We start from the raw sequence: 230686 nt of genomic DNA, 5'->3' as shown, positions 1-230686 counted from the left end.
GCCTTGAAGGTCCAGTATTTAGATATGATTTTGCAAAAAAATTACTTGATTAAGATATGAATTTTAAGAAAAAACAAAAGAAGAGGTAAAAATAATGAGCATGGATATAAATAGAAAAACTGTTACCAAAAATGCATTCAGGGTAACAAAGGATAGATCTAAAACCGCATTGCGTGTAAGAGTGCCAGGAGGAGCAATTACTGGCGAAATAATGGAAATGGTTGCAAAGATAGCTAACACTTATGGAGATGGAAATGTTCATATTACAACTCGTCAAGGTTTTGAAGTGTTGGGAATTTCTTGGAATGATATTGAGAAAGTAAATAAAATGGTGCAGCCAATCATGGAAAAACTGGAAATTAATTATAAGGATAAAGATAAAGGATATGCTGCAGCTGGTACAAGAAATATTGCCGCTTGTATTGGAAACAAAGTGTGTCCAAAAGGTGCCTATAATACGACGGAATTTGCAAAAAAAATCGAAAAAGCAATATTCCCACATGATTTTCACTTCAAAGTAGCATTAACAGGTTGTCCAAATGATTGTCAAAAAGTTAGAATGCATGATTTTGGAATAATTGGAATGGCAAAACCTGAACTTGATGAATCTAAATGTGTTTCTTGCGGAATGTGTGAAAGAAAATGTAAAAAGCTTTCAACAGGAGCAATTTCATATAAAAACTATAAACCTGTAAGAGATCACCAAAGATGCATAGGTTGTGGAGAATGTGTCCTAAACTGTCCAACAGGAGCATGGACAAGATCCCCTAAAAAGTATTATAAACTTGCAATAATGGGAAGAAGTGGAAAACAAAATCCAAGATTGGCAGAAGACTGGTTATTCTGGGCAGATGAGGAATCAATAATAAAAATAATAAAAAATACTTACGAATATGTTGATAAATATATCGACAGAAGTCTTCCAAAAGAACATATTGGTTACATTGTTGACAGAACAGGTTTTGAAGAGTTTAAAAAATGGGCATTAAAAGATGTTAATCTTCCAGAAGAAGCTGTAATTGTAAATAATGTGTACTGGAAAGGTATAAAATATCAAGGAATATTATAAATATTAAGATTAACTTTTAATAAAAATAATAAAAAATACAAGGAAGGGTGGTTTGTATGTCTTCATCTTGGATGGATAAATACAAAAAATATAAAAAAGATTTTAACAAAAAAGATTATCATGGTGAAGATCCTAGTGAAGTCAATGAATATGATGAATATGACGAATATGAAGAGCATCAGGATAAAGATAATGATGATAAAACTAAAGAATAAAATTTGTAAAATATTGTAATTTATGATATTAAAAATTAAATTTAGAAAGAGGCTATTTTGGGAAATGGAAATGAAATTCTGAAGTAGTCTTTTTATTTTAAAAATAATTTTATTTAAATATAAATTTGTAAAAATTTCAAAATACTATTGATTTTTTTTTAAAATGTAGTATAATTAAATAGATTGGGAAAAAAATAATTTGATTTAACAATTATTATAAATTTTGTTTAAAAATTAAAATATGAATATAGTGAAGGAGAGGAAATAGATGAAAGTAGTTGTAATTGGATGTACACACGCTGGTACAGCGGCAATCTTAAATTTGAGAAAGACAAATCCCGATGCGGAGATAACAGTATTTGAAAGAAATGATAATATTTCATTCTTATCTTGTGGAATTGCCTTGTATGTAGGAGGAGTTGTAAAAGATCCGCAAGGACTGTTTTACTGTTCACCTGAAAAATTAAGAGAATTAAATGTTGACACTAGAATGAGACACGAAGTAAAGAATGTTGATATTGAAGGTAAAAAAGTAAGAGTTGTGAACTTGGAAACTGGAATTGAATTTAATGAAACTTTTGACAAATTGATTATCACATCTGGTTCTTGGCCTATTATTCCACCAATTGAAGGAATTGACTTGAATAATATTTTGCTTTGTAAAAATTACAATCATTCAAATGAAATTATTGAAAGAGCAAAACATTCACAAAAAGTTGTTGTTGTTGGAGCAGGATACATCGGAGTGGAACTTGTTGAAGCATTTAGAGATAACGGAAAAGAAGTTGTGCTAGTAGATGCAGAAGAAAGAGTTTTGAGCAAATATTTTGACAAGGAATTTACAGATGTTGCCGAAGAATCGTTTAAACATAGAGGAATTGTAATTGCAACTGGAGAAAAAGTTGTTAAATTTGAAGGAAGCAATGGAAATGTAACAAAAGTAGTTACTGACAAAAATGAATATGAAGCTGATATGGTAATTATGTGTGTTGGATTCCTGCCAAGCACTTCATTGTTTAAAGGACAGCTTGAAATGCTTCCAAATGGAGCGATTAAAGTTGACGAATATATGAGAACAAGCAATAAAGACGTTATGGCTGCAGGAGACTGCTGTTCAGTATTCTATAATCCGCTACAAAGAGAAAGATATATTCCGCTTGCAACTAACGCTGTAAGAATGGGAACATTAGCAGGTATAAACTTGCTTGAAAATAAAGTTAGACATCTTGGAACACAAGGTACTTCAGGAATTAAAATTTATGAAAACAATATGGCTGCAACTGGATTAACAGAAGAAATTGCAAAAGAAGAAGGAGTAGAGGTTGAAAGTGTAATTGCAGTTGACAACTATCGTCCTGAATTTATGCCAACTTATGAAAAAGTAACATTAAAAGTAGTATTTGAAAAAAATAGCAGAAGAATTTTAGGGGCACAGTTAACTTCTAAAATTGACTTAACACAATCAATTAATACATTGTCAGTATGTATTCAAAATAAAATGACTGTAGAAGAGTTGGCATTTGTAGACTTCTTCTTCCAGCCTCATTATAACAAACCTTGGAATTTCTTGAATTTAGCAGGATTAAATGCTTTAAAATAAAATTTAAGATAATTAAAGGATAAAAATGAATAAAATGATAGTAAAATATGACAAAAATTTCAGAATGAAAATAGAAAATAACAGAAATAGCGAGATTATTTTGACAGACCGTAATGGCGAAATGCTTTCTCCGTCAGAACTTCTCGCTGCCTCTGTAGCTTCATGCGCTATGACAGTTTTATCAATAAAATTGGAATCTAGTAACCAGAATTTTCAAAATTGCTATGCAGAAGTTGCGAAAACAGTCGATTTAACAACTTTTAAAGTTACAGAAATCAATATTGCATTTCATCTGAAAAAGGAATACAGTCAGGAAGTAAGAGAAAAAGCTGAAAAATCAGTAGAAGAAATGTGTGTAGTTGGCAGAAGTTTGAGTAAAGATGTGAAACAAAACTATTCATTTATTTATGATGTTGAATAGAAAAAATAATTAATAAAAAAGGAGCAATCTCATGGATTAATGAAGAAAACTCCTTTTTTTACTATATTAACTTTTTAATTTTGAAAAAATTAAGATTTTAATTGTAATGATTTATTACATTTTGAAATCTCCAGTTTCACCATTATTAGCTTTATTGATTAAAAAGTTTGACATTTGTTTAAATTCTGATACTGCTGCAGCATCTTTTCCTGTTACGGAACTTACGTCTTGGGAATTTATAAGATTTCTTGAAATTTCAAGAGCTATATCTCTAAATGAGTTTTGATTCATTGACAATAATTCACCTTTTTGATTTTTTCTGTCGTACTGGGCACCAATTATTTTACCATCTTTAACAGTTAATTTTACGAATGAAGTCCAGTTACCATCATATTTTTTCTCAACTGAATAAATACCATTTTTCATTGCTGAAAAGCCCAAAACATTCAATAAAAACATTAATACAAACAATAATTTTTTCATACTTAAACACCACTTTCTAAAATAAAAATTTTTTCTTAAATCTCCTTAAATATATATTCGGATTACTTCAAAATATAATTATAAAAATTAATAAAATATCATGTAAAAATCAATTTCATTTTAATCTTTTTAGTTAGTTTTAAAGTTTTTCCACTATAATTATACACTATTTTATAAAAAAAATCAATCGTTTCTAATAAAACCCTTGAGTATCAGTCAAGTATCCATCTTTGTTATAAAAACTCCAGTTTCCATAGGCTTTGTAGTTTTTTAATGCACCTTGAACTTTGATTTTTCCGTTATCATAATATTGGGTAAAATTACCATTTCCATTTACAAGTTTCATTTCACGCTCTTTTGAACCATTTCTTGAATACCCAAGAATTTCAGTAATTATACCGTTTTGATAAGTTTCAATTAATTTTTTCTTACCATTTTCATAATTCCAAGTCCATTGTCCATTTCTGAAGTTACGCGAATAATTTCCATTTGAACGAACAGTACCGTTAGAATAATACGATTTTGCTTCACCGTTTAATTGTCCGTTTGCGTATGTATTTTCATTTGTTACAACACCATTAGAAAATTTTATTTCTTTTCCATTTTTAGCATTATTTACATATTCAAGCGAAGAAGTTAAACGTCCAAATTCATCAAATTCAAAACTTTTTCCATTTAACAGACCGTTTTGGTAATTTCTTAGGACTTTTGAATTTCCGTTTCCGTAAAAATCAATATCTTCACCATTTCTTACACCATTTACATAGTTTACTACTTTTTGGATGTTACCGTTTTCATAATACAAGAACATAGGCCCGTTTAATGTTCCATTTTGAAAATTTCTTACAACTTGAGCATTTCCAGACTGATTAAATTCAACATAAGTTCCAGTAAATGGTTGCCCAGTTTCTTTTACAGTCGCAAGGTTTCCAGAAACAGCAACATCGGCAACTGTGCTGTAAGGCGAACTTAATGCACGTGATGATTGTGATAGATATTCACTGCTTCTTTTGGGTGTAACACTTTGAGTTGCGGCAGATGAAATAATGCTTATAGATATACATGAAAATAAAACAATCATTGATTTTTTGAATGATTTTAACATAATAAAATTCCTCCTTTTTTAGCATTAGTTTTATTATATCAATAATTAATTATATTTTGCTTAGAGAAAAAAATTATTTAACAAAATGAAAAAATTTATTTTGGTAAAATTTATAAACTGTAAGAATAAAAAACAGCTAAAATAAAGGAAAATAATTTTTAAAAACAAATAAAGTATGTTATAATTTTAGCATTGAGAAATTTTAAACTTATTTTTGTAGAAAGAGGTAGTTTGGATGAATTTAGGGAATTTGAGAAAAAGTTTACAAGAAAAATATTTTTCCTTTTTAGAATATGTGAATAATAGTTTTGATGTGTTTAAATCCTTTGTAAAAAAGTATCCTTTAATAGTGTTTTTGCATTTTTTAGTTTCTACTATTTTAGGACTTTTCATATCATTTGTTTTATGGACACCATTAAGAAAAATGTATGAAGCAGCTTTTGAGTATAACAAAATACAAAACAAATTAACTACAGATAAATTTATTTTGGCAATGTTGACAGTTGTTATTTGTTTATTGGGCTATATTGCAATTTCTGGATTTATTGAATTCATTATTGTGATTATTAGAAAAAAAATAGGATTAGAAATAGAGGAGAAGATTGATGAATTTAAAGTGTTGGAAATTATTGTTAAATATTTAATAATGGTTTTTATAAATATATTGGTTTGGACAGTATTGCTAATTATTGCAATTATTTTTTCAATAGTTGCAAGTCCATTAGTCTTAATAGTAATGGTTTTACTGATTCTCAAAATAAATCTTTTATATTTTAAACAAGCATATTATTTAAGAGATGTAAATATAATAGAAGCATTTAAATATAATCTTCATTTGAGCAAAGGAAAAAGGTTATTAATAATAATTCCATTAGTAATAATAATTTTAATTACTCTTTTATTAAATCAATTTTTGGGATGGACTTTGGAAATAATGATTAAAAATCCACAATTATTAGTCGTAGTTATTTCAATAATTGCTGGAATAATTAAAACAATTTCTGAAATTTTTGTAGTTACACTTGAAAATGTTGTTTATTTGAATTTGGAATATATGGATTTAAAGGAATTGAAAAGTGAAATAATTTAAATTATGAACAAAAGGAGATTAGTTATGAATTTTGAAAATTTACAAAGAGAATTATTCGAAAGAAAGTTAAAAATAGTAGAATATTTTAAAAAAGTACCTGAAGTATTAAAGTATGTAATTAAAGAAAATAAATTATGGATTTTATTTTTTGTCCTAGGTTATATATGGTTAATGCTTTCAAATGTAAGGATAAGAGAAATATTTTTAAAAATGCAACGATTATCATTAGAAATAAGAAATACGGGTTCGTATGAACAAATGGAATTATTAACAGGATATTTCACCTCAATGTTATTGATTGTTTTTAGTACATTTTTAATAATTTTGTATGTAGGTTTTGTAAAAAGAATTATATATTTTAAAGTCGCCTGTAAAATTGAGGGCAACGAAGATAGTTATAGTTTAAAAAAAATCTTTGTAAAATATATAAAAATGATTGGAGTAGCTCTTTTGGCTACAATTGTATTTTTTCTTATAGCTTTATTTGTATCAATGATACAGACTTTCATTATATTAATTATGAAAGTAGATTCGGCATTAGCGGTAAAGGTTATTCAAATAATCTCTATGATAATTTTTGGAATTATTGGATTTTTTATAGCTATAAATATCCTTTATTTTGAACAAACTTATTACATTAGGGATATGACAGTAATAGATGCTTTTAGATATAACTTAAAATTGTCTAAGAAGAATAGACTAAGAATAGTGGTTCCTGTTTTTGGAATTACAGTATTAAATTTTATAATTTCTCTAGTACTTGATAAGTTATTGTTTTATATACCAGCTTATATTATACCTGTAAATATTATATACGGTGTATTTGCAAGTGTCCTAGTGCTTATTATAACAATAATGAATGTAGTAATATTTTTAAATGTAGAGTATAATTATTTAAAAAATAAAGATGAAGAAATGAGAAAAATTGAAAAAAATATTTAATTTATAGAAAGAGAGGTAAGATGAAATTATGAGTTTAGAAAATATAAGAGAAAAATTAATAGAAAAAAAATTAAGTACCTTAGAATACTTTACTCTTGCTTTTGAAGCATTTAAAAATTTTTGGAAAGAGAATACTTTAATGATGGTTTCAATATTTGCATTTATAATTGCGTCAATTATAATAAAAATTGTAAATTTAACATTGGATGAGGAATTGCTTGTTTATTTTAGGGCCAGTAAAATGATGTTATTGTGGGCTAAAATATTTAATGTTTTAGATGAAATAATTTCAATAGCTTCAATTTTTGTCACAGTCTATTTTTTTAGAAAAGTAGCATTAACAATTGAAGGAAATAAAAAAAATTTAAAATTAAAAGAATTGTTTTCAAAAGCTTCGGTATTGGCACTTATATTTTTTGTAGCAAGAATTATTATAACTAGAATGGAAAATTCAATAGTTGGAGTTATTTTTTTAATTATATTTAGTATTGTTTCCTTTTGTATTGCGATATGGGCTTTTTGGTATTTTGAGGCTTATTATATTCGTAATGTTGGACTTATGGAATCAATTGACTACAGTTTGAACTTGTCTGATGGAAATAGACTTAGAAAATTTTTACCAGGACTTATTATTGCTTTAGGAATTTTAATTTTTAACATTATGACAAACATATTTTTCAATATTTTAAATATAGAAAATTTTGTAGTAAATTTAATTATAGTATTTATTTTTGTGATGATTTTGAGTTTATTTGTAATGTATTTACAAATTTTAGATATTATAATATTTTTAAATGTGGAATATGATTACTTAGGGGGAAATTTAAACGAAGAATTAAAATTTGGAATTAAAAATAATTCAGATGAAAAGAATCAAATCTCAGATAATAACGAAAATAAAGATAATTAAAAATTGTTAATAAATCGCTGTTTTAGAGAGCAGCGATTTTTTTGATGAGAAATTTTTGATATTTTAGAATTTCATTTTTAAGAAGTTTTAGAAATTGCATTAAATTTGGTTTTATATTTTAAAACTTTTTCTTTAAAAAATCTGATAAAAATATTATATTTTTATAAAAAAACACTATTTTTTTCTTTTTTTTATGATATAATACGTCTTGTGATAAAATTTTTGAAATCTTTACAATTTGGTTATCAGTTTAGGTTTATATAAAATAATTATTTATTCAAATTTTAAAGTTAAAAACTGTTTGATTTCTAAAAGTGTTGAGTTTAAGAATATTATTAAGAAACATAAATAAAAAAAAGAATTATAAATAAAAAAGGAGAGAGAAATGACAAATAATCTTAAAACTTTACAAAAAGATTTGCGTTCATTTGCAAAGAGGCACAAAAATTTTAAATATACAGATTCAGCGTTGATTACATTTTTGATAACAGGAATGATTTTTTCTGTTAAAAATGCTTTTTCAGAAGGGAAAAATTCAAATATTGAAAAGTAGAAACAGGAAATTTCTAAGTCAATTAAGGACATACATCAAAATTTTAAAAGAGCAAAAGCTGAAAATAATAAATTGCTAAAAAATACAAATATAGAATTAATACAATTGATGGAACAAGGGGATCATGTTACAAAATCGCCATGGAGCAGCTGGCAATATGGGATAAATAATTTTTATAATGACTGGCATGGAACTTATAAAGGACGTGGTAATAAAACTGACAATATAATTTATACTAGAGATAAAAATGCTAAGATGTCTGGAGATACTCATTTTGGAGCAAAATATGGTGCAACTAATTTAGCAAGACTAGTGGAACCAATAGCATTTATACTAATAGATGCAGGAGTTGTTCCTAAAAATATAAGTAAAACAGCACTAAATATAAATTTACCAGTTATTGGAACTCCAGCGACTCCGCAATTAAATTTACGAGTATCGGATCCACTCCAAGTAACAACTATTAATCCAACATTGCCAAATATAATACCATCAACACCTTCACCAAATTTGAATCCATTTTCAGATTTTACATTTCTTAATGGGTATTGGAATAGAAGGGGAATGAGTGATAATGGCAAAACTTTTTGGGCTGGATACAATCCGTACTCAAATACTTATGTTCAAGGATTTGGAAATAATTTATTGGTTAATAATACTGCAAGTAACAGTGAAAGAACAGGAGTTTTGATATACTTGACAAATGGGGCTCCTACGTATTCTGGTGTAACTGTTCACGTTGCTGGAAATACAGGAGGAGCTGGAAAAGTAGGAACAACAACTTCTACTTCTTTAGGTGGAACAGCTCTTGATGGAAGGGTAATATCACAAAATGCTAGTAATTCTATGCATAATGGACAGATAGCGTTTCATTTGTTTGGGAAAAATACAGTCACTAATTCTACAATTAATATGTATGGGAAAGCAAATGCTTTCTCACTAGAAACATGGCAAATGCATGATTGGAGTTTTAGTGGGGTAAAAGTAAACAAAATTGATAAAGGGCTTGAAAATGAAGCTGCAAATCAAAAAGGGCTTTCTAATTAAAATATAATTTTTAATATATATCCCAGCTATTATGAAACTACAACAGGTTTTAGAGCAATCACTTTTTCTGAGCGTAACAGAGGAAAATTTAATGGAGACGTTAATGCAGATTTGACTACTCGTTATAATATAGTTTATTCTGTCGTTGGAAATGCGGGTTCATTTGGAATAGATAGCAATCATGGAATATATAACTTGGAAGGAGCTAAAAACACATTGTATTCTGGATTAGGGTATCAAGCGAATTATGGGGCATTTGCAAGTGGACTTCCTAATCCAACTACAAATGGTTCACCGCATACACTGGCAGGAATGAAGCCATATATAAATTTTGACAGTAATAAGATATCGTCTTCGGGAGATGGAAATATTGTAATGTTTTTTGCTCCAAATACACTTACAGATACAGTTCCATATTTAGGTGGAACTGATACTTTTCCTGAAACTTCACCCGAAAGAATAGCCTGGAATAAATCTGTAATAGGAATTTATCAGGGAGAAATTAAAACTGGAGCAAAAATATGGACAGAACTTAGTAAAAATGGAGGTACTACTGCTCAAACTCTTCAGGGTGATACAGGAACTAGAAGTAACAGTAATCAGTGGGTAGAAAAAAATGTAGGAATATTGGCAGCATCTGGTCAAAGAACAGGTATAAGTTCACAAAACGACTTGGGAGCTGACGCAGGTTCAAGAACTCGTTATATTCCTTTTTCTCAGGATGTTATCCATTCATTGCAAATAAATGGAGCGGATTTCAAATTTGGGAAATATTCTAAGAATGGAGTAATGGTCGCTGCTCAAAATGGGACAGAAGTTGATGTATTGATGAGCACAAATTTACAGGATGTGCAGGATAGTGGAGGTAACAAAGTTACTCAAATAACTCAGACTAAATTAACTGATTATGGAGTAAGTGGAGCAGCACCAACATCTGCTGTGGATGATACCACTAATGAAGCGGCAACAGGAACCATAATAGCATTGGCACAAGGAAAATGGAGTGATGCGGCAGGCAATGTAGCCAATATGTCTGCAAACACAGTAACAAACCTTAAAAATCTTTCAAGTACAATTAACATAGGTCAAGATGTTGAAATGTCGGCAAGATATCATAAATTTGTTTATGGAAAAGCAGACGTGGAAGAAGTTTACCCAATTGTTTATGCTGCAACTGAAGGTGGAATAGTTAATGCAGAAAAAACTACAAAGGCATTGGGATATGGTTCGATAATTGCTTACGCTAGTGGAATAAATGGAGATACGAAAGCAGGAAGTGAAGTTAATTTAAAAGGAAATGTAACGGCTCAGGATGCAAATGCTGCAAATGATGATGATACTAAAAAACTAAAATGGACTAATGTTGGCGGATATGCCAAAGATGGTGGGATTGTAAACTTTGGAACAAGTAAGAATACGATAACAACTGTTATAAATGGTTTAGGAGCTTATGCGGATGGAGAAGGCTCTACAGTCAATATGTACGGAACAAATAACACAATTAATACAGGAGCTGCGGGTGCACTGGTGGCTAAAGATAAAGGGGTAGTAAATTTTGGTGGAGGAACGATTACTCACAAAGATAATCTGACTTTGGCTACTGATGATAAGAACGATCATGATAATACGACTCCATTTTATACTACTACAAATGGACAGATTAAATTTAATGGTGCAACTACGCTTGATATGCACGATGGAATTTTGATAACAGGAACAAATACTGATTACAGTAAAACTATTGATAATAAGAGTAAATATCAGGGATTAAATAATGTAACAGTAAATATTCACGGACACAATGTTACATTAGGTTCATTTGATGGGCTAGATTTAGAATGGGATGACAAAACTGATAGTAAACAGACTTATCAGAATGGATTACCAGGAATTTCAAAATTTGCAGGTGGAAAGGTTAATTTGATATCAAATGCTACTTATAAGTCAATTCTTGTAAATGGAACATTAAAAGTGTCAGCGGCAAACGTAGATTTGAATGATTCTAGTGATTTGTATAATGGAATACAAATGGGAAATGAAATGGTAACCATTAAAAATACTGCAACTGTAACTGGAAATATAGGTTCAACAGGGTTAGTTGGAAAAGGTGAGGCTCAAGGTCTTTCTATGGGAAATATTGCAACAAGTATTCAAGTATCAGCAGGTATAACACCTTCAAATGCTACATCTGGTTTTGTTAATGAAGGTACAGTAAATGTAACTGGAGGAACTGCTGCACAGGGAATTGCTGGAATAAATGTAAGTTATGGAACAATACAAAATAAAAATTCTGTGACAATAGACAATGGAGCAGGTCTTTACGGAACAAATGGAAGCAAGCTTGTGAATGAAAAAAATGGAACGGTGACGGTTTCTACCTCTGGAGTTGGAATTGCTGGGATTGGAACAGGAGCAGCAGTCCAAACTTATGGAACAGATGATACAGGAACGGGGCCTACTGTTGAAATAGAAAATCACGGAACAATTAATGTTGCGGGAGATAAAGCAATTGCAATTTTTGCAAAAAATAATACTGGTGTTGCGAGAAATCGGGTAACAGTTGTAAATGACCATCAATTGACGGTAGGAAAAGAAGGAGTTGGAATTGCGATAGTTTTTGAGAAATCAGCAAGTGGTACTGAAAATGGCGGGATTTTAACGGCAATGGCTTCTGGAACTGGTTCAGACATTACTGCTGGAATTGAAGGAAAAGGGATATTTGTTAAAAATTCGGATGTAAACCTGACAGGTGGAGATTATGTGATTGAAACACAAGATGACGGTGTTGGAATATTTGCTTCAGGAGAGACAAATGTAACAGGGACACTTGAATATAAATATGCTGGAAATACTTCAAAAACAGGTATGGGAATAGTTTATGACCAGACAGACACAAACGGAAATCTTGTAAATATAACAAATTCTGCCAATATAAAATTAAATAATGCTTCTGGTACAGCGGGCGGAATAATTGGAATTTATACGCTTTCTACTGGAAAAGACTTGATAAATACTGGAATAATCACAGGAACATCATCTGCAAAAGAGTTTGGAATAGTGACAAATGGCGCAAATGTTGTAAATAAAGGAGCAATCACATTGTCTAATGCAACATCGCAATCTGATGCAAATGTAGGAATTTATGCAAAAGGAAGCAGTAAAATAATTAACGAAGGAATAATTACAACAGGGAAAAATGCTATTGGAATTTACGGATATGGAGTGACTAATAGCGGAACTATAAATACTGGAGATAACGGAACAGCTATTTATACAGTTGGAAACGGAACAAATCCTTTAGAAAATGTGAATTTAACTTCAGCATCAATTGTAAATGTTGGAGAAAATCAATCAGTTGGAGTATATGCCGTTGGAAAAAATCAGATTGTTACAGCAGATTCGGGAGCACAGTTTAACATAGGAAAAGATTCATTTGGCTTTGTAAATGCTGGACAAGGAAATACGATAACTTCAAATGCAAATCCAGTAACATTAAAAGGTGATGCGATTTATATTTATCAGAATGATAATACAGGAAAAGTATTCAATAATACTGCATTGGTTTCGACTGGAGATAGAAATTATGGACTTTACGGTAACGGAATTATTGAAAATACAGGAAATATTGATTTTGTGACGGGTGTCGGAAATGTAGCTGTATATTCTACTGGGGGAACTGCAACAAATCACGGATTAATTAAAGTTGGTGGGACTAACTTGCAGAATAAGGAATTTGGTGTGGGAATGGCAACAGGATATTATGATAAACACGCTGCAAATCCTTATAGTAATCAAGGAACTATTATAAATAAAGGAACTATAGAAGTAAGTCAGGCAAACTCAATGGGAATGTATGCAGTTGGGCCTAGCTCAAAAGCAGTGAACTATGGAGATATAAATCTTTCAGGCAATAATACGATTGGAATGTATCTTGACAGAGGGGCTCATGGTGAAAACTGGGGAACGATTCAAACAACAGTTTCAGGACTGAAGGAAGTAAAAGGTATTTATCTTGCAAATGGAAGCTATATTAAAAATTATGGAACAATAAATATTCAGGCATCTGATGCCAAAAGTGCTGGAATATGGACTGATAAGGAATCTTCAGAAAATGTTGAAGAGAATGCACTTAATCCATTAACAAACAGAAGAGGGACTTCAACTCCTGCGACAAAAGTAGTAACAGCTACTGATATGAAAGAAATGGGAGGGGTAACTATAAAAGTACCGCCTGCAGCAACTCCGGTAACTGTAACTGATGCTAAAGGGAATGTGCTTCCAATAGTTAATGTAGATACAAATGTATCTTCTCCCGCACCGGCAATGGTAAATGTAACTTCTCCTTCAGGAGTTACTGCACTTGATTTAAGTACACTAAAAGTTGGAAATTCTTCAATGTTGAATTATCCGTCAGTATCGCAAGCAAATACAATTGGAATGTATGTGGATACATCAGGAATAAACTACACAAATCCGATTCAAGGTATTGAAAATTTAGGAAGACTTTCGGATATTAACTTGTATTTTGGTACAGAAGTGGCAAGATACACTACTTCTAAAGTTATACAAGTTGGAGATAATATATTGACACCATACAATGATGCGTTAAGCAGAGTAGTGACAGCAGGAACAATGCTTAATGTAACTTCATCAAGTCTGACATGGATGGCTCAGCCAACAAAAGATCCGGTAACTGGACTTCTTGACAAAGTGTATTTAGTAAAAGTTCCTTATACTGCTCTAGCTCAAAAGGGAGATGAAAATACATATAATTTTTTAAATGGTTTGGAACAAAGATATGGTGCTGAGGGAATTGGGACACGTGAAAATGAAATATTCCAAAAATTAAATGATCTTGGAAAAGGTGAAGGACATATAATGGCTCAAGCCATTGATGAAATGAAAGGACATCAATATGGTAATTTACAACAAAGAATCAATGCTACTGGAAATGTTTTGGATAAAGAATTTTCATATTTGAAAAATGAGTGGAGAAACCCAAGTAAGCAAAATAATAAAATTAAATTATTTAGCTCAAGAAATGAATACAATACAGACACAGCTGGAATTGTTGATTATACAAATAATGCTTATGGTGTAGCCTATGTTCATGAAAATGAAAAAATTAAAATGGGAAATTCAAGTGGATGGTATGCTGGAGCTGTAATTAACGGATATAGATTTAAAGATTTGGGAAAATCAAAAGAAAATCAGTCAATGTTTAAAGCTGGGGTTTTCAAGACCATGTCACCTAAAAACGATCATAATGGTGCATTAAGTGGACAGTTTCGGGAGATATATTTGCAGGAATTAATAATATAAAACGTAGATATTTGGTTGTTGATGAAGTATTCGAGGCTAAATCTGACTATCATTCTTATGGAGCGGCAATTAAAAATGAGTTTAGCTATGACATTAGAATGAGTAAAAGAACACATTTACGTCCATATGGAGCGTTGAAGATGGAATACGGTAAATTCAACGATATCAAAGAGGATAGAGGGGAAATGAGACTTGAAGTAAAAGGTAATGACTATTTCTCAGTTAAACCTGAAGTTGGAATGGAATTCAGATATGTACAGCCACTTGCAGTAAGAACAAACTTAACAGTTGGAGTAACAGCTGCGTATGAAAATGAGCTAGGAAAAGTTGGAGATGTGAACAATAAGGGAAGAGTAAGATATACGACAGCAGACTGATTTGGAATCAGAGGAGAAAAAGAGGACAGACGTGGAAATGGTAAGTTTGACTTAAATATTGGAGTGGATAACACAAGATTTGGAGTTACAGTAAATGGAGGATATGACACTAAAGGAAATAACGTAAGAGCAGGAATAGGATTTAGAGCTATTTACTAGAACAAAGCCAGAAGACAGAATAAAGAAAGAGAGGGCAGCGGAACTTAGGTTTTGCTGTTCTTTTTTAGAAAATAAGTATATTTTGTTTTTATGATTTTTAGAGATTTATGAATAAATTATTGAAATGATTGATAAAATTAAAAAACGTGATATAATACAAGCAAAGAAATTTATATTTATTAAGATTGAAATTATAATATTTTTTTGAATTTTGTTGTGAGATAATACATATGTGACAAGAATATACAAAAAAAGAAAGGTTTCTGATATAATGTAAGCCAACCAAAACCACATTAAGAAGAAACCTTTCATATGAGTAGTATATCAGAAATATACCGTGTCCGTCAACGGGCAATTGAGTATGCAATAAAACATAATAATAATTCAAAGGCAGCAGTGAAGTATAAAACATCACGTCAGCAGATAAAACGTTGGAGAGACAGATACGACGGCACAGTCCAGTCTCTCCTGCCAAAAAGCAGAAGACCTAAAAGCCACCCAAACCAGCACACGCAAGAAGAAGTAGAACTGGTTATGAAAAAGTACAGGAAATTTGGCTATGAAGGGCTGGCAGAAGTTTATGTCAAAGCAAGAAAGGAAGGCTACAGCCGTACATACGATTCAATGTGCAAGATAATAAGGAAAATGAAGGGCAATGCCAAAGAAAAGCCTAAAAAGCCGCATAAAAGAAAAAAGAAGGCTGAACAGGCGAAGTACCCTGGGGAAAGAGTGCAGATAGACATAAAATATGTTACGGAAGAATGCATACAGTTTGGCACACGTGACCAGAAGTATTATCAGATAACGGCATTAGATGAATATACAAGAAAAAGAGTGTTAAGGATAGCAGATGAAAAAAGCACCTATCAGACCGCAAAGTTTCTGGAGAACTTGGAAAGGGAGCTGGGATTTGACATAAAGAAAGTTCAGACAGACAATGGGAAAGAGTTCACAAATTCTGAAAGTGATAAGAAAACGCTGTTTGAGGTGAAACTGGAGGAGAAGGGGATAGAGTACGTGACAACCCGTCCATATTCGCCATGGGAGAATGGAAAAGTGGAAAGAAGCCACAGGCTTGACAGCAAGTACTATGGGGACAAGAAATTTAAAAGCAAGGAAGAACTGTTAAGGGCAATAAGAAAATACAATACAAGATACAACAACATATCAAGAAAAGTACTGGGCTTTAAGAGTCCAAATGAAGTATTAAAAGAGTACAAGGAAAATCAGTAGGTTAAAGCTACATTAGAAAAGAAATATTTTTTTTAATATATTTTTGTAACAAATGTTTGACATCTATACAGAAATTATAATATTTTTTTGAATTTCTTATTAAAATATGCAAGAAATTATGTTATAATGTGAAAATATGGATATAAATTTGAACCTAATAAAAAAATTTATAAAAGTAGACAAATTTATAATTTTAGTAATAGACTTTGAAATTATAAGTTAAGTTTTAAAAAGGTTTAGTGTAAACTAAGAAATAAATGAAAATAATTTTTAGGAAAAGGAGAATAATAATATATGTTATTAGAATTAAGAGAACTTCAGAAGAATACAAAAGAGTATTTGGGAAAAGAAATTGAAATTAATGGATGGGTAAAAAAAATCAGAAGTCAGAAGAACTTTGGATTTATTGAATTAAATGATGGAACCTTTTTTAGAGGGATTCAAGTTGTCTTTGAAGAAGGAATGGAAAATTTTGAGGAAATTTCTAAACTTACAATTTCGAGTTCTATTAAAGTTGCAGGAATTGTAGTTGAATCATTAGGAAAGGGGCAAGATTACGAAATTAAAGCCACAAAAATTTCTGTTTATCAAAAAGCTGATTCAGATTATCCGTTGCAAAATAAAAGACACAGTTTTGAATTTTTGAGAACAATTGCACATTTACGTCCTAGAACTAATGCTTTTTTTGCAACATTCAGAGTGCGTTCAATTTTATCTTATGCAATTCATAAATTTTTTCAGGAAAAGAACTTCGTGTACGTTCAAACACCTATAATTACTGGAAGTGATGCGGAAGGCGCTGGAGAAATGTTTAGGCTTACGACACTTGATATAAACAATGTTCCGAAAACTGAAAATGGAAGTATTGACTTTAAGCAGGATTTCTTTGGAAAAGAGGCAAATCTTACAGTAAGCGGACAGCTAAATGTTGAAACATTTGCAACAGCGTTTAAAAATACATATACTTTCGGACCTACATTTAGAGCTGAGAAATCTAATACTCCAAAACACGCTGCAGAATTTTGGATGATGGAGCCTGAAATTGCATTTGCAGATTTGGATGTAAATATGGATATTATTGAGGAAATGATAAAATATATTGTAAATTATGTAAGGGAAAACGCTAAGGAAGAAATGGAATTCTTTAACCAATTTGTAGACAAGGATTTGTTTAACAGGCTTGATACTTTAGTAAACAATGAATTTGGCAGAATTACTTATACAGAAGCAATTGAAATTTTGAAAAATTCAAAACAGAAATTTGAATATGAAGTAGAGTGGGGAATTGACCTGCAAACTGAGCATGAAAGATACTTGGCAGAGAAACACTTTAAAAAACCTGTATTTGTAACTGATTATCCAAAAGATATAAAAGCATTTTATATGAAGTTAAATGAAGATGGGAAAACTGTAAGAGCAGTTGATTTACTGGCACCAGGAATTGGAGAAATTGTAGGTGGAAGCCAAAGGGAAGATGATTATGACGTTCTTTTAGGAAAAATTCATGAAATGGGATTAAAAGAGGAAGATTACTGGTGGTATTTAGACTTGAGAAAATATGGAAGTGTGCCACATTCAGGATTTGGACTTGGGTTTGACAGAATGCTTATGTACATTACTGGAATGACAAATATAAGAGATGTGATTCCATTCCCAAGAACTACTAAAAATCTTGAGTTTTAGTATTTTAGGAAATCCCGCTTGACAATATATTAAAGTTGTATTTAAAGAAAAAGTAGAATTATATTTTTTGTATAATTTATGTTAAGGTATAAAAATAATATGGGAACTATATAGTCAGGAGGAAAAATGAGCAAATTAAAACGAATATTAATGGGAATATTGTTACTTTCTTTTGCAACAATTGTAAAGGCAAATTATTATATTGTAGAAAATACAAACAATAATGATGCAACTGCGACAACTGTTGAAGAACCAATAGTGCCAGCAACAAATGAAAATGATGATAGCACACAAAAAGCACTTGAGCAAGGAAATGAAAAGACGAATCCTAAAGAAGAAAAAAAGACAGTTGACACAGGAACTATGCCAGCAACACAGACTGAAGACATATCAACTGAGGCAAAATACAATTCTTATGCAAATTACGAAAATGCCACACTTGCGAAAAAAAGCTCATCAGCCACATTCAGAATGGCACAGCTTTACTTTCGTGATGGACTTTATGAAAAGGCAGTAAATCTAGCATTAAAAGACGAAGCACCTGATATTCCTGTAATGTATGTAATTGCGATTGGTTCAAGGCTTATGGGGAATAATGAGCAGTCAATTGATTATTACACTAGAATTTTGTCACAGGATAGCAATCAGGCTGAAGCAAAACTGGGGATAGGCATAGCCTACAAATCAAAAGGGGATTTTTCAAAAGCGTTAGGATATTTACGTGAATACAATTCAAAATATTCTGACGATGAAGTAAAAAAAGAAATTGCAGTATTAAATGAAATATTAGCTGGTTCAAAATAAGAAAATAGGGGGGGGGAATTATTGTGGAATGGCTTAGATTAAAGGAATATGGGATGAAGAATGCTCATATAAAAAAACTTATGTTAATTTTTCAAGATTTTGAAGAGTTATTTTATGAAGAAAATTTTAAATTATTTAATGATGAATTAAAATATCAGCTGGAAGAAGCAATGAAAATTGATATGAAAGCAAGGCTTGATCTTTATGAGCGAAACAAAGTAAGAATAATAAGTGCAAATGATAAGGAATATCCAAAAAAACTAAAGGAAATAAAGGATTTTCCAGTCTTTTTGTATTTAAAGGGGAAAAAATTAAAAGATTACGATAAAATAAAAATGGATAAAGACAAAATTTCAGTAGATAGTAAGCGAAATATTGGTGTAGTGGGTACAAGAAGAGCTACTAAATTTGGAAAAACAGCCTGTGAAAAAATTGTAAATGAACTTGTGAACTATAATGTAACCATAATTAGTGGACTTGCTGATGGAATAGATACAATTGCATTAAAAACAGCACTGGATAAGGAAATAGAAGTTGTGTCAGTAGTTGGAACAGGGCTGGATGTAGTTTATCCATACGAAAATCGGGATTTATGGGAAAGAATAGGAGAAACTGGAACTCTTATAAGCGAATATCCGCTCGGGACACAACCCACAAGATGGACTTTTCCTAGAAGAAATCGAATTATAGCAGGAATGTCAGATGGAGTTCTGGTAGCTGAAAGTTTTAAAAAAGGTGGTGCATTAATTACAGCAGAACTGGCTTTTAGCATGAACCGTGAAGTTTTTGCTGTACCTGGATTCATAAATTATCCATCTTTTGAAGGCTGTAATGATTTAATAAAAAACAACAAAGCAAAATTAGTAACTTGCGGGAATGACATTGCTGAAGAATTTTTGTGGGATATAAAAAAAGAAAAAAGCAAATTACAAAAACTTACATCAGAAGAACAAATTGTATTCGAAACAATAATGGAAGAAGTAAGTTTTGAGCAAATTCTGCAAAGTGTAAAAGAAAAAATCGAAAAAAATAAATTGTTTTCAATAATTATGAGCCTAAAAATTAGAGGATTAATTACAGAAACAAATGGGGCGAAGTATATAAGGATAGTATAATTAAAGTAAGGAATTAGTACTATACCTTGCATCCCGCGATTGTCTAAGTATTTTTAATTTAGTAATACAATGGATATTAAAAAAATAATAAGCAAAATTTCGTTAAAAGAAAAATAGCTGTTTGAGCTTTTGGAATAGATTGTAAATTAAATAAAATTATTTAGATTGAAATAATTTATATTCAAAAGTGAGTTCTATTTTTCTTTTATAAGAAAGTTTTGCGTAGAGCGTGGGTGCAGGGAGATGGCGTTTGTTCTCCCTGCTTAAAAATTAAATATGAATAAAATAAGAAAAGTAATTATTAATCAAAATAATTTAAAAATAAACATATATAAGTAGATAAAGAAATAAGGAGAAAATAGAGTTGGCTAGAAAGTTAGTTATTGTTGAGTCACCGTCGAAGGCAAAAACTATTGAAAAAATACTTGGTAGAAATTACGAAGTTGTTGCATCTTACGGACATGTGATTGATTTACCAAAAACAAAAATTGGAATAGATGTAGAAAATAATTTTGAGCCTCAATATAAGGTTATAAAAGGGAAAGGTGAGGTTTTAAAAAAATTAAAGGAAAAAGCGAAAAGTGCAAATGCTGTTTATCTGGCATCAGATCAGGATAGGGAAGGGGAAGCGATTGCTTGGCATATTTCTAATTATATTAAGCAGCCTGACAAGGTAAAAAGGATAGAATTTAACGAGATAACAAAAACGGCTGTAAATAATGCGATTAAAAATCCAAGAGATATTAATGATAACCTTGTGAATGCGCAGCAGGCGAGAAGACTGCTGGATAGAATTGTGGGATATAAGATAAGTCCGCTTTTATGGAAAATAATTAATCGTAATGCCAGTGCTGGTCGTGTACAGTCGGTTGCATTAAAGCTGATTTGTGACCTGGAAGACGAGATAAATGCGTTTGTACCGCAAAAATATTGGGAAGTAAGCGCATTAATTGAAAAAGATATTAATCTTAATTTAGTAAAAATTGCAGATGAAAAAGTGGATAAAATCTTTGATGAAAAAATTGTAAAAAAATTGAAAAAAGATTTGAAAAATGAATCATTGACGCTTGAAAAAATAGAAGTTAAGAAAAAATCTCAAAGACCGCCACTTGTATTTAAGACAAGTACACTGCAGCAGCTTGCTTCATCCTATCTTGGCTACGGTGCAAGCAAAACAATGAGAATTGCACAGCAGCTTTATGAAGGACTTGCGATTAATGGCGAAAATAAAGGGCTAATAACGTATATGAGAACAGATTCCACAAGAATTTCTGTTGATGCCCTAAATATGGCAAAAGATTACATTACAAAAAATTATGGCGAAAAATACGTTGGAAAATATATTGTAAAAAATTCAAAATCAAATGTTCAGGATGCCCACGAAGGAATCCGTCCATCTGACATTAACTTAGTTCCAGATAATATAAAAGATTATTTGACTAATGATCAGTACAGATTGTATAAATTGATCTGGGACAGATTTCTAGTTTCACAGTTTGCAGCTATGCAGTACGAGCAGATGCAAATTAACGCTGTGAATGGGGATTACAGTTTTCGTGGGACTATTAACAAAGTAATTTTTGATGGATATTACAAGATTTTTAAAGATGAGGATGAAATTAAGACTGGTGATTTTCCAGAATTAAAGGAAGGCAATGTTCATCCAATAGACAAATTGAATGTGGAAGAAGGAATAACAAAGCCTCCAACAAGATTTTCCGAAGCGACGCTTGTAAAAAAACTGGAATCAGAGGGAATTGGACGTCCATCTACTTATGCTTCAATTGTTGAAACACTTAAATCAAGGGAATATGTTGAACTTATTGAAAAGCGTTTTTATCCAACGTATTTGGGATACGAGGTAAAGGATGAACTTGTCAAGAACTTTAAGGACATTATAAATGTGAAATTTACGGCGAATATGGAAAAGGAACTGGATAAGGTTGAAGAAGGTACAGTTGAATGGGTACAGCTTTTGAGAACTTTTTATGATTCTCTTGAAAAGGACATCGACAAGTTCGAGAAGGAAATTGATAAAATAAAGAATCGCAGAATTGTGTCGGATGTGCTGGATTCAGAGGGGAATCCAATGGTTTTAAAAACGGGGCTTTATGGAAAATATTTAATCAGCGAAACAAACGAGAAAGAAAAAATTTCGTTAAAAGGAATTGCAATATCACCAGAAGTTCTTAAAAAGGGAGAAATCTTTGTAAAAGAGGAAGTAGAGAAACTTCAAAACAATAAAAAAGGAATTTTGACCGATTATTTTGATGAAACTGGAAACAGATATGTGTTGAAAGTCGGACGATTTGGGGAATATCTTGAAAGTGAAAATTATGAAAACGATGAAAAGAGAATGTCGTTGCCAGCTGAATTGAAGCAAAAATATAAAAAAGGCGCTGTAATAGAGCTGGATGGAGTATTGCAAATAAGCGATGAAATGAAACGGCTTTATGAAATTGACAGAAAAATAATAGAAGAAGCAGGAGTCTGCGAATTTTGCGGAAAACCCTATGAAATAAAAACTGGAAGATTTGGAAAATTTTTGGCTTGTACAGGCTATCCGGAATGTAAAACTATAAAAAATATAAAAACTGGGAAAGTTACAAGAGTAACTGAAAAATCGGAAAAATCCAAAAAAACTACAAAAAAGGCAACTAAAAAAACAACAGCTAAAACAAAATCTACATCTACAAAGGCTAAAAAGACAGCAACAACTAGAAAATCTACAGCAAAAAAGTCTAAATAGCTAGAAAAATAATTAATTTATTAAAATATAAGTTTAAAATTATTTTGTTATTTATTATCGGACTAATAAATTGAATAATGTAGAGTGTTATAGATTTTAAATACGATTTTAGATAGTTTTTAAATAAAAAAGAGAATTAATCTGTATTGCTGTGAATGATTGTGTTATAATAAATGGAGAAGTTTTAATGAATAATAGTGACAAAGACGTTGAGAAAGAAAAGGCAATTGGAAATAAAGACAATATAAGAAATGAAAATCTTGTGATGTATGTTGACAAATTTTTGTATTATGAAGAGGTTATTCTTGGGAAAAGTTTTAATACGATTAGAAGTTATCGGCGGGATTTACTGCAGTTTATGGAATATCTGGATGAATATGAGGAAATTCATAATTTTGAGGAAATTGAAATGATGACATTCAGATCTTTTATTGCATATTTAAATTCTCCCAAAAGGCTGATCAAGGATGAGGATAAGGGAGAAAATTCAGAGAAAATTTCTGAAAATTTAGAAATTGCAGATACCGAAACAGAAATTAATAAAATAAAGAGTATTGAAGATATGGAAGAATTAAATACAAAAATAAGTGTCAAGCCAGTGTCTAAAAGGACTATAAATAGAAAGATTTCAGCACTTAGGACATTTTTTAAATATCTTCAGGAAATAAAAGTGATTGAAACGAATAAGGCGGCTTATATTAATGTTCCAAAATTCGAGAAAGAATTGCCAAATGTCTTGAATAGAGATGACTTGAATAGATTGAGAAACGTTATAAATACCGAAAAAATTACTGGGATTCGAGATAGATTGATTATTGAACTTCTTTATTCTAGCGGCCTTCGTTCGATGGAACTTATTAATTTGAGTGAATTTATGATTGATATTGAAGAGCGGGAAATCAGAGTTATTGGAAAAGGGGATAAGGAGCGGATAACTTTTTTTAGTGAAAATGCTAAGAAATGGCTCATAAAGTATATTGAAGAAAAGAAAAGGCAATATGAAAACTATACAAGGGAAGTGCTGATTGTAAACAGTAAAGGAAAAAAATTGACGACACGTTCGTTAAGAAGGCTTATTTCGGCACATGCACATGAGGCGGGGATACAAAAGGAAATAACACCGCATGTATTTAGGCATTCGTTTGCAACAGAACTTTTGAATAATGGAGTGGATATCCGATATTTACAGGAATTGCTTGGGCATAGCAGTATTGCTACAACGCAGGTTTATACACATGTGAGCAAGGCTTTCTTGCGGGATATTTATATGAGCACTCATCCGTTGGCTAAGGAATAATGGGTTTGACTGGATTGAATTTTAATGTAAAAGGAATGAGAAAAATAGGAGGAAATTTTGATTATAAAAAAATGTAGCGGTTGTGGAATTGAACTGCAGTTTGAAGATAAAAATAAGGAAGGGTATGTTCCAGAAGAGAAGTTTATTACGCAGGATAATTTACTTTGTCAGAGATGTTTTAAAATTAAGAATTATGGGGAAAATCTTGTAAATAATTTTAGCAGGGAAGATTATCTGAAGGAAGTAAATGAAAGTGTGAAAAAATCTGATATAATACTTCCGATTTTTGATATTATTGACTTTGAAGGCTCATTTACTGAGGAAATTTTGGATTATCTAAGAGACTACAGATCGATAATTTTAATTAACAAAATAGATTTGCTGCCTGACTTTATACATCCAACTGAAATTTCAAACTGGGTAAAGGACAGGCTTGCAGAAGAAGACATTGTACCTGATGATATTGCTTTTATCAGTGCGAAAAATAAATACGGAGTAAATGGAATAATCAGAAAAATTAAAAATATTTTTCATAATAAAAAAGTAAAGGCAACTGTGCTTGGAGTTTCAAATGTTGGGAAATCATCAGTTATAAATTTACTTCTTGGGAACAATAAAATAACAACTTCTAAATATTCTGGAACTACTTTAAAATCAATTAACAATAAAATTCCAAATAGTGAAATTACGATAATTGACACGCCTGGACTTATTCCAGATGGAAGAATTTCTGATTTGATTAGTGTAGAAAATGGATTAAAGCTGGTGCCAGCTGGAGAAATTTCACGAAAAACTTTTAAACTTGAAGAAAATCAGGTATTTATGTTTGATGTTTTCTGCAGATTTAAGATACTTGGAAATGAACTTTTAGAAAGTGGAAGCAAGCCTATTTTTTCTGCTTATGCTTCAAAAAGTGTGAAGTTCCATGTAGCTCGTGAGGAAAGAGTGGAAGCCTTGCTAAATGGAAATTACTTTGAAATTTTACAAGGAGCTGAAAAAGAAAAGTATTTTCAAAATGAATTTGTAACTCATGAAGTGGAAATTGAGGAAAATGAGGAACTGGTAATAGCAGGGCTAGGCTGGATAAATGTTAAAAGAGGTCCGCTAAAGTTACAGCTGGAAGTTCCAGAAAATGTAAAAGTGATTGTCAGGCCGTCAATTTTTAGAAATAAAAAATAAATTTAAGAAATTATTAGAAACTTGAATTTAATGAAGGTTTGATTTTTGAAAAAACAAACTGAAAAAATAGGAAAATTGAAGTAAAAAAATCTGAAGGAAGGAGGGCGTGATTTTTTACATTGTAATTATTAAATTTAAAATTTTGTAAATTTCATGCGGGAAAATGGCTTTTGATAACGATTATTATGTAAATAATAGAGCAAAAATGACTAGAAAAATTGCTCTTCGTGGAATAACTTTTCTTATAGTTGTATTTATCGCAATACTAAATGTTGTGATTTTATTGTCAAGAAAAGTAGATAAACTTATAACTGCGGATATTCAGGTAGAAACTATAAAATTACAAAATGCAGTAAAAAAATTTAATGAAAAAACAGGTTCTAATCCTAAATTGGCGGGATTAGAAAACAATCTTCATGATGTAAAGAGTTCAGATGGAGTATATAATTTTGGAACTTTTTATGGAAGTGATAAAATTTATGAAATTCCTGAAAGCATAAAGGATTTTAGGGAAAGAAGCAATAGAATTGTAACAAAAAAGGATAAAAAAGGTGGATGGGTTTATGACCAGTTAAAAGGAACGATTTCACCAAATATTTAAAATCATAAAATGGGGGAGTTGAAAAACTCAATTAGAAAGAAGATTAGTAAAAAAAATGAAATTTTCAAGTTTGGGAAGTGGAAGTAGCGGAAATTCAAGCTATATTGAGATGGGAAATAAGAAATTTCTTATAGATGCAGGATTTAGTGGTAAAAAAATTGTAGAAAAATTGAATAATATTGAAAAAAGAATTGATGATATAATGGGGATATTTGTGACACATGAGCATTCTGACCATATTCAAGGACTTGGTGTCGTTTCACGAAAATACGATATTCCAATTTATCTTCATGAAGTAACTTATAATGTAATTAAGGATAGAATTGGAAAAATTGAGAAAAAAAATTTAAATTTTATAAGAGATGAAAAAATTGTTATTGACAATTGTGTGATAAATAATTTTGAAGTAATGCACGATGCTGAAAAGTGCTTGGGATACACATTTGAATACGAAGGAAAAAAATTGTCCTATGCAAGTGATGTTGGCTGTGTAAACAATATTATTAAGGAAAATTTGAAAAATAGTGATGTAATTGTGCTGGAAAGTAACTATGACTATAATATGCTGATGACAGGCCCTTATCATTGGGAACTGAAAAAACGTGTAAAAGGAAGAAATGGACATTTGTCAAATGCAGAAGCATCAAAGCTGATTGGGCAGGTGCTTTGCGAGAAACTTAAAAAGGTTTATTTGATGCATATAAGCAAGGACAATAACACGCCAGAGCTGGCTTATAATTCGCTGTATCAAATTTTGGAGCGAGAAAATAAAAGCCATTTGGAAATTGAAATTATTAATGAAGAGGGAACAGAAATTTATAAAATATAGAATATTAGAATAAAGAATAAGGAAAAAGTTATGTGGAATGACTTAAAGCTGGAAATCGACATTTGTACTAAATGTATATTAGAAAAAACTAGAATTAATCCAATTGTTGGCGAAGGGAATAAAAAGGCAGAAATTTTATTTGTGCTGGATAGCATAAGTGAAGAAGAGGATGTAAAGCAGAAACTTTTGATTGACAGAAATGGAAAATATTTTAAAAAATTTTTGGAATATTCAAAGCTCGATTTGAAGAAATGTTATTTTACAACTCTCACAAAATGCAGTTCACATGGTAATTTAATCGAGAAAGACAGTATTACAAAGTGTAATGAGTTTCTTGTAGCGCAAATTGCCTTAATTAATCCAAAGTACATTGTAACAGTTGGAGAAAGGGCAACTAAATCACTTTTAGAAGATGTAGAAAAAGAGGATATAAAAGATTTGGTGGGTAAAGTGTTTGATTTTTATGGAGAAATTAAGATTGTGCCGATTTACGATATTTCCTATTTGTTTAAAGCAACAGATAAGGAAAAATGGAAATTAATAAAAATTTTGGAAAAATTATAAAAGAAGAAAGGAAATAAAAAAAGAATGATAGGAATAGGAATTGTAGGATTACCAAACGTGGGAAAATCAACATTATTTAACGCAATAACAAAAACACAGAATGCAGAGGCGGCAAACTATCCATTTGCAACAATTGAGCCAAATGTAGGGCTTGTAAGCGTGCCAGATCCACGTTTAAAAGATTTGGAGAAAGTAGTTAATCCAGAAAGAACGGTTGGAGCAACAGTTGAATTTGTAGATATTGCAGGACTTGTAAAAGGTGCATCAAAAGGGGAAGGACTAGGAAACCAGTTTTTATCAAACATTAGAAATACAGCTGCAATTTGTCAGGTTGTAAGATGTTTTGATGATGATAATATTATTCACGTGGAAGGAAGCGTTGATCCTATAAGAGATATTGAAACGATTAATGCAGAATTGATTTTTGCTGATTTAGACACAGTTGAAAGGGCAATTCAGAAAAATCAGAAGCTGGCTCGTGGAGGAAACGCAGAAGGAAAAGAATTAGTCGCAGTTCTCGAAAGATGTAAAGCTCATCTGGAAGAATTTAAGTTGTTAAAAACATTGGAATTTACCCAAAGAGAAGAAGAATTAATAAAAGTTTATCAATTTTTGACAATAAAGCCAATGATGTTTGCTGCAAATATTTCGGAAGAAGACTTGACGGCTGGAATTGAAAACGATTACGTAAAAAAAGTGCGTGAATTTGCAAAACAGTATGACAGTGAAGTAGTAACCTTTTCAGCAAAAGTGGAAGCAGAATTAATTGAAATAGAAGATGAAGAAGAAAGACAAATGTTCATTGATGAATTAGGAATAAAAGAACCAAGCCTAAACAGACTAATTAGAGCAGGATTCAAATTGTTAGGACTAATCACATATTTTACCGCTGGAGTAAAAGAAGTAAGGGCATGGACAATAAAACAAGGAACAAACGCTCAAAAATCTGCCAGTGAAATTCACACAGACATTGAAAAAGGATTTATCAGAGCAGAAGTAGTATCTTTCGACAAATTCATCGAACTAAATGGATGGAACGGTGCAAAAGAAAAAGGTGCAATGAGACTGGAAGGAAAAGAGTACATTGTGCAAGATGGGGATGTAATGTTCTTTAGGTTTAATGTATAAGAAAATATTTATTAATTTTAGAAGCTCTTTTTTAAGTTTGTTGCTTATTTAAAGGGCTTTTTTTAAATTGTTTGGGAGAAAAAAAACTATGAAATATAATAAAGTTATGTTAGAAGAAATAGAAAGAGATATATTGAATGCAAAGTATGAGCAAGCAGCAAAAAAATTTAAAAATATGAATAATAAAGAGATACACGATATAATTTGGTTTAATATTGCTGATAGGACAGAAAGTTTAAGTGTCTATGGTTTTACACAATATATGTTTAAAAAAACAGGTAATACACTTTGGTTAAATTTATCAGTAATTATAATGGCTTATACATTATGTTGGATGGAAGGTGCTTATGCTGTTGGAATTTTTCATGCTAGGGAATTGGTCTCACTGAAAAAAAATGTTGATAATCTGCTATTATTATTAAGTTTCTACGGACTTCCAGAACGTTTAATGAAAGAAGAGGAAGCAGAAAGTATAGCCAAAGAAATATTAAAATTAGATAAAAATAATGAAATAGCACTTAACGTGTTAAATGAAGTTTCAAAATCTAAATAGGAATACAGAGAATAGAAGATTTTAAGTAATAAATAGAAATTTGATAAGATAATTTTCAAAATAATTTTAAGTTGCGTGTTTTATAAATAATAATTATTGAAATTTAATTAAAAATGTAGTATAATAAAAATAAATTAATATTTAATTAATAAAATTGTTACAAAAATATTTTCTTAAGTATAAAAATTAATAATTATTCCTAATTTTTGCAAGGAGGTTTGTTGTTAATAAAGATTTTTTTTGATAATTTATAGATTTTTTTAACGTAATGGCATCAATCGCCATGCCCTCTTTCGCAATAACAGTTATTTTAGCATCTTTAACTAACTGCTACTTAGAGATACTGGCGAAATGTTCTACGAACTACCCCGCTTTACGCAAAATTTTTTATTATAATTGTTATAATTAAATTTAAAGTGTCGTGATTTTTTTGGAATAAAAACGACTGTTTGAGCGAAGTTTTACGTAGCGAGTTTCGTTTTTGTTTCAAAAAAATGCTTAGACGAGCGGGGATTGTAAAGGGGATGGCGATTGATCCCCTTTACGTTATAAAAAAGAAAAAATCTATAAATTATCGAAAAAATTTTTATTAACAACAATTCTCTTTTCAAAAATTAGAAATAATTGTTATTTTAGTACTTAAGGATTAAATTGTAAAATGATTGTTAAATAAAATTAATAAAAGGAAATAATTGAGGTGGTAAAAATGAGTAAAGATGTAAATGTTGAAAATATGTATGAAGGGAAAAATATTGGAATCATATTGAATAAAACAAAGTTAGAGAATTTTGTGATTCAGGAATTTGTGTTGGATGAAAATATTAATGAACATCAGAAGCTGGAAATTCAATTGGAAATGGATGATGAGCAGAGAAAAAATTTGGAAAGAATTATTGAAAAAGAAGATGTTGGGATTGAAATTGAGCTTGCTAATGCAGATAAGGATATCAAAAGAAAAGTTTTTAGCGGAATTGTTGATTATTTTGAGATTCTGGATTATGGGAGTTATGGGTGCAGAATTTTGATGAAGGCGTTTTCTAAAAGTGTGATTTTTGACAGGAAAAATGAGAAAAAGTATCGGGTTTTTCAGGATAGGAATTTAATGTTTTCAGATATAATTGATGAGATTAATAAGGATTATGCTGATAAAAAGCTGGAAATAAAGTATTCTGATATTGCGAAAAAGCAGATAGGCAGTTTGATTGTTCAGTTTGATGAAACAGACTGGGAATTTTTGGTAAGACTTGCGAGTCAATTAAAAACGGGGATGTTTGTAATAGAACAGGGAATAATATTGTTTGGAATCGTAGAAATGGGAGAAATTAAGAAGGAAAATAAATATTTTTCAGATTATTCGCTGGTAAGAGATTATAAAAATCTATATTATAAAGTGCAGTCAAATAAAGTAATAAATTTAGGAGATACTGTTTCCATTTCTGAAAATGCTGTAGAAAATGAAGGAAATGATAAAGATTCTAGTGGGAATAAAGGTAATTTTTCTGTATTAAAAACTAGGATATTTTTGAAGGATTTTATTTTAAAAAGTGAATTTTTAGCAACGGATATGAGCAGTTATCATATATTTAGGAAGTATAATGAAAAAATTAGAGGGTGCAGAATTGAAGCAAATGTTGAACGAGTATTTGAAGATGGTGGAATTGCGAAAATGGAAGTCAGATTTGCAGAAGGGATGAAAAAAATTGTTCAGGAAAGAAGCAATGAGGAAAGTAATGACAAAGCGTATGATGATTATGGGATAAAAAGATTTCCATTAAGTTATCAGACTTTTTATTCGCAGACAAATACTGGATTTTTCTGTACTCCCGAAGTAAATGATACTGTGGAAGTTTATTTTCCAAATGAAGATGAGCGATTTGCAAAAGTGTCGTGGGCAATAAACAATAAAGGAAATGGAAGATTTAGCGATTATACCAAAAGAAATTTTCAGGTTAATCAGAGTGATTTTAATTTTAACTTGAATTTGAACAGTTTTGAAGTGAAAACGGCTGAGAAATATAGCGTAGAATCACCAAATATAGTTGAAAATGCAGATAATTTTGTAAATAAGGCTAATCAAAATATGATAGTGGCTTCTAATAATTATTTGGGGATAGAGTCGATTGGGGATGCTGATTTTTATGGCTCTAAGATAAATATTATTGGGAAAGAGAAGGAAATAACGATGGAATCATTAAGTTCAGATGTGAGAATTAAAGGGAAAAAAGTTCACAGTAATTAATAGTAGTTAATAATAAAAAATACAGGAGAATAATAAGGTTAGTTAAAACTAACTGTTCTTCCTGTATTGAAAAGATTTTAGTATAATTTATTTTTTTCTTTTGTTTCTTATAAATTGTATAAAAGTTATAATTTCCTGTTTTTCTGTATCTGTATAGTTTTGGGAATTTAAAACATATTCATCTAAATCATCATCTGGAATTAAATCAGTTTGCCGATTTAAGAAATAACTTGTGATTGCTCCCGTAATCATTCCAAAAGTTCCCATTCCAATCAATATCAGAAAAATAGCAATTATTCTTCCAATAAATGTATGTGGATAGACATCTCCATAACCAACAGTAGTTGCAGTTACAAAAGCCCACCATAGGCTATTAAAATAAGAGAGTTTTTCGACATAGGAAACTATTAGGGCAGATACTATGATTCCAAGTACAGCAAATATTAACAAATAAATAAGTCCATTTGCTCTCAAGATTTTTTTTATTTTTTTGTAGAATTTTTTTACAGACAAATAAGCTTTTGTCAGCTTTAAATGCTTAAAAACTCTTGCTAAACGTCTAATCTTAAAAATTCTGAATAGCCTAAAAATAGAATAATACGGAATAATTGAGATTAAATCAGGAATATTGCTTTCAATAAAATCTAATTTATTGTCTGAATTTGTAAAACGTATAAAATAATCCACTGCAAAAATTAAATAAATTGATACATCAATAAATTCCAGGATTGGATTATTAAAAATGCTAATATCACCGTGTAAATCTAAAAGTGTAGTGACAAAGCTGTATAATGCCAAGAAAATAAAAATAACCTGATAACTTATACGGAATCTTTTGTTTTTATGTAATTTTTCAATTTTCTTTTTCATAAAAACTCCTGTTTTATTTAATAACTTTTCTATATGTTACTAATAACGGATTCCAAACACTTGCATTTGTTGGGGAATATGCAAAGTCAATTTCTATGAATTTTTCAATAGGTGTTTCAAGAGCAATAACAATGGCCATTTGATCTACAAATTGTGCTACTGCTTCTTTTCCTGCCATTGCTCCACCAAGAACAATTTTTTTATCTTTGTCGTAAATAATTTCGGCACTTGCAGGAACAGAGTCTTCAAAGCCAGAATTTTTATACATTGCTTTCATTGAAACTATATCAGCATTGTATCCTAATTGCAGGGCCTCTTTTAGGGAAAGTCCAGTTTGTGCTAGTTTTACATCATAGAATGAGGTTGCAAAAGAACGGATTAACCCTTTCCAGCTAACGTTTTTTCCAGACAGATGTTTTGCAAGGAACATTCCATGCTTGTTTGCCACATCTCCAAATGGAGCGTATAAATTTCTGTTTGTTTTGTAATATTTATTAAAAATACAATCTCCAATTGCATACACGTCTTTAATATTTGTCTCAAATTTATCATTTACAACAATTTTTCCAGAATCAGTTTTTAATTCTTTCGGTAAGAAATCAATGTTTGGAGTAATTCCGATACTAAATAATGCAATATCAAAGTCTACAGTTTCGCCATTATCCAGTTTTACTGATTTTGCTACATTATTTTCAGAAATAATTTCTGAAACGCCAGAGTTTAATTTTAATTCAACATCATTATTTTCTATTTCTTTATAAATTCTTTTTTTCAAGTTTTCAGAAACATTTGGAAAAATTTGATCAGCTTTTTCAATCAGTGTAACATTTAATCCATTTTTTCTAAATGATTCAGCCATTTCAAGCCCAATGAATCCAGCTCCTACGACAACTGCATTTTTTAATTTTGATTTATTTTCGTTAAGATAATCTTTTATTTTAAAGGCATGTTCTGCGTGAGATAGAGTAAACACATTTTCCAAATCCTTCGAGTATCCAGTAATATTTGGCACAAATGATTTTGCCCCAACAGCAATTACCAGTTTGTCGTAAAAGATAATTCCATTGATTTCATCGCCTTTTACTGTTACAGTTTTATTTTCAAAGTTAATTTCTGTAACTTCGTGATGAATTTTCACATCAATTCCACGCTTTATAAAATCTTCTGGTGTTCCGTGCAGAACATCACTTTTTTTCAATTCATCAGCAATGAAATAAGGTGTTGGACATCCAGCCCAAGCCACATAAGATGATTTTTCAAATAAAATAACCTCATCTTCAGGATTTGCTTTTTTATATTGAGTCGAAAACATCATTCCAGCTGCTCCGCCTCCGATTACAACTATTTTCATAATATTTTTTGCATGATAATTTATAAAATCATACACTCCTTTCATTTTTTGTTATTTTTGTTCTTGATTCATTTTATTAAATAGATACCTAAGTCTGCTTGCTACCATATTTATACCTACTTTGTTATCTTTCCCACGTGGAATTATAACATCTGCATATCTTTTGGAAGGTTCAACAAATTCCAAATGCATCGGTTTTACTGTATTTATGTACTGATTTTTTACACTTTCAAAACTTCTTGCCCGCTCGTTTAAATCCCGTTCAATTCTTCTTAAAAGCCTTTCATCATCATCAGTATCAACAAAAATCTTTGTATCGAAAAGATTTCTAATTTTTGCAATCGCAAGGACTAAAATTCCTTCAACAATAATTATATTTGCAGGCTCAATATGCTGAGTCTCATCAACTCTGTTATGAACCTGAAAATCATAAATAGGCTTTTCAATAGATTTTCCATCCTTCAATGCAAGTATATGCTTTTCAAGCAAGTCAAAGTCAATTGCATCTGGATGATCATAATTCAATGCAGTTCGCTCTTCATAAGTCAAATGATCATTTCTCTTGTAATATGAATCCTGTTCAAGCAAAATTGAGTAAATACCTGTTTTTTCCAAGTTTTTAATTATGGCTTGAGTAACGCTAGTCTTACCAGAACCAGTACCTCCAGCAATTCCGACAATTATAGTTTGATAGCTCATAAAAATATTTCCTCCCAAATAGATTTTAGTATTTTTTGATTTTTTTTAGAAGACTTGTATCTTGTTATAGTTTTTAAATAATTTTAGCATTTTTTTTACAGTTTTACAATAATGTAAAAGTTTAAAATTTTATATTTTTTTAAAATTAAAAATTTAATAAAAATGTTTGAAAAAAATTTAATTATATGATAAAATTAAAATATAGTTAAATATTGGAGGGGTTATGAATAGAGAGAATGAAATTTTTGAGAAGGAAATGCTTGGAAAAACTTTAAGAGAGATGTTTTTTGAGTTGAATTTGGAGATGGAGGAGAGGTTTCGAGAAATCAAAGATAAGTTTTTAGAAGCAAAAATTAATAAAATTTCCGAATATGAAGATATTTTTGTTGAAACGGTATTAGCGGAAAAAGAAGATGTATTTAAGATGGATGGAGTTTTTTTTCCTGTAGTTGATAAAATAGATATTCTTGATGAGAATTATAAGGATATTTATTTGGAAAATGTATATTTGAATTTGAGCTTGCATAAGATTGAGGAAGTTCTGGAAAGGGAATTTTTTGGGTGGATAGACATTGATGGAGATAATTATGAGATTAAGGTAAGGCTTATAAAAGATGAAAGATATTTTGATGAAATAAAGAAATTGCATAATTCTTTTGAACTCAATGGAAAAAAATGGAAAACTATTAACATGGCACATTTTATGAGGTGTTATAGGGTTAAACTAGCTGAGTACGGCTTTGACATCTCGCAGGATATTTTGGAGAAAATTCAAAATGGAGAATATGAGATTACTTATGATTTTGAAGAAATTCAGGAAAAAATTCTAAGAGGCAGGGAATTGCTTTGGAATATTGAAAAGAAGAGGATTATAAGCACTATCTTTGTACGTCCGACCAAAATTGACCTATCTTTTGAATATACAATAAATTTTGAAAATGATGAACAGATTTTGATATCAAATCATGAAAATGGAGATATTTTGTGTTGCTATTACAGCGGGAAAAACAAATTAAATATTCTTTCAAAGAAAAATACAGGCGATATTTGGTATATATTTTCAGTAAAGCCAATCGAAAAATGTAGAAAAATTCTTGAACTTTATGGAAAAAATAGCGAGAATCAAGAAGATTATTTTCATTTTACAAATTTTAGAAATAAGAGCTTTATTGATAAAATTCAAACAAAAAATAGAAATACTAGAAGCCGTGCATTTTTAGAAAAATATTTTTTGGAATATGAATTTATAAAAGATAAAATTTTGTTAAAAGATATTAATTTTAAAGAAAATATTGAAAAAAATTTAGATACTTATGACTGTAATGAAAGTTTGAAAAATGATTTTCAAAAGGGATATTCTGATAAAAAGCCAAAGATGAATTTATTTGTGGAAATAAAGGATTTTGATGATTATTCAGAAGATAAGGTAAGTTTTTTGATTTCAGAAATTCAGAATGATTATAATGAATTTGAATGCAGGGGGTATCTATATGGCTAATAAAAATAAAAAAGGATATACATATATATGGGCAGTTCCTCCAAATGTGCAATTTGAACTGGCAAATAATATTTCGGCATATATTGAGGTAAATGCAGATTTTTTGAATAATAAATTTGAAAAAAACAAGACTGTAAAAGTGAATCCTTATGTGAGATTTAATAAGATTTTTACTAGTTTTGTTAATTATTATGATAATTTTTTTGAATTTGAAAATAAACTGGAGAAAGATACTAAAATTAAAAATCTGACAATGGTGAATGTACCTAAAAAAGAATCTAAAATAAATAGTTTTAGACGTAGGAATAACATAGCTAAAGAAGAAAAGGAAAATATATCAGTTTTAAGAAATTTTAAGAAAAATATTGAAAATAATGTGATAAATTATTTGCAGGAACTTGATTTTGTTAGTGGAACAACGGTAATTGGTGTTATTTGTGAAAAAATTTCAGAAGATATAAAAAAAGGAATCCTAGGAATAAGCTTGAAAAAGTATTTTTTACTTTTGAATAGCGAAGAACAGCAATATATAGCACTTTTAATTTATAATGAAAAAATAAATAATGTAAATTGCATGAAAAATTTTAGATTGGGAATAAAATATTTTTTTATTGATTCTCTTATTTATAGACAAAAATCAGAAAAAAATAAAATAATAGTTTATATAAATAAACCCAAAAATAAGGTAAATATTGCAAAAATAAAAACTTTGGAATTACTGTTCCTGGAACTTGGAATGGAATTAAAAGTATTTTGGGAAAATCATTTTGGAGTTGTAAATGTTGATGAAACAGCAAAAATCGATGAAATAGCAGTTTTTTAGAAAAATGAAGGGGTGGAATAAATGAAATATAGATTGAAGATTACAGATGAGGAAAACAAAAAGGAAATAAATGTAAGTGAAGATGAAATTATGGAAGTGAAATATAAAATTGGACTTGCAGAAGATACAAATCTTGCAAATAGCAGAAGCACAGTAGAAATGGAAATAATTGGAAAAATCATTTCAAACTTGGAAAATACAGGAAATAATGTAGAAAATGAGAGCATAAATGATGATTTGTATGAAAAAAATAAAAAGAATATAATAGATTTAGTAGAATGGGCAGAATCCTATCTGGAAAAAAGTGATTACAGAAATTTGGAAATGTTTGTTGATTTGGGTTCAAATAAAAAAATGGATTTGAAATTTACAAATATGTTTGTGTATAATTTTTCAGAGGAAATGAGCATTGAAAAAGGGATAGGAATTTTTAAGCTGAAGTTGAGACAAAAATTTCATCAAAAAAATAAACTTGATATTGTTTAAGCAGGGGTATCATCGCCATACCCCTGCATCCTGGCTAGTCTAAGCATTTTTTGAAAATAAAATCGAAACTCGCTACGTGAAACTTCGCTCGAACAATCAATTTTATTTCCAAAAAATCACGACAGTTTTAATTGAATTACATCAAGTAAATTGATAAAAATAAACTTTATTTTGAAAAAATGATTGTTGATACTTCTTTGGTTATAATAATTGCCATAATTTTTATAAAAATATTTTGAGATGTAAGTTTTTAAAGGTATAATATATTAGAAATTTGTAATTTATATTAGCACAAAACAATTTGTCTAAAATAAAAATAAAACTAGAGGAGATGAGTTTTTATGAATAGAAATATTTTTATTACTGGAGCTACAAGTGGAATTGGGAAGGAAACAGCTTATGCCTTTGCGAAAAATGGGGATAATGTGATTTTGTGTGCTAGAAATGCGGATAAATTGAAGGAAATAAAGATTGATATTGATAGAAAATATGGAACTAACGCATATATTTTTGTATTGGATGTTACTAAATATAACGATGTTGTAAAATTTACAAAAAAAATATTGGATGATGTGAAAAAGGTGGATATTCTTGTGAATAATGCAGGACTTGCCTTGGGACTGGATAAATTTCAGGAATATGATATTGTAGATATTGAACGAATGATAGACACTAATATAAAAGGTCTGTTATATGTTACAAGACAAATTCTACCAAGCATGGTTGAAAATGATGAGGGGCATATTATAAATATTGGCTCAACTGCTGGAATTTATGCTTATGCAGGAGCTGCCGTCTATTGTGCGACTAAATCGGCTGTAAAGGTTTTGAGCGATGGAATTAGGATTGATACAATAGATAAAAATATTAAAGTAACTACTGTTCAGCCTGGAATTGTGGAAACTAATTTTAGTAATGTAAGATTTCATGGGAATACAGAGCAGGCTAAGAAGGTTTATGAAGGAATTGAGGCATTGAAGCCAGAAGATATTGCAAATACAATAGTTTATATTGCAAATCAGCCAAAACACGTACAAATTTCAGATATTACAATAATGACTACAAATCAGGCGACTGGATTTAATATTTACAGAAAAAATCAAAATAAATAATGGTCCGAGATAGTAAATACATAGTAAAGATGTATAAAATCCGCTAAACAAATTCATTGACTTTTATAAATAAGTTTAGTATAATAGTTTGTAATTATTTTTTTGAAGGGGAAGTATCGCCTAATGGTATGGCAGCAGCTTGGAAAGCTGTGGGCGGTTAAACGTCTTGTGGGTTCGAGTCCCTCTACTTCCGCCATTTATAAAAATAATTTGACAAATTAGTGAAAATATAGTAAACTAATTAAGATATACGCATAAAATTGGTGGCTAATACCAATGATAGCGATAAATTATTTGGAGGTGAACATAAATGTTTGCAGTAATTAAAACAGGTGGAAAACAGTACAAAGTAGAAGTTGGAACTGTATTAAAAGTTGAAAAATTAGCAGCTGATGTTGATTCAGACATCGAAATTAACGAAGTTCTATTAGTTGGAGAAGGAGATAACGTAACAGTTGGAACTCCAGTAGTAGAAGGAGCTAAAGTTGTAGCTACAGTTAAATCTCATGGAAAAGCTGATAAAAAAATTAACTTTAAATATAACAAAAAAACTTACTACAGAAAAAAAGGGCATAGACAATCTTTTACAGCAATTGAAATCAAATCAATCAATGCTTAATGTATTTTTTAAATGTAAATTTAGATTGTGAAAGCTGTTGTGGTTTGAATGATAAAAATAAAAATTCAAAGGCAAAAAAATAAAATAATATATTTTGAAATAAAAGGACATGCAAATTTTTCAGAATATGGAGAAGATGTAATTTGTGCAGCTGTTTCATCAGTAGGGCAAATGACAGTAAATGGACTTATTGAAACTTTAAAACTTAAGAAAAAATTGAAGTTTATTGAGGAAGATGGGTATATTTCCTGTGATTTGAAAAATTCTGGATTGACTGATGATGAACTAGAAAATGCAGATATTTTGGTTGAATCAATGTATTCGTATTTGAAAGATGTTGCAAAAAGTTATAAAAATTTTGTAAAACTTAGAGAAATAAAAAAATAGATCTAGGTTTATAAATGTAAAGATTTAAGAAAAATCCAAGAAAATAAAATATGAGAAAGAAATCGAGGAGGTTGGAAAATGTTATTAAAATTAAACTTACAGTTATTTGCCTCAAAAAAAGGGCAAGGATCAACTAGAAATGGTAGAGATTCTAACCCTAAATATTTAGGAGTAAAAAAATATGATGGAGAAGCTGTAAAAGCTGGAAACATTATTGTAAGACAAAGAGGAAGTAAATTTCACGCAGGAACTAACGCTAAATTAGGAAAAGATTACACTTTATTCGCATTAACTGATGGATATGTAAAATTTGAAAATTTTGGAAGCGGTAAAAAAAGAGTAAGCATTTACCCTGAAAAAGTAGAAGCATAATAACAGAATTGTATAATATATTTTTGAAATACTGTCTTAGAAATAGGATAGTATTTTTTATTTAAATTTTATAAAATAAATACTTATTAATAGATATTTTTCTAATGATTTATAATAAAACTTCTTTAAAAGCGAACTCAAAAGCTATAACTACTTAACTCAACCTCTTAATTTATATAATTTTTAGTATTTCAATTTTAAATGAGTTCAAGTACACATATTTTTTAGTAAAAGAAGTCATTTGAAATTTAGTTTATATCTTTTGTTGTCTATAACTTAATGAATAATACCTAAAGGACTATGCAGTATTTTTTTGAAAAAAATTAAATTAAACTTATTAAAGAAATAAAAATATATTATTTTTTTATTTAGTAGAAAGGGGAGTAAGCCTTTGCAAAAAAAGTTTATAATAAGTGTAAATCTACTGTTTTAGTAGTTAATAACAAAAAATATCTTTTTTACTGTATTTTTTAACTCGTTACAACCCTATCCTACTCTATCCATGTATTTTTCATTTATCAAATAAGCAGTAAGTATCTAAGTTTTTAGAATTTATTTCACTCCTAAAAATTGGAAAAATTAATTAAAAATCCTTGTATTCAGGAATCCATTTTGTATTTTTTATTGCTTCTTTTAAATTGTTTAAAGATTCTGTATTTAATTTTTGGTCTAGTACGCTTTGTCCGACTGCCAGTGCCACTGTTTCAGAAAATTCTGTCAGTTTTGATACTGGAGGAAGTACGGCAGCTCCAGGTTTTGTTGTGTCAATTATTCCACCTAGTGAATGTGCGGCCGCTGAGATTATTTTGTCGTTTACAATTTTTGATTTTGTTGCGATAATTCCAAGTCCTAGCCCAGGATAGATTAAAGCATTATTTGCTTGCCCAATTTCGTATGTAATTCCGTTGAGTTCTATTGAATCTGATGGGATACCTGTTGCAACAAGGGCTTTTCCATTTGTCCATTCAATAAGATCTTTTGCACTGGCTTCTGCTAGTTTTGTTGGGTTGCTAAGTGGAAAAATTATTGGTCTTGCAGTGTGTTTTGCCATTTCTTGAACTATTTCTTTTGTGAAAGTATTTGGCACTGTCGAAGTTCCAACAAGTATAGTTGGTCTCACGGATTTTACAGCGGCTTCCAAAGTAGTTAATTCATTTGCATTTGTGAATTCACTCCGTTTTCTTGCGAAAGGAATTTGTTCTGGAGTTAGTCCTTCCGTGTCTTCAAATAATAAGCCTTGTCTGTCAACTAGATAAAACCGTTTTTTTGCCTCTTCTTCAGAAAGCCCCTGTTCTACCATTTCATTGAAAATTCTTCTGGCAATTCCAGCTCCCGCAGTTCCTGCTCCAAAACACATATAAATCTGGTCAGTAAGCTTTTCACCTGAAATTTTTAATGCTCCTAAGATTCCGGCTAAAGTGATAATTCCAGTTCCTTGTATATCATCGTTAAAAGTTGCGATTTCATTTTTATATTTATTTAAAATATTTGCCGCATTTAATCTTCCAAAGTCTTCCCAGTGAAGATATAAATTTGGGAAAAGTTTTTCAGCTGTTTTTACAAATTTGTCTATAAAATTATAATATGCATCTCCTCGAACTCTCTCAAATCTATTTCCTAGATACAAGTCGTTTTCCAGCAGCTCTTTTCTATTTGTTCCAGCATCAATTACAACTGGCAGGACAGTAGCGGGATCAATTCCAGCGGCGGCAGTGTAAACCATCAGTTTTCCAACTGAAATGTCAACTCCGTTAGTTCCCCAGTCACCAATTCCAAGGATTCCTTCTGCATCAGTAACGACAATTAAACGAATTTTTCTGTTATCAGCAGCATTTTTTAAAATAGTTTCTATGTTTTCTGGTTCTTTTACTGACAAATAAGCCGCATTTTGAGGATTTACAAATAATTCACTGTAATTTTCTATGCTTTCTGCAATTACAGGATCGTAAACAATTGGCATGAATTCAACTACGTGTTTGCTAAATAAATAATAAAATAATGTTCTGTTTGTATTAAAAATTTCCATTAAGAAATGTCTTTTTTCAATTAACTTGTCTTTTTTCAGAAATTGTCCATAAGCCTGTTTTGCCTGTTCATCTATAGTTTGAATATACGGTGGTAAAAGTCCTAATAATCTATATTTTTCTCTTTCCTTTTTTGTAAAAGCTGTACCTTTGTTAAGAAATGGATTGTTTAAAATTTCATAACTTAATTTCATAAATAATCACCTCTAAATAATATTTCAAATTTATTTTCGCAATAAGCTTGATAAAATAAGTATAGCACTGAAATGTGAGAAAATCAATTTGTTTGTAGTGAATACAGTTTGATTTTTTATTGACAAATTTTGATTGATATGTTATTATTAATAATATTATAAGTAATTATAAAGAAAAAAGCCTTTTATATTTAAAATAAATTATATATAATGTATTTTATATAAAAAACATATCTAAAAAAAAGGAGATGACGAAAATTGAAAAAATATATAAAGAAAAGTATATTTATAGGAATATTTTCCATTATAGGAATTATGGGAACTGGAAGTAAACTTTATGCTGAACAAAATTTTCGACAATGGTATGCAGATGATAAGACTGAAAAAATTGAAACAGAATTAGAAGATGTTTATAATAATCCTTCTCATGCAACTGCTGTAAAGCATATGGTTTGGGTTGAAGTACCTGTATGGAATTTAAAAAATGGGAAAAAGGTTTCCAGTAAAGCAAGAATACAAGTATTGAATCTATTGGCAGATGAGGTTAAAGAAATATTCACAGAAATATATAATGGACCAGAAAAGTTCCCTATTAAATCAGTAGGAGGATATAATTGGCGTCAGAATGGAATTGAAAGTCTTCATAGTCTTGGGCGTGCAATAGATATAAATCCTGATGAAAATCCTCAATTGAGTCCCGATGGAGTAGTTTTGGTGGGGAAAAAATGGGAACCATATCAAAATCCTTATTCTATAACTCCTGAAGGTGATGTAGTAAGAGCATTTACAAGTAGAGGATGGGTTTGGGGAGCAAATTATACTAGACCTGATTATATGCATTTTGATTTCCCAACTAGAGTTGAATTTGAATTTATAAATTATTAAAAATACAATATAAAATTGAAAAAGGTCTTCTCAGAATAAGTAGAATACCTTTTTTTATTTACTTCATAAATTTGAGATTATTTTCCTTGTTTGTTATAAAATATTGTGGTATACTTATTTTTATAAAAATAGAAGTTTGAAAGAAGTTTGAATTTTGGGAAATAGAGAGAGAAAGGAAATATTATGGAAAGAAGAAAAAAAGTAGTTCTAGGAATGTCTGGCGGAGTTGATTCTTCCGTTGCGGCAATTTTGCTTAAAGAACAGGGTTACGATGTAATCGGGGTTTTTATGAAGAATTGGGAAGAGAAGGACGAAAATGGAGTCTGTATGGCAGAAGAGGATTATAAGGATGTGATTGCTGTGGCAGAGCAGTTGGATATACCTTATTATTCGGTGAATTTTGTGAAAGAGTATTGGGACAAAGTGTTTAAATATTTTCTAGATGAGTATAAAAAAGGAAGAACGCCCAATCCTGATGTGATGTGTAATAAGGAAATCAAATTCCGTGCATTTCTGGACTATGCAATGAAACTTGGGGCTGATTATGTGGCGACAGGGCATTATGCGAGAATTGTTCATGAAGAAAAAGATGGAAAAATCAAATCGACTATGTTAAGAGGAATTGATGATAACAAAGATCAGACGTATTTTCTTTGCCAGTTAAGTCAGGATCAACTGGAAAAAGTTCTGTTTCCATTGGGAGAATACACAAAGCCACAGATTCGTGAAATCGCTGAAAAATATAACTTGGCAACAGCGAAGAAAAAAGACAGTACAGGAATCTGCTTTATTGGAGAACGTGATTTTAATAAATTTTTATCCCAATACTTGCCAGCAAAGGGTGGAAATATTGTAAATACACAAGGAAAAGTGCTAGGGCATCATAATGGACTTATGTATTACACAATCGGACAAAGAAAAGGAATTGGGATTGGAAATACAAAGGAAGGAACTGGAGAGCCTTGGTTTGTTGTGGATAAGGATTTGGAAAAAAATGAACTGATAGTAACACAGGGTGATAACTCGGTACTTTATTCAAAAGGGTTAATCGCAACAGATTTTAATTTTATAAATGAAGTACAGTTTCCGTTGGAATGTACTGTAAAATTTAGATATAGACAAAAAGACACAAAAGCTGTGATTAATAAACTTAGTGAAAATGAATATGAAGTGATTTTTGATGAGCCGCAAAAGGCTGTAACGCTGGGACAGATTGTGGTTGCTTATGATGGTGAAGTTTGTCTTGGTGGAGGAATTATTGACAAAATTATAAAATGATTTAGATTTTATAAAGGTATTAAATATAATATTAGTTATATGGGAAATAAATTAAAAATTAAGATTAGATAACTATTTAAGATAACACAAAAACATTTTTTTATTTTTCTTAATTACTTGACAATTAATAGTTATGATAGTATAATGACATAAAGATTGTTCTAATAATATTAGAAAAGTTTATACCTAATCAAAATACTAACATCTCTAAAATTGTATTATACAAATTACAATTTTACAAATCTGAATAATCTTATTTTATAAATAATATTTCATTAATATGTATTAATTTTAATATTTAATAAAGGAGATGAACAAATTTGAAAAAATCAAAGTTTTTAATAGGAATATTCGCTATTTTTAGTATAGTGTCAATAGAGAATAAACTTTATGCTTATAATGAAATACAAGGTATATTTAAATCAGGCAATAGAGAAAATAAAAACACATCAGATAGTAAACAATCAAAAAGCGAAAATATTCAGATACCACCACAAGTAGAAATTGTTAATGATCCTATGTGGGAATATTATATTGAATATCATGAAAGAATTGATGCAGAATTACAAGATGTTTATGATAATCCTTCTCATGAAACTGCGATAAGACATATGGTTTGGGTTGAAGTTCCTATATGGAAATTAAAAAATGGACAAAAAGTTTCAAGTAAGGCAAAAGTACAAGTATTAAATTTATTAGCAGAAGATGTAAAAAGTATATTTACTGAAATATACAATGGGCCAGAAAAATTTCCTATTAAATCGTTAGGAGGATACAATTGGCGTCCTAATGGATTAAAAAGTCTTCATAGTACTGGCCGTGCAATAGATATAAATCCTGATGAAAATCCTCAGCTAGATGTTGAAGGAAAAGTATTGGTAGGTAAAAAATGGGAACCAGGAATAAATCCTTATTCTATTATACCGGATGGTGATGTTGTAAAAGCATTTTCTAAGAAGGGATGGACTTGGGGAGCTGCATTTTCAAGAGCTGATTATATGCATTTTGACTTTTAATCATAAAAGTTTATATATAAAGATAAAAAAGTACTAGAAAACTGTATAATAAAAATGTTAAAGGTACTTTTTTTTATTTATAAATTTATTTTCCTTGTTTGTTTACCGATATTGTGTTATACTTTTACTACAATATAGTGTTATTCAGAAATTAGACTTGACAATTATAATTATTGATTTAAAATTTTAGAATAGTTTAATTTTTATTAGTCGTGTATTTACTTTTATTTGACAATAAAATTACATAAATATAAAAATATGAGTATAAAATTGAATTTATGACCTTTTTTATATAGATGAAGGAGAAAAATGGAAGAATTAATATTTTGCTTGAATGCGACAATGCCTGTCTTTTTACTTATGATACTTGGATACATCTTTAGGAAAATAGGAATTATAGATTTAGAATTTGCAGATAAGATGAACAGATTTGTATTTTTGGTACTTTTGCCTGTACTTTTATTTAAAGAACTGTCGCTGTCTAATTTTTCGGCAATTTGGGATTTGAAATATTTACTTTTTTGTTTTTTTGCAACATTTTTTTCGATAAGCATAATGTGCATTACTTCTATTTTTTTAAAGGATAAATCAATCCGTGGAGAATTTATTCAAGCTGGATTTAGAAGCAGTGCTGCCTTACTTGCTTATGCCTTTGTGCAGAATGTATATGGAGAGGCTAAAATTGTGGCTCTTATGGTAATTGGAGCCGTTCCTTTGTACAATATTGCCTCAGTTGTGATTTTGATGCTGCTTCGTCCAAAACAAGGAAAATTGAATAGAATAATTTTGAAAAATACGTTAAAGGGAGTTATGAGGAATCCCTTGATACTTGGAATTTTGGCTGGGATGATATGGGCATTGTTAAAAATCCCTCAGCCAGTAATTATGAAAAAATCAATTTCGACATTTTCTGCAGCGGCAACTCCTCTTGGATTGCTTGCGCTTGGAGCAAGTTTTGATGTAAGGGAAGTTTTTTCAAAAATAAAGATTGTATTGGTTTCATCTTCATTCAAGCTGCTAATTCTTACAGCAATATTTCTGCCAATAGCAATAAAATTTGGATTTAAGGATGAAAAGCTGGTTGCTGTGCTTGGAATGCTGGGAAGTCCAACAACTCCAACTTCATTTACTATGGCAAGAGGAATGGGGCATAATGGGGCAGTAACCTCGGGGACTGTAATGATTACTACAATTATGAGTATATTTACACTAACAGGCTGGCTTTATATTTTGAAAATTGCAGGATTAGTATAAATTTGTTAAATAAATAAAAATTTGGTATAATAGCAGAGTATTGTGAGAATAATTAAGTTTATAAAAATAAAGTATTCTGGAGGGAAAAAATGAAATTAAAAAAATATGTTTTGATTGGGATAATGTCATTGTTAGTTATTGTTGGATGTGATAACAAGGGCAATGAAAAAAATGACAAGGATAATGTGAAAGTAACAGATGTGAAAAGGGATATTTCAACTGAGGAAATCATAAAATATAATGAATATTTGAAATTAAGTGATGTGCCAAATTCTGAAGAATGGAATGCTTTTTTTACAGAGATAAAAAAAGAAGAATTTACTGATCAAGCTGGAAATATAAAAAATATCTCAGAGCTGGCTACATTTACTGAAAATTTAGATAACTCAATTAATTTGACTGGTGAATATATAAAAGAAATTAGGGATGTAATGCAAAAAGCTCCAAAAATGGAAGCAATTGATAAAAATGCTGAAAATCTTTTAAATTCATTGATTGAAGAACAAAAAGTGCTAACGGAGATTAATGATTATTTTGAAAAAGGCGATTATAAAACTGATAAATTGTCAAAAATTGGAGAACTAAACGATAAATACAAAGTTGTGTGGCAAAATAGACAGGAAAATCATAAAATTTTTACTAATTCATTAAATGAAATTGCCCAAATAATTAATCAAAAAATAGAAAAACAATTACAATCAGATGGAAAAACAGCAAAATTAAATATTTTGAAATTTGTAAATTCAGTAGATAATTTTGGAAAAATAGCTTTTGGAAAAAATAATTTGAACTTTGATGAAAATGAAGTAAAAATGCTGGAAGAAGCAAATAAAGACGTGCAAAATACATATAAGGCAGTATTTGAAATGACACTTGAAAATGTCAAAAAAGAAAATATAAATGAGGAAGACTTCAAGAAAATAAAAGAAAGTTCAAAATTATTATCGGAAAATATGCAAAAAATGGTAGCAGGCGTCAAAAACCAAAATATTCAAGATGTGGTAATGAGTGCCAGCAGTATTTTAAGTGCAAAAACAGATTTAGAAAATGTATTTAATGTTTTAGTATTAAAAAAATAAAATTTAGAAATTGAAAGAGGTGAGTAATTATTACTCACCTTGTGTTTTTAATTTTTAATCATAAATAAAATATATTGATACATATAAAAGTTATATATTATAATTATTGACAAAGGGTTTCAAAAAATGTTATTATTATAATATGTTTAGAAATTAATTTGTAAAAGTTATTATATAAATAAAAGCAGGAGGAAATAGCTATGAAAAAAATATTGTTATTGATGATTTTAGCACTAAGTGTTTTTATGTGTAGTGTTGAAAAAGAAGAAAAAAAAGCAGGAAAAAGTACTGATGGAGTTCCTAAGAAAATTGTAATTGGATTGGATGATTCATTTGTTCCAATGGGATTCAAGGATGAAAAAGGCGAAATTGTAGGATTTGATATTGATTTGGCTAAGGCAGTTGCTCAAAAATTAGGAAGCGAGGTTGAATTTAAACCTATAAACTGGGATTCTAAAATATTGGATTTGAATGGTGGAAATATTGATTTAATTTGGAACGGACTTACTATAACGGAAGAAAGAAAAAAAGAAACTGAAATGACAAAACCGTATTTTACAAGTCACCAGCTTATAGTGGTTAAAGCAGGTTCAAGTATTAATACAAAAGCCGATTTGGCAGGAAAAAATGTTGGAAGTCAAACTGAAAGCAGTGGAGAGGAAGCTGTGAAAAAATCAGGGGATGACAAGAAATTTAAGGAATTTAAAACTTATGCTCAGTATGATCAGGCGTTTATGGATCTTGATGCAGGCAGAGCTGACGCAATTATAGCTGATGAAGTATTGGCAAAATATACTAAAAAAACAAAAGAAACTCAAGCTAAAAAAGAACTGTACCAAATTTTAAATGATAATTATGGTGAAGAGGAATACGGAATTGCAGCTAAAAAAGGGAATACAAAATTAGTTGAAGCTATAAACAAAGCTATTGAGGAATTAAAAGCAGACGGGACATATCAAAAAATTTACTCGAAATGGTTTAAAGATTAATGAATCAATCGTTACCAATATTTATAGAACTGGTAAAAACTTTACCAAATGTAGTAGTACTGTATATATTCACGGTTTTATTTTCCATCCCGTTAGGAATTTTAGGAGCATTGGCATATACAGGAAAAAATAAGATAGTAAAATTTATTATTTCAGTTTATACCTGGATTTTTCGTGGTACTCCCTTGATGTTGCAATTAATGGTTGTTTATTATGGAATACCGCTAATGAAGTTTGGAGGTTATAAAATTGTTCTTGCACCGTACATGGCAGCCACAATTACATTTATAATAAATTATGCCGCATATCTTGTGGAAATTATGAGAAGTGGAATTGAAAGCATAGACAAAGGACAACATGAAGCTGCAAAAGTACTAGGCTATAGTTATTGGCAAAAAATAATATACGTTATTTTACCGCAGGCAATAAGAAGAGTACTGCCAACATTGGGAAATGAGGCGATTACTCTTATAAAGGATACTTCCCTTGTATATGTTCTTGCTGTTACAGAAGTAATGAAACGGACAAAGGAGCTAGCAAATATTTATTATAATATTACTCCGTATATTTGTGCAATTATTATTTATCTAGTATTAAGCTTTGCTGTTGACAGGCTATTTAAGAATATTGAAAAAAGAAATAAAATCAGGATTTAAAATTTCTGATTTACGAATGGTTTTATTAAAATATAAGAAACTGGGAGATAAATCGTGGAAAGTGAAAAAATAATAGAATTGAAAAATTTAAAAAAACAGTATGGCGATAATGTAATTTTGAAAAATATTAATTTGCATGTTGATAGAGGTGAGGTTGTTTCGCTAATAGGGCCTTCTGGAAGTGGTAAGTCAACAATTTTACGGTGCATAGTTGATTTGGAAAACATAACATCAGGAGAAGTAATGATTGAAGGAAATAATTTGGCGGATAAAAATGTCGATAAAAAAATAAAAAAGGAAATGCTGCTAAAGACAGGAATGGTTTTCCAGACATTTAATTTATTTCCTCATCTATCAGTTAGAAACAATATAGTCAGAACTTTAAAACTTGTAAAGAAAAAGACGACAATAGAAGCTGAAAACATTGCCAATAAAATGCTAGACCTAGTTGGACTTTCGGATAAAATTGACAGTTTTCCGAATGAACTTTCAGGTGGGCAGAAGCAGCGTGTGGCAATAGCGAGGGCATTGGCATTACAGCCAGATATTATGCTTTTCGATGAACCAACATCAGCACTAGATCCAGAGCTGGTAAAGGAAGTGCTGGATATAATTAGAAAACTGAAAAAACAAAAAATTACCATGCTAATTGTAAGCCATGAAATGAATTTTGTACGTGAAATTTCAGACAGAATAATTGTTATGGAAAAGGGTGAGATACTGGAAACAGGAACTTCACAGCAAATATTTGAAAATCCAGCTTCTCAAAGAGTAAGGGAATTTTTGAATACAAATGATTAAAAAGTTAATTTTTATAGCTACTTGTGAATTAATTCTCAAAATTTAGCTTGAAATTAGATAATTAACAAGGATTGATTTCTATATAAAATAGGAGTTAATCCTTTTAGTCTTTTTTACTTAATTTTCATATAAAAAACTGCACCATCTATCTTACTTAGAAGATTTCTGGTACAGTTCACATGTAATATTATTTCTTAAATTAAATTATTTATTTTTTAAAATATCTCTAATTTCTGCTAATAATGTTTCTTCTTTTGTTGGAACAGCTTCGGCAACTTCTTCTGCAATTTCAACAGCAGGTTTTCTTAGTTTATTGATAAATTTTACCATTAAGAAAATAACAAATGCCATAATTAAAAAATTAACTATATTTTGAATAAATAATCCATATTTTACTGCAGCTTCTGGAGTAGTTGCAGTAGCAGGTGTAATAACAAATTTTAAGTTTGAAAAATCAATTTTTCCTAAAATAATTCCAATAACTGGCATAATTATATCATCAACCAATGAAGTAACTATTTTTCCAAAAGCAGCACCAATTATAACTCCAACTGCCAAATCCATTACATTTCCTTTTGAGATAAATTCTTTGAATTCTTTAAACATTAAAGTAATTCTCCTTTCAAAATTTTATACGGTTTATTATAATGTATTTTTTACAGAATTGCAACTTTTTTATAAATTTTTTTTGTAATTCAATTTTTTCAAGTAATAAATAATAAAATTAAACTATTTAAGTTTAGAATTTATAAACGTTTTAAATTTAATTTTAAAATATATTTTTTTGTTTTTTTGATTTATACATTTCTAATGTTTTAAAAAATACTTTGTTAAGAGAAATTAACAGTTTTTTTCTAGCTTCATTGCTGATAGTACCATTATCCGTGTAAACAAAAGTATCAGAAAGTAAACATTTGATATATTGAATTTTTTCGTATTTATTTAGTTTTCCTACTCTTTCATCATTTGAAAGATTGTATTTTTGAACTTCTTTATCTAATTTATCAATACTATATGTTTTTATTTCCTTAAAATAAGTTAATTTGTCCTTTTCAAAATTAAAATTTCCATTTTCATCAATAACTGCAGAAATAGCTTCTTTAACTAATGTCATTTTTTGTCCTCCTCTAATTTAAAATTATTTTTATTTTTACCATTGATTTTCTAGAAAAGTCCTAATTACTCGCCCTTTACAATATAATAATTCAGTGTTTAAAATAATAATATCGTCGTAATCAGGATTAAATGAATGTAATCGAATAATTCCTTGTTTATCTATTATTAATTGTTTTATATATGTTTCATCATCATATTCAAATACGCATACTTTTCCATTCAAACTTATTGGATTAGTACATAACTCAGGATCTACGATAGCAATTGAATCATCTGGGATGCTTTTATCAAAACCATTCATACTATCACCTGCGACTTTTATTGCAAAAAGTCCTTTTTTATAAATATCTTTTGGTACAGAATAGCTCCCAATTTCTTCAGAAAGATTTATATATCCTGTTCCTGCACTAGCTTTACCATACATTGGAATTTCTCTTATTTCAACAGGAATTATTTCTCCGTGAGATATAGTACTGTATTTTTCATTAGAATCAAAATTTGTTATACCAGCTAAATAATTTAAATCGACATTAAAAAATTTTGCATAGGCTGTAACAAATTTGTTGCTTGGTTCAGATAAATTGTTTTCCCAGCGTGATACCATGCTTTTAGTTATACGTAAATTATATTCTTTATTTAGTTTTTCAACTAAGGAATCCATTGATAATTTACTATTTTTTCGTAATTCTTTTAATCGTTTTCCAATATTCATAAAACAGTCCTCCAATACTTTCAAAATATATAAATTTATAGGGTTTTAAGTTAGATAATTATACTTTAAAATTTAATTTATTATATTATACTCCATTTGTTCCTAAAAAGCAACAAATTTTTTAAAATCTTTTTTAGTTGCTAAATCGGTACAAAATTTTCTTTGATTAATTTATAAAAACATAGTACAATTATATAAAATAATGATGTGTAAGAAAGGAAATATAAATATGAGAACTTTGAAGGATATAAAGGAAATGTTGGTTAAATGTGGTGCAGCAATTTGGGGAACGAAGAAGGAAGTGAAGGAGTTACCAAACATTATTAGTGATGATGAAATTATAACATATGCTACTTCAGGTGTTTATGATGGACATACTTGGTTAGTTATTTCAACGAATAAAAGAATTATTTTCTTAGATAAAGGAATGTTTTTTGGTGTAAATCAAATAGAGATACCTCTAAGTAAAGTAAATTCAATAAAATATAGAAAAAGATTTTTTCTTGGAGAAATAGAAATATGGGATGGAGCCTCTATGATTAAAGTAACGAATATACTGAAAAAAACGCTTGTTCCATTTGTAAATGCTGTAAATGATTCGATAGAAGAGTTTGAGAATTTAAAAAAAAATCAGACTTCAGTTGCTGACGAACTAATAAAATTTAAAAAATTACTAGATGAAGGAGTAATAAATCGGTTAGAATTTGACAAAAAAAAGAAAGAGTTGTTGAAATAAAAATTTTGGGTTGTTTAAATGCAAGAAAAGTAATATTTACGTGAAAATTTATTTTAAATAAAATAATAAAATAATAAAATATTGATGTATTATTTTAAAAATTATGATATAATTAGGTAAAATTGAAATTACATAATAAAATTAGTTTAATTTCAAAAATTATGACTTATTATTGTTTACTAATTTAGACTAAATTTTTATGATTCAATTTTAAAAAGTTAAGTATATATCGGAAGGATGTAGATAAAATGAAAAAATTAATATTATCACTTTTAATTTTAGTTGGAATGCAAGGATTTAGTAATAGTACATGTAACTTTGCCTCTAACCCTGATACTTTTTTAGATAGAGTTATAAAAAAAATCCAATCTGAAAAGCGAACAGATGATATTTTTTGTGATAGAGACAAAATAAAAATGGCATATTATACTATTGAAGATGAGGATTATAATGCAAATGTAGGGATTGTAATAAAAGTTAGTCCAACAACATCGAATGATGAGTTTAAAAAGGACTTTTATAAAAAATTTAATGACTATAAAAATTTCTTTACAAAAATTGATACAAAAAATTTGGGGAAAAATCCACTTCCAGATAAAGAAATAGTACGTTTCTATATTCAGTTTCCAGATGAAAAAAGTATAATAATAATAGGAAAATATGAATATGATTTAAAAACTAAGGAATATAAGCTAGTAGCCAATTCAAAGGCCAAAGAATACTTTGAAAAAATAAATTTGTTTGCTCCGTTAGCATCAACAAAAATAACTTATTCTGATGAAGGGCATATATATTAAAAATTTGATCATATTTGAGTCTATAATTATTCAGGAGGGAAATTAGATATGAGTATAAAAAAAATAAGGAAAGCTGTTATTCCAGCCGCTGGACTTGGAACGAGAGTTTTACCAGCAACAAAAGCGCAACCTAAAGAAATGCTTGTAATAGTAGACAAGCCTGCATTGCAATATCTTGTGGAAGAACTGGTTGAAGCAGGAATAGAAGAAATTTTGATTGTTACAGGAAGAAATAAGGTATCGATTGAAAATCATTTTGATTATTCTTATGAGCTGGAAAAAACTTTGGAAGAAAAAGGAAAAAAAGACTTGTTAAAAGTTGTAAATAATATTTCTAAAATGTCAAATATTTATTATGTGCGTCAAAAAAAACCATTAGGTTTAGGACATGCAATAAGCTGTGCAGAAGCGTTTGTGGGAGATGAGCCATTTGTTGTGCTTTTAGGAGACGATATTATCTATGCGGATAGAGATAAAGGACAAAGTCCTGTCACAAAGCAGCTTGTAGAAAAATATAATGAATTACAAGGCGGAACAATTTTAGGAGTACAGGAAGTTCCTCATGAAAATGTTTCAAAATACGGGATAATAAAGCCATTAAAACAAATTGACGAAAAAACAGTGGCAGTAGAAGATTTTATTGAAAAACCTTCAGTTAATGAAGCTCCGAGTAATCTTGCAGCTTTGGGACGTTATGTATTGGAGCCTGAAATTTTTTCATATTTAAAAAGGACAAAACCTGGAAAAGGTGGAGAAATTCAGTTGACAGATGCAATTTTGGCAATGAAGAACGATGGTGAAAAATTGTATGCGTATAATTTTGATGGGTTAAGATACGATACTGGAGATAAATTTGGAATGTTTGTTGCAAACGTTGAATTTGGATTAAGACATGAAGAATTAAAAGATAAAGTAAAAGATTACTTGAAAGATTTAGTGGAAAAACTATAATTTTCTATATTAAGAGCATAAGTTTAATAGCGCTATGCTCTTTTATTTTTGAATGAATGCTATTTATTTTTAAGATTTTATATGTTAAAATATACACAAATTTTAAATCGAAAATTAGGGAGATTCAATTGTATAAAATAAAGATTAATAACATGAAATTTCATTCATATATAGGTGTTTATGAAGAAGAAAAAAAAATTGGACAAAATATTGAAATTGATTTAATCATTTCACTTTCAAAGGAAACCATTAAGAATGATGATATAAATAGTACATTGAGTTATGGAGATTGTTATAGGAAAATAGAGAAAATTGTTAAAGTAAGCAGAGTAGATTTACTGGAAACATTGGCTTTGGATATTATAAAAGAAATGAAAAAATTGAATGAAAAAATTGAATATGTACAAGTAAATATACGAAAATTAGCAGTTCCAATTAATGGAATTTTCGACAGCGTTGAAATTCAGATAAAAGATTAGGCAAAGCAAGGAAAGGGATAAAATAAAAATGGTTAAAGATATAGTTTATTTAAGTTTAGGCAGTAATATTGGAAAAAGAGAAGAATATATTCAAAAAGCTATTGAAGCAATTGAAAAAACTGAAGGAATTGAGGTATTGAAAAAGTCAGGATTATATGAAACAACTCCTGTTGGATATTTAGAGCAGGATTTGTTTTTAAATGCAGTAATTAAGATTGAAACTAATTTTTCAGCAAGAGAAATCTTAAAAATCGTAAATAAAATTGAAGCTGAACTGGATAGAAAAAGGGAAATTCGATGGGGACCAAGAACGATTGACATTGATATTTTGATTTTTTCAGATAAAAAAATTAATGAACCTGATTTGATAGTTCCACATAAGGAAATGCTGAATAGATTATTTGTACTAGTTCCATTGATTGAAATTTACGATGGAGAGTATTTTGGCAAAGAAGAAATTGCAGAAAAAATAAATGAGTTAGTTAAAGCAGGAGAACAAAAAATCGAAAAAATAAAAAAAACTAATTAGTAACTTATAGTACCAAATTAGGGAATAACATAAAAAGAATTGTAATAATTCTTATATTTTTTTAAATTTTAAAAATTAAATTATCGGACGTTAATTATATTTATATTTATTGTTTTATTTACAATTATTAAATTATTACAACGACTCATTTAACAATTACTAATGTAATTGAATAAATTTAGAGATATACTATTATTGTAAAGGAATTAATTTTATTTATTAAAGACGAATAATGTTAAGTTAGTGAGTAAGTTTAAATATCATTTATTGTAAATAATAATTTACAAAGATAAGATCATGCAATAAATATGGACTAGACTTACTTTAATACTATAAATATAAGAAGAAAGTTTATCAAAAGAGAATTGAAAAATACCGAAAAAAAAGAAAGGTTAAGAAAATGAAAAAAAACAAAAGTATAGATAAAGAAACAAGATTAAAAAATATTGAAAACGCAGTGCGTGAAATTTTAATAAATATTGGAGAAGATGCCGATAGAGAAGGACTTGTTGAAACTCCTAAAAGAGTTGCAAAAATGTATGATGAGATTCTGAGTACAAAAAGTGTAGATGATTTTGAAAATTATAAATTATTTGATGTAGATCTAGGTGATTCTCAGGAAATGGTACTTGTGAAGGAAATACCTTTTTTTTCAATGTGTGAGCATCATATGCTGCCATTTTTTGGAAAAGTACATGTTGCGTATATTTCGAGGGAGAATAAAGTTATTGGGCTTAGTAAGATACCAAGACTTGTGGAATTTGTTTCACGAAAACTGAGTGTTCAGGAAGAAATTACTGTAAATGTTGCAAAAAAATTAATAGAGATACTAAATCCATTGGGAGTTGCTGTTGTGGTTGAGGCAAGGCACATGTGCATTGAAATGAGGGGAGTTAATAAAATTGGTTCTGTGACTAGGACTTCTTTTTATAGTGGCGAATTTACGGAGAATGCGGATAGGAAGAAGGAGTTTTTGGATGGGATAAAATAAAATTTAAGGATATTTTTTTAGTTTGGAGAAAAAATATGATGGAGTTAATAACTAAGGAAAAATTTTATAAATTAATGGAAGAATATTCTGAATATATTTTTTGGCGAAAATACGAGGATATATCTGAAAACTTATTACAAATATTGAAAGAAGATATTTACAAGAATGAAAATTCATACGATATACTGACGCCTTTTAAAGAAGGGGGAAAAGATTGGTTATTGAAATACGTATACAAATATCAGCCTAGAACTGGAAAAATTTTAAAGGAGAACTCTAAACTTTTTGGTGGAGTAGATTTAGATACTAAATTAGAATATACAGAAAAAGGAGAATTGGGAAATACTTTCTTAGGATTAGAATGCAATGATACGATAATTGAGATTGAAAGAGAATTTTATGGAAATAACTTATGTGATAAAGAGGAAAATAAAACTATATCTAAGGAAATAAATAGGTATCATTTTCTTCCAGAAAAAATAAGGATGGCTTATTTTTATAGGTTTAGTGGATTTGGAACTAGTGGAATCGGATCTGTATTGCCTTGTAACAGCTAGGATAGTTTTGATGGATATATGGACTCATACAAAATTCCTAAAGGGAAACAGAAGAAATGGTATAAATGGATGGAACAATTTATGCCGAAATTTGATTTGAAATCATTGGGCGCAACGTGTACGGATTTTATGAGTTTTTTGGATACAAGATATGAAGGAAATGAAAATGAAATTGAAACAACGCTATTTGTGAAAACACATTTAAAAGATGGAATTGTATATGCAATACAAAATGGTGATATAGAAAATATGAAGATACTTAGCAACCCAGCTGAAGCGATAGATAGATATTGTGAATATGTTTTGACAATGCACAAGACGGATTTTGATTTTACCCCGTATTTTGAAGCACTAGAAAAACTGGATGGAAAAGGAACAACTAGTATTTCTATGGAAGAGAAAGATTTGTATATGGTGAAAATAAGGGTGGCATATATAAAAGGTAAATATATAGGTGACAAAGAAAGGAGTTAAAATGGTATGAACAGATGAAATGGTATTTAGATTTTCATTCATTTGAAAATAATTATGTAAAATTAAGAACAGATGATGGTTGGCTAAATCAAGATAATTCATTAAAATATTTAGATATATCAACAGATAAAAGAATAAAAGAAATGATAGAAAAAAATGAAGTTGAAGAAATACAAATTTTTTCGATTTTAGATAGAGGAAAACCAACTGGTGAAAGTGATGCTGTTGTTTTTATAACATTTAATAAAAAAGAAGGATTAACTACTTTTCACGTATGGGATGATTATACCGAAGAAACGGATATGAATGAAAAAATAAATGAAATGAAATTGTTAATAGAACCAGAAATAGAAGAAATATTCGACTGGAAATGCAAAAATAAATTTCCTTATGATTATGTAAAATTTGGAAAAAAAGGATTAATCCCTAAAGCGAAAATAGATAGAATTTATAAGAAAACAACGAAGTGAGCAAAAAAATGTTTGAAGAAAATAATTATTATATAAAATTTGTAAATAACAAAAAAACAACTTTTGAAGAAGCTGAAGCTATTTTAGAATCTAAATATAAAAGTTCATTAGAAAATAAAAAACAGGCGTTAGGATTAAGATTAGATTTAGTTGAGATAGAAAAACAGATCCCGTATATATCTAAAAGTTTGAGTATATCAATGTTAGATGGGAAATTTTTACTTGAAGTTAGTGATGAAGATGATGAAGAATATGAAAATTATTTCTATATAAATCCAAATGCACCTACAGCATTGACATATTATCCAAATTATCCAGATTTAATAGAGAATGATCTGCATAAAATTCCTTTAAGTATGTTTATGGAAGATAAAGAATTTGTTCGTGAAGTTATAAAAGATTTTTTTGATAAAGGAAATACTGAAAAAATAAAGGAGAATTATATAAAAAATAAATCATTGATGGATAAGTATAGAGGATAAAATTAATAGAATAGGAGAGTAGTCATGATAAAAGGTGAAGAAATATTAAATGATTTTAAAAAAGAAAAAGATATGCCAAAAGAAGTTATAGAAAAATATAGAAATTTAGTCCCTAAAGAAATGATAGAAATATGGGAAAAGTATGGTTTAGGAAGTTTTTTGAATGGATATTTAAGAGTGATAAATCCAGATGATTACAAAGAATTGGTAGAAGAAACTTACTTTAGAGGAAATGTAGCAATACCAATATTTATAACAGCTTTTGCTGATGTAATAACTTGGGAAGAAGATGAATTCATAGGAATGATAGAGTATAAAACTTTAGATGTGAATGCTATATGGGAGGGGATGGATAACTTTTTTGAACTTTTAAGTAATAAAAGATTTTTGGAGAAAAATTTTGAGTTAGAAATGTATAACAAAGCATTAAAATTACATGGAGAAGTAGGATATGAAGACTGTTACTGTTTTGTTCCCGTAATACCAGTAGGTGGCAAGAAAATAGAAAATTTACAGAAAGGGAAAGCGTTTACACATATAGAGGTAATTGTATATTTGATGGGACGAGTGGAATAATTAAAAAATATCAAAATTAATTAAAAATAACAATTGTAAAAGTAAAGATTGTAAAAATTAATTGATAACGATATTTCTACGGCAAGAGATCAAGGTTCTTTGCATTAGGGGGAAATAGTTCTGTTATAAGAATAAAAACAAAGACAGAAGAAATACTGACAACCCCAGAACATCCATTCTATGTGAAGGGAAGGTATATATTATCAGGTTTCTTGAGTGTAGGAATGAGCCTGACGGGATTCGCGGGAGAACAAATATACCCTGACTTAATATATGATAAATAGGAGGATAACATGAAAACAAAAGAATTTATAAATTTTTTAGAAAATGAAATGAAAGTAAAGCCAAATTTATTTTTATTTAGAGACAATGAACCTAAAGCCACAATAGAAGATATAAATAATATTGAGAAAATTTTATCAGGAAAACTACCTGAGTCTTTTATTGAGTTTCAAATGAAATTCGGTGGTGGAACATTTGCATTTGCAGAAATATTCTCTGTATGTGAGAAAAGTGATTCTTATGTACTTAATTATGAAAATATTTTTGAGAAAGATTTTTTTCCAGTAAGTGATGATCAATGTGGAGGAGTTTATTGTTTTAAGAAAAATAACGGAAAATTTGAAGATAAAATTTATTATTTGGACTTATCAAATTTAGAAGTAATTGTTGAAGAAACAGAATTTAATTTTATTCAAATATTTATGAAGTTAGCATTTAATAAATAATTTTTATATGTTAGAATTGAGAAATGAAAAATGGTAAAAAATATTTAGATGAAAAGAAAATAAATCGTTAATGATGGATAAAAATAAGTAATAAAATTAATTTTTTAAAGTATTTACAGGAGAAATAATGAATAGAAGGGGTGGAAAGTAAATGGATGAGAAATTAACAAATAGAATGGAGAATTTTTTAAGAGGATAGCAGAACAAGTGAATGAAATGATACCTGTAGTATGGAATACTTTTTATTTATTTGGAGAACTGGCAGATGATTCGAGTGGGGGAGGTGTATATTTTTATTTTGATGAAGATATAAATAAAAATGAATACATATATTCTTTAGATATTCCTGAAAAATATAATATTCCAAAAGATGAATTTAGAAAAAAGTCAAGTTTACTATTTGATACAGTTTATGATTTGAAAGAAATGTTTATAGATAATGAATTTAAATTATGGCAAACAATTGTAGTAAATGTTAATGAAGATATGAAATTAACAATAATATTTGATTATACAAAATGGTTTGAGAGTTCTTATAGTAGTATAGATCAAAAAAACTATTATTGTTATAAATATTTAGGAAAAATGCCTAAAGATAAAGAGCAAGAAGAATTGTTTAAGGAAATGGAGGAATATCAAAAGAGATTCAATGAATAGTGAGGAAATAAAATGTTAAGAGATTTTAAAAAAGAAAAAGAAATACCAACAGAAATTATTGAAAAATATAAAGGGCAAGTGCCAGATGAGATTATAGAAATCTGGGAAAATTATGGATTGGGAAGTTTTTTGAATGGATATTTAAGGGTGATAAATCCAGATGATTATAAAGAATTAGTAGAAGAGACTTATTTTAGAGGAAAAGAGTCGATACCTTTATTTGTAACGGCTTTTGCAGATGTAATAACATGGCAAGAAAATAGATATATTGGAATAATTTTTTATAAGGAGGAGGACTTTGATATAATGGCTTCTGGAATGGACTTCTTTTTTTCAGATATATATACTGAAGAGAGCTTTAGAAAAGAGTTTTTTGATTTAAAACCATATGAAAAAGCTGTAAAAAGATATGGAGAATTGGAATATAATCAAAGTTTTTGTTTTGTTCCATTGTTGGGATTAGGCGGGAAGAAAAGCATTGATAATTTAGATAAAGGGGATACTTTGACACATATTTACTTGATTACGGAGCTTGTGGGGAAGGTTGGAATAGATGATTAGAATTAAAATGGAATATCAAAATAAACTTAACAAATGATAATTTTTACAAAAATAGGAGAAAAAGTGATGAAAGAATCATTATATGGGGAAAAGAAAAGAGTAAAATTGCTTGCAGAAATTTTGGACAAAATGAATAATCTAGCGAGTGATGTTCAAGTTATTCATGTTAGCGGGACGAATGGCAAAGGTTCGACTTGTTATATGATTAATAGCATTTTGTGTGAAATAGGATATAAAGTTGGATTATTTACGAGTCCTCAAATAACGACAATTTATGAATTGATTAAGGTTAATGGGATTGAAATTACTGAGCTGGAATTTGAAGAGTGTAAAAATAAGTTAAGACAGGTTTTGAATGAACTGTATTTGAATTTAGAAAATGATTTATCGTATTTTGAAATGGTGTTTTTGATTGCGATGATACATTTTAAAAATAAGGATGTGAATGTTCTAATTTTGGAATGTGGGCTTGGAGGAGAACTGGATGCAACGAATGCAGTTTCAAAAATTGATTATACTATTTTTACAAAGATTGGGATTGATCATAAAAATATTTTAGGAAATACGATTGAGGAAATTTGTCAAACAAAATCAAAAATTATAAGAAAACAGAGCAATGTTATAATTGCTCCAAATCAGAGAAATGTAGTTTATGAAATTTTGGAAAAAGAAGCAAAAAATAAAAATTGTGATATTTTTTTAGCTGAAAAAAATATAAAAATCGAAAAAGTGGAAAATATAGAAGAGAATAGGCAAAATATCTATGAAAAAGAAGATTTAAAATTTAAAAACGGTTTAGAATTTCAAAATAAAGTTAAAGTTGAAATAATTGGAAATTATGATTTTTGGAAAAATTTTAAAAATAATGAATATTTTTTTAGATTCGGACTAAAAGGCGAACAACAGTTGGAGAATTTAGCGACAGTTTTGACATGGTATTTTAAATTTTGTGATGAAAATATTCTACAAAATGCAGAAAAAATATTGGATAGAGCTTTGGGAACATTGCAAATTGCAGGACGGATGGAAAAAGTTGAGAAAATTAAAAATGTGTATTTGGATGTGGCACATAATGAGGATAGTATCGAGGCATTTGTAGATTATGTTAAAAAGAATTTTGGCAATAGAAAAAAAATTTTTGTAGTTGGGTTTTTGAAGGATAAGGAAGTGGAGAAATGTGTGAATCTTTTAAAAATAGCTGGAGATAATTTTATACTGACAGAGCCGAATAATGAAGAAAGAAAATTGGATTCAGAGATTTTGAAAAAATATTTTGAAGATAAAAAAATTGAAAATCCTAAAAATATTATAATTTCTGAAAAAAATATTGAGAAGGCTTTTTTGAAAGCGTTGGAATTAAGAGAGAATGAAGATGAGTGTATTTTTGTAGTGGGATCATTTTATTTGTTAGGAGAAGTAAAAAAAGTTATTGAAAAATATTTTTAATTTAATCAGAATAAAGATTTAAACAAAAAAAACAGATATATCATTTAAGAAGGGAAAGAAATAAAAAAATGATTAAAACTAATGAAATTAAGAATAAGGATTCAAAAAATATTGTTATTGAATTTAATGGAAATAAAGAAGAATTTTGTAAATTTAGTAATTTTTTAGAAAATAAGAATATTTTTTCATTTAATAAAAATCAAGAGATTACAGCTATTTTTAAATATTCAGAATTAAAACAATTGGTTGAGATTTTTAAAATGGAAAATAGTTTTGAATTTGAAAATGGAATTGAAAAATTGGAAGAGATTTTACAAGAAAATAGACTGATTTGGAAGGGAAATAGGTTTGAGTTTGATTTGACAACTGAATCAGTTATTTATTCGATTTTGAATATTACGCCAGATTCGTTTTATGATGGTGGGAGAAATTCGAGTATTGATAAGGTTTTAAAAAGGGTTGAGAATGATATTAGAAATGGGGCTAAAATATTTGAATTTGGGGGAAAATCATCGAAGCCTAATTTTGATGATATTTCGGCAGAAAAAGAGTGGAATCGGATTGAAAAATATATTAAGGCTGTGAAAAAGGAGTTTCCAGATATTGTGCTGGCTTTAGACAGTGATACTGAGGAAGTTATTGAAAAAGGACTGGATGCGGGTATTGATATTATTAATGATTTTAATGGATTCACTTCGGAAAAGAAATTAAAATTAGTTGAAAAATATAAACCTGCATTGGTCGTTATGAATAATGGGCGATTTGATGAAATTCCGAATTTGAAAAATTATTTGGAAAATTATTTTGATGAGCGAGTAAAAGCAATTTTAGAAACTGGAATTGAAAGAGAAAAAATTTCGATAGATCCAGGAGTTGGATATTCTTCAAATAATAGCATGAATACGCCTGAAGACATGGAAAGAATTAAGTCGGTAAAATATTTACGGGATATGAGATTGCCAATAATGATTGCTATTTCGAGAAAAAGTTTTAATGAGAAAATATTTGGACTGTCGCTGGAAGAAAGACTTATGGGAACATTGATGTTTGAGAGTCTAATGGTGCAAGATGGCGGAAGGATTTTGAGGGTTCATGATGTAAAGGAAACTAAGGATATTTTGAATATGCTGGAAGTTTATAATAAAATTTAATTAATAAAAAATTTCAAATTAAAATGTAAATGAAACATTAAAAAAATTAAGAGAAAGAGTGGGTAATTAAGATGAAGAAATCGAAATTAATGGTGTTTGTTGTATTATCTATATTTTGTTTAAATTCTTGTTTATCATCAACATATTTTATTGGTTCACTTTTGAATGAAACTGGGATTTCAAGTTCCATTCCTTCAGTTAAGTCGCCTATAGGAATAGAAACAATTTATAATAAAGATAAAGAAAAATTTAGAAATTATATAAATAACTTAAATTTAAGAGAAAATGTTCGCTTAAAATTATCAGAAAATATTTCTGTTAATGTTCCTAAAGATATAATTTTAAAAAAAGACGGTAATACTAAATATTTTTATGATAATAAAGAAAAAGTGGGATTAGGAATCTCAATATACTATGAAGAATCAAATAATTATTTGAAAGAAAATGATACAATAAAAACAGTTGGAAAAGTTGAAATAATGAAAAGTAAATTAGGAAATAATAAATCTCTATTTTATAAAATTTCAGATAATATTTATTTGAGAACATTTTTTTATGAAGATTCCTCTAATACTAAAGAATACTATGATTTTATTATTAATTTCATAAACAACCTTGAAAAAGTAAAATAATAATTAAGTATATCAAAAATAATAATTGATAAAAAATTAAATTAAAAAAGAAAGAAATAAAAGAAATGAAATTAAATTTGGATTTTTTGAAAAAACATTTACAAAATTTAGCAGAATATGAGCCTGAATTGAAAATAAAAATAGAAAAAATTTCAGAAATATTATCACAAATGAAAATAAAGGATTTGACAAACAGAAAATCAAAAGTTCATTTATCAGCAAGTGCAGTTGTTTTTAATAAAAATAAATGCTATTTTATAAAACATCCGTATTTAAAAACTATTTTACTGCCAGCAGGACACGTAGAAAATGGTGAAATGCCTATAGATACTGCTATCCGTGAATTTGTAGAAGAAACTGGTTTTTTTGTAAAAATTGATGAAAATATGCAAAATTTGGGACTGATTGATGTGAATGTGATTGAGATTCCTGAGAATCCTGTGAAAAGTGAAGGGGAGCATATTCATATTGATTTTCGGTATAAACTTATTTTGGATGAAGAAAAAAATAGTGAAAAGGCTGAATTAGAGTGGTTTTTGCTAGGAGAAAATGAGGCTGATGAGGAATTTAAGGGGTATTATAAGTATTTTAATATAACGAAAAAATGATAAACTAAAATCTATTTAAAGAATAACGGGCTAAGTTTATCTTAAAAAAATAGCCCATAAAAGATAATAATTAAATATGTTATGTTCTTTTTCAGCTTTATTCATATGTTTTAACTATATTGATAAAATTTTTCTCTCTTGAAGTTAGTGGTACTTCATTTTCATTGTATATAGATTCATGATACCAAGATTTGCTTTTAAAATAATTTCCTAAATTTTTATCTTTAAAAATATATCCTTTTCTAGCGTAAATAGTATTTCTTATTATTCTTAATTCAGATGGCGAATAATTATATAATATTGATTCATTGTCATTTAAAACTTGATCCATTATTTCATATATATTATCTACATCAATTTTAGAATTTTCTTTTTCCTGTTGCTGTGTTTCTGCATTATTAGTTGTATTTGAGTTATTTTTATAATTAGAGCTTGCAAGAGATGTGTCTGAAGCATTTATTTCTTGATTTATACTCTTAATCAAATGGTTCTTCGCCACCTGAAGAGCGATTACTATTACTATCATTATTGAAATTATGATAAACGCTTGTTTGTTATTTTGAATTAAATTATTATTGTAATTATTTGAATACATATTTTTATTCATCAAAATGCTCTCCTTTTTTGTTTTGTTGAAAAATTCTTTTATTTAATTAACTTTAGTTCTAAATTTTGAGAAATTGAGAATAATAAATTTAATTTTTTTAATAATGTGTTAAAGTTATTGTTACTTTATAGCAAAGTAGTATATATTAATTTTCCTTTTGTGCTTTTATCTAATATATATATTTCATTTGTAGACATTCTTGATATTTCTTCTGGTTTAAGAATAAATTCTCTATTAAAAGACGTAGTAAATGAATCTTGTAGACCAAAATATTGATTTCCACCAATAGTTTGTGATATTTTTTCAGCATCATAGTAACCAAATATTTCTGACCATTTATTACATGCAATACTATCCATATGTGAGAATACTATACATTTAGATGCATTTCCAACAAATGTATGAAATAACTTATCATTAGCACCTAATGTTGAATAAATATTTTCAGAAAGAAATGTAGTAAGACATTTTGATGAAAGTGATTTTATAACTTTAGAGAGTAAATCATTGGAATTAATATTTATTCCATCTAAAATCAACATAATTTTCTTTCCAGATGTTAAGACTTCTTTAATTTCATTTACAATAAGATTTAATAGTATTTCATTTGTACTCGTTCCTATATCTATCATTATTAAGCCATCATGTGAAACTGCAGTTCGTATATTAACTGCAGAATTTTTATCTCCACGATTAGATAGAATCCCTGCTCCCTGAGAAGATGATAATTGTGAAAAAAAAGCTTGTACATTTGCTCGTTCATTTTGACCTTGTATAAGTTGACTTTTTATTATCATAGCTCTTTGATTACTTAAATATCCTTTTTTTTCAGCATCATCAATCTTGTCAATTAATTGATTATGAGGACAACTAACGAGCATTTCATAATATGGAGAAATATTTTTACTTCTAATAAAATCTATAATTCCTAGTATATATTGTTGTCCAGTTGCATTAATTAACGCATTACTGCTAGACGAGTTAACAATTAAATTACATATTTCTTTGTCTGATCTGTTATAAAATGGATCATAAATAGGTGTTGATCCTGTTATAATAACTTTATCTCTAAAAGAATTAGTAGCATTCTCAACACAATTTTGCAAGGTTAAGTTTCCTTCATGAAGGATTATTGTTGGTATTCCTTGGGAAAGTGAGCATGCAGTAATCGAAGCTCCTAACTTAGATCTATTGTCTGATGTTCCGCCAGAAATAATATGAGAATCGATAGGATTACTTTTTTCTATTAAATCTTCAATTTTAATTGGGTTATATCTAATAATATTTTTTTGAAGCTCATTATTTCTTTCAATATTTTTTATAATTTTCTTTTTTTTAAAATGAATAAATAATATATTAAAAAGCCATCTATAAAATAAAAACATTAATTCAAAAAATTTGAAAATAAATTTCAATATAATTCACCCCCTAAATAAATCAAACTTGAACTTAAATGGTTTTTCATAGGCAAACCCAATAATTGCTTCACCAACTTTTAAATTATTTAAATCCCAATCTTCCACTGTTTTTCCTTCTCTTTTTTCTTCAGTTAAATTACTATTTAATGTTTTATATTGTTCTAAGACAATATTTTTCCCATACAAATTAGAAACAAATTCACGGGTTACAGTGTCGTTTGATTTAAATGCTATCATAGTAGAAAAACCTGATGCTATATTTCTTCCTCTGCTTTCACCATAAACTTCATATAATTGTTCAATACTTTGTAAGCCAGCTAATATTTTTACTCCTAATCCTCTACCAAAATTAACTCCATTTTCAATATGTTTAAGATTAGGTAGAAGTTTAAATTCATCACAAATTAAATAAACGTTACCGCTTGATTTATTTCGCCCCATGGTTTCTTTTAAACTCAAATCAAATAATAAACGATATATTGGTTCTAATGTATCTCCAATTGATAGGTCGTATTCTAAGAAAAGGGTTTTTCCGCCTTTATTTCTAACAAATTCTCGACTTGAGAAACGTCCATCTTCAGCGAATGCTCCTATAAAAATTTGGCGAGAAATATTTTGCAGTTCAGCAAGTACTCCTAAAGCTTGATCATTCATTCCATCACCTAAGTATATTAGTACAGATGATAAATCTGAAAAAGTACTTAGAAACTCCTTAATCTTTTTTACTGATATTGAATCTAAAAAATATCGTAATGCTTTGTTATTTAAAAATTTTTTTCTAAAATCTATAGAATCTTTTCCCAGTCTTATATGTGCAATCAATATTGCAGTTAAAATATCTCTTGCAGCATTAGGAAAAAATTGCTGTGATGTTCTTTCAATAGCTTCTTTAAAAAGAGAATATGTTATTTCATAGGCATTATTACAGATATCGTTGTCATCCCATCCATCTATAAGTATTTCCTTATATATATTCCATTTCGACGTAATTGATGAATATATTTTTGAATTACCGATCACAATATCACCTTGTTTATAAAATTGTGAATAAAAATCTCCTTTGGTGTCAAATACAAACATAATATCGTCTGGACTCATTGTTTGTTTCAATTGTTTAATAAAATAATTAAAAACATTTGTTTTTCCACAACCTGTTCCTCCGATAAGAAGCAGATGCTTACTCATTATGTCATTATTTACAATTAACTTTGTTGGAATTGTTTTGTGAATTCCTGGTAGTACAACTCCTCCTTTTTTTATACTATCATTTTGTGGAGGGGAAGTATTTAAAACACTGTCTCCTTGTATGGTAACTAAATTGACTGACATTATTTTCTCCTTTTACCTAGAATATCCATTTTTGTATTTATTTTCATTATTTTGAGAATGAGAGGATTCCTCAGAAGCCTGCTTTATTTTAGAATTAGAATTTGCATACTGTTTTTCATAATTTTTTCTTACGGCATCTAAGTCAATATTATTTGACTTAAATGATTGTGATACCACATTTTCGTAGTTCATTCTTGCATTTTCCATAATTCTATTTTCAGATTGCACAAGTTCATGTTTTGGTAACTTTTCTATTTTATTCCCAAATTTTTTCATTGTTCTAGTTTCAGGATCATAATAGCCATCTGTTAAATTATGATAACTTCCTCCATGTGCACCATATAAATGTTCCTTTTGGTTTAAGAATTGTATATTTTCTGAATTACCTGCATGTTCAGGATATAAACTTACAGATTTCATGTGATGTCCTTGATATCCACTAACTGCCCCTCTTTGTAAAATTTCTTTTTGTTCATCTATAGTCCATTTTCTAGTTCCATATCCCTTAGAAACTCTTTCTTTTTCTTGTTTCCATGCTTTTCTAACTGCATTTTGTCTTTCGTATGCTAGTTTTTTTTTCTCTTCATTACTTAATTTTTTTTTCATAATCAAACACTACTTTCATATTTGAGATACTCATCTATTGTTTCAGTAAGCCAGTCTTCCAAATTTTCCCAGCTGCAAAATTCTTCATCCTGTTCGTGATCCCATTGTATGATTTCATTTTTAGGGTTTAAATTTATACATATCCAATCACCATCATTTGTTTTTCCTATTATTAGTAGTGTGATAGGAATGTTAAAATTTCCCCTAACACTTTTTCCATTAATTTTTTTCAGGTTATAGTTATCTACATCGGTATTGATACCATAGATAATTGTTCCTGGAATAAATATTTCACCGCCATCAAATTTTTTTAATAATTCGATATAAGAATTTGGAAGTTCTATACCATTAGTATTTTGAAAACGTTTTATTTCTACATCAGTTATAGGATGATTTAATTCCATAATATCTGGAAATTTTTTTAATTTTTTTACAATATCATCAATATTCATAATTATTTTCTCCTTTCTTAGCTAGTAATATTTTCGTATCTTTCTAATAGACACATAAAATAAATATATTAAGAACAATTTTCTTATTTAGTAAATAATAAATAACCAATATTTAATCCGATAATTGATGTAAGAACAGAAAGGAAATAATGATACCACTTATATCCATATATCTTTCCCTTGTTACTCAGCAAAGTGTTATAAAGAACAGTTCCTATTAATCCACAAATAATAGTTCCCAAACGAATTATTTGTACAATCAAATTAATTATTGATGAATTGATATAACCGTCACCATTGATTGGAACAGTTATATTATAATAATATCTAATATACACTCCAAGTGATATTATAACAGTTAAAAACCAGAACATCATTTTAGAAGCAAATAGATTTGGTTGTGGCTTTGTATTGGTTGTGGTATTGGTTGTGGTATTGGTTGTGGTATTGGTTGTGGTATTGGTTGTGGGTTGTGGTATTACTGGTACGAATAGTTTGTTTGTTTTAATTGAATCTTTATACCATTCCAAAGCATTGTACCATTCTACAGCATCTGGTCTTATTTGCGGATTTTTATGTCCATCAACAAAAGCTCTAATGAATAATTTTCTTATTTTTTCAGGTAATTGGTCAAATTTTGGAGCATATTTTGGTATAGTCAAACCGCTTTTGTTCATATAAAAAGGAAAAAATCCATTGCGGATATTCTCTATAGGCTGTGGTGCGGCAACGGATGCATGATTTTGGGAAAGATCAACTGCATTTGCAAAAGGATGACATCCATTCATCAGTAAAGCAAAAATATGTACTGCTAGAGCAAACAGATCTGTTTGTCTTGTAAATGTTGGTAAAGGTGCTGTATCTAATCTCTTATATTTTTTCATTTTTTCATGAATTTCAGGTGCTAAACAGTCTGGCATTCCTACTTCACATCGATATACACGGTTTCTATTTTTTTCAGTGATATGATAAGAATCTGTATCAACTAATGTAACTCTTCCTTTATTAGGATTTACAGTTATATTGTTAGGATTGAGATCTCCACATACCTGTCCTGCACTATGTACAGAATTTATTGCTACACAAAAATTCTGGGCTATCAGAATTTTTTTAAGAAATTCATCTTTTTCATTTTTTTTGAGTGGTTTGTACATTACGTTTAAACTTTTATTATTATTAATTTTTGGCATAACATAGCCAGCAAATCGTCCATTTTTATATACAACATCTTTCGGCCATGTAACATGTTCCATGATTTTATTAGAAACAGGACTTGCAATCATAGTCAGCAATTTTCTTTCTCTTCCTTCTGTTCGCTTTGAATCAATAAATTCCTTTAATACAAAATTTGGCATTCCATCTATTTTGTAAACAGAACCTTCCCCACCGTTTCCAATCGCGGGCTCAATAATTTTATAAGAAATCCCACTTTTTCCTTTAAAAATCATATTTAATAACCTCTCTGTCTTTGTATACTTGATAATTTGTATAAATTTATTTTAAAAATTTTTTCTACTTCATATTAATATTTCACATTAATTACATATATTTTAGAGTATCAGATTAATCAAAAAAACTCATGAATTTTTTTAATTTTTTTTTAATAACATTTGTTTTAGTCTCTTCTTCTTTATGGTTATCATTTTTTTTTGTAATTTCGGAATTTTTAGTTTTTGAATTTGTTTTTAAGTTAGATTTGTTAGTTTCTTCTAATGGAAATTTATAAGATTTTGTAGTTTCAGGTTTAAGGTTTTCCATTTCTTGTTCTGATTTACTATTTATATCATCTTCAGAAGTTTTAGATTTAGAGTTTTCTCCATCTTGATCAGACTTATTATTGGGAACTTTTTCAACTTTAATGGATTTAGATTCAAGATTTTCTACTTTTTGATTTAATTTATCTTCATTATTTGTATTATTTGGAATAAAAGAAATTTCATTAGATTCGGATTTTTTGGATTCTTGATTATACAAATGTGGATATGCCTTTCTATTCCATTCTTCCTGTAATTTTTTCCAGTCTGGCTCTTCATAAAAAATGACTTCTTTATTATCAACTTCTATTTCTGTATTTATCAGTCCAACTAATGTTTTATCATCTTCTACATTTTTTATTAATTTAATAGGAAAATTATTTTTTCTTAATTTTTTAATGATATTATCTTTATTTTCAGGAACACGCTTCTCATATATTTTTTCAATATGGGAATAAAACATAGAATCATCAAATTTCTCGTCATCAGACAAGAAGTATTTAATATGTTGGATTATTTCCTCATTATCTTTTTCTTTTTCAAATCCAGCCGGATCAGCAAAAAAACTTACAAGAGGGATGTATACTCTATTTGTATTATTTTCAATACCCTTAAGTAAATATGGCAAAAAAGCATCTGCTATTCCATCTGTCATAAGAAGAACTGCAGCTAGTTCTTCTTCATAGTTATCAATTTCCCATTGTGTATATCCAGCTCTTAACGGTAAAACCGAAACATTATCCGTACCCTTTTGTGGTTTAGTAATTGGGATATAACTTCCAAAAGAATTCAATCCAATTATAGCTCCATCTCCAGAATGACCGTATACAATACGATGCCCATCATAGATAACCATAGTTAAAGTAGTATCATAGCTCTCAATAGGTTCTCCTGTTTTTTGGGATTCTCTAAGTATTTGTTTAAATGCATAATTATATGCAGTGCGTAGCATTGATTTAATACTAATTATATTGTAATCCCAAGGCATATATTCTTCACAGAAAGACACAACGGTATCTACTGCAATTTTTGAACCAATTTGTGAATTTTTTGCTGATCCCACACCATCTGCAATAGCTGCAATATACCAACCATTTTCCATTTTTTTTATTTTATGACTATCTTGACAAGGAATTTTTTTAGTGACATGTGATTTTCCTGTCAAACTAAATCCATAATTAACTATCATATAAAACCTCCTTTTATTTTCAACATAATTTACTATATTTTAATATTTTATCACCAATCTGAAGGTATTGACTTTTCAGGTTTATACAAATAAAGGTCAAATTCATCAAAATTAGGAGCAAGATCATCTTCTAAACAAATCCATTCAAGTGTTTTTGATACAAGTTCCACAAGTTTTGAAACTTTTATTGCCCAAAATTTAAGTCTTTTCTTATTTTCTTCTTCAATAATTCTTTGTCTTGCAGATAAACCATCAGTAGTTGCTCTATCTGAAATCATAAAAATCCATGATGTAAAACAAGGTGTTCCCATGTCACTATACAACATATTTCTTTCTTTTACCTTGTCTATAGCAAAATTTATTCCTGCATTTATAGCAATATCACTGCTAACACCACTAACTGTTAACATTATTTCTGTTCTCTGAAAGTCAGAAAGTGAAATAAAATCTTGAACTACCTGTACACAACTATTATTAAACACAATAATTGCAATATCAATTTGAGCTGATTCAATCCCAAATACATCTTTCCGCTGTATTTCTTGTATCTGATATTTAAAATCATTAACTACTTTAAGTGGATTTTTATCCATTGCACCTGAAATATCTAAAAGCAGAACACATGCCAAATGTGGTTTATATGGGGCAATTAGATCAGCAGTATCATCAAAGCTCTCATCAAATGTTTTTTGTTTTAAATCTGTCATTTTTATTATACTCCTTTTTTATTTAGATAGTATATATTTGTATGTCTGAAAACTTTTAATTTTTTAAAAATTCTTAGTTTTCAGACACTAAACTAATTATAAAGACTAAAAGTTTTTATTTAAAACTTTTTCATACAATTTGTGATAAACAAAGATTTATTTATATACAATACATTTTAATCTTACAGTTAGTATTACCAATTTGAAGGTATTGTATGTGCGTCATTAGGAAGATCAGGTAGCTGTGGATTTTCATCAACTCTACTAACAGAAATTGTTACCATACTTTTACTTAACCAATTAAAGATTGTGTCAAATTCTGCTTTATTCAGTGCAATACAACGTTTTGTTAATGATGTAAGTTGTGTTGGATTAAATCCTGGAACTCCTAGTGCCCAAAATTTAAGTTTGTTTTTATTTACATCTTCATTAATAATTCTTTGTCTTGCAGTAGATAAATCATCAGTAGCTGCTCCATCTGTAATCATAAAAATCCATGGCTTAAAACAAGGTGTTCCCATGTCATTATACAACCTATTTCTTTCTTTTACCTTGTCTATAGCAAGATTTATTCCTTCACCCATAGCAGTAAGTCCGCCAGCTGTTAAATTTATTGGCTGAAATTGAGGAAGCGGAGTAAAGTCCTGCACTAGCCTTGCGGTATCATTAAACTCAATAACTGCAATATCAACTCTTTTTTGAGCAAATTCATCCATAGCTGTTTTCTTTTTGAAATCATTAATTGCTTTGTTCAAACTGTCAATTGAATCTCCAGCCATTGAACCCGAAGTATCTAAAAGTAGTACGCAAGCCAAATGTGGTTCATTCGGAGAAGCCACATTCATATCCTCGCCATATATTTCTTCTTCGTCATATCCTTTTTGTCTTAAGTCTTCCATTGTTATATCCTCCTTAATTTTAATTACAATCAAAAGTTATGAAAGTGTTTTATTACTTTTTTTAAATATATTTTATCTATGATTTATCTTTGTTTTTTAGAATATCAAATATAATTTTCAGTATAAATAAAGATACTAATTAATAAAAACTTAGAAAAAGACTTTAAAATTTTTGTGAAGGCAAATTTTTATTAATTTTTTTCATAAATATAAATATAATTATAATGAAATATTTCATATTACAGTTGTACCATATGATATTAACTTTATCAATAATAAGACTTTCCTTTTTTTGCAATTATTTTGATTATATGATAAGATAAAAGCAAAACAGGTGTGGAAAGTGAAGTAAATTATGAAAAATTATATAAAAAATATGAGTAAAAAAGATTTAGTGTTACTAAATATACGGAAAATGTATGATTCTTATGGATATAAAAAGATTTCTCTTCCGAGTTTCGAGGAATATGATTTGTATAATGAAAATAAGGATTTTATTGATAGAAATGTATTGACTGTTATGAGTCCGAATGGAAAATTGTTAGCGTTAAGACCTGATATTACGTTGTCGGTTGCTAAAAAGGTGTCTAAAGATCAGTCTTTGAAATACAGTAAAATTTATTATCAGGAAAATACCTACAATCTGACAAAATATGTTGGTTACGAAGAGGATGAACAGCTGGGGATTGAATTAATTGGGAAAGAATCGACGTTTTTGGATTTTGAGATTATTAATCTTGCAGTAAAAAGTCTGGATATTATAAATAAAAAAAGTATGATTGTTTTGTCGCATGCGGGATTTATTTCTTCGGTTTTTGAAAATTCTGATTTGGACTACGAAATAAAAGAGCAAATATTTGATTGCATCAATAGGAAAAATAGCCACGATATACAAAAAATATTAAAAAACAACGAACATATTTCAGAAAATGTGAAAAAATTAATTTATAAAATTCCTGAATTGTCAGGCAATTTGGAAAATATTGAAAAGGAACTTTTAAAATATGAAATAAATGGCAATACGAAAAAAATATTATCTGAACTTAAACAGCTAAACAGTTTATTGATGAAATTTTACAAGAAATCAAAAATTATATTTGACTTTTCTGTTGTAAAAAATTTGAATTATTACAATGGAATTATTTTACAAGGGTATATTGAAGGCTTTCCAAACGTAATTTTAACTGGTGGCAGATACGACAAATTGTTTGAAAAATTTGGGGTTGATACTGGAGCGGTTGGATTTGCGATTTTGACTGATGGATTGAAGGGGTATTATAAGGATACGGATAAAAAGGATTTTGAGATTTTGATTGCGTATGATAACAGTGATTTTGAAAAATTGGTAGAAATTGTGAATGATTTTCAGAAAAAGGGGCTTAGAGTAAGGACGGAAAATATTGAGAATTTAGGTGAAAGTGATTTTGAAATTTTTAATTTTGATGAGAAATATGTTTTTCAAAACGGGGAATTGAAAAAGGAGGAATAGGATGATAAATATAGCTCTTCCTAAAGGGAGATTAGGAAATAAAGTGTATAACTTATTTGAGAAAATAGGTTATGAAAGTTTGGAAATGAAGGAAGATAATAGGAAATTGATTTTTGAGAATGAGGAAAAAAATATTAGATTTCTTTTGGTGAAGCCGTCGGATGTAGGGGTTTATGTCGAAAAGGGAAGTGCGGATATTGGAGTTGTAGGAAGGGATATACTGCTTGAAGAAAATCCTGATGTGTACGAACTAATGGACTTGGGATTTGGGAAATGCAGGTTTTCGATTGCAGGACCGATGGATTTTAAGGAAAATTTTGACAGGCCCCTTGTGGTTGCAACAAAGTATCTTAATGTGGCGAAAAAATATTTTGACTCAATTAATAGGGATGTAGAGCTTATAAAATTAAATGGTTCTATTGAAATAGCACCGATTTTGGGGCTTTCGGATGTAATAATGGATATAGTTGAAACTGGGACAACTTTGAAGGAAAATAATTTGAAGATTCTTACAAACATCGAAGATATAAGTGCCAGATTTGTTGCCAATAAGTCAAGTTACAGATTTAAGAATAAAAAAATCGAGGAAATTGTTAATAAGATAAAAGAAATTTTGTAAAATAAAAAAATTGATAAAAATATTTTAAATATAATAAAAAAGTGAAATGGAGTGATGCGTTATGATTAAGACGATAAAGTATTCAAAAGATGTTGATTTGGAAAAGGAGCTTGCTAGAAGCCAGTTTTCGTACGATGATGTAAATGAAACTGTGGAAAGCATTTTGAAAGATGTTAAAGCTAGAGGAGATAAGGCTTTGATAGAATATACTGAAAAATTTGATGGTGTAAAACTGGAAAATCTGGAAGTTACACAGGAGGAAATTCAAAAGGCCTTTGACACAATTGACAAGGAATTAGTGGAAGTTATTCAGTATTCGCACGACAACATCAAGAAATTTCACGAAAAGCAAGTTAGGAATGATTTTTTAATAAGACAGGAAAATGGCGTAATTTTAGGACAAGTAGTTAATCCGATTGAAAAAGTTGGACTTTATGTACCTGGCGGAACAGCGGCTTACCCTTCGACTGTGCTTATGAATGCAGTTCCAGCTAAAATTGCTGGATGTGATGAAATTATAATGGTAACACCTCCAACTGCAGATGGAACAATTTTATCCTCTATTCTTGTTGCGGCAAAAATTTCTGGAGTTGACAGAATCTTTAAAGTGGGTGGAGCTCAGTCAATAGCTGCCCTTAGTTATGGTACGGAAACTATTCCAAAAGTATATAAAATTGGCGGGCCAGGAAATATTTATGTTGCAATGGCTAAAAAAATGGTTTATGGGGAAGTTTCGATTGACATGATAGCAGGACCGAGTGAAGTGCTTATAATTGCTGATGAAAGTGCAGACCCAGTTCATACAGCGGCAGATTTATTATCACAGGCGGAACACGACAAACTGGCAGCCTGCATATTAGTTACGACTTCTGAAAAGTTGGCAAATGAAGTTACTAAGGAATTGGAAAAGCAGTTAAAGGAATTGCCAAGAGAGGAAATTGCAAGGGCATCGATTGAAACTCAAGGAAGAATAGTTATTGTAGACAATATAGATGATGCTGTCTTTGTAAGCAATTATGTTGCGCCGGAACATTTGGAACTGGCAGTAGACAATCCATTTGAATTATTGCCAAGAATAAAAAACGCAGGATCAATATTTATGGGACACAACACGCCTGAACCAATTGGAGATTATCTGGCAGGCCCAAATCACACATTGCCGACAAGCGGTACTGCCAAATTCTCTTCTCCACTCTCAGTAGACGATTTCGTTAAAAAATCTTCGTTTATTTACTATTCAAAACAAGGACTTGAAGAAGTTAAGGATAAAGTAATTAAGTTTGCTGAAAATGAAGGGCTTACAGCACATGCTCGTTCAGTTTCAAAAAGATTTGATAAATAAAAAATAGAATTTGTCTGAAAACAGATTTTTAATAATTTTTTGAAAAGTTTGAAAATTATAAAATTTGAGTTTTCAGGCTTTTTCTATAATATTAAAATTTTTCACTTTTAAAATAAAAAGCATTTAATTTTGAGAAGTTTTTATTTTATAAAAGAAAAAGTTTATGAAATTGGAAAGTTTTTTGGTTTGAGAATAAAAAAATTGATTATTGTTCTTTTTTTTGATATACTTTGTATGAGGTGATTTTATGGTTAAAAGAACTGAATACTTGGAAAAATTGAAAAAAGTAAAAGATATGCAGATAATAAAGGTTATCACAGGCGTTAGGCGGTGCGGAAAATCTACATTGCTGTCTCAATTTAGAAATTTTTTAATAGAATCTGGTGTCTTAGAAGAACAGATAATTTCTATAAACTTTGAGGATTTGAAGTTTGAAGATTTAAAAAATTATAGAGCATTGTATCAATATATAGAAGAAAGGCTTGTGCCTAATAAAAAAAATTATATATTTATTGATGAAATTCAGGAAGTTGAGAATTTTCAAAGGGCAGTAGATTCTTTATTTATAAAAGATAATACGGATATTTATATAACAGGCTCCAATGCGATGATGTTATCTGGCGAGCTGGCAACATTGCTTTCAGGCAGATATATTGAAATATCTATATTGCCCTTATCTTTTTCTGAATATCTTAAATTCAATGAAACACAGGATGTGAGACAGGCTTGGAATAAATATTTTGAAAATGGCGGATTTCCTTATGCGACACAAATAAATGATGATGATATAAGAAAAGACTATTTAATGGGAATATACAACACAGTTTTGCTAAAAGATATAGTTGCAAGAAATAAAGTACAGGACATTACTTTACTTGAATCTGTAGTAAAATTTCTATTTGAAAACATTGGAAATATTGTTTCACCCAAAAAAATAGCAGATATACTTGTTTCTTATGGCAGAAAAACTACATCGTCTACTGTTGAAAATTATATAGAAGCCTTGAAATCGTCGTTTATATTGTACAAAGCTGGACGTTATGATATAAAAGGAAAGCAACATTTAAAGTCGCTGGAGAAATATTACATAGTTGACATAGGACTAAGAAAATTGCTTATAAATAAAAAACATAGCGATATTGGGCATATTTTGGAAAATATAGTTTATTTGGAATTGATTAGGCGTGGATATACTGTGTATATTGGTAAAATTGGAGATCTGGAAATAGATTTTATAGCAGAACGAAATAACGAAAGAGAATACTATCAAGTGTCAGCAACGATACTTGATGAAAATACATTCAAGAGAGAGATAACGCCATTAAAGAAAGTTAAGGATAATTTTCAGAAGTTTATAATTTCGATGGATGAAATAAATTTAAGCGAAGATGGAATAAAGCATTTAAATATTTTAGATTTTTTACAAAATAGAGATAATTAGAACAAAAAATTAATAACAGAATAATTGGAGGAATTAATGAAAAAAATACTACTAGGATTGTTTATTTTGGGAACATTGGGAATGGCACAAAGTAATTATGAGGTTTATGTAAAAAGTGGGGTTAAAATTTCACAAAGTGAAGTTGATAGGGATAGTAAAGAAATTGAAAATATTGTTAATAAAATGATTAATGATTATGAAACACGAGATAAAAAAATTATGTTAGAAAAATTTAGAGCTATAACTTTAAGGGAAACGAAAAATGATGATGATTATAAAAACTTTAATGCTAAAGATAAAGAGTTTTATGATAAAATGAATGAAATTATGGTAAATGAAATGATGATTAGTTTAGCTAAAACTGCAAAATATGTTCCAAAATCTATTTTGTTTACAAGTAAAAATATAGCTAAAGTGGAAATAACAGAAATAGTACCTAATTTTGATAATATTTCTAATACTGATTTTGACAGAGCAATTAAAAAAGCAGGAGTGACAGATGAAGAAATGAATAATTTGGAGCATATTAGTGATTTAAGTAATCAGAAAAAAGAAAGATTTTTTAAATATCTTAGTGAAGAAATAAAAAAAGAATTGAGTGAAACTACTGAAGAAAACCGTTCTCTTGAATTTAAAAAAGTAAGCGGAAAGTGGCAAACAAAAGATAAATTATATGATTTACCAGAGTCTGATTAAAAATTATACTAAAAGATTTATTTATAAGGAGGAAGTTATAAAATGGGGAAATTTTGGAATGATAAAATAAAGGAAATAGAGCCTTATACGCCGGGAGAACAGCCGAAAGATAAAAAATATATTAAACTTAATACAAATGAAAATCCTTATCCGCCATCAGCGAAAGTTATAGAAAAGATAAAATCTATGAATTTGGAAGATTTGAAATTGTATCCAGATCCAGATGTAATGGAGCTTGGAAAAGTTATTGCTGAATATTTTTCTAATAAAATGAATGATAAAATTACACGTAAGCAAGTGTTTATTGGAAATGGATCGGATGAAGTTCTGGCATTTATTTTTATGACATTTTTTAATGCGGGAGATAAAGTGTATTATCCAGATATTACATACAGTTTTTATCCAGTTTATGCCGATTTATTTAATGTGAAGGAAGTCAAAATTCCGTTAAATAACAGTTTTGAAATTGAAATTCAAAAATATTTTGGCTTGGATGGGCATATAGTTATCGCAAATCCGAATGCACCGACTTCGATTGCTTTAAAATCGGATGAAATTGAAGAAATAGTAAAAAATAATACAAATCAGCTAGTTATCGTTGACGAGGCGTATGTTGACTTTGGGGCAGAAAGTGCTGTAAAATTAATAAATAAATACGATAACGTTCTTGTAGTTCAAACATTTTCAAAATCACGTTCTATGGCGGGAATACGGCTTGGATATGCACTTGGCTCTGAAAATATAATTGAAGGTTTGAATAGACTAAAATTTTCATTTAACTCATACACAATCGACAGAATTTCAATTGAAGCTGGAATTGAGTCGTTTAAGGATGATGAATATTTTGAAAAAACTAATGCTAAAATTATTCAGACTAGAGAAAAAACGGTTGAAAAATTGAAAAAATTAGGATTTAAAGTATTAAATTCAAGTGCTAATTTTATTTTTATTTCTCATAACAAAGTTTTCGCAGGCGATTTGTATAAACAGCTAAAAGAAAATGGAGTTTTAGTAAGATATTTTGCAAAAGATAGAATTGATAATTATTTGAGGGTTACGATTGGGACGGATGAGGAAATGCAGATTTTTATTGAGAAATTGGAAGAAATTATTTTTTAAAAGGAAAAAGTTTTGATTTGAAGATTTATATCAATGACTTATTAGTGGTTTTTATTTCGACAAGGGGAGATTCAATGCCCCTTGCTAAGTTTTAATAAATAAATCTTCTTTGCTAAAATCTGTAATTTTAATACTTTATAAATTATAAAAGAACTTGTAATAATCTACAAAACCTTCTATAATTTCTTGTTTTGATTGAATATCGTACTCTTCCATTTCTATACCATTATTTTTTAAACTAATAATCCATTCGCCATCAATCATAGTTCCAACATCCATATCAATACCATATTTTACTTTTTCTAGTAACGGAACATCAGAAACATCCCCTAGACAATACAAATATCCACACAATACACGTAGACATTCGGAACTATCATAAAATTTACTTTCTCTTTCTGTAATTGCTCTTTCAAATTCTTTATTTAGAAGAAAAATTATTTCATTTTTATCAATTTTATCAAAATCAAAACCTAATTTCCTTATAAAAAATTCAGCTCTTTCTTCAGCATAGAGTACATTTTTAGCTTCCTCGTAAAGCATATTTTCACCTCCTATCTTTTGTTAAATTACCCACTAAATTATAACACGATTTTTAATATTTTAAAATAAATTTCTTGTTTTTTGGTTAATCTTGAAAAAGAGAAAAAAATAGATTATACTATTTATAATTAAAGGTATAATGAAAGGATGAAGTTATGAGAAAATCTAAAATTGAAAGAAATACATTTGAAACAAAAATAAAAGTTGAATTAAATATTGATGGAACTGGGAAATATGAAAATAATACAGGGGTTGGATTTTTGGATCATATGCTTGATTTGTTTGCAAAGCATGGGAGATTTGATTTGAAGGTTTATTGTGATGGGGATACGCAGGTGGATGATCATCATAGTACGGAAGATATTGGAATTGCATTGGGGAAATGTTTTTATGAGGCGTTAGGGGACTTGAAGGGTGTGAGAAGGTATGGGAACTTTCTTTTGCCGATGGATGAGGCTCTGACGTTAGTTGCTGTTGATTTAAGTGGAAGATATTTTTTGAATTTTGATGTAAATATTCCGACTGAAAAAGTTGGGACTTTTGATGCAGAATTGGTGGAAGAGTTTTTCATTGGCTTTACACGGCATTTGAATGCGACGTTGCATATAAAGAATATGGCTGGGACAAATTCGCATCATATAATTGAGTCGATTTTTAAGGGAGTTGCTAGAGCTTTGGCAGAGGCTGTGAGCATTGATGAGAAATATAGGGATGAGATTCCTTCGACTAAGGGGGTTTTGGTTTAGTGAGAGTTAAGAAGATACTGTTTATAAGTATGTTTTCTTTGATGTATTCAGTAAATTCGTTTACTAAACCATTATATAATGAAAATGTAGCAAAAGAAATAAAAAAAACCACAATAAATTTATTTATTGAAACTTCTTTTGAAAAAAATATCAAAAAAAAATTAGAAGATATAGAAAAAAAATATCTGGAAAGTTATTATAATCATGAAAAAAAGAAATTAATACATGATAAGCAAAGGATAGTCGATGATGAAAAAAATATATTTTATCGTTACAATGAAGGAATATATAAACTATTTAATGAAAGTACTAAAAATTGGTACACCTTTGTAAGTGAAGAAGCCCACTTTGCATTATATTTAAGTGAAAAATATGAAATTGGTTTACATTCTGATATAACTATGGTAGATGGGCATTTTGTTGAATCTGCTTTTTTTAGAAAAGAGGATTATAAAAGAATTTTAGAGATAGCAAAAATAATTGACGAATTAAATTCTGATAATAAAAAAACTTTAAATCTAAATGTAATTAGAAGAGCAAAAGAAGAGTATGTAAAAGAAAATAATAGGATGAATAAAAAATACGACGAATTATATTATCTCGTTAAAGATGATATTTTTACTGATGACTCATCGTATGGATTTGACTCTCCTCTCGGATGTGAACTTCCAGCATTATCAGAACAATCAAATGGATTGTTGAGTTCACAAAGGGAGTGGCTAGAATTTAGAGAAAATGAGGCACAAATGTATTTTATTCTAGCAAACAAAGATGAAGGTGTGTATTATGGAAAACTTTTTGAAATAACGAAACGGAGAACGGATTATTTAGAAAATGTTATTGAGAATATAAAGAAAAGTGAAAAATATAAGGAAGAACAGAAAAATTAGAAAATTAGAAATAAAAATTTAAGGGGCTGTCCCATAAGGTAAATAAAATTACCAAATCATAAATTTTATATATTTTACTATATTGATAAAATCAATAAAAATAATATCTGTTGATTTTTAAAAATATATAATATTTATGTTAGTAAAGTTATTTTTGACCTATGAGACACCCCCAAACAAATTATTTAGTTTTTTAAAATTATTGTTTCAATAGAAAGTCTATAATTTTTTTTCTCTCAATTCCATTTATGTTGAATTTAGTTAAATTATCCATAGAAAGAACATATTTGGGATAATTATCTTTAATGTCTTTTAATGGTGCAAATTCTCTTTCAATAGTGTCGTCAGAAGCCAGAAGATAAGTAACTTGAATGTATAATTTTTCATTTTCTTTTTGTCCTATAAAATCAATTTCTTTTGTCTTTAGCTTTCCGATATTTACATTGTACTTTCTTCTTAATAATTCTAAATAAATAATGTTTTCAAGATGTCCAGCAATATCATTTGCTCTATATCCTAATTGAGAATGTTTTAATCCTAAATCAAGAAGATAAAATTTTTCTTGCGTTTCTAAAATGGATTTTCCTTTTATGTCGTATCTTTGAACTTTTGAAATAATATAGGCATTTTCAAGTGCTTTTAGATAATTGTAGACGGTTTCAGTGCTTAACTTTCTGCCTTGATTTTTTAAAAAATCTGAAATTTTTTTTGCAGAAAAAGTATTTCCGATATTATCAAAAATAAATAAAATAACTCTTTCCAGTAATTCAATATCTCTTATATTATTTCTTGAAATAACATCTTTTAATAAAACAGAATTATAAATATCAGTCAAATATTGATAAATCGAAGTTTTATCTTGACTAAAATTATGAATGGCAGGAAGTCCTCCAAACTTCAGATATTGTTCAAAATATTCCTCTGTAGTGTAAATTTTCTGCGGATTTTGAATTTTAGAAAATTTTATAAATTCTTTAAAGGATAAAGGAAAAACTTTTATTTCAACATATCTTCCCGCGATATAAGTGGCAAGTTCAGAAGATAATAAATTAGCATTAGAGCCTGTAATATAAATATCACAGTTCAAGTCTACCAATAATGAATTTATTGCTTTTTCCCAAGAATCAACTTCCTGAATTTCGTCAAGCAATATATAGATTTTTCCAGTTATATTTTGGGATTTCTCAATAATATAACTGTATAAATTTTTAAAATTTGTTAATTCGGCAAACATTAAAGACTCAAAATTAATAAAAATAATATTTTCCTTGTTTATCCCATTTTCTTCAAGTTCTTTAGATATTAATTTTAATATCATAGATTTACCACTTCTACGCATACCAGTAATAACTTTTATTACAGGTTTATCCATAAATTTTCTGATTTCTTTTAAATATTGTTCTCTTTTTATCATTTTATCACCGCCTATATAAGAAAATTATATCATTTATTACAAAGTTTTACAACTTATAAGAGAAAAAATCTAAAATTTTTTAACTTATTTCTATTATATAAGAAAAAATTATCAAAAGTATTTCCCTATCTTTTTTTGAAATTATATGATAAGATAAAATAAAACAATATTATAAGAGGAAAAGTATAAATATGGAAGAAAAAGAAATGAAAAATGTTAATAAAAATAGTAAATAAAAGTAGAGTGTAAAAATAATGAAAAATAGATAATTTTATGAAATAGAAAAAGAAGTGGTTATATTTTGCTTCTTTTTTGAATATATATATAAAATAAATTTGAAAGTTGGAGAAAGGAAAGTATGGATGAGAAATTAATTAATCTTCAAATAGGAGCTTTGCTACATGATGTTGGAAAAATAGTACGAAGGGCTGGTGTGAGCAGTAAGAAACATTCTATTGCAGGAGCTAATTATTTGGAGAAAGAAGAATTACTAGATGTAGAAAAATATAAAGAAATTTACGATATGATAAAGTATCATCATAATGAAGAAATAAATGAAGAAATGGAAGAAAATAATAAATTAGATGATAATTCTTTAGCATATATTATTTATGAAGCTGATAATATAGCATCAGGGGTAGAAAGAATAAAATATGATGAAGAAGGGGAGAAGATAGAAGTTGCAGGAATAGAAGCAATGCCCTTAAATTCAATATTCAATAGACTTAATGTAAAAAAAAATAAAATAGAAAAAAAATTCAAATCTTTAACGCATGATAGATATAATTTTAATATGCCAAAAGAAAAAATAGATAACGATAAGATAGAAAATATTGAATATTTGAAGGTATTAGAGGGATTAAGAGATGATTTGGCAGAAATGAAAGAAAAAGATATTCTAACACCAGAAAAGCTAAATTCAGTATTGGAAGAAAGTTGTGTATATTTTCCCTCAAGTTCATATGCAGATTATCCAGATGTTTCTTACTATGATCATGTAAAATTGACAGCAGCAGTTGCTTCATGCATGTATATTTATGATGCTGAAAAAGAAAATAATGAAATAAATTATAAAGATAAATATTTTAAAAAAGATGAAAGAGAAAAACTAAAATTTTTATTTGTATCAGCTGAATTTACAGGGATACAAAATTTTATTTATACAATAACATCTAAAATAGCTATGAAATCATTGAGAGGGCGTTCATTTTATCTGGAACTTTTCATTGAGCATATAATAGATGAGATTTTGGAAGCATTGAATTTATCAAGAGTAAACTTGGTTTATTCTGCAGGAAGCCAGTTTTATATGTTGTTGCCAAATATTCCTAAAACTGTGAGGGTTTTAGAAGAATATAAAAATATAATAAATGATTTTCTTCTAAAAGAACTTGGAACATCAGTTTATTATGAAATATCGTATACTGGGACATCAATAGAAGAATTAGGAAATGGCTTAAGTCAAGATATAAAAAAAGAAAACAAACTTAAAGAAATTTTAAAAAGAAATTTTAATGAAACTTCTCGAAAAAAACTTAACAGATACTCTCAAGAACAATTAGAAGGAATATTTGATGAAAATAATGCATTAAATGAAATTCATAGTGATACAAAAGAATGCGAGATTTGTAAAAAAACTGAAAAAGAAGATATTTTGATAAAAAATTCTCAAAAAGAGAGCAATGGAAATCTTGAAATATGTAATTCTTGCAAAAATTATATTAAATTGGGAAAAGATATTTCAAAATCATTTCATTTGCGAGATAAAAGAGCATTTTTTGTGGAGGAAAATTGTAGTGAAAATAATGATAAATTAAAATTTCCAAAATATCCGAAAGGGTTTGTAGAAATAAATTTTAAAAGTTTTCAGACAGTTGAGGAAGTGGAAAAAGAAAGTGACAAATTTTATAGATTTTATTCGATAAATACTAATTATTTGGGAAAAGGAAATTCTAGAAATATTAAAGTTGGAAACTATAATGTAAAATCAAAGAATAAAGAAAATAGTCTTGTCGAATTTGAAGAATTAGTAAAAAAAGCCAAAGGAATTGAAAGACTTGCTGTATTAAGAGCGGACATTGATAATTTGGGAACTTTATTTCGGACAGGTTTTGAAGACAAAGAGTATATCAACACAAGTGGAGAAAAGGAACCGTATAAATTTGTAAGATTTTCAAAAACAGTCGTTTTGTCAAGATATTTATCTGATTTTTTTAAAAGAGTGATAAATTTAATACTGGAAAGAAAAAGTTTAATTGTTGAAAAAAATGAATTATTTAAAGAGTACTGTAATTTAATAACAGAAAGAATAGAAGAAAAAGAAGAAGAAAGAAATATTGTACTTGTGTATTCTGGCGGAGATGATGTATTTGCAATAGGAACTTGGAATGATATTATTGAATTTTCAGTGGATTTAAGGATAGCTTTTAAAGAGTTTTCAAGTGATAGAGTTACATTATCGGCAGGAATAGGATTCTTTGATGAAAATTACCCAATATTTCAAATGGCACAAAAAACAGGAAAATTGGAAAAACTGGCAAAATCATATAATGAAAATAAGTCTGGAAAATCTACTAAAGATGCCGTTACACTATTTGGAATGAACAAACACAGTAAAATCAATCATATTTATAAGTGGGCGGATTTTATAGAGAAAGTTTTAAATGAAAAATATAGATATTTGAAATCTGTAATTAGTTTGAAAGAGGATAAAGAAACAGATAAAGTCTTTGTAGGAAAAACAAAATGGTTTGGTCTTATGAAGCTTATAAGAAGTCAATTTGAAAAAAACGATGATGGGAAAATTGATATTGCTAGATTTGCTTATTCACTTGCGAGAATAACATATGATAAAAAAAATAAGAAACAGGAAAAAAATTATTTAGATTTAAAAAAACAATTGTTTGAATGGATAAAAAAAGAAGAAGATGCAAAGCAATTATTTACAGCAATAAATATATTGATTTATGAATATAGAGAAAATAAATAATTTTAAAATAAAAAAAGTTATTGAACAGGTTTATTATAGAATAAAAATTTATTACAAATTTAGAAAGGAGTTTGTTATGGAAAATAAAACAGTGGAAGAATTAGTAAAAGAAAATAAAAATAATATGGTTACAACAACACAGCTAAGACAACTTTTGTCAAATTCAGTAATAGTAAAAAATAAAATATCTTCAAAGGTACTAAAGAAAGAAGACAAATTATCAGATAAATTATTAAACGATGTAAAATATCTTTTAATAAAACACACATATCAATGTGGTAGAGAATTTAAAGTAAAGGAATTTGATAAAAAATTTAAAATTTCGGAAAAATTGAAAAAAATAAAAACTAAAGAAGATTTCGATATATTTTATCGTTATTTAGAAGAAATAATAGCATATGTGAAATATTATATTGGATAATAGAATTAAAAATAAAAAATAGGAGTTAAAATAGTTATGAATACATTAAAAGGAAAATTTATTATAACAGGAAAAATAAAAGTTTTAACAGGGCTTCATATAGGGACATCTGGAGATTTTTCTGCAATAGGGGCAGTAGATAATATTGTAATTAGAGATATAGTTACAAATAAACCAATAATACCAGGCTCTTCACTAAAGGGGAAAATGAGATATTTGCTTTCAAGATCTAAATATAATAATAATTCTACATTAACAATGTCCGATATAAAAAAAGAGAATTATGAAATAAAAAGATTATTTGGAGCTTCTGAACCGATAGTTTTGTCAAGATTACAGTTTTGTGACATGTTACTTAGTGAAAAAAAATTTGAAAGAGATTTTGAATTTGATTTACCGTATACGGAAATAAAATTTGAAAACACGATAAACAGAATAACTGGAAAAACTATGCCAAGACAGCAAGAAAGAGTTCCAGCAGGTTCAGAATTTGATTTTAAATTAATTTATAATGTTGAAAATAAAGAAAATATGGAAGAGGAAGTAAAAACAGATTTTGAAAATATAGTTTCAATGTTTGAATTATTGGAAGATGATTATTTGGGAGGACATGGAACAAGAGGATACGGGCGTGTTAAATTTGAAAATTTAGGATTGGCGGAAAAAGTATACATTGATGAAAATAAAGATGAAATAGAATATTTGAAACTAGAAATTGAAAACATTAAAAATTATAGCGAAAGATTCGGGAAGTAGGAGAAAATAATGGTTTATTTACTGTATAAATTAAAATTTCCAAGCGGAATCCATATTGGTACAAATGCTTCTTTAGAAGCGACGAACGTAACTGTAAATTCTGATATATTTTATTCTGCTTTTTATTCTGAATATGTAAAAATATTTGGAGATAGCGATAAGGAATTGCTGGAGCTAACGGAAAAAGATGAATTTAAAGTATCAGATTTATTGCCATTTAAAGAAATGGAAACAGAAACTGCCTTTTATCTTCCAAAGCCTGTTGTAAATGATATAGAAAGAAAACAAAATGATGATGAAAGTGAGCAAGTTGCAGATAGAAAAAAGATAAAAGAATTAAATTATATACGTGCAAGCAGATTAAAAGAATATTTTGATTTTTTAGAAACGTGGGGAAATTTTTCTGAAGATAATGATTTTGGTGAAAAGGAACTGCATATTAAAAATAATATTTCGAGAATCGGAGAAGATCCGGAACTTTATAATATTGAAGTCTTTAAATTTAATAAAGCTTCAGGGCTTTATGTTATTGTACGATTACCAGAAAAATGGAAGAAAAAATTTGAAAATGTATTGGAAAGTTTGTCATTAACAGGAATAGGGGGCAAAAAGAGTGCGGGATATGGTCAGTTTAATGTTGCAGGTGATGTTATGACATTTGATGGGAAATATTTTGATATAATTAATTCTAAGGATGATAAATTTATAAATGAATCTTTGTATAAAGAAAGTGAGAAATATTTACTTTTATCATCATATTTGCCACAAAAATATGAAATTGAAAAAATTAAAAATAAAGCAAATGGCTATCAATTAATAAAAAGAAGTGGGTTTGTAAATAGCCCGAAGTATAGTGAAAATCCGCAAAAGAGAAAGCAAGTTTATATGATTTCTTCAGGAGCAGTATTAAATTTTAAACCAGCAGGAAAATTTACAGATTTAAAATTACATGGGAATCACAGTATATATAAAATGGGAAAACCAATAGTTATAGGAGTGGCTTATGGGAAAGATAGTTAAATATAAAATAGAACTTGAAGTTTTGACGCCTGTGCATATTGCGGGAGCTGATTATAAGTCGAGATTGAATAAGACAGAATATTTGTTTAACCCGATGACAAATGAGTTGAAAATAATAGATAATAATAAATTTATTGATTTTTTAATAGAGAAAAAAATTGTAAACAAGTATACGGACGATATTAAAAAGTTGAGTTTGTCTAATTTTTTAAGAGAGCATAAGCTTTATAAAGATTTAAATAAATTTACTAAAAAAATTTACAAAAATTTAGATATAGAATTTAAAGATGAAGAAAAAAAACGATTAAATATTATAAAGTTATTAACTAAAAATGCAGAAGGTAAAGTATATATCCCAGGAAGTTCGATAAAAGGGGCTTTAGTGAATTTTTTACTAGTTGATTATATTGTCAAAAATAGAAATGAATTTGTTAATGAAATAAATCAGATAAAAAAAGAACTTGAAGATTTTGTTAAAAAAAAATTTGATTCTTTCAAAGAAAAAATGAAAAAGCTGGAAAACGCAGAAAAACTAATAAATGAGATACAAAAAAAAATATTATATGAAAAATTATATGACGAGAATTCAGACAAGAATATCAAAAAATTTGGGATGTCAGTATCTGATAGTTTCAAAAACAAAAAAGATGTAAAAATTAATTTTTATCAAGATATAGATGAAAAAATAGATGATACTGATGATAATGGCGAAACTTATTTGTCAGAAATCAAAGAATATATAGAACCTAAAAACATATTTGAATTTGATATTACTTTAGATTTTGAAATGCTTTCAAAAACTAGGCTGAAAATAAATGATTTTGATGATTTGATAAATTCTCTGGAAAAAGCCACGAATTATTTAATAGAAAATACTTTAGAACTGCCAAATGAACTGTGCGGTCAAAATTTAATATTAGGTGCAAATACAGGATTTCATCAAAAAACAATTGTTCACGCATTATTTGATGATAAAAATGAAAGAACTCAAGTTTTGAAAAAATTGCTCGAAGGCAGAAAAAATAAAATGCTACACTTAAATGACAAAAATTTTCCAAGAACAATTAACAGGATTAGAAAAAATGGAGAATTAAAATTAGCAGGATTAGTTAAAATCAGGAAAATATCTGAAAAGGAAGTAGGGAAATAAGAAATGCTTGGAAAAATAGAAATGGAAATTGAAGGAAATGGATTAGATGTGAATATGAGTTCGCTTTTTCATGGATATTTGATGAACAGTATCGATTCTAATTATGTTGATTATTTACATTATAATGAAACACATCCTTATACTTCGTGTATTTATAAAGATATGGAAAGTGGAAAAATATTTTGGAAAATAACGACTTTTAATAAGAATGCCTATGAGATGTTAATAAAATATTTTTTGGAAAACGATATAAAAAATATTTATCTGAAGAAAAAAGGAATCGAAGTATTTGTAAAATCGGTTTCTATGACAAAAACATCTTTTGAGGAACTGTTTTTAAATTCTGAGAAAAAAAATAAAATACATTTTTTGACACCGACAACTCATAAATTAAATGGCGAATTGCAAATATTTCCTAATATTTCAACATTACTTCTGGGAGTAATAAATAAAGTAAATCAGCATTCAGATACAATTAAATTGGAAGATGAAGATGTGATAATTGATTTTTTGGAAAAAGTATACATTGATGAATATTATTTACGAACAAAATATTTCTTTTTGGAAAAAATTAGAATTAAAGGTTTTATTGGAAATGTAAAAATAAAAAGTAAAGACGAGGTGTTTTGCCAGCTTTTGAATTTTTTGCTGCAAGTGTCTGAATATACAGGACTTGGAGTAAAAACGGCATTAGGAATGGGCGGAATAAAACTTGAATATTGATATTGAAGAAAAAAATAAAAAAGGGAAAAAGACATCTTTACAATTGTCGTAATTTATGATATTATAGATAACAAGAGAAGAGCTTTTTTAAAAAAACTTCTAAATTCTTTTGGGAATAGAATTCAAAGATCAGCTTTTGAATGTTTACTGACTAGAGAAAAATATGAAATTCTTTTAAAAAAAGTAGAAAAGTTTGCAGAAGAAGATGATTTGATAAGAATATACATACTTAATCAAAATGCAAAAAAAGTAGTCTACGGCGAATTAACAGAAATTGAAAACGAAGATTATTATTTCATATAAACATATAAAATTGCCACGATACTTTAAAAATGGGACTTAGAACATATTTTTTACTTTTTTGGAAAAGAAAACTGAAAATTTAAGCAAGTCTCACGGAAATAGTCAAATAACATACCATAAAATAAGGGGTTAATTGCAGGTAGGTTTATATACTCCGAGAGGAGACGGAAACTTATATTTCCTATTTAGTTCTTTAAGTATTATCATAAGCTCACTTGAGTTTATATACTCCGAGAGGAGACGGAAACTTTAGCTGTATTTAATTTGTAAAAGGATAGAACTCCGAAAGGAGACGGAAACTAATATTTTAAAATTAAAATGTCTATAATAAGGCATTTTTTTTGTTTTATAAATTGCAATATGTTCATAAGATGAAAATTTATTGTTTTTTCTGAAATAACATTGTATAATGTATTTAAATAAATTATTAAAAATAACAAATGAACAAACAATAAAATAGAAAGGACTTTTTTTATTTATGATTGCAGTGATTGATTATGGAGTGGGCAATCTTTTTTCCTTGCTATCTTCGTTGAAGTATGTCGGACTGGATACAAAGCTGACTAATAATATTGAAGAGATAAAAAATGCTAAGGGGATAATATTGCCAGGAGTCGGGGCTTTTAGAGATGCTATTGGGAATTTGGAAAAATATGGGCTAAAAGAGACTTTGATAAATGAAGCGAAGAACGGAAAGCCGTTTTTGGGGATTTGTCTTGGTATGCAGATGCTTTTTGAAAAAAGTTATGAATATGGTGAATATGAAGGGCTTGGGCTTATAAATGGAACAGTTGAGGAAATAAAAAAATATATTTCAAAAAATTCTGATTTGAAAATACCTCATATGGGCTGGAATAGTTTGATTATAAATGATAGTTTTAAGGATGATAAAATTTTAAAAGATGTAAACGATAATGAATATGTTTATTATGTTCATTCGTATTTTGCAAAAACAGATATGAAAAATATTGTCGCATATTCAGAGTATGGGACAAAAATACCTGGAATTGTAAAAAATGAAAATGTCTATGGAATGCAGTTTCATCCTGAAAAAAGTGGAGATACTGGATTGAAGTTATTAAAAAACTGGGGAGAATTAATAAAATAAAATTAACATTATGATTATTTTGTTTAATTTATTGATTTTCTAGCTTTGATAACTTATTTTTTTAATTGAGAAAGAGGTATTTATGAAAAAAATGATATTATTGATAAGCCTTCTTGTTGTAGTGAATATGAATGCTAAAAGCCGAAGTGAAATGATAAGGCAGGATTTGTCAAAATTAGGAGTTTCTCAGGAAATAATAGTAAAAACAATAGAACTGGATAAAAAAATACCTAATGTAGTGAGTGAACCTGATAGGGAAAAAGTAAAAAAACTAGCATTAGAAATTGAAGAATTGCTGAAAAAGAATGAGAAGAATTTTGTATTGTCAGAAAATTTGATAAATATTTATAATGCACTTGGAAGAAGTGATGCTGAAAAATTAAATAATTTTAAGAGGTATGAAAAATATAATCCTTATGAAGTGTCAAAATTATTTTTTTCAAATATGTATTATTCTAACAAAGGAGATACAGTAGCGTTTGATAAAAATTATGAAAAACTTAAAAGGGAATATCCTGATTATTTAATTACTAGAATTGCTGTAACATATACGATAGGAAGAGATGCAATCTGGAATGTTATGAAAAACGATGAAAAAGCGGCACTTGCAAGTTTAAATTCCATTATGAAGATGTGCGATGATAAAACAAAAACAGAGGAATCACATATTTCTGACGAGCAGGCCTGGGCGTACAAATTAACGATGGGATGGTTTGCGATAAGTTTTTATTTAAATGAGGATCGTACGCAGGATGCAATTGATTTTTATTATGAAAATTTTGAAGGAAAAAATAAGCCAAGTAAAGAAATATTGTATTACAACAGGTATCAAAACTGGTATATAAAATCAGAGCTGGCAAAGGCGAATAAAACTGATTTTTACAATAATAAGAAAATATTTCAAAAAAATTTGGATAAAATAAGAATGCTTGATTAACATTTTGAGAATTTTTATCAAAGTTAGAATTTGAGTATGGTTGTTGGAGCAGATATTCCAAATATGAGGATTTTTCCTTTGTGTTTTGGAATAAACTAACTTCCTTTGAGAAATTTTGCAGTACATTAAAGAATAGAATTATAAGATAAAAACATATAATATTTGAAGGAGATTAAATTATGATAGAGATTTTTCCAGCAATAGATTTACATAATGGACAGGCAGTAAGATTGAAACAGGGAGATTATAATCAAGTGGAAGTGTTTTTTAAAAATCCTGTTGAAGTTTTGAATTTTTTTAATAAAAATAATTCAAAAAATCTTCATATTGTAGATTTGGACGGAGCAAAAGACGGAAATACTAAAAATTATGAAGTTATAAAGGAACTGGTTGAAAAAAGTGATTTTTTTGTTCAAGTTGGCGGTGGAATCCGTGATGAAGAAAGAATAAAAGAATATATTGAACTTGGTGTAAATAGAGTTATTTTGGGAACAATTGCTGTTGAAAATGAAGAGTTTTTAAGAGAAATGGTAAAAAAATATGGAGATAAAATTGCAGTTTCTGTGGATGCGAAAGATGAAAAAGTTGCTGTAAAGGGATGGACAGAAACCATTGAATTAAATTCAGTTGAGTTTTGCAAAAAGTTATCGGACATTGGAGTAAAAACAATAATTTATACTGATATTTCAAAAGATGGAATGTTAAATGGTACAAATCTTGAAATTTATAAAAAATTGTCCAAAATAGTAAAATCAGATATTATAGCTTCTGGTGGAATTACATTTTTAGATGAAATAAAGGAACTTAATAAAAACGGGGTTTATGGAGCTATTGTTGGAAAGGCGATTTATTCTGGAAATCTTGACTTAAAAGAAGTATTGGAAGTTAGCAAATAATATTTTAAAAATTGTTTAAATGAAATTGAAAATGTAAATATTGCATATTAAAAGAAAGTGGGTGTAAAAATGCTTGCAAAGAGAATTGTTCCCTGTTTGGACGTAAGAAATGGGAAAGTAGTAAAAGGCGTTAATTTTACTGGGATAAAAGAAGTTGATAATCCCGTTGAGTTAGCAAAGTTTTATAATAAATCTGGTGCAGATGAACTTGTTTTTTATGATATTACGGCAACTGTTGAGGAAAGAGGGCTTTTTACTGATATTTTAAAGGAAGTGGCAAGTCAGATATTTATTCCGCTTACTGTTGGCGGCGGGATAAACGCACTAGATGATTTTGACAGAGTGCTAAAAGCGGGGGCAGATAAAGTGAGTATTAATTCAGGTGCGATAAAAAATCCAAAATTAATTGAAGAAGCTGCAAAAAAATATGGAGACCAGTGTGTAGTCTTATCTGTTGATGTGAAAAGAGTAGACGGCAAATTTAAAGTTTTTGCAAAAGGCGGAAGAGAAAATACTGGAATTGATGCAATTGAATGGTTTGTGCAGGGGCAGGAAAATGGAGCTGGAGAAGTTGTTGTGAACAGTATCGATACGGATGGCGTTAAAACTGGCTTTGATTTGGAATTATTATCAATTTTAGCTGAAAAATTGTCAATTCCAATAATTGCGTCAGGTGGAGCTGGAAATATGGAACATTTTAAGGAATTATTTAAAATACCAGGAATTGATGCAGGGCTGGCGGCTTCGATTTTTCATTTTAAAGAAGTGGAAATTATGGAGCTGAAAAGGTATCTGAGGGATAATGGAGTGGAAATGAGGATTTGACGTAATTGATATTTAATTTTAAAATAAAAAAGAGAGATAAGATAATCTTTTAATCTCTCATTAGTTTTCATTTTTTAAAATAGAATCTATATCTCTATGGCTAAAAACAATACGCAAAATAATTATACTTTTTAAATTATCATTTACAGAATAATATAAAACGTAGTTGCTAATCAATTTTTTTCTAATAATAATAGATTCAGATAAAAATTTATTTATAACTTTTGGACAACTGTTTGGAAATAATTGAATATTACTAACAGTTTCTTGAAATTTATTAATAAAAAAAATGTAGTCGTTGGATTGCCTAAATCTATTTTGATGTAATGAAGAATTTGTTCTAAATCATTTTTAGCACTTTTGGTAAATTGATAAGAATATTTAGATTCCATATTTACCTCTTAATTCATTAATAGTATTTTTGCCGTCTAAAATATTGTTATTTTGAACATCTTTTATTCCATCAAGCAGAAGTTTTACTTCTTCAATTTCACGCATAGTTCGTTCATAATATTCAATATCCATTACTACTAGGCGTTCATAACCATTTTTAGTTATAAATACAGGTCCTTGTTCTTCGGAACAGTATTTTTCAATTTCAACAGTATTTTTTAAATCACGAATAGGGATAATTTTCATAGTAATACACTCCTTTACATATTATTTATATCTATGTTATACCATAAATTATGTCACAATAAAACTAAATTTTGAATTTTTAGAAAGGACAAAAAGATGAATATAAGAAAAGAAGAGATTTTAAAAAAACTAAAAGAGATTAATAAAGAGAAATATTCGGTTTTAAAATTAGGTCTTTTTGGAAGTTTTTCAAAAAATATTAATACAAATGATAGTGATATTGATATTCTTGTAAAAATGGAATTTAAGAAGGAGATGTATCAGAATTTTTGTAGTTTACATAAAAAACTGGAAGAAATTTTTCAAAAAAAAGTGGATTTAGTTGATGAAAGTATGTTTGAATATAAATTTAAAAATCCGAAAGTTCAGAAATACAAAGATGAGATAAAGGAAGAAATTTTGCGGAGTGTAATTTATGTGTAAAAAAGGAAGAAACTTCAGTGGAGAAAAAGTTTAGAAATGCTTTATGAAGTTTCTGTTTTTGAAATGGAAGATTTGTTAAAGTATATTTATATATTAAGAAAAAAATTAGAAAAGAGGTAAAAAATGAATATAGAACAAATAAAATTTGACGAAAAAGGGCTTGTCCCCGCAATAATACAAGATTATTATACAAAAGAAGTATTGACACTTGCATATATGAATAAGGAAAGTCTAAAAATAACTTTGAGAGATAAGAAAACTTGTTTTTATAGCAGAAGCAGACAGGAACTTTGGCTAAAAGGAGAAACTTCAGGAAATTACCAGAATGTCGTTTCGGTAAAATATGATTGCGATGCCGATGCTTTGCTTGTCGAAGTAAAAAAGGAAGGCCCTGCTTGCCATACTGGCTCTGAAAGCTGTTTTTTCAATTCCTTATTTGAAGCAGAAAATTACAGTAATTTTAGTCCTGAGAAACTTTATAATTTAATAAAAGATAGAAAGGTCAATCCTGAAGAAAAATCATATACAAGTTATCTTTTTGAAAAAGGGCTTGACAAAATCCTGAAAAAAGTTGGCGAGGAATGTACAGAAGTTATTATTGGTGCTAAAAATAATGATAATGATGAACTGAAATATGAAATTGCAGATTTGTATTATCACACTTTGGTTTTAATGATTGAACAAGGGCTTACTATTCAAGACGTGAAAAATGAACTTGCTAAAAGACATGTTGTTGATCATAAAGTTAAACAGGAAAAAATGGGTGGAGAAAAGTAAAAAAATATTTGTTTAAAAAGGATATTTAATATGGAAAATAAAAATCATTTAAAAAAAATCATAGATTTTGACAAAAGTGTAAAAAAAACTGAAAAAAGCTCAATTTTTAATGATGAATTTTTTAAAGAGTGTGAAATAGTGAAGTATCGTTTTCTTTTTGAAGAATATGATATTTTGTATTTTAAAACTGGAACATGTTGTAAAAATTGGAGAGGTGATATTTTCTTTATTGAAAAATTAAATTTTTCCGATAAATATCAGCATCAGTGGAATTCAGCTTTCAAATTTGTATTAAATGATATTGATGGATATGAAAATATGCTAACACTTTCAAAATACGACAAAAAAATTCGTTTAGTATTTGATACTCATACAAGAGCAGAGTTTCAAGATATTACAATTGCGTATAGTTTTGATGAATTAATAGATGGACTTTATTTAAGTGTTAATTAAGTCACTTAATACAGGATATCATAATATAAGGAGCTGATAAAAATGCAAACTAAAAAAACAATTTTCCCATCAAATCTTCATGCTCACACGTTCTACTGCGACGGTAAAAACAATGCTGAAGATTATATTTTAACTGCAATAGAGAAAGGATTTACAAGTGCTGGGCTTTCAGGACATTCTTTTACAGCATTTGATACAGAACCGTGCATGACCGAACAAGGAACGCAGGAATATTTGAAGGAATTAAAAGAACTAAAAGAAAAATACAAAAATAAAATGCAGGTTTATATTGGAATCGAAGCTGATTTTTATACTGGGTATAACAAGGAAACTGATAAGGAAATGGGACTTGATTTTAGGATTGGATCTGTTCATTATGTGAAAGATAGAGAAAAAGAAGAGTATTACTGTGTTGATAACACGCCTGAAATTTTGAAATATGGGATAAAAAATTATGCGGATGGAGATGAAAGAGCGTTTATTGAAGCATATTTTGATAATATTGTGGAAATGGTGCATACTCAAAAACCTGATATTATTGGGCATTTGGATTTAGTTAGAAAATTTAACAAAGATTTGAAATATTTTGATGAAAATGCTGACTGGTATAAAAAGAAAGTAGAATACGTACTGGATGAAATAGCAAAAACTGATGCGATTATTGAAATTAATACTGGTGGAATGTCAAGAGGATGGACACAAACTCCTTATCCGAGTGTTCCAATACTGGAAAGAATATTAGCCAAAAATATTCCAATTACAATTTCTTCTGATGCACATGAAACTAAAAATATTGATTTTTATTTTGAAGAAAGTCTGGAAATTGCTAGAAAAGTTGGATTTAAGAGTGTGAAGATTTTGGATGGTGGAGAGTTTAAGGATTTTGAGATTTAAAAAAGGAAAATAATAAAATGAAAAAAAAATATTAATACTCTTTGTAATATGTTGTATGTTTATTTTTATAATTATTTCTGTAAAAATTGTTTCTGACAACAGAAAAGAAAATAAGATAAAATTTGAGTATTCTCCAAATGAGCTGGAAAATACTTATTCACGATTTGAGATAGATTTAAAAAAGGAACTGAAAAATGGAAATCTTAAATTAAAAAATGGAACTTATTTTATAAAACTTGATAAAAATATAGATTTTAAAGCAAAAAGCGATTTTAAAGATTTCGTATTGCTTGAAAAAGTTATGAATGAAAAAATTGTTTCTTCAAAAGATTTTAATAAAAGTACTGGTAGACAAATAAAGTTCTTTATTGGTGCAAAAAGTTTTTATAATGTCAATTTTGAGGATTTTAAAAATTTATCTTTAAAATCGCAGGAAAAGGTTTATTACATCTCTGTGGATGGCAAAAATGATGAGGAAGCAGATATTTCTAAAATCTCGAATTTTAAAAATATTATTAAACTTACTTTAAACAATGTAAATATTAAAAATTTTCATAAAGTTAATGAAATTGAGAATCTTTTGGAACTAAACTTAAATGAAAGCACGATTTTAGAAAAAGAAAATAATAATAAAATTGTTTTAAAGCATTTCATAACTTCTGAAAATGATTTAGGTATACAGGGAGTAAATATGATTAAAAGAAGTATTTTCCCTGAAAAAAGTGAAATTCAAAAAAAGTATGAAATTGATAAAAATGTTAAAGATATTTTGGTGGATAGGAAAGGCTTTGCAATAAAATTGCTGGAAGAAAGATATAGAATGTATGGAATAAATTTAGAAGAAGAAATAAAAAAGGATAGCAATATTGTGAAAGTTAATAATGAATATTATCTGAATATGAAATCTGAAATATTTTCAAACTGTTCTGGAGAATATGATGAGGGAAAAGATATTGTAAAAAATTTTAAAAAGTTTAATAAATCTATGGGAAATCAAAATTCGGATTTTGAATCTTATGATTTAGAAGCAAAACAAAGTGAAATATTTGAAAATGTCAATAGAATTATGGGATTAGTCAAGCTGGATGAAATTTCAAAAAGAACGTGCATTAGAAGACAGGGTAACAGCAACAGTTTTATGTACGGATATTTAAAATGGTTCATTTCGTTAAATAAAATCGAAAATATTCATACAGATTATATTGAAGAAATAAATCCGATAACTAGAAATCAAATCAAGGATTTTTCCTATGATGACGAAAACTATGACATTATTGACATTAAAGAACTCAATAAATTAAAAAATTTGGAAGATATTTATATTTATAGAAAAAATCGGATTAAAAATATTGAATATGTTCAGTATCTTAAAAATTTAAAAATGCTGTATATTCCTAAAAATATCGTTATAGAAAGTAAAATTTCTGAAATAGATTTGAAAAAAATATTGGATAAAATTAAATATATTGTTATTTATGAAACCTTTGATAAAAAATAACATAGACAATAGGTTTTATGTTTTTATAAATAATAAAAAAAGAAGAGATAAGGAGAGGTTTATGTACACTTTTGATATTATAGCAAAAAATTATAAAGCCTCATTTGGTGAATATAAAGAAGATATTAAATTAGCTAAATTTCTATTTAAAGAAACAGATGCTAATTGGCTTTCTGAAGGGAATAATGAATTTTTAAATGGATGTACCATTCGACTTTCATATGCGTTCAATTTGTCAGGTTTAAGAATCCCTAAAGGTATTCGTACAGTATCAGGAAGATTAAAAGAAAAAGAAATTTTAAAATTAGAGTACTATTATTATTACAGAGCAAGAGATTTAAAAAATTTCTTATTAAAAAAATTTAGAAATCCATTTATTAATGCTAATAATATAACAAATCATTTTGAACAAGAAAAATATATTTCAAGAATAAAAGGGAAAAGTGGAATTATAGCATTAATTTTTAGAAATGGGGTTTCAGGGCATGTAGATGTAGTGGAAAACGGTAATTTAATAGGAAATAATACAGTGTTTCATAATGATATAAAAGAATTTTATTTTTGGGAATACTTTAAAATTATGGGAGCATAATTGAATTAAAAATAAAGGAATGGTAATTATAATGAATAAAATAAATTTTAAAAAAAGAATAAAACAGTTTACATTACTAACTGTATTAATACTTTCAGCAGCAACTTTAAGTACAGCAAATAACATTTATGAAAATCTATATTCTTTTAGATCTAAGCGAAAGGTTGAGAATCCTGATCCAGATTCTGAATTGAAGCAAAAGGTTAAGGATAGAATAAGAGATGTTTCCACAAGAGCAGAAGCTGAATCAAGACTGGTTTGGGTGGAACTGCCTGTTTGGCGGTTAAAGGACGGGAAAAAGGTTTCTGACACAGAGAAAATTCAAGTTTTGGATGTTTTGGCAGATGAGGTAAAGGAGATTTTTCATGAGATACATAAAGGCAAGGAAAAATTTCCGATAAAAAGGTTAATAGGATATTCGTGGCGTGGAAGTTTTAAAAGCCTTCACAGTACAGGGCGGGCAATAGACTTGAATCCCGAAGAAAATCCACAGGTAAACAGTAATGGAAAAGCTATTGTCGGAAAAAGCTGGGAACCAAACAGCAATCCATATTCTATAAAACCTGACGGAGATGTAGTGAGAGCCTTTACAAAAAGAGGATGGGTCTGGGGAGCAAACTTTAGAACACGAGATTATATGCACTTCGGCTTTGATGAAATGTAAAAAGTTTAAATAAAAAAAGAGGCGATGAAAATGTTGTTAGGCGGAAATGAAACTACGAAAAAAATTGACAGTTTTGCGATAAATGAATTAAAAATACCGAGCATTGTGCTTATGGAAAATGCCGCGATTTCGTTTGTGAAACATATTGATGAAAATGAGGATAATTTTCTTATTATTTGTGGTAAGGGAAATAATGGTGGAGATGGTTATGCGATTGCACGCCAGTTATTTTCAAAGGGGAAAAATATCAAAATTTTTTGTATTAGTAATGAAAATATGAGTAATGATTGCATGATAAATTATAAAATTTGCAAGAATATGGGAATTAAAATATTTTATGAAATAGAAGAATTGGATAAGTTGCTTTTGGACTGTAATGTTGTTATTGAAGGGATTTTTGGAACAGGGTTAAATTCTGAAATAAAAGGAATCTATCGGGAAATTATCGAAAAAATCAATACAGCAAGTAACAATAAGACTATTTATTCAATTGATATTCCCTCTGGGATTAATGGCGATACTGGTGAAATTATGGGAATTTCAGTCAAAACTGATATTACAATTTCATTTGTTACTTACAAAAAAGGATTTTTAAATTTAAAAATAAAAGATTACTTAGGAAAAGTTATTATTGAAAATATTGGATTGAATGAAACTAATATCAATCATTTGGTCAAAGAATATTATTTAACACCTGACATGGTAAAAAGTTTTCATATAAAAAGAGATAAGGATTCCCATAAGGGCGATTTTGGAAAAGTATTGATTTTTGCTGGAAGCATTGGACTTTATGGTGCAGGAAATATAGTTGCAAAATCATGTGTGAGAACTGGAGCAGGACTTACTACTGTAATTACTGATAAAAATAACTTTTCATTAAATGTATTTGTGCCAGAAGCTATGAGTTTCCCAATTAATTTTGACAATATAAATGAAAATCTCGAAAAATTAGAAAATGAAATTTCAAACTGCGATGTAATTGCAATTGGGCCAGGAATTGGAAAAAGTCAACAAGCATTCTCAATTTTTGAAAAATTAATCAACATTGAGAAAAACAATAAAGGAAATGCAATAAAACTGGTATTAGACGCAGATGCCTTAAATTTGCTGGCAGAAAACAGGGAACTTTTTGAAAAAATAAGAAATAGAAGCGTTCTGACACCACATTTAGTTGAATTTTCACGACTGACAGGATTTTCGCCAGAAGTAATTAATAAAAATAAATTTGAAATAGCAAAAGAGTTTTCAAAAAAATATGGCATAATTTTACTATTAAAAGGTAAAAATACTATTATTACAAATGGAGAAGAAATTTTTGCAAACAGTACAGGAAATTCACACATGGCAAACGGTGGAATGGGAGATTGCCTAACAGGAATAATATGTTCACTTATAGGACAAAAATATGATTTGATGCAGTCTGCGGGCATTGGAGCGTATTTGCATGGGAAAATTGCGGATGAATTGGTGAAAAGGCAGTATATTGTGAATGCAACAGATGTGATTGATAATATTTCTAAGTATATGAATGAAATTTTTTTATTTAGATAATTAAATTTTAGAATTTTTTTAATTAACAACAAAATATTAAAAAAATATTTGAAAAAACAAAGAAAATGTAGTACAATATTATTATGATAATTTATTTATAATTTTACAATAAAAAAAATAATAAAATAAAAAAGGAAGAAAGGAATAAAAATGGCAATATTTTCTAGTAATAAATCAAGAGATAAAAGAGAAGGTATGGATCTTAGCAGTCAATTTTCTGCAAACAACGAAGAAAACGTGCATGGAGTAAGTACAATTTCAATGGAAACAACAATAACAGGAACTATTGAATCAAACTCTCTATTTAAGATGGATGGTGTCTTAAACGGAGATATTAAAGGGAACAAACTTGTTCATATTGGAAAAACAGGAATAGTAAAAGGAAATGTTACAGCTGAAAATGTAATTGTAGACGGAGAAGTCTCAGGAGAAATTGCAGCTACTAAAGTTGAAATAGGAAGTACTGGAAAGGCTTATGCTACAATAACTTCAGCTTTATTTGTAATTCAAGAAGGCGGAGTATTTGAAGGAAGAAAGAAAATGAAAGTCGCTCTTATAAAGGAAGAATCTAAGAATACACCTACATCAAACTCTCCAGCTTCAATAGAAAAAAAAGAAGAAAAATCAGAAGAAAAGAAAGAAAAATAGAAAAATAGAAAAATAGAAAAATTAATAAACGAACAAAGTTATAGCCATTAGCTCAAAATTGATATATGAGTTTTTGGCTTTTTTAATTTTTACTTATATAATAAATAAATTTAAAAATTATAGGTTGAGTATAAAATGAAATTGTGATAAAATCTAGTAAGTAAGTTGATAAAATAAAAAAGGAACGAGATTTAATAATGAAATTTATTACAGAAAATTTATCCGAAATAAAGGATATTGTAGAATATAATGATGATTTGGAATCTGTTGATTATGATAAAAATCTTAAAGAAATAAAACAAAATAAAAATATTGTGATTTTAGGGAATTTCGATGGTGTTCACATCGGACATCAGATAATTTTACAAAAAGCTGTGAAGCAAGCTAAAGAAAAAAATTTAAATACAATAGTTTACACTTTTCGTGAATATCCCAAAAATCAGCAGACTAAAATAACGACTTGCTCGGAAAAGGCGTATTTGTTAAATGAAAATGGAATTGATTATCTCTATTTGGAGCAGTTTGAAAAAGTTAGGAATTATACACCTAAAGAGTTTGTAGAAAAAGTCCTTGTGGATATTTTAAATGCGACTGAAGTTTACTGTGGTTTTAATTTTACTTTTGGAAAAGAAAAAGCTGGTAATATTGATACACTTGAAAAACTTTTAACAAAAAAAAATATAAAATTGAATGTACAAGAACCAGTTTTGGATGAAAATGGAGAAATTATAAGCAGTACAAGAGTTAGAAATTATATTAAAGAAGGAAATTTTGAGAAAGTTAGAAAACTTCTTGGGCATAATTTTATCATTCTTGGAGAAGTGATTTATGGGAAACAGCTTGGTCGAACGATTGGTTTTCCTACGGCAAATTTACGATTTGAAAATAAAATTTATCCTGAATTTGGAGTTTATGGTGTAAAAATATGCATCCAAGATGATGAAAAAGTTTATAATGGAGTTATGAATATTGGTAGGAATCCTACGGTTGATGTGGGTGTACTAAGTGTTGAAACTAATATTTTTGATTTTAATGAAGATATTTATGGGAAAGTTATTTTGATTGAAATTTTGGAAAATATCCGACACGAAAGAAAATTTGAATCAATAGATGAGCTGAAAGAGCAGATAGGCAAAGATGTAAGTTACTGGAAAAATAAAATTTCATACTGGCGTAAGAAATATCAAAAAGAAAAATAGGTAAAATATGGAAAATACAATACAAGTAAAAATTGAAAATTTTGAAGGACCTCTTGATTTACTTATTCATTTAATCGAAAAAAAGAAAATGGATGTAAACGCAATAAATATTTCACAAATAATAGATGATTATTTGAGTTACATTCACGCACAAAAAGAGCTAAACTTAAAAATAAAAATCGAATTTTTAGTAATGGCAACAGATCTCATCGAAATTAAAGCCTATTCAGTGTTAAATAGAGGTAAAAAACTTGAAAAAATTGAAAATTTGGAGAAAAAAATAATAGAATACCAACTATTTAAGGAAATTTCAGAATTATTTTCAAAACACGAAAATGAATATAATATTCCATATACAAGAACAGGGACGGAAAGTATGGGATCAGAAATAATAGAATACGATATTTCCAGTCTGAGTTTGGATAATCTATTTAAAAGTCTAAAAAATTTAATTACTTCTAAATTAAATGATAGAAATAAATTTGAAGAAAAAATGATTGTAAATTTGGAGGAAGATGATTATTCAGCTGAAGATGCTTATACTGAAGTTTCTCAGATTATCCAAATTAATAATCAGATAGAATTTAATCATCTGCTAAAAAATAAATTTTCTAAATCTAGAATAGTAACTTTATTTCTCTGTATTTTAGATATGTTTAAAAATGGAGAAATTGATATAATTGTTGAAGATAACAATTTTTTTATTAAATCTATGAAAAATTAAGAAAGGAAATTAATTAAATTAATGTTTAAATCTAGTTTTATAGTAATGATTATAAATATGTTAAGCCGTATTTTAGGACTTGTTCGTGAAATGATTATTGGAAGTGTATTTGGCGCAACAGGAATGACAGACGCATATTTTAGTGCCACAAAAATCCCAAACTTCTTTACAACATTATTTGGAGAAGGTTCTCTTGGTACGGTTTTCATTCCAATTTATAATCGTGGAATTGAAGAACAGGGAAAAGAGAGGACAGATGAATTTGTCTTTTCAGTATTAAATTTAATAGTTGCATTTACATCAACAATGTCAATATTAATGATTTTGTTTTCAAGACAAATTTTAAAAATAACAACAAAGTTTACAGATTCAGAAAGGTTTGAAACAGCCAACATTCTTCTAAAAATAGTTGCTTTTTATTTTTTGTTTATTGCACTTTCTGGAGTAGTATCGTCATTATTGAATAATTATAAAAAGTTTGCAGTTGCAGCTTCAATGGGAATTGTGTTTAATTTGACAATTATAATTGGAACACTTTTTTTGAAAAATAAAATGGGTATTTACGGCTTAGGAGTTGCATATTTACTATCTGGTGTTTTCCAACTGACTATGATGTTACCACAATTTTTTCAGATAGTAAGAACATACAAATTTACTTTTAATTTAAAAGATGAGTATGTAGTAGAAATGTTCAAATTAATGATTCCAACACTAATTGGCATTTTTGGCTATCAAATAAACGAAATTATAGACAACCGTTATGCAACAATGTTACCAAAAGGAACTGTTAGTGCTTTAAATTATGCCAGCCGTCTATACTTGTTACCAATTGGAGTTTTTGCCATTTCATTATCAGTAGTAATATTTCCTACATTGTCAAAAGCTGTGATAAAAAACAATATGAAAACAGTACGAAGAGTAGTTCATCAAGGTTTATACATGTTAGCATTTTTAATAGTTCCATCTTCAGTTATATTATTCGGTTATGCACAAGAAATTGTAGCATTGATTTACAAAAGAGGACATTTTACAACAAGAAGTGTGGTTATAACATCCGAAACATTACAATTTTACGCAATTGGGCTATTATTTTTCTCAACAATACATCTTTTAACAAGAAGCCATTATGTATTTAAAGATAGAACTTTGCCTGTAATTTCTTCATTTACAGCAATTGGTATCAATATTATTTTAGATGAGTTATTATATAGACAGTACCTGCACGTTGGACTGACATTCGCAACATCATTTGCCGCAATGGTAAATTTCGTTATACTATACACATCATTAGCAAGACGATACGTGAAGTTACGAACATTTAAATATTTTATAATACTTGTAATTACATTTGCTACATCAGGGGTTTCATTTTATGTTTCTAAAATGATAAGACTAAACATAATAGGAAGATTTAGTATTGTAATTAATTTAACAGCATTCGCTGTAATTTATCTTCTAATATGGTTTATCTTGATTTCAATTTTTAGAAAAGATCTAATTGAGAAAATACTAAAAAGAGTTTTAAATAGAGGATAAGTATGATACAGGAAAAAATTAGATATACAAAGACAGGCAAACGAATAGAAGTTTATGAATTTAAAGCTAAACTGCATCAAAAAGTAGTAATGAGTAAAAATCAGTTTGAAGAACATATTTTTCCAAAACATCCTGAAATCTCGCTGGAAATAATAAAAGGAGTACTTGAAAATCCAGATTTTGTAACCAAACAGTCAAAATCCCGAAAAGAGCATTTTTATCAAAAAAAAATTGGAAAATTGAATTATTTTGTAGTAATTTCCCAACATAAAAATGTAAAAAATTTAAGATTTGTATTAACGGCCTTCATGGCAAAAGATACAAACTTTTTGAAAGAAAAAAATATACATTACAGATATAAGAAATAAAAATATCAATTTATAGAAAAATTATTAAACTAATCCTTTTTTAAAATAGGCATAAAGTTTTGTAATGGGATTGTTCAATAACTAATTCATAATTATTCAACTTTTTCCCTTTTTTATTTTTCGTAGGATTACTCATTGCCGCAAATCCTACAACCTATGGCTAGTCTACGACATTTTTCTGCACTGACAAAAAACTCGCTATATGCTCAAACAGTTTTGCCAGCACAGAAAAATGCTCCGACGGATTATTTTATACTAGGCTCTGTTTAAAAAATGAAAACTATCTTAGAATTACTTGAAAATACTGGGTTTATATTCTTTACTAGAAAAGTTTGTAATAAATTCGTTATTTAAACAGAGTTAGTATAATCAGAAAATTGAATATAATGTAAGAAAAAAATCATCGCAATAGAAAGCGTATAAGATCCTAAAATTAAGTTAGCCATACTTTTTATTGTTGATGATTTTTTATTGTTTAAAATCGTCTATTTTGATTTTTCATATTTTCTATTTATGTAGAACATAAATCAAATTTTTGTAATTATATATTATAAAATAATTATTATACATGATTTTGAAATTTTAAAAAGTTCTATAAAAGTTCTATTTTATTATTAATTTTTTAAAATATTTTTACTATAAAATACTATATTTTATTTTATATTTATAGTATAGCACCTAAATTTTAATAATTCAACTATTAATTAAAATTTAAAAATTTTTATAAAAATGAAATACAAATATATTATTATATCTAATTTTCATTTATTCTATTCTTTTTTCAAAATATAAATGTTATAATTATATTAGATAAAAAGCACTACTGGAAGCATAAAAAATAATAAATTATATAGAAAGGAGAAATTTAAAATGAAGAGGACATTATTTCTATTATTAATTGTATTTTGTTCATTTAATATAGTAGGAACAGAACGAGTTATATCAGGATATTGTGAAGGAAGAGGAAAAATTTTGAAAAAAGACTATGATTCTGACTCTTTAACAATTTTAGCGACATATAAATCATGCCGTATTAATAGCACGAAATACAATAATATCAAAGTTCACAGAACTTATTACAAATATAATAAAAATACTAAAATTCCTACAAAAGAAGTTTTTTCACGTAAAAATAATTACTGTGCAGATGTAGATCATAATACAGGCAATTTATTAATTTATAATACTAATGTTGAAGGCGAATGTGAAATGCTACATTAAATTAGCTATTAGCTGAGCAGACAGGATAGGAGGAATTTTAGAAAAGTCTTTTTTATCATAGTGATGCTCTGAACGTGAATAAAATAAAAAAATCTTTATGTAAAAATAGGAGTTATATTAAATATTTTTTAGATAACTAATTTTTCAAAATAGATTATAATAAATATAACTCCTAATTTTTATTATTTATAATTTGAAAAAATTATTTATTTAATTTTTCCATTAATTGAGTATTTGCATCCTTATATAAATGAGAATATGTATTTATCGTAGTTTGCAAATTATCGTGTCCCAGCCGTTTGCTGATAGCAGTGATGTCGGCTTGAATAAATAATAAATATGAAGCGTGAGAATGCCTAAAGTCGTGAAGGCGTATTTTTGGTAAATTTGCTTGCAAACTGTATTTCTCTAGAATGTATCTAAGTTGTGAACTTTTTAAATTAAAAATTCTAGCGCTATTTATATTTTTTTTATTTTGATTAATTTTTGAAGTTTCAAAAAAATATAATTGTAAATCCGAAATAAGATTTTCTGGCAATAAAACTCTTCTTATCGACCCCAAAGTTTTCGGAGTAGTGATATAATCCTTTTTATTTATATGCGAAAGGGTTTTATTTATGTCAATAAATTTTTTTTCCAAATTAATATCATTTTCAGAAAGAGCCAAAAGTTCACCAATTCTAAGTCCAGTCCAAAACAAAATCTTAAACACAATAATAGAATCAGAATATTTCCCGTTTTTCTCTTTATTTTTCAGTTCTAAAACTTCAATAAACTTTTCAAAATCGTTCACCGACCAAATTTTCATTTCCGAACGATTTTTCTTACTTCCAAAAGTCCCCATATTTTTGCAAGGATTTTCATTTAGGCTTTGATATTTCGTAGCCCAGTTAAACATACTCTTTAATGCCGCATAAATATTAGATTTAGAATTTTCACTAAACAGTTGCCCATTTCCGTGTTCCTTTTCCAGCATTTCATTTTGCCATTCCCAAATCATAAGAGAAGTAATCTTATTCACTTCAATTTCACCAAAAAACGGTAAAATATGCAAACGAAAAAACGTTTCTACAGTATTAACCGCAGTAGGTTTATGTCTTTTTCTATAATCTTCAAAATAAAGTTCATATAATGATTGAAAGGACATATTCATAGATTTGGCAATTTTTTTCTTAAATTCGTATTCGTATTCCTGAGCCTCTTTTTTCTTCTTAAACCCAGTCTTTTTATACTTTTTATTCATACCTTTATAGTCTTTAGCATAAAACATCGCATACCAAGTCTTTTTATCCGCATTGTAATAAACCGGCACTTCAAAGTTCTCCTTACCTCTTTTTAACATAATTATACCATATTTTTAAAATAAAAACAGTAAGTTTCATCTGTTTATCGTTAAAATAATCAGTTATATTTTGATTTTTTTATTTATTATGGTATAATTAATTAAAAGCTAACGCTAAAAAGAAAGCGAGTGTAACAATGAAATTACTAAAAATATTTAAGGATTCTAAAAAAACAGAAAACATCTCAAAATGTAATTGATGCTGATTTTATGATAAATTAAGGATGGAGCGAAAGAAAAAGTTTTTGTAAGAATATTGAAAATTTTTTCAAAAATCCTAATTTCTACAACAGGAAGTGTTATTGGTAATCAGCTAACATAATCAAAGTAATATGAAATATAAATGAGAAGAGCAGAAGTGTTTCGTATAAGCTTACAAATGAAAGAAACGACAACACCCAACAACACATAGCATTATACTATAATAGTAGATTAATTTTAAAATATACATAACATATATTATCGGACTAAGTTTATATTTTATTATAATTTTTTATGATAAGTAAATTAACACGTCCGATAAAATACTTTATATTAATTATTGTGTTAATATAATATTATTATATTTCCAACCATTATCATTCCATTATCATTTTCGTTTAATACCATCATAATACACATCTTCTTTTTAACTTAAATTATACAATTCATATATCAATTCTTGTGGTATTTTCTCATCTAACTTCCATAAAATCCTCATTGGTTTATCTCCATAGCTTTTATAATAATTGGCTTTTCCTAGATAAATAAATGGATTTGTTTTATTATTATTCATGAATGCATATTTCCTTATAAATATGTGGACATTATACCCTAATTCATTATGATTAGTAAACATTTTCCCAACACTTGAGTTATGGGCAGTTTTAGGCTGGCTTATCCACTGAATTATATCATCTGCAAAAAGAGAATTATCATATTTTAAATTTTCCTGCAAAATATGAGTCTTATCAATCGTTGCAAAAAGGCAAATATCCTTATCTGTATTAGCATAACCTGCTCTCCAGCTGCCTTTTGGCACTTTGGAATCCAGCAAAATTTGAAGTTCTACTCTTTTATATTTTTTGTATGGAATTAAAATATTTTCATTAAATATTTTTAAATTATTGTTTTTCTTAAATTCTGATAATCCTAAATATATTAAATCTTTTAGTCGATTTTTGAAATTATAATTTAAGTTTAAGTCTTGAGAATTATCTAAATGTAAAAGTTTTTGATTTATTTCTTTATTATTATTAATTTCAACTCTATTTTCAAATATTTTTTTATATTTTTCAGAAATTATAAATGAATTTTCTTCTAAAATTTCATCTTCTAGTAATTCTTTAAAAATACGATTTATTACGTATTCTTTTTGAAAATTTTCTTTAATATTGAAATAATTTTTATATTCATTAATAATGATTTCTGAAGTTATAAAATCATTGTTTATCAAATAATTTATAATTAAATATGTAAATGGCTCTACAAGTGTCAATTTTTTTTCTAAATATGCCAAAAATTCAATTTCTTCTGAATTTAAAGATGTTTTATTCATTTTTAGAATTTCAGGATTTTCAAATTGCAACTGTGCATTATAAAATGAACCTAATTTTAAGGATAATTCTTGAAATAATTCGATATTTGTATCAAAATCATTTATTTTTAAAATTTCATTTTCAGATTTGCCAATTTCTTCTTTATAATCCAAATACAATTCTTTTAAAATATTTTTAGAACTAAAGTTAATTTTTTCAATTTTTTCAATGATTCGGTTTTGACACACTCTATCCAGTTCTATATAGCAGGATTTTGGGATATTTGAAAATTGATTTTTTATTTCGTTTATTATTTTTTCTTTTTTAGTAAATAAGGTATCCTTATTATCAACTTCATTTGAAAAATAATTTATTAACAAGTAGTCTTTATTATGATTTCCGATAAAATCAATAATTGTAACAAAATCTTTATTTTCAGCCTTTCTCAGACCTCTCCCAATTTGCTGTATAAAAATTGTTGAGGACATTGTGGGACGCAAAAATAGCAGTAAATTAATTGTTGGAATGTCAATTCCTTCATTTAAAATATCTACTACACATAAAATTTCAATTTTTTTGTTTTTGAACTTTTCTAAAATTTCTGATCTTTCGTTTGAACTTGTATTTGCTGTAATCACAGCGGATTTATAGCCTTTATTTGTAAATTCTTCTTTCATGAAAAAAGCATGTTCTATATTTTGGCAAAATGCAACAGCACTCAATTTATCGCCATCAAAACTAAACTTATTGATTTTTTCAACAATATAATCGGTACGTGTGTTCAACAATAAATTTTCTAATAACATTTTTTCATTATATTTTCCATTTTTGTAAGGAATATTATTATAATTAACCATGTAATCATTTACACCAAAATAATGAAAAGGCACAATCAAATCCTCTTCCAAAGCCTCTTTTATTCCAATTTCATCAACAACATTATAGTCACAAAGTGAAAGAATATCCTTGCCATCCATACGTTTCGGAGTTGCTGTCAAACCTAGCAAAAATTTACTCTGAAAATACGACAGTGTCTTTAAATAACTGTCTGACATTGAATGATGAAATTCGTCAACTATGATATAATCAAAGAAATTATGTTTAAATTCATTGTAACAATTTCTTAATGATTGAATAGAAGCAAAAATCATGCTTTTATTAGTTTCTTTTAAGCCACCGTAAATTCTTCCAAATTCATTTTTATCAATTTTAAGAATTTTTGAAAAGACATTTATTGCATTTTCTAGCAATTCTTCACGATGAGCAATAAATAAAAACTTTATATTTGAAATTTTAGGCTTGCCACCATTTATTTCAAATAATTCATTTTCAGTATTAGAATTCATTTCAAAAAACTGTTTTATATCCATTGCGGCAAGGTAAGTTTTTCCTGTACCAGTTGCAGAGATTACAAGGCCCTTTTTATTTCCGTTTTCTCTTGTTTCCTTCAACTTTTCCAAAACTCTTTTTTGCATGCTGTTTGGAATAAATTCATTTTTTTGTTTTATTTTTGTTTTTCTATAATCAAATGTATTTTGTGTGCTTATAGAGTTTTTATATTTTTCATATTCATCAATAAAATCTTCTGTCAATTCTATTGCTTCATTACTGTGCCACAATTTCTCAAATTGATTTAATGATTTTTCATAAATATTAAAAAAACAGCTGTCTGTCAGTTTCACATTCCATTCTTCTGCCGAATACAAGGCACTTTGGCTAATATTAGACGATCCGATTATAACACTATGATATTTTTCTTTTTCAAACAAATATGCTTTTGTGTGAAAACTCTCGCTTGAATTATTGTAAATCTTTACTTTTATATTTTTATACGACAAAAGTTTTCGCAACGCCTTTGAGTCTGTGATATTTAGATAGACAGATGTTATAATTTCCCCTTGAATCCCTTGTTTTTCTAATTCATCCAAAGTGCTTATTAATAGCTGTACACCTGAGTACTTTATAAAACTTACTATAAAATAGAATTTTTTACAGTTTAATAATTCCTGTTTTAAATAAATAAAAAAATTACGAAACTTTACTTTTTCGTTTATAATTAATTCATTTATATTTCCGATTATATCGCTATTTTTTCGTTTTAGCGGTAACTCAAAATGAAAATCAGTATTTTGAATTTTTATTTTTTCTGATTCATCTGTAAATGCCTGATTTAATAAATACAACTGTTTTTCGGTAAATTCAATAACTTTTTGATAATCATTTTTTCCAATAAAATCAGAAATTTTTTCTGAAAAAGTTTCCAAAACTTCAAATTCTAAATTTTCCTTGTATTCAGTTATTTCTAAAAAATTACTATTTTTTTCTTCTGTATTTATTAAATTATTTGGCTCAGATTTTTTTGCTAAAATACTCATTTTCACTTCATTTATTTTACTTTAATTATATTTTTTGACTTTATATAAATATTTTTTCAGAAATTATTCTTTTTCTAAAAATTCTAAAATCCGCTTATTTCCAGTCTTATGCTTCATCATCTTGAAAAAAATTCTAAACATTATAAGAACATCGTAATAACTGCCGTGCAACTGGCTTTCTTCAAATGGGATATTATAATAATTGGCACATTCCATAAGTTTTGGCCATTTGTAATTTCCGTAGGAAGAACCGTTTACTTTGACGATGTCTATATTTGTTAGCATTGTATCAAATTGATTTTGCAGAGGAAAATCTACGAAACTTCTGTCAAATTTTATGTTATGGGCGACAAAATGGCTTGTGTCCTGACAGAATAAAAAGAAATTATCCATATCTTCCTTAAAAGTCAAAGGATATTCAATTCCTGTATTTTGAATGATGCTCTTTCTTTCGCTTAAAATTACATCGTCTGTCAAGCCATTTACACTAACTGCCCCTTCATTTAACTCTTCGCCTTCATTTCTGAAATAAAACCTGTTAAATTCCGACACTTTTTTCCATTTATTTCTTTCTTCTCCAGCATTTTCAGAATTATAATTCACTTTTATTGCAGACATTGACAAAACTGAACTTCCCTGAAATCCATTTGTTTCAACATCAAAAAATATTATATTCTTATTTAGTTTTTTTTCTTTGTTCACTTTTTTCTCTTTTCCTTATATTTTTACACAAGATATAAAAAATTAATCATTTAGTTTTAATACTGATAAAAACGCTTCTTGCGGTATTTCTACATTTCCGATTGCCTTCATACGTTTTTTACCTTCTTTTTGTTTTTCTAATAATTTTTTCTTACGTGTAATATCTCCACCATAACATTTTGCGAGTACGTTCTTTCTAAGTGCCTTAATTGTTTCCCTTGCAATTATTTTTGTACCTAATGCAGCCTGCAATGGTATTTCAAACTGCTGTCTTGGAATTACATCTTTTAATTTTTCAACGATTGCACGCCCTCTGTAATAGGCATTATCTTTATGAGCAATGAATGAAAAGGCATCTACTGGATTTCCGCTTACCAAAATATCTACTTTTACCAAGTCTGATTCCTTGTATCCAATCATTTCATATTCAAATGAAGCATACCCTTTTGTACGTGATTTCAATTTATCATAAAAATCAATTACTATTTCTGCAAGTGGCAAATCATAACTTATCATTGTACGAGTTTCATCAAGGTAATTCATGTTAAGGAAAGTTCCTCTTTTTTCCTGACAAAGCTCCATTACGTTTCCAACATAATCCTTTGGAACAATAATTGTACCTTTTACATAAGGCTCTTCGATATACTTTTTCCCTTCTGGAAATTCTGCAGGGTTGTCAATTACAATCATTTCCCCTTGTTCAGGTGTTACGTTATATTTAACTGATGGTGCTGTTGAAATCAAGTCAATATTAAATTCACGACGCAATCTTTCTACAACTATTTCCATGTGCAAAAGTCCTAAAAATCCACATCTGAATCCAAATCCCAATGCAAGTGAAGTCTCTGGAGCATAAGATAATGAAGCATCATTCAACTGTAATTTTTCCAATGCTTCCCTTAAATCTTCATAATCATCTGTTGAAACTGGATAAATTCCCGCAAAAACCATGCTTAATGCAGGACGATACCCTTCAAGAGCTGTATCTGTCGGATTTTTTACATGCGTAATTGTATCCCCAACTTGTGTATCCTTGATGGATTTAATTCCCGTAATAATATATCCAACTGAGCCAACTGTCAATTCATCAACTTCCTTCATTTTAGGCGAGAAAATCCCAACTTCCAATACATCAAATTCCTTTTCAGTAGACATAATCTTAATTCTGTCTCCTTTTGCAATTTTCCCTTCAATTATTCTAATGTACGTTATAACTCCTCTAAAATCATCATAATGCGAGTCAAAAATTAACGCCTTCAACGGACTGTCAATTTCTCCTTTAGGTGCGGGAATATGCTCAATAATTGATTCCAGCAAATCTTCAATTCCGAATCCAGTTTTTCCAGAAACAAGAACAGCATCGTCTGCTGGAAGCCCAATAACTTCCTCTATTTCCAGCTTAACCTTATCAGGATCCGCTGAAGGCAAGTCAATTTTGTTTATTACAGGCAATATTTCCAAATCATTTTCCAAAGCCAAATACACATTTGCCAATGTCTGTGCTTCAATTCCCTGTGCGGCGTCAACTACAAGCAAGGCCCCGTCACAAGCTGCAAGCGATCTTGATACTTCGTAAATAAAGTCAACGTGCCCCGGTGTATCAATTAAATTTAATTCATAAGTTTCCCCATTTCGAGCCTTATATTTCAACGTAACTGCCTGTGCCTTAATCGTTATCCCTTTTTCCCTTTCTAAATCCATGCTATCTAACAGCTGATCTACCATTTCCCTTTGCGTTACAGTCCCTGTCTGCTCCAAAAGTCTGTCCGCAATAGTGGATTTTCCATGATCAATATGTGCTATTATCGAAAAATTTCTTTTATTTTTTTGATCCAACATTTATATTGTTTCCTCCGTTTACTCGTTTATTATCTTCTTTGTTATATTTTTAAAATGAGTAACTATTCTATCCGAACCTAGTTACTCAGCAATATGTATATTATATAATAATTTTGCATTTTTTCATAGTCTTTGTGAAAAATATTTTATCAAAATTCAGTTATTTTTTATATTATATTCCAATTTATAGTTAAAATCATCTTAAAATCAGAAATAAAAATTATATTTGCATCTCTTAAATTATACTTATTTCTTAACAAGGGGGCTTGACCCCTTGCATATAAAAGTTATAACGAAGCTATTATTTTAATGGAGAATAGTACTATTTAACTTTTAACTGATTTCCAGATTGAAAAATAAAATAATTTACATTCGATAAGAATTCCCTGAAATATGATTTTGGTATGGAAATAAGCGGTGTTTTCGCTGGAAGTCCGTAAATTTCATAATTTTCATTGTCAAATCCAACTTTTCTAGCAATATTTTTAGAACGGAAAATATGATAATCATTCGTTACAATCAATACTTTAATTTTTCGATTTTTTTCATTATTGTTTAAAACATTTTTACCATTTTCAATATTTTTTATATTCTCAAGACTAAACCTAAAATTTTCAACAGTATTCTTAGATTTATCCTCCAAAACAATTCTATCCTCACTAATTCCATTTTTCAAAAGTTCCCTTTTTATTGCCAATCCTTCAGCAATACCTTCATTTTTACCTTGTCCACCAGTTGCAATAACCTTAACTTCTGGATTTTTCTTTAAATACTCCGCTGCAGTCTTTATTCTTTCCATAAGCGATTTAGTCGGATTTTCTCCTTTTACTCTTGCTCCCAGTATTATTACATAATCTACTTTTTTATTTTCATTTACGGCTTTTCTATCAGTTGTATATTCTTTTATTATAAAATATTGCACAAAGCAAAATAAAAAAACAAATATGATGATAGAAATTTTTATTAATGTTATAATTGTATTCTTCATAAATTTTCGATTTTAAAAGTATCCTTTCTTAAAATAAAAGCTGTTCCATTTCTGAAACAACCGCTATAAAATAATTATTCTTTCACGATAGCTGTAAAATCACTCCAGTCCTCAACTTTAAAAGCTCTTTTAAATATTTTACAACAATATTTTATTATATTTTACCATAATTGTCAATTTTTTGTTTTTATTTTTTTATTGATGTTTTATATAAAAAATACTATAATAAATTATATAAAAACTATTGAAATATTTAAAAAAGGGAAAAAGATGAAAATGAGAATCAAAAAAATAAAAGATAATTTTTATGAAGAGTTAGGAATGAATAAGTATGATTTTTTTAATAATTTAGTAAATGAAATAGGAAATTTTCCATATGTAGTTTCAAATATATACGAAGATAATTCAACAAAAACTACAATAGTTGAAGATCAGGGTATGTATATTAATAATGGCTGGAATGAAACCGATGAAACAGCATTATATATTTCTGAGTGTAATTCTGATAGTGAAATTAGAGTTTATTATGGTTATGAAGAACTTTTTTCTTATTTTTTAATTTACTATTTTGAAAATATCGTTGATTATGCTAACTTAATAACTTTTGTTGAACAAGAATTGCATAATTATATAAAATATATGGAAAAATTTAAAAATTTTAGAATAAATGTTGATTTAGAGAATTTATTTAAAAGAGATAAATTAAGAAATTTCTTGTTAAAATATAACGAGAAAGCAAATAAATATAATTTGGAGTTTATTAATTATTATACAAAATATATAAATTATTGGGATATTAATATAAAAAAGAAATTTTTTTCTTGTCTTCTTGGAAAAGATAGATTAAAAGAATTTATGCTTAACAAAAAGAGAGTTTTTAGAATAAATGGAGTTGATTATTTTCAAATTGAAGAAAAAGAAAAATATTCTGAAATATATAGAATAGAAATAGAAAATGATATTAAAATAGAATATTATTCAAAAGATTTAGAATATGAAAGTTTTGGAAATGTTGGCTTTTTATACAAAGAGAAAAATTTTGATATTGAAAATAAAAGTTTAAAAGGTAAGGAATTAAATTTTGAACGATATAGAGATAATAGGGATGAAATGAATGTAGAAAGAATTTCAAAAGAAGATTTTTTAAAAGAACTTGAAATTATTGTTAATGCTTGTGAAGATATTTATAATGATAATGAAGTTCAAAAAATGTTTGAAAACTTTAAAGAAAATTTTTAGATAAAATACATTATCCTACAAAAAAGGATAGATGATATTCTCAGATGAAAAATGTAGATTTTATTATTATTGTCAATTTCTTATTTTATTTTTTAATTGACATTTTGTACAAAAAGAACTACAATAAATTGTACAAAAACTATAAAGGAGCGATAAATATGTTAGCTGTAAGTTTTTCAACATTGAGAAATAATTTAAAAAGTTATTGTGATAAAGCAGTGAAAGAAAATGAAGATGTAATTGTAACAAGAAAAAATGAAGAAAATGTAGTTTTAATAAATCTTGAAAAATATAATCAATTTTTGAAAGCAGTCCAAAATGCTGAATATCTTGCAAAAATAGATAGAGGATTTTCTCAGATGAAAAGTGGAAAAGGGCAAGTTCATGATTTAATAGAGGTTGATGATGAATAAATTATGGACTGATGATGGCTGGGCAGATTATTTATATTGGCAATCTCAAGATAAAAAAACTTTAAAAAGGATTAATGAACTCATAAAAAATATTGAAAGAAATGGAGTATTGAATGGAATAGGCAAACCTGAAGTTTTGAAATATAGAAAAGGATTTAGCCGAAGAATTGACGAAACTAACAGGCTTGTCTATGCCATTGATGAAAATGGAGTTTTATGGATAATTTCTTGCAGAGGACATTATTAAAATTGTTTTTTGTTGATTAAAAAGAGTGGATAATACCACTCTTTTATTTTAAGTATTTTAATAAATACTTTAGTTTCATGAATATTGCTTTATTAACACTAACACAATTAAAATTAAATCATTTAATTTACTGATTTTCAAATCCACCTGTATAAAGCTGATAATAAGTTCCTTTTTGTGCAATCAGTTCATCGTGATTTCCTCGTTCGATAATTTTTCCTTGATCAAGTACCATTATCACATCGGAATTTTTGATAGTTGAAAGCCTGTGGGCAATTACAAATACTGTTCTTCCCACCATTAACTTATCCATTCCTTCCTGCACGATTTTTTCTGTTCTTGTATCAATGCTTGAAGTTGCTTCATCCAGAATTAAGACTGGCGGATTGGCGATTGCCGCTCTTGCTATTGATAATAATTGCCGCTGTCCTTGTGAAAGGCTGGAACCGTCACCGCTTAAGTAAGTGTCGTAGCCTTGTGGCAAGTGTTTTATAAAATGATCGGCATTGGCAAGTTTGGCGGCTGCATACACTTCTTCATCTGTTGCATCAAGTTTTCCATATCTGATGTTGTCAGCAACTGTTCCAGAAAATAAGTGTGTGTCCTGTAATACAATTCCAAGCGATTCTCTTAAATCTTGTTTTTTTATTTTTTCAATGTTAATGCCATCATATCGAATTTTTCCAGAGTTAATATCGTAAAATCTGTTAATTAAGTTTGTAATCGTAGTTTTTCCAGCTCCTGTTGCACCAACGAAGGCAATTTTTTCTCCTGGCTTTGCATAAAGATTAATATTATGAAGTATTGTCTTTTCATCATTGTATCCAAATGTTACATCTTCAAAAACAACATCTCCCATCAGTCTTTCATAAGAAATCGTTCCGTCAGAATGCGGATATTTCCAAGCCCATGCACCTGTGTGCTTTTCGGTTTCTGTAATATTTCCATTTTCATCAATATTTGCGTTTACAAGAGTTATATAGCCGTTATCTTGTTCAGGTGTCTGATCTAGCAGGTTAAATACCCTTTGAGCTCCAGCCGATGCCAATATTACTGATGTTAATTGCTGTGCAATTTGTGAAACAGGCTGATTTATTACTTTTATAAACTGCAAAAACGATACAAGTCCACCGATTGTAAAACCTGCAATATTATTAAACACAATTATTGATCCAAGAACTGCTGTAAGTACAAAGTTTATATTTCCAAGATTCCCTACAGCAGGACCTAGAATATTTGCAAATTTCATAGCATTGTTCGCTCTGTTAAATAATGCCGTATTCAGCTTATTAAAACGTTCATCAGCTTTTTTCTCGTACGAAAATACTTTTACAACTTTCAATCCTTCTATCATTTCTTCCACATATCCATTAACAATCCCGATATTTCTTTGTTGAGCAGTATAGTTTTTTGAACTTTTTGAAGAAATAGTTTTTGTTGTGATAATCATAATTGTAATCATTACTACTACAAAAATTGTTAGCGGAATATTTAATATAAACATTGAAATAAGGACACTTACAATTGTTATAATTGAAGATATTACTTGAGATAAACTTTCTACTAACATATTTCTTAAAGCGTCAATATCACTTGAATAGACACTCGTTATATCTCCATGTGCATTTGTATCAAAATATTTTATAGGAAGCGATTCCATATGTATAAATACATCATCTCTTAATCTTTTCAATGTTCCCTGTGCAACGTAAATCATAAATATTTCATAAATATATGTACAAATTACAGCTCCGCCATATATGACTGCCATTTTTAAAATTAGGCTCACAAGCTCTTTGATAAAGTTAGGATTATTTTTACCAATGTTAGGAATAATGATTCCATCAATCAATTCTTTTGAATACATTGTCCCAATAACCATTCCAAATGAACTCAAACAAATAAATACAATAACAAATAGCGTCTGTATTTTATAATGCTTAAACATATATCCAAGTAATCGAATTAATCCTTTTAGCTGATTTCGTGATTGCGAATTTTCAGTTTTTTTATTTTTACTCATTACTTATCACTCCCTTCTGTCTGGGATTCATAAACTTCACGATATACCTTGCTTGTTTTTAGCAATTCATCGTGTGTCCCTGCTGCTGTTATAATTCCATCTTCCAGGACTAATATTTTATCAGAATCTTTTATTGATGATACTCTTTGTCCGATAATAATTTTTGTAATGTGCGGTAATTCATTTTTGAAGGCTTCTCTTATTAGTTTGTCTGTCTTTGTGTCAACTGCACTTGTAGAATCATCTAAAATTAATATTTTGGGAGATTTTAGCAAGGCTCTAGCTATACAAAGCCTTTGTCTTTGACCTCCAGATACGTTTGCTCCTCCACGTTCAATACGAGTATCATATTTTTTAGGAAATTTCTGAATAAACTCATCAGCTTGTGCCAATTTGCAGGCATGTTCCATTTCTTCATCAGTTGCATTTTCATTTCCCCAACGTAAATTATCCTTTATAGTTCCTGAAAACAGCACATTTTTTTGAAGAACCATCGCTACATTGTCCCTAAGCGTTTTTATATCATAATTCTTTACATTCACTCCGCCAACTAGAAGTTCCCCATCCAGAACATCATACAATCTTGGAATCAACTGAACAAGAGCCGATTTCGCACTTCCAGTTCCCCCAATAATTCCAATAGTTTCTCCAGACTTTATTTCCAGATTGATTTTTGTCAAATTCAGCACATCAGGATTGTTACTGTAACTGAAATTCACGTTTTTAAACACTATTGAACCATCTTTTACCTCTGTTATCCCATTTTCAGGATTTTTAATGCTTGGCTCTTCATCTAGAACCATCACAATCCTATCTCCAGATGCTCTTGAAAATACAATATTTACAAGCATCATCGCAAGCATAAGAAGGCTCATAAGAATATTAGTTGTATAGGCAAAAAGACTTGTAAGCTGCCCAGTTGTGAGCTCATTTACAACAATCATCTTTGCCCCGAACCATGAAAGCAGTAAAATACAACCAAATACTGTTATCTGCATTACAGGAGACACAAATATTATAATCTTTTCTCCTTTTAAAATCATATTTTTCAAACTTTCACTAGCCTTCTTAAATTTATTAGTTTCATATTTTTCACGAATATACGCTTTTACAACTCGAATACCGTTTATATTTTCCTGAAGGCTGGAATTTATATCATCATATTTTCTAATTGCAGCTGTAAAAATTGGATGCACCTTAAAAATAATAAAGGCCAAAAAACTTCCTAAAAATAAAACTGCAACAATAAATATCATTGACAATTTTGGACTTATCATAAATGACATAAATATTGCAACGCACATCATAAGTGGAGCCCTTACAAATCCTCTGATTAACAACTGAAATGAATTCTGAATGTTATTAACATCTGTCGTAAATCTTGTAATCAGTCCAGCTGTAGAAAATTTATCAATATTAGTGAATGAAAAGGACTGTATTTTAGAAAATAAATCCTTTCTCAAGTTTTTAGCAAATCCAGCCGAAGCATAAGAAGCGTATTTACTGGCCTGTATACCACATAACAACGACAACATAGCCACTCCAAATGTTGCAAGTCCCATTATAACAATGAACTTCATATCTCCTTTACCGTCATTTCCATTCAGTCCGCTGTCAATAATTACAGCCATAAGCGTTGGAATAAGCATTTCAAAAATAACTTCTATTCCAATAAATATTGGCGAAATTAATGCACTTTTTTTATACTCCCCAAGACGGGAAAATAATTTTTTTAACATATAAATAAACACCTCTCTTTTCTTATTATTTTATTAACTATAAAAAATTTAAAAGCACGAAACTTATTTAAGAAATAAAAACTCATTTTCATTAATAAATTTCAGTGCTTTTTATTTGTTAGTATAATTAAATAAATTACCTAGATATCCAAATGTTCCATAAAATATCTTATTTGCAATCTCCACCAGTCCCAGTCATGAGCTACATCATAACCCCAGAAATCATTCCATGCTGGAACTTCTTTTTCATAAAGAATATCTGCAAGTTCTCTGTTACTCGGAAGAAGTTCTCCTTCCCAAGCTCCTTGTCCAATGCACACTATGATGTTTTTCTGTCTGTAAATATCCAGATAAGGATGATCCCATGGCATATTTCTTAAAAAATCAACAACAGAATTGTTATAAACAAGATCATCTTTGTAATCTCCAAAAAACATTGCCGCATCAAACATTCCACTTAAGGAAATCAATGTGTCAAATAAGTCGGGCCTTCTAAAAAATGCTATTCCCGCATGAGCTCCTCCCATGCTGCATCCTGTAACAATAATATCATTTCTCCAAGAAATATCCCATATTCTTGGAACAAATTCATTTGTAATATAATTAAAATATTTCTCCTGCATTTCTATTCTATGTCTTGGGTCTCCGTAAATGTCTGACCAGCTCTCAGCGTCAACACTTCCGACGCAGAATAACTGCAGTCTTCCTTGCTCGATGTAATCTGACAGCACATTTACCATTCCAAATTCTTCATACTGGTTGCAAGTCCCATCTTGTGAAGGAAAAACTAAAACAGGCTTTCCTGAATGTCCGTATCTTATGAATTCCATTTCTCTTCCTAAATTATGGCTGTACTCTTTTTTGTATTCTATTTGCATTCTTTCTCCTTGTAATTTTATTTATTTTTATTCTTCAACTTTCTGATGTACAAAGCTTATAAATTCTTCCATTTCTTCTTTTGTAGCAAATTTTGCAGTGTACATATAATTTCCCATAGCTCCTGCAAAAATATCTGGCATTCTTTCATCCATTACAATTGCATTTCCATATTTCTGTTTAACTTCATCATGAGAATGTACATAATTTTTGTTATCACGACGGCTTGCATAAACACAGTAGTTTTTTTCTATATCTTCATTTAATTGAGCCTTTTCAATTTTATCAAAAGCAATCATATCCGCCCAGATTTGATAAACATCAGTATTATTGGCGTAATTATACATATCAGGAGTATATCCGCCTGCAGGACGCATATTTGATTCCAATCCTACATAATCCCCTTTTTTACCCAAACCTTTTTTATTTTTATTTAGTCTAAAAAATTCAAGATGTATAAATCTGCTTTTTACTCCAAAGCCCTTTACAGCACGTCTCCCTGCATCCAATAATTTTTCAGGCATTTCTTTTTCTAAATAATAAAATACATCCAGCCCTTTATTTACAATATCCATAACAGCAGGCTCAACTATCCCTGTTTCAAAAACAGGATTCCCATTGGAATCAATAATCGCATCGTAAGAAACTAAATCTCCATCAACATATTCTTCCATAATATATTTTACATTTTGATTACAAGTTTCAAAAAAATTCTTCAATTCTTTTTCATTTTTAATTTTATGAGTATCGCTTGCTCCAACCCCGTTATCAGGTTTAGCAACTACTGGATATCCAACTTTATCAATAAATTTTTTCGCTTTTGCAAGTGTTGTTACTAATGAAAAATCAGCAAACGGTATTTCAGCTTTTTTATATGCTTTTTTCATTTTTGATTTTTCTTTTATATTTGCTATTTTATCAGCTTTTATACCAGTTGTTATATTAAAATCTGAACGAAGTTTGGCATCTTGCACAAGCCAATGTTCATTATTTGACTCAAGCCAGTCAATTTTTCCGTATTTATGTGTAAAAAAAGCTACTGCCTTCAAAACTTCATCATAATTTTCAAGATTAGAAACTTTATAATATTCTGTCAAGCTATCCTTCAATTTTTGATTCAATTGATCATATTCCATATCTGCAATTCCTAATACATTTACTCCATTTTGCTTTAATCTATCACAAAATTCACAGTTAGTTTTTGGAAATTGTGGTGAAATGTAAATAAAATTCATAATATCTCATCTCCTTCTACGGTTTAAAGTGGTTTATTATCACTATTTCTGTAATTCATTTTTTTAGTAATTATATATCATTATAGCATAATTTTTTGAAAAATGTAAATACCATTATTTCATACTGTCTTATCATTTTTACTTTTTTATTAAAAACTAATGCTGTTTTTTTTTATTTTGGATTTTGAAAAATAACAAATTTATGTTATAATAATTTAAATAAAATTAAGATATGAAAATGGAGGTCATTATGGATTTTGACAACAATAAAGATGAAAACGAGTTTTTTAAAGAAGATAAGCAAAAAGAAAATTTGCAAAATGAGCATCATTTTAATAATTTAGAAAAACTTAGTGAAATTAGAAATGAAGTAACAAATAATTTTAATGAAAAGAAAGATAATCTTAATAATTTTCAAAATTATACTAACAATGTAACAGAGTCTATCACTTTAACACTGGACCCTTTAACAATAAAAAATATGAAATTTATTGCAACAGTATTGAAAATTTTTTCAATTTTGGGAATGATTTTTGGTGTACTTCAATTACTTATGTTCTTTGTTATAATTCCACTTGTTACTGGTGTTTTTACTATTCTAATCTCATTAAAAATTTCTAAATCAGCTAGTTTTTTGGAAGAAGCTGTCCTTGTCAATGATGAAAATAAATTAAAGTTATATTTTAATGAGCAATCCAAAGCTTTAAAATTATACATTATTTTCATAATTGTCAGCATTGTTCTTTCTGTTGTAATTTGTATTTTTATGTTTTCACTTGCTTTAACAGGTATTTTGAATCATTCTAACTATTATTATAATTCATATTAAATCTAAAATTTCATATAACCAAAAAATCCCTAAAAAATGAAAATAGGGATTTTTATTATTTAATAATTTATCTTAAAATTTAATGTAAAAACATTACTTAAACACTAGAAATTACTACTGTTTTTATTTTTCTAATTACCTCATAGCTCTCATTAATCATAACTCCCCATATAAGATTAACATGCTTATCCTTTATAGTATTTGAAATTTTTTCTGTTATCTGTCCAATATCAGCAAGTGAAACATTTTTCCCAGTGGTAAAATTTATCAAAACTTTTTTAGCATTTTCCAATTTTCCCTCAAACAGATTATTTTCCATCAATTGTTCCATTATCTTATCAACTGCATTATCTCCCTTGCCTTCTCCAACCCTAATAATCGTATCCTTTGAATTCTGCAGAACAGCCTTTATATCTAATAAATCGATATTCATAAACCCAACTTCTGTAAGAATATTTGCAATACTTTCAATACCTTCCTTTATAATTTCGTTGACTTTAGCATAAGCTTCTTCAAGCGGTTTTTTTCTATCTATGTGATTGTATAATTTTTCATTAGGAATTATAATCAAGCTATCTGTAATTTGCTCAATTTTCTTCATTCCCGCATTTGCAATTTTTAAAGTTTCAAATCCTTCCAGATAAAATGGGCGAGCAACAATACTAATAGTAAAAATACCCAATTTTTTTGCAACTTCAAGAATAATAGGCATTATTCCACTTCCAGTAGCTCCACCAACTCCCGCAACTAAAAATAAAATATCAGTCCCCTTTAATAGTTCCCGAAATTGATTTTCACACTGGAATGCCACTCTTTCAGCCTGTTCCCTAGTACATTCCTTAACTCCAGTATCCAAAAAGATCTTTTTCTCCGCTCTACTAAAATTAGAATTCCTGCTATCCGTATCTATCGTTATATACTCAATTTTCCGCACATTTGAAGCTATCATAAAATTAACAAAATTTATCCCCATCCCGCCAATTCCAATAACTTTTATACTCATTTTATCCTTCATATCAATCCCACTCTTGCAAATACAAATTATTGCAAATCTCCCTTCTATTGAAAATATTTAATTTTGAAATTAACTTTTTGTTTATAGGTATATTTTATCAGATTAAAAGGGTATTTGTCCATTTATTTTTTAAGAAAACATTTGAATTTTTTCTCAACTTTCTAAGTATAATTTAATTCTAAAAATTTATACTACGTTTTTGGTTATTTCATTTAAAATTTCATTATTAATTATAGGCAATTGTTTTACAATATCATTTAATAAGATTATAAATTTTAATGCCCTACGATAATTACCAAGTTGAAAAGACTGGTTAATTACTGATTGCAAATATGGTAATATTATTACTTTTTCCTCTAATTTTTTATTACTTAAAATTTTGGTAAACAATAAATTTTTTTCATATTTTTTTATCTCTTTGAGTAGATCGTTATAAAATTTAATTAATTCATCAATTGTTTTTTCCATCATTATTCAAAAAACCTTTCAAAAATTCATAGTCTTTATTCGTCATCATGGTCATTTGCTCTATAATATTTTTTGTAAATTGTTCAAAATTATTATAACTTTCAGCTAGTTGTTTAGTATGTTCAGATACGTTATCCTGTGAATCAGAAATTTCATCTATTAAATCTCTTAAACTATTCATTAATTTTTTTATTTGAACTTCAATTTTTTCAGTTAAATCTTCAATTATTTCCCTTTCATTTTTCATTTTACTTTCCAATTTGTCCGTTAAATTGTTAATCAACAATGTTAATTGTTCGGGCATTTCCCCAATTTTAATGATATTTTCCTGTATATTTTTCTGAGATTGAGAATTTTTAGAAAAATAATCATTTAATAACTGTATAAATTCTTTTTTTGACGTTTTCTGCGCTTCAAAATTTGTTTTTAAAATTTCTAATGTTTCTTTTTCAATTTCTTTATTAGTTTCTTCGTACTGTCTGACTTGTTCATAATTTTTTAAAATATTTCTTTGTAGTGCAAAAATTTTATTATTTATATCCAAAATCTTATTTTCAAGGCATTTTAAAATTTCAATTTCTTTATTTTGATTATTTAGAATATCTATATTATCTTCTTTTTTATAGAGTTTATTCAAACAATCTAAAAATTCATTAATTTCTGATTTTTTTTCATCATTTTGTATAACAATGACTAAATAAATTCCAAAAATTCCTAGTATAAGTATTCCTAACAATATATTTAATGGTAATCTATTTTGAAATCCTAATCCAAAAATTATTCCTGAAATTCCTACTAATAAACTAATATATTTAATATATTTTTTCATTTAACAAATTCTCCATTCTTTCGATCTTGTTTTCTATATAACTTTTTATCAACTTACATAATTCTTTTCTAAAAAAATTTTTAATTTTATTTTTAAATTCTATCATTTCTTTTTTATGATTATTATAAAAATATATGTAATCTTCTTCTGTTGTTCCTGAAAATCCTATTATAATTGGTACTTCAATAAAATATTCTATTCTATTTTCAAATTCTGATTTTAACTTTTTTAAATCTTTTTCTTTGTTCCAAATGCAAATATTATCAATGTATTTCAAATATAATTCTTCAGAAAATCGGAAAAATTGTTTGTAATTATAATCACTTTTAAAAAAATAATCTGATACATTCTTTTTTAATGAATACATTATATCATTTTTATTAACGAATGATTCTTTATATTTGACAAAACTATTCAACAATTGCTCAGATAATCTCTCATCAATTTGGATACATTCCATTTCATATTCTATGTCAAAAAAGATTTCTATATTATTCTTTAGTTCTTTTAAATTATTTATAAAAATATTTGAATTTTTAATAAATCCTTGAAAATTCCAAAATAAAAAATCATAATTATCTTCAAAATTTACAACTTTAACTCTAAATTTTTCTAAATAGTATTTTTTAACTGCTATTTCTATTGCTTCTTCTTCATTACTTAAATCACTTTGTAAACTTTTACGATTATTTTTTATTAAAAAAATTTCAAAATCTATTTCAGGATTTTTTTCTAAAATATTTTTAATATTTTCCATACCAATTGCTGTTCTATAGGGAAATTCATCAAAAAATAGTATTTTATCATTCGCTTCATATTTACTGCTCATATTAATTTCACTTGGAAAAAAGAGTGTTGTATATAAAGGTAATTTTTTTGACAAATAAATGACTTTTTCATTTAATTTATCGATATTGTTAACTTTTTCTGATACTATCTCTAAATCTTTTTCAGAAAGAACTTCTGTTTGCAAATTCATATTTTCATCATCAATTATTTTTCTTAAAAATTGATAACGAGATTTATCCCCTAATACTATCAATCTCATTTGCTTACCTCTATTTGATTCAATAAATTATTACATTCTTCCAATCGTTGTTTTAAAGGCCCATCACCTGTTTCTTTTAAATTTTTTAGATTTTCTAATTGTTCTTTTTTATTTTCTATTAATTTTGATACTTCTTTATTTTGAATTTCTACATACATTATAATATTTTGATTAGCTGTACTAAAATAACTTTTTTGTATCATACTAGAAAGCTTATCAATATTTATTTTGTAGAAATTTACAAACTCTTCCTTATATTTTGTCAATGCTATTATTTTAGAATTTTGTTTAATTCTGTTTTCTTCTTTTTCCATTTCTATTTCTATTCTTTTCAGTGTTTCAATTTTTTCTTTTTTCTTAAATTCTAACTCTGCCGCCTTATTTTTTAATAAACCTAATTCTTTTTGTTTTTTCAATTTTTCCCTGTTAATTTCTTGTTGTTTAGCTGTTATTTCTTCTCTTCTTATTCTTTTTTGTTCCTCTACTTCTCGATCTATTTCCATCTTAGGAGGACTGTCAAAATTTTCTCCCAGTTTTTCAGTCCAATAAGCAACAGATAACATATCCAGTAAATTTCCTTCTCTTTTAGATTCTCTAAACTTATTATATCCAGCTCCTGCAATATTTGCCACATTGTCAACTAATTGAGCTGCCTGAGCTTTATGAACTTTATTTGCATATCCTCTCTTTTTAAAAATTTGATTTGCAGCATAACCAAAATCTCTTACTTTATCTAGCATAGGAGCTGCTTTTGCTAAACCACCAAAAGCCTTTGCAAATTGCCCTGACTTATTAATCAATTGTCCAACTTTTGTTACATTAGCCATCCCTTTAATTCCAGCAGCTATTGCATCTCCAGGTAGAAACAATAATCCTAAATCAATTATATTTCCGATATTTTTAAATATTTGTGACGGCTGTACATCCTGTTCCTCGCTCTCTTTCATTGCAACAGCCATTGGAATTTTTAACAACTCATCATTTAACTCTTTTAAACAATTTTGGTAATATTCTTCATTATACTCATTGTTTTTATTTAATAAATCTGAAGCATTTAATGAATTTTCGGATATTATTTTTTCTATTTCTTCTTTTTGAGCTACTTTTTGTGCAATGTACATCTTTAATACTTGTGAATTTTCACTTTGTATTTCTGAATACTCTGGAGTTACAATTTTTAAATTATCATCTTGAATTGATGTATTAAGACTTTCTATCTCATTATTTATTATTTTTTCAAAATAATAAGATAATACATCTTTTATCTTTTCTATTGTATTTTCTATTTCATTATGATATGTTATTTCTACTAATTCTTGATTATCTATTTTTTCTAAATTTTTTTCAAATTTTACTTTTCTTTTATCCAACAAATCTTCTATTTCATTTTTTGAATTAATTTTAGCTTTACTCAATTCTTCTTTTATTTTTTCTTCATTATTATCAGAAATTTCTTTTAATCTTTCCAATTCTTTATTGTATTTTTCAAGCTCAAGTTCAAGTTTTTTAGTATTTCCATCTATTAGATTTTCTAAATTTATTTTTTCATCTAAAAGTTCCTTTTTATAAGTTTCTAAATATAAATTCAATCTTGAAACTACTGTTTTTTTCATTTCTTCTTCCAAATGTTTAGCTAGTTCACTTAAAGTTTCTTCAACAATTGATATATTTTCAAACCAATGATTATTTTCTTCATTGGAAACAGCAATAAATTCTACTTCTTGTTTAACTATTTCTCTTATAGAATTTTCTTCTTTTTCAATAGCCTCAAATGGATTTTCTTCACTTTCATTTATTTTGTCACATTTTGTTCTTATAAATATTAATTCAATACCACATTCGGCTATTTGATTAATAAATTTTTTATCAACGTTGGATGGTGAACCACCCATTATATAAACTATTTTCCCAGATTGCTCAATAGCACTTACTGCTAAATCCTGATGTTTTTGAATTATAGTATTTACTCCTGGAGTATCAACTAATACTAATCCTGATTTTAAAAGTTCATTTTTTATTCTAACTTCAATATGATCAATTAAATTAATATTTTTAATTTCATCTGTATTTTGAAATATGTTTTTTACATAATTTAAATCAAAATTTTCTTTAGCACCGTTTTCAAAATAAACTGTACAACCTTCATCTTCTCCATACATAACATATGTCAATGTAGCCGTTGTTTCTCTACTTTGAACGGGTAATATTTCTCTTTTTAAGATATTATTTATTAATTTTGATTTTCCAGCAGAATAATGTCCCCAAAATGTAATATAATACATTCCGTTATCTACAATTTCTTCCATTTTATTTATTTTTATAAGATCTTCTGTTTTTCCTAGCCACTCAGCTATCTGACTTACTTTTTTAAAATGTTCTCCCATTTTCATTCTCCTATTGTTAATTATATTATTTCAATTCTTCCTGTCTAATTATATCTATTTCAATATTTTCAATTTCAGACTGAAGATTTATAGCCTCTATCATTATTTCATTTAAATCTTCAATTTTCTGTCTCAATGCTTCAATTTTCATATTTTTATTTTCTTCTGAATCATTCATATCCTTAATTAAATTTTCCAGATATCTTTCTTTAGATTTCACATCTTCACTAATATTTGCTTCAACAATTTCAATAATTATATTTGTGTATATTTCTTTTAAATTTCTAAGTTCTTTTTTCAATTTTCTTTCTAATTCTACAGAAATATCATCACAATAATCTCTTAATTTTCTTTTATGTTTTTTTATTTCTTTAGCATATTTTTTGTCTATTTCTTTTGTATTTTCTATTTCTATTTCATTTATTTTATTTATTATTTCTGAAATTTCTACACTTTTTCTAGTTTGTTTAAGTTGAATATAGCTAGGATCTTCATAATTAATATTATTCATTTCTTCTTCTTTTTGTATAATTTTAGAATTTAAATCTCTTAATTTATCATCTCTATTTTTTTTAGCCTCTTCACGTTCTTCTTCTCCAAAAATAACTTTTTCAGAATCCATAACTTTTTGTTTTCCTGCAAAAAAATCAATTATTCCCCCAAATAAACCTCCTCGTTCTTCTTCTTTTCTTACTTGTTGATATTCTTCTCGAATAGATGGCAAAATTCTATTTTCGACAAGTTCTACATTTTCTCGTAAACTAAATAATTCTCTTTCGATTTTTTCTTTTTTTAATTTATTTTTTTGAGAAATTATACTTTTTTCTTCCATTTCTTCTTCTTCTTTTTTTAGTTTCTGTAATTGTTGTTCTAGCTCATTCTTTTTAGCAATCATTCCTTCTAATCCAACTTCAAAAATTCCTATGTCAGTATTTAAATGATTTTCTAAATTAATATTTATTGTATTATCAAGATTATTCAACTTTTCCGCAATACTATTTAAATTTGTAATGTATTCATTTTGTACCAATGTTATTATACTGTCTTTCAAATTTTCTTCCACATTAAAAAAATTATCTCTAGCTTTTCTCATAAATTCTTTTTCAAAATTTTCAAAATAATACTTCATTTCATCTAAATCATCTATTTCATCTATCTCTCTTAATTTTTTATTAGAGAATTTAGAAAATTCTGCTGAAAATTCATTTCTTACTTCTTCTATTGATTTGTTCAAATCATTTGTAATTCTTCCTTTTTTATCTAAATTTTCTTTTCTTTTTTCTTCAATACTGTCTTTTAAATTTTCAATTTTTTCTTGCAAATCTTTTTTATCTATTTTTGATTCAAGCAACTCTATTTCTTTCTCAAACTTTTCTCTTATCTCTTTATTTACAGCAATAACTCTTTCAACAGGAGCCAATAATTGTTGCTGTATTTTCTCCCCATGAACTAGAAAATTCATTAATCTATCTTCAAAATCTACAAGTCTCGATTCTTTTTCAAGTTCTTTCTTTTCATGCTCGCTTCTCTCTTTTTTTCCAGCATAATCTAAAGTTTCTTTATTTCTAGCAACTAATGCAGGATATGCTGCTACTGGCCATATTTCTGGTACAGTTGTCGCTTCAGGAAATTGTTTTCTATAATTAGCTTTCAATGTTTGTATTATTCCCTCTACTGTTTCACCTTCATGCACTTTTATTGAATCTATTTTATTTAATACAAATATTATTGTCTTAACCTTTTTTTGTAATTCATTTAAAAATTCAAAATCAGTTTTACTTCCAGGATGATCACAACTAAACAAAAATATACTAGCATGTGATTTTAAAATTTGCTGTTCTGTAATTTCACGATGTCCTTCTGCAATTCCATTTAATCCTGGACTATCCACTAAAGTTACTCCATCTTTTAAAAATTCAGAATCCAGATACAAATCTAAATGTTCTACTGTAGATACAACTTCTTTTCCCTTTGTCGTTACATATTTTTGGATTGTTTCTAAGTTATCATTATCCAGATTTTTTGTAGTTCCATCTTTATAATAAACTGTTCCAGCCTCTCCTGCTCTTGATTTTTCTTTATGTCGCAAAAAATTTACTGTTGCCGTAGTTTCATTAGTAAACGATGGCAATATACGTTTTTTCATCAAAGCATTTAATAATGTTGATTTTCCTGCACTAAATTCTCCAACAACAACGATACTAAATTCTCCATTTTCCAAATCTTGTTTTAATTTTTCAAAAACATCTTTATTCTTTTCCATTTCTTCTTCTTTTTCATAAAATTCTATAGTTTTATCTAATAATGATAATATTTCTCCTTTTCTTTCATTATGCTCTTTTCTGCTCTCTTCAGCATTTAAATTTGACATACTATTTCCTCCAATTCATTAATTGTTTGATTTATTTCAAAAATTATCTCGTCTGTTTTTAAAGTTTTATTATTTTCACTTGAATCATTCAATAAATTTTTCAAAAACCTAATTCTTTGATCAAATGAAATATCATATAATTTTGTTACAGTTCTTGTTACTTCAGTTTTATTTTGATTATTTAATTGTTCAAAATTATCAATAAAAATATCTTTTATATTATTATCCTGATTAAATAAATAATTATTCAATTGTAATTTAACATCTTTAATAACTTTTCCAATATATTCTAATGTAGCTTTTTCTTTTGCTTCTTGTAAAAATATTTTTTTACTGTTCAGTAATTTTTCCATTTCTTGAATTTCTTTTTGCTTTCTTGCCTCTAAATTTTCGATATTTTGAATGCTACTTCTAAACTCATCACATTTAGATTTTAAATAATTAATTTGAGATCTCAATTTAGAATCTTTTTCAGCAAATTCATTTTCAATTTCACTTCTTTTTCTTTCCCATTCTTGTTGTTTAGAATAATCTTTATACGGAACTTCTGATGTTACTATTTCATCTCCCAAAAATTTATTTCCCAAAAATCCAAAAAATCCAAAAAAGCCACTATCGTCAAATCGTTTCTTCCTATAAGTTTCTTTACGATATTTAGTTTCAGCATTTGGTTTGTTTCCTAAATTAATAATTTTATTATTTTTATTTTGTATATTTTGTTTTTTTGTTTGTTCAGCATAGTTTAATTGCGAAACAAATTCAGTAGTATTGTTTTTTGCAATAAATTTTTCTCTTGTTTTTTGTTCTAATCTTGCTTTTTCTAGCAAAATATCTTTTTTATATTTTTCTATATTATCTTCATCCTTTTGAAAGTTTCTCATTTCTACTTTTATTTTAGTATTGAAAGAAGATATATTTTGCGAATTTTGACTAGTTATTCCAATGTAGTCTTGTACTACTAATAGTGCATCAGAAAGTAAATTATCAAAATTTACATTTAAAAAATTATTATTACTTATTTTAATATCCTCTACTTTACGATGAATATCAGATTTTAAGAACTCATTTATATATTTTTCCATATTCTTAACATTATTTGCTTTGTTTCTTAAAATTTCAACTATTTCTTCTTCAACTTTTCCCAAATCCTCTTCTATCTTCCTGTTAATTTTTCTTCTAATATCATTTGCATTTGCTTCTATAAAATTTTTTACATTTTCCAAATTCTTTTCTTTATTTTGTTGTAATGTTTCAATTATTTTCTCATATCCTTTAGTTTTTCGTGCTTCAGGTGTTAATTCCCACTCTTTTTTTTCAAATTCATTTCTTACTGCATATATATCATTTAATCGTTTTAGATGATAAATCGCCACATTTAGAGCATCCTTTTGCTGAATTTTTTCTCTTTCATTTTTTTTCATTAATTCCAAAATTTTATTTAAAACTGTGTCAAAATTTGATCTCTTATACAATTCTTCTTGTTTACTTTGACTTAAATTTTTTCCTTCTGACATCTCAACATCCCTTGAAATTAAAGCTTGGTATGCAGAAATGCCAATTATTTCATAATTCACATCTGAATTTTCATCAAATAATCTTTTTGAAATTATTTTTTTTTGTTCTTCTATTTTCCCTTCAGGTGTTTCACCTTCAAGTTCTTTTAATTCATCTATAAAATTTTGTATGAAGATAATATTTTTTTGATATTCACTGATATATTTTAAAAATCTTATATCACTTTCTCCTAATCCTCTAACAGACATTAAATAAATACAGGCATGTGAATTTTTTATCTGTTCTTCTGTCTTTTCCCTATGTTTATCAGCAATTCCATTCAAACCAGGAGTATCAATTAAACTTAATTCTCCTTCATAGTCTAAAAAATGATTTTTTATTGTAACTTTAGAAATATTTTCAGCAACTGAATGAACTGTGCTTGAAGTAGTTGTATAATCTTTAAGTTTTTCTATATCAATATTTTCCTCCACAGCTCCGTTGGAATATAAAACATCAAAAATTATTTTATCATCTTTAAGTTTTTCATTTTTTATTTCTGTTATTGTAGCCGTTGTTTCCTGAGCTCCATGTTTAAGAATATCCTTTCCAATCAAAGCATTTAAAAATGTTGATTTTCCTGAACTAAACTCTCCAACAACTGCTAATTTAAAAGTTTTATCCTCTAAACGTTCAATTATTTTTTTAAAAACATCATGATATAAATTATTCTCTACTATATATTTATTTCCTATAATTTTTTGTATAAGTTTTATTGCATTATTAATATTTTGATTTGATTTTATCACATCTATTTCCTTTCGCTATTTCAAGTTTCAAATTCTTTTCTAAAATATTTTTTCAATTATATAACATTTTTACAGATTTTTCAAATTATTTATTAAGATTTTGTATATTTCTTTAAATTATTTCTAATATTTTCATTTTTTCATATAAAACAGAAGGTATAAAAGTTATTTATTCATCCCTTTCAATTCCTCTTTTTTTCTATCCCTAAACATCTCCTCAATCTCAATTTTATTCACAAATCCTTCTTTTTTTAAGAGTAATTTTTCATATTCAGATAGCAATTTTTGTCTTTCTGACTCTTTTTCCGCTAATTCTGCTAATGTATCTATCAGTTTTTTACTTAAATTTACTCTTTCCGAATTGATAACAAGATCTAATTTTAGTTGTTTTTCACTAAGTATTGAGTTGTAAAGTTTTTGAGACTGTTTTATTGTATTTCTTAAGATTTCCTTTTTTCTGTTAGTTTCAGTCCATACATTTGTAAATTTATTTTCTTTATTTATTTCCTGTGATAATTCTTTTTTATAATGGTTAATTTTGCATATTTCATTATAAAGTTTTGAATTATATTTATTTTTTATTTCTCTTATAAATTTCTTTAACTCAAATGTGTAAGGATAAACTTCATTTGTATCATTTATTATAAGCTCTTCTTTTTGTAAATCATAGTCAATAAAAACTTCCTTTAATGCCTTTATTTTTTTGTGAAAAAAAGCAATCTTATTTTCTATTCCTTTGATTTCCCATTCTTTCGTAATTATTTCCCAGTTGCTTTTTATCAATATTGACTGATTCTGATCAATTATACTGTCTATTTCTTCAAGTTCTGAAATAAATCTTTGAGCAACATCAGAATATTTATTAAAATTCAAATTTCCCATTTCTAATCCTCCAATATTTTTACTTTTTTCCCTTGGCTTCTAAGCCACATTTTAATTCCTTCTTCTCCATAAATTTCAGCCCAAATCGTATATTTTTTCATATTATTTTCCAAATTTTCCTCTTTCTTTATTTCTGCCGTTGGCAACCTATCCAGAACTACTTCTTTCAGCCCTGTATATTCAAATTTTACTTTATGCAATTTTCCTGAATACATAAATTGTATTCTTTTTCTAAATTCCCCATCTTCAAATCTTGAACTATACGGAATATCAAATTTTTTATTTGTATTTCTAACTTCCGTTATTCTGTCAATTCTAAAGACAATTGGTATCTCATCATCTTTATTTACCATAAATACAATTAGATAAAAGTAAAATTCTGAAAACATTATTGAAAGTGGCTTTACTGCATGAAATTTCTTTTTTCCAATGTTAGATGTATATTCAATTTCTATAATTTTTCTGTCGGTAATGTATTTGGATAAATTCCAAATCGATTTAAGGAGAGGCTTCCCGTGTTGTAATTGAACATAGTTAAATCTTTCATTTTTTATAATTTTTTCAATTCTCTTATAGCTGTCACTACTGGCTGCCTGATTTGCTATTTTCCTTAAAAGAATCTCTAATTCTTCCTTGCAAAATGCTCTACTTTCCAACAATATTTTACTAATTGCCAATATTTCCTCATTAGTAAATACATTTATATTTACATCTTTTTGCAGCTCATAGCCCTCTTTTTGCCAATTATATACAACCTTGCTTTGATTTTTTTCAGCATAATAACTGTTTAATGTATCAAAATCACGCTGAATACTCTTTTCACTAACTCCATATTTCTCAGACAATTTTTTCTTTTTTAAAATTTCCCCTTTTTCCAATTTTTCCTTAATTTCTATAAACCTAAACAATTTCTCTGTTTTTACTGACTTTTCCATCTTTGTCCTTTCCATAAAATTTAGTGAATCAATATTTTCATTTTATTTATAATTTGTATATCCTTAGAATTATACCTCAAAAAAAAGGCTTTTCCAATTTTATAATGAATTATATCATAATAAGTTGGACACTTTTTGTCCATATCTACAAAAAATTATAAAATTATTAACTTTAGTAAAGTTATTTTAAATAAATCAACAAAAAAATCACAGCTAACTGAATAACTGTGATTCTTATTCTTAAAATACTTTCACTATTCTAATAGTCCTTCCATAATTTCATTGTGAAATTGCTCCACTTTTTCGACTATTTCTAAAAATAGCTCCTCGTAATCTAATTTCAAATCTCCTATTATAACACTTGTATCTATTTGTTGTCTTGGTATTGAAACTATTCTGTGTGTTCTAACATACGATATAATCGAATTTCTCTGTAATCTCACATCATAATATTGGGTTAAACATTTGACTATTTTACCTATCATTAAACCATCACTTCATAATCTTCAAATTCATCATAATACATATCCCACATATAATCATAAGGTCTTACTTTTTTTGCATCTTCTCTTATATCTTCCATTTTAATTTCCACATTTCCATTTTCTTCTTTTTTAAGTCCTTTTCGTGAGTTAAGCCACGAAGTTTCTTTATGTGTCAATGCACTTAATTTCCACGAAGCTAATGCCTCGTATTCTTGAATTATGTTATTTATTATGTATTTACTTTCGCTTTTTATATCTTCTGTTTGTGCATTTATACCATCTTCAGTAAAAACTGTTCTAACCTCCCTAGAAACAGGTCCATACTTCCATCCCTCAAATACTTCGTTAAAAAGAGGCTGATTTAAAATAGCAAATGTTTCTCTCTGTGAAAAATATAATAATTTTTGCAATTTCATTTCATCAATAATTTCTTCTGTTACTCTTTTATATTCATTGAAAATATACTGAGCAACATTTATTATTTTTTCCATATTACCATCTCCTTAACTACTATTTAATAATTAAATTATATCCTTTTTACTACAAAAGTGCAACCAAAATTTTTAATATTGTATTTTATTTTAATTCTTTCTAGCCCCACCAATCTTCTCAAAAACAATCGACTTTGTCACTACATAAAGCAAAATCGCTATTAATAACGGCAATACAATTGATGTCAATAAAATTATTCCAATAATAACTGGCGTATTTTCAACCAAGTCTTTTGAGATAACATTTATTTCTTTTGAGAAATTATCAATTTTGACTTTTGCACTGTCAATTTGCCCTGGAATGTTAAAAATACTTTTAGACTGATCTAATGAAAGCATCTCATCCTTCACTTTATTTAGTCTTCCCAAATCCTGATTTAGTTCAACAATTGCAGGCTCTTTATATTCTTTTTCAAAATAGCTTGATATTGTCGAATTTACAAATATTGCACTTGGTAAAACTATGTAAATATAAAGCAATATGAAAAATGAATATTTAGAAATTTTTCTTAAAATTTTTGTAACTTTGTTTTTATAAATAGTATATGGAAAAATTGTAATTAATGAAATAAATGTCAATATTGTAGCCAATTTTACCTTAAAAATTTCATAATAAATTGTTTCCAGCTTCAGTATAACAACACTCGCAAGCGACACTTTCCATAAAATATTTATCATATCGTAAATAGGCTGAATAATATCTCCAATCTCAATTTCCATTCCGACAATCATACTGACATTAACCGTACTTCCTTCAATAATATCCGTAGTTCCTTTCAAAAGCGACAATGTTAAAAACATCTTTTTAGACTCTTCATAAGTTTTTTCCAAATACGGCATTGTCAAATTTTTAAAAAAATTAAAAATCGTATGTTCAAAGATTTTATCCATTATTCCAAAAATACATAAAATCAGTCCAATTACAATTAATATTTTAACCAAAAGATTTCTTTTGTCTAAATCCCACTTTGGAGAATTATTTTTATGGTTTTTCTCCAAATTTTTGCCTTCGTCTACTGTCAAAACAGCGTCATTTTTTTCTGCCAATTAATCTCACTCCTTTTTCCTTTTTTATTTCAATTGTTTTCAAACATTTATTAGTAAGTAAATAAATGTGCTTGATAATTTATTTTAAAATTAATTTTCTACTATTTTCCATTTGAATAACAGATTAATCATGAATTTTTTTGCAAGGGGGCAAAACTCCTTATTAACAAATAGTATAAAATATAATTTATATTTTAGCTATAAGTACAGGATTTACAATAATAAGCAATTCTGTAAATTAACGATACTTAATCCCACTCCAATAACTTTCTTACTACATAGGAAGCTAGTACAAGCCCAGCCGTTCCTGGTACAAATGAATTGCTTCCAGGCGTAGTCTTTCTCGGAATTTTATTATTTTCCCTAAATTCAGTTGGCAATTCTTCCTTAAATAATTCTGATTTATTTGGCTGTACAGGTATTTCTTTTGAAAATGCAACTGGAACATTTGTAATCCCCTTCTTTTTTAAAATACTTCTAATAGTTCTTGCCATCGGACAAACATAAGTATTTTTTATTTTCGCAATTTCTACCATTTCAGGGTGCATCTTGTTCCCAAATCCCATTGAAGAAATGATATTTATGTTATTTTTCACACAATACTCAATCAAATTAATTTTACTTCCAATAACATCAATCGCATCCACAACAAAATCATATTTATTATTTCCCAAAACTTCATCTATATCATCATAAACTAATCTTTTTACAAGTTCAATCTTACAATCTGGATTAATGTCCAAAATTCTGTCTTTCATAACATCAATCTTAGACTTCCCAATCGTACTTCTAAGCGAATGCAGCTGTCTATTAATATTTGACTCTGAAATCTCATCAAAATCAACCATAGTAATTTGCCCAACTCCAGACCTTGCCAAAGCCTCCACGGTGTAAGATCCAACGCCACCAACTCCAAACACAATAACACGAGAATTCCTTAATTTTTCAATTCCATCTTCTCCAACCATCATAGAAAATCTGGCAAAGGTCTGATTCTTATCGTTCATTTTTTTTCATCTCCCCTTTCAATATAGAGTTTTCTATTCTCTATCTAAAATTTCGCTCATATTATATCATAAATATTTAAAATGTAAATAGCGAGAGTATAAATTTTTATTATAAAGTTTTATTTGGCACTTTTAATTTATTTAATACTAAATTCTATTAGAAAACAGTATTGAATAAAAAGTTATAAAATAAATATAGTTATTGAAAAAAACATCAATTTATAATATAATACCTTTAACACAAATCAAAAGAAAGGAAAAAAGATACCTATGTTTATAAATACTATGAAAACAGGTTTTTTAATGTTTGGATTAGTTTTTCTCTTTGTAGCAATTGGTGGTGCATTAGGAAGTCAAAAAGGTGCAGTAATTGGACTTTTAATTGCTGGGGGAATGAGTTTTTATAGCTACTGGTTCAGTGATAAAATGGTTATAAAAGCGTATAATGGACAAGAAGTTACTTCCCGAACTAATCCAAGATTATATCAGTTAATACAAAGGCTGGCAAATAACGCAAATCTTCCAATGCCAAAAATTTACATAATTCCAGAACGTCAGCCAAACGCATTTGCAACTGGGAGAAATCCTCAAAATGCTGCTGTGGCATGTACTGCGGGATTGCTTGAACTGATGGATGATAATGAGTTAGCTGGAGTTATGGCTCATGAATTGGGACATATAAAACATCGTGATATTCTAGTAAGTACAGTTGCAGCCACTTTCGCTGGAGCGATTGCCAATATTGCACGATTTTTACCTTATGTATCAAGCGGAGATAATCGAAATGGAGAACGACGAAGAAACAACGTTGGAACTGCAATGCTGCTTTCATTTTTAGCTCCAATAGCAGCTTCAATAATTCAAATGTCTATCTCACGAAAAAGAGAATATATGGCAGACAGGGCCGGAGCAGAATATTCAGGAAATCCTTTATATTTACGTAACGCATTACAAAAATTAGAAAGTTACAGCCATAATATCGCAATGAACAGACAAGATCCCACAACAGCACATATGTTTATTATAAATCCATTTTCAGGATTGGGAAATTTTAATTTAAAAAGCCTATTTAGTACACATCCGTCTACTGATGATAGAATTAGAGAACTAGAAAAAATGGCAAGAGAGCAACATTTGTTGTAATTTTAAATTTTAATTTTATTAAAATATTTCTTTTTTGTTTTTGTTGAGAATTTATTTTAAATATGATAAAATGTATAAAATCTATGAAATATGGAGAATTGATATGATTAACACATTTGCATTTTTAACACTGTTATTACTTTTTGTAAGAATTTATTCATTTGTGTCACTTTTATTTTTAAGTGGTAAACAAGTACAATTTGCAGAAAGAATAACTGTACTGATACTATTATTTGAAGTTCTGATTATATTTTTATATACTTTTTTTGCTTCATTTAGATATTTATTGCCGCCAGTTTTAATGCTGTTAAAAACTCCAAAATTTTTAATTTTTAATAACTTTTCGGTGGTGTTTTTATGTTATTCACTTTTAAATCTGGTATTAAGTTTTACATTTGGAAGCCAAAGTATCTTTAAATTTATAAATAGGTTTTTTGTTGGAATAATTTTATTAACAAATATTATTTATGGATTTTTATTAATAGTTTAAATTTTAAGTAACTAAAAAGTGTACTAAATAGAAATTATCTAAACAGTACACTTTTTTCTTTTTTAAAATTTTTATTTCCATAAATATTATACAATTCATTAAAAACTAAACTAATAAAAATTAATTAAATTTGAATAATAAATGTAATTTACGTAACTATCCTTCTTGTTTTTCAAGAATCATATTTACTTCCTCAAGAATCATGTCTGGATTTAATCCGTGAACAGCAATTCCTTCTCCCAATGTTTCAGCACTTGAAATAATACATCCAACACATCCAAGTCCGTATCTCATAAGCACTTGTGCTATAATTGGGTATTTTTCAACTGCTTCCATAATATTCATATCTTTTGTTACTTTTTCTGCCATAATTTTCCTCCATTAATTATAATTTTATAATGTAAGTATATCAAATTAAATTATACTAGTCAACTTTAAATACCAAATATTTTTCAATTCAAAATTATATAACTTTATGTAAAATGACTGATTTTCATAATTTTAAATAAAAGAGATTGAATCAAAATAAATTTAATGATTATTCAATAAATAATAATTAATTTTATCCAATTCAATCTAAATCTATAAATCTATTTTAATTTACTTCCTATTATTTTGCAGCTTCATATTTTTTAGATACTTCATCCCAGTTTATAACATTGAAAAATGCTGAAATATAATCTGGTCGTCTATTTTGATAATTTAGATAATATGCATGTTCCCATACATCTATTCCTAAAATTGGAGTTCCTTGTGAACATCCGCAAGGTGTTACTCCTGGCATTAATGGATTATCTTGGTTTGCAGTTGAAGTAACTTTTAATTTCCCATCTTTATTTACAACAAGCCAAGCCCATCCTGAACCAAATCTAGTTGCTGCAGCTTTTGCAAATTCTTCTTTAAATGCATCAAAACTTCCGAATGTTTCGTTTATTTTTTCAGCTAATTCTCCTGTAGGCTCTCCACCAGCGTTGGGACCCATTATTTCAAAATATAAGTTATGGTTGTAAAAACCTCCACCATTGTTTCTAACAGCTCCACGAATTTGTTCTGGTAATACTTCTAAATTTGCCAAAATTTCTTCTATTGGTTTTTCTAAAAATTGTGGTGCATTGTTTTTTAATACATCATTCAAGTTGTTCGTATAAGCTGCGTGGTGTTTTCCATAATGGATTTCCATAGTTTTTGCATCAATATTTGGTTCTAATGCATCAAAATTATAAGATAATTCTATCTGTTTAAACATTTTTTATCACTCCTAAATCATATTGTATTATGATTATATTTTATCATATTATTTTTATAAAATCAATAAAAATTTATATTTTTTGTGAATTTGTTCTTATTACAATTATGAATTGATTAATTAAATTATTCACTATTGCTTGTAAAAAATTATATTATTCTTTTATAATATATCCGACACTTCTTACAGTTTTTATTATTTTTTGATCAAATCCTTTATCTATTTTAGATCTCAAAAAATTAACATACACATCTACAATATTACTTTCTGAAACAAAATCTATATCCCAGATTTTTTCAGAAATCATAGTTCTTGTAAGTACTCTGTTTTTATTTCTTAAAAAATATTCAAGCAATAAGAATTCTTTATTTGTCAATTCTATTTCTTTTCCATCACGTTTAACTTCTCTATTTGCAGGATTTAATGTCAAATCATAAGCTGTCAAAATTCCCATTTCATCTTCAGTTAAACGCTTGTTTAAGATTCTTACTATTGCTCTGAATTTAGCAGAAAGTTCTTCCAGTCTAAAGTCATTATATATGTAGTCATCGATTCCTTTTAATAATGCCTCTGTCTTAGCATATCTATCGTCTTGTTCAATTGCCATTAAGATATAGCTTTGTCTTTTATATCTTATTATTCTTTCTATTGCTAGTGGAAAATCTTCGATTGAGCTGATGTCTAAAAAAGAAATGTCAAGAGATTCTGTTTTTAATGCGTCTAGCATTTGTTCTTCGTTTTCTGCCAGTATTACATTAAAACTTAATTCTTTTAATAACTGACCTACTACCATTCTAGTTTTTTCATTTTTATTAAATACTAATACTTTCATTTTTTTGTTGTATAATAAATATATTAATATCTACAATATATTTAAAATACTTCTCCTTTCACATTTATTTACTTTCGCTTTTGTTTTCTAAATTTTCAATTACTTTAGTAATTATGTCATTCATCCGTCTTGATGCTACAGAATCATTTGAAATAAATGGTAACCCGTTATCACTAGATTCTACAATATTTTCATCTAATGGTATTGAGCCTAGAAAGTCAGTTTTTTTCTCTTGGGCCATATTTTTGGCACCGTCTTTTTTAAAAATATTCACTTCCTTTTGACAGTCAGGGCAAATAAAACCACTCATATTTTCGATTATACCAAGCAGATTTAGATTTATCAGTTTAGCAAAATTTATTGCTCTTGTAGAATCCAGTATAGAAACCTTCTGTGGTGTTGTAACAATGATCGCTTTTGAATCTGTTCCTATATTTTGTGCAATACCTAACGTTTCATCACCTGTTCCTGGCGGTAAATCAACTATTAAAAAGTCAATTTCTCCCCAGCGAATTCCTTCCAGCATTTCCATTATTGCTGTAATTTTTTGCGGACCTTTCCAGACGACTGGTGAATTATCTGGAACAAAAAAACTTAATGATGATATATGTAAATTTTTTGTTATTTCCAATGGTTCAGAAATCTTTGAAAGTTTCACACCTTCTTTTCCAAACATAATCGGAACATTAGGACCGTGCAAATCAGCATCAAGAATACCAACCCTATATCCTCGCAATGATAATCCGTAAGCTAAATTAACAGATGTAGTTGTTTTCCCAACTCCACCTTTTCCACTCATCACTACAATTTTATGCTTAATTTTGGACATATTGGAATCTATTCTTTGTTTTCGTTCAGCTAAAGCTGGATTAGTCTGCATTCATTCCTCCTTACTCTAAAAATATTTTAATTTTATTTAACTTCCCTACTTTAATTAAAACATAAACTTAGAAAAATTACAAGCTATTTTTTACATTTTTTTGAAAAAAACTTAATTTATTTGTTAATATAAATAAATTATAAATAAAAATTTTTTTTATTAAAAAATAAACTGGACTAATTGCTATCTTTTTTATATAATATATTTAAACTGCTTTTAAAATATAAAGATTTTCAACTATACTTTTTTAACTATATAAGTTTTTAAATTCTATTTTCAAGTAGTTTTATCATAAGTTTAATTAAGAAAGGAAATTTTATATGAATATTTATTTAAAATCAAATCTGAAAAGATTATTATTATTTTTAATATTAACTTTTGCCCTCATATGTAAAACAAAACCAGAAGAGAAATATCTTTGGTATTCACCAAGAGAAGTTATTTCAAATGCAGATAAATTAGAGCCAGGGGATATTCTTATTTTATCCAAAAGACCGACTTTACGTTCAATGTGGGGACACGCTGCAGTTCTTAACGAAAACAAAAAAATAGTAGAATTTCCATCCTATTCTGCTGGTTATAGCGAAAGCCCATTATATGCCTGGCAAAACATTAATAGAAAAGTGGCTATTTTTAGATTAAAAGGAATTGATAAAAAATTTAAAACAGCTCTATTTAAAGAAATCGATGATACAATAACAAAGCCTTATGGATTAACGTTTCACAAAAATTTTGACAAAAGATTATATTGTTCACAATTTGTTTATCTTGTATTTAAAAAGGCTGGTGAAAAAGTTGGACGTGAAATAAATCTTGATTCCAATGGTGGCGGATGGGTTATGCCCTTTGATATAATGGATTCTCCCTTGTTAGAAAATATTTCTCTTTATTAATAATTTTTATTTTAAAAAGCTCCCATTCGAGAGCTTTTTCTCTTTATTTTATATATATAAAACTGCCTTAAAACTGAACCCAAAATCTATGTCTATTTACTCACACCCTAAATTTCTATGATTTTTAATAGTTCTATTTAAAAATAGCATCGAATATATTTTAATAAATCTAGATTTAAAAATTAGAAATTTCTTCTAACTTTGTCAAATCATACGGCGTACCTTGATAAACATGATGGTTTACCCAGTTGGAAAACAATAAATTTGCATGAGCCCGCCACACAAAAAGTGGCTCTTTATTTACATCATCGTTCGGATAATAGTTAAATGGTACTTTTATATTTTTCCCCAATTTCACATCCCGCTCATATTCCTTAGCAAGTGTCATTCTATCGTATTCCAAATGTCCCATAATAAAAATATTTCTCTTATCCTGAGTACGAACTATACTAACCCCTGCTTCTTTAGAATTTGCAATAATTTCAAGATCCGATATTTTCTCTATATCTTCTGCAAGTACTTCTGTATGTCTTGACTGTGGCATATTAAACACTTCATCAAACCCACGTAACAACATTGTATGGCAAATATCAATTTTTAATGGGTAGATTCCAAAAAGCTTTTCTTTTAATGGATATTTTTTTATTCCATAATGATAATAAAGAGCTGCCTGTGCTCCCCAGCAGATACACATCGTTGAGTAAACGTGAGTCTTGCTCCATTCCATTACTTCCGCTAATTCTTTCCAGTATATAACCTCTTCAAAAGGTAGGTTTTCCACTGGTGCCCCTGTTATAATCAAACCATCAAAATAATCATTCTTTATATCATTAAAAGTCTTATAAAAATTAGACATATGTTCTTCCGAAACATTTTTTGACATATATGAAGTCATTTTTAAGAAAGTAATTTCCATTTGAAGCGGAGTATTACTAAGTAATCTTAGTAATTGAGTTTCTGTTTCAATTTTTGTAGGCATTAAATTTATTATTATAAATTTTAAAGGACGAATATCTTGCGACAATGCCCTATTTTCATCCATTACAAAGATGTTCTCCTTTGCTAAAATATCTACAGCCGGTAAGTTATTTGGTATTTTTATAGGCATTGCATATTCTCCTTTCTGTTATTTTATCTAAAAATTGAGTTATAAAATGCTTATTAATACATAGAAATATGCATAGGAATTATAATCAGAAGTAATAATACTAAATTCATCATTACCATTACTAATGTAAAGATATTTCTCTTAGATTGTCTTTTATTATCATCTGTTTCATTATTATTTATTTTAACTAATATGAAATATGAACAAACCATCAATCCTGCTTTTAAATAAGTGTATATTACTATCAAAACCGAAAAAAATAATGCAGTAATAATAAAATGATCCAAAAAATAAGAATCAACTATACTTCTAATAATAACATATAATAAAGTTATAAATTCTGGTAACCATGAAAATATTAACCATCTAATTGTTTCCGATTGATTTAAGCTTTTTTTCTTCATTAATTAAAGTCTCCTTTCACAAAATTAATTAACTTTCCCTAAGTGCCAATGGCATTGTGAAGTATAGGGATTTATCATTATCCTCATCTCTTACAATTACTGAACTCTTGTTATTTAGCAATTCCAGCACAGTTACTTTTCCTTCAATTGTAGAAATATAGTCAAGTAAAAACCTTACATTCAATGAAATTTTCAAATCTGCACCTTCTTGAATTGTAACAATTTCTTCTTTTATCTGTGCATTTTCACTAGTCCCAGTAAGCAGCAGCTTATTGTTTGCAAAATTAAATATACCACCATTTTTAGCTTCTTTGTTATCTCTGACAAATATAGCTGTTCTCCTTAGTACAGATAAAAAATCTTTTGTATTTAACAATATTTTTTTGTTATGCTGTGAATTATTTAAAATTGACTTGTAATCTGGAAATTGCAAATCAATTGTACGAGTCAAAATTTCTACATTCGAAAATTGAAAGAATACTTTTGAGCCGTCTGATTTTACAGTAATATTTTCTTCATCAATAAGTTTCATAATTTTTATTAATCCGTCAATTGTTTTTAATGGGATACTTAGACTAAGATTTTCTTTTCCTTGTTGAGTTTCATCCAAATCCTCTTCAATATATGTCAATCTGTATGTATCAGATGAAACAAGTTTTAATTTATCTTCTTCGATTTCCAGTCTGATACAGTTCACAGCTAGATTTTCTGGATTTGGGGAAGCTGATATTTTTACATTTTCAATATTATTTAATAATTTTTCCTTTTCAAAAACATATTCGACTCCATTTTCCAATTTTGACTGAACTGGAAAATTACTAGCATCATATAATGAAAACTCTGTATTTGTTGAACTTGCCTGAATTACTAATTTTCCATTTTCCTCAATCAATGTAACTTTTTCATCAGAAATTTGTTTTAAAAATTCTTCAATTAATTTGTGTTTTATAACGATTTTTCCTTCATCTTCAACTTGTGCCTCTATTTCTGTATTTATAGACAGCTCCAAGTCTGTTCCTCGTAAAATTGCCTTTCCTTCGTTTGTTTCAATATAAATTCCAGAAAGGACTTCTCTTATTTTGTTTTCAGTTACTGCATTTTCCACTATAGTTATAGCTTTTAATAACGACTTTCTATCTACAATTATATGTAACATATATTCACCTCTCCTTTACAGTATATCTTTATATTCTTCCAAATGTTCTTTTAATTTTGTTATTGCCTTTTTTTCTATCTGTCTGACTCTTTCACGAGTAATTCCCATCTGCTCGCCGATTTCCTTTAATGTATGGATTTTATTGTCATACAGTCCGTAACGATATTCAAGAATCGCTCTTTCACGTTCATTCAGAACTCTTTCAAGCAAGTCTTTCATTTCAATTAGCTGATCTTCTTTTATTATTTTATCTTCTACATCATCATTTTTTCCAATGATGTCTTCCAAATAAATATTATCTCCAATTGTTTCATTCAAAGACATTATATCCTGAAATTCCCCTAAAAGTAAAATAACTTTACTTTCTTTCAGATCAACTTCCTTTGCAATATACTCTGTTGATGGAGCTTCTCCATGAATGGCAGTATAATCTTTTATAACTTTATTCACTTTTGACAATTGCTCGTATTTATAAGAAGGTATTCTTATATCACGTCCTATATTAATGATGGCTTTTTTTATTGACTGCTTTATCCACCATACTGCATACGTACTAAACCTATGTCCTTTTTCATAATCAAATTTATTTATAGCTTTTATTAATCCAATATTACCCTCACTGATCAAATCAATCAAAGGAAGCCCGTTTCCAAGAGACTTTTTAGCTGTACTTATTACCAATCTTAAATTTGATAAAATCAATAATTGCCTTGCCTGCTCATCATCATCTTCCCTAATCCGTTTTAACAGTTCATATTCTTCCTCCTTTGAGAGTAGATCAAATTTTTGAATATCACTTAAATATAACGACATCAAGTTTAAGTTGTTATCTTCCATTACCTCACTCCAATTTTATTTTTTATATAATTTCTTAACTTATTTTTAACTTAAAAATTCTGACTTTAAATCTCTGCTCATAAATGTAGATTCCAGTTCTGAAACTGGTTTTCCATTGTAAATCACTTCATAAAGTGCTGTAAAAATAGGTGCTTTCAGATTATTTTCCTTTATAATTTTATAAAGGGCCTTTATTGTTTCTGCACCTTCTGACACCATATTCATATGTGAAACTATATCTTCAATTTTTCCACCTTGTCCCAGTTTTTCTCCTACAAATCTATTTCTGCTGTGTTTACTCGTACAAGTTACAATAATGTCTCCAAGCCCTGATAATCCCATAAATGTTTTAGGATTGGCATTGTAATATTTTGCAATTTCAAACATTTCGTTAATTCCTCGAGTTATAAGAGCAGCCTTTGTATTATCTCCATAACCCATTCCATCGGCAATTCCCGCCGCAATTGCAAGACAGTTCTTTAATGCTCCCGCAAGCTCAGCTCCCATCAGGTCTGTTCCCGTATAAACTCTGAAATAAAGATTACTAAATGTAGTTTGCACTGTTCTGGCAGCTTCTTCATTTTCAGATACGGAAAGTATGGCAGATGGTAATTTTTGAGCAACTTCTTCAGCGTGTGTAGGTCCTGCCAGCAGAACATAATTATATGACTTGTTTCCAAGCTCTTCAGCCACTATTTCAGAAATTCTCTTTTTAGTAGCAATTTCTAGCCCTTTTGCAACATTTACCAATATTATATTATAATTTAAAAAATTTTTCAATCTTTTTAAAATTGCTCTTAAAAATTGTGTAGGAGTCGCTAATAAAAGAATATCAATTTTACCATATTTTTCAGAATTTTCAAGCACTTCCCCATAATCATCCACAACATTAAGACTGTCAGGCAGCTTTATGTTTGGTAAAAACTGTGGATTTTCCTTTGTTTCACGAATAACTTTTCTAACTTCTTCGTTATGCTCCCATAAATAGACTTTATGTCCATTTTCTACTAATAATTTTGAAAGACAAGTGCCCCAGCTTCCGCCACCAATAACCAATATATTTTTCATCATCATCCCTTCCTTTCCTATTCTTTATTCTTTAAACTGAATTTAGATTCTGTTCCATTTTTTAATCTTTCAATATTGCTTCTATGTTTTACTGCAATCAAGATTGCTATTAAAATTCCTAAAATAACATATATCGTTTGCTGATACAAAAAATATATAAAAATTGGAAGTGATATAGCCGCCAAAACCGAAGATAACGAAACATATCTTGAAACGGCAAAAACTACAAAAAATACAATTGCCGCAAACAATATAGCTTTTGGAACTAAAATTAAAAATACTCCAAGTGTCGTCGCAACAGCCTTTCCACCTTTAAAATTCATAAAAATAGAAAATACATGCCCTAAAATTGCACAGATTCCAACTAATACATAATCCAAATTTGAAATTTTTGTCAAATTCTCAAAAAAATCAGCTTTTAGCAAAATTGCCATTAATGCCGGAACTAATCCTTTAGAAACATCTAAAATTAATGTCAAAATACCTAATTTTGCACCTAAAACCCGAGCCGCATTTGTAGAGCCAGTATTTCTGCTTCCATGCTCACGAATATCTATCCCTTTAAAAACTTTTCCTATCCAAAGTGCATTTGGCACACTTCCCAAAACATAGGAAATAACCATTAATAAAATTGTAATCATTTTTATTCCTCTTTTATTTAATAAATTTATCTTTTTTGATTTTTTGGTTCATCTATCTCTTCATTATACTCCAACAAGTTATTTTCACTTTCAATCATTTTATCAAAAAACCTTTTTTCCTTATACAAAAATCCTAAAAGTATTATGAAAAAAAGTAAATCAGTAAACGGTTGTGCAAGCCATACTCCATCCAGTTTCCAAATATTTGAAAAAGTTATCATAACTATTAGAAATATAACAACTTGCCGTAATAGATTTAATATAACCGAATATTTTGAACGTCCCGTTGCTTGAAAATAATTTGGCACAGTTATTCCAAAAGATGAAATTATTACAAGCGAAAAATATACTCTAATTGCTTTTACACCTTCTCTTAGAGCTTCAGGCGTACTTTTTTCGTTAAAAAATAAAATCAGTTCTTTTGGTAAAAGCATTACAATTATCCAAAATGTAAAAGATAAAGCAACTCCAGCATTTATAGCAGTCATCAAAGATTTTTTAACTCTCCTAAAATTTCTCGCACCATAATTAAATCCAATTATAGGCTGAACAGCCTGAGAAACAGCATAAACACTCATTGTCATAATTGGCAAATATGAATTTATAATTGTCATAACTGCCACACCATAAGTTCCACCATAAGTATCTACAATTTTATTTGTTACAAGTCCTACTCCTGAACTTGCAGCTTGTAATAAAAACGGCGACATTCCTATTGAAAAAATATCTTTTACTATTTTTGAATCCAATTTCATTTTTGAAAATCTTATTGTAATAACGCTTTCTTCTTCCAGCTTAAAGCCAAACATATCTATTCTAAACGGCAATTTTCCTGCAGTTAAAAACCATAACACAAATATTGCAGAGAGAACATTTCCAATTAATGTTGCATAAGCAGTCCCCTCAATTCCAGTATGCATAATCATTACAGCCACGTAATCCAAAGCAATATTTACAACTGCACCAATCAACATTGAAAACATCGCAACTCTCGGTGCTCCAGCCGCATTTAACACATTTGTCAATCCAAATGAGTAAAATAAAGGCAGGATTGCCAGTAATATTATTTCCAGATAAGCCTTTGCATACGGCAGTGTCTCATTATTAGCGCCTGAATACCGTAAAACTGTATTAATATTCAATATTAAAAGCACATACAGCGAAAGTCCTAAAATAGTAAATAAGGTTACTGCATTTCCCAATATTTTCTTAGCTTCTCCCTTTTTCCCCTGTCCAAGCCGAATTGAAATAATAGTTCCAGCTCCAACTCCAATAAACATTGAAAAGGCGATAATCAGCATAACAATATAAAAAGCAATTCCCGCACCAGCAAGTGCCTTTTCACTAATTTTTCCAACAAAGAACCTGTCAACAATATTGTATAAAACAACTGCCGCAGATCCAATAAGCGTTGGCATGAAATATTTTACAAATAATTTCAAAATAGAACCTTTTAACAGCTCTTCTCGTTTTTTTTCCATATTTTTTCCTTTTTTTAAAGTTAATCTTTATTTTCTAACAAATAATCAGCAATTTTTTCCAAAACTCCAAAATTACCTAGTTTTTCTCTTTCTTTTTTTAATTCCAAAACAACATTTTCTTTATTTTTTTCCATAATTTCCATTTCTTCAAGCAGCTTTTCCACTGAAAAATCTTCCTGTAGCAGTTCTTTAAAAATCTCTTTATTTGCATTTAGATTAGTAAGCGTTATATATTTTATTTTGACTATCTTTCTTGCAATAAAAGCATTGATTTTAGATGTTTTGTAGACTACTATCACAGGCAGTCCCATAAGCGATATTTCAAAAGTTACTGTTCCCGAAGTTGCTATTGCATATTTGCAATCTTTCCGAATGTTTTTTATTTCATCAAAAGTTATTTCCAAATTTGTAAATTTTCCAACATCAATTTTGTGTTTTTCCTCAAAATCACGTATATATTTTATATGATCCCTACTTGCCAGCTTCATTAAAAATTTCTCATTTTTAACTTTTTCATTTCTAACCAGTTCCATAACTACTGGCAAGAATTTTTCAATTTCCTGCCGTCTGCTTCCTGGAAGAAGCAATATTTTTTCTCCCAGCTTGTCAGAAAATTCATATTTATCAACAAACGGATTTCCAAAATATTCCACTTTCAGCCCTTTTGATTTATCTTTTTTCAAAGTATCATCGTAATATGCCTTTTCAAATGGAAAAATTACAATAATATCGTCAAATTTCTTTAATTTCTCAATCCGTTTTTTTCCCCAAGCCCATACTTTAGGCGGAATATAATAAACCATTCTCAGATTTTGCAGTTCTTTTTCCAAAATTTTCTTTTTCAACAACTCAAAAAATTTCAGGTTAAATCCTCCAAAATCAACAAAAATAACAGTTTCTATTCCATTTTTTTTGATAAATTCTAAATATTCATGGGCTTTTTCGTTAAAATAGCCGTACTTTTTCAAAGCCTCTACAAATCCCATAACATCATTATTCTTAATATGGTTTACTGTCTTAACTCCAGCCTCTATCGATTTATCCCCAACCACACCAAAAAATTCAACATTTTCATCTTTTTTTCTCATTTCCTCCACAATGTACGAAGCGTGTAAATCTCCAGACATTTCACCGCAGGAAATGAAGATTTTTTTCTTTTTTTTAGATTTTGTTAGTGATAAATCATTATTTTTTTCTTTTATTATATAATTTTCATTATTATTTTTCATTTTTTAGCCTTTTTTATATTCTTTAATTTACTTACTTAAAACTGCTTTATAAATTATTCAAATATCTATCTTAATATATTTTGTAGATAAAAATAGAGATATTTGAGTATATTTTAATAATAAAAACTAAACAAAATATCATTTTTATAACAATTTTTGAGTTTAATTTTAAAAAATAGTTTTACTAAAAAACTTTTAAATCTTAATTCCTTTTATAAAAATTTTATTTTTGTTTGCAAATTTTATAACTTCCTCTTTATCAATAAACAGCATTTTATCAGCTTCGATTATAATTCCACGTCCATTAATTTCCACAACTTTTTTTATTGTTTCCAGACCAATCGTTGGAATGTCTATCCGATAATCCTGATTATGCCTTGCCATTTTTACTACAATGCAGTTTTTCCCAGCCAGTTCTCCACCACGCAAAATTGCCTTATCTGTACCTTCCACACCTTCCAATGCGATAACAGATTCATCTTTTACAACAACAGTCTGCCCTGCATCAATGTCGGTAAGCATTCGTGCCGCCTCAATTCCAATTTCTATTGTTTTTTCCTCATTTTTACTTGGTAAAACTTTTGTATATGTTTCATTTCCTGCAATATACTCGTCCATTAAATAATTTTGAGGCAAAACTTCAATATTTTCTGATTCAATGTAATCAATTATTGCCTTTAAAATATTTTTATCTTTTTTATTTTTTGTAGATAATAATATCTTAGTTGCTGTCAAATCAAACTTTAAATTTGAAAATATCAAATTTTTTTCAACTTTTCCAAGCATTATTAAATGCTTTATGCCGTTTTTCTTAAAATATGAAATTATTTTCCCAACTTGAGCAACGCTGTATTTCACAGAATTTTTGTGCTCTTTTACACTTTCTTCCACACTTTCAAATAGATAAACTGAAAATGGTTCAATCCCTTTCAAAATACATTGATTCAAAAATAATTCAGGCAATTTCCCATTTCCAGCAATCAAACCTACTTTTTCCATTATCTCTTTTTCCTCTTAAAAATATCTATATTAAAAAATTAACTCAAAATAAAATATAGATTATTTTGAGAAATTTTACATTTTAAGTTTTGATTTTTATCTTGTTATACCTCTTTTACTTTTTCGTATAAAATTAACAAGATTTTGTGCTTCTTCATACTGTCCATAATCACGTTCAACAATTTGAAGCGCTTCTTCCAGTTTCAGTTTTTTCTTAAATATGATTTTATACAATTCTCTTAGCCTTTTTATCTGCTCTTCTGAAAAACCTCTACGTTGAAGCCCTACAATGTTAATATAAACAGCTCTCGCTTTATTTCCTTCAGACAGCATATAAGGAACAACATCTTGATTTACAGCCGAACATCCACCTATCATAGCGTGCCGTCCAACTCTTGTAAACTGATGCACAGCAGTAAGTCCACCTACCACCGCATAATCTTCCACTTCCACATGTCCAGCAAAAGTAGCAGCATTTGCTAGAACACAGTTATCTCCAATTATACAGTCATGAGCGATATGAACATAAGCCATTACAAGTGTATTATTTCCAATTCTTGTTTCATATTTATCAGTAGTTCCACGGTGAATTGTGACAAATTCACGAATTTTATTGTTATTTCCAATAACAACTCTAGTTTTTTCTCCACCAAACTTCAAATCTTGTGGATCTTTACCTATCGAAGCAAAAGAAAAAATATAATTATTCTCACCAATAATCGTTTCTCCTTCGATTACAACATGTGATTCTACAACAGTTCCATTTCCAATTATTATTTCTGGTCCTATAATCGAGTAAGGACCTATCTTTACATTTTCTCCAAGTTTAGCATTTGGATCAACAATCGCCGTTGGATGTATATTTAAACTCATAATTATCATACCTCATTCTTTTATTTTGAATTACTTAAAATTTGAATTTTAAAGTTAAATAGAACTACTAAAAAATCGAACTTATAAACTTTTATACTACTCAAACAGCAGGTTTATTTCATTTTAAAAAGTCCAATTTTAAAGTAGTTTGAGTATTATCTAATTATAAATCCTGTACTGAAAATTTCAAGTCAGCTTCACTTACAACTGTACCGTCAACAACACATCTTCCACGTGCGACTATTACATTACTTTTAACTTTTATTTTTTCTACTTCCAATCTTAACTGATCTCCTGGAACAACACCTCTTCTAAATTTACATTTGTCAATTGACATAAATAAAGGTATTTTACCTGGTTCCAACATTAGCAGTCCTACAGCTTGTGCCAACGCTTCTATTTGTAAAACTCCTGGCATTACTGGTTTTCCAGGAAAATGCCCTTGGAAAAATTCTTCGTTCATTGTGACATTTTTTATTGCTACCAAAGAGTCGGTACCATTTTTTTCGATAACTTTATCTACTAGCAAAAACGGATATCTATGTGGCAATATTTTCATAATATCCTCTACACTCATAATTGTTTCATTTGTTGCCATATTTTTTATTCCTCCTGAATTTGTATTTTTATTTATTTCAACTATTCTAAAAATTTTATACCTACATTATATTTGATTTTTATCCAAATTACAAGCAATTTTTATATTTTTTATAAATATTTTTTCGCAATCATCTCAGTTAATCTTGAATTTACATAGTGTCCAGCCTTTATTGCGATAATGTGAGCCTTTATAGGCATTCCCAAAACATATAAATCTCCAATTATATCAAGAATTTTATGTCTTACAAATTCATCAGGATATCTCAACCCTTCTGGATTTAATGGACCATCTGATCCCACTACCACAGCATTTTCCAAACTTCCTCCCAACGCTAAATTATTTTTTTTAAGAAAGTCTATTTCATAATCAAATGCAAAAGTTCTACATTTTGCAATATTTTCCATATAATTTTCTAAATTTACTTCGAGCTCATAATACTGTGATTTCAAAAAGCTATGGTTAAAATCAATCGTATAAGATATTTTAAACCCATCATAAGGTAACGCCATCACATATTTCCCAGCCTTTTCATCTGAAAATATAACAGGCTCCGTAATTATAACAGGTTCTATTTCCTCATTTAACTCTACAATTCCAGCCTCTAGCAATTTTTCAACAAATCCAGCCGAACTTCCATCCAAAATAGGTAATTCATTCCCTGAAATTTCAACTAAAATATCAGTCACTCCTGTAATTGAAAGTGATGATAAAAAATGCTCAATTGTATGAACTTTCACATCATCTTCATTCCTAATGTTTGTTCCTCTCTCCAAATCAAATAAATTTCTATAATCAACCTTTATAACATTATTTTTCCCGCTCACATCTATTCTTTTAAAAATAATTCCTCTTTCATCATTATTTTCGCTAGGTTTCAAAGTTAATTTTATCTCTTCTCCTTTATGAAGCCCAATTCCCGATATTTCAACTGTGTTTTTAATAGTTTTTCTTTTCACGTCCTAATTCCCTCCATTTTCTAAAATTTTAGTCTCAATTCTGTTTTTATTTATAAAATTTTTTTCTTTTTCTATAAATATTATATCATAAATTTAAATATTTTTCCTTTTATTATTTTGTGAATTAGTTAATAATTTATTGCCTAGTATTAATTTCAATAACTAATTAACTAGCTATATGATGTCTTAATTTTATAGAATTATAATAATTATAAAACTTAATACGTCCGATAATATTTTAAAGTAAAACTATTATTTTGACTTTTAATTAATATTAAAAATAAAAAACTTGACATTTTATAAAAATAGTGTATAATTGTATTAGATAAATAGATTTTCTTCTTTGGAAGAATTAAGCTACCATCTTTGTTTTGGTAGCTTTTTTATATAATAAAAAATCAAAATAAAAAACCATCTCAATATTAATTAAGATAGTTTTTGTTTTATTATTTAATTATTTTACCAGATTTTTATTCTATCTTCTGGGGCTTTGTACATTTTATCTCCTGGTTTTGTTTCAAATACTTTATGGAAAGCATCGACATTTATTAAAGTTCCATTTACCCTAAATATATTTGGTGAATGTGAATCAGTTTTTGCCAAGTTTTTTAAATATTCTGGGGTAGATTTTTGTCGCCACATTCTTGCAAAACTTAAGAAGAATAATTTGTTTGTTGTATCAGCATAGGCTTTTGTAGAATTTGGATGATCTTTTAAATATAACTGTAATGCATCATAAGCAATATTTAGACCACCTAAATCAGCAATATTTTCTGTTAATGTAAATTTCCCATTAACATTTACTCCATCGCCAACTGAATAAGTTGAAAACTGTCTTTCTAATTTTTTAGTTGCTGCATCAAATTTTAACTTATCTTCTTCTGTCCACCAGTTTTTTACATTTCCATCTCCATCATATTCAGCTCCTGATACATCGAATGCATGTGTAAGCTCGTGTCCGATTATAGTTCCTATTGCTCCAAAGTTACTTGCCATTTCTGATTTGCTATAATCATAAAATGGAAATTGTAAAATTCCAGCTGGAAAGACTATTTCATTTCCTGTTGGAGAATAATATGCATTTATTGTATGTGGATCCATATGCCATTCTTTCTTGTCTACTGGTTTTCCAACCTTTTTCAATTCTTCTCCATATTCCCATTCACTTATTTTTTTCAATTGTTCATAAAGTGTATCATTACTTGAAATTGTCATTTTGCTGTAATCTTTCCATTTGTCAGGATATCCGATTTTCACATTAACTTTTGCCAATTTTTCAAGTGCTTTTTTCTTAGTTGCTGCACTCATCCAATCCAGTTTTTCAATTCTATTTTTCATTGCTTTTTTAATATAATCAACCATTTGTTGTGTATTTTTTTTAGCTTCTGGCGAGAAGTTTCTTTGAACATAAATTTTTCCTATTATTTCACCTAAACTTCCATTTGTAAAGTTTAATGCTCTTTTTTCAAGCGTTTCTCTTTCTTTTTGTCCATTTAAATATTTTCCAAAAAACTCAAAACTTCTTTTCCCCATGTCATCTGTTAAGATACCCGCAGCAGAGCTTATTAAATTATATTTCATATAATCTTTAATTATGTCAATATTAGCATCATTTACAAAGTTATCCAAATTTTTATAATAATTCAATTCACTTATGATAACTTTATCAGTTTTCACATTTAATTCTTTCAAGTATTGTGCTAAATCTACATTTTTAGATAATGTACCTAAGTCACTAACTTTTATTGGATTATTATATTTTTTTACATCGTGACGTTCTTCATTTGTCAATAATGTATTCGCAATCTGTTTTTCAAAAGCAACTATCTTTTTGGCTTTTTCAAGAGCATCTTTTTCATCAGCATATTTTAATATATCGCTTACATATTTTGTATATTCTTCCAATATTGCTCTATTTTCCTTTGTATCTTTTTGAAAATAATCTCTTGATAGTCCAATTCCAGCACTTCCTAAATAAATTGCATTATTTTTAGAATCATTTAAATCAGTTCCTACACCCCATCCATAAAATTCAGAACCACCAGTTTTTGTAACTTCAATATTGTATTTCTTCAAATCTTCAATATTCTGTATAGCATCTATTCTATCCAAATCTTTTTTTATCGGATTTAATCCATCTTCATTTCTTTTTTTCATATCAGAATAGCTGTCATAAAGGGTTATAACCTTCTTTTCATCTGCACTCAATGATGATTTATTTTTTAATTCATTTATTAGGTTACGTAAAAAATCTTGATTTTTCTCATTTAATTCATAAAAGGAACCCCATGCTGGCTTCGTACTAGGAATCTGTGTTTTTTTTGTCCATTCCTCATTCACATAGTCATAAAAATCGTCTTTTGCTTTAATTGTTGGACTGAGTTCATCAAATAACTTTTTATCGTTATCCTTTAACAATTTTGCCTGCTGCTTTTCATAAAAATCCCAGAATCCCATTTGTTTAGGGGCAGGCTGTACTGGTTTTGCTTCTTTTTGTGATGTTCTTTTTACTGAAAGCTCCTCATATCCATAATTTTCATTTTCTGCATAAATTAAATTAATACTAGCTAAAAATAACGAAACTGTAAGTAATTTTTTCATTTTTCTTCATCTCTTTAAATATTTTGAAAATTAAATAAACATTGAAACTAATTTTCAAATTACAATATTTAAAAATGTTTTCTCCTCTCTTTTTTATAAAATATCTAAATCTTTATAAACTCAAAATTTTGAGTTAAATAAAAATAACTTTTTAAATTAGGCAAAATTTATAAAAATTTTTCTCTTTTCAATTGCCTTTCTAAAAAGCATTACATCTATTATACATTTTTTTTAAATTAATTTCAAGAAGTTTACAAAAAAATAGCTCTAAAAGTTAATTTAAAGCTATTTTTCCACATAATTGTTTTTACAAATTTAGAACGCAGGAATTACTCTACCTTCATATTTTTCTTCAATATGTTTTTTAATTTTTTCACTTTGTAATGCTTTTACCAATTTTTTAACTCTTTCATCATTTTCATTTCCTTTTAGAACTGTAACAATGTTTACATAAGGCGAATCTTTACCCTCTATCAGGATAATTTCATTTTTTGTAACTCCAGCATCAATTGCAAAGTTTGAATTTATGATTGCTCCTGCAACTTCGCTTAATCTTGGTGCAATTTGCTCATTTGATAATGTTTCAATTTTAATATTTTTTGGATTTTCAGCAATGTCTGCTGGTGTAGAATCTAATTTTGTGTTGTCTTTTAATTTTATGATACCAGCTTTATCAAGTAAAATCAATGCACGACCTCCATTTGTCGGATCGTTAGGAATTATCAAAGTGTCCCCATTTTTTAACTCATTAGGATTTTTTATTTTTTTAGAATATAAAGCCATTGGTTCCAAATGAATATTTCCAACTGCCGATAATTCAATATTATTTTTCTTACCGAAATCTTCCATGTATGGAACGTGTTGGAAAAAGTTTGCATCTATACTTTTGTCTGCAAGTGCTTTATTTGGTTGAACATAATCATTAAATTCAACTACTTCTAAATCAATTCCTTCCTTTTTCAAGTCTTCTTTTACCAAATTTAATAATTCAGCATGCGGAATAGGTGTTGCTCCCACGATTAATTTTTCAGTTTTCGCAGCTCCACCTTGACTGTCAGCTGCTCCTTTAGTTTCATTTTTGTTTCCACAAGCTACTAAAAATAATGCTGTTGCTAATAACAATGATAATATTTTTTTCATAAATACCTCCAAAAATTTTTTATTTATAATTTATTTTACAACCTTTTTATTAAACTCTTTTTCTCTTGTTCATCAACATTTTTACAATGCTGTTTCCAATAAACTGTATAATTTGTACAAGCACAATTATAACAATAGTTGCCTGCCACATCACTTCGGGCTTAGATCTTTGGTAACCGTCAATTACAGCGGCATTTCCAAGTCCACCACCACCGATTGTTCCAGCCATTGCAGAATATCCAATTAAACTGATCAACGTCAATGTCATTCCATGAACAAGTGCAGGTAAGGCTTCTGGAATCATTACTTTAAAAATAATTTCAGATGCAGTCGCTCCCATTGATTTTGAAGCTTCAATAAGCCCATCATTTACTTCCTTTAAGGCCCCTTCAATAATTCTTGCCACAAATGGTGCAGAACCTAGTGAAAGTGGAACAATGAAAGCAACACTTCCGTAAGATTTGTGAACAAGCATCCGTGAAAGCGGTATTAATAAAACCATTAAAATTATAAATGGAATTGATCTTGTAATGTTTACAATAATCATATCTAGTATCTTATGAATAGTTTTATTTGGTTTAACGCCCTTTTCATCAGATGTAACAAGTAAAATTCCAATTGGAAGTCCGATAATTAATGATATAACTGTCGAAATAAATACCATGTATATTGTTTCCCAAAGAGGTATAGCCATATTTTGAAATTGTAAAAACTTGATCCAGTCAAATCTCATTATACCACCTCCGAATCTATTTTATTTTCTTTCAGCCATTCAATAATGTCTTTGGATTTTTCTTCATTTGCCGAAATTTCTACCAGTAAATTTCCTACAATAATATCGCTCACTTTGTCAATAAACCCACCTAAAATATTAACTTCAACGTCATATTTACGAATTATCTGGGTGATATATGATTCGTTTACCTGCTTTTCATTATACTTCAGTCTTAATCGTAATTTTCCTGTATTTTCTTCACGATTTTTTATTTCTTCCTCTGTCCTGAATTCTTCGTGTGAAATATTTTGTACAAATTCTTTTGCTAATTCTGTCTTAGGATTTAAGAAAATTTCCCTTGTTTCCCCTTTTTCAATAATTTCTCCATCCGACATTATTGCCGCCTTATTACAAATTTTCTTTATAACTTCCATCTGGTGCGTTATTAAAATTATTGTTATTCCAAACTTCTGATTTATATCTTTCAAAAGTTCTAAAATAGAATTAGTTGTTCTAGGATCAAGTGCCGATGTTGCCTCATCTGACAGAAGTAATTGCGGATTGTTCGCCAATGCTCTTGCTATTGCTACACGCTGTTTCTGTCCTCCTGAAAGCTGTTCAGGATAATTCAGCTTTTTATCAGAAAGCCCTACAATTTCCAGCAATTCGTCCACCCTTTTATTAATGTCCCGTTTTTTCCATCTTGCAATCTCTAACGGAAAAGCTACATTTCCAGCAACATTTCGTGAATTTAGCAAATTAAAATGTTGAAAAATCATCCCTGTCTTTTTTCTATATTCCCGTAGCATTCTCACATTAAAATTCAAAATATTTTTATCTTCATATCCAAGACTTTTCTTTCCTTTTTTATCAATAACTTCATGTTTTACAAAAATTTCTCCTGAAGTAGGCTCTTCCAGTCTATTAAGAAGACGTATAAGCGTAGACTTCCCAGCTCCACTAAGACCCATAATTCCGTAAATATCCCCCTGTTCAATATCAAGATTCACATTATTTACAGCCAGCAGTTCCTGTCCATTATTAAGCTTATACTTTTTTACCAAGTTTCTTATCTTAATTAAACTATCCATATTTCACCTCTTTTTCATTAATTTTGCTTTATCTTTAAATTTGTGGTCAGAAAGATTATATTATTTCTTACTTTAAAAGTCAACTATTTTTAAAATACTTTTTCATATTATATCATTTTTGTGTTGTATATACAAGTTTTATTTCTCTACAAAAAATTTTTTTAAATATACTAAGCATTATAAAACTATACAATACCAAAATTTAGATGCAAATTTAAATTTATAATTTTTACAATATTTTATACTAAAACTTGTTTAAAAAACAAAAACTGTATTCAAATTATTTTAGAATATTAGGCTTTAATCATTTACTAAAAAACTTTTTAGTAAATTTATTTTTAGAATAAAAAAATAGTAGAAAACTAGAATTTAAGTAAAATATTCGCAATTTTTGTGTTTCATATGAGCACTATATTTTTATTTTATAAAAAAGCCGAATAGAAATTCGGCTGATTTTTTTGTATAATATATTTATGATAAACATTACACAAAATAAACTGAAATATATTTTCAGTAACAACAATATTTTACTAGATTCCTTAAAATTTTGCAAGAAAAATAATATTGACGGCAGTCACCTTGAATATATTAAACTTTCCATTGATAAATTTCTTGCCTGCAGGGATATTTCAAAAGGTTTTGTCAAGTTCAAATGTCCTCACTGCCCTGTTACACACCTGTTCCCTGTTACCTGCAAGTCTAAGCTCTGTCCTTCTTGTGGTTACAAGTATTCCAGGACATGGACTGAAAATATTCAGAAACATATTCTCAATATTGAGCACCGCCATGTCCTTTTTACTGTCCCTCAAGAATGCAGAAAGTTCTTCTTTTACGACAGATCCCTTCTGTCAAAACTTTCTGCCGCTGTTAACCAGGTATTCAAGTTCATCTTTCACAATATCAGCAGGAAAAGAAAAAGAAAAAACAAAATTTCTGGACATTCCAGATATTACTTTACTGATTCCGATATTGTACATTACGGCCTCATTTCTGTCATTCATACTTTTGGCAGGGACCTGAAATGGAACCCTCATGTTCATGCCATTGTTTCATTAGGAGGTTTCAATAAAAATCTTGAGTTCAGGAAAATGAGATACTTCAACGTTGACACTATTGCCGGGCAATGGAAGTACCACGTCCTTAAAATTATTGAAAACGGCAGCTATCCCAACAGGAGGATTGAGAAAGCCGCTAAAAATACTGCCGCGAAGCTTTACAAGGAAAATAAAAGATTTTTCTTTAACGTTGGCAATGGTGACATTAACAGCACAAAAGGTATTATCAAATATCTTGGACGATACCTTGCACGTGCTCCCATTGCTGAATACAAGATTACTGACATTACTGACAAGGAGGTTGCTTTCTTTTGCTAATGATAAAAAGAAAACTTGCATTACTATGCCTTCTGAGAGATTTGTTTCCCATATTTTAATTCATCTGCCTCCTAAAAACTTTAAGATGGTAAACCGCTACGGATTTTATTCAAGGCATATTTCTGGCAGGCTTAAAGAGGCAATTGATGCTTTCAGGAAAAACATTGCCGTGTCAAGATATTCATTTTATCAAAGACAGATGTACAAGATTTTCGGGATGAATCCTTTTTACTGTCCAGTATGCAAGGTTAAAATGATTGTATGGGAATTTTATCATTACAGATATCCGCCCCTCAAAAAATACTATTAATATTTTATTAATCCAACCAGGTTGGATATTTTGTCGTAGACATTTGTATATTTGTTTGACAAAAGAAGAGGAAAAGAGGCTAATGCCTCTTTTAAGATTATCTGTATGTTAGAATAAAAAGTGGAGAAATTAAAGAGAGTAAATTTTAATAAAAAATGATATAATAAAAAACTATTAGGAGGATCAATGAAAAATCAAAATTTACTCAGGAATTTAAGGAAGATACTGTAAAATATTATCATTCATCAGGAAAATCAGTTAGAGAAGTTGCTGACGAGATGGGAATTGGGAAATCAACATTAGATGCCTGGATATCAAGGGCAAAGAAAAATCACGACAAGATAGAAATACGTGGGGCAGGAAACTATGCTTCAGATAAAGACAAGGAAATCGCAAAACTGAAAAAAGAACTGAAAGATACGCAGGATGAATTAGAAATATTAAAAAAAGCAATGGGCATACTGAGCAATTAATGAAACGGAAAATTTATGAATCAGTTGAAAGCTATGAGAAGGAACGCAAAGTTTCTGTTAACAGTGTGCTCCCAAAATTAGGTGTTTCTTCATTGGGATATTATTCATGGAAAAATTGGGAAAATCGAGGCAGGATATAAAGAGAGAAATAAAAAATATATATGAAAGGTCAAAAAAAGTTTACGAGCTCCCAAGATAATGAAAGAGCTAGAAAAAATTCGAGGAAAAGTGAGCCAGAAGACGGTAAGCAAATATATGAATTTGAAAAAAAATACTCTGCTTAACTTATCCTTTTTCTTGACATAAGACCAATACAAGGTACAACAACATATCAAGAAAAGTATTAGGCTTTAGGAGTCCAAATGAAGTATTAAGAGAGTACAATAAAAATCAGTAGATAAAAGCTACATTAAGAAAGAAACATTTTTTTTAATATGTTTTTGAAACAAATGTTTAACATTTATACACTTCTATATTTGACAAAAAACGGGATAACTCAATTATATACTATAGAATCTCTTATACCACTCAGCGAACTGTCTTAAACCAGTTCTAAGACTTGTACTTGGTTTGAAGCCAAAGTCACGCTCAAAAGCAGAAATATCAGCGTAAGTGATAGCTACATCACCAGGTTGCATGGCAACCAATTCTTTATGATTTTCAAAGTCGTAGTCTGCAGGTAGCACCTTAGCACGAATAAGTTCTTGTTGTAAGATATCAACAAAACTCAAAAGGCTTTCTGGATTATTATTGCCAATATTATAAACAGCGTAGGGGGGCATAGAAAAGCCATTTTCGTCTTTTTTTTTCTCTGGAGCACCTTGCATAACACGTATTATACTTTCTACAATATCGTCCACATAGGTGAAGTCACGTTTACAATTGCCGTAATTAAAAAGCTGAATTGTTTCTCCTTTCAGTAGTTTGTTAGTAAAATTGAAGTATGCCATATCAGGTCTTCCAGCAGGACCATAAACTGTAAAGAAACGTAATCCAGTTGCAGGAATATTATACAGCTTGCAGTAAGCGTGAGCCATCAACTCATTTGATTTTTTTGTAGCAGCATACAGAGAAACAGGATTATCCGATTTGTCTTCTGTACTATAAGGAATTTTCTTGTTAGATCCATACACAGAAGAGGATGAAGCATAAACTAGATGTTGAACTCCAACTGCACTGTTGTCATAGCTGTGACGACAAGCTTCAAGAATATTATAGAATCCAATCAAATTAGAATAGACATAAGCATCTGGATTGGTGATAGAGTAACGAACACCAGCCTGGGCACCTAGATGTACTACAATGGCAGGCTTGTGCGTTTCAAATATACTGTCAACTATCGCCTTGTCGGCAAGATCACCTTTGTAAAAATTGTATTTACAGTCGGGATGCTCCATAACATACTTGTCAATTTTGGATAGACGCCATTCCTTAATTCTTACGTCGTAATAATCATTCATGTTATCCAGACCTACAATATTGATCGGTGCCTGTGCTCTTAACAATGAAAGAATTAAGTTATTACCAATGAAACCTGCAGAACCAGTAACAAGAATTGTTTTATTTTTCAAATCTATTTTTTGCAATTTAAAATTCCTCCTTATGTATTTATTATATCTCGGATCTAAATTTCTCAGAAACATCATCAAAATAGGAATCATAGTGATTTGCAATGATTATCTGGGAAACATCTTTAAATTCTTTCAAGTCATAAATCAGTCGACTACTGTAGAAAGTAGAACTAATCAAGGAAAGTTGTTAGTAGTTGCTTGGTATATTTTGGTAAGCAATAATCACCTTAGCTGAAGAAAGATTCTTGTAGTGTGTGCTAATATGAGAATTTAAACAAATATCATTTATGGTTTCTTGAGTTTTTAGCAACATAGATATCCAATTCATTGAAACAAGAAACATGAATGTTCTCCTTGATAATATCTTACTGAAGGAGAGTAGCAAAAGTATGAGCAGCTTCTTCTATCTTTTATCACATGATATTGAGACAGTACGAGAAAGTTGTAAAACTTATCATACAAAGCGTTTGATTCACGTAGGAATTCAGGGACTAAACATAATATTTTGTACTACTTAGCACGAACATGCTCAGTGCACCCAACGAGCACAGTGGATTGTACATTTAGATTAGTATTTAAAACTATCTCGATAACAGTTTCAATCGTTAAACAGTCAAAAAAATTATTGCGATTATTATAGTCCGTTGAAACAACAATGACAATGTAATCTGCATCTTTGTAAGTAGTTTCTCCATCAAGCGTCGCGGTCAAATCCAATTTTTTCGGAAAGGTACATTTTCATATAAACATCTCGTATAGGCGTTAACCTGTTTAGAAATGGTATCTATGGTGGTAAAATGATTTTTGTACTAGAAGGATAGCAATGAAAAGCCCAACATAGACTATGCCAACTACAGCAATATTATAAACTCTATCTACAAAGGAGTCTTCGATGTGGTTTTCTCTAGTAGCATAGTTTCGGTTTCAATTAAGTCAGCTAACCCAAAACCTAACACAGCACCGAAAGATTCCAGCTAATCAAGAATTGGTGTATATTCACTATTCTCAATATGGGAAATCATTAAACGATTCATTCTAATGACTGTGGCAAGTTGTGTTTGAATTAAATTTTTCTCTTTGCGTTTCGTAACTAAGTATTCTTCTTCATTTGAATTACCTCTTGTTTTTTCTGATACTCCCATCGCTAAAGTGTTGAGGTACTCATGTCCTTATATAAATTAAGATGTGTCTAAAAACTTTCAAAATAAGTAATTTTTAACACATTTTTACAAAATCAAAAATAATAAATACTAATTTTATCGTGATTTTTATAATTTATAAAATAAAAAAACACTAAAAATAACATAGATTTTGAATTTTTAGACATAGCCTAATTAATTTCCACACGATTTTCCTATCAAATCTTCCAACAAACAAATTAAGATAGTTTTAGACTCGTGTTTCAACCTTATTTTTCTATTTTTTCAATTTTTTTACTTTCTATCGTGCAACATAAAAATTTTTCATACATATTTTATTAATTCACTTTTCTATTAGCACAAACTCACCTGGTTGGAACTTCTTATATTCTATCCCAAAAAACTCACATAAAATACGCAGACACCCTTGATGGGTAACTATTATCGTCGCGAATACATCAGTTAAAACAGTTCGCTTTATACCTTGATAAACACGAGTAGAAAAATCTTCATCTATTTCAATACCTGAAAGTGTATTACGCAATGAACTAAGTTCCATACCATATTGTTGTAATACTTCTATTTTTGTCATTCCTATCAAGGGACCCCAGTCCCTTTCAGAGAATTCTGGAACGAGAATGGTATCAGAACAATTCTCTTTCTCTTGAAAGTATTTTATTGTTTCCAAACAGCGCTTTAATGGTGATGTATATATTTTAAACTTTTCGGTATCCAAAATTTCCATTACTTCATCTGGGATAATTAGCTTTCCATTTGGTAAAATGTCACAATCCGTTTGTCCACAAATTCGGTGTTCACGAGAGTATATTGTATCTAAATGTCTTAAAAGAATGATTTTCATTGTCTTATCATTTCTTTAAAAAAACGATTTTCAGGCTCTGGATGTAGTGTATGAATCATTAGTTCAGCAAGTTCTATTGGCAGATAATCAGCTTTAACAGCTTTATGGATTTCATTTTTTGCTATCTCGTATTCTTTTGCATATTTCTTTTTTGCTACCGAAAGTATCTTTTCCTTGTTGGTGTACGGTCTATAATTGAATACAGTTTCATACATTAAAACACCGAAAGCAAAATAGTCTACTTTTTTAGAGCATCTATTTTTGTCTTCTGTTAGTTGTTCAAGTGGCCAGTGCAGAAACTGTCCACTTCCAAAACGATTCCATATTTTTAATTTTCGTCTGGAAATCATATTATCTTCTCTACGGCAACTTCCTAAATCAATCAGAAAAAGTTTGTCTTTCCCAGGTGAAAGAATAATATTTTTTGCTTTTAAATCACGAATCACATAAGGTTGTTCTTTATTCTCATGGATTGTATTAAATGCTTTAGTAACCATTTCCCATTCCAAATAAGCTAGTTTAATTCGTTCTTCTGGAATTGCATCTCTGATCTCTTTATCTAATAAACTACCATCTAAATATTCTCTGACAAAGTATGTTCCATCATCGGAATAACACAACAAACGAGGGACATAATCAGCACCATGTCTGGTAAGAGCTTCATTAATTAATGCTTCTTTTAAAATTGCATGTTTCGCCTCCATCAAACCCGAAGTCTTAAAATGTGGTAATTTAGCACAAATTTTATAATAATAAAGAGGACATTCCAAATAAACTATTATTCCTTGCCCACCCCAATTTTTCAGTTCAACTGCAGTAAAGCTTGTTTCTAATTTTTGTTCAATATTTTTTAATATAGATTGTACATTTTCACTTTGAAACTCCTGATAAGCGGCTTCATCAGATAAACGCATACCAAATCCCTCCCTCCTAGCTCATAAGAGCTTATAAATATTTAACCAATTCTTTAGCTGATTTTCCACACTGTACAGTCGTGTAATTTCATCTCTATCAATAGCTTTTTTTTTATCTACCATAGCTAAAGTAACTTTTGCTAACTCTTCTGGATTGTTTGGTTCAATAAGTGCTGTGCCGCTTACATCATATAATAAATCGCTAATATGACCGCTATTTGAAGCAATACAGATCCTCTGAAGTGCCAGTGCATAAATTAATACTTGTGGAATACCCTCAGCATTACCATCGCTGGCTTTCCTTGCTGGATGCCAAAAAAAACTATTATTTGCAACTAGATCGAGGACTTTTTCAAGGGGTAGTTCTCCATGCCATCGAATTCTATCTTGTAATCCATGAACTGTTGCAATATGATACAACAATTCTTTCTGTTCGCCATCTCCAATAATATCAAGTGTAAATTCAGGATCTATTAAAGCAAGTGCTTGAATGGCTATATCTATGCCCTTTTTTTCAATAAACCTACCTACAACGGAAATTCTTTTATTGTCTTCCTTGCAAGGTTTTGGTAGTATAGAAAGATCTATTGCTGGCGGTGCGATGAGAACTTTTTCCTCGGGGCAACCGAGAGAAATCAGTGTTTTTTTGTCCGATTTACATACAACTGTTGTATAAAAAGAATGTTTTACACAACAACGAATTTTATCTTTCATTTCAGGAAGAAATATTTTGTGATTCGTATCATATCCACCATGAAAAGAAAGAACAAAAGGAACATTAAACATATATGCTGCCAGACACATAGCTAATGAAGAATTGCCATCATAAATGGCATGAAACAATCCATATTTTTGCCAAAAACTATCCCAAAGAGGTAAGTTTTTCACCTCTATACAATATGCCTGATTTAAAATAGAGGAAAACCTATTATCCATGAATCGCTTTGCAACGAATGAATACTGTACACCTTGATTCTGCATTGTTTGCACAAAACTAGCCAGAGCATAATGGTTATTCTCAAAAGTGTTATGTAAGTAAAATAAACAGTCTATTTTCATTTTTTACCCCATTCCAAATACTCTGCTCTTGTAAGCTCATAGTGCAGAACATCTTGAGGAGTGCCTTCAAATTCTTGTTGTATCTTTTGTGGAATGCCACCTGATAATTGTATACACAATGCATTTGAATGTATATTATTTTCTAACACATTACAAAAAAGTAATTCTGCATCAGTATGCTTGAATAGGTAATCAATAGAAAGTCCGCACACCATTTGCATAACTTTATGTAATCGTTTTGGATTTACACCTGCACGGATTAATTCTTTTATAGCAGGAAAATAGAGCGCTAATCTGCCAACTTCTATTTCATTATTTTGTTTAACAAAACCGATTGTACCGATAAAACAATCCAATGGTCTATAAATAATCTCCAACAAGATGTTATTAGAGTTTTCAGTATGTAGTCGAATCCATTTTTCTGATTCTGAATCCGAAACTACCTTTCCAAAGAAGCTCGCTTGATTTATACGACGAGCCTTTACACATTTTGAGATATTTTCCTCCCGAATATTCTTTATCAAAATATAATCATTGCCATACTTAATCATTATTCATTCATCCTTTATTGTTATATTCCAATCATGCTACCTTAAATCGAAAATCTTTTCGCATTTTTAACATAACTTCGTTCAAGATTCTCATAGATTTCGCTAATTTTTTTGCATAAGTCTGAAATTTCCTTAAGATTTTCCCTAGCGTCTCTAAGTTGCCGCTCTAATTCCTTAGAATTCAAAAAGCTATGGATATCAAATTCTTCTTTTTTTACTTTATTATCGTATTTTTTCTTGAAAGATTCATATAATTTTATATAACTTTGAAGTTTAACCAAGAGTTCTGAGAATTTATCTTCAAGAATCTCAATATTTTTTCGTGTTTCCGAATTTTGACATATAAATTTCGAACCACATAAAGATATGTTTCCTTTGAACATTTTCCACTGCTGTATTAATTGCAAGTAATCGACATCAATTTCTAAATGTTTTTTTTAATTTCCATTGTATCTTTTTCATCAATCGTATTCCGTATATATTTTTTTATTTTCCCACTTTTCTTGTCTATTCTATCCGCAGTCTTTTTCAAAAGAAAAATGAACCCTATAGTTTTATCAAGTTGGTATCTGAAATACTGTCCTCTAGCAACTTTGTATGCAAACCATCCACCAATACCAGCACCAATTGCGGTAGTAAATATCGGATAAATAAGATTATTTAATAATTCTCGATCCATTTTTAATTTCCTTTCTTATCGTATATTTAGATTTAAACAGCGGCATGTCGTAGATATCTATTTATTAGGGTTACTACTAAAGTCTTTTGGAAAAACCTTTTTGAATAGCGAAAATTGTAATTGCATTGCTGATTACTTCAACCTGTTCTTCAGTCATTTCTACAAAGCAGGGCAAACTTATAATCTCTTTTTCATATTGTAAGCTAAAGGGACAAGATATACGCTTTTCGAACAATGGGTGTTCTGAAAGGTTTGGATAATGATGGCTTGTAGCGATACCACGCTGGGCCAAAAAATTACGGAAGTCATCCACATATTGTTCTTCCAAACGGACAACAAACATCAGACAAGAATCATCATCATCCCTAGTAAAGGGATAAAATTCTTGATAATTTGATAATACAGTGAGGTATTTTTCAAAAATTATTTTACGTTTACTACGATTACTATCCAAGAGCCTCAAAAGCTTCAGTGTTAAGCTTGCAATTATATCATTTTGCAAAAATTTCAATCCATGCTGTGACCCAAACAAATAGTTGTAATGTTTTAAAGAGGATGTTCTCTGTACAGTATTCTCTGCTAACCCAACATTTGCAAACTCTCTTGCCATGCTTTCAAACTTTGGATCCTTTCCCCAAAGGAGTCCTCCTTCTCCTGATGGCAGCTCTTTCATAACATTAAAAGAAAAGCAACAAAAATCACCAAGATGAGATTCATCATTAAGAGCTACTCTATGGGCACAATCTTCCACCAAATAAATACCATGTTCATCGCAAAGTTGGCGAAGTTCATCTAGATGCACTCTTTGCCCATATAAATGAACGGCAACAATTGCTCTTGTGTTAGATGTAATGGCAGCTTTAACGCTGTCAATTGAAAGTAATCCTTGTTTATCTACATCTGCACAAACAACAGTATAACCAGCATTGCGAAATGCCATGCCGGTACTCACAAAAGTTATTGCTGGAATAATTACTTCATCTGTATTGCTCTCTTTCATACATCGTGCCGTCAAATATAACGAAGATGTACAACTCGTAACCGCTAAAGACCATCCTCCAAATCGCTGAGTAAATACATCTTCCAGTTCCTGAGCTTTTTTCCCATATCCAAGCCATCCAGAATCCATCGCATCCATAGAAAAATCACGGATTTCAATAGGTAAATATGGTTTATAAAGTGGTATATTCATCTTTTTCCTCCAAAATTTTTGTAAATAACTTAATGTATTTTTCAGCTTCACGCTCTGGCTTAAAATCGTTACGTATATGCTCACGAGAGCGTTCACCATACTTCCTTATCAGTGATTTATCATTGTATAATTCTTCAAAAGCCTCGGCTAACCCTTCAACATCTCCTGGTTCAACAACTAATCCATGAACTTTATCGTCAACTACATCCCTCAAGACCGTTGTTGTAATAGGGCATAAACCAATTGACATTCCTTCAAGTAGACCGTTAGCCATTCCGTCATCAAGGCTAGGAATGCAAATAACATCTGCAACAGAGGCATTTGAGAGAACCAAATCACGAGGGATCTGCCCAGTATAGCGAACGATATTTTGTTCAACAAGATGATTCCAGATATGACCAACAGCTAATTTTTCTGCACCGCTAATAGCAGGACCAACGACCAAGAGACGGACATGAATATTAGAGGCATTAACTTCATTCAATGCTTTTAACAAAATGGCAACACCTTTTTTCTCACGCAAACTGCCAATAAAAGTTAGAATTAAGTCATTCTCATCCCAATCCCAGTCTTTGATCATACTTTTATCACACAATTCTACTGTATCAAGGTTATTGCAATCAAATCCATTCGAAATTGTAATTATCTTTTTACGAATTTCCTTAAAAGCAATGCCCGTTCTATACCGTAAATGTTCATTTACGGCAACTATAGCATCTGCTTCATTAACTACCCATTTAATTACTGCAAATCGAGATACATGAAAAATATTTCTACCAATATCATTTCCTCTTACACCTGCAACACAGGGTAAATCAAGTTCATTAGCCAACATTTGAGCTATCCAACCACTATTAAGCAGATAAAAAGAAAGAAGAATATCTACATTTTCTTTTTTCAACAAAGCTAACATTTGGTAATATGCCCTTCTACGTAGCACAGCTTGATACTTTTCGCTAAGTTCGTTAGGCAAATCCTTAAGAGTTTTATTTTTTAGAAAAAAAGGACCTACACGATAGATATGTACTCCATCATCATATTCTTCATACCAAAAATCATCCTCAAAAACAGGTTTCAAATGGTCAAATGTTAAAACAACAACCTCATGCCCCGCTTTTACCAATTCTTTCGATACTCGCCTCACTGATGTTGCAACACCACCAGACATAGGAGGATACGCTTCTGCAATAAATCCAATTTTCATTTCTAAATCCTTTCTTCTATTTTTTTAACTACAATACCATAGCCTGTGGTGTAACCTACTTCTTTCATCGGATCAACACTCTCAAGCACCAACCATAACATACGCAGAATCACACAAACAAGATATACTATCACTAAAAATGGGTTGTATTTGTTTCTTCTTCGAAAACATTTCAAAAATCGCTTATTCATATTCAATTTTGTCGCCCAATATCCCCCTTGTTCTTCCAATTCTAAAATCTTAAAACCAAACTTATTCAAGTGTCGCTCCCAAAAACATTCAGTATATCGACCATAATCATAAGGAACAGAATGAATATGCATAGAAAATGGGACACAAATATAAACTTTTCCATTTGGTTTTAGAACACGATGAATCTCCTTGAGTACATCATCAACACCATCAACATGTTCCAACATTTCCGAGCAGATAATTATGTCAGCATATTCATTATCAAATGGCATATTACGAGCATCACATAAATAGTCTGGTTCTACCGATGGATTTAGATTGACACAAATAGGGTTCTCTATGTATTTTGATAATTGAAATTCTCCCTTTTTCCTTTTATTCTTACCACCAACATCTATGCAGATATAATCTTTTTTCCATTTCCTAGCGTGCTTAAAATAAAAAGAGTCCACTGCAGTTCTTCGATAAGATATATGAATACTGAAAATTAGTCGAAACCTTTGTAATATAACATTTAACACTATCTTAGATACCTCCGATTTCTAGTGGACTACTCCTGCTTTTAGAAGCAAGAGTTTCCTAGAAAGTATTTGCACATGATTAGTCAAACTCTCTGAGCAGTCCCTGTACTGTTTTTCTTCTTTTTAATATTTCAACATTGCTTTTCCAACTTCCTTTAATATGATACACTATAATCCTTGTCACTTTTGACTCTGCAGCACTCACATTCACACTTTGCTATATGATAATTTCAAATTTTCTTTAATATTTCCATATTTACTACAAGTTTTTGATGACAGAAACCACTTATCTATCTTTAAAAATTGCTCACTAAAAATACCAGCTTACATTCAAGCATTATCAAGAACATTCTTTATTTGTCTCCAACACTCCTTCCAAAATTTAATGCTTGGCTCATTTTCTTCATAATTCAAGTTTTTAACAATTACGGCATTATATTTTTCAGCTAATTTTTTTCAATAATTTGTACAAAAAGTTTTTCTGACAATTTTTAATGTATTCATGCAATTTTGAAATTGTACTTTTTAACCTAATACTTTATTTTGAGAAAATTTAATCTTTCTTCTTGACAATGATTTCTGTAATTTTTTCAATTTCTTTTCTAACATTCTGACCTATTTTCAATAATCAGGTCTTTGGTTTTTAAAAGTGACAAGTAGTTTAGATATTAAAAAATCAAGCCCAACTACATTATTTTTACTCGGTACTTTTTTTATTTCCTTTTCAATTTCGGCAAAACTAAGTATTTATTTTCTTCAACTCTTATCGAATTGTTCACATAATTTGTTGTGTAACTTTTTACTTCTTTCTTTTCAGATTTGTATTTTGAAAATTTTTCCATTTTTCAAAAAAATTTTCAAACGATCACTTAATATTCAATTGATCATTCGCAAGTGCGAAGTTGTCAATTTTTTAAGATTGGCAAGTATAACTATTTTATTTTCCCCAATTTATTCATAAATTTTATTAGGGTGTGTCTGAAAGTTCTGAATCAGTGATATTTTTAATGATTACTTAAACTCAATTTATTAAGATTATTATACAATCCATATAAATAAAATTGACAACTTATAATAACGTGTCGCTATTCTGGGGAACCGTTTAAGCTTGTTGAAAAAGTATTCTACAAAATGTCTTTTCTTGTAGACATAGTAATCACATTCCCATTTGTCTTTTGTATTGGATTTCGGATGTTCGTGTATTTACCTCCCTATCTTCTATGGGTTTTCGTATTTCCTGTATTCTGTATACCTTGTCTGCAATTATACTATATACCTTTATTTTAAGTAAGACAATATTTCAATAGCTTTGTGCTATTGTGAGTCTGCCTTGCAGTTAGCTTGATATATATCAAGTTTCCTAGTTCATCTACAATTGCATTTTTTGGTTGTTCTTTCGCCTGAACTCATACTAATGTACTGATTTACTTCTAAATTTTTTGCCCTTTTTTCATCCTGCACTACTCTGATGAGCCCTAACTGTTATTGAGTCTATACTAAGGTTCTCGCAGTCAACATCTTTTTTCAAATGTTAAAATATCTTGTGAAAAATTCCTTCATCACGCCATTTACAAAAACGTGAATACATAGTTTTCCATGAACCAAGACGTTTGGGAAGATATCTCCAAGACACACTACTGAAGGCAATCCACAATACAGTATTAAACATCAAACGTGAATCTTTGCCTGGACATCCTTTTTTAGCTTTGGAAAATATATGTTTTGTTTTATTACAATATTATTTGACACTTCATATCTTCTTTGCATGGCAAGTCCTCCTATGCCTTTTCTTTTATTGTAACAGACATGGCAACAATGTTTCAACTAATTATGAGTATTTTATTTGATAATCATTAAAAATATCACTGATTTTATATAATTTGTATTATTTGTAAAATCAGAAAACATTAAAAATATCATAGATTTTGAGTTTTCATACACAGTCTAAGTAATTTTACCATATAATTTTGTTTTTTTATTTTTTATAAAAAACTAATTGATTTTCTACTTTAATAAATTATTTTTAGTGATTCTCTAAACAAGTTCTTTTAGATACAAATAAAATTCTTTAAGAAACCTTTTTATTTCATTATTTGAAAATAATACTACTATTATTTTCAAACAAATCTAATAAGTTATCTCCCACACCTTGATTCAAATTTCAGATTCAACTTACTACACAATTTTAGGTGTTCACTATCACATCAACTCACCACTTTTCTCTAAACCATGTTTTTTCTCCCATTGCATTTATAGTCATGATAACCAATACAGTATCAATCAATACTCTTAATCTTAGGACGCAGAATAATCATCGCTCTCCAATCTTTGGAGAGATCAATGCTAACAACACACATTTCAATCTCTCTAGTTTAATAAAACTATTGTGACAACTTTATGTTCTCTATTCAATCTCCCAGTGATTTTACATCGGTGTAGTAAATTCATTATTAAATTCGTCATTTTGGCAAGAATAAGTCTATCATAGCCAAAAGGAGTATTCCTATCAATACAAATAAAGTTATTAAGGTAAATTTATTGAATTTATAAGAAAAATCATATCTCGTAATATAAAGAATTGTATTGGGGTCTGACTTGAGCGTTGTGATACATAATTCATCACCAATTTGTAGCCCTCCGTATTCAGATGAGTACAGAATAGTTGTCTCAATTATACGCCCCTCTGATATGAAAATAATCTTTAATTTATAGTTATATTCTCTCCAAAGTCGCCTATGATACCGCTTTTCTTTATAAGTGGGCAACAAATTAAACCAATCATCCCAATGATCCCAATCATCCCAATTCTTCTCTTCTTCATAATACCGAGAAGTACAACTAATAATATTGGTAATTTTCGCATGTAATACTTGTTTATTCGAACCCCACATAACAAATCTGTCTCCTTCAAATTTATCTACATTATTATATCGTTCTACTACTGAAGAAACTGTATATATCTGTTCAATTGGATATTATTAATATATCATTTTTTTTTAAATTGTCAATTCTTTACAAAACAATTAGGACAACTCATACAAAAACAAAAGAGCATAAAACTATTAAACTTATGCTCTTAATCTAAAAAATTATAGTAATATTCCATTGTTTCCAGTCTTCCTCTTTGCTTTTCTGTTTTCCTACCGTACATTCCTTCTTCTTTTAATTTTGTTCTGAATCCCTTGTCAGCAAAGTAATCTTCTATATCTTCTTTTAAAGTTTTCTGATTCTTTTTTACCTGAAGAAAAAATATCTCTTCTTCTTTCTTATCTTTTTTATGATTTCTTTCTGAGTTCTTATCGCGTCTATTGTAATTATATATTCCTTTACTGAGATTTTATCAAGTAGCCTTAGCATTGCTTCTATATCGTTCCCTTTTCCTTCGTAAATAACAAATCCCATCTTTTTTGGAATACGCAGATACTATATCTAATGAGCTATTATTTTTATTCTTCCTTCCATTTAAAAATTTCCCATCAATATTCGATATTTTTCTTATTTTTTTATCTTCTCTAGACATTTTTAGCTACATCCATTTTCTCAAAAGAACTTCTGTCACTTCAAGCTCTATTGTAGCCATAACTCTTTGAATCGTATCATGCGAAGATATTCCGTTGGTACTTTCAGGCATCTTTTTAATATCTTGAAATACATCTTTCCAAATTCTTCAATCTCTACCCAGTATTCAATATTTGCAAGCATAGCAAAAAGAGTAATTACAACAATATCATTCAATTTATATTTTATTTTTAAAATTTGTTGCTTATCCTCTATTTTAGTAATATATATTAACAATTTCTTTAGATTTTGGTTATCTTCTGACATTTTTACCAACTTCTTTCCTAAGATATATCAATAATATTATACCTCTTTTTTAGATTTTTTTCATGTGTTTGTCGTGAAAAAATTTCAAATAATCGCATATAGCTATTGTATATTTTGCCCTTGACAATCTACTAAAAACTTGATACAGTCTATAAAGAAACAAATTTTAAAAGGAGTTATAAATTAATGAATTTAGAAAACATCGAAAACGATTTCGATAATGAAAATACAATAAATAATGAAACAAATACTGACAACATTGCTTCTACTTCTCTCGGAAGTGCAGTTTGTGAAACAATTTTACCGTCTGTTCCGCTTCAGCCGCTGGAAACTATTGAAAAAAGCATTCAGAAGAAATACCGTTCAGCACTTTGGACGCCTTTTGTCAGAGCTTTAAAAGAATTTGAAATGGTAAAAGATGGTGACAGGATTGCAGTTGCTATTTCTGGAGGTAAAGACAGCCTTTTGCTTTCAAAACTGTTTCAGGAGCTGAAAAGAGCCAGCAGAACTAATTTTGAGTTAGTGTTTATCTCGATGAATCCTGGATTTAATCCTGCCAACCTGAATAATTTGAAAAAAAATCTAGAACATCTGAATATTCCGTGTGAGATTTATAATGATAATATTTTTGAAATTGCAGAAAAGATTGCAAAAGACTATCCTTGCTATATGTGTGCTAAAATGCGTCGTGGAAGCCTTTACACAAAAGCAACTTCGCTTGAGTGCAACAAACTAGCACTTGGACATCATTTTGACGATGTTATCGAAACCACTCTAATGAGCATGTTTTATATGGGAAAATTTGAAACAATGCTACCAAAACTAAAGTCCGATAATTTTGAGATAGAATTAATTCGTCCATTATTTTATGTAGAAGAAAAAGCTATCATAAAATGGGTACGAAATAACGGAATCCTTCCGATGAACTGTGGCTGTACTGTAGCTGCCGAAAAGACTTCCAGCAAACGCCGTGAAACAAAAGACTTAATTGCACAGCTTGTAAAAAATAATCCTGATATAAAAAAACGTATAGTTCAATCAACACAAAATGTAAATTTGGAAAAAATATTAGGCTGGAAAGACTCTGACGGAAAATATTCATACTTAGACAAGTTTTAAAAGAAAGGATAAAAATATGAACAAAAATGAAAAAGAGATGAAAAGCTGGGAATACATTATTCAAACAAAAAAAGAACATATCGACTTTATCAATAAAATCATAGAAGCATACGATGGATTAGGAAACGTAAGAACTCTTGACAATCAGAATGGTTTAATAAAAATTCTTACAAATTCTTATCTTTTAGATGATATGGATAACGCAATCGAAACATTAAAGCAAAAAAATATAGAAATAGAAATTCTAGAAAAAAGAGAATGGCTTGGAGTGTTATAATTCCAAGCCTTTTCATTTACAAATTATCGTGAATTTACTTACTAATATTCTGCTCTTGTTTTAAACTAAAATTTTATAAAATCATAAATTGCAATATTAATTTATTTTTCCAAAATCCCAATAAAATCAATAAATTCCTGAACAGAAAACTCTTCAGTCCGTGCAAGCCTTGTCTTTCCAACTTTCTCCAGTGCTGCTCCAACTACATCCTTTGAAAATCCTAATTTTGTTAAATTGTTAGCTATACTCTTTCGCTTATTGGAAAAGGCTTCTTTTAAATATTTAAAATATTTTTCTTCTGAAATCTGGCTTTCGTATCTTTTATCTTTCAAAATTTTTATTCCTAAGAATGCTGAATCAACTTTTGGAACAGGATCAAATTTTTCCTTCGGCACAGTAAACAGATATTCTGCTTCAGCGTAAAATTGAACTGCGTGCGTAAGCAGACTCATATTTTTGCTATGAGGCTGGGAGGCAATTCGCTCTGCCACTTCCTTTTGCACCATCAAATAAATTTCATCAATATTCTCACGGTATTCCAAAAGTTTGTTAATAATCGGCGAAGTTATATAATACGGAATATTTGCCACAACTTTAACATTTTTCTTATCTTCAAAAAATTTTTCCAAATCTGCTTCCATAAAATCCTGATGAATCAACTTAAAATTTTGATTGTTTTCAAATTTTTTAGCCAAAAACGGTATTAAGTCATCATCTATCTCAAAAGCAGTCAAAAATTTAGAATTTTCAATTAGCTTTTCTGTCAAAAATCCCAACCCTGGTCCTATTTCCAAAACTTCTGTTTCCTTATCTATATTTGCTATGTCTAAAATTTCATCTGATAAATTACTGTCATTCAAAAAATTCTGTCCATATTTTTTTTTAGCCTTATGATTTTCATTTTCAAAATATTTATTTTTATTTTGATATTTTTCTTTATTTCTTTTCAATCTTTCTCCTTATTTAATGTATCCTAGAACTATTATAAATTATTCAAAAACCGATGGTTCAGCTATTCCTACATACTCAAGGTTTCTGTAAATTTCATTAAAATCAAGTCCGTATCCCACAACAAATTCATTTGGAATTTCAAAACCTATATACTGCACGTCAATTTCAACTTCTCTTCTTTCAGGTTTATCCAGCAATGTACACAATGATACTTTCTTAGGATTTCTGCTTCCTAAAAGTTGTAATATTTTTTTCAGCGTAAATCCTGAATCAATAATATCTTCTACAACTAACACATTTTTCCCGCTAATTGTACTTCTTAAATCTTTCAGAATCTTAACTTCTCTAGAAGTCTGCGTTCCTTCTCCATAGCTAGAAGCCTCAATAAAGTCGATTTCAAGTGGTAATCTTATTTCTCTGATCAAATCAGCCATAAATACGATGGATCCTCTTAAAAGCCCAACAACTATAAGCGGTTCATTTTCGTCTTTAAAATCTTCTGTAATTTGTTCTCCTAATTCTTTTAATCTTTTCTGAATTTCTTCTTTAGTGATCAGTTGCTCTTTTATTCCAAATTCAACATCTTTTGTCATAATCTTCCTCCATTATTAATTTCTTTTCCAAAATACTTGTTAAAAAAATACACAAACACTAAACAGCTTCTCTTAAACTTTATTTTACCTCGATTTTCAATAATTTCAAACATAATTTAAATTTATTTAAATTCCTTCTCAAGAATTAAAAATATATATTTCCCAAAAAATTCAAAATTCTTTTAAAAATATTTAATTTATAGTATTGACTTTTTTAACTTTCATGTTATAATAGTAATGTCAAAAGAGAGTTAATTAATAATTAACAATCATTTGGCTATATAGGGAAATTTGTTTTTTTGAATAAAAGACCATTTTATGAGATAGCCCAAAAAAACATTATTTATTTAATTTCCCTATATAAAAAGGGCTATCTCATAATCCAAACTTTATTTTTTTACAAGGTTTACAAGTATAGCCTTTCTAATCAAATCTAATTTATTTAGATTTTTTTTATTACAATTTTTTAATATCTATTTTATTATAAGTTAAAAAAATTAATACTCAAATAGTTTATTTTAAATTAAAAAATTACCATTTGAGTATTGATTTGTTATTTATTTCTATTTAACTTTTTCTACTAATTTTGCAAATTCAGCAGGATTATTTAATGCTAAGTCTGCTAAAACTTTTCTATCAAGTTCAATTCCAGCTTTTTTAAGTCCGTTCATTAATCTTGAGTAAGAAATTCCATTTAATCTTGCAGCAGCGTTAATTCTGATAATCCATAATTCACGCATTTTTCTTTTTTTCAATTTTCTATGTTCAGTTGCGTAAGCCATAGCTTTTTTAACTGCTTCATTAGCCTTTTTATAATTTGTTTTTATGGCTCCTCTATAACCTTTTGCTTCTTTTAAAACTTTTTTATGTCTTTTTCTTCTAACTATTCCTGTTTTTACTCTTGGCATCTTCTTTCCTCCTTGATATTTTAGCCGTTTTTTGTTCTTTGTATTTAATATTCAGAACTAACTTTTGTCAATTTTTAATTTTGGTTTTTTATAAAAAGCGGTTAATTCTTATTCTAAACTGCTTTTTTTTAACTTCACTTTTAAATAAAAGCAATAAATTTGTTAAATTGCTTTTTTAAAAATAATTTTAAAGTAATTACTTAAACTATCTTCCTTCTTGTCCAGCCAATGCTTTTTTGATTTTTCTTTCAGCACCTTTTGGAGCGATTGCGTCTTGTCCTAGACGTTTTTTTCTTTTATGAGTCTTTTTAGTCAAGATATGGCTTTTTCCTGAGTGTCTTATAGAAATTTTCCCACTTCCTGTAACTTTAACTCTTTTTTTTGTTCCTTTATGTGTTTTCATTTTTGGCATTTTCTTTCCTCCTAAATCACTTTTCACTTTTTTAAATTTTGCCTTTATTTTTTAGGCGATAATAAAATAAATTTTTGAACCTGTTCTTTTCCATATTTTTTTTCAACTGTCGCAGTTTCTTCAAAATGGCTTGCAAACTCGTCTAATACTTTAATAGCAGATTCTGCATGTAATCTTTCTCTACCTGTAAGTCTTAGGCTGACTTTTACCTTATGCTCTTTGGCTATAAATTTTTCAATTTGAGAAATTTTTGTTTCTTTATCATGCTCGTCAATATGAGGCTTAATTCTAATCTCTTTAATAACGACATTTTTTTGTTTTTTCTTATTTTCCTTGTCTTTCTTCGTTTTCTCATACTTGAATTTTCCATAGTCCATAATTTTGCATACAGGCGGTGTTGCATTTGGTGAAATTTCAACTAAGTCCAATTCTTTTTCTGCCGCAAGTGCCAATGCATCTCCAGCTGACATTACTCCAAACTGTTCTCCATCATCACCAACAACTCTAATTTCTCTTGCCCTAATTCGCTCATTCATTCTTGGCTCATCAGATCGGTTATTTCCTCTTATAAAAAACACCTCCTAGTTTTTTTACAATAAAAAAACAAGATATAAGAAACCTTGTTCAATAGTTATCATATAAATAAATTCTATAACAAAATCAGTATAACAAAAATACTTATTTTATTATAAAATATCAAATAACTAATACCCAACTCATCTTGAAAATAGAACAAAACATTCTATTTTATTTGGAAAATCAATCCAAAATCTAAATATATTTGATGGAAAGGTGAGAAACAATGTTTCTACTTCTAATTTAATTACTAAAATAGTTTATCATATTTAATTTTATTTTGCAAGGAAATTTTGAATTTTTTTTGACTTCTTGTCCTTGACATTTTAGGAAATTATGATATAATTAATTTAACAAGATAACTTGTGAAGGATTAGTGCTGGGTTCCTGGATAGGAGTAGGATTAAAATCTTAGAATTCCTTTGCCCCTGAGGTTATCTTATTTTTTTATTTCAATTCCTTTTTTCAAATTTTCATAAATACTTTTTGGATCTTTTTTTATTTCATTTATTATAAATTCTGCTGCATTTATAGAATAAGTATATTGACAACTCTCTCCTATAATATGTTTGAAAGAAAATTTTTCATTATTCTTCATATCATAAAATTGGATAAACAAATTTAATGTGTTCGTAGTAAAACTTTTTTTAATTTCTCCATTACTTAAAGAATACTCAAACAATATATTTCTTTTTTCTAGTTCCTCTTTTATATATTTAGTTAATTTTCCATGCGAAAATATATGTGTATTGTTAGGATTTCTTATTTCACGAATAATTGTTCCTTTAGAGTTTGAATTTCTATCCACAGATATTTTGAAATCAGCATTTTTAGGATTTTTTGTGATGTAAAGATGATGATTTATGGTAAAAGCAAAATTATTATTATTCTGCTTTTCTAAAACTTGAATATTATTGTTATTAAAAATCAATTTTTCTGCTAATTCAGGGGGATATTTTGCTAATAGTTCAGTTTCATCAAAATCACTAAAAACTGTTCTCAATGTTAAAAAATCTTGAGCTATTTGATTTGTAATATCAATGTTATGAAATTCTAATAATTTATCACAATAGTTTTTTACACATGCTTGAAATAATGGTGCATAAATTTTTTCATAATCTTCTGTAATAAAATGTGTACTTGTATTTCGTAGTTCATTTATTGTTTCTAAATTAATTCTTAAAGGATTTTTGTTATTTGTGAAAATTAATTCAATAGCTCGTGTTAAACTAATTGTTCTATTAGGCTGATTAGAAAAATATATAGATTTTCCTTCTTTTAATAATTTTGCTTTCAACATTAATTCCCAAGCATTACAAATAAAAAAACTAAATCCTTCTACTCTATATTTTATCGTAGGTTTATTGTAAATTTCTAATCCCATTATAAATGCCTCTGTTGATTTTTCAATCAGTTTATTTATAAAATTAATAGTTTTTTTCTCCATTTACTATCCTTTCTATATTATTTTTATCAAATTTTAACATAATTATACTATATAATTTTTTATTTTTCAAAAAATTTTTAGATTTAGTCTATAGAAAAAAGCCCTCCAAACAGAGAGCCTTTATATTAATTTAAATTATAATTTCAGCCTATATCGACTTCTATTTAAGAAATCATTGATATAGTACGATCCACAATATTATTTATAACATTTTTGTTACTTTTTGTCAACTACATTTTTTAACTTTTTTTAATAAATCCCAAAACCTCCTCAATCCCCCCACTTCCTTTATTTTCTTTCTCTTCCAACCAAAAGTCCCCTATTTCAAAACCTAAAAAAATGAAAAATCATAAAAACTAAATTGTTCTAACAATACGAAAGCTGGTACGATAGAACCAAACCCATTCTCCATCCCTCCATACTCTTTCAGAAATAAATTCATCTCTACCACAATTAAATATATTACAATTCTTTGTATCACTACGAAAAGACCCTCCTTTTAATCTATGGTTTGATACACTTTCCTCATACCTGTATGGTGTTTTTTCAGGTATATATCCATCACTAGATATATCATAACACCACTCCCAAATATTTCCACTACAATCGCAAATCCCTAATTGATTTGGTTTCTTTGTTCCTACATCATGAGTACGATTTTCTGAATTACCATTATTCCAAGAAACTTCATCTATATTATTACTGCCTGAATACTCATAATTAAATGTCCCATCTTGTATTGCAATTTCTCCACCTCTTGCAAACCATTCCCATTCAACTTCTGTTGGCAATCTAAATCCTTCAGTTTTTCTAAAATCTGCTACATTTGGGTATTCTATTTTGCCATTTGATTGATGTATTCTTAATATACCTTCTTCTTTTCGGCTCAAGTCATAAACTGGTTTTAATCCATGTTTCTCACTCAATTTATTACAAAATTCCAAAGCATCCCACCAAGATACATTTTCAACTGGACGTCTTCCACCTTTAAATTCTGATGGATTATTCTCCATTACTTCCATCCACATATCTTGTGTTGTCTGATATTTACAAACTTCTAAATTGCAAACTTCTCTTTCTTCATTAAAGAATGATGGTGTGTATTTTCCTCCATTTACTATAACCATATCTTTGAATGTTGGTCTTCCAGCTATTCTTTTACCATTTTTTATTTTTTGAGATGCTGATTTTATTTTGAATTTTTTATAACTTTTTTTCAAAATATCTATTTTATCTGATAAAATATTCGATAAAGAATCTATACTTTTAGTTGCTTCTAATAAATTATTTGTTGTGATTTTCTTATCTTCTTCATTTTCAGTTTCTAGTATAAATTTATTTTCAACTGCGTTTTTAACGATTTCTTCTATGTCTGCACCGCAATAGCCTTCTGTTTCTTCTGCCAGTTCCTTTAAATTTATTTCATCTGACATTTTTCCTCTTTTTTCAAGGTGAATTTCAAATATTCTTTCCCTTTCCTCCTCATTTGGGAAGTCTATGAAAAATACTTCATCAAATCGCCCTTTTCTTAGAAATTCTGGCGGAAAGGCTGTTATATCGTTAGCTGTTGCTACTACGAATACTGTGTTTTCCTTTTCCTGTAACCAAGTCAAAAATTGTCCAAATAGACGTTTTGTTATGTCGCTTGCTCCACCGTTTTGATCTATTCCTGCAAATGCTTTTTCTATTTCATCTATCCATAAAATGCACGGACTTATTGATTCAGCTGTTTTTAGTGCCACTCTCATATTGTGTTCTGATTCTCCAACATATTTTCCCAAAAGTCTTCCTATATCCAGCCTTAATAATGGAACATTAAACAATCTTGCACTTGCTTTTGCCGCCAAACTTTTCCCACAGCCTGGCATTCCTACAAGCAGTACTCCTTTTGGCGTATCCACTCCAAATTTCTTGGCTTCATCCAGTCTTCTAAATACTTGTGCCTTAGAACTTAACCATTCTTTTAGCCCTTCAAGCCCACCAATTTCTTCGATTTTTTCCTTAAAATCAATGATTTCCAAAATTGAAGATTTTTTAATTATTTGCCCTTTTTCACGAATGATTATTTGATTAGCACCTTTTGAAATAGCTCCATAATTTTCTTCTAATATCATATTTAAAATATGATCCAAATCTAACTTGGTTAAACCTTTTAAAGAAATTGACAAATCGCCCAAATCATCCCAATAAATTCGAGCATTATTTTTTTGAGCAAAATCTTGAATATATTGATTAATTGTTGTTTCATCCATAGTTTCAATATCAATTATACTTGTAAATTTTTCTAATCCTTTTGGTACATTTACATCTTCATCAACAATTATTATATTAAAATTATAATTTATATCATTATACATTTTTTCAGCTATTTTTTTAATAAAAGCAATATTTCGTGCCTCTTTCATTTCTTCTTCCGTATTTTTTATCAATAAAAATACATTTGTTTTAAAACCAACCGAAAAAAGAATATTTAAAAAACTGTACAAATCCACAATTTCATCACTTTTAACCTTCGTTTCAAAATTCACAGCTCCAAAGGCCCTATATTCAAAAATCGCCTTATTTTTATATTCTTTAGTCGCTTCTGTTACAATTGTGTCAACTTCCTTGTAATCTCCACTGTGTACCCAAATTATAGGTCTTCTTGCCCTTAAATACTTTGATAAATTTGTTTCCATTTTTCCTCCTGATTTTTTATTTATTTCAATTTTTTTATAAATATGCTCTAACTCATCTAAAATTAAATTAATCTAACACTACAGGGTTTGATTAAAATTTTTTAACTTCAATTTTAAAATGATACTATTATTTTTACCAACCAAACAGCCCTCCAATAAAACTTCCTACCGCTCCAGCTGCTGAACTTATGGCACTTCCTACTGCTTTTACACCTGAAAATACTGCTGACCCAACTGCTTTCACTCCTTCCCATGCTCCTTTTGCAACGCTTTTTACTGCCTCTGTCCCTTTTTTTACTATTTCAGTTGATCCATCAATTACAGGTTTTGCAATAGTTCCCAATCCTTTGGCTATCGCTCCGCCAACTTTACTTCCCACTACTCCACATACTGCTCCTGCTGCAAGTGCCACTACTCCACCAACAACTGCTCCAGCAGCTCCCAATGCTCCCAGTCCAATTGCTCCAGCTACTGCCATTCCACCTATAAAACCAGCATTTGAAGCAACTATTGCTCCGTAAGCAGAACCTACTGATGTTCCTACCCTTTTTGTAGCTTCTCCTAGACTTATTTCACCTGAACCTAATTTAAACGCCGTTCCTATAATATCCATTGAAGAAGCCGCAACTGCTCCAACAATATTATTATTTGCTAAAACTCCTGTAAGAACTTTTGGTACAATATTTTTTTCAACTGCAACTCTTATTCCACCTGCAACTGCTGTTGAAAGTCCCATTGAAGTACCAGTCTTCACTCCAGCCTCAATTACTTCAGCAACTTCCACTTCTTCACCAGAAACAATTTTTGTTCCAACATCCAAAGCCATTCCAATACCAATTCCTATAGTTCCATTAATCACAGCCTGTTTTCCTAGTTGTTTGCTTATTGCAAGAGCATCTACATCTTTTTCAAAACTGAATTTCACTGCTTCTTTGTCGCCAGACTGGTATTTTTCCTGAATATTTTTTATTTCTTCTTTGCTTATATTTTTACTTTCCACTTCTCCAAATTTCAGCTTATCTACTGAATTTGGGATATCTCCAGTCTGATCTGACGGAACTAATTTTGACTGAAATTTATATTTGTAGCCTTGCTGTCTATCATAAAATGATTTTGCAGTTTCATTGGCATTTTTATAGGATTTTGCCTGATATTTTCTTACAATCTTGCCAGAATCTTCTATTGTCATGTCAATCGAATTTTTTCCATAAGTTTCGCCTATTTCTGGCTTTAGTGCCTTTGCATAGTAATTTTTTTCTTTAACTGCCGCATCTATATTAAACGTTCCAGTGTGATGTTCCTCAAATATAAATCCATCTAAATTAGGATTTTGGCTTATTTCTCCGGTTTTAGTTATAAGTGCTGACAAAATTTCCTCATTTGACTTGCCTATAGTTGTATTTATATTGTCAACATAAACATTTGCTTTAGCTGCACTCAATGTGTTTGCCACTACTTGTGAATCATTTATTGCAGCCGCTTCATATATCATAGCCTCATTGTAATTTGCTAAAATTTCACTACTTTCCTTCATACTCCTAATAATTTGCTGTCTATCCACAACTTCCGCATTTATTACATCTTCCGAAATTTTATCCAGTATCACATCTCCCACATAATCACTGCTGCTTATCCCAACTTTCTGATATTTTTCGACTTCCTTTTTCTTGTCAAAATAAATTTCAACTCCTGCCATAAGTTCATCAGCCATTTTTTCTATTTCCTCTGGCTTCTTTGCCACTAGTTCATTTTGCAATTCAGAAATTAGCCAACTTCTTAAATCCTTTTTATTTTCACTTTTTTCATTTTGAGCATAACTTTTTAGAAATTTTTTGATAATTTCCTCCGTTTTTCTTCTTCTGCTCCCTCTTAATCTAAACATTTTCTTCCTCCTTATTTTCATATATTTCTATTGTCCTTTTAAGTTCATTTTTTAATTTTTCCTGTAATTCAATTGGTTCCAAGATTTTTACATTTGAAAAAAATTGTGCAAAATATACCAATGCAAGTTTGTTATCACATTCAAAGGTATAAATTCCATCCTTCTTATTTAAAAGTCTAGGTCTGTTTGTCAAAACTTTTTCATATAACTCCACTCCTTTTTCTGTAAATTCAACTTTAACTGTGTTCTTATACGATAGAAACGGATCAAAATTTTTATACACATCATCAATATATTTTTTATCTTTTATTTCAATATTTTCATTTGTAAACCATACTTCTTCTATTTCTGAAATTCTGTAATTTCTATAGTCATTATTTTTTTCACAGTAACAAAACAAATAAGATCTGTTTTCATCATCCGCCACTTTTACAAAATACGGATTTACTAGCCTTATATATTTGTGATATTTTATTTTTATCTTTCTCTTACCCTGCATTCCTTCCTTAATTTTCCTAAAAATCTTTTCAAATAATATTTCTTCACGTCTATATCGTAAATTATTAATATACGTAAAAATTATATTTCTCCAATATTCAGCCTCAGTTTCAGCTCCATTTCTAACAAAAGTATCCATAAAAATTTCATCATTATTTTTATTCAAGTTAAATTGCAACACTTCTCCCGAAAAATTTCCCAATTCCACTTTATTCAAATTTTTGTCCATATAATATTTAAAAATTATGTTCCCTATCCTTCCCACAGGCATTCTAAAATACTCCGAATCACTTTTTATAATTTCATTCATAAAATCCGAAATTGTAACTCTAACCTTCTTCATAGCCAATCTCCTAAAATAACAATATTTTTTAACTTCTAAATCTAATTTTAAGTTATTTCTTTTAAATTTAATTCTAAACTATCTTTTCTAAACAAATTATATCTAATCTCAAATATAAATTCAAGGAAATATTTGTTTTTAATTTTTGTTCCCCTAAAAAATAGAAAACGCTGAAAATATCAAAAAAAATCAATTAATTTTAATTATTTCTGTTCCCCAAAATAGAATTCACTTTTTTTCCAAACAATATTCTCTTATTTTAAAAAATATGATATAATTTTGAAGTTATTACATTTTAAAATTAAATACAAAAATAATTGGAGGTGAGATGGTAGAACTTAGAGATATTGAAAAAAATTATACTAATTTTGATTTGAAAATAAATTTGAAGATTAACAAAGGGGAAATCTTTGGATTAATTGGGCAGTCAGGAAGTGGAAAATCAACGATTTTGAGGATTGTTCAAGGGCTTTTGAAGGCTGATAAAGGAGAAGTTAATATTACAAAGAATGCTGAAATTGCTTATATTTTTCAGGAATTTAATCTTTTGTATAACAAAAATGTCTTTGATAATGTTGCTCTTCCGTTAATTTTAAAGAAAAAGTTTTCAGCTGAAAAAGTTGAAGAAGTTTTAAAATTTGTGGGGCTGTCTGATAAGAAAAAATCGTTTATTGCTTCCCTTAGTGGCGGTGAAAAGCAGAGAGTGGCGATTGCTCGTGCATTAGTGATAAATCCGCAATTACTGCTTTGCGATGAAGTTACAGCGTCTTTGGATAAATCTGTAAAAGATGAAATACTTGACTTATTTGAGGAAATAAATAAAAAATATGGAACAACCATTTTAGTTGTTACTCACGAACTGGAAGTTGTAAAAAGGCTATGCAACAGAGTTGCAATTATTGAAAAAGGTAAAATTACAGATATTTTCAATGTTAATCAGAGAGATTATGAAAAATCAAACAAAAGTTATGCCGATTATGTGAGGGAGGTTCTGAAATGATAGATACTGAGTTATTAATTGCAATAAAGGACACTTTTATAATGGTTCTTATTCCTACGGTATGTGCAGTATTTTTGGGAATTCCTTTAGGATCCGTTGTATTTTTGACTGATAAAGGCGGCATTAAGGAAAATAAGTTTATAAATATTACATGCAACATTTATATAAATGTAGTTAGAAGCTTCCCATTTTTAATATTTGTAGTTATATTAATACCTCTTACACGATTAATTTTTGGCACTGCTTTTGGATTATTTCCTGCAAGTTTTCCAATTTGCTTTGTAGCTGTGGCACTGTATGCGAGATTTACAGAACAGTCCTTTTATGATGTGAATAGCGGAATAATTGATGCGGCTTTGTCAATGAAGGCAAGTGTATTTCAGATTGTGTGGCATTTTTTGCTTGTTGAAGCGAGAAGCAGCCTTGTGCTTGGTTTAACTTCAGCAATTATCAGCTTTATCTCATACTCTACTGTAATGGGAGTTGTTGGTGGAGGCGGAATTGGCGACTATGCAATGCGATATGGATACAACGAATACAACTATGCCCTTGTATATAGGGTTGTGACAATAATGATAGTCATTGTATTTTCAATACAAATTATTGGAAACAGAATATCAAAAAATTTAGATAAGAAAAGGAGAATTTACTAATGTCAAAAAAATTATTAATTTCATTAGCTGTAATATGTGTGCTAGTTTTAGCATTTGTTGGAATAAATTTAAAAAAGGATAATATCATCAGAATTGCTGCGGCTGGATATCCGATGGATGAAATTGTGAAAATAGCGGCTGAAGACTTAAAAAAGGAAGGTTATGATGTAAAAATTACTGTATTAACAGATTATGTTACTGCAAATGTTGGACTAAATGCCAAAGACTTTGATGCAAACTTTCATCAGCATGAACCATTTATGCAAGTTTTTAATAAGAAAAATAACGGAAAACTTGTAAAAGTTAAAGGAATTTATGATGTTTATGTAGGTTTTTATTCAAAAAAATACAAAAATAAGGTAGAAATTCCAAATGGAGCAAAAGTTGCTATTCCAAATGATGTGACAAATCAGGATAGAGCTTTGAGAATACTTGCAAATGAAGGTTTAATTGAGTTGAAACCAAAAGATGGACTTTATAATTTGAACGATGTTATTAACACGAAGAAAAATTTCAAATTTATGGCAGTTCCTATTCCATCACTAGTGCAAGCATACCAAGAAGCTGACTTGGCATTTAACTGGCCTTCACACATGATAAAAATTGGAGTTCATGTAAAAGATGCCTTATTTATTGAAAAAAATACAAATGGTAAATACGCTGTAAGCCTTGTGGCAAGAGAAGATAACAAAAATAGTAAAAAAATACAAGATTTGACAAAAGCTATGACTTCTGAAAAAGTTAAGAAGTTCATTGAAGAAAAATATGCTGGGCAAGGATTCCCTGTATTTTAAAAAATAAAAATATTTTATAGTCATTTCAAATTGACATTCTTCTCGAAACTTAAAATTTATTAAGTTTTTATGACTTTAAATTTACAAATTTTTGAATAAAGATTGCTCTACTAAGGGCAACTTTTTTTATGAAAAAAGTTTTAAAATTAATCATAATGAGGTATAATATAAAACAAACACATTCTTTAGTAAAGGAAAACAAATTTATGAAATATATTTATAATATTGATAAATTAAAAAATCATAATGAAAATACAGTATTTGAGGAAAAAATAGGTAAAAAGGCTCAAAATTTACTTGAACTTGCTGCCAATGGATTTAATGTCCCGCATTTTTCAGTCATTACTAACAGATATTTTAAGGAAATTATACTAAAAGAAATTGAAAAACATAACCAAGAAGCAGGAAATAATGATGAAATTAAGGATTGGGATGCTGTATTTAGCGGAAATACCGAAAGAAAAATTGAAAATATAATTAGAATTATAAAAAATCATAAAATTAGGGGAGAATTTGAAAAAGAAATTGAAAATGTACTAAATGAAGAAAGTTACTATGCTGTGAGATCTTCGTCAATAGAAGAAGACAGCAGCAATTTTTCATTTGCAGGTCAGTTTGAAACATATCTATATATAAAAAAAGAAAATATAATGGAAAAAGTGAAGGAAGTATGGATTTCTTCCTTTTCCTCTCATGTTATGAAATATAGAAAAGAAGGAAAAATAAACAATGAAATAAATGTTCCGGCAGTAATAATTCAGGAAATGGTAAATTCTGAAAAGGCCGGAGTCGGATTCAGCGTAAATCCCGTAAATGGAAATTATGATGAAATAGTAATTTCAGGAACTTATGGGCTGGGAACAAGTATAGTTGATGGAGATGAAAATGGAGATCTGTTTATATATAATAAAAAAACGAAGGAAATTAAAAAGGAAATAAGAACAAAAAAAATAAGACAGGTCTTAGATTTTGAAAACAAGAAAATAAAGACAGAAGAAATAAATATTGAAGACGAAGTATTAAATGACGGTGAAATATGTGAACTGGGTGAAAATATTATAAATATTGAAAAATATTATGGAAAGCCTCAGGATATGGAATGGGCATTTGAAAAGGGAAAACTTTATATATTGCAGTCAAGACCTGTAACTACATTAAAAAAATCAAATGAAAAAACAGCAAATACAATAATATGGGACAACAGTAATATTGTAGAAAGCTATCCTGAAATTACGCTTCCGCTTACCTTCAGCTTTATAAGAAAAGCCTATTCTGATGTATATAAAAGATTTTCAGAAATTACGGGAGTGCCTCCGAAGGTTGTTGAAAGCTACCAGGTTGTATATGATAACATGCTTGGACTGTTGAAGGGAAGAGTTTATTATAATCTGATAAACTGGTATAAACTTCTTATGCTGTTTCCTAATTCACGTAATAATAGCAAATTTATGGAGCAGATGATGGGAGTGAAAAAGGAACTGTCTGAAGAAGATATAAAGGAAAATCTTCTGGAAGCGGAAGAAAAAATGTCTTCGTGGGAAAAATTCATAAACAGGATTGAAAAGCTGAAAGCAGGAGGAACATTATTTTTAAATATGTTTCTGATTGAGAACAAGGCTAAAAAGTTTTATAAGCTCATAGATGAAAACCTAAATGACAAAAATAGCAGGCTAGAAGAAAAAAGTGTAAAGGAGTTAAAAAAATATTACAAGTTTCTTGAAAATAAATTTTTAAAAAACTGGGAAATACCTATTATAAATGATTTTCTTGTAATGGTATGGTTTGGTCTTTCAAAAAAAGTAGCCGAAAAATATATAAAGGAAAATTTTGAGGAAGTACATAATATTCTTATTGCTCAGGAAGGAAATGACATGATAAGTGTCGAGCCTTCAAAATATATTATGAAAATGAGCAGTATAATAAAAAAGGATAAGAATTTACAGAATGAAATAAAAGGGATAACTGCAGAAGCTGCAACAGATATTAATATTGAAAATTTAACTAGGAATAAAGAATTTAATTCATTAATGGAAGAATATATGCAAAAATTTGGAGACAGGACGGTACATGAGCTGAAGCTTGAAGCATTGACATTGAGGGAAGATCCATTATTTCTAATCAGGATGATATATTCGATTTCAATGACAAAGGAATCGGCGGAACATAGTAAAAGGAACATTTCAGAGGAACAGAACAAAATATATGAAAATCTTAAAATCAGTCCATTGAAAAAGTTTATACTGAAAAAAACTGTATCCTATGCAAAAAAATTTATTCGATTAAGGGAAAATCTGCGATATGAAAGAACGAAGGTTTTCGGCATGGTCAGAAAAATTATGAAAAAAATGGGAGTCTATCTAAAGGAAGAAAATATAATAGTTCATGAAAGGGATGTATTTTATCTGACAATTGACGAAATTTTTGGGCTGATAGACGGGGCATTAATTGATACAGACTTAAAAAAGCTGATAGACTTAAGAAAAGAAAAGTATAAGGAATATGAAGAAGGAGCTGTCCTTCCTGACAGATTTTTAACGAGAGGATTTTTAGGGGAAAACTTCCATTATGAAGATTTGACAGGAAATGAACAGGGAGATAAAAATATTCTTAAGGGAACAGGATGCAGCAAGGGAGTAGTTAAAGGAAAAGTAAAAATTGTACTAAATCCTATGAATACTGAAGTTGAAGACGGAGATATTGTTGTTACAAAATCTACGGATCCAAGCTGGGTTATGGTTTTTCCTTTATTAAAGGGGCTTATAGTGGAAAAGGGAAGTCTTTTATCACATAGTGCAATTATTTCACGTGAAATGAATATACCTGCTATAGTTGGAGTGCAGGGAGCAACAACAGCCTTAAAAACAGGAGATTTTGTCCAGTTTGACGGAAGTACGGGAATAATAAAAAAATTGGATGAAATATAAAATCAGAAAAAACAGATTAAAAATTTTATACAGATAAATTTGGAGGAAGTATAGGTGAAAAGCGAAGTAAAAGAAAACAGGGTTGATTTTTCTTTGATAAGGTATTCCCAATGCTGGGAGGATACAGAGGTTTTACTTGAAAGTCTTAATATACAGGAAAATGATATATGTTTTGGGATACTGTCTGCGGGAGATAATGTGTTTTCCATGCTTGCAGAAAATCCAAAGAAAGTGGTGGCACTTGATATAAGTTTTCCTCAGATAGCACTTGCAAAGCTGAAAAAGGAAGTTTTTAATAGCCTGTCCTATGAAGAAATGCTTGAGTTTATGGGAGTAATGAAATCTGATAAAAGAGTTGAAATATATGATAGAATAAGAGAAAATCTTGATAAAGAAGTGAAGGAATACTGGGACTTTAACAGGGAAGCAATTGAAAATGGAATAATCCATACAGGAAAATTTGAAAAGTTTTTTAAGATTTTCAGGGAAAAAATACTTCCTTTTGTGCATAGTAAAAAACGAGTGGAAAAACTTCTTGAAGATAAACCAGAGCAGGAAAGAGTGGACTATTATGATAAATACTGGAATAATTTCAGATGGAAACTGATGTTTAAGCTGTTCTTTTCAAAATACATAGTTGGAAAACTGGGAAGAGATAAGGAATTTTTTAGATATGCAGAAAAAAATATTTCTGAGGAAATGAAGGAAAGAAGCAGATATGCCCTCTGTGAGCTGAATCCATATGAAAATCCTTATATTAACTATATTCTGACAGGAAATTACCGTAAGGATTGTCTTCCTTATTTTCTTAGAAAAGAAAATTTTGATAAAATCAGAAGAAATCTTCATAAGGTAGAAATTTTACAGAGTTCAGTCGAAGAATATCTGGATCAGATTGATTTTAAAATAAATAAATTTAATTTAAGTGACATATTTGAGTATATGTCAGCTGAAAATTACAGTAAATTAATGGGAAAAATTTACGACAATGCTGAAGACAATGCCTTACTGGCATATTGGAACCTAATAGTTGAAAGAAATTCAGAAAAACTTGGTTATAAAGAAACAGATTCCGAAATAATGGTTACTGGAAAAGAAAAAAATGTAAATGGAAAAAAATATGAAAGGATGAAGGAGCTGGATAGGAAGCTTCATGAAAAGGATATGACATTTTTCTATACGGATTTTGTAGTGGAAAAGGTGATAAAAAATGGAAATAGTTAAAATGATATTTGTTCTGGCGGCTTTTATACTCTTTTTCCTTCTGCTTAACAAGCTTGAAAAAAGTGAAAAACTTAATTCGGAATTTATAAGGAAGATTCTGCATATAGGCTCAGGAATTGGTGGGCTGACACTTCCTTTTATCTTTGAAAGAAAAAGTTCGGTTGTAATACTTGGGATAGTATTTCTTATACTACTTGTTTCTATACGAATTGTAAAAAATAAAGTGACAGGATTTAAAAAAGTACTGGAAACAAAAAACAGGAAGACTTTAGGGGATATATACTTTATTATGAGTATTTTGGGATTATGGCTTGTTTCAAGTGATAATAAGGTAATGTACGCCCTTCCGCTTATAATTCTTATGCTTTCTGATGCCTTTGCGGCTCTTATAGGGGAATTTTACAGCAAGTATAAATTTAATACGGGATTTGGAACAAAGTCGATAGAAGGCTCGGTAACATTCTTTCTGACAACATATTTCATATGTATAAACTTCTTTCTGTTTTTCAGTGATATCGGAAGTATAAACATCGTACTTGTTTCCCTTCTGCTGAGTATCCTTACAATGATTCTTGAAGTCATTTCATGGAATGGTCTTGATAATCTTTTTGTACCATTTTTTGTGTATATGTTTTTAAGGCTGAACCTTTATCTTACAGAAAAGGAGCTTATGTATAAATTTTGGGTGATAGTGATACTTCTTATAATTATAATATTGAATAGAAAAAAGACTACGCTTACAAGGGTTGCACAAACTGCAAGTTTATTTTTTCTTTACATCGTAATGATAATTGGAGGAATAAAATGGCTTATTCCGCCACTAATAATGTACCTTGGCTATTATCATTTCACGCCCAAGGTAAGAGGGCAAGTAAAAGATTCTCTCAAGGGCCTTCTGACAATAGCATTTTCAACAGCAATCTGGCTTGCTATGAGCATCATACTTGATAAAAATAAAATGTATCTTATTTATATATTTACTTTTTCGCTGCATTTTGGAATTATAAATTTAATAAGAGATAACGCTGGAAATGTAAAACGGGAAACATTTAGGATGAATTTTCTGATGGGAAGTATTGGAAAAGCACTAATTTTCTTTATAATAAATTATTTTGCCTTGTCAAGAATTTGGGATTTTAAAATGCTAATTGGAATAGTAGTTTTTATATTTGTCGGAATATTTATTTACGAAACAAGTATGAAGATTTTTTATATTATTGAAAAGGAAAAGGAGCTTAGCGGAGAAACAAAAGTATTTATAGCTTCTGGAACAGTTTTTATCTGTTCTATACTGCTATTAGGAATTGGAATGCTATAAAATTGTCAAAAGGAGAAAATTTGCAAATGAAAATCAAGCGATACATAATAACAGAAAATAACCAAATAAATAAAAACTATCTAGAAAAATATATTACGGAAAATAACATTTCACAAAATGAAATTCCAAAAATACAAATAGAACGTCCATCTGAAATTATTGTTTTTTATAATGAACACGAAAAAGCTGGAAGTCTTAATTTATGGCACAATCGCCCTAATTACAATGGAAAGACAACATCGTATATTGGCAATGTAAATATTTTGGAAAAATATCGGAAAAATGAAACAGAAATATTTAATGAAATCTTTGAAAATCTGAAAAATGATGACATAGAAACAATAATAGGCCCTTTAAATGGAACTACTTGGAATACATATCGTTATGTTACTGACAAAGGACATCGTTCGCCATTTCTTATGGAACCTTGGAATGAAGACTACTATGTAAAACTCTTTGAAAAACTTGGCTTTAAGCCTCTTGCCTATTATATTTCAACAGTAATGGAAAATATGAATCCTGTTCAAAGGGGGCATTTATCTAAAAAAATTGAAAAGTTGAAAAAATTTGGCTACTATAAGGATATAACAGTAAAATCTGCAGAAAATGAAGATTTAATCACTGTGCTGAATAAAATTTACGACTTGACGATTGAGGCATTTAAAAATAATTTTCTTTATTCTGAATTGGATAGAGAAATATTTTTGAAAATGTATATGAGCTATGAAGATAAAATTGTAAAAAAGTTTTTTAAAATGCTTTATTTAAAAGACGAATTAATTGGCTACGTATTTGGAATACCTGATTATGCCGAACTTCAATACAAAGAAAAAGTAGAAACTATGATTCTTAAAACGATTGCAATTTCTCCCAAATATAATGGAAAAGGGATGGGATATATTCTGATAGATGAACTTGTAAAGGAAGCGGAACATTCAGGCTATAAAAATGTGATTTATGCCTTGATGCACGAAAAAAATATATCAAAAAATATCGGCTCACTTTTAGGAGATGAGTTAAGAAGATATGCCCTGTTTATAAAGGAACTTTAAATAAAAGGCGGTGTAGAATGACAATAATTGACAAAATTAAAGATTTGAGAAAACAATATCCAGACAATACAGCATTATTTGATTTAAAGACAGGAAATAAGATTACTTTTACTCAAATTGATACAAAATCAGATGAAATTTGCAGTTATTTGATACAAAAAGGATTTCAAAAAGGAAATAAAATCGTTGTTTTTGTCCCCATTGGCATAGAATTTTATCTTATTCTAACTGCAATATTTAAAATGGGACTGCAAGCTGTGTTTATTGATCCGTATGCTGGTATTGAGCATATAAATAAATGCTGTGAAATGATTTCTCCTGATGGAATAATTGGAAGCGGAAAGACACTTTTAAAGGGATTCTTTTTAAAGGGAATCAAAAAAATTGGCAAAAAAATTAATTATATTAAAATAATGGAACATTCTGAAAAACTTTCGATATATGAAAAAAATAAAAATCAGAAAAAAATTCAAAACGAAAAAATTAACGGAAATACACCTGCTCTTATCAGTTTTACAAGCGGGAGTACAGGCTTTCCAAAAATTATTATGAGAACGCATGAATTTTTACTTGGACAGCACAATGTACTTGAAAAAAATCTAAAATTTGAAAAAGAAACAGCTGTTTATTCTTCATTCCCGATATTTCTTCTTTCACATATGGCAACAGGAACAACTACCTTTATTCCTGACTTGAACTGGCGAAAACCTGTCGAGTCAGATTTTGGGAACATTATTAAGCAAATAACAGAAAATAATATACAAAACATCATCTTGCCTCCTGCAATATTTGAAAACATCGTAAAATTTTGCAAAGAAAAAAAAATAATGCTTGAAAATGTTCAAAAAGTATATACTGGTGGAGCACCTGTCTTTTACAGCCTTATGAAAAAGATTAAAGAAGTTTTTACAAATGCTAAAATTATAGCCTTGTATGGAGCGTCAGAGGCTGAACCCATATCAGTATTAAATTTTGAAGACATAACAGAAGAAGATATTGAAAATATGAAAAATGGCGATGGGCTTCTCGCTGGAAAAATTGTTAATGAAATAGAACTTAAAATAGAAGAATTAGAAAAAACGCCTGAAAAAAATAAAATTTCAGAAATCAAGGGCGAAATACTTGTAAGGGGTGAAAACGTAGTTGATGGTTACTTAAATATTGAAAAAAATTCTGATGAAAACTGGCACAGAACAGGAGATATGGGATATATTAACAAAAAAGGTCAACTTATACTACTTGGAAGAGTTAAAGGGCGAATACAGATTGAAGAAAACATTTATTATCCTTTTACTGTAGAAACTGCCTTTTCATTTTGCAAAAACGTGAAAAAATCAGTTCTTACTTTCAAAAATAATAAACTGTATCTAATTGTTGAAAGAAACCCTGAATATAAAGGAAATTTATCTGAGGATAGTGAAATTAAAAAACTAAAAGAAAAATTTGGAATATTTAAAATAATTGAAACTGAAATTCCTATGGACAAAAGACATAACAGCAAGACAGACTATAAAAAACTTGAAGAGATAGTTGAAAAACTTTAAAAATTTAAATTCAGAAAGGAAATTTTATGAAAACAGAAGCAAAAGAATTAATTCAAGAAGGATTAAAATTATTTTCATCATACAATAGAGATACTTTAAAAATGTTTTATCGTTCAGCAAAAGAAAACGAAGCGGATTTATCACATCTGGATAAGAAATATCAAACTTATACACGTGCTAAGGCAAAAGGAATGTTTCTTGACCTTGCATTAGGATTTCTTGATGCTTTCGCAAGTGCAGGAAGTCCTGTAATGGTAATAGATAACACAAAATCTGAACGATATAATGAAAAAAAATTAATATTAAGATACAAAATTAAAGATTTTCTTGAAGAAACAAATGTAGATGATAATACTGGATATTTACTTTCAATGGTTGACTTTTATTGCCAGTAAAATAAATATTGTAAGAGGAGAAAATAAAAATGAACGAAAGTAATATAAATTCAAAAAAATCAATAATCCAATATATAAAAAACTTCAAAATATACTTAAATGAACGATTCCCATTAGGAAAAAACTCTTTTTTCGTATTGATTTTTACTTTGTCAGGATATATCTATACAAGTTTATTATATAATTCAAAAATTATAACGCCAATTTTGTCAAAAGAAGTCAATAGAGTGTCACTGCTCTGGGATAAAGAAATTTATAAAGTACCAATGATTTGGTATAAACTACTTCCTTTATTTATCATAATATTCATGTTTTTCTTTCAGCTGAGAATTACAGATGAATTTAAGGATTATGAAGAAGATTTAAAATACCGGGCTTACAGACCTGTTCAAAGAGGAATAATTTCCTTAAAAGCATTGGGAAAAATTGGAATTGCAACTATTATAATACAAATAATTCTTGCACATGTTATAAATCCTAAACTAATTTATTTCATGTTATTGGTGTGGATTTATATGTTTTTAATGACAAAGGAATTCTTTATAAAGAACTGGCTAACAGAAAGAATTTTAATCTATGCCCTTTCCCATGTTGTAATAATGATATTTATTACCCTTGTTATTGTAAAAGGAACAGGATATATTTTGGAGTCTCATTTTTTAGAAACTTTGTATTTATCACTAGAAAAATACGAAAAAAATATTTTTATAGGACTAATTCCTCTTTTCGCATTAAATTATTTAAACGGAATCGTATTGGAAATTGGAAGAAAAACAAGAAGAACTGATGAAGAAGAGTATGGAGTGCAAACATATAGCAAACTTTGGGGAAGAAAAAAGGCTGTGGTTGTTTTAAGCCTACTTTTTGTTATTGAATATTTTTTTGTTATTCTCGGACTTACTCATACTTATGAAAAATATTTTTTCTTTGGTGGATTAACATTGCTTGTAATATTGATAGTTTCGATATATTTTATGATAAAATTTTTGAAAAAGGATATGTCAGGAAAGATTGTAGAAACTGTGTCGGGACTTTGGATTATTTTTTCAAGTATGTGCATGGGGCTTCTTCCTCATTTTTTCTTTAGTTTGATAAAATAATTCAAACACCAAAAATATTTTTATCAAAATAAAAAATTTCTGTTTAATTTATAAAAACTAAGTAATATAAAGAGGAGTAAAAATATTATGAAAATCAGCAGATTATTTGAAATTGTTTATTTATTACTTGAAAAAAAGACTATTACTGCAAAAGAACTTGCCGAACATTTTGAAGTATCAGTCAGAACAATCTATAGAGATATTGACACTCTCTCTTCTGCTGGTATTCCAGTCTATTTTCAAAGGGGAAAATCTGGCGGAATAAAGCTGATGGATAACTACATCATAAATAAATCGCTATTTTCACAAGACGAGCAAAATGAAATACTTTATGCACTTCAAAGCTTAAATGCCACTAATTATCCTAACAACAATAAAACTCTTTCAAAATTAAGCACTATTTTTAACAAAAAGTCAGACAACTGGATAAAAATAGACTTTTCAAGATATAATTGTGATGATGGTGCTTTATTTGAAAAAATTAAAGAGGCAATATTAACTAAACAAACCGTAAAATTTAACTATTTTAACACAAAAGGCGAACATTATGAAAGAACAGCAGACCCTTTAAATTTATGGTTTAAAGAAAAAGCATGGTACTTATTTGCCTATTGCCACAAAAAAAATGATATTCGTCAATTTAAAATAACAAGAATCAAAAATCTAACCTTAACAAACAAATATTTTGAAAAAACAATAAAAGACTTTGAAATAAATAACAAAAAAAGTACGGTAGAAAATGTAAAAATCATAGTCGAAATAGATAAATCACAAGCATACCGTGTCTATGATGAATTTTCTGAAGAGAGTATAAACAAAATGGAAAATGGCGATTTTGAAATTATAATGGAATATCCTGAAAATGAATGGATTTACGGCTATCTTCTATCTTTTGGAGAACATTTGAAGGTAAGGAAGCCAGAGAGAATAAAGAAAATTTTGTTTAAAAAAATTGCAAAAATGAAGGAAAATTATAAATAGGAAAATATTTTTCAAAGTTTTTTTCAAGAATAAAATGTTATAATTTTCTAAAATATTAAAAACGAGAGGAAGTGTTGCAAATGAAAAAATTTTTAATAGTAACATTTTTATTTTTTAGCATCTTTGGATTTTCTAATGCTAAAAATAATACTTCAAATGATGAAAAACAAGCCGTAATTAACAGCTTTTATGATTTTATGAAATTTCACACAAATCCTGAAAATGTCAAGAAAAATGTTTTTACAAACTCTGTGGAAGGTACAAATGAAATTTTGGGAAAAAATGTAAGCAATCAACGTAAAAAAAATTTAGAAGATATTGCGGCAAGTCAGACAAATAAATCATTAAAAAATTCTGCAGATTACTTAATAATCGCAAACTCAAAAATTTCATACAAAGTATTGAATGCCGAAATTAAAAATGGTACAGCTGTCCTAACTGTGCATATCAAAGGTCCTAATTTTACAGCTCATGCCTCTGAATTAGAAAATTACATAAAAAAAATTAGCAACGAAGAAAAGAAAAAAATTTCAAAAATGAACAATAAACAGTACCAAAGCTTTCTGCTAGAAAAAAGTTCTGAATTTTATTTGCAATTAGTTAAAAGAAATGATTTACAATATATGGAAAACGATATTAAAGTATATGTAAAAAAATACCCTAATACATGGGGCGTAATTCAAGATTACACCATAAATAATGCCATTTACAAATATCTTGGTTTTGGTTACGGTCCAGAATTGATGAGATAAATTATAAAAATTAATAAATATGACAATATTTTATTGTCATATTTTTTATTTTCAAAATTTTATTTTTTAATATGACATACTCTTGTCATATTATGATTGCTATAATTGATTTAATAAAAATTGATAAAAAAGGTGGTATAATTATGAAATATGAAATAGTAGAAATTAAAGAAAAAACTCTTGTTGGATTAAAGGCTAGAATAAAGGAAGAGAAAACAGCACATGATACAATCTGGAATTTATGGAAAGATTTATATTCTGAAAAAGGTGTGAAAAATGTAAAAGATAGAAAAAATGGTAATCTTATGGGAGTTTATTATAACTACAATAACGAAAATGGATTTTCATATGACTGTCTTGCAGGCTGTGAAGTAAAAAATAAAATTGATGAAATTCCTGAAAAGATGATAAAAATACAAATTCCTGAAGGAAAATATGCAAAATTTGTGATTTTTGGTGATCCTGTAAAAGCTGTTGGAGAATTTTGGTATAAATTTTGGGAAAAATTTGGGAAAGAAAAATCTGATATAAGAAATTATACCTATGATTTTGAAGAATATATAGCAGGTAATGATTATGAAAATACAGAAATTCACATTTATATCAGCATAAAATAATAACTAGGAGATGATAATTATGGCATTTGATTTTAAAAAGGAATTTAAAAAATTTTATCGACCGTCAGAAAAACCTGAAATTATAGAAATTCCTAAAATGAATTTTATAGCAGTACGGGGAAAAGGAAATCCCAATGAGAAAGAAGGGGAATATCAAAAAGCTGTTGAAATGTTATACGGAGTTGCCTATACCCTTAAAATGAGTTACAGGACACAATATAAAATTGAAGGATTTTTTGAATATGTTGTCCCTCCGTTGGAAGGACTTTGGTGGCAGGAAAATGTAAAGCATGAAAATTATATGTTAAACAAGGAATTATTTAACTGGATTTCTTTAATTAGAGTGCCTGATTTTATTAAAAAGGAAGATGTAAAATGGGCTATAAAGTGTGCAACTGAGAAAAAGAAAAAGGATTTTTCAAAAGTTGAATTTTTCAGCTATAACGAAGGACTTTGTGTACAATGTATGCATACAGGAAGCTACAATGATGAACCTGAAACTATCCAAAGAATGAATGAATTTGCACAAAATAATGGATATAATATAGAATTAACAGAAAAAAGATATCATCATGAAATTTATTTGAGCGATCCAAGAAAGGCAGATGTGAATAAGATGAAGACAGTGATAAGACAGCCTGTTAAAGAATAGGAAGAAAATTATGCAAGGATATTCAAGTAAAAAAGAATTGATAGATGAAATAAATAAAAGAGCTGTATTATTTATTAATGAATTTTCAGAAATTACTGATGAAAATAAAGATACTTTTGTAGATGAAGTTGACAAAAGTCCTGTTCAAATGATTACTTACCAGCTGGGATGGATGAATTTAATACTTTTATGGGAAGAAAAAAATAAAAATCATGAAACAGTTATTACTCCTTCAAAAAATTACAAAAAATTAAACTATTAAAAACAAAATAATTTTATTTGGTTTTAAAATAGAAAATTGATTGCAACTAAGAAAGGACAAAATGATAATGAAAAATATAGTTTTTTTAATTTTAGATGAATTTGCAGACTGGGAAACTGCATTTCTAGCTTCGGCATTAAATGAAGAAAATATAACTCAAAATTATTCAGTCAGTTATGCTTCAACTGATAAGGATATTAAAATATCAATGGGTAATTTAAAAATGCTGCCTGACATGACATTAGAAGAAATCACAGAAGACAATACTGACGGATTGATTTTAATTGGAGGAAAAACTTGGAGAAATCAGAGCTTTGAAACAAACTACACAATCATTGAACTTGTTAAAAAATTTAAGAATAATCCAAATAAAGTTGTTGGGGCAATTTGTGATGCTGCTTATTTCCTTGCAACTAATACACTCCTTAATGACTGCAAACATACTGTAAACAATCTTGCTGAAATAAAAGATAATGAAAATTATACAAATTCTGAAAATTTTGTGAAAACAGAATCAGTAATTGATGGAAAGATGGTAACTGCAAGAGGCGACAGTCCTCTTCATTTTGCCAAAAATGTTATGAAAGCGTTAGGCGATATTCCTGAAAAAAATATAAATTTCTTTTTTGATATGTATACAATTGGATTTGAAAAGGCTTTTGAAAAATATTCTAATGAATAAAAAGTTAAAGGGAGTGACTTATTCACTCCCTATTTTTGAATTATTTTCCCAATTCTTGTTTTAATCCTTCAACTTTATCCAGCTTTTCCCAAGGTAAATCAATATCAGTTCTTCCAATATGTCCAAATGCCGCTAAATCTTGATATCTAAATGATGGTTTTCTCAAGTTTAATGATTTTTGAATTCCATTTGGTGTTAAGTCAAATAATTTTGCAACAGCCTCTTCAATTCTTGTTTCTTCAACTGTTCCAGTTCCAAATGTTTCTACACGAATTGACACAGGTTCAACAACACCTATCGCATAAGATAACTGAACTTCACATTTTGTAGCAAAACCTGCCGCAACAATATTTTTGGCAATCCATCTTGCTGCATAAGCTGCCGATCTGTCAACTTTCGATGGATCTTTTCCAGAAAAGGCTCCTCCACCATGTCTAAAGTATCCACCATAAGTATCAATTATAATTTTTCTTCCAGTAAGTCCAGAATCTCCGTGAGGCCCTCCTATTACAAATCTTCCAGTTGGATTAATATGAAATTTTCTCACATTTTCAATATTCAAGTTATATTTTTCCAACACAGGTTTTATCACAAGCTCTTTCAAATCCTTTTCAATTTGTTCATTTGTAACATCTTCGTTATGCTGTACAGAAAGTACAACTGTGTCAACATTCAATAAGTTGCCATTTTCATCATACGCCAATGTAACTTGAGATTTTGCATCCGGTCTTGCCCAGGCTAGTGTTCCATTTCTTGTGATTTCAGTTAATTTTTGTATAATACCACGTGATAGCACAAGTGCCAAAGGCATTAATTCTTCAGTTTCATTAACTGCTCCTCCAAACATAATCCCCTGATCTCCAGCTCCACCTGTATCTACTCCCATCGAAATGTCAGGCGACTGAGAATGAATAGTATTTAACACACCGCAGTCAGAATCAAATCCCATTCCTGGACGGTATCCAATTTCATAAATCTTGTCTCTAACAATCTTCTGGACATCCACATAAGTATTTGTTGTAATTTCTCCTCCTACAACTACAAGACCAGTAGTTGCAAAAGTTTCACACGCTACTCTTGAACTTTCATCATCCGCAAGACAAGCATCTAATATTGAATCTGAAATTTGATCACAGATTTTATCTGGATGTCCTGGTGATACAAATTCCGATGTAAAATAAATTTTTTTTGCCATTTTCTTTCCTCCTAATTTTTATTTCTCCAAACATAACTTAACCTACAATAACTAATTTTAAAACTTATAATTTCAAATTTTAATGCATAAAATATTTTTGACTTTAAAAAAAAAACTCTTCCTAGAAAGGAAGAGAAAAAAATCTTATCTTCGCATTCATATGCCGGACTTAGCACCTTGTATTTACAGGTTGCTGGATACTCAAATGGGCCGTTCCCTAGTATCTCTCTTGATAAGTTTATTAAATTGTATTATAACTTTAAGTTTGATTTTCAGATAACTTTATTGTAAAACAAGTATACACTATTTTTTTACAAATGTCAATATTTAAAAATTTTTATTTTCTATATTTTTATTTATTGTATTCCGCTGCTTTTTTCTTCATAATTTCATCAATATTTACATCTGAAGATTTTTCATCAGATTTTGCCGTTTGTGCAGGTTGTTGCTGTTTAGTTGTACTTGGTTTTTCAGCTTTAATTTCAACTTTTGAAGCTTCCTCTGCTTTACTTTTACTTTTTACGTCATTAAGAGTGCTTTCTGTCAAGCTTTGAGACGAGTTCCCGTTTCCTAGGAATGTTTTTGGCTGTTTATCATTTTTCTTTTCTTCAACTACTCCGCCCTTTTCGATTCTTTCAATAGTAGCCGCAGCATTTTTATCTCCATTTTTAGCAGCTATTTTATACCATTTCAAAGCTTCTGTCATATTATTTTGTTGATGATACGACATTGCAATTGGCATAGCAAGCCCTTTATTTCCAGCATTATATGCTTTTAAAAGGTATGGACGTGATTCAGTTTGTTTTCCACCATCATACAAAATTGCTCCAATTTCATAATTAGCTTCCTTTACACCACGATTTGCAGCCTTTTGGAACCATTTTACTGCTTCTGAATCATTTTTAAGTTCTTTATTTAAAAGTGCTACACGTATATCTGCCTCTTTTATTCCTGCATTATACGCTTTTTCAAACTCTGCCTTTGCCTCTTTATATCTTTTTGCTTTTATTAAGTCAACACCTCTATTATATGCTTCTGCACCAGGACGCATTTTTATTTGACGCATTTGATGTCCGCCAGCATTTGTTCTAGACCCTTTAGGAAGTCTCGCAATTAATTTGTTTGCTTCAGCAGTATTTCCTTCTTCTTTATAAAGGACAGCTAAATTATAAATTGCTTCAGGATAGTTTTTGTCTACACCATATTGTAAAATTTGTTTCACTTTATCCATATCTTTTAAATTGTAATAAAGTTGTGCAAGTGACATAATTGATTCTTTATCACCATTTTGAGCTTTTGTCAATGCTTCTGAAACTTTTACTGGATCAATTTGATTGTCGATTAAATGTTGCTGCTCCTCAGGAGTTAAGTTTTTTATGTCAGGATTTCCTTGTGCTTGTCCTCCAAGGTTAAATATATCAGTATTGATATCCTTGTTTTGTTGCTGTTGTTGTGTCTGCTGATTATCTTTCTTCTTATCCTTTTTCTTTTTAAAGCAAGAAACCGACATCATCCCAATAGCTAAAATTACCATTGCCAACATTATTTTTCTTTTCATTTACTGCTCATTCCTCTCTTTCAAATTCTTTTTATTTTATAATTTTTTAATTAAAATTTTTTGACCAATTTTTATGTCTAAAACGATCCTAATTGTGTCGCATCCAATATCTTATACATAAAATCTGTGCTCGCCTTAGTAGTTGGCTCATCATCAAAGTTTATAGTAAATAAGCCATCCTTATTTTCCCATAATCTATCAAAATATGTATAAATATCCTTTGTTAACTTGGAATTTTTATTTGTCAAAATTCTGAAATTAGCATCCATTATGTAACCACGTATATTTTTTTTGATTAAATTAGCCGAACCTGTGTGTATTATAACATTGCCATCTGTTTTTTTGATTAGTGTTATCTTTGTGTGATATTGCTCATTATTTGTAAAATACCATTTCACTTCTATTTTATTTTTAGTTTTTTTCTTCAATTTCTTAGAAACAGGTTTGTTAGGCAGCCCGTTCGTACTCATTCCAAAAGCATCTCTGCTTCTGTCAAAAATAATCCGAACTTTCACACCACGATTTGCAGCTTTTATCAATCTATCGACAACACCTTTATCAGCTAGAAAATACATACCCATAAGTATTTCATCCCCAGCTCTCGCACTGTCGATATCCTTATCCAGATGCTCACCAATTTTTGCCTCTGTCACAAACTGCAGCTGATATTTATTATTTTCATCATCAAATCTGGTAATTGTATCTCCATTTTTCTGATTTTCATTTTCAGAATTTTGGTTTTTTTCAGGAAGTTCTCCAGTTTGTGCAAATCTTCTCGTTTCCTCTTCCACAAATTCTTTCTTCTTATTCTCAATTTCTTTAACTTGCTTTTCAATTTCACTTTCAGAAAAATTATTTGTCTCACTTGTCTGATTTTCCGTTAAATTTCCAATTTGCCTGTTATTTATTTTATTTTCCTGTTTCTCAGTTACATCAATCTTCCCATCTGAAAATTCAGCCACAAGCTGTAATCCGTGCAGAACATCCTTAGTAATTTCTCCATTAGCTGATATTGCCACATTTTCATGAAAATAACTCGGATCGTGAATGTTAGCACTTGAAACTACAACATTTTCCTCATTTAAAAATATTTTTCTGTGATCCGCCTTTACATTCAATGCTCTCAATAAATTTCTCAAAGTCAATTTAGGCCACATAGACCCGTAAAAGTTCCCAATCCATCCTTTCCCCTGTGGATTTCCGTGAGGCTCTATCAAAGTTCTCCAAATTGGCGAATACCAGGGAAACGTATCCTTGAGCTTAAAAATATCCACCATTATAACATCAATCCCAGCATTTTTCATATCCGTAATAAATGGATGCTCAAAAGCCCCATACAAATTATTATTCTCATCTGAAAGCACATATACCTTCAAATCAGGATTTTCCATCTTCTTTTTAATAAGCCTTCTCGTATATTCCTTAGCAAACTCTGGAAAATGCTCCTTATCCTTATTATAAATATCATTAAACAAAAACATCTCTACAATCAGATAATCCTTTGCTTCATCCACAATCTTGTAAGTCGCCTCCCAAATCTGCCTGTCATACCGAATATTTCCATCCTTATCCAGATAAGTCAAATCATAATGAAACTCAACATTATCACTATCCCGCAACGGACCTTTATAATTTACTCCAAGCGGAGGAGTTTTTATTGTGGAACATGAAATTGTAAAGGCTGTTAAAATACCAATTAATAAATACTTTTTTCTCCTTGAACTCATTTTTTTTAGAAATCTTTATAACTTTTGAAAAGATTTCACTCTCCTTTCTTTTTGCAATGATTTGTCAAATATAATATTCTATATATCCTTCTTTCTCATTTTCTAGTTCTTTTACACATTCAGAAATTTCTTTAGAAGTTATTAAGCAAAATAGTAAAATACTAAATAAAATTATGTAAATTACATCTATTTTTGTCCAAATTGATGAATTCATTTCTCCAATGCTTTTTGTTGTTACTATTTTCCAAATATTTGGTATTGTTAATCCAAACATAGATAAAGTTAAAAATTTATCATATTTATTTCTATCTAAAAGAATAGACGTATTTTTTATTTTATTTATAATTTCTTTATTATAATATTCTGAACTTTTTTTACCATATAATTTTAGCCAGAAATATAATACACTAAATAAAAACAGAGCTAAATTTAATACATTGATATCAAAATTATCTTCTTCTATTCCTATTTTTTTAGCTTCATTTAAATAATTCCATCCTAAATTATTATCTAAAAATATATAATTTTTAATATTATTTCCTATTACTACTATTTTACCTTCTATACTTATTTTATGATTTATTTCCTCTCCATTACTATCTAAGATTCTTGAATTTTCATTATTTATAAATAAAATTTCTCCTTGTTTTACTTCTTCCTCAAATGATATTTTTAAAGGATTAATAATAGTTTTTTGATTAAATAAAAATGAACGCATTTTCTTCAAAAGAATATCTTTCATATGTTCAAGAACAGCTTTACTTAATATATCTTCTGAAATGATTTTTTTTACAATTAAAGATACATTATTTTCTTTATTAATTAATGTTTTTTTTATTTTATAGTTATTAAATAAAGTATCTTTTTTAATGTATAATTTTTTGTCAGTTCTCTCAATAAAAAAATTATGATAACTATTTTTAAAAAATACTTTTATGCTTCCCTTTTCTAATTCTTTTATATTCCCTTTCGTTATTCTAATTGCTGTTACATCTTCTTGAGAATAAAGATTAAGAACCCCTACTATTAACGCTAAACATACAATCCATAATACACCAAATATAATAAGTTTTTTGTTACTAAAATCATCTTGTGTTATTAGGTATAACAAATTTTTTAAAAAGCATAAAATAAAAAACATAAGCAAAAATTGTGTGAAAATCACGGGTAAAACAAGATCAAATTTTTTAAACCAAATAAATATTTTTATGCTGGATAAAAGCAATAGAATTAAAAATAATGTATCCATTTTTTTGTTTTTTCTTCTTTCTGTTCTGTTTTTTTTGTGATTCCAATAAATATATTCCCATAAATAAAAATTTTTTCTATATTGACAAAATAAAAATATTACACATATCATTCCTAATCCATAGATAATCCAAACCAAATTTCTCCTCCATTTTCTCTATAAAATTTATAATCTATCATATCTTCTATCTAACCATCTTGAATCTCTTCTTATAAAACTCTATCCCAAGCAAACCAATCCACTCCATATACCAAAATTTATAAATTTCTGAAAATATTCCACACTTTCTGTATTTTCAATTTTTAATCCATTAACTAATTTCTGTTTTCATCTTTTTTTATTCTCTATATTAATCATCCTTTTTTATTTTTACCCAAATTTCTAACTAACTAGGTTATTTATCCACTTCTTGCTCTTTAATCTCCATACACACGGAAATATTTTTATAACTTCATCACTGCACGAAAGTAAATACACAATTACAACTGGAAATCCTAAATGTAATCCAGAAAAATATGTTATTGGAATAGCAACAAACCAAAGTGGAATTAAGTCCACAAACATTGTCCAGAGCGTATCCCCTCCCGAACGTAAAATTCCAACTAACAGCTGTAAACTTATTGCTTTTACAAAAATTACAAATACTTCCGCCTTCACAACTTCCCTTGCTAACGGATAACTTTTTTCGTTTACATGCTGTAGGATAAATGGACTGAAAATGAAAACAATTACTCCTATAATAATTCCTGAAATAACAGCCACCTTTAATAAAATTATCGAATAGTCGTAAGCATTTTCTTCTCTTCCAGCACCAATCTCGTTACCAATTATAGCCGAAGTTGCACTCGAAAGTCCAAATAACAATGTCAATACAAGACTGCTAATTGATTTTACAACCTGAACTGCAGCCGCAAAATTTGTTCCCATTCTTCCAAAAATCATTACATACATACTTGCACCAAGTACCCACAATATTTCATGAATAAAAACAGGAAGCGATATTTTCATAACTTTTACAAAAAATTCCATCGACAAATCAAATAATTCATTTATTTTCCCTGCAATTGGCAATTTTAACTTGTAAATCACATAAATTATATAAAAAGTGCTTATAATTCTCGCAATAACTGTTGCAACCGCGGCACCACGTACTCCCATCGCAGGAAATCCAAAATGTCCAAAAATTAACATATAGTTTATGGCTACATTTATCAAAAGCCCTATTACACTTGAGTAAAATGAATATTTGGTTTTCCCTATTGCACGAAGCTGCATATTAAAGGCAAAACCAACTCCCACAAGTGGATAAGTCCACGCTACTATACGTAAATATGAAGCCCCTATTTCTATAACTTTTTTATCATTTGTGAATACTGAAATTACAAGTTTTGGGGTAAACAGTCCTGCGAAAAGAAATAGCAACGAAAATAAAAATCCCACTATTATCGTTATCCCAAGACATTTCTTCAGATTTTTGTAATCCTTGTTCCCAAAATACTGAGCCGCCAAAATTCCACCACCACTATTCATCCCAAAAAGTGAAGTCATAAAAATCATAAACATCTGATTTGCAAACCCCAATCCTGCAACAGCAACTGTCCCCAGCCCCAGCGCCACAATCTCTTTACCCACCATAAACATATCAACAAAGTTCATAAGTGCATAAATCATATTTTCAATTGCTACAGGCAACCCAATATTAAGCACTTTTTTATAAACAAACTTTTTATTCAATACTTTTTCTTTCATTTATTTCCTTTCTTTTTCATTGATATTTTTTTAGATTTTCTCAACAGTTTCAGTTTACTTAATAATATTTTTTCCTTAACAAAATAAATTTTTAACTTTAATAAATCTATTTAATCTAAATCCTCCAATGTTGAATATTCTGAGAATATCAACAAATGATCTGACACATATTTTTTTATTATAGCATAATTATTATTTTTTATAAAGTTATAAACTCCAAAATTTCCAGTAAATTCTTTTGTTTTTTCAAAATTTATGAAAAAATTGTCATAAGAACTTACAAGTTTACTATCTGAAAGTGTAGTCAAGTTTTCTTCAGGATTTAAAATATACCTGACGTTATATTTATCAGTCATATTTTTAAAAGCCATATTGTCAGCAGGCGTATTAAAATCCCCAGCGATAATTATATCATCCTCATCTGTCAATTTAGAAAAATATTCATAAACATTGACATAATTTGCCGCCTCAAGCAGTCTCTGCTTTTCCTTATCACCAAAAACCGAATGTGCAATGATATATACAAAATCAAAGTTTCCAGCCTTAAAATAAGCACCATACGGCTCTCTCATAAACTCATTCTCATCCTTTTCCTTATAAAATCCAAGCCCTCTTGCCTCAGAAAATTTGCTCTTCCTATAAATAAATGCAAAATATTCCCGATAATTCTCACTTCCTACAGAATTTTCCGAAATAATATAATCCCATTTCTCTTTAGTCAATTTTTCCAAGTATGCTTGCGTTTTTTTAACTCCCTTCTCATTCATAACTTCTTCCAGACCGATTAAATCAAACTTTGCCAAAATCTGTGCAAATGTCCGATAATCTTTTTGTTTCTCTCCAAGCCGTAATGCATTAAACGATGCTACCAAAATCGTATTTTCATCCTTATTTATATCAATTTCCTGATTTATCTGCCCCTTTTTAAAACAAGAAAATATTCCAAAAATTAAAAATACAAAAATTACCCCTTTTACTGTTCTATTTTTCATCTCAATCAACCCCTTGATCTTTTAATTTTCTATTTTAAATTCAATATTATTCATAACACACCATTTTGGTATTTCCTCCAAAATTTCCAAAAATTTCTTCTGCTCACTCTTAATCAATTCATAATCTACCATTTTTGTAAAAGTTATACCAAAATTACAGCATATCTCCTCTCTTTTCTTAGATATTCTAAACTCCAAATTATATTTGCTCGCTTTATCCACTGCCATACTTATAATTTCCTCAACTTTTATTCTGTTAATGTAATCTCCAGTATCTATAACTATTTTATCCTGATAAAAAGTTATGCTGTAAATCAATGCTTCCAACTTTTTTCTCAAATTATTTTTTTTAATAAGAAATTTTACAATTATTATAAAAAGAATTATTACTACCATAACTAGATTTAAAAATTTTATATATGCAAGAATTCCCAATGTTAAAACATAATAAAATACTTCTGTAAACGATAGGTTTAAAAAATTTACAAATCCAGAATTCTTTTTAAAATCGTCTAAAAGTTCAGCTTTTCTAATTTTAAAAACTTTTTTCTCATAATTTGATAAAAATTTTTCTCGTGCCTCATTGTCTTCTATCTGCTCATCGTATTTCTCTTGAAGCTTTTCTCTACTTATTTTTCTTGAATCATAATTCCAAATCCACTCATTTATCAATTCATCTTTCATATGAAACTTCTGTTCATCTAAAATCAGCCTTTTTGTTTTCAAACTTTCGATATAATCTGCCAGCTTTTTGAACTCATAATTATCTAGTTCACTTACATCTATTTCTTTTCCATCTAAAAATTTCAATTTTTTATATTTTATTAACTCTTTATACTTATTTTTATCTCTAATTTTGTAATTTGGTTCTGGTGTGATAATTTCCAAAAAAAGACTAAGTCCTTCTTTGTTTACATACTCTGTTTCAATAACTCTTTTATGAAATTTTTCAACATAAATAGCTTCTTTCAAATCATCATCTTCAAAATAATAAATTATTTCATTTTTTATTACAATTTTCTTTTCAAAAAATGACTTTTCATAAATTTCTGTATTCATTTTGTCTATCTTTCACAATCTAAAATTTAAATTCCAAAACAATACTCTCACTAAGTATTTCCCTCAATTTTTCCTTGTTCTCAAAACTCAACCAATCCGTACTTTCCTGTAAAACCATTCGCCTTCCAAAATATTTTACTTTTTTAAAAGCTCTTAAAACTTCAACTATAACAGTTCTTCTAGGATGCCTTCCTGCAAATCTTTCATATGAAACTTCCTCCAAAACGACTTCCTTTTCCATAAAGTTCAAATTAGCTTTCCTTATCCCAAATTCATAAAATTTTATATTTTTATCCTCAACAACTATTTTTATCATAGAGTAATAAGAAATGTATAGAACTAAATAACTAAATATAAAAATAATTATTTGAATTCTATTAACAAATACGCTATAATTAAATATAGCTGCTAACATAAAGATATTACTTTCTATTATTTGAGCCTTTCTCTTTAGAACTTCAAAAAGCAATATAAATATTGCACTTAAAATTGGAAAAATAATAATTTTTAAATGAATCGAACTTTCATTTACTGGGAAATTTTGAATATTTGGAACAAGTATCCATAGACATAAAATCACTATGAATATAAATACTTTTATCAATTTTCTTTTCAAAATTTCAAAATCCGTCTTAAATACAATTTTCTCCATTCACATTTTTCCTTTCTAAACATTTCAATATCCGTTTACTTTTATTTTTAACTCTCTGAGATAATTCCTATATTTTTGACTATCTTCTCAACATCTTCGCTGCAATCTCCACCATCCTAATTGCCAGCTCATGATTTTCCCCAAACAAATTATAAGCTCCGTCTTCGCTCAAAACTCCACATTTCAAGTCTTGTGGCAAAACACCGTTATTAAAATCTTCTACATCTAAAAACCAGTTTTCACTGCTGTAATATTCATCCAGCTTTTTATAATCTGACAAATTTTCTTCCAGCTTATCCAACACTATATTCAATTCCCTAAAAATATCTGCTGATTTATCCATGATTTTTTCCATTTGCTCAACTCTTTTTATTATATCATTTTTCATTAAATTTACCTCTTTTCTTATTTTTTAATTTATATTTAATTTTTTCTTGTTTTTTCAAAAAAAGCTACCGGTTTGCGATAGCTGTATTTTTATTATTATATTCCTAATTTTGAATTTTTATTAATTTGCTCTTTCGATGTATTCACCAGTTCTTGTGTCAATTTTGATTTTATCTCCAATTGCTACAAACAAAGGTACTTGTAAAGTGTAACCTGTTGATACTGTGGCAGGTTTTGTTGCACGTCCAATTGTATCTCCTTTTAGTCCTGGCTCTGTATAAGTTACTTCTCTAACTACAGTATTTGGTAATTCTACACCAACTGGAGTTCCTTCATACATTAATACTTGTATAATCATTTCTTCTTCCAAGAAGTTTACTGCATCTCCCAAATCCTCAGTTGACAAAGTAATTTGTTCAAAAGTTTCTTGATCCATAAAGTTATATTCCCCATCAATTTCATATAAAAATTGCATTTGATTTCTGTCAAGAATGATGTCATCCATAAGTTCTGTTGCCAAAACTGTAATTTCCTGAATTTTTCCAGAAATTAATTCTTTTGTTTTAAATTTTACTTCTGCTGCTCTTTGTCTTTTTCCTGATGTTGACTGATGTCTTTCAGCTTTTAATATTAAATATGGGATGTTGTCCTTTCTATATGTACTTCCTTGTCTTAATTCTGCTGCTGGTTTCATTAATTTTTTCCTCCTAAATTTTTACTTTATTTATAATTTATTTTTTAACCTATTATTTTTCATAACTATAATAGAACAATCATAGCTTTAAATTCTACATCTAATATTTTATCAAATAAGTTGCAGTTACTACTACTCTTAACTTTTTATAAATTTGATTAGCCTCATTTTCATTGATTCTTCTTACATCTTCTGTATCTTCAAGCATTTCAAACTGTCCTTGACTAATATTTTTTAGCCCACCAATTTCATTGTTATTTACTTTTAACATTTCAATTGCTCTTATTTCAGCATTTCTTGAAGCATCGACAACTAAATCCTTTTTGTATCTTTCAATATTTGTTATAAAATATTCAGGCATATTTATTTCTATATTGTCACTTTGAAGTTTAAGTTCTGATAATTTTTCATAAAACTCTTCTGCCTTATCAATATTTTTTGTAACAATTGAAATTGTTTCAATCCCATCATAACTGGAAATTTTAACAGCTGGTAACGTTACTGTAGAATTTGAAGATGATTGCTTTGTATTTAATGCATTTTCCAGATAATTGGGCTGAATACGCAAATTTCCTATACTATATTCATTTATGTCAATTTTAAGGCTTTTTATTAAATCAGTTACTAACTTTTCCCTGTCTGATATTTGTTTTTTCAATTCATCCAAATTATCAGACTTTTGAGTAATAACGATGTTTATAAGTGCCTTATCTGCTTTTATTCTACGTTCAGCGACTCCCTTTACCGTAATTCTGTTTTCATCCTTATTCGCTTTATTCATAGCATTTGAAATTAATGCCGAAGATATTATTAATCCAAAGGATAATATTATAGGGATTATTATAAATTGTATCTTTTTCAATTTTTACTCCTTTACTGAACTTTACACCTGTTATAGTATTTAAGTATCTAAAATTATGATTTATTTACATAAAAGTTCTATCAAATTATAGATTATTTTAATAAAAAAGTCAATTGCTATGCAAAATTTTTTTAACTTTTATTTCTTGATTTCAAAAAAATAAACAAGGGTAATAATATACTACCCCTGTACCAATATTAATTGCTTTGTTTATACATTAACCAACCGTTAAAGTATAAAAAGGCACTGTCTCTTCCACTTATTCTACTAATCTGACCATTTTCCAGATACCATTTATTTCTATTCATTACTGCATCGTAATTTTTTTCTTCTGCTAAGCTAACTGTGATTGTTACAGGTCCTGTATGTTTTACAGAGCCTCCACTGTTAATTACACAATTCTCAAAGGCAATATCAGCCATATATCCATGCTCAGCAAATGAATCGTCAACTGTATCAGTACCAAATGCAGATTCAGCAGGATTTGGATTTATACAATAACTACCTTTTTTTACTGTAACTGAATTTTGTACAATTAATTTTCCGTCTGATTTTTGGACTTCCCCATCATCTGTTTTTGGCTCAACTTTTGGTAATTCCGTAGTCTGTTCTTGAGTCGTTGGATTGTTTTGAGGTTCTGTTACAGCTGTTATATTTTCTTTCTTTGATACTGTTGCCATTTCTTTTTTTAAACTCTCTCTTTTTTTCTTATTTTGACTTCTCAAGTAAAAGATTCCAGATCCAACAATAACTATTGCTACTGCAACTAATGCTGCTAGAATTGTAGTCATTTTATTTGAAATATATTTTTCTTCAACTACTTCTTCTTCCTGATGCTCTTCTTCTATCTGTTTAGGTTCCGTTTCTTGTTTTTCAGCTGCTCCGCCTAATCCACCAAATACAGTTTTTTCAAGTTCTTCTTTCTGCTTTTTTAAATCTATGATTTCCTTTTGGCGTTTTAATTCCTCTATTTCTCTTTCCAGCTGCTCCTTCATGTTTTCACCAAATTGGTTATCATCCATAATATCCTCCTAAAAATTAACAATACTAGTCAACGGTAAAATTTATACTGTTATAGTTATTTTTTACATATCCAAATTAAATGTCATAAGTTTATTAAACTTAGAATCCATTTTATCAGGAGCTGTCCATTCACCATTTATTTTTGTATATGGCACGTCAAAGGTTTCTTCCATATATTTTAAATTAGGATCTTTCACTTTTTGATCAATTAATTCCTTCATCCATTCAAAAATTTTATGATTCATCTCCTCTTCTGTTACGGATTTTCCTTTCATTTGTTGTGCTTCTTTTTCTGCTTTTTGATTAAGAAGTGTTCGTATTTCTGACAAATCAGGAGATTTTAGCGTTACATTTAAAATAACTTTATCCCCATTTTCTGTTACATTATTTATCGTATAAGTTATTTTTTTATATGCTTCACTAAATGCATTTGTTGCTTCAAGAGCATCTTTATCCGTAATTTGGGAAGCATATTCTCCTCTCTGAAAAATTCCAATAGCTTCCTTAAAAATAGCTTCAGCTGCTTCTTTTCCACCCATTTGATCTGTTTGTACTTTTGGAGTTGTCACACTTGCCATAGTTTGACCTTGAAATACGCTAGCTACTGAGTTACTCTTAAAACTTGATTTTTTCTTTTTATTATTTGAATTTAAGAAAAAAATTCCAGTTCCTGCGGCAATAGTAACTAATGAAATTGCAGCAAATAAAATTATAATTTTCTTTTTATTTGAAAAAAAGTTTGTTCCTTCATATGAACTATATTCATTTTGCTTATCTTTTTGAACTTTTTTATCGGTATTTTCATTCTTTTCTGCAGTCTTACTTCCTCCTACGCTATCCAACATTGTCTTTTGAAGTTCTTCTTTTTGTCTTTGCAGCTCCCTAATTTCTTTTTGACGTTTTAATTCCTGAATTTCTCTTTCCAATTCTTCTTTTGATTCTTCATTAAATTTATTATTGTCCATAATATACTCCTCCTAAAAAATTATATCTATCTTTTACAGTAAATATTATACCACAAAAAATTAAAAAATCAAGTATTTTTTACAGAATTTTTTTTACTGTTATTTTATAGTATATTTTTAGTTGTAAAAGTATGAACTATTTTTTACATTTGATAATTAAATGACATTACTTTATTAAACTGTGGATTATTGTTTTCTAACTCCCAATTACCATCTTGTTTTACATACACCATATCAAATGTTTCTTCTAGATATTTTAAGTTAGGATCATTTAACTTTTCATTTATTGCTTCTCTTAAAAATTGTTTACTTTTTTCTTCTACTTCAGCATCTGATTTTCCAGCCAGTTGTTCTGCGACTTTTATTATTTTATCTTTAAATATTTTTCCTGCTTCTGACAGATCAGGATATTTCATAGTAATATTTACAAGAACCTTATCTTTGCTTTCTTCTGTTGTTTTGTTAATTTTATAAGTTATTTTTTTATATGCACCACCAAATATTTCTAGTGCTTCAATTGATTCCTTATCATAATTTAATTTAGAAAAGTCTCCTTTTTGAAGTGCTTGCATTGAGTCTTTCACATCATTTTCAGCGGCTTTTTTTCCATTTTGACAACCCACTACTGTCAACATCAAAACTAGTCCTATAACAATTGATACTATTTTTTTCATATCCATTCCTTCTTTCTTTTTTTTGTTTTTTATTTTCCCCATTTTTCAGGATTTTTACTCCATTCCAAAGCGATTTTTGCCTCATCCTGTGTCAAATAATCACTTTGAGCTAGTAATTTTATTAAAACATCAAAATTTGAAAGTGAACTGAATTTACAACTATATTTTGCATAATTTTCCTTTGCACTGTCGAATCCATAAGAAAAAATTGATTTTACTTCCAGTTCCTTCACTTCTTCTTTTTGAAGTACATCAACTGCAATAAGGCTACTTTTTCCTGTTGTGATCAAATCTTCAATTACAACGACTTTTTTCCCTTTGACTTCTGCACCTTCAATCTGTTTTCCAGCACCGTGATCTTTTGGTTTGTTTCTAACATACGCAAGCGGTTTTTTCATTCTGTCAGCAATAAATCCAGCCCAAGGTATTCCAGCAGTTGCAACTCCCACAATCACATCCACATTTTTGTCAATTCTTTCAACAAACGCTTCTACAATCGTATCTCTCTCGTCTGAAAATCCTAATACATAACGGTTATCGCAATAAATCGGACTTTTTATTCCAGACGCAAACGTAAAAGGCTCTCCCACATTGATTTTTACTGCTTTTACATCAAACAATGCCTTTGCCACTTTTTCTTCCAGTGTTAAATTAGCCATATTCCTATTTCCTTTCAAATTTTGATTTTCGTTTTATTTCTACACTATTTAACAATTATCATTATAACGGTAAATTATTTACTTTGAAAAATCAATTTCTTTTCCTTTATGAATATCATTAATTTTTCCATTTTTATAAACAATCTCACCATTTACAATTGTCAATGTATTTTTCCCTTTCAATTTCCAATTTTCATAAGGAGTCCATCCACATTTTGACTCAATTGTATCACCTACAACAACAATCCATTCTTTTTGGGTATCAACAACAATTATATCAGCAAAAAAATCTTCCTCTAATTTTCCTCTTTTTTCAATTTTCATTATTTTTGCAGGATTTTCGCACATTAATTTCTGAATCATTTCAAGCGATATTCTTCCTTCATTAAAAGCGTTAATCATAAGTGCAAGCGAAGTTTCCACTCCTGGCATTCCAAATGTAATTTTTTCCAGCTTTTCGCTTATCAAATGTGGAGCATGATCTGTTCCAATTGTGTCAATTTCTCCACGATTTATTGCTTCCCACAAAAATTCATTGTCAGATTTTTCCCTTAGTTCAGGTTTCATTCTCAAAAGCATTTTATTTCGTTCTGTACTTTCACGAATTTCAGTATTTAAAAATAAATGATGGGGAGTAACTTCAGCATAAATTGGATGTTCTTTTGTATTCAATTCATTATTTTTTTTGGCGTTTATAACTTTTTTCAATTCATTCTCTGATGGGATATGACAAACATAAAGCCCTTTTCCACAATTTTTATTTAATTCTATTGCCTTGTCAATCATTTCATTCTCAGCATGAACTAGCACCAACTTCGAATTTTTAAATACTTTTTTCAATATTTCATCATCTTCAATAAGCATTTCCCCAGTTGTTACATTCATAAAAATTTTTACTGTATTTGCTTCACCACTACTTAGAACTTTTTTTATTTCTTCAACATTATCATTTTTGCTTCCACCAAAATGAAATCCAAAATTCACAATTGACTTTTCTCTAGCCAACTTTTTCTTTTCCAGTAAATTTTCCAATGTTGTAGTAGTAGGAATCGTATTTGGCATATCGTAAAAAGTCGTAATCCCAGCTTTGGCACACGCACGTGAACCTGTTGTAAAATCCTCTTTGTACGTAATTCCTGGCTCTCTCATATGTGTATGCACATCAATAACTCCTGGCATTACTAATTTTCCTTCAATATCAATAATTTTTGTATTTTCATTATTTTCAAATCGGCTTTCATCAATATTTTCAGAAATTTTTTGAATAATTTCGCCATTTATCAAAATTTCAATTTTTTTTCCAAAAACATCTATTCCATTTTTTAAAATAGTAATTTTATTTTTTGCCATTTTTACTCCCAAATTCATCAATTAATTTATTTTTTATCTACCTTCCAAACTTTTTAACAATCTTTCCATTTTCAAAATTTGTAAATCCAGTTTTTCATCTAATGACATATTTTTTTCTTTATTTTTTTTAGCTTTTGCTTCTAATCTTTTTTCTTGTGCTGGTGTAAGTTTTTTAGCCTTTGGTGCCTCTTTTTGAATTGGTGCTACTGCTGTCTGAGCTTCTTCTTCATTTTTTGCTGTTTGATCTGATTCTGTTTCCTCAGATTCTGTCTGGTTTTGTTTCATTTCTACCTTTGGAGCTTCTTCAGCTTTTGTGTCTACGTTTTCACTATACCCCAGTTGATATGCTCCTAAAATTCCCAATACTAATAGTAATACTTTTTTTTTCATAACTTTCTCCTTTATTTTTATAAATTTAATACTCCTTATTTTAATACAGCTTTCTTTGAATTTCATTAATTCTGTTACAGATTTTATATTTTTTTATTATTTTTATTTTTTATCTAAAAAGATTTAAGCTTTATAGTGCTTCTGAAATTTCTTCCAAAACTAATTTTGCACTTTCCAGAGGGTTTTCAGCCTTAGTTATTGGACGCCCAACTACAAGAAAATCCACTCCCTGTTTTATCGCCTCTGCCGGTGTCATAATCCGTGTCTGATCATCGTTACTTTTTCCATCAGCATTTAGTGTAAATTTAGGACGTACACCCGGACAGACTGTCATAAAATCCTTCCCCAGTTTCTCCTTCACATCTTTTGCCTCCTGTGGCGAACATACGATTCCGTGCATTCCGCTATTTCTAGCAATTGTGGCAAGATTTAGTACAATTTCCTCCAATTTCAGCTCACTTTTAAACATTTCAAAAATGTCATTTTCTCCCAAGTTTGTCAAAATTGTTACTCCAATCAGAAGACTTTCTGATTTACTTTCTTTTACCAATTCAGCAACTTCCTTCATAGTTTTGCTTCCATTTGAACAATGAATATTAAACATAAATACATTTTTTTTAATAGCATTTGCACAAGCCATTTTCACAGTATTTGTAATATCATGAAACTTCAAGTCCAAAAAAACTTTCTTGCCTTTTTCATGCAAGTAATCAACTAATTTCCCATCTGTATTAAGATAGCTTTCCAGCCCGACTTTGTACATCGAGATATTGTCTCCCAGCTCTTCAACCAGATTTTTTGCAGATTCCATGTTATCATAATCCAATGCAACAAATATTCTTTCTTTTGCTCTCTCATCAATTATTGCCATTATCTAATCCTCTTTTCTTTTAACTTCTTTTATTTCAATCATTCCCATAAAAATTAGACTTAAGATTTCTAAAACAAATATTGGAATTGCAATAAAAACTGCCGTTTGTTTCAGATTCACCATTAATCCTGCTGTCAAAACCTGCAAGATAAATATAACTCCCCAAGCTTTAAAGTTAAGTGTTATTTTATAGTGTTGGTTATCTGACTCTACATTTATAACTTTTTTAGGCGTTTTCATTAAAAAATTATTGTATATTTGTAGCGTTTGTTCTCCATAATCTACATCAATCTCTGTTTTTCCATTAGATTTTATTTCTACAATTTTTTCATCATTTATTTTTAATTTAAAACTATCTCCTCCACCATTAGAAGATATTTTTGATTCTATAATTATTTTAGGCATTGATCTTTCCTTTCTTTCGATGAACTATTCTTAACTTATTGTATCTGTATTTCATCTTCTAAAATTACTTTTTCACAATAAAAACATTTATATTTCGATTTTTCTTCCAAATTATTTTCATCTAATTTTTCAGAATTTTCTTTTATACGAATAAATTTTGTTTCAATATTTTCATGATTCGAAATACATTTTGGATTATCACATTTCATAAGTCCGATAACTTTATCCAATTTTTCTAATTTTGACTTTTCTACAACTTCATAATTATCAATTATGTTTATTGTAACATTTGGAGCTAGCAACGAAATATTGTTTAATTCCTTTTCTTCTAATATTTTTTCCTCAATCTTTATAATCCCTTTTCTACCAAGTGAACTGCTTGGCATATTTGTTGCGACTGTGATTCTTTCACTATATTCCTTTAATTTTAAAATTTCCACAATTGCAAAAACTTTTTCTGACGGGATGTGATCTATTACAATTCCATGTTTTATTGCCCGTATCAGCAATTCTCTTCCTTCAGACATAATCCTTTCCTTTCTTAAATATAAATTTTCTATTTCAAAATAATAAATTTACAGAAAAAACTCCTTGTCTTTTTTTAAAACAGCCATCATCATTGCCTGTCTCACAGGAATCCCATTTTTAGCCTGTTTAAAGTATAAAGCATATTTTGTGTTGTCTAAATTTGTATCAATTTCGTCTACTCTTGGCAAAGGATGCAAAATTATCATATCATCTTTACATTTTCCTTCGATATTTTCACGGTTTATAACATAAATACCCCTTACTTTCTCATAATCTTCAATATCTGGAAATCTTTCCTTCTGAATCCGAGTCATGTAAAAAACGTCAATTTTATCAAGACAATCCCTGAAATCCTCTAAAATTTCATATTTTATCCCATTTTTTTTCAGATCTTCCAATAAATAATCTGGCATTTGCAAAATTTGTGGTGCTACAAAATAAATTACCGGTTTAAAATGCGTAAGCGCCTTTACCAACGAATGAACTGTCCTTCCATACTTCAAATCCCCAACAAATGCAATTTGTAAATTTTCAAGTGTCCCTTTTTCCTCCAGAATTGTGTACAGATCGAGTAAAGTTTGGCTAGGGTGCTGATTAGAGCCATCTCCTGCATTAATTATAGGTTTTCGTGATGTTTCTGAGGCAAGCCGAGCTGCTCCGTCAAACGGGTGTCTTACAACTATTACATCTGAATACGCTTCCACCATTTTTATTGTATCTCTAAAGGATTCCCCTTTTTTTACAGACGACTGCTCCACAGGCGGTAATGATAAAACATTTGCGCCAAGCCTCATTGCAGCAGATTCAAACGACATTTTAGTACGTGTACTTGGCTCAAAAAACAAAGTAGAAATTATTTTCCCACGCAAAAACTTAAATTTTTCCTCTTCCGAACAGTCTTCAATCTTCCTTGCCAGCTCTAAAATATCAAGAATTTCCTTTTTCCCCATATCATTCATAGAAATAATATTTTCCACCACTATCTCTCCCTTGAATTTCAATATTTATAGTCAATCCACCTAAAAATAAGATTAAAAATATATAACCAATGGATTTCTCATTTCAAACTAGAATTACTATATTTTCTTTAAATTTATGATAACAAATTTTAATGCCATTTGCAAACTTTTCTTTGAATAATAATTTTTTTATATGCTTGAATAAAATTAAATAATCATAACTACTATATTTAATACTAAGCCCCATTTTGAAAATAGGAATAAATTTTTATAATAGAGTTGTTTGATAATTAATTCATAATCATTCAACTAAATTATTTTTTATTATTTTTTGGACATTTTATTAATAAATATTTTTTCATATTACTATTTTTTTCTTTTTTATTTTCGTAGGATTGCTCATTGTCGCAAATCCTTATCTTGCAGTAAAGGTTTATCCTGATAATCAAAATATTTGGCAAGATTGCTACGCAATAACCTATGGCTAGTCTACGACATTTTTCTGCACTGACAAAAAACTCACTATGCTCAGACAGTTTTGCCAGCACAGAAAAATGCTCCGACGGATTAATTTATACTAGAATCTGTTTAAAAAGTGAAAATTATGTTTTAACCATTTGAAAATATTAAGTTTATATCCTTTATTTAGAAAAATTTGTAATAAATTCGTTATTTAAATGAGGTTTGGTATAACTTTAAAAACTTTGGTACAAATAAAAATAGAGGGAAAAATTAAAACTCCCTCTTTTCTATAAAAAAACTATTTCAAATCCTTACTTCCCTCTTCCAGAATTTTTATCTGGCAAAGTATTTCCTCATCCTTGACAGTTTTTTCTTTCCTATTTTTTATTGCCTCATACAAATCATCATAAACTCTGCCATAATCACCTTTTTCCGAAATAACTTTTTCCTCATGGTAATTTCCGTTATTATCATAATAAATTAACGTCCCATAATGTTTTGGCAAATCTATTCCAAAATCTGCATTATCTGGCATATAAAATAACTTCAGATGTTCTTCTTGTCTATCCTCTGTTTCTTTTATAAAGCACCCTTTAGTTCCGTATACAATAAACGAAGCTCTAGGTTTTACCCTAAAATAGCTTCCTTTTACGCTGATTTTTAAACTTTTCCCATTTTCTCTATCATAAAATAAATCTATATCATAATAGTCATTCATCCGATTTGCTCCAAGAAGCTGTCTTACATCATAATGAACTTTATCAGGATTCCCATATCGTGAAATTATCTGATCCAAGACATGCGTCCCATGCCCATATAAAAATGTATTTGCCTGTTTTCCATCATATTCCTTCACATTTTCAGGCACTTCTGCCCTGTAATAATCATAGTTAGACTCAATTTCCAAAATCTCTCCTAATTTCCCGCTTTCAATAACTTTCATTGTGGTCAAGAAATCGCTGTCGAATCTTCTATTGTGATAAGGCTGCACAATTAGACCTTTTTCCTTAGCTAACCTAAATAACTCCTGCGCTTCTTCCAATGTTTCAACAAAAGGCTTTTCCACAAGGCAGTTTTTACCGTGTTCCAGCACCTCTTTGGCGTATTTATAATGTAAATCTGATCTTAGGCAGATAACAACCAGATCAATTTCAGGATCGTTATACAGTTCTTCAATTTTATCAGTATAATTAATACCGTCTATTCTCTTCCAAGTTCTATTTTCCAAATTATTTGTAACAATAGTCTTCACTTTTATTTTATCTTTTCTTTGCAGTAAAAATGGCAGATGGTATCTGTTTGCACTTTTGCCATTTCCAATAATTCCTATTTTCATCATAATAATTATCCTTTTTACAATTCCTTTCCATTGCTTTCAATTACTTTCTTATACCAGTAAAATGAGTCTTTTTTACTTCTTTCCAGCGTTCCGCTCCCGTCATTATTTTTATCCACATAAATAAATCCGTATCGCTTTTTCATTTCTCCAGTTGAGAATGAAACCAAGTCAATACATCCCCAAGGAGTATAACCTAAAAGTTCCACACCATTAATTTCAATCGCTTTCCGCATTTCTTCAATGTGCCTTCTTAAATAATCAATTCTATAATCATCATGAACTTCGCCTTTTTCATCCTTCACATCAATTGCTCCAAAGCCATTTTCTACAATAAATAAAGGTTTGTTGTATCTTTCGTACATTACGTTAAGAGCGTATCGAAGTCCAACAGGATCAATTGGCCAGCCCCAGTCAGATTCTTTTATGTATGGGTTTTTAACACTTCCGACTAATTTGTCCCCACTTTCCACATCTGATTTATCTGCCTTGTCAACTGACGACATATAATAGCTAAATCCAATATAATCAACAGTTCCTTCCTTCAAGTCAATCAGATCCTGCGGCTCAATATGTATGTTAAATCCTTTTCTTTCCCACATTTTCTTAGTGTAGGCAGGATACTCCCCTCTTACGTGAACATCAAGAAAGTGCCATCTCTTATGCATTTCTTCTACAGATTTCATCATATCGTCAGGATTGCATGAATATGGATAAATGGGCACAAACGCAACCATACATCCAATTTCAAAATCAGGATTTATTTTTTTACCAGCTCTGACGGCTCTTGCACTTGCCACAAATTCATTATGAACAACTTGATACATTGTTTCCTCACGGTTTTCGCCATCTTTGTAAGCAACTCCAGAACAAGTGAATGCAAATATATCAACATCAAGATTTGAAGCCTGATTATTGATTTCATTAAATGTCATCCAGTATTTTACTTTATTTTTATATCTTTCAAAAACGGTAATTGCAAACTTTTCAAAAAAATCAATTACTTTTCTGCTTCTAAATCCGCCATAATTTTTTACAAGATTATACGGAATCTCAAAGTGCGACAATGTAATTACAGGCTCAATTCCATATTTTAATAATTCGTCAAACAAATCATCATAAAATTGCAGTCCTGCCTCATTTGGCTGTTCGTCATCTCCATTAGGAAAAATTCTGCTCCATCCGATAGAAGTTCTAAAACATTTAAATCCCATTTCCGCAAACAATGCCACATCTTCCTTATATCTATGATAAAAGTCTATTGCTTCATGATTTGGATAATTTTTTCCTTCTATTATTCCATCAGTAATTTCTCTGGGAACTCCATGTGCTCCAGCAGTCATTACATCGGCTGTGCTTGGTCCTTTTCCATCTTCATTCCAGCCACCTTCAAGCTGATGAGCGGCAACCGCTCCTCCCCACAGAAATCCTTCTGGAAATCCTTTATTTATCATTTTCATCCTCCTAAATTTTATTTGTAAGACAGCATTTTGTAAAAATTTATCAAATTTCATTAGTACATCATTTTTCAATTTTTACTTCCTTATTATTGATTATTGCCTTCTAATTAATACTTTCCCATTTAAAAAAGTTATATTTAATTATTTTGGAATATTGGTTTTTATCCCTTGTAAAAAAAGTCTTTAATAACTTTGTTATTCAACGAGCTTTAATCTAAATCCCTTTATTATGAATACAGGACACTCACACATAAAATAATATTTTTATACGTAATTGCCCTGTTAATATATTTCAAAATTCAATCCAAAACTATTTTTGTTCTAATCTCTTGTACACTTCGATAAATTCCTTTGCCAGCTCCTTAAACAAAATTGCTGTCATCAAGTGATCCTGTGAATGTACCATAATTAATCCAACATCAAGTTTTTCTCCTCCAGCTTCCCTTACAATCAAATCTGTCTGTAATTCATGTGCCTTCAGCATTTGCTCAGTAGACTGCTTCATAAATTCTTCCGCTTCATCAAACTTCCCTGCCTTCGCCGCATTCATAGCCTGATAAGCCAGACTTTTAGTTTCTCCTGCGTGTCCAATCAATGTCATCGCAATCATTTCAATATCCAATACTTCTTCAGCCATGGTAATTCCTCCTAAATGATTATTTTTTTTATCAAATTTTATATTAAAATTTCTTCTTAATTTTGTTATAACACACGTTTTCCTGTATGTCAATTTTTCATATTTTTAATTCATTTTTCGTCTATTTTTATTAATTTTATTATTAATTAAAGCATAAATCCGATATTCTATGAAAATAAACGATTTACAATTATACATTTTTTCGTGTATAATATATATTGAAAATTTTAAAAAAATATAAATTTATAATAAAATATTTCACAAAATCTTTATTAAAGGAGAAAAATCACATTATGGATATTTATGCACCAATTAACAAACATTTTTTAGAAAATAAAAAAATAAAAATTTCATTTTCAAAAGTATTGAATAAAAAAGAAAAATATTTTTTAAAGTTTCTTTTTATGGAATATAAGTTGCTGGAAAAATTTGAGAAAGCGACT

232 protein-coding genes, 1 tRNA gene, 1 pseudogene and 1 riboswitch (2 of these 235 cut by a window edge) are annotated in these 230686 nt (G+C 28.7%); of the genes and pseudogenes, 122 read left to right on the top strand and 112 right to left on the bottom strand.

All coding sequences use genetic code 11. From position 1 onward, the window contains the following. The 5 genes from asrB to ACZ5B9_RS07585 form a co-directional block, all read left to right on the top strand. Window positions 1-53, top strand: the final stretch of a protein-coding gene (gene asrB, locus ACZ5B9_RS07605) for an anaerobic sulfite reductase subunit AsrB (RefSeq protein ID WP_464422057.1). It extends 826 nt beyond the left edge of the window; 53 of the gene's 879 nt are visible here — the last part of the coding sequence; the start codon falls outside the window, past its left edge; its stop codon occupies window positions 51-53. Window positions 54-94: 41 nt separating this feature from the next. Next, the gene (gene asrC, locus ACZ5B9_RS07600; protein WP_464422056.1) at window positions 95-1069 is read left to right on the top strand and encodes a sulfite reductase subunit C; all 975 of its coding nucleotides are present in this window, start codon (window positions 95-97) and stop codon (window positions 1067-1069) included. A 56-nt stretch (window positions 1070-1125) separates the two neighbouring features. Continuing rightward, window positions 1126-1284 carry a hypothetical protein gene (locus ACZ5B9_RS07595; protein ID WP_464422055.1) on the top strand — a complete coding sequence of 53 codons (159 nt, stop codon included), beginning with the start codon at window positions 1126-1128 and terminating at the stop codon, window positions 1282-1284. Between the two features lie 268 nt (window positions 1285-1552). Next, entirely contained in the window at window positions 1553-2884 is a 1332-nt protein-coding gene (locus ACZ5B9_RS07590; protein ID WP_464422054.1) for an FAD-dependent oxidoreductase, read from the top strand. Window positions 2885-2909: 25 nt separating this feature from the next. Beyond that, window positions 2910-3305, top strand: coding sequence for an OsmC family protein (locus ACZ5B9_RS07585; protein ID WP_464422053.1), 396 nt, complete (start codon window positions 2910-2912; stop codon window positions 3303-3305). 114 nt (window positions 3306-3419) lie between these two features. Here ACZ5B9_RS07585 and ACZ5B9_RS07580 read toward each other — a convergent pair whose 3' ends face one another. Both ACZ5B9_RS07580 and ACZ5B9_RS07575 read right to left on the bottom strand, forming a co-directional pair. Next, window positions 3420-3788 (bottom strand): pheromone cAD1 o protein, encoded by a 369-nt coding sequence (locus ACZ5B9_RS07580; RefSeq protein ID WP_464422052.1) that lies wholly within the window; start codon window positions 3786-3788, stop codon window positions 3420-3422. A 193-nt stretch (window positions 3789-3981) separates the two neighbouring features. Then, window positions 3982-4893, bottom strand: coding sequence for a toxin-antitoxin system YwqK family antitoxin (locus ACZ5B9_RS07575; RefSeq protein ID WP_464422051.1), 912 nt, complete (start codon window positions 4891-4893; stop codon window positions 3982-3984). Window positions 4894-5128: 235 nt separating this feature from the next. On the opposite strand from ACZ5B9_RS07575, the gene ACZ5B9_RS07570 reads away from it, so the two are divergent. From ACZ5B9_RS07570 to ACZ5B9_RS07475, 20 genes are all read left to right on the top strand, one after another. After that, a complete protein-coding gene (locus ACZ5B9_RS07570; protein WP_464422050.1) occupies window positions 5129-5983 on the top strand; it encodes a hypothetical protein in 855 nt (284 codons plus the stop codon). Between the two features lie 24 nt (window positions 5984-6007). Next, complete coding sequence (locus ACZ5B9_RS07565; RefSeq protein ID WP_464422049.1) at window positions 6008-6925, top strand: hypothetical protein; 918 nt, start codon at window positions 6008-6010, stop codon at window positions 6923-6925. A gap of 28 nt (window positions 6926-6953) precedes the next feature. Next, on the top strand, window positions 6954-7835 hold the full coding sequence (locus ACZ5B9_RS07560; RefSeq protein ID WP_464422048.1) for a hypothetical protein: 882 nt from the start codon (window positions 6954-6956) through the stop codon (window positions 7833-7835). Window positions 7836-8220: 385 nt separating this feature from the next. After that, on the top strand, window positions 8221-8388 hold the full coding sequence (locus tag ACZ5B9_RS07555; RefSeq protein WP_464422046.1) for a hypothetical protein: 168 nt from the start codon (window positions 8221-8223) through the stop codon (window positions 8386-8388). Between the two features lie 9 nt (window positions 8389-8397). After that, window positions 8398-9435 carry an autotransporter-associated N-terminal domain-containing protein gene (locus ACZ5B9_RS07550; protein ID WP_464423937.1) on the top strand — a complete coding sequence of 346 codons (1038 nt, stop codon included), beginning with the start codon at window positions 8398-8400 and terminating at the stop codon, window positions 9433-9435. A gap of 111 nt (window positions 9436-9546) precedes the next feature. Continuing rightward, on the top strand, window positions 9547-14757 hold the full coding sequence (locus tag ACZ5B9_RS07545) for a beta strand repeat-containing protein (RefSeq protein ID WP_464422044.1): 5211 nt from the start codon (window positions 9547-9549) through the stop codon (window positions 14755-14757). A gap of 11 nt (window positions 14758-14768) precedes the next feature. Then, on the top strand, window positions 14769-15134 hold the full coding sequence (locus tag ACZ5B9_RS07540) for an autotransporter outer membrane beta-barrel domain-containing protein (RefSeq protein ID WP_464422042.1): 366 nt from the start codon (window positions 14769-14771) through the stop codon (window positions 15132-15134). Between the two features lie 471 nt (window positions 15135-15605). Continuing rightward, window positions 15606-16526, top strand: a complete 921-nt coding sequence (locus ACZ5B9_RS07535; protein ID WP_464422040.1) for a DDE-type integrase/transposase/recombinase — start codon at window positions 15606-15608, stop codon at window positions 16524-16526. 294 nt (window positions 16527-16820) lie between these two features. Then, window positions 16821-18209 carry an asparagine--tRNA ligase gene (asnS, locus tag ACZ5B9_RS07530; protein ID WP_464422039.1) on the top strand — a complete coding sequence of 463 codons (1389 nt, stop codon included), beginning with the start codon at window positions 16821-16823 and terminating at the stop codon, window positions 18207-18209. A 126-nt stretch (window positions 18210-18335) separates the two neighbouring features. Further along, entirely contained in the window at window positions 18336-19013 is a 678-nt protein-coding gene (locus ACZ5B9_RS07525; protein ID WP_464422038.1) for a tetratricopeptide repeat protein, read from the top strand. Window positions 19014-19036: 23 nt separating this feature from the next. Next, a complete protein-coding gene (dprA, locus tag ACZ5B9_RS07520) occupies window positions 19037-20128 on the top strand; it encodes a DNA-processing protein DprA (protein ID WP_464422037.1) in 1092 nt (363 codons plus the stop codon). 364 nt (window positions 20129-20492) lie between these two features. Then, a complete protein-coding gene (gene topA / locus ACZ5B9_RS07515; RefSeq protein WP_464422036.1) occupies window positions 20493-22877 on the top strand; it encodes a type I DNA topoisomerase in 2385 nt (794 codons plus the stop codon). A 187-nt stretch (window positions 22878-23064) separates the two neighbouring features. After that, the gene (locus tag ACZ5B9_RS07510; protein WP_464422035.1) at window positions 23065-24174 is read left to right on the top strand and encodes a tyrosine-type recombinase/integrase; all 1110 of its coding nucleotides are present in this window, start codon (window positions 23065-23067) and stop codon (window positions 24172-24174) included. A gap of 57 nt (window positions 24175-24231) precedes the next feature. After that, window positions 24232-25353, top strand: coding sequence for a ribosome biogenesis GTPase YqeH (yqeH, locus tag ACZ5B9_RS07505; RefSeq protein WP_464422034.1), 1122 nt, complete (start codon window positions 24232-24234; stop codon window positions 25351-25353). Window positions 25354-25516: 163 nt separating this feature from the next. After that, window positions 25517-25954 (top strand): competence protein ComE, encoded by a 438-nt coding sequence (locus tag ACZ5B9_RS07500; RefSeq protein ID WP_314292362.1) that lies wholly within the window; start codon window positions 25517-25519, stop codon window positions 25952-25954. Between the two features lie 55 nt (window positions 25955-26009). Next, window positions 26010-26783 (top strand): MBL fold metallo-hydrolase, encoded by a 774-nt coding sequence (locus ACZ5B9_RS07495; RefSeq protein ID WP_464422033.1) that lies wholly within the window; start codon window positions 26010-26012, stop codon window positions 26781-26783. A 30-nt stretch (window positions 26784-26813) separates the two neighbouring features. After that, complete coding sequence (locus ACZ5B9_RS07490) at window positions 26814-27347, top strand: uracil-DNA glycosylase (RefSeq protein ID WP_464422032.1); 534 nt, start codon at window positions 26814-26816, stop codon at window positions 27345-27347. A 24-nt stretch (window positions 27348-27371) separates the two neighbouring features. Next, entirely contained in the window at window positions 27372-28475 is a 1104-nt protein-coding gene (gene ychF, locus ACZ5B9_RS07485; protein WP_464422031.1) for a redox-regulated ATPase YchF, read from the top strand. An 88-nt stretch (window positions 28476-28563) separates the two neighbouring features. After that, window positions 28564-29028 (top strand): hypothetical protein, encoded by a 465-nt coding sequence (locus ACZ5B9_RS07480; RefSeq protein WP_464422030.1) that lies wholly within the window; start codon window positions 28564-28566, stop codon window positions 29026-29028. 706 nt (window positions 29029-29734) lie between these two features. Beyond that, a complete protein-coding gene (locus ACZ5B9_RS07475) occupies window positions 29735-31267 on the top strand; it encodes a contractile injection system protein, VgrG/Pvc8 family (protein ID WP_464422029.1) in 1533 nt (510 codons plus the stop codon). An 87-nt stretch (window positions 31268-31354) separates the two neighbouring features. Here the strand turns inward: ACZ5B9_RS07475 and ACZ5B9_RS07470 are convergent, their stop codons facing one another. The 3 genes from ACZ5B9_RS07470 to udk are packed head-to-tail and all read right to left on the bottom strand — an operon-like array spanning window position 31355 to window position 34187. After that, a complete protein-coding gene (locus ACZ5B9_RS07470) occupies window positions 31355-32137 on the bottom strand; it encodes a potassium channel family protein (RefSeq protein WP_314115419.1) in 783 nt (260 codons plus the stop codon). Window positions 32138-32150: 13 nt separating this feature from the next. After that, a complete protein-coding gene (locus ACZ5B9_RS07465) occupies window positions 32151-33488 on the bottom strand; it encodes an FAD-dependent oxidoreductase (RefSeq protein WP_464423935.1) in 1338 nt (445 codons plus the stop codon). Window positions 33489-33539: 51 nt separating this feature from the next. Next, window positions 33540-34187 (bottom strand): uridine kinase, encoded by a 648-nt coding sequence (gene udk, locus ACZ5B9_RS07460; protein WP_464422028.1) that lies wholly within the window; start codon window positions 34185-34187, stop codon window positions 33540-33542. Window positions 34188-34410: 223 nt separating this feature from the next. On the opposite strand from udk, the gene ACZ5B9_RS07455 reads away from it, so the two are divergent. The 8 genes from ACZ5B9_RS07455 (at window position 34411) to rpmA (ending at window position 39484) form a co-directional block, all read left to right on the top strand. Continuing rightward, window positions 34411-35685, top strand: a complete 1275-nt coding sequence (locus ACZ5B9_RS07455; RefSeq protein ID WP_464422027.1) for a hypothetical protein — start codon at window positions 34411-34413, stop codon at window positions 35683-35685. Further along, a complete protein-coding gene (locus ACZ5B9_RS07450) occupies window positions 35678-36508 on the top strand; it encodes a hypothetical protein (protein ID WP_464422026.1) in 831 nt (276 codons plus the stop codon). The genes ACZ5B9_RS07455 and ACZ5B9_RS07450 overlap by 8 nt, the downstream gene beginning before the upstream one ends. 21 nt (window positions 36509-36529) lie before the next feature. Beyond that, on the top strand, window positions 36530-36994 hold the full coding sequence (locus tag ACZ5B9_RS07445; protein ID WP_464422025.1) for a hypothetical protein: 465 nt from the start codon (window positions 36530-36532) through the stop codon (window positions 36992-36994). Window positions 36995-37335: 341 nt separating this feature from the next. Continuing rightward, complete coding sequence (locus tag ACZ5B9_RS07440; RefSeq protein ID WP_464422024.1) at window positions 37336-38106, top strand: SDR family NAD(P)-dependent oxidoreductase; 771 nt, start codon at window positions 37336-37338, stop codon at window positions 38104-38106. A gap of 109 nt (window positions 38107-38215) precedes the next feature. Further along, a tRNA-Ser gene (locus ACZ5B9_RS07435) sits at window positions 38216-38302 on the top strand. Between the two features lie 114 nt (window positions 38303-38416). After that, window positions 38417-38725, top strand: a complete 309-nt coding sequence (gene rplU, locus ACZ5B9_RS07430) for a 50S ribosomal protein L21 (RefSeq protein ID WP_021769501.1) — start codon at window positions 38417-38419, stop codon at window positions 38723-38725. Window positions 38726-38773: 48 nt separating this feature from the next. Further along, complete coding sequence (locus ACZ5B9_RS07425; RefSeq protein WP_464422023.1) at window positions 38774-39112, top strand: ribosomal-processing cysteine protease Prp; 339 nt, start codon at window positions 38774-38776, stop codon at window positions 39110-39112. A gap of 78 nt (window positions 39113-39190) precedes the next feature. After that, a complete protein-coding gene (gene rpmA / locus ACZ5B9_RS07420; protein WP_464422022.1) occupies window positions 39191-39484 on the top strand; it encodes a 50S ribosomal protein L27 in 294 nt (97 codons plus the stop codon). 583 nt (window positions 39485-40067) lie between these two features. Here the strand turns inward: rpmA and ACZ5B9_RS07415 are convergent. Further along, window positions 40068-41702 carry a malolactic enzyme gene (locus tag ACZ5B9_RS07415; RefSeq protein WP_464422021.1) on the bottom strand — a complete coding sequence of 545 codons (1635 nt, stop codon included), beginning with the start codon at window positions 41700-41702 and terminating at the stop codon, window positions 40068-40070. A 258-nt stretch (window positions 41703-41960) separates the two neighbouring features. On the opposite strand from ACZ5B9_RS07415, the gene ACZ5B9_RS07410 reads away from it, so the two are divergent. The 8 genes from ACZ5B9_RS07410 to ACZ5B9_RS07375 all read left to right on the top strand — a co-directional run bounded on the left by ACZ5B9_RS07410 (window position 41961) and on the right by ACZ5B9_RS07375 (window position 49660). After that, a complete protein-coding gene (locus ACZ5B9_RS07410) occupies window positions 41961-42587 on the top strand; it encodes a M15 family metallopeptidase (protein WP_464422020.1) in 627 nt (208 codons plus the stop codon). A 183-nt stretch (window positions 42588-42770) separates the two neighbouring features. Next, entirely contained in the window at window positions 42771-43865 is a 1095-nt protein-coding gene (gene mnmA, locus ACZ5B9_RS07405) for a tRNA 2-thiouridine(34) synthase MnmA (RefSeq protein WP_464422019.1), read from the top strand. A gap of 320 nt (window positions 43866-44185) precedes the next feature. Next, window positions 44186-44881, top strand: coding sequence for a M15 family metallopeptidase (locus ACZ5B9_RS07400; protein ID WP_464422018.1), 696 nt, complete (start codon window positions 44186-44188; stop codon window positions 44879-44881). 309 nt (window positions 44882-45190) lie between these two features. Beyond that, window positions 45191-46135, top strand: a complete 945-nt coding sequence (locus ACZ5B9_RS07395) for an AEC family transporter (protein ID WP_464422017.1) — start codon at window positions 45191-45193, stop codon at window positions 46133-46135. A gap of 89 nt (window positions 46136-46224) precedes the next feature. After that, window positions 46225-47214 carry a YiiG family protein gene (locus ACZ5B9_RS07390; RefSeq protein ID WP_464422016.1) on the top strand — a complete coding sequence of 330 codons (990 nt, stop codon included), beginning with the start codon at window positions 46225-46227 and terminating at the stop codon, window positions 47212-47214. 200 nt (window positions 47215-47414) lie between these two features. After that, a complete protein-coding gene (locus tag ACZ5B9_RS07385) occupies window positions 47415-48203 on the top strand; it encodes an amino acid ABC transporter substrate-binding protein (protein WP_464422015.1) in 789 nt (262 codons plus the stop codon). Then, window positions 48203-48859 (top strand): amino acid ABC transporter permease, encoded by a 657-nt coding sequence (locus tag ACZ5B9_RS07380; RefSeq protein ID WP_021769799.1) that lies wholly within the window; start codon window positions 48203-48205, stop codon window positions 48857-48859. The genes ACZ5B9_RS07385 and ACZ5B9_RS07380 overlap by 1 nt, the downstream gene beginning before the upstream one ends. Window positions 48860-48928: 69 nt before the next feature. Then, window positions 48929-49660, top strand: a complete 732-nt coding sequence (locus tag ACZ5B9_RS07375; protein WP_464423933.1) for an amino acid ABC transporter ATP-binding protein — start codon at window positions 48929-48931, stop codon at window positions 49658-49660. 204 nt (window positions 49661-49864) lie between these two features. Here ACZ5B9_RS07375 and mscL read toward each other — a convergent pair whose 3' ends face one another. The 3 genes from mscL to ACZ5B9_RS07360 form a co-directional block, all read right to left on the bottom strand. Further along, complete coding sequence (mscL, locus tag ACZ5B9_RS07370) at window positions 49865-50266, bottom strand: large-conductance mechanosensitive channel protein MscL (protein ID WP_464422014.1); 402 nt, start codon at window positions 50264-50266, stop codon at window positions 49865-49867. Between the two features lie 163 nt (window positions 50267-50429). Next, window positions 50430-50774 (bottom strand): hypothetical protein, encoded by a 345-nt coding sequence (locus ACZ5B9_RS07365; RefSeq protein ID WP_464422013.1) that lies wholly within the window; start codon window positions 50772-50774, stop codon window positions 50430-50432. 36 nt (window positions 50775-50810) lie between these two features. Then, window positions 50811-51488 (bottom strand): XRE family transcriptional regulator, encoded by a 678-nt coding sequence (locus ACZ5B9_RS07360; RefSeq protein ID WP_464422011.1) that lies wholly within the window; start codon window positions 51486-51488, stop codon window positions 50811-50813. 229 nt (window positions 51489-51717) lie between these two features. On the opposite strand from ACZ5B9_RS07360, the gene ACZ5B9_RS07355 reads away from it, so the two are divergent. From ACZ5B9_RS07355 to ACZ5B9_RS07270, 18 genes are all read left to right on the top strand, one after another. After that, window positions 51718-52224: a PH domain-containing protein gene (locus tag ACZ5B9_RS07355; RefSeq protein WP_464422009.1), complete on the top strand. Its 507-nt coding sequence runs from the start codon at window positions 51718-51720 to the stop codon at window positions 52222-52224. A 248-nt stretch (window positions 52225-52472) separates the two neighbouring features. Continuing rightward, the gene (locus ACZ5B9_RS07350; RefSeq protein ID WP_464422007.1) at window positions 52473-53021 is read left to right on the top strand and encodes a hypothetical protein; all 549 of its coding nucleotides are present in this window, start codon (window positions 52473-52475) and stop codon (window positions 53019-53021) included. 48 nt (window positions 53022-53069) lie between these two features. Continuing rightward, the gene (gene galU / locus ACZ5B9_RS07345) at window positions 53070-53972 is read left to right on the top strand and encodes a UTP--glucose-1-phosphate uridylyltransferase GalU (protein WP_464422006.1); all 903 of its coding nucleotides are present in this window, start codon (window positions 53070-53072) and stop codon (window positions 53970-53972) included. A gap of 128 nt (window positions 53973-54100) precedes the next feature. After that, window positions 54101-54451 carry a dihydroneopterin aldolase gene (gene folB / locus ACZ5B9_RS07340; protein ID WP_464422004.1) on the top strand — a complete coding sequence of 117 codons (351 nt, stop codon included), beginning with the start codon at window positions 54101-54103 and terminating at the stop codon, window positions 54449-54451. 28 nt (window positions 54452-54479) lie between these two features. Further along, a complete protein-coding gene (folK, locus tag ACZ5B9_RS07335; protein ID WP_464422002.1) occupies window positions 54480-54980 on the top strand; it encodes a 2-amino-4-hydroxy-6-hydroxymethyldihydropteridine diphosphokinase in 501 nt (166 codons plus the stop codon). A gap of 400 nt (window positions 54981-55380) precedes the next feature. Continuing rightward, window positions 55381-55971: a GTP cyclohydrolase I FolE gene (gene folE, locus ACZ5B9_RS07330; protein ID WP_464422000.1), complete on the top strand. Its 591-nt coding sequence runs from the start codon at window positions 55381-55383 to the stop codon at window positions 55969-55971. Window positions 55972-56006: 35 nt separating this feature from the next. Then, window positions 56007-56528: a hypothetical protein gene (locus tag ACZ5B9_RS07325; protein ID WP_464421998.1), complete on the top strand. Its 522-nt coding sequence runs from the start codon at window positions 56007-56009 to the stop codon at window positions 56526-56528. 18 nt (window positions 56529-56546) lie between these two features. Next, on the top strand, window positions 56547-57002 hold the full coding sequence (locus ACZ5B9_RS07320) for a hypothetical protein (RefSeq protein ID WP_464421996.1): 456 nt from the start codon (window positions 56547-56549) through the stop codon (window positions 57000-57002). A gap of 14 nt (window positions 57003-57016) precedes the next feature. Further along, window positions 57017-57472 (top strand): hypothetical protein, encoded by a 456-nt coding sequence (locus ACZ5B9_RS07315; protein ID WP_464421993.1) that lies wholly within the window; start codon window positions 57017-57019, stop codon window positions 57470-57472. Next, window positions 57469-57954, top strand: a complete 486-nt coding sequence (locus tag ACZ5B9_RS07310) for a hypothetical protein (RefSeq protein WP_464421989.1) — start codon at window positions 57469-57471, stop codon at window positions 57952-57954. Before ACZ5B9_RS07315 ends, ACZ5B9_RS07310 begins: the two co-directional genes overlap by 4 nt. Window positions 57955-57978: 24 nt before the next feature. Then, a complete protein-coding gene (locus ACZ5B9_RS07305; protein WP_464421986.1) occupies window positions 57979-58530 on the top strand; it encodes a GAD-like domain-containing protein in 552 nt (183 codons plus the stop codon). A 293-nt stretch (window positions 58531-58823) separates the two neighbouring features. Then, the gene (locus ACZ5B9_RS07300; RefSeq protein WP_304176848.1) at window positions 58824-59258 is read left to right on the top strand and encodes an SMI1/KNR4 family protein; all 435 of its coding nucleotides are present in this window, start codon (window positions 58824-58826) and stop codon (window positions 59256-59258) included. A 216-nt stretch (window positions 59259-59474) separates the two neighbouring features. Continuing rightward, complete coding sequence (locus ACZ5B9_RS07295) at window positions 59475-59915, top strand: immunity protein YezG family protein (protein WP_464423931.1); 441 nt, start codon at window positions 59475-59477, stop codon at window positions 59913-59915. 12 nt (window positions 59916-59927) lie between these two features. Then, window positions 59928-60476, top strand: a complete 549-nt coding sequence (locus ACZ5B9_RS07290; protein WP_464421983.1) for a T6SS immunity protein Tdi1 domain-containing protein — start codon at window positions 59928-59930, stop codon at window positions 60474-60476. A 66-nt stretch (window positions 60477-60542) separates the two neighbouring features. Then, a complete protein-coding gene (locus ACZ5B9_RS07285) occupies window positions 60543-61922 on the top strand; it encodes a bifunctional folylpolyglutamate synthase/dihydrofolate synthase (RefSeq protein ID WP_464421980.1) in 1380 nt (459 codons plus the stop codon). A 68-nt stretch (window positions 61923-61990) separates the two neighbouring features. Then, window positions 61991-63073 carry a dihydropteroate synthase gene (folP, locus tag ACZ5B9_RS07280; RefSeq protein ID WP_464421977.1) on the top strand — a complete coding sequence of 361 codons (1083 nt, stop codon included), beginning with the start codon at window positions 61991-61993 and terminating at the stop codon, window positions 63071-63073. 71 nt (window positions 63074-63144) lie between these two features. Beyond that, complete coding sequence (locus ACZ5B9_RS07275; protein ID WP_464421975.1) at window positions 63145-63705, top strand: hypothetical protein; 561 nt, start codon at window positions 63145-63147, stop codon at window positions 63703-63705. 65 nt (window positions 63706-63770) lie between these two features. Then, complete coding sequence (locus ACZ5B9_RS07270) at window positions 63771-64313, top strand: NUDIX domain-containing protein (protein WP_464421972.1); 543 nt, start codon at window positions 63771-63773, stop codon at window positions 64311-64313. Between the two features lie 97 nt (window positions 64314-64410). Here ACZ5B9_RS07270 and ACZ5B9_RS07265 read toward each other — a convergent pair whose 3' ends face one another. The 9 genes from ACZ5B9_RS07265 to ACZ5B9_RS07225 form a co-directional block, all read right to left on the bottom strand. Next, window positions 64411-64920, bottom strand: a complete 510-nt coding sequence (locus tag ACZ5B9_RS07265; RefSeq protein WP_464421970.1) for a YARHG domain-containing protein — start codon at window positions 64918-64920, stop codon at window positions 64411-64413. Window positions 64921-65045: 125 nt separating this feature from the next. Beyond that, window positions 65046-66335, bottom strand: coding sequence for a hypothetical protein (locus ACZ5B9_RS07260; RefSeq protein ID WP_464421967.1), 1290 nt, complete (start codon window positions 66333-66335; stop codon window positions 65046-65048). Window positions 66336-66341: 6 nt separating this feature from the next. After that, a complete protein-coding gene (locus tag ACZ5B9_RS07255; RefSeq protein ID WP_464421964.1) occupies window positions 66342-67667 on the bottom strand; it encodes a type IV secretory system conjugative DNA transfer family protein in 1326 nt (441 codons plus the stop codon). Window positions 67668-67679: 12 nt separating this feature from the next. Continuing rightward, complete coding sequence (locus ACZ5B9_RS07250; RefSeq protein ID WP_464421962.1) at window positions 67680-68273, bottom strand: hypothetical protein; 594 nt, start codon at window positions 68271-68273, stop codon at window positions 67680-67682. A gap of 2 nt (window positions 68274-68275) precedes the next feature. Then, entirely contained in the window at window positions 68276-68725 is a 450-nt protein-coding gene (locus ACZ5B9_RS07245) for an SMI1/KNR4 family protein (protein ID WP_464421960.1), read from the bottom strand. Window positions 68726-68808: 83 nt separating this feature from the next. Continuing rightward, complete coding sequence (locus ACZ5B9_RS07240; protein ID WP_464421957.1) at window positions 68809-70173, bottom strand: protein kinase domain-containing protein; 1365 nt, start codon at window positions 70171-70173, stop codon at window positions 68809-68811. Between the two features lie 115 nt (window positions 70174-70288). Beyond that, entirely contained in the window at window positions 70289-71668 is a 1380-nt protein-coding gene (locus ACZ5B9_RS07235) for a PP2C family serine/threonine-protein phosphatase (RefSeq protein ID WP_464421954.1), read from the bottom strand. 50 nt (window positions 71669-71718) lie between these two features. Next, a complete protein-coding gene (locus tag ACZ5B9_RS07230) occupies window positions 71719-72375 on the bottom strand; it encodes a vWA domain-containing protein (protein WP_464421951.1) in 657 nt (218 codons plus the stop codon). 194 nt (window positions 72376-72569) lie between these two features. Beyond that, window positions 72570-73274 (bottom strand): vWA domain-containing protein, encoded by a 705-nt coding sequence (locus ACZ5B9_RS07225; protein WP_464421948.1) that lies wholly within the window; start codon window positions 73272-73274, stop codon window positions 72570-72572. A gap of 355 nt (window positions 73275-73629) precedes the next feature. Here ACZ5B9_RS07225 and ACZ5B9_RS07220 point away from each other — a divergent pair, with 355 nt between their 5' ends. The 6 genes from ACZ5B9_RS07220 (at window position 73630) to hisC (ending at window position 79980) form a co-directional block, all read left to right on the top strand. Continuing rightward, window positions 73630-74763 (top strand): ATP phosphoribosyltransferase regulatory subunit, encoded by a 1134-nt coding sequence (locus tag ACZ5B9_RS07220; RefSeq protein ID WP_464421945.1) that lies wholly within the window; start codon window positions 73630-73632, stop codon window positions 74761-74763. Between the two features lies 1 nt (window position 74764). After that, window positions 74765-75382 (top strand): ATP phosphoribosyltransferase, encoded by a 618-nt coding sequence (gene hisG / locus ACZ5B9_RS07215; RefSeq protein ID WP_464421942.1) that lies wholly within the window; start codon window positions 74765-74767, stop codon window positions 75380-75382. Window positions 75383-75443: 61 nt separating this feature from the next. Continuing rightward, a complete protein-coding gene (gene hisD / locus ACZ5B9_RS07210; RefSeq protein ID WP_464421940.1) occupies window positions 75444-76724 on the top strand; it encodes a histidinol dehydrogenase in 1281 nt (426 codons plus the stop codon). A gap of 247 nt (window positions 76725-76971) precedes the next feature. After that, entirely contained in the window at window positions 76972-78165 is a 1194-nt protein-coding gene (locus ACZ5B9_RS07205; protein ID WP_464421937.1) for an ATP-binding protein, read from the top strand. 36 nt (window positions 78166-78201) lie between these two features. After that, window positions 78202-78861 carry a hypothetical protein gene (locus tag ACZ5B9_RS07200; RefSeq protein ID WP_464421934.1) on the top strand — a complete coding sequence of 220 codons (660 nt, stop codon included), beginning with the start codon at window positions 78202-78204 and terminating at the stop codon, window positions 78859-78861. 42 nt (window positions 78862-78903) lie between these two features. Beyond that, window positions 78904-79980 (top strand): histidinol-phosphate transaminase, encoded by a 1077-nt coding sequence (hisC, locus tag ACZ5B9_RS07195; protein ID WP_464421932.1) that lies wholly within the window; start codon window positions 78904-78906, stop codon window positions 79978-79980. A 135-nt stretch (window positions 79981-80115) separates the two neighbouring features. Here the strand turns inward: hisC and ACZ5B9_RS07190 are convergent, their stop codons facing one another. Next, on the bottom strand, window positions 80116-80523 hold the full coding sequence (locus ACZ5B9_RS07190; protein ID WP_464421929.1) for a hypothetical protein: 408 nt from the start codon (window positions 80521-80523) through the stop codon (window positions 80116-80118). Between the two features lie 155 nt (window positions 80524-80678). Here ACZ5B9_RS07190 and hisB point away from each other — a divergent pair, with 155 nt between their 5' ends. After that, a complete protein-coding gene (hisB, locus tag ACZ5B9_RS07185; RefSeq protein WP_464421926.1) occupies window positions 80679-81269 on the top strand; it encodes an imidazoleglycerol-phosphate dehydratase HisB in 591 nt (196 codons plus the stop codon). Continuing rightward, the gene (locus ACZ5B9_RS07180) at window positions 81269-82159 is read left to right on the top strand and encodes a lysozyme inhibitor LprI family protein (RefSeq protein WP_464421923.1); all 891 of its coding nucleotides are present in this window, start codon (window positions 81269-81271) and stop codon (window positions 82157-82159) included. Before hisB ends, ACZ5B9_RS07180 begins: the two co-directional genes overlap by 1 nt. Before the next feature lie 199 nt (window positions 82160-82358). Here the strand turns inward: ACZ5B9_RS07180 and ACZ5B9_RS07175 are convergent, their stop codons facing one another. Then, window positions 82359-83573, bottom strand: coding sequence for an ATP-binding protein (locus ACZ5B9_RS07175; protein WP_464421920.1), 1215 nt, complete (start codon window positions 83571-83573; stop codon window positions 82359-82361). A 358-nt stretch (window positions 83574-83931) separates the two neighbouring features. On the opposite strand from ACZ5B9_RS07175, the gene cas10 reads away from it, so the two are divergent. The 11 genes from cas10 to hisF all read left to right on the top strand — a co-directional run bounded on the left by cas10 (window position 83932) and on the right by hisF (window position 94701). Continuing rightward, a complete protein-coding gene (gene cas10, locus ACZ5B9_RS07170; RefSeq protein ID WP_464421917.1) occupies window positions 83932-86562 on the top strand; it encodes a type III-A CRISPR-associated protein Cas10/Csm1 in 2631 nt (876 codons plus the stop codon). A 76-nt stretch (window positions 86563-86638) separates the two neighbouring features. Further along, complete coding sequence (csm2, locus tag ACZ5B9_RS07165; protein ID WP_455041602.1) at window positions 86639-86983, top strand: type III-A CRISPR-associated protein Csm2; 345 nt, start codon at window positions 86639-86641, stop codon at window positions 86981-86983. Between the two features lie 36 nt (window positions 86984-87019). Then, window positions 87020-87739 carry a type III-A CRISPR-associated RAMP protein Csm3 gene (gene csm3, locus ACZ5B9_RS07160; RefSeq protein ID WP_464421914.1) on the top strand — a complete coding sequence of 240 codons (720 nt, stop codon included), beginning with the start codon at window positions 87020-87022 and terminating at the stop codon, window positions 87737-87739. A gap of 9 nt (window positions 87740-87748) precedes the next feature. After that, complete coding sequence (gene csm4, locus ACZ5B9_RS07155) at window positions 87749-88759, top strand: type III-A CRISPR-associated RAMP protein Csm4 (RefSeq protein WP_464421911.1); 1011 nt, start codon at window positions 87749-87751, stop codon at window positions 88757-88759. After that, window positions 88743-89909: a type III-A CRISPR-associated RAMP protein Csm5 gene (gene csm5, locus ACZ5B9_RS07150; protein ID WP_464421908.1), complete on the top strand. Its 1167-nt coding sequence runs from the start codon at window positions 88743-88745 to the stop codon at window positions 89907-89909. Before csm4 ends, csm5 begins: the two co-directional genes overlap by 17 nt. 3 nt (window positions 89910-89912) lie before the next feature. Then, window positions 89913-90632: a CRISPR system precrRNA processing endoribonuclease RAMP protein Cas6 gene (gene cas6, locus ACZ5B9_RS07145; RefSeq protein ID WP_464421905.1), complete on the top strand. Its 720-nt coding sequence runs from the start codon at window positions 89913-89915 to the stop codon at window positions 90630-90632. Window positions 90633-90665: 33 nt separating this feature from the next. Further along, complete coding sequence (cas2, locus tag ACZ5B9_RS07140; RefSeq protein ID WP_464423929.1) at window positions 90666-90935, top strand: CRISPR-associated endonuclease Cas2; 270 nt, start codon at window positions 90666-90668, stop codon at window positions 90933-90935. A 478-nt stretch (window positions 90936-91413) separates the two neighbouring features. Beyond that, entirely contained in the window at window positions 91414-92043 is a 630-nt protein-coding gene (gene hisH / locus ACZ5B9_RS07135; protein ID WP_464421902.1) for an imidazole glycerol phosphate synthase subunit HisH, read from the top strand. 82 nt (window positions 92044-92125) lie between these two features. Next, window positions 92126-92980 (top strand): hypothetical protein, encoded by an 855-nt coding sequence (locus tag ACZ5B9_RS07130; protein WP_464421900.1) that lies wholly within the window; start codon window positions 92126-92128, stop codon window positions 92978-92980. Window positions 92981-93159: 179 nt separating this feature from the next. Continuing rightward, window positions 93160-93876, top strand: a complete 717-nt coding sequence (hisA, locus tag ACZ5B9_RS07125) for a 1-(5-phosphoribosyl)-5-[(5-phosphoribosylamino)methylideneamino]imidazole-4-carboxamide isomerase (RefSeq protein WP_464421897.1) — start codon at window positions 93160-93162, stop codon at window positions 93874-93876. A 69-nt stretch (window positions 93877-93945) separates the two neighbouring features. Continuing rightward, window positions 93946-94701: an imidazole glycerol phosphate synthase subunit HisF gene (gene hisF / locus ACZ5B9_RS07120; protein WP_464421894.1), complete on the top strand. Its 756-nt coding sequence runs from the start codon at window positions 93946-93948 to the stop codon at window positions 94699-94701. Between the two features lie 381 nt (window positions 94702-95082). On the opposite strand, the gene ACZ5B9_RS07115 is transcribed toward hisF, so the two are convergent. Continuing rightward, window positions 95083-95340: a type II toxin-antitoxin system Phd/YefM family antitoxin gene (locus ACZ5B9_RS07115; protein WP_464421892.1), complete on the bottom strand. Its 258-nt coding sequence runs from the start codon at window positions 95338-95340 to the stop codon at window positions 95083-95085. A gap of 96 nt (window positions 95341-95436) precedes the next feature. On the opposite strand from ACZ5B9_RS07115, the gene ACZ5B9_RS07110 reads away from it, so the two are divergent. The 14 genes from ACZ5B9_RS07110 (at window position 95437) to ACZ5B9_RS07045 (ending at window position 107888) form a co-directional block, all read left to right on the top strand. Continuing rightward, window positions 95437-95763 (top strand): nucleotidyltransferase family protein, encoded by a 327-nt coding sequence (locus ACZ5B9_RS07110; protein WP_464421889.1) that lies wholly within the window; start codon window positions 95437-95439, stop codon window positions 95761-95763. 123 nt (window positions 95764-95886) lie between these two features. Continuing rightward, window positions 95887-96540 carry a bifunctional phosphoribosyl-AMP cyclohydrolase/phosphoribosyl-ATP diphosphatase HisIE gene (gene hisIE / locus ACZ5B9_RS07105; RefSeq protein ID WP_464421886.1) on the top strand — a complete coding sequence of 218 codons (654 nt, stop codon included), beginning with the start codon at window positions 95887-95889 and terminating at the stop codon, window positions 96538-96540. A 30-nt stretch (window positions 96541-96570) separates the two neighbouring features. Further along, window positions 96571-96993 carry a hypothetical protein gene (locus ACZ5B9_RS07100; protein WP_464421883.1) on the top strand — a complete coding sequence of 141 codons (423 nt, stop codon included), beginning with the start codon at window positions 96571-96573 and terminating at the stop codon, window positions 96991-96993. Between the two features lie 42 nt (window positions 96994-97035). Next, window positions 97036-97887 carry a histidinol-phosphatase HisJ gene (hisJ, locus tag ACZ5B9_RS07095; RefSeq protein ID WP_464421880.1) on the top strand — a complete coding sequence of 284 codons (852 nt, stop codon included), beginning with the start codon at window positions 97036-97038 and terminating at the stop codon, window positions 97885-97887. Window positions 97888-97942: 55 nt separating this feature from the next. After that, window positions 97943-99385 (top strand): hypothetical protein, encoded by a 1443-nt coding sequence (locus ACZ5B9_RS07090; RefSeq protein WP_464421878.1) that lies wholly within the window; start codon window positions 97943-97945, stop codon window positions 99383-99385. Window positions 99386-99446: 61 nt separating this feature from the next. Beyond that, complete coding sequence (locus tag ACZ5B9_RS07085; protein WP_464421875.1) at window positions 99447-99977, top strand: T6SS effector amidase Tae4 family protein; 531 nt, start codon at window positions 99447-99449, stop codon at window positions 99975-99977. A 31-nt stretch (window positions 99978-100008) separates the two neighbouring features. Beyond that, window positions 100009-100641, top strand: a complete 633-nt coding sequence (locus tag ACZ5B9_RS07080; RefSeq protein ID WP_455036769.1) for a M15 family metallopeptidase — start codon at window positions 100009-100011, stop codon at window positions 100639-100641. A 30-nt stretch (window positions 100642-100671) separates the two neighbouring features. After that, on the top strand, window positions 100672-102192 hold the full coding sequence (locus tag ACZ5B9_RS07075; RefSeq protein WP_464421872.1) for an NAD(P)H-hydrate dehydratase: 1521 nt from the start codon (window positions 100672-100674) through the stop codon (window positions 102190-102192). Between the two features lie 150 nt (window positions 102193-102342). Then, the gene (locus tag ACZ5B9_RS07070) at window positions 102343-102840 is read left to right on the top strand and encodes a bactofilin family protein (RefSeq protein ID WP_464421869.1); all 498 of its coding nucleotides are present in this window, start codon (window positions 102343-102345) and stop codon (window positions 102838-102840) included. 197 nt (window positions 102841-103037) lie between these two features. Next, window positions 103038-104039 (top strand): bifunctional riboflavin kinase/FAD synthetase, encoded by a 1002-nt coding sequence (locus tag ACZ5B9_RS07065; protein ID WP_464421866.1) that lies wholly within the window; start codon window positions 103038-103040, stop codon window positions 104037-104039. A 7-nt stretch (window positions 104040-104046) separates the two neighbouring features. After that, window positions 104047-104763, top strand: a complete 717-nt coding sequence (locus ACZ5B9_RS07060) for a segregation and condensation protein A (RefSeq protein WP_464421863.1) — start codon at window positions 104047-104049, stop codon at window positions 104761-104763. Window positions 104764-104784: 21 nt separating this feature from the next. Beyond that, on the top strand, window positions 104785-106299 hold the full coding sequence (murJ, locus tag ACZ5B9_RS07055) for a murein biosynthesis integral membrane protein MurJ (RefSeq protein WP_464421861.1): 1515 nt from the start codon (window positions 104785-104787) through the stop codon (window positions 106297-106299). A gap of 2 nt (window positions 106300-106301) precedes the next feature. Then, window positions 106302-106667, top strand: coding sequence for a PBECR3 domain-containing polyvalent protein (locus ACZ5B9_RS07050; protein WP_464421858.1), 366 nt, complete (start codon window positions 106302-106304; stop codon window positions 106665-106667). An 870-nt stretch (window positions 106668-107537) separates the two neighbouring features. After that, window positions 107538-107888, top strand: coding sequence for a hypothetical protein (locus ACZ5B9_RS07045; protein ID WP_464421855.1), 351 nt, complete (start codon window positions 107538-107540; stop codon window positions 107886-107888). A gap of 202 nt (window positions 107889-108090) precedes the next feature. Here the strand turns inward: ACZ5B9_RS07045 and ACZ5B9_RS07040 are convergent, their stop codons facing one another. The 5 genes from ACZ5B9_RS07040 to ACZ5B9_RS07020 form a co-directional block, all read right to left on the bottom strand. Continuing rightward, entirely contained in the window at window positions 108091-109230 is a 1140-nt protein-coding gene (locus ACZ5B9_RS07040) for a tyrosine-type recombinase/integrase (protein ID WP_464421852.1), read from the bottom strand. 628 nt (window positions 109231-109858) lie between these two features. Further along, window positions 109859-113122: a DUF3427 domain-containing protein gene (locus tag ACZ5B9_RS07035; protein WP_464421849.1), complete on the bottom strand. Its 3264-nt coding sequence runs from the start codon at window positions 113120-113122 to the stop codon at window positions 109859-109861. Window positions 113123-113185: 63 nt separating this feature from the next. Continuing rightward, entirely contained in the window at window positions 113186-113824 is a 639-nt protein-coding gene (locus tag ACZ5B9_RS07030) for a 3'-5' exonuclease (protein WP_464421846.1), read from the bottom strand. A 42-nt stretch (window positions 113825-113866) separates the two neighbouring features. Then, window positions 113867-115663, bottom strand: a complete 1797-nt coding sequence (gene lepA, locus ACZ5B9_RS07025) for a translation elongation factor 4 (protein WP_464421843.1) — start codon at window positions 115661-115663, stop codon at window positions 113867-113869. 322 nt (window positions 115664-115985) lie between these two features. After that, window positions 115986-116651, bottom strand: coding sequence for a YdcF family protein (locus ACZ5B9_RS07020; protein WP_464421840.1), 666 nt, complete (start codon window positions 116649-116651; stop codon window positions 115986-115988). 276 nt (window positions 116652-116927) lie between these two features. Here ACZ5B9_RS07020 and ACZ5B9_RS07015 point away from each other — a divergent pair, with 276 nt between their 5' ends. The 3 genes from ACZ5B9_RS07015 to ACZ5B9_RS07005 all read left to right on the top strand — a co-directional run bounded on the left by ACZ5B9_RS07015 (window position 116928) and on the right by ACZ5B9_RS07005 (window position 118550). Next, window positions 116928-117890, top strand: coding sequence for a hypothetical protein (locus ACZ5B9_RS07015; RefSeq protein WP_464421837.1), 963 nt, complete (start codon window positions 116928-116930; stop codon window positions 117888-117890). A gap of 158 nt (window positions 117891-118048) precedes the next feature. Beyond that, the gene (locus ACZ5B9_RS07010) at window positions 118049-118303 is read left to right on the top strand and encodes a type II toxin-antitoxin system Phd/YefM family antitoxin (protein ID WP_146964291.1); all 255 of its coding nucleotides are present in this window, start codon (window positions 118049-118051) and stop codon (window positions 118301-118303) included. Beyond that, window positions 118296-118550, top strand: coding sequence for a Txe/YoeB family addiction module toxin (locus ACZ5B9_RS07005; RefSeq protein ID WP_464421833.1), 255 nt, complete (start codon window positions 118296-118298; stop codon window positions 118548-118550). The genes ACZ5B9_RS07010 and ACZ5B9_RS07005 overlap by 8 nt, the downstream gene beginning before the upstream one ends. 127 nt (window positions 118551-118677) lie before the next feature. On the opposite strand, the gene ACZ5B9_RS07000 is transcribed toward ACZ5B9_RS07005, so the two are convergent. The 4 genes from ACZ5B9_RS07000 to ACZ5B9_RS06985 all read right to left on the bottom strand — a co-directional run bounded on the left by ACZ5B9_RS07000 (window position 118678) and on the right by ACZ5B9_RS06985 (window position 124423). Further along, complete coding sequence (locus tag ACZ5B9_RS07000; RefSeq protein WP_464421830.1) at window positions 118678-120573, bottom strand: ABC transporter ATP-binding protein; 1896 nt, start codon at window positions 120571-120573, stop codon at window positions 118678-118680. Beyond that, entirely contained in the window at window positions 120573-122312 is a 1740-nt protein-coding gene (locus tag ACZ5B9_RS06995; protein ID WP_464421827.1) for an ABC transporter ATP-binding protein, read from the bottom strand. Before ACZ5B9_RS06995 ends, ACZ5B9_RS07000 begins: the two co-directional genes overlap by 1 nt. A 140-nt stretch (window positions 122313-122452) precedes the next feature. Continuing rightward, window positions 122453-123190 (bottom strand): esterase family protein, encoded by a 738-nt coding sequence (locus tag ACZ5B9_RS06990; RefSeq protein WP_464421824.1) that lies wholly within the window; start codon window positions 123188-123190, stop codon window positions 122453-122455. A gap of 27 nt (window positions 123191-123217) precedes the next feature. Beyond that, the gene (locus ACZ5B9_RS06985; RefSeq protein ID WP_464421822.1) at window positions 123218-124423 is read right to left on the bottom strand and encodes an ATP-grasp domain-containing protein; all 1206 of its coding nucleotides are present in this window, start codon (window positions 124421-124423) and stop codon (window positions 123218-123220) included. Between the two features lie 250 nt (window positions 124424-124673). On the opposite strand from ACZ5B9_RS06985, the gene ACZ5B9_RS06980 reads away from it, so the two are divergent. Next, complete coding sequence (locus ACZ5B9_RS06980) at window positions 124674-125252, top strand: DUF5362 domain-containing protein (protein ID WP_464421819.1); 579 nt, start codon at window positions 124674-124676, stop codon at window positions 125250-125252. A 97-nt stretch (window positions 125253-125349) separates the two neighbouring features. Here ACZ5B9_RS06980 and ACZ5B9_RS06975 read toward each other — a convergent pair whose 3' ends face one another. From ACZ5B9_RS06975 to ACZ5B9_RS06915, 13 genes are all read right to left on the bottom strand, one after another. Beyond that, complete coding sequence (locus tag ACZ5B9_RS06975; RefSeq protein WP_464421816.1) at window positions 125350-126255, bottom strand: cell division protein FtsZ; 906 nt, start codon at window positions 126253-126255, stop codon at window positions 125350-125352. Window positions 126256-126453: 198 nt separating this feature from the next. After that, window positions 126454-126738: a hypothetical protein gene (locus ACZ5B9_RS06970; protein WP_464421813.1), complete on the bottom strand. Its 285-nt coding sequence runs from the start codon at window positions 126736-126738 to the stop codon at window positions 126454-126456. Then, window positions 126719-127564, bottom strand: coding sequence for a hypothetical protein (locus tag ACZ5B9_RS06965; RefSeq protein ID WP_464421811.1), 846 nt, complete (start codon window positions 127562-127564; stop codon window positions 126719-126721). Before ACZ5B9_RS06965 ends, ACZ5B9_RS06970 begins: the two co-directional genes overlap by 20 nt. Then, window positions 127548-128612, bottom strand: coding sequence for a hypothetical protein (locus ACZ5B9_RS06960; RefSeq protein ID WP_464421808.1), 1065 nt, complete (start codon window positions 128610-128612; stop codon window positions 127548-127550). The genes ACZ5B9_RS06965 and ACZ5B9_RS06960 overlap by 17 nt, the downstream gene beginning before the upstream one ends. Next, window positions 128609-130996, bottom strand: coding sequence for a dynamin family protein (locus tag ACZ5B9_RS06955; RefSeq protein ID WP_464421805.1), 2388 nt, complete (start codon window positions 130994-130996; stop codon window positions 128609-128611). Before ACZ5B9_RS06955 ends, ACZ5B9_RS06960 begins: the two co-directional genes overlap by 4 nt. Before the next feature lie 25 nt (window positions 130997-131021). Continuing rightward, complete coding sequence (locus ACZ5B9_RS06950) at window positions 131022-133367, bottom strand: dynamin family protein (RefSeq protein WP_464421801.1); 2346 nt, start codon at window positions 133365-133367, stop codon at window positions 131022-131024. Continuing rightward, window positions 133355-135670 carry a dynamin family protein gene (locus tag ACZ5B9_RS06945; protein ID WP_464421798.1) on the bottom strand — a complete coding sequence of 772 codons (2316 nt, stop codon included), beginning with the start codon at window positions 135668-135670 and terminating at the stop codon, window positions 133355-133357. Before ACZ5B9_RS06945 ends, ACZ5B9_RS06950 begins: the two co-directional genes overlap by 13 nt. 165 nt (window positions 135671-135835) lie before the next feature. Next, the gene (locus tag ACZ5B9_RS06940) at window positions 135836-136552 is read right to left on the bottom strand and encodes a hypothetical protein (RefSeq protein ID WP_464421796.1); all 717 of its coding nucleotides are present in this window, start codon (window positions 136550-136552) and stop codon (window positions 135836-135838) included. A 2-nt stretch (window positions 136553-136554) separates the two neighbouring features. Then, window positions 136555-137487 (bottom strand): helix-turn-helix transcriptional regulator, encoded by a 933-nt coding sequence (locus ACZ5B9_RS06935; protein WP_464421793.1) that lies wholly within the window; start codon window positions 137485-137487, stop codon window positions 136555-136557. 254 nt (window positions 137488-137741) lie between these two features. Further along, window positions 137742-137972, bottom strand: a complete 231-nt coding sequence (locus ACZ5B9_RS06930) for a hypothetical protein (RefSeq protein ID WP_464421790.1) — start codon at window positions 137970-137972, stop codon at window positions 137742-137744. After that, window positions 137972-138463, bottom strand: a complete 492-nt coding sequence (locus tag ACZ5B9_RS06925; RefSeq protein WP_464421787.1) for a Panacea domain-containing protein — start codon at window positions 138461-138463, stop codon at window positions 137972-137974. Before ACZ5B9_RS06925 ends, ACZ5B9_RS06930 begins: the two co-directional genes overlap by 1 nt. 90 nt (window positions 138464-138553) lie before the next feature. Continuing rightward, the gene (locus ACZ5B9_RS06920; protein ID WP_464421784.1) at window positions 138554-139510 is read right to left on the bottom strand and encodes a hypothetical protein; all 957 of its coding nucleotides are present in this window, start codon (window positions 139508-139510) and stop codon (window positions 138554-138556) included. 248 nt (window positions 139511-139758) lie between these two features. Beyond that, on the bottom strand, window positions 139759-140517 hold the full coding sequence (locus ACZ5B9_RS06915; protein WP_464421782.1) for a tRNA threonylcarbamoyladenosine dehydratase: 759 nt from the start codon (window positions 140515-140517) through the stop codon (window positions 139759-139761). A 270-nt stretch (window positions 140518-140787) separates the two neighbouring features. On the opposite strand from ACZ5B9_RS06915, the gene htpX reads away from it, so the two are divergent. After that, a complete protein-coding gene (gene htpX, locus ACZ5B9_RS06910; protein WP_464421779.1) occupies window positions 140788-141660 on the top strand; it encodes a zinc metalloprotease HtpX in 873 nt (290 codons plus the stop codon). A gap of 103 nt (window positions 141661-141763) precedes the next feature. Next, complete coding sequence (locus ACZ5B9_RS06905; protein WP_036071267.1) at window positions 141764-142150, top strand: hypothetical protein; 387 nt, start codon at window positions 141764-141766, stop codon at window positions 142148-142150. Window positions 142151-142306: 156 nt separating this feature from the next. On the opposite strand, the gene ACZ5B9_RS06900 is transcribed toward ACZ5B9_RS06905, so the two are convergent. From ACZ5B9_RS06900 to ACZ5B9_RS06885, 4 genes are all read right to left on the bottom strand, one after another. After that, window positions 142307-142519, bottom strand: coding sequence for a DUF1858 domain-containing protein (locus tag ACZ5B9_RS06900; RefSeq protein WP_006804197.1), 213 nt, complete (start codon window positions 142517-142519; stop codon window positions 142307-142309). Window positions 142520-142760: 241 nt separating this feature from the next. After that, a complete protein-coding gene (locus ACZ5B9_RS06895; protein WP_464421775.1) occupies window positions 142761-143396 on the bottom strand; it encodes a superoxide dismutase in 636 nt (211 codons plus the stop codon). Window positions 143397-143550: 154 nt separating this feature from the next. Beyond that, on the bottom strand, window positions 143551-144228 hold the full coding sequence (locus ACZ5B9_RS06890) for a response regulator transcription factor (RefSeq protein ID WP_021769808.1): 678 nt from the start codon (window positions 144226-144228) through the stop codon (window positions 143551-143553). A gap of 64 nt (window positions 144229-144292) precedes the next feature. After that, window positions 144293-145108, bottom strand: coding sequence for an Mrp/NBP35 family ATP-binding protein (locus ACZ5B9_RS06885; protein WP_464421772.1), 816 nt, complete (start codon window positions 145106-145108; stop codon window positions 144293-144295). A gap of 320 nt (window positions 145109-145428) precedes the next feature. Between ACZ5B9_RS06885 and ACZ5B9_RS06880 the strand changes: the two genes are divergently transcribed. Continuing rightward, window positions 145429-146001 (top strand): YiiX/YebB-like N1pC/P60 family cysteine hydrolase, encoded by a 573-nt coding sequence (locus ACZ5B9_RS06880; RefSeq protein ID WP_455036335.1) that lies wholly within the window; start codon window positions 145429-145431, stop codon window positions 145999-146001. Between the two features lie 175 nt (window positions 146002-146176). Here ACZ5B9_RS06880 and metA read toward each other — a convergent pair whose 3' ends face one another. The 16 genes from metA to ACZ5B9_RS06800 form a co-directional block, all read right to left on the bottom strand. After that, window positions 146177-147109 carry a homoserine O-acetyltransferase MetA gene (gene metA / locus ACZ5B9_RS06875; RefSeq protein ID WP_464421769.1) on the bottom strand — a complete coding sequence of 311 codons (933 nt, stop codon included), beginning with the start codon at window positions 147107-147109 and terminating at the stop codon, window positions 146177-146179. A gap of 53 nt (window positions 147110-147162) precedes the next feature. Beyond that, complete coding sequence (locus ACZ5B9_RS06870) at window positions 147163-147513, bottom strand: hypothetical protein (RefSeq protein ID WP_021768552.1); 351 nt, start codon at window positions 147511-147513, stop codon at window positions 147163-147165. A 28-nt stretch (window positions 147514-147541) separates the two neighbouring features. After that, window positions 147542-148669: a DNA polymerase III subunit beta gene (gene dnaN, locus ACZ5B9_RS06865; protein ID WP_464421766.1), complete on the bottom strand. Its 1128-nt coding sequence runs from the start codon at window positions 148667-148669 to the stop codon at window positions 147542-147544. Window positions 148670-148684: 15 nt separating this feature from the next. After that, on the bottom strand, window positions 148685-149506 hold the full coding sequence (locus ACZ5B9_RS06860) for a sigma-70 family RNA polymerase sigma factor (RefSeq protein WP_006804206.1): 822 nt from the start codon (window positions 149504-149506) through the stop codon (window positions 148685-148687). Window positions 149507-149551: 45 nt separating this feature from the next. Further along, window positions 149552-150574, bottom strand: a complete 1023-nt coding sequence (locus ACZ5B9_RS06855; protein ID WP_464421764.1) for an NAD(P)H-dependent glycerol-3-phosphate dehydrogenase — start codon at window positions 150572-150574, stop codon at window positions 149552-149554. A 17-nt stretch (window positions 150575-150591) separates the two neighbouring features. Beyond that, a complete protein-coding gene (gene plsY / locus ACZ5B9_RS06850; protein ID WP_464421762.1) occupies window positions 150592-151215 on the bottom strand; it encodes a glycerol-3-phosphate 1-O-acyltransferase PlsY in 624 nt (207 codons plus the stop codon). 26 nt (window positions 151216-151241) lie between these two features. Further along, window positions 151242-152696, bottom strand: coding sequence for an MATE family efflux transporter (locus ACZ5B9_RS06845; RefSeq protein WP_464421760.1), 1455 nt, complete (start codon window positions 152694-152696; stop codon window positions 151242-151244). Window positions 152697-152716: 20 nt separating this feature from the next. Beyond that, window positions 152717-153925 carry a lipid-A-disaccharide synthase gene (locus tag ACZ5B9_RS06840; protein WP_464421758.1) on the bottom strand — a complete coding sequence of 403 codons (1209 nt, stop codon included), beginning with the start codon at window positions 153923-153925 and terminating at the stop codon, window positions 152717-152719. Between the two features lie 195 nt (window positions 153926-154120). Beyond that, window positions 154121-154924 carry an LpxI family protein gene (locus tag ACZ5B9_RS06835; RefSeq protein WP_464421756.1) on the bottom strand — a complete coding sequence of 268 codons (804 nt, stop codon included), beginning with the start codon at window positions 154922-154924 and terminating at the stop codon, window positions 154121-154123. A 96-nt stretch (window positions 154925-155020) separates the two neighbouring features. Beyond that, entirely contained in the window at window positions 155021-155797 is a 777-nt protein-coding gene (lpxA, locus tag ACZ5B9_RS06830) for an acyl-ACP--UDP-N-acetylglucosamine O-acyltransferase (RefSeq protein WP_464421754.1), read from the bottom strand. Window positions 155798-155960: 163 nt separating this feature from the next. Then, a complete protein-coding gene (gene fabZ, locus ACZ5B9_RS06825; protein ID WP_464421752.1) occupies window positions 155961-156395 on the bottom strand; it encodes a 3-hydroxyacyl-ACP dehydratase FabZ in 435 nt (144 codons plus the stop codon). Window positions 156396-156505: 110 nt separating this feature from the next. Then, on the bottom strand, window positions 156506-157354 hold the full coding sequence (gene lpxC / locus ACZ5B9_RS06820; RefSeq protein ID WP_464421750.1) for a UDP-3-O-acyl-N-acetylglucosamine deacetylase: 849 nt from the start codon (window positions 157352-157354) through the stop codon (window positions 156506-156508). A gap of 459 nt (window positions 157355-157813) precedes the next feature. Next, window positions 157814-159955 carry a M13 family metallopeptidase gene (locus tag ACZ5B9_RS06815; protein WP_464421748.1) on the bottom strand — a complete coding sequence of 714 codons (2142 nt, stop codon included), beginning with the start codon at window positions 159953-159955 and terminating at the stop codon, window positions 157814-157816. A 315-nt stretch (window positions 159956-160270) separates the two neighbouring features. After that, the gene (locus ACZ5B9_RS06810) at window positions 160271-161095 is read right to left on the bottom strand and encodes a MetQ/NlpA family ABC transporter substrate-binding protein (RefSeq protein ID WP_464421746.1); all 825 of its coding nucleotides are present in this window, start codon (window positions 161093-161095) and stop codon (window positions 160271-160273) included. A 49-nt stretch (window positions 161096-161144) separates the two neighbouring features. Beyond that, window positions 161145-161828, bottom strand: coding sequence for a methionine ABC transporter permease (locus ACZ5B9_RS06805; RefSeq protein WP_464421744.1), 684 nt, complete (start codon window positions 161826-161828; stop codon window positions 161145-161147). Beyond that, window positions 161828-162901 carry a methionine ABC transporter ATP-binding protein gene (locus tag ACZ5B9_RS06800; protein WP_464421742.1) on the bottom strand — a complete coding sequence of 358 codons (1074 nt, stop codon included), beginning with the start codon at window positions 162899-162901 and terminating at the stop codon, window positions 161828-161830. The genes ACZ5B9_RS06805 and ACZ5B9_RS06800 overlap by 1 nt, the downstream gene beginning before the upstream one ends. Before the next feature lie 473 nt (window positions 162902-163374). Between ACZ5B9_RS06800 and ACZ5B9_RS06795 the strand changes: the two genes are divergently transcribed. From ACZ5B9_RS06795 to ACZ5B9_RS06785, 3 genes are all read left to right on the top strand, one after another. Next, window positions 163375-164274 carry a transposase gene (locus ACZ5B9_RS06795; protein ID WP_464421740.1) on the top strand — a complete coding sequence of 300 codons (900 nt, stop codon included), beginning with the start codon at window positions 163375-163377 and terminating at the stop codon, window positions 164272-164274. After that, a complete protein-coding gene (locus tag ACZ5B9_RS06790; protein WP_464421738.1) occupies window positions 164258-164584 on the top strand; it encodes a transposase in 327 nt (108 codons plus the stop codon). The genes ACZ5B9_RS06795 and ACZ5B9_RS06790 overlap by 17 nt, the downstream gene beginning before the upstream one ends. 173 nt (window positions 164585-164757) lie before the next feature. Then, entirely contained in the window at window positions 164758-165057 is a 300-nt protein-coding gene (locus ACZ5B9_RS06785; RefSeq protein ID WP_464423927.1) for a transposase, read from the top strand. Window positions 165058-165557: 500 nt separating this feature from the next. Here the strand turns inward: ACZ5B9_RS06785 and ACZ5B9_RS06780 are convergent, their stop codons facing one another. The 11 genes from ACZ5B9_RS06780 to ACZ5B9_RS06730 form a co-directional block, all read right to left on the bottom strand. Next, entirely contained in the window at window positions 165558-166643 is a 1086-nt protein-coding gene (locus ACZ5B9_RS06780; RefSeq protein WP_464421736.1) for an NAD-dependent epimerase/dehydratase family protein, read from the bottom strand. A gap of 1467 nt (window positions 166644-168110) precedes the next feature. Beyond that, window positions 168111-168629: a histidine phosphatase family protein gene (locus ACZ5B9_RS06775; RefSeq protein ID WP_464421734.1), complete on the bottom strand. Its 519-nt coding sequence runs from the start codon at window positions 168627-168629 to the stop codon at window positions 168111-168113. Then, window positions 168626-169543 carry a protein kinase domain-containing protein gene (locus tag ACZ5B9_RS06770; protein WP_464421732.1) on the bottom strand — a complete coding sequence of 306 codons (918 nt, stop codon included), beginning with the start codon at window positions 169541-169543 and terminating at the stop codon, window positions 168626-168628. Before ACZ5B9_RS06770 ends, ACZ5B9_RS06775 begins: the two co-directional genes overlap by 4 nt. A 21-nt stretch (window positions 169544-169564) precedes the next feature. After that, complete coding sequence (locus ACZ5B9_RS06765; RefSeq protein WP_464421730.1) at window positions 169565-170602, bottom strand: glycosyltransferase family 4 protein; 1038 nt, start codon at window positions 170600-170602, stop codon at window positions 169565-169567. Then, window positions 170599-171153 (bottom strand): hypothetical protein, encoded by a 555-nt coding sequence (locus tag ACZ5B9_RS06760; RefSeq protein WP_464421728.1) that lies wholly within the window; start codon window positions 171151-171153, stop codon window positions 170599-170601. Before ACZ5B9_RS06760 ends, ACZ5B9_RS06765 begins: the two co-directional genes overlap by 4 nt. 41 nt (window positions 171154-171194) lie before the next feature. Then, a complete protein-coding gene (locus tag ACZ5B9_RS06755; RefSeq protein ID WP_464421726.1) occupies window positions 171195-171536 on the bottom strand; it encodes a hypothetical protein in 342 nt (113 codons plus the stop codon). A 41-nt stretch (window positions 171537-171577) separates the two neighbouring features. Further along, window positions 171578-171832 (bottom strand): hypothetical protein, encoded by a 255-nt coding sequence (locus ACZ5B9_RS06750; protein ID WP_464421724.1) that lies wholly within the window; start codon window positions 171830-171832, stop codon window positions 171578-171580. Window positions 171833-171908: 76 nt separating this feature from the next. Beyond that, window positions 171909-173024 (bottom strand): DegT/DnrJ/EryC1/StrS family aminotransferase, encoded by a 1116-nt coding sequence (locus ACZ5B9_RS06745; RefSeq protein ID WP_464421722.1) that lies wholly within the window; start codon window positions 173022-173024, stop codon window positions 171909-171911. Continuing rightward, entirely contained in the window at window positions 173005-174228 is a 1224-nt protein-coding gene (locus ACZ5B9_RS06740) for a glycosyltransferase family 4 protein (protein WP_464421720.1), read from the bottom strand. The genes ACZ5B9_RS06745 and ACZ5B9_RS06740 overlap by 20 nt, the downstream gene beginning before the upstream one ends. Before the next feature lie 2 nt (window positions 174229-174230). Next, window positions 174231-174941, bottom strand: coding sequence for a methyltransferase domain-containing protein (locus tag ACZ5B9_RS06735; RefSeq protein WP_464421718.1), 711 nt, complete (start codon window positions 174939-174941; stop codon window positions 174231-174233). A gap of 713 nt (window positions 174942-175654) precedes the next feature. Further along, on the bottom strand, window positions 175655-175783 hold the full coding sequence (locus ACZ5B9_RS06730) for a hypothetical protein (protein ID WP_464421716.1): 129 nt from the start codon (window positions 175781-175783) through the stop codon (window positions 175655-175657). A 52-nt stretch (window positions 175784-175835) separates the two neighbouring features. Here ACZ5B9_RS06730 and ACZ5B9_RS06725 point away from each other — a divergent pair, with 52 nt between their 5' ends. After that, window positions 175836-175940, top strand: coding sequence for a hypothetical protein (locus ACZ5B9_RS06725; protein ID WP_464421714.1), 105 nt, complete (start codon window positions 175836-175838; stop codon window positions 175938-175940). A 532-nt stretch (window positions 175941-176472) separates the two neighbouring features. Here the strand turns inward: ACZ5B9_RS06725 and ACZ5B9_RS06720 are convergent. The 4 genes and pseudogenes from ACZ5B9_RS06720 to ACZ5B9_RS06705 all read right to left on the bottom strand — a co-directional run. Further along, window positions 176473-176610: a transposase gene (locus ACZ5B9_RS06720; protein WP_464421712.1), complete on the bottom strand. Its 138-nt coding sequence runs from the start codon at window positions 176608-176610 to the stop codon at window positions 176473-176475. A 790-nt stretch (window positions 176611-177400) separates the two neighbouring features. Next, window positions 177401-177832, bottom strand: a complete 432-nt coding sequence (locus ACZ5B9_RS06715) for a hypothetical protein (protein WP_464421710.1) — start codon at window positions 177830-177832, stop codon at window positions 177401-177403. A 449-nt stretch (window positions 177833-178281) separates the two neighbouring features. After that, the gene (locus ACZ5B9_RS06710) at window positions 178282-178461 is read right to left on the bottom strand and encodes a hypothetical protein (RefSeq protein WP_464421708.1); all 180 of its coding nucleotides are present in this window, start codon (window positions 178459-178461) and stop codon (window positions 178282-178284) included. Between the two features lie 155 nt (window positions 178462-178616). Further along, window positions 178617-178766, bottom strand: a pseudogene (locus ACZ5B9_RS06705) (hypothetical protein); the annotation flags it as partial. A gap of 186 nt (window positions 178767-178952) precedes the next feature. Between ACZ5B9_RS06705 and ACZ5B9_RS06700 the strand changes: the two are divergent. Both ACZ5B9_RS06700 and ACZ5B9_RS06695 read left to right on the top strand, forming a co-directional pair. After that, a complete protein-coding gene (locus ACZ5B9_RS06700) occupies window positions 178953-179885 on the top strand; it encodes a tRNA 2-thiocytidine biosynthesis TtcA family protein (RefSeq protein WP_205407998.1) in 933 nt (310 codons plus the stop codon). Between the two features lie 16 nt (window positions 179886-179901). Beyond that, complete coding sequence (locus tag ACZ5B9_RS06695) at window positions 179902-180162, top strand: DUF4911 domain-containing protein (protein ID WP_026746375.1); 261 nt, start codon at window positions 179902-179904, stop codon at window positions 180160-180162. Between the two features lie 101 nt (window positions 180163-180263). Here ACZ5B9_RS06695 and rsmA read toward each other — a convergent pair whose 3' ends face one another. From rsmA to ACZ5B9_RS06650, 9 genes are all read right to left on the bottom strand, one after another. Beyond that, a complete protein-coding gene (gene rsmA / locus ACZ5B9_RS06690) occupies window positions 180264-181112 on the bottom strand; it encodes a 16S rRNA (adenine(1518)-N(6)/adenine(1519)-N(6))-dimethyltransferase RsmA (RefSeq protein WP_315289316.1) in 849 nt (282 codons plus the stop codon). Window positions 181113-181151: 39 nt separating this feature from the next. Then, window positions 181152-181706 carry a hypoxanthine phosphoribosyltransferase gene (gene hpt, locus ACZ5B9_RS06685; protein WP_071124900.1) on the bottom strand — a complete coding sequence of 185 codons (555 nt, stop codon included), beginning with the start codon at window positions 181704-181706 and terminating at the stop codon, window positions 181152-181154. A 563-nt stretch (window positions 181707-182269) separates the two neighbouring features. Then, entirely contained in the window at window positions 182270-182614 is a 345-nt protein-coding gene (gene rplT / locus ACZ5B9_RS06680) for a 50S ribosomal protein L20 (RefSeq protein WP_015769536.1), read from the bottom strand. Between the two features lie 205 nt (window positions 182615-182819). Further along, a complete protein-coding gene (rpmI, locus tag ACZ5B9_RS06675) occupies window positions 182820-183026 on the bottom strand; it encodes a 50S ribosomal protein L35 (protein ID WP_026746377.1) in 207 nt (68 codons plus the stop codon). 44 nt (window positions 183027-183070) lie between these two features. After that, on the bottom strand, window positions 183071-183562 hold the full coding sequence (infC, locus tag ACZ5B9_RS06670; protein ID WP_464423925.1) for a translation initiation factor IF-3: 492 nt from the start codon (window positions 183560-183562) through the stop codon (window positions 183071-183073). A 479-nt stretch (window positions 183563-184041) separates the two neighbouring features. Continuing rightward, window positions 184042-185049: a DUF3644 domain-containing protein gene (locus ACZ5B9_RS06665; RefSeq protein ID WP_060918670.1), complete on the bottom strand. Its 1008-nt coding sequence runs from the start codon at window positions 185047-185049 to the stop codon at window positions 184042-184044. A gap of 356 nt (window positions 185050-185405) precedes the next feature. Continuing rightward, window positions 185406-187727 carry an SUMF1/EgtB/PvdO family nonheme iron enzyme gene (locus ACZ5B9_RS06660; RefSeq protein ID WP_464421703.1) on the bottom strand — a complete coding sequence of 774 codons (2322 nt, stop codon included), beginning with the start codon at window positions 187725-187727 and terminating at the stop codon, window positions 185406-185408. Window positions 187728-187860: 133 nt separating this feature from the next. After that, complete coding sequence (locus ACZ5B9_RS06655) at window positions 187861-189609, bottom strand: hypothetical protein (RefSeq protein WP_464421701.1); 1749 nt, start codon at window positions 189607-189609, stop codon at window positions 187861-187863. Next, window positions 189602-190450, bottom strand: a complete 849-nt coding sequence (locus ACZ5B9_RS06650) for a WYL domain-containing protein (protein ID WP_464421699.1) — start codon at window positions 190448-190450, stop codon at window positions 189602-189604. Before ACZ5B9_RS06650 ends, ACZ5B9_RS06655 begins: the two co-directional genes overlap by 8 nt. 328 nt (window positions 190451-190778) lie before the next feature. Between ACZ5B9_RS06650 and ACZ5B9_RS06645 the strand changes: the two genes are divergently transcribed. The 16 genes from ACZ5B9_RS06645 (at window position 190779) to ACZ5B9_RS06570 (ending at window position 206400) form a co-directional block, all read left to right on the top strand. Beyond that, on the top strand, window positions 190779-191450 hold the full coding sequence (locus tag ACZ5B9_RS06645) for an ATP-binding cassette domain-containing protein (RefSeq protein WP_464421697.1): 672 nt from the start codon (window positions 190779-190781) through the stop codon (window positions 191448-191450). Then, window positions 191447-192103, top strand: coding sequence for a methionine ABC transporter permease (locus ACZ5B9_RS06640; protein WP_464421695.1), 657 nt, complete (start codon window positions 191447-191449; stop codon window positions 192101-192103). The genes ACZ5B9_RS06645 and ACZ5B9_RS06640 overlap by 4 nt, the downstream gene beginning before the upstream one ends. Beyond that, window positions 192103-192897 carry a MetQ/NlpA family ABC transporter substrate-binding protein gene (locus ACZ5B9_RS06635; RefSeq protein ID WP_464421693.1) on the top strand — a complete coding sequence of 265 codons (795 nt, stop codon included), beginning with the start codon at window positions 192103-192105 and terminating at the stop codon, window positions 192895-192897. The genes ACZ5B9_RS06640 and ACZ5B9_RS06635 overlap by 1 nt, the downstream gene beginning before the upstream one ends. A 206-nt stretch (window positions 192898-193103) precedes the next feature. Then, the gene (locus ACZ5B9_RS06630; protein WP_464421691.1) at window positions 193104-195821 is read left to right on the top strand and encodes a PEP/pyruvate-binding domain-containing protein; all 2718 of its coding nucleotides are present in this window, start codon (window positions 193104-193106) and stop codon (window positions 195819-195821) included. A 54-nt stretch (window positions 195822-195875) separates the two neighbouring features. Continuing rightward, window positions 195876-197045, top strand: a complete 1170-nt coding sequence (locus tag ACZ5B9_RS06625) for a BtaA family protein (RefSeq protein WP_464421689.1) — start codon at window positions 195876-195878, stop codon at window positions 197043-197045. Further along, on the top strand, window positions 197032-198363 hold the full coding sequence (locus ACZ5B9_RS06620; protein WP_464421687.1) for a phosphatidate cytidylyltransferase: 1332 nt from the start codon (window positions 197032-197034) through the stop codon (window positions 198361-198363). The genes ACZ5B9_RS06625 and ACZ5B9_RS06620 overlap by 14 nt, the downstream gene beginning before the upstream one ends. Window positions 198364-198389: 26 nt before the next feature. Next, window positions 198390-199415: a GNAT family N-acetyltransferase gene (locus ACZ5B9_RS06615; protein WP_464421685.1), complete on the top strand. Its 1026-nt coding sequence runs from the start codon at window positions 198390-198392 to the stop codon at window positions 199413-199415. A gap of 17 nt (window positions 199416-199432) precedes the next feature. Further along, the gene (locus tag ACZ5B9_RS06610; protein ID WP_464421683.1) at window positions 199433-200959 is read left to right on the top strand and encodes an AMP-binding protein; all 1527 of its coding nucleotides are present in this window, start codon (window positions 199433-199435) and stop codon (window positions 200957-200959) included. A gap of 26 nt (window positions 200960-200985) precedes the next feature. Beyond that, a complete protein-coding gene (locus ACZ5B9_RS06605; protein WP_464421681.1) occupies window positions 200986-201354 on the top strand; it encodes a hypothetical protein in 369 nt (122 codons plus the stop codon). Window positions 201355-201383: 29 nt separating this feature from the next. Then, window positions 201384-202454 (top strand): UbiA family prenyltransferase, encoded by a 1071-nt coding sequence (locus tag ACZ5B9_RS06600; RefSeq protein ID WP_464421679.1) that lies wholly within the window; start codon window positions 201384-201386, stop codon window positions 202452-202454. 87 nt (window positions 202455-202541) lie between these two features. Beyond that, entirely contained in the window at window positions 202542-203435 is an 894-nt protein-coding gene (locus ACZ5B9_RS06595) for a helix-turn-helix transcriptional regulator (RefSeq protein ID WP_464421677.1), read from the top strand. 80 nt (window positions 203436-203515) lie between these two features. Continuing rightward, window positions 203516-204187 carry a hypothetical protein gene (locus tag ACZ5B9_RS06590; protein ID WP_464421675.1) on the top strand — a complete coding sequence of 224 codons (672 nt, stop codon included), beginning with the start codon at window positions 203516-203518 and terminating at the stop codon, window positions 204185-204187. A 143-nt stretch (window positions 204188-204330) separates the two neighbouring features. Then, window positions 204331-204804 (top strand): GyrI-like domain-containing protein, encoded by a 474-nt coding sequence (locus ACZ5B9_RS06585; protein WP_464421673.1) that lies wholly within the window; start codon window positions 204331-204333, stop codon window positions 204802-204804. Window positions 204805-204823: 19 nt separating this feature from the next. After that, window positions 204824-205456 carry a GyrI-like domain-containing protein gene (locus ACZ5B9_RS06580; protein ID WP_464421671.1) on the top strand — a complete coding sequence of 211 codons (633 nt, stop codon included), beginning with the start codon at window positions 204824-204826 and terminating at the stop codon, window positions 205454-205456. A 10-nt stretch (window positions 205457-205466) separates the two neighbouring features. Then, a complete protein-coding gene (locus ACZ5B9_RS06575) occupies window positions 205467-205718 on the top strand; it encodes a ClbS/DfsB family four-helix bundle protein (protein ID WP_464421669.1) in 252 nt (83 codons plus the stop codon). A 67-nt stretch (window positions 205719-205785) separates the two neighbouring features. Then, window positions 205786-206400, top strand: coding sequence for a DJ-1/PfpI family protein (locus ACZ5B9_RS06570; protein ID WP_464421667.1), 615 nt, complete (start codon window positions 205786-205788; stop codon window positions 206398-206400). Between the two features lie 40 nt (window positions 206401-206440). Here the strand turns inward: ACZ5B9_RS06570 and metK are convergent, their stop codons facing one another. From metK to ACZ5B9_RS06445, 25 genes are all read right to left on the bottom strand, one after another. Beyond that, the gene (gene metK / locus ACZ5B9_RS06565) at window positions 206441-207595 is read right to left on the bottom strand and encodes a methionine adenosyltransferase (RefSeq protein WP_464421665.1); all 1155 of its coding nucleotides are present in this window, start codon (window positions 207593-207595) and stop codon (window positions 206441-206443) included. Window positions 207596-207736: 141 nt separating this feature from the next. After that, a riboswitch (SAM riboswitch) is annotated at window positions 207737-207834 on the bottom strand. Window positions 207835-207947: 113 nt separating this feature from the next. After that, window positions 207948-209153 (bottom strand): tetratricopeptide repeat protein, encoded by a 1206-nt coding sequence (locus ACZ5B9_RS06560; RefSeq protein ID WP_464421663.1) that lies wholly within the window; start codon window positions 209151-209153, stop codon window positions 207948-207950. A 77-nt stretch (window positions 209154-209230) separates the two neighbouring features. Further along, window positions 209231-210880, bottom strand: a complete 1650-nt coding sequence (locus tag ACZ5B9_RS06555; protein WP_464421661.1) for a phospholipase D family protein — start codon at window positions 210878-210880, stop codon at window positions 209231-209233. 64 nt (window positions 210881-210944) lie between these two features. Then, window positions 210945-212129 (bottom strand): hypothetical protein, encoded by a 1185-nt coding sequence (locus ACZ5B9_RS06550; protein ID WP_464421659.1) that lies wholly within the window; start codon window positions 212127-212129, stop codon window positions 210945-210947. A 381-nt stretch (window positions 212130-212510) separates the two neighbouring features. Continuing rightward, the gene (locus ACZ5B9_RS06545; protein ID WP_464421657.1) at window positions 212511-213878 is read right to left on the bottom strand and encodes an MATE family efflux transporter; all 1368 of its coding nucleotides are present in this window, start codon (window positions 213876-213878) and stop codon (window positions 212511-212513) included. A 110-nt stretch (window positions 213879-213988) separates the two neighbouring features. Next, on the bottom strand, window positions 213989-214870 hold the full coding sequence (locus ACZ5B9_RS06540; protein ID WP_464421655.1) for an endonuclease/exonuclease/phosphatase family protein: 882 nt from the start codon (window positions 214868-214870) through the stop codon (window positions 213989-213991). A gap of 21 nt (window positions 214871-214891) precedes the next feature. Then, window positions 214892-215929, bottom strand: coding sequence for a hypothetical protein (locus ACZ5B9_RS06535; protein WP_464421653.1), 1038 nt, complete (start codon window positions 215927-215929; stop codon window positions 214892-214894). 19 nt (window positions 215930-215948) lie between these two features. Then, entirely contained in the window at window positions 215949-216581 is a 633-nt protein-coding gene (locus ACZ5B9_RS06530; protein ID WP_464421651.1) for a hypothetical protein, read from the bottom strand. A 79-nt stretch (window positions 216582-216660) separates the two neighbouring features. After that, window positions 216661-216969: a DUF4298 domain-containing protein gene (locus tag ACZ5B9_RS06525; protein WP_464421649.1), complete on the bottom strand. Its 309-nt coding sequence runs from the start codon at window positions 216967-216969 to the stop codon at window positions 216661-216663. Between the two features lie 120 nt (window positions 216970-217089). Beyond that, window positions 217090-217662, bottom strand: a complete 573-nt coding sequence (efp, locus tag ACZ5B9_RS06520) for an elongation factor P (RefSeq protein ID WP_021769660.1) — start codon at window positions 217660-217662, stop codon at window positions 217090-217092. Window positions 217663-217762: 100 nt separating this feature from the next. Further along, on the bottom strand, window positions 217763-218524 hold the full coding sequence (locus ACZ5B9_RS06515; protein WP_464421647.1) for an SIMPL domain-containing protein: 762 nt from the start codon (window positions 218522-218524) through the stop codon (window positions 217763-217765). Between the two features lie 197 nt (window positions 218525-218721). Beyond that, window positions 218722-219546, bottom strand: coding sequence for a hypothetical protein (locus ACZ5B9_RS06510; protein ID WP_464421645.1), 825 nt, complete (start codon window positions 219544-219546; stop codon window positions 218722-218724). 63 nt (window positions 219547-219609) lie between these two features. Then, entirely contained in the window at window positions 219610-220512 is a 903-nt protein-coding gene (locus ACZ5B9_RS06505) for a hypothetical protein (RefSeq protein ID WP_464421643.1), read from the bottom strand. A gap of 143 nt (window positions 220513-220655) precedes the next feature. Then, window positions 220656-221186: a hypothetical protein gene (locus ACZ5B9_RS06500; protein WP_036071344.1), complete on the bottom strand. Its 531-nt coding sequence runs from the start codon at window positions 221184-221186 to the stop codon at window positions 220656-220658. 29 nt (window positions 221187-221215) lie between these two features. Continuing rightward, window positions 221216-221845 carry an orotate phosphoribosyltransferase gene (gene pyrE, locus ACZ5B9_RS06495; RefSeq protein WP_464421641.1) on the bottom strand — a complete coding sequence of 210 codons (630 nt, stop codon included), beginning with the start codon at window positions 221843-221845 and terminating at the stop codon, window positions 221216-221218. Window positions 221846-221923: 78 nt separating this feature from the next. Further along, complete coding sequence (locus ACZ5B9_RS06490) at window positions 221924-223195, bottom strand: dihydroorotase (RefSeq protein ID WP_464421639.1); 1272 nt, start codon at window positions 223193-223195, stop codon at window positions 221924-221926. A 33-nt stretch (window positions 223196-223228) separates the two neighbouring features. Further along, on the bottom strand, window positions 223229-223585 hold the full coding sequence (locus ACZ5B9_RS06485; protein WP_464421637.1) for a hypothetical protein: 357 nt from the start codon (window positions 223583-223585) through the stop codon (window positions 223229-223231). 130 nt (window positions 223586-223715) lie between these two features. Next, complete coding sequence (pyrF, locus tag ACZ5B9_RS06480; protein ID WP_464421635.1) at window positions 223716-224456, bottom strand: orotidine-5'-phosphate decarboxylase; 741 nt, start codon at window positions 224454-224456, stop codon at window positions 223716-223718. 3 nt (window positions 224457-224459) lie between these two features. Continuing rightward, on the bottom strand, window positions 224460-224861 hold the full coding sequence (locus tag ACZ5B9_RS06475; protein ID WP_464421633.1) for a hypothetical protein: 402 nt from the start codon (window positions 224859-224861) through the stop codon (window positions 224460-224462). Between the two features lie 35 nt (window positions 224862-224896). Further along, a complete protein-coding gene (pyrI, locus tag ACZ5B9_RS06470; RefSeq protein WP_026746108.1) occupies window positions 224897-225388 on the bottom strand; it encodes an aspartate carbamoyltransferase regulatory subunit in 492 nt (163 codons plus the stop codon). A 48-nt stretch (window positions 225389-225436) separates the two neighbouring features. Beyond that, on the bottom strand, window positions 225437-226366 hold the full coding sequence (pyrB, locus tag ACZ5B9_RS06465; RefSeq protein WP_464421630.1) for an aspartate carbamoyltransferase: 930 nt from the start codon (window positions 226364-226366) through the stop codon (window positions 225437-225439). 296 nt (window positions 226367-226662) lie between these two features. Then, a complete protein-coding gene (locus ACZ5B9_RS06460) occupies window positions 226663-226896 on the bottom strand; it encodes a hypothetical protein (RefSeq protein ID WP_464421628.1) in 234 nt (77 codons plus the stop codon). Window positions 226897-227108: 212 nt separating this feature from the next. Then, window positions 227109-228149 (bottom strand): Gfo/Idh/MocA family oxidoreductase, encoded by a 1041-nt coding sequence (locus ACZ5B9_RS06455; RefSeq protein WP_464421626.1) that lies wholly within the window; start codon window positions 228147-228149, stop codon window positions 227109-227111. A gap of 14 nt (window positions 228150-228163) precedes the next feature. Next, entirely contained in the window at window positions 228164-229600 is a 1437-nt protein-coding gene (locus ACZ5B9_RS06450; protein ID WP_464421624.1) for a 6-phospho-beta-glucosidase, read from the bottom strand. 316 nt (window positions 229601-229916) lie between these two features. Next, window positions 229917-230243 (bottom strand): PTS lactose/cellobiose transporter subunit IIA, encoded by a 327-nt coding sequence (locus ACZ5B9_RS06445; protein ID WP_071124866.1) that lies wholly within the window; start codon window positions 230241-230243, stop codon window positions 229917-229919. 293 nt (window positions 230244-230536) lie between these two features. Here ACZ5B9_RS06445 and ACZ5B9_RS06440 point away from each other — a divergent pair, with 293 nt between their 5' ends. After that, window positions 230537-230686: the 5' end (the start) of a replication initiation protein gene (locus ACZ5B9_RS06440; protein WP_464423895.1), read on the top strand. 1050 nt of this gene lie beyond the right edge of the window; only the first 150 of its 1200 coding nucleotides appear in the window; its start codon is at window positions 230537-230539; the stop codon falls past the right edge of the window.

This window comes from Leptotrichia sp. SK-5, assembly GCF_055387215.1.
The sequence above is the reverse complement of the archived record's forward strand: the minus strand, read 5'-3'. Positions and strand labels throughout refer to the sequence as shown.

Excerpts from the sequence above, each read along its gene's own strand:
- ACZ5B9_RS06635 (WP_464421693.1), top strand. The coding sequence starts at position 192,103 with ATGTCAAAAAAATTATTAATTTCATTAGCTGTAATATGTGTGCTAGTT.
- ACZ5B9_RS06795 (WP_464421740.1), top strand. The coding sequence starts at position 163,375 with ATGATAAACATTACACAAAATAAACTGAAATATATTTTCAGTAACAAC.
- ACZ5B9_RS07235 (WP_464421954.1), bottom strand. The coding sequence starts at position 71,668 with ATGATAGTTAATTATGGATTTAGTTTGACAGGAAAATCACATGTCACT.
- rpmA (WP_464422022.1), top strand. The coding sequence starts at position 39,191 with ATGTTATTAAAATTAAACTTACAGTTATTTGCCTCAAAAAAAGGGCAA.
- ACZ5B9_RS06740 (WP_464421720.1), bottom strand. The coding sequence starts at position 174,228 with ATGAAAATTGGATTTATTGCAGAAGCGTATCCTCCTATGTCTGGTGGT.
- ACZ5B9_RS07525 (WP_464422038.1), top strand. The coding sequence starts at position 18,336 with ATGAGCAAATTAAAACGAATATTAATGGGAATATTGTTACTTTCTTTT.
- rplU (WP_021769501.1), top strand. The coding sequence starts at position 38,417 with ATGTTTGCAGTAATTAAAACAGGTGGAAAACAGTACAAAGTAGAAGTT.
- ACZ5B9_RS07275 (WP_464421975.1), top strand. The coding sequence starts at position 63,145 with ATGAAGAAATCGAAATTAATGGTGTTTGTTGTATTATCTATATTTTGT.
- ACZ5B9_RS06605 (WP_464421681.1), top strand. The coding sequence starts at position 200,986 with ATGAAAACAGAAGCAAAAGAATTAATTCAAGAAGGATTAAAATTATTT.
- ACZ5B9_RS07500 (WP_314292362.1), top strand. The coding sequence starts at position 25,517 with ATGGCTTTTGATAACGATTATTATGTAAATAATAGAGCAAAAATGACT.
- lepA (WP_464421843.1), bottom strand. The coding sequence starts at position 115,663 with ATGTTGGATCAAAAAAATAAAAGAAATTTTTCGATAATAGCACATATT.
- ACZ5B9_RS07295 (WP_464423931.1), top strand. The coding sequence starts at position 59,475 with ATGATACCTGTAGTATGGAATACTTTTTATTTATTTGGAGAACTGGCA.
- ACZ5B9_RS06905 (WP_036071267.1), top strand. The coding sequence starts at position 141,764 with ATGATTAACACATTTGCATTTTTAACACTGTTATTACTTTTTGTAAGA.
- ACZ5B9_RS06965 (WP_464421811.1), bottom strand. The coding sequence starts at position 127,564 with ATGAAAAAATATATTAAATATATTAGTTTATTAGTAGGAATTTCAGGA.
- ACZ5B9_RS06540 (WP_464421655.1), bottom strand. The coding sequence starts at position 214,870 with ATGAAAAATAGAACAGTAAAAGGGGTAATTTTTGTATTTTTAATTTTT.
- murJ (WP_464421861.1), top strand. The coding sequence starts at position 104,785 with ATGTTTAAATCTAGTTTTATAGTAATGATTATAAATATGTTAAGCCGT.
- ACZ5B9_RS06595 (WP_464421677.1), top strand. The coding sequence starts at position 202,542 with ATGAAAATCAGCAGATTATTTGAAATTGTTTATTTATTACTTGAAAAA.
- ACZ5B9_RS07535 (WP_464422040.1), top strand. The coding sequence starts at position 15,606 with ATGAGTAGTATATCAGAAATATACCGTGTCCGTCAACGGGCAATTGAG.
- ACZ5B9_RS06870 (WP_021768552.1), bottom strand. The coding sequence starts at position 147,513 with ATGAAGAAAAAAAGCTTAAATCAATCGGAAACAATTAGATGGTTAATA.
- ACZ5B9_RS06755 (WP_464421726.1), bottom strand. The coding sequence starts at position 171,536 with ATGTTCAAAGGAAACATATCTTTATGTGGTTCGAAATTTATATGTCAA.
- hisC (WP_464421932.1), top strand. The coding sequence starts at position 78,904 with ATGGGGAAATTTTGGAATGATAAAATAAAGGAAATAGAGCCTTATACG.
- ACZ5B9_RS06490 (WP_464421639.1), bottom strand. The coding sequence starts at position 223,195 with ATGGCAAAAAATAAAATTACTATTTTAAAAAATGGAATAGATGTTTTT.
- ACZ5B9_RS06860 (WP_006804206.1), bottom strand. The coding sequence starts at position 149,506 with ATGGAAGATAACAACTTAAACTTGATGTCGTTATATTTAAGTGATATT.
- ACZ5B9_RS06950 (WP_464421801.1), bottom strand. The coding sequence starts at position 133,367 with ATGTCAAATTTAAATGCTGAAGAGAGCAGAAAAGAGCATAATGAAAGA.
- ACZ5B9_RS06650 (WP_464421699.1), bottom strand. The coding sequence starts at position 190,450 with ATGAAGAAGGTTAGAGTTACAATTTCGGATTTTATGAATGAAATTATA.
- ACZ5B9_RS06995 (WP_464421827.1), bottom strand. The coding sequence starts at position 122,312 with ATGTTAAAAAAATTATTTTCCCGTCTTGGGGAGTATAAAAAAAGTGCA.
- hisH (WP_464421902.1), top strand. The coding sequence starts at position 91,414 with ATGATTGCAGTGATTGATTATGGAGTGGGCAATCTTTTTTCCTTGCTA.
- ACZ5B9_RS07085 (WP_464421875.1), top strand. The coding sequence starts at position 99,447 with ATGTACACTTTTGATATTATAGCAAAAAATTATAAAGCCTCATTTGGT.
- ACZ5B9_RS07075 (WP_464421872.1), top strand. The coding sequence starts at position 100,672 with ATGTTGTTAGGCGGAAATGAAACTACGAAAAAAATTGACAGTTTTGCG.
- ACZ5B9_RS07415 (WP_464422021.1), bottom strand. The coding sequence starts at position 41,702 with ATGAAATTAAGTTATGAAATTTTAAACAATCCATTTCTTAACAAAGGT.
- ACZ5B9_RS06915 (WP_464421782.1), bottom strand. The coding sequence starts at position 140,517 with ATGAACGATAAGAATCAGACCTTTGCCAGATTTTCTATGATGGTTGGA.
- ACZ5B9_RS07015 (WP_464421837.1), top strand. The coding sequence starts at position 116,928 with ATGAGAATCAAAAAAATAAAAGATAATTTTTATGAAGAGTTAGGAATG.
- hisA (WP_464421897.1), top strand. The coding sequence starts at position 93,160 with ATGATAGAGATTTTTCCAGCAATAGATTTACATAATGGACAGGCAGTA.
- ACZ5B9_RS06765 (WP_464421730.1), bottom strand. The coding sequence starts at position 170,602 with ATGAAAATAGACTGTTTATTTTACTTACATAACACTTTTGAGAATAAC.
- ACZ5B9_RS07100 (WP_464421883.1), top strand. The coding sequence starts at position 96,571 with ATGGAAAATAAAAATCATTTAAAAAAAATCATAGATTTTGACAAAAGT.
- cas10 (WP_464421917.1), top strand. The coding sequence starts at position 83,932 with ATGGATGAGAAATTAATTAATCTTCAAATAGGAGCTTTGCTACATGAT.
- ACZ5B9_RS06580 (WP_464421671.1), top strand. The coding sequence starts at position 204,824 with ATGGCATTTGATTTTAAAAAGGAATTTAAAAAATTTTATCGACCGTCA.
- ACZ5B9_RS06655 (WP_464421701.1), bottom strand. The coding sequence starts at position 189,609 with ATGTTTAGATTAAGAGGGAGCAGAAGAAGAAAAACGGAGGAAATTATC.
- ACZ5B9_RS06835 (WP_464421756.1), bottom strand. The coding sequence starts at position 154,924 with ATGGAAAAAGTAGGTTTGATTGCTGGAAATGGGAAATTGCCTGAATTA.
- ACZ5B9_RS07475 (WP_464422029.1), top strand. The coding sequence starts at position 29,735 with ATGAGTAAAGATGTAAATGTTGAAAATATGTATGAAGGGAAAAATATT.
- csm4 (WP_464421911.1), top strand. The coding sequence starts at position 87,749 with ATGGTTTATTTACTGTATAAATTAAAATTTCCAAGCGGAATCCATATT.
- pyrI (WP_026746108.1), bottom strand. The coding sequence starts at position 225,388 with ATGTCTGAAGGAAGAGAATTGCTGATACGGGCAATAAAACATGGAATT.
- efp (WP_021769660.1), bottom strand. The coding sequence starts at position 217,662 with ATGAAACCAGCAGCAGAATTAAGACAAGGAAGTACATATAGAAAGGAC.
- plsY (WP_464421762.1), bottom strand. The coding sequence starts at position 151,215 with ATGATTACAATTTTATTAATGGTTATTTCCTATGTTTTGGGAAGTGTG.
- ACZ5B9_RS06930 (WP_464421790.1), bottom strand. The coding sequence starts at position 137,972 with ATGATAGGTAAAATAGTCAAATGTTTAACCCAATATTATGATGTGAGA.
- metK (WP_464421665.1), bottom strand. The coding sequence starts at position 207,595 with ATGGCAAAAAAAATTTATTTTACATCGGAATTTGTATCACCAGGACAT.
- ACZ5B9_RS07490 (WP_464422032.1), top strand. The coding sequence starts at position 26,814 with ATGTGGAATGACTTAAAGCTGGAAATCGACATTTGTACTAAATGTATA.
- ACZ5B9_RS07020 (WP_464421840.1), bottom strand. The coding sequence starts at position 116,651 with ATGAAGAATACAATTATAACATTAATAAAAATTTCTATCATCATATTT.
- ACZ5B9_RS07565 (WP_464422049.1), top strand. The coding sequence starts at position 6,008 with ATGAATTTTGAAAATTTACAAAGAGAATTATTCGAAAGAAAGTTAAAA.
- ACZ5B9_RS07390 (WP_464422016.1), top strand. The coding sequence starts at position 46,225 with ATGAAATTAAAAAAATATGTTTTGATTGGGATAATGTCATTGTTAGTT.
- mnmA (WP_464422019.1), top strand. The coding sequence starts at position 42,771 with ATGGAAAGAAGAAAAAAAGTAGTTCTAGGAATGTCTGGCGGAGTTGAT.
- ychF (WP_464422031.1), top strand. The coding sequence starts at position 27,372 with ATGATAGGAATAGGAATTGTAGGATTACCAAACGTGGGAAAATCAACA.
- ACZ5B9_RS06455 (WP_464421626.1), bottom strand. The coding sequence starts at position 228,149 with ATGATGAAAATAGGAATTATTGGAAATGGCAAAAGTGCAAACAGATAC.
- ACZ5B9_RS06745 (WP_464421722.1), bottom strand. The coding sequence starts at position 173,024 with ATGAATATACCACTTTATAAACCATATTTACCTATTGAAATCCGTGAT.
- ACZ5B9_RS07225 (WP_464421948.1), bottom strand. The coding sequence starts at position 73,274 with ATGGAAGACTTAAGACAAAAAGGATATGACGAAGAAGAAATATATGGC.
- ACZ5B9_RS06985 (WP_464421822.1), bottom strand. The coding sequence starts at position 124,423 with ATGAATTTTATTTACATTTCACCACAATTTCCAAAAACTAACTGTGAA.
- ACZ5B9_RS06620 (WP_464421687.1), top strand. The coding sequence starts at position 197,032 with ATGGAAATAGTTAAAATGATATTTGTTCTGGCGGCTTTTATACTCTTT.
- folE (WP_464422000.1), top strand. The coding sequence starts at position 55,381 with ATGAAAAAAAACAAAAGTATAGATAAAGAAACAAGATTAAAAAATATT.
- ACZ5B9_RS06505 (WP_464421643.1), bottom strand. The coding sequence starts at position 220,512 with ATGGACAATAATAAATTTAATGAAGAATCAAAAGAAGAATTGGAAAGA.
- ACZ5B9_RS06695 (WP_026746375.1), top strand. The coding sequence starts at position 179,902 with ATGAACAAAAATGAAAAAGAGATGAAAAGCTGGGAATACATTATTCAA.
- asrC (WP_464422056.1), top strand. The coding sequence starts at position 95 with ATGAGCATGGATATAAATAGAAAAACTGTTACCAAAAATGCATTCAGG.
- ACZ5B9_RS06885 (WP_464421772.1), bottom strand. The coding sequence starts at position 145,108 with ATGCAGACTAATCCAGCTTTAGCTGAACGAAAACAAAGAATAGATTCC.
- ACZ5B9_RS06560 (WP_464421663.1), bottom strand. The coding sequence starts at position 209,153 with ATGAAAAGAAAAATAATGTTGGCAATGGTAATTTTAGCTATTGGGATG.
- metA (WP_464421769.1), bottom strand. The coding sequence starts at position 147,109 with ATGCCTATAAAAATACCAAATAACTTACCGGCTGTAGATATTTTAGCA.
- ACZ5B9_RS06890 (WP_021769808.1), bottom strand. The coding sequence starts at position 144,228 with ATGAAAGTATTAGTATTTAATAAAAATGAAAAAACTAGAATGGTAGTA.
- ACZ5B9_RS06710 (WP_464421708.1), bottom strand. The coding sequence starts at position 178,461 with ATGTCTAGAGAAGATAAAAAAATAAGAAAAATATCGAATATTGATGGG.
- udk (WP_464422028.1), bottom strand. The coding sequence starts at position 34,187 with ATGAGCTATCAAACTATAATTGTCGGAATTGCTGGAGGTACTGGTTCT.
- ACZ5B9_RS06660 (WP_464421703.1), bottom strand. The coding sequence starts at position 187,727 with ATGGAAACAAATTTATCAAAGTATTTAAGGGCAAGAAGACCTATAATT.
- ACZ5B9_RS07590 (WP_464422054.1), top strand. The coding sequence starts at position 1,553 with ATGAAAGTAGTTGTAATTGGATGTACACACGCTGGTACAGCGGCAATC.
- ACZ5B9_RS07110 (WP_464421889.1), top strand. The coding sequence starts at position 95,437 with ATGAATATAAGAAAAGAAGAGATTTTAAAAAAACTAAAAGAGATTAAT.
- ACZ5B9_RS07060 (WP_464421863.1), top strand. The coding sequence starts at position 104,047 with ATGGAAAATACAATACAAGTAAAAATTGAAAATTTTGAAGGACCTCTT.
- htpX (WP_464421779.1), top strand. The coding sequence starts at position 140,788 with ATGTTTATAAATACTATGAAAACAGGTTTTTTAATGTTTGGATTAGTT.
- ACZ5B9_RS07470 (WP_314115419.1), bottom strand. The coding sequence starts at position 32,137 with ATGAAAAAGAAAATTGAAAAATTACATAAAAACAAAAGATTCCGTATA.
- ACZ5B9_RS07220 (WP_464421945.1), top strand. The coding sequence starts at position 73,630 with ATGAAAAATTATATAAAAAATATGAGTAAAAAAGATTTAGTGTTACTA.
- ACZ5B9_RS06485 (WP_464421637.1), bottom strand. The coding sequence starts at position 223,585 with ATGAAAAAAAAAGTATTACTATTAGTATTGGGAATTTTAGGAGCATAT.
- ACZ5B9_RS06600 (WP_464421679.1), top strand. The coding sequence starts at position 201,384 with ATGAACGAAAGTAATATAAATTCAAAAAAATCAATAATCCAATATATA.
- ACZ5B9_RS06815 (WP_464421748.1), bottom strand. The coding sequence starts at position 159,955 with ATGAAAAAATTACTTACAGTTTCGTTATTTTTAGCTAGTATTAATTTA.
- ACZ5B9_RS06445 (WP_071124866.1), bottom strand. The coding sequence starts at position 230,243 with ATGGCTGAAGAAGTATTGGATATTGAAATGATTGCGATGACATTGATT.
- folK (WP_464422002.1), top strand. The coding sequence starts at position 54,480 with ATGGTTAAAGATATAGTTTATTTAAGTTTAGGCAGTAATATTGGAAAA.
- ACZ5B9_RS06640 (WP_464421695.1), top strand. The coding sequence starts at position 191,447 with ATGATAGATACTGAGTTATTAATTGCAATAAAGGACACTTTTATAATG.
- ACZ5B9_RS06975 (WP_464421816.1), bottom strand. The coding sequence starts at position 126,255 with ATGAGTATAAAAGTTATTGGAATTGGCGGGATGGGGATAAATTTTGTT.
- ACZ5B9_RS07315 (WP_464421993.1), top strand. The coding sequence starts at position 57,017 with ATGAAATGGTATTTAGATTTTCATTCATTTGAAAATAATTATGTAAAA.
- csm2 (WP_455041602.1), top strand. The coding sequence starts at position 86,639 with ATGGAAAATAAAACAGTGGAAGAATTAGTAAAAGAAAATAAAAATAAT.
- ACZ5B9_RS06980 (WP_464421819.1), top strand. The coding sequence starts at position 124,674 with ATGGATTTTGACAACAATAAAGATGAAAACGAGTTTTTTAAAGAAGAT.
- ACZ5B9_RS06570 (WP_464421667.1), top strand. The coding sequence starts at position 205,786 with ATGAAAAATATAGTTTTTTTAATTTTAGATGAATTTGCAGACTGGGAA.
- ACZ5B9_RS07070 (WP_464421869.1), top strand. The coding sequence starts at position 102,343 with ATGGCAATATTTTCTAGTAATAAATCAAGAGATAAAAGAGAAGGTATG.
- ACZ5B9_RS07265 (WP_464421970.1), bottom strand. The coding sequence starts at position 64,920 with ATGAATAAAAATATGTATTCAAATAATTACAATAATAATTTAATTCAA.
- ACZ5B9_RS07385 (WP_464422015.1), top strand. The coding sequence starts at position 47,415 with ATGAAAAAAATATTGTTATTGATGATTTTAGCACTAAGTGTTTTTATG.
- ACZ5B9_RS07040 (WP_464421852.1), bottom strand. The coding sequence starts at position 109,230 with ATGTTAAAAAGAGGTAAGGAGAACTTTGAAGTGCCGGTTTATTACAAT.
- ACZ5B9_RS06450 (WP_464421624.1), bottom strand. The coding sequence starts at position 229,600 with ATGATAAATAAAGGATTTCCAGAAGGATTTCTGTGGGGAGGAGCGGTT.
- ACZ5B9_RS07115 (WP_464421892.1), bottom strand. The coding sequence starts at position 95,340 with ATGAAAATTATCCCTATTCGTGATTTAAAAAATACTGTTGAAATTGAA.
- lpxA (WP_464421754.1), bottom strand. The coding sequence starts at position 155,797 with ATGAGTTTAAATATACATCCAACGGCGATTGTTGATCCAAATGCTAAA.
- ACZ5B9_RS06970 (WP_464421813.1), bottom strand. The coding sequence starts at position 126,738 with ATGATGGAAAAAACAATTGATGAATTAATTAAATTTTATAACGATCTA.
- ACZ5B9_RS07130 (WP_464421900.1), top strand. The coding sequence starts at position 92,126 with ATGAAAAAAATGATATTATTGATAAGCCTTCTTGTTGTAGTGAATATG.
- ACZ5B9_RS06590 (WP_464421675.1), top strand. The coding sequence starts at position 203,516 with ATGAAAAAATTTTTAATAGTAACATTTTTATTTTTTAGCATCTTTGGA.
- ACZ5B9_RS07010 (WP_146964291.1), top strand. The coding sequence starts at position 118,049 with ATGTTAGCTGTAAGTTTTTCAACATTGAGAAATAATTTAAAAAGTTAT.
- hisD (WP_464421940.1), top strand. The coding sequence starts at position 75,444 with ATGATTAAGACGATAAAGTATTCAAAAGATGTTGATTTGGAAAAGGAG.
- ACZ5B9_RS07065 (WP_464421866.1), top strand. The coding sequence starts at position 103,038 with ATGAAATTTATTACAGAAAATTTATCCGAAATAAAGGATATTGTAGAA.
- rplT (WP_015769536.1), bottom strand. The coding sequence starts at position 182,614 with ATGCCAAGAGTAAAAACAGGAATAGTTAGAAGAAAAAGACATAAAAAA.
- hisF (WP_464421894.1), top strand. The coding sequence starts at position 93,946 with ATGCTTGCAAAGAGAATTGTTCCCTGTTTGGACGTAAGAAATGGGAAA.
- ACZ5B9_RS07440 (WP_464422024.1), top strand. The coding sequence starts at position 37,336 with ATGAATAGAAATATTTTTATTACTGGAGCTACAAGTGGAATTGGGAAG.
- ACZ5B9_RS07450 (WP_464422026.1), top strand. The coding sequence starts at position 35,678 with ATGGCTAATAAAAATAAAAAAGGATATACATATATATGGGCAGTTCCT.
- ACZ5B9_RS06555 (WP_464421661.1), bottom strand. The coding sequence starts at position 210,880 with ATGAGTTCAAGGAGAAAAAAGTATTTATTAATTGGTATTTTAACAGCC.
- ACZ5B9_RS06665 (WP_060918670.1), bottom strand. The coding sequence starts at position 185,049 with ATGGAGAAAAAAACTATTAATTTTATAAATAAACTGATTGAAAAATCA.
- ACZ5B9_RS06545 (WP_464421657.1), bottom strand. The coding sequence starts at position 213,878 with ATGAAAGAAAAAGTATTGAATAAAAAGTTTGTTTATAAAAAAGTGCTT.
- ACZ5B9_RS06925 (WP_464421787.1), bottom strand. The coding sequence starts at position 138,463 with ATGGAAAAAATAATAAATGTTGCTCAGTATATTTTCAATGAATATAAA.
- cas6 (WP_464421905.1), top strand. The coding sequence starts at position 89,913 with ATGCTTGGAAAAATAGAAATGGAAATTGAAGGAAATGGATTAGATGTG.
- infC (WP_464423925.1), bottom strand. The coding sequence starts at position 183,562 with ATGAATGAGCGAATTAGGGCAAGAGAAATTAGAGTTGTTGGTGATGAT.
- ACZ5B9_RS06630 (WP_464421691.1), top strand. The coding sequence starts at position 193,104 with ATGAAATATATTTATAATATTGATAAATTAAAAAATCATAATGAAAAT.
- pyrF (WP_464421635.1), bottom strand. The coding sequence starts at position 224,456 with ATGGCAATAATTGATGAGAGAGCAAAAGAAAGAATATTTGTTGCATTG.
- ACZ5B9_RS06855 (WP_464421764.1), bottom strand. The coding sequence starts at position 150,574 with ATGAAAAATATATTGGTTATTGGTGGCGGAAGCTGGGGCACTTGTCTT.
- ACZ5B9_RS07230 (WP_464421951.1), bottom strand. The coding sequence starts at position 72,375 with ATGACAGATTTAAAACAAAAAACATTTGATGAGAGCTTTGATGATACT.
- ACZ5B9_RS07035 (WP_464421849.1), bottom strand. The coding sequence starts at position 113,122 with ATGAGTATTTTAGCAAAAAAATCTGAGCCAAATAATTTAATAAATACA.
- ACZ5B9_RS06700 (WP_205407998.1), top strand. The coding sequence starts at position 178,953 with ATGAATTTAGAAAACATCGAAAACGATTTCGATAATGAAAATACAATA.
- ACZ5B9_RS06760 (WP_464421728.1), bottom strand. The coding sequence starts at position 171,153 with ATGATTAAGTATGGCAATGATTATATTTTGATAAAGAATATTCGGGAG.
- ACZ5B9_RS07480 (WP_464422030.1), top strand. The coding sequence starts at position 28,564 with ATGAAATATAATAAAGTTATGTTAGAAGAAATAGAAAGAGATATATTG.
- dnaN (WP_464421766.1), bottom strand. The coding sequence starts at position 148,669 with ATGTTACATATAATTGTAGATAGAAAGTCGTTATTAAAAGCTATAACT.
- ACZ5B9_RS07350 (WP_464422007.1), top strand. The coding sequence starts at position 52,473 with ATGAAAAAATTAATATTATCACTTTTAATTTTAGTTGGAATGCAAGGA.
- ACZ5B9_RS06805 (WP_464421744.1), bottom strand. The coding sequence starts at position 161,828 with ATGAGATTTGACTGGATCAAGTTTTTACAATTTCAAAATATGGCTATA.
- rpmI (WP_026746377.1), bottom strand. The coding sequence starts at position 183,026 with ATGCCAAAAATGAAAACACATAAAGGAACAAAAAAAAGAGTTAAAGTT.
- ACZ5B9_RS07585 (WP_464422053.1), top strand. The coding sequence starts at position 2,910 with ATGAATAAAATGATAGTAAAATATGACAAAAATTTCAGAATGAAAATA.
- ACZ5B9_RS07575 (WP_464422051.1), bottom strand. The coding sequence starts at position 4,893 with ATGTTAAAATCATTCAAAAAATCAATGATTGTTTTATTTTCATGTATA.
- ACZ5B9_RS06750 (WP_464421724.1), bottom strand. The coding sequence starts at position 171,832 with ATGGATCGAGAATTATTAAATAATCTTATTTATCCGATATTTACTACC.
- fabZ (WP_464421752.1), bottom strand. The coding sequence starts at position 156,395 with ATGGCAACAAATGAAACAATTATGAGTGTAGAGGATATTATGAAAATA.
- ACZ5B9_RS07045 (WP_464421855.1), top strand. The coding sequence starts at position 107,538 with ATGAAGAGGACATTATTTCTATTATTAATTGTATTTTGTTCATTTAAT.
- ACZ5B9_RS07090 (WP_464421878.1), top strand. The coding sequence starts at position 97,943 with ATGTTTATTTTTATAATTATTTCTGTAAAAATTGTTTCTGACAACAGA.
- ACZ5B9_RS07205 (WP_464421937.1), top strand. The coding sequence starts at position 76,972 with ATGGTTAAAAGAACTGAATACTTGGAAAAATTGAAAAAAGTAAAAGAT.
- hisB (WP_464421926.1), top strand. The coding sequence starts at position 80,679 with ATGAGAAAATCTAAAATTGAAAGAAATACATTTGAAACAAAAATAAAA.
- ACZ5B9_RS07290 (WP_464421983.1), top strand. The coding sequence starts at position 59,928 with ATGTTAAGAGATTTTAAAAAAGAAAAAGAAATACCAACAGAAATTATT.
- ACZ5B9_RS06940 (WP_464421796.1), bottom strand. The coding sequence starts at position 136,552 with ATGGGAAATTTGAATTTTAATAAATATTCTGATGTTGCTCAAAGATTT.
- ACZ5B9_RS07050 (WP_464421858.1), top strand. The coding sequence starts at position 106,302 with ATGATACAGGAAAAAATTAGATATACAAAGACAGGCAAACGAATAGAA.
- ACZ5B9_RS07495 (WP_464422033.1), top strand. The coding sequence starts at position 26,010 with ATGAAATTTTCAAGTTTGGGAAGTGGAAGTAGCGGAAATTCAAGCTAT.
- ACZ5B9_RS07355 (WP_464422009.1), top strand. The coding sequence starts at position 51,718 with ATGAGAACTTTGAAGGATATAAAGGAAATGTTGGTTAAATGTGGTGCA.
- folP (WP_464421977.1), top strand. The coding sequence starts at position 61,991 with ATGATTAAAACTAATGAAATTAAGAATAAGGATTCAAAAAATATTGTT.
- ACZ5B9_RS06840 (WP_464421758.1), bottom strand. The coding sequence starts at position 153,925 with ATGAAAAATAATAATGAAAATTATATAATAAAAGAAAAAAATAATGAT.
- ACZ5B9_RS06525 (WP_464421649.1), bottom strand. The coding sequence starts at position 216,969 with ATGAAAAATGATATAATAAAAAGAGTTGAGCAAATGGAAAAAATCATG.
- ACZ5B9_RS07190 (WP_464421929.1), bottom strand. The coding sequence starts at position 80,523 with ATGCTTTACGAGGAAGCTAAAAATGTACTCTATGCTGAAGAAAGAGCT.
- ACZ5B9_RS06955 (WP_464421805.1), bottom strand. The coding sequence starts at position 130,996 with ATGGGAGAACATTTTAAAAAAGTAAGTCAGATAGCTGAGTGGCTAGGA.
- ACZ5B9_RS07570 (WP_464422050.1), top strand. The coding sequence starts at position 5,129 with ATGAATTTAGGGAATTTGAGAAAAAGTTTACAAGAAAAATATTTTTCC.
- ACZ5B9_RS07080 (WP_455036769.1), top strand. The coding sequence starts at position 100,009 with ATGAATAAAATAAATTTTAAAAAAAGAATAAAACAGTTTACATTACTA.
- ACZ5B9_RS06510 (WP_464421645.1), bottom strand. The coding sequence starts at position 219,546 with ATGGATGATAACCAATTTGGTGAAAACATGAAGGAGCAGCTGGAAAGA.
- ACZ5B9_RS06535 (WP_464421653.1), bottom strand. The coding sequence starts at position 215,929 with ATGAATACAGAAATTTATGAAAAGTCATTTTTTGAAAAGAAAATTGTA.
- ACZ5B9_RS07380 (WP_021769799.1), top strand. The coding sequence starts at position 48,203 with ATGAATCAATCGTTACCAATATTTATAGAACTGGTAAAAACTTTACCA.
- ACZ5B9_RS07255 (WP_464421964.1), bottom strand. The coding sequence starts at position 67,667 with ATGTCAGTCAATTTAGTTACCATACAAGGAGACAGTGTTTTAAATACT.
- asnS (WP_464422039.1), top strand. The coding sequence starts at position 16,821 with ATGTTATTAGAATTAAGAGAACTTCAGAAGAATACAAAAGAGTATTTG.
- ACZ5B9_RS06715 (WP_464421710.1), bottom strand. The coding sequence starts at position 177,832 with ATGTGGGGTTCGAATAAACAAGTATTACATGCGAAAATTACCAATATT.
- ACZ5B9_RS06775 (WP_464421734.1), bottom strand. The coding sequence starts at position 168,629 with ATGAAAATCATTCTTTTAAGACATTTAGATACAATATACTCTCGTGAA.
- ACZ5B9_RS06575 (WP_464421669.1), top strand. The coding sequence starts at position 205,467 with ATGCAAGGATATTCAAGTAAAAAAGAATTGATAGATGAAATAAATAAA.
- csm5 (WP_464421908.1), top strand. The coding sequence starts at position 88,743 with ATGGGAAAGATAGTTAAATATAAAATAGAACTTGAAGTTTTGACGCCT.
- ACZ5B9_RS07285 (WP_464421980.1), top strand. The coding sequence starts at position 60,543 with ATGAAAGAATCATTATATGGGGAAAAGAAAAGAGTAAAATTGCTTGCA.
- ACZ5B9_RS07580 (WP_464422052.1), bottom strand. The coding sequence starts at position 3,788 with ATGAAAAAATTATTGTTTGTATTAATGTTTTTATTGAATGTTTTGGGC.
- ACZ5B9_RS07250 (WP_464421962.1), bottom strand. The coding sequence starts at position 68,273 with ATGAAAAAAAAATTAAGTAATGAAGAGAAAAAAAAACTAGCATACGAA.
- ACZ5B9_RS06530 (WP_464421651.1), bottom strand. The coding sequence starts at position 216,581 with ATGGAGAAAATTGTATTTAAGACGGATTTTGAAATTTTGAAAAGAAAA.
- ACZ5B9_RS07560 (WP_464422048.1), top strand. The coding sequence starts at position 6,954 with ATGAGTTTAGAAAATATAAGAGAAAAATTAATAGAAAAAAAATTAAGT.
- ACZ5B9_RS06895 (WP_464421775.1), bottom strand. The coding sequence starts at position 143,396 with ATGTTTAAACAGATAGAATTATCTTATAATTTTGATGCATTAGAACCA.
- ACZ5B9_RS07240 (WP_464421957.1), bottom strand. The coding sequence starts at position 70,173 with ATGATTTTTAAAGGAAAAAGTGGGATTTCTTATAAAATTATTGAGCCC.
- ACZ5B9_RS06845 (WP_464421760.1), bottom strand. The coding sequence starts at position 152,696 with ATGGAAAAAAAACGAGAAGAGCTGTTAAAAGGTTCTATTTTGAAATTA.
- ACZ5B9_RS06960 (WP_464421808.1), bottom strand. The coding sequence starts at position 128,612 with ATGAGATTGATAGTATTAGGGGATAAATCTCGTTATCAATTTTTAAGA.
- ACZ5B9_RS06990 (WP_464421824.1), bottom strand. The coding sequence starts at position 123,190 with ATGCAAATAGAATACAAAAAAGAGTACAGCCATAATTTAGGAAGAGAA.
- ACZ5B9_RS07395 (WP_464422017.1), top strand. The coding sequence starts at position 45,191 with ATGGAAGAATTAATATTTTGCTTGAATGCGACAATGCCTGTCTTTTTA.
- ACZ5B9_RS06720 (WP_464421712.1), bottom strand. The coding sequence starts at position 176,610 with ATGTTTAATACTGTATTGTGGATTGCCTTCAGTAGTGTGTCTTGGAGA.
- galU (WP_464422006.1), top strand. The coding sequence starts at position 53,070 with ATGAGTATAAAAAAAATAAGGAAAGCTGTTATTCCAGCCGCTGGACTT.
- ACZ5B9_RS07465 (WP_464423935.1), bottom strand. The coding sequence starts at position 33,488 with ATGAAAATAGTTGTAATCGGAGGCGGAGCAGCTGGAATGATGTTTTCG.
- ACZ5B9_RS07305 (WP_464421986.1), top strand. The coding sequence starts at position 57,979 with ATGATAAAAGGTGAAGAAATATTAAATGATTTTAAAAAAGAAAAAGAT.
- hpt (WP_071124900.1), bottom strand. The coding sequence starts at position 181,706 with ATGACAAAAGATGTTGAATTTGGAATAAAAGAGCAACTGATCACTAAA.
- ACZ5B9_RS06615 (WP_464421685.1), top strand. The coding sequence starts at position 198,390 with ATGAAAATCAAGCGATACATAATAACAGAAAATAACCAAATAAATAAA.
- ACZ5B9_RS06880 (WP_455036335.1), top strand. The coding sequence starts at position 145,429 with ATGAATATTTATTTAAAATCAAATCTGAAAAGATTATTATTATTTTTA.
- ACZ5B9_RS06770 (WP_464421732.1), bottom strand. The coding sequence starts at position 169,543 with ATGCGTTTATCTGATGAAGCCGCTTATCAGGAGTTTCAAAGTGAAAAT.
- ACZ5B9_RS06730 (WP_464421716.1), bottom strand. The coding sequence starts at position 175,783 with ATGGAAAAATTTTCAAAATACAAATCTGAAAAGAAAGAAGTAAAAAGT.
- ACZ5B9_RS06810 (WP_464421746.1), bottom strand. The coding sequence starts at position 161,095 with ATGAAAAAAATATTATCATTGTTATTAGCAACAGCATTATTTTTAGTA.
- ACZ5B9_RS07425 (WP_464422023.1), top strand. The coding sequence starts at position 38,774 with ATGATAAAAATAAAAATTCAAAGGCAAAAAAATAAAATAATATATTTT.
- ACZ5B9_RS07365 (WP_464422013.1), bottom strand. The coding sequence starts at position 50,774 with ATGACATTAGTTAAAGAAGCTATTTCTGCAGTTATTGATGAAAATGGA.
- pyrE (WP_464421641.1), bottom strand. The coding sequence starts at position 221,845 with ATGGCTAATTTAACACTGGAAGAAAAAGTGGCAAAGGCATTGTTTGAT.
- ACZ5B9_RS06935 (WP_464421793.1), bottom strand. The coding sequence starts at position 137,487 with ATGGAAAAGTCAGTAAAAACAGAGAAATTGTTTAGGTTTATAGAAATT.
- hisJ (WP_464421880.1), top strand. The coding sequence starts at position 97,036 with ATGCAAACTAAAAAAACAATTTTCCCATCAAATCTTCATGCTCACACG.
- ACZ5B9_RS07595 (WP_464422055.1), top strand. The coding sequence starts at position 1,126 with ATGTCTTCATCTTGGATGGATAAATACAAAAAATATAAAAAAGATTTT.
- ACZ5B9_RS07455 (WP_464422027.1), top strand. The coding sequence starts at position 34,411 with ATGAATAGAGAGAATGAAATTTTTGAGAAGGAAATGCTTGGAAAAACT.
- ACZ5B9_RS06645 (WP_464421697.1), top strand. The coding sequence starts at position 190,779 with ATGGTAGAACTTAGAGATATTGAAAAAAATTATACTAATTTTGATTTG.
- ACZ5B9_RS06900 (WP_006804197.1), bottom strand. The coding sequence starts at position 142,519 with ATGGCAGAAAAAGTAACAAAAGATATGAATATTATGGAAGCAGTTGAA.
- ACZ5B9_RS07000 (WP_464421830.1), bottom strand. The coding sequence starts at position 120,573 with ATGAGTAAAAATAAAAAAACTGAAAATTCGCAATCACGAAATCAGCTA.
- ACZ5B9_RS06500 (WP_036071344.1), bottom strand. The coding sequence starts at position 221,186 with ATGAAAAAAATAGTATCAATTGTTATAGGACTAGTTTTGATGTTGACA.
- hisG (WP_464421942.1), top strand. The coding sequence starts at position 74,765 with ATGATAAATATAGCTCTTCCTAAAGGGAGATTAGGAAATAAAGTGTAT.
- ACZ5B9_RS07245 (WP_464421960.1), bottom strand. The coding sequence starts at position 68,725 with ATGAATATTGATGATATTGTAAAAAAATTAAAAAAATTTCCAGATATT.
- mscL (WP_464422014.1), bottom strand. The coding sequence starts at position 50,266 with ATGTTTAAAGAATTCAAAGAATTTATCTCAAAAGGAAATGTAATGGAT.
- ACZ5B9_RS07300 (WP_304176848.1), top strand. The coding sequence starts at position 58,824 with ATGAAAACAAAAGAATTTATAAATTTTTTAGAAAATGAAATGAAAGTA.
- ACZ5B9_RS06550 (WP_464421659.1), bottom strand. The coding sequence starts at position 212,129 with ATGGATACATTATTTTTAATTCTATTGCTTTTATCCAGCATAAAAATA.
- ACZ5B9_RS06475 (WP_464421633.1), bottom strand. The coding sequence starts at position 224,861 with ATGCCTAAAATAATTATAGAATCAAAAATATCTTCTAATGGTGGAGGA.
- ACZ5B9_RS07200 (WP_464421934.1), top strand. The coding sequence starts at position 78,202 with ATGAAAAAAATACTACTAGGATTGTTTATTTTGGGAACATTGGGAATG.
- ACZ5B9_RS07005 (WP_464421833.1), top strand. The coding sequence starts at position 118,296 with ATGAATAAATTATGGACTGATGATGGCTGGGCAGATTATTTATATTGG.
- ACZ5B9_RS07360 (WP_464422011.1), bottom strand. The coding sequence starts at position 51,488 with ATGAATATTGGAAAACGATTAAAAGAATTACGAAAAAATAGTAAATTA.
- hisIE (WP_464421886.1), top strand. The coding sequence starts at position 95,887 with ATGAATATAGAACAAATAAAATTTGACGAAAAAGGGCTTGTCCCCGCA.
- ACZ5B9_RS06610 (WP_464421683.1), top strand. The coding sequence starts at position 199,433 with ATGACAATAATTGACAAAATTAAAGATTTGAGAAAACAATATCCAGAC.
- ACZ5B9_RS06800 (WP_464421742.1), bottom strand. The coding sequence starts at position 162,901 with ATGGATAGTTTAATTAAGATAAGAAACTTGGTAAAAAAGTATAAGCTT.
- ACZ5B9_RS07270 (WP_464421972.1), top strand. The coding sequence starts at position 63,771 with ATGAAATTAAATTTGGATTTTTTGAAAAAACATTTACAAAATTTAGCA.
- csm3 (WP_464421914.1), top strand. The coding sequence starts at position 87,020 with ATGAATACATTAAAAGGAAAATTTATTATAACAGGAAAAATAAAAGTT.
- ACZ5B9_RS07175 (WP_464421920.1), bottom strand. The coding sequence starts at position 83,573 with ATGATAAAAAGAGAACAATATTTAAAAGAAATCAGAAAATTTATGGAT.
- ACZ5B9_RS07325 (WP_464421998.1), top strand. The coding sequence starts at position 56,007 with ATGATGGAGTTAATAACTAAGGAAAAATTTTATAAATTAATGGAAGAA.
- ACZ5B9_RS07555 (WP_464422046.1), top strand. The coding sequence starts at position 8,221 with ATGACAAATAATCTTAAAACTTTACAAAAAGATTTGCGTTCATTTGCA.
- ACZ5B9_RS06585 (WP_464421673.1), top strand. The coding sequence starts at position 204,331 with ATGAAATATGAAATAGTAGAAATTAAAGAAAAAACTCTTGTTGGATTA.
- ACZ5B9_RS07320 (WP_464421996.1), top strand. The coding sequence starts at position 56,547 with ATGGACTCATACAAAATTCCTAAAGGGAAACAGAAGAAATGGTATAAA.
- ACZ5B9_RS07445 (WP_464422025.1), top strand. The coding sequence starts at position 36,530 with ATGAAATATAGATTGAAGATTACAGATGAGGAAAACAAAAAGGAAATA.
- ACZ5B9_RS07510 (WP_464422035.1), top strand. The coding sequence starts at position 23,065 with ATGAATAATAGTGACAAAGACGTTGAGAAAGAAAAGGCAATTGGAAAT.